The organism is Ruegeria sp. SATB027 (assembly GCF_059613825.1).
The window spans coordinates 1-228,869 of record NZ_JBXWTH010000076.1 but is presented as its reverse complement, the minus strand read 5'-3'; the positions used below and the strand labels follow the sequence as shown (position 1 = coordinate 228,869).

Annotated in this window: 218 protein-coding genes, 1 tRNA gene and 2 riboswitches; of the genes, 120 read left to right on the top strand and 99 right to left on the bottom strand. The window is 58.0% G+C overall.

Features of this window, described 5'->3' with window-relative positions:
- Nucleotides 1–438: 438 nt before the first annotated feature.
- The 4 genes from AC2FPW_RS19150 to AC2FPW_RS19135 form a co-directional block, all read right to left on the bottom strand.
- Complete coding sequence (locus AC2FPW_RS19150) at nt 439–1,644, bottom strand: radical SAM family protein (protein ID WP_496814970.1); 1,206 nt, start codon at nt 1,642–1,644, stop codon at nt 439–441.
- 1 nt (nt 1,645) lies between these two features.
- The gene (locus AC2FPW_RS19145; protein ID WP_496814969.1) at nt 1,646–2,332 is read right to left on the bottom strand and encodes a hypothetical protein; all 687 of its coding nucleotides are present in this window, start codon (nt 2,330–2,332) and stop codon (nt 1,646–1,648) included.
- Nucleotides 2,333–2,433: 101 nt separating this feature from the next.
- Nucleotides 2,434–3,285: an ImmA/IrrE family metallo-endopeptidase gene (locus AC2FPW_RS19140; protein ID WP_496814968.1), complete on the bottom strand. Its 852-nt coding sequence runs from the start codon at nt 3,283–3,285 to the stop codon at nt 2,434–2,436.
- A gap of 54 nt (nt 3,286–3,339) precedes the next feature.
- On the bottom strand, nt 3,340–3,675 hold the full coding sequence (locus AC2FPW_RS19135; RefSeq protein WP_496814967.1) for a helix-turn-helix domain-containing protein: 336 nt from the start codon (nt 3,673–3,675) through the stop codon (nt 3,340–3,342).
- Nucleotides 3,676–3,806: 131 nt separating this feature from the next.
- On the opposite strand from AC2FPW_RS19135, the gene AC2FPW_RS19130 reads away from it, so the two are divergent.
- The 6 genes from AC2FPW_RS19130 to AC2FPW_RS19105 all read left to right on the top strand — a co-directional run bounded on the left by AC2FPW_RS19130 (nt 3,807) and on the right by AC2FPW_RS19105 (nt 8,196).
- Nucleotides 3,807–4,712: an AAA family ATPase gene (locus AC2FPW_RS19130; RefSeq protein ID WP_496814966.1), complete on the top strand. Its 906-nt coding sequence runs from the start codon at nt 3,807–3,809 to the stop codon at nt 4,710–4,712.
- Nucleotides 4,712–5,182 carry a CBASS system Cap8 protein gene (locus tag AC2FPW_RS19125; protein WP_496814965.1) on the top strand — a complete coding sequence of 157 codons (471 nt, stop codon included), beginning with the start codon at nt 4,712–4,714 and terminating at the stop codon, nt 5,180–5,182. Before AC2FPW_RS19130 ends, AC2FPW_RS19125 begins: the two co-directional genes overlap by 1 nt.
- On the top strand, nt 5,179–5,682 hold the full coding sequence (locus tag AC2FPW_RS19120; protein WP_496814964.1) for an HORMA domain containing protein: 504 nt from the start codon (nt 5,179–5,181) through the stop codon (nt 5,680–5,682). The genes AC2FPW_RS19125 and AC2FPW_RS19120 overlap by 4 nt, the downstream gene beginning before the upstream one ends.
- On the top strand, nt 5,679–6,578 hold the full coding sequence (locus AC2FPW_RS19115; protein WP_496814963.1) for a CBASS oligonucleotide cyclase: 900 nt from the start codon (nt 5,679–5,681) through the stop codon (nt 6,576–6,578). Before AC2FPW_RS19120 ends, AC2FPW_RS19115 begins: the two co-directional genes overlap by 4 nt.
- Before the next feature lie 12 nt (nt 6,579–6,590).
- Entirely contained in the window at nt 6,591–7,319 is a 729-nt protein-coding gene (locus AC2FPW_RS19110) for a DUF6602 domain-containing protein (protein WP_496814962.1), read from the top strand.
- A 337-nt stretch (nt 7,320–7,656) separates the two neighbouring features.
- Nucleotides 7,657–8,196: an RNA 2'-phosphotransferase gene (locus tag AC2FPW_RS19105; RefSeq protein WP_496814961.1), complete on the top strand. Its 540-nt coding sequence runs from the start codon at nt 7,657–7,659 to the stop codon at nt 8,194–8,196.
- A gap of 181 nt (nt 8,197–8,377) precedes the next feature.
- Here AC2FPW_RS19105 and AC2FPW_RS19100 read toward each other — a convergent pair.
- A tRNA-Lys gene (locus AC2FPW_RS19100) sits at nt 8,378–8,453 on the bottom strand.
- A 220-nt stretch (nt 8,454–8,673) separates the two neighbouring features.
- Between AC2FPW_RS19100 and dapF the strand changes: the two genes are divergently transcribed.
- A complete protein-coding gene (gene dapF / locus AC2FPW_RS19095) occupies nt 8,674–9,507 on the top strand; it encodes a diaminopimelate epimerase (protein ID WP_496814960.1) in 834 nt (277 codons plus the stop codon).
- Entirely contained in the window at nt 9,504–10,760 is a 1,257-nt protein-coding gene (gene mtaB / locus AC2FPW_RS19090) for a tRNA (N(6)-L-threonylcarbamoyladenosine(37)-C(2))-methylthiotransferase MtaB (RefSeq protein ID WP_496814959.1), read from the top strand. The genes dapF and mtaB overlap by 4 nt, the downstream gene beginning before the upstream one ends.
- On the opposite strand, the gene AC2FPW_RS19085 is transcribed toward mtaB, so the two are convergent.
- The 6 genes from AC2FPW_RS19085 to petA form a co-directional block, all read right to left on the bottom strand.
- Nucleotides 10,742–11,287: a helix-turn-helix transcriptional regulator gene (locus AC2FPW_RS19085; protein ID WP_480487822.1), complete on the bottom strand. Its 546-nt coding sequence runs from the start codon at nt 11,285–11,287 to the stop codon at nt 10,742–10,744. The two genes, mtaB and AC2FPW_RS19085, sit on opposite strands and share 19 nt — an antisense overlap.
- On the bottom strand, nt 11,284–11,859 hold the full coding sequence (locus tag AC2FPW_RS19080) for a cytochrome b/b6 domain-containing protein (protein WP_480474557.1): 576 nt from the start codon (nt 11,857–11,859) through the stop codon (nt 11,284–11,286). Before AC2FPW_RS19080 ends, AC2FPW_RS19085 begins: the two co-directional genes overlap by 4 nt.
- A 5-nt stretch (nt 11,860–11,864) precedes the next feature.
- A complete protein-coding gene (locus AC2FPW_RS19075; protein ID WP_496814958.1) occupies nt 11,865–12,116 on the bottom strand; it encodes a PepSY domain-containing protein in 252 nt (83 codons plus the stop codon).
- Between the two features lie 199 nt (nt 12,117–12,315).
- Nucleotides 12,316–13,107: a cytochrome c1 gene (locus AC2FPW_RS19070; protein WP_480898853.1), complete on the bottom strand. Its 792-nt coding sequence runs from the start codon at nt 13,105–13,107 to the stop codon at nt 12,316–12,318.
- A 17-nt stretch (nt 13,108–13,124) separates the two neighbouring features.
- Nucleotides 13,125–14,456 carry a cytochrome b gene (gene petB / locus AC2FPW_RS19065; RefSeq protein ID WP_496814957.1) on the bottom strand — a complete coding sequence of 444 codons (1,332 nt, stop codon included), beginning with the start codon at nt 14,454–14,456 and terminating at the stop codon, nt 13,125–13,127.
- Between the two features lie 15 nt (nt 14,457–14,471).
- Nucleotides 14,472–15,056: a ubiquinol-cytochrome c reductase iron-sulfur subunit gene (petA, locus tag AC2FPW_RS19060; protein ID WP_267363183.1), complete on the bottom strand. Its 585-nt coding sequence runs from the start codon at nt 15,054–15,056 to the stop codon at nt 14,472–14,474.
- Nucleotides 15,057–15,517: 461 nt separating this feature from the next.
- Between petA and AC2FPW_RS19055 the strand changes: the two genes are divergently transcribed.
- Entirely contained in the window at nt 15,518–15,964 is a 447-nt protein-coding gene (locus tag AC2FPW_RS19055; RefSeq protein ID WP_267363181.1) for a c-type cytochrome, read from the top strand.
- Nucleotides 15,965–15,983: 19 nt separating this feature from the next.
- Here the strand turns inward: AC2FPW_RS19055 and AC2FPW_RS19050 are convergent, their stop codons facing one another.
- Nucleotides 15,984–16,595, bottom strand: a complete 612-nt coding sequence (locus tag AC2FPW_RS19050) for an FMN-binding negative transcriptional regulator (RefSeq protein ID WP_496814956.1) — start codon at nt 16,593–16,595, stop codon at nt 15,984–15,986.
- 54 nt (nt 16,596–16,649) lie between these two features.
- A riboswitch (FMN riboswitch) is annotated at nt 16,650–16,797 on the top strand.
- A 130-nt stretch (nt 16,798–16,927) separates the two neighbouring features.
- Between AC2FPW_RS19050 and AC2FPW_RS19045 the strand changes: the two genes are divergently transcribed.
- The 5 genes from AC2FPW_RS19045 (at nt 16,928) to cobO (ending at nt 20,879) form a co-directional block, all read left to right on the top strand.
- Nucleotides 16,928–17,368, top strand: a complete 441-nt coding sequence (locus tag AC2FPW_RS19045; protein WP_480494934.1) for a 6,7-dimethyl-8-ribityllumazine synthase — start codon at nt 16,928–16,930, stop codon at nt 17,366–17,368.
- Between the two features lie 127 nt (nt 17,369–17,495).
- Nucleotides 17,496–18,596 (top strand): chorismate synthase, encoded by a 1,101-nt coding sequence (gene aroC, locus AC2FPW_RS19040; RefSeq protein WP_496814955.1) that lies wholly within the window; start codon nt 17,496–17,498, stop codon nt 18,594–18,596.
- Entirely contained in the window at nt 18,580–19,242 is a 663-nt protein-coding gene (locus AC2FPW_RS19035; protein ID WP_496814954.1) for an HD domain-containing protein, read from the top strand. The genes aroC and AC2FPW_RS19035 overlap by 17 nt, the downstream gene beginning before the upstream one ends.
- Nucleotides 19,243–19,287: 45 nt before the next feature.
- Nucleotides 19,288–20,223 (top strand): DMT family transporter, encoded by a 936-nt coding sequence (locus tag AC2FPW_RS19030; RefSeq protein ID WP_480898840.1) that lies wholly within the window; start codon nt 19,288–19,290, stop codon nt 20,221–20,223.
- A gap of 56 nt (nt 20,224–20,279) precedes the next feature.
- Complete coding sequence (cobO, locus tag AC2FPW_RS19025; RefSeq protein WP_480560138.1) at nt 20,280–20,879, top strand: cob(I)yrinic acid a,c-diamide adenosyltransferase; 600 nt, start codon at nt 20,280–20,282, stop codon at nt 20,877–20,879.
- A gap of 34 nt (nt 20,880–20,913) precedes the next feature.
- Here cobO and AC2FPW_RS19020 read toward each other — a convergent pair whose 3' ends face one another.
- From AC2FPW_RS19020 to AC2FPW_RS19005, 4 genes are all read right to left on the bottom strand, one after another.
- The gene (locus AC2FPW_RS19020) at nt 20,914–21,120 is read right to left on the bottom strand and encodes a hypothetical protein (RefSeq protein WP_267363171.1); all 207 of its coding nucleotides are present in this window, start codon (nt 21,118–21,120) and stop codon (nt 20,914–20,916) included.
- Nucleotides 21,121–21,292: 172 nt separating this feature from the next.
- On the bottom strand, nt 21,293–21,658 hold the full coding sequence (locus AC2FPW_RS19015) for an SPW repeat domain-containing protein (RefSeq protein ID WP_050604526.1): 366 nt from the start codon (nt 21,656–21,658) through the stop codon (nt 21,293–21,295).
- Nucleotides 21,659–21,769: 111 nt separating this feature from the next.
- Nucleotides 21,770–22,720, bottom strand: coding sequence for an AraC family transcriptional regulator (locus tag AC2FPW_RS19010; RefSeq protein WP_480538489.1), 951 nt, complete (start codon nt 22,718–22,720; stop codon nt 21,770–21,772).
- 109 nt (nt 22,721–22,829) lie between these two features.
- On the bottom strand, nt 22,830–23,696 hold the full coding sequence (locus tag AC2FPW_RS19005; protein WP_480506925.1) for a branched-chain amino acid aminotransferase: 867 nt from the start codon (nt 23,694–23,696) through the stop codon (nt 22,830–22,832).
- 159 nt (nt 23,697–23,855) lie between these two features.
- Between AC2FPW_RS19005 and AC2FPW_RS19000 the strand changes: the two genes are divergently transcribed.
- The 6 genes from AC2FPW_RS19000 (at nt 23,856) to dxs (ending at nt 29,112) form a co-directional block, all read left to right on the top strand.
- Nucleotides 23,856–24,368 carry a MarR family winged helix-turn-helix transcriptional regulator gene (locus AC2FPW_RS19000; protein ID WP_209598920.1) on the top strand — a complete coding sequence of 171 codons (513 nt, stop codon included), beginning with the start codon at nt 23,856–23,858 and terminating at the stop codon, nt 24,366–24,368.
- Entirely contained in the window at nt 24,365–25,066 is a 702-nt protein-coding gene (locus AC2FPW_RS18995) for a response regulator (protein WP_209506983.1), read from the top strand. Before AC2FPW_RS19000 ends, AC2FPW_RS18995 begins: the two co-directional genes overlap by 4 nt.
- Before the next feature lie 68 nt (nt 25,067–25,134).
- Nucleotides 25,135–26,061 carry a histone deacetylase family protein gene (locus AC2FPW_RS18990; protein ID WP_496814953.1) on the top strand — a complete coding sequence of 309 codons (927 nt, stop codon included), beginning with the start codon at nt 25,135–25,137 and terminating at the stop codon, nt 26,059–26,061.
- A complete protein-coding gene (locus AC2FPW_RS18985; RefSeq protein ID WP_267363166.1) occupies nt 26,058–26,300 on the top strand; it encodes an exodeoxyribonuclease VII small subunit in 243 nt (80 codons plus the stop codon). Before AC2FPW_RS18990 ends, AC2FPW_RS18985 begins: the two co-directional genes overlap by 4 nt.
- Nucleotides 26,301–27,167, top strand: coding sequence for a polyprenyl synthetase family protein (locus AC2FPW_RS18980; protein ID WP_496814952.1), 867 nt, complete (start codon nt 26,301–26,303; stop codon nt 27,165–27,167).
- Between the two features lie 16 nt (nt 27,168–27,183).
- Nucleotides 27,184–29,112, top strand: a complete 1,929-nt coding sequence (gene dxs / locus AC2FPW_RS18975; RefSeq protein ID WP_496814951.1) for a 1-deoxy-D-xylulose-5-phosphate synthase — start codon at nt 27,184–27,186, stop codon at nt 29,110–29,112.
- A 280-nt stretch (nt 29,113–29,392) separates the two neighbouring features.
- On the opposite strand, the gene AC2FPW_RS18970 is transcribed toward dxs, so the two are convergent.
- From AC2FPW_RS18970 to AC2FPW_RS18955, 4 genes are read right to left on the bottom strand one after another with little or no spacing between them, the layout of a single operon-like run.
- Nucleotides 29,393–30,844 (bottom strand): aldehyde dehydrogenase family protein, encoded by a 1,452-nt coding sequence (locus AC2FPW_RS18970; protein ID WP_496814950.1) that lies wholly within the window; start codon nt 30,842–30,844, stop codon nt 29,393–29,395.
- Between the two features lie 32 nt (nt 30,845–30,876).
- Entirely contained in the window at nt 30,877–32,475 is a 1,599-nt protein-coding gene (locus tag AC2FPW_RS18965; protein WP_496814949.1) for an ABC transporter ATP-binding protein, read from the bottom strand.
- Nucleotides 32,472–33,287, bottom strand: coding sequence for an ABC transporter permease (locus AC2FPW_RS18960; RefSeq protein ID WP_496814948.1), 816 nt, complete (start codon nt 33,285–33,287; stop codon nt 32,472–32,474). Before AC2FPW_RS18960 ends, AC2FPW_RS18965 begins: the two co-directional genes overlap by 4 nt.
- Nucleotides 33,284–34,231: an ABC transporter permease gene (locus AC2FPW_RS18955; RefSeq protein WP_496814947.1), complete on the bottom strand. Its 948-nt coding sequence runs from the start codon at nt 34,229–34,231 to the stop codon at nt 33,284–33,286. Before AC2FPW_RS18955 ends, AC2FPW_RS18960 begins: the two co-directional genes overlap by 4 nt.
- A gap of 263 nt (nt 34,232–34,494) precedes the next feature.
- Between AC2FPW_RS18955 and AC2FPW_RS18950 the strand changes: the two genes are divergently transcribed.
- Complete coding sequence (locus tag AC2FPW_RS18950; RefSeq protein WP_480482737.1) at nt 34,495–35,499, top strand: GlxA family transcriptional regulator; 1,005 nt, start codon at nt 34,495–34,497, stop codon at nt 35,497–35,499.
- 8 nt (nt 35,500–35,507) lie between these two features.
- Here AC2FPW_RS18950 and AC2FPW_RS18945 read toward each other — a convergent pair whose 3' ends face one another.
- The 6 genes from AC2FPW_RS18945 to AC2FPW_RS18920 form a co-directional block, all read right to left on the bottom strand.
- Entirely contained in the window at nt 35,508–36,068 is a 561-nt protein-coding gene (locus tag AC2FPW_RS18945) for a sarcosine oxidase subunit gamma (protein ID WP_496814946.1), read from the bottom strand.
- Nucleotides 36,061–39,006, bottom strand: coding sequence for a sarcosine oxidase subunit alpha family protein (locus AC2FPW_RS18940; protein WP_496814945.1), 2,946 nt, complete (start codon nt 39,004–39,006; stop codon nt 36,061–36,063). Before AC2FPW_RS18940 ends, AC2FPW_RS18945 begins: the two co-directional genes overlap by 8 nt.
- Nucleotides 39,003–39,290 carry a sarcosine oxidase subunit delta gene (locus AC2FPW_RS18935; protein WP_267366303.1) on the bottom strand — a complete coding sequence of 96 codons (288 nt, stop codon included), beginning with the start codon at nt 39,288–39,290 and terminating at the stop codon, nt 39,003–39,005. Before AC2FPW_RS18935 ends, AC2FPW_RS18940 begins: the two co-directional genes overlap by 4 nt.
- Before the next feature lie 13 nt (nt 39,291–39,303).
- On the bottom strand, nt 39,304–40,554 hold the full coding sequence (locus tag AC2FPW_RS18930) for a sarcosine oxidase subunit beta family protein (RefSeq protein WP_480474535.1): 1,251 nt from the start codon (nt 40,552–40,554) through the stop codon (nt 39,304–39,306).
- A gap of 245 nt (nt 40,555–40,799) precedes the next feature.
- Nucleotides 40,800–41,759 (bottom strand): ligand-gated ion channel, encoded by a 960-nt coding sequence (locus AC2FPW_RS18925; protein WP_496814944.1) that lies wholly within the window; start codon nt 41,757–41,759, stop codon nt 40,800–40,802.
- A 167-nt stretch (nt 41,760–41,926) separates the two neighbouring features.
- Nucleotides 41,927–43,414 (bottom strand): ABC transporter substrate-binding protein, encoded by a 1,488-nt coding sequence (locus AC2FPW_RS18920; RefSeq protein ID WP_496814943.1) that lies wholly within the window; start codon nt 43,412–43,414, stop codon nt 41,927–41,929.
- 168 nt (nt 43,415–43,582) lie between these two features.
- On the opposite strand from AC2FPW_RS18920, the gene panB reads away from it, so the two are divergent.
- From panB to glpK, 3 genes are all read left to right on the top strand, one after another.
- Nucleotides 43,583–44,422 (top strand): 3-methyl-2-oxobutanoate hydroxymethyltransferase, encoded by an 840-nt coding sequence (gene panB / locus AC2FPW_RS18915; protein WP_496814942.1) that lies wholly within the window; start codon nt 43,583–43,585, stop codon nt 44,420–44,422.
- On the top strand, nt 44,419–45,270 hold the full coding sequence (gene panC, locus AC2FPW_RS18910; protein WP_496814941.1) for a pantoate--beta-alanine ligase: 852 nt from the start codon (nt 44,419–44,421) through the stop codon (nt 45,268–45,270). Before panB ends, panC begins: the two co-directional genes overlap by 4 nt.
- Nucleotides 45,271–45,338: 68 nt before the next feature.
- Entirely contained in the window at nt 45,339–46,817 is a 1,479-nt protein-coding gene (gene glpK, locus AC2FPW_RS18905; RefSeq protein ID WP_480560112.1) for a glycerol kinase GlpK, read from the top strand.
- On the opposite strand, the gene smpB is transcribed toward glpK, so the two are convergent.
- The 6 genes from smpB to arfB all read right to left on the bottom strand — a co-directional run bounded on the left by smpB (nt 46,814) and on the right by arfB (nt 50,944).
- Entirely contained in the window at nt 46,814–47,290 is a 477-nt protein-coding gene (smpB, locus tag AC2FPW_RS18900) for an SsrA-binding protein SmpB (RefSeq protein WP_209505165.1), read from the bottom strand. The two genes, glpK and smpB, sit on opposite strands and share 4 nt — an antisense overlap.
- Nucleotides 47,291–47,348: 58 nt before the next feature.
- Nucleotides 47,349–47,891, bottom strand: coding sequence for an isopentenyl-diphosphate Delta-isomerase (idi, locus tag AC2FPW_RS18895; RefSeq protein ID WP_209505166.1), 543 nt, complete (start codon nt 47,889–47,891; stop codon nt 47,349–47,351).
- Nucleotides 47,892–48,091: 200 nt separating this feature from the next.
- Nucleotides 48,092–48,505, bottom strand: coding sequence for a c-type cytochrome (locus tag AC2FPW_RS18890; protein ID WP_480482716.1), 414 nt, complete (start codon nt 48,503–48,505; stop codon nt 48,092–48,094).
- A 113-nt stretch (nt 48,506–48,618) separates the two neighbouring features.
- Nucleotides 48,619–49,635: a P1 family peptidase gene (locus AC2FPW_RS18885; RefSeq protein WP_496814940.1), complete on the bottom strand. Its 1,017-nt coding sequence runs from the start codon at nt 49,633–49,635 to the stop codon at nt 48,619–48,621.
- An 82-nt stretch (nt 49,636–49,717) separates the two neighbouring features.
- A complete protein-coding gene (locus AC2FPW_RS18880; protein WP_496814939.1) occupies nt 49,718–50,464 on the bottom strand; it encodes an SDR family oxidoreductase in 747 nt (248 codons plus the stop codon).
- 60 nt (nt 50,465–50,524) lie between these two features.
- Nucleotides 50,525–50,944 (bottom strand): alternative ribosome rescue aminoacyl-tRNA hydrolase ArfB, encoded by a 420-nt coding sequence (gene arfB, locus AC2FPW_RS18875; RefSeq protein WP_496814938.1) that lies wholly within the window; start codon nt 50,942–50,944, stop codon nt 50,525–50,527.
- 155 nt (nt 50,945–51,099) lie between these two features.
- Here arfB and AC2FPW_RS18870 point away from each other — a divergent pair, with 155 nt between their 5' ends.
- Nucleotides 51,100–51,465, top strand: a complete 366-nt coding sequence (locus AC2FPW_RS18870) for a YybH family protein (protein WP_496814937.1) — start codon at nt 51,100–51,102, stop codon at nt 51,463–51,465.
- A 40-nt stretch (nt 51,466–51,505) separates the two neighbouring features.
- Here the strand turns inward: AC2FPW_RS18870 and AC2FPW_RS18865 are convergent, their stop codons facing one another.
- Nucleotides 51,506–51,955, bottom strand: a complete 450-nt coding sequence (locus AC2FPW_RS18865; protein WP_480772982.1) for a CBS domain-containing protein — start codon at nt 51,953–51,955, stop codon at nt 51,506–51,508.
- Between the two features lie 56 nt (nt 51,956–52,011).
- Nucleotides 52,012–53,376 carry a magnesium transporter gene (gene mgtE, locus AC2FPW_RS18860; protein ID WP_496814936.1) on the bottom strand — a complete coding sequence of 455 codons (1,365 nt, stop codon included), beginning with the start codon at nt 53,374–53,376 and terminating at the stop codon, nt 52,012–52,014.
- Between the two features lie 96 nt (nt 53,377–53,472).
- Here mgtE and AC2FPW_RS18855 point away from each other — a divergent pair, with 96 nt between their 5' ends.
- The 4 genes from AC2FPW_RS18855 to AC2FPW_RS18840 are packed head-to-tail and all read left to right on the top strand — an operon-like array spanning nt 53,473 to nt 56,199.
- Nucleotides 53,473–53,751 (top strand): hypothetical protein, encoded by a 279-nt coding sequence (locus AC2FPW_RS18855; RefSeq protein WP_480482704.1) that lies wholly within the window; start codon nt 53,473–53,475, stop codon nt 53,749–53,751.
- A 5-nt stretch (nt 53,752–53,756) separates the two neighbouring features.
- A complete protein-coding gene (locus AC2FPW_RS18850; protein WP_496814935.1) occupies nt 53,757–54,254 on the top strand; it encodes an ATP-dependent zinc protease family protein in 498 nt (165 codons plus the stop codon).
- Nucleotides 54,254–55,159 carry a 30S ribosomal protein S6--L-glutamate ligase gene (gene rimK, locus AC2FPW_RS18845; RefSeq protein ID WP_480482701.1) on the top strand — a complete coding sequence of 302 codons (906 nt, stop codon included), beginning with the start codon at nt 54,254–54,256 and terminating at the stop codon, nt 55,157–55,159. The genes AC2FPW_RS18850 and rimK overlap by 1 nt, the downstream gene beginning before the upstream one ends.
- A 5-nt stretch (nt 55,160–55,164) precedes the next feature.
- Complete coding sequence (locus AC2FPW_RS18840) at nt 55,165–56,199, top strand: succinylglutamate desuccinylase/aspartoacylase family protein (RefSeq protein WP_496814934.1); 1,035 nt, start codon at nt 55,165–55,167, stop codon at nt 56,197–56,199.
- Nucleotides 56,200–56,247: 48 nt separating this feature from the next.
- Here the strand turns inward: AC2FPW_RS18840 and AC2FPW_RS18835 are convergent, their stop codons facing one another.
- Together AC2FPW_RS18835 and AC2FPW_RS18830 are read right to left on the bottom strand one after the other, a co-directional pair.
- The gene (locus AC2FPW_RS18835) at nt 56,248–56,613 is read right to left on the bottom strand and encodes an SPW repeat protein (protein ID WP_480546905.1); all 366 of its coding nucleotides are present in this window, start codon (nt 56,611–56,613) and stop codon (nt 56,248–56,250) included.
- 18 nt (nt 56,614–56,631) lie between these two features.
- Nucleotides 56,632–56,880, bottom strand: coding sequence for an EF-hand domain-containing protein (locus AC2FPW_RS18830; RefSeq protein WP_480482695.1), 249 nt, complete (start codon nt 56,878–56,880; stop codon nt 56,632–56,634).
- A gap of 256 nt (nt 56,881–57,136) precedes the next feature.
- Between AC2FPW_RS18830 and AC2FPW_RS18825 the strand changes: the two genes are divergently transcribed.
- Entirely contained in the window at nt 57,137–58,003 is an 867-nt protein-coding gene (locus tag AC2FPW_RS18825) for a LysR family transcriptional regulator (protein ID WP_496814933.1), read from the top strand.
- 337 nt (nt 58,004–58,340) lie between these two features.
- On the opposite strand, the gene AC2FPW_RS18820 is transcribed toward AC2FPW_RS18825, so the two are convergent.
- The 4 genes from AC2FPW_RS18820 to AC2FPW_RS18805 all read right to left on the bottom strand — a co-directional run bounded on the left by AC2FPW_RS18820 (nt 58,341) and on the right by AC2FPW_RS18805 (nt 62,161).
- On the bottom strand, nt 58,341–58,985 hold the full coding sequence (locus AC2FPW_RS18820) for a queuosine precursor transporter (RefSeq protein ID WP_496814932.1): 645 nt from the start codon (nt 58,983–58,985) through the stop codon (nt 58,341–58,343).
- A gap of 91 nt (nt 58,986–59,076) precedes the next feature.
- Nucleotides 59,077–59,961, bottom strand: a complete 885-nt coding sequence (locus tag AC2FPW_RS18815) for an esterase-like activity of phytase family protein (RefSeq protein WP_496814931.1) — start codon at nt 59,959–59,961, stop codon at nt 59,077–59,079.
- Nucleotides 59,934–60,797: a penicillin-insensitive murein endopeptidase gene (gene mepA / locus AC2FPW_RS18810; RefSeq protein WP_496814930.1), complete on the bottom strand. Its 864-nt coding sequence runs from the start codon at nt 60,795–60,797 to the stop codon at nt 59,934–59,936. The genes AC2FPW_RS18815 and mepA overlap by 28 nt, the downstream gene beginning before the upstream one ends.
- Nucleotides 60,794–62,161, bottom strand: coding sequence for an MFS transporter (locus AC2FPW_RS18805; RefSeq protein WP_209598483.1), 1,368 nt, complete (start codon nt 62,159–62,161; stop codon nt 60,794–60,796). Before AC2FPW_RS18805 ends, mepA begins: the two co-directional genes overlap by 4 nt.
- 129 nt (nt 62,162–62,290) lie before the next feature.
- On the opposite strand from AC2FPW_RS18805, the gene AC2FPW_RS18800 reads away from it, so the two are divergent.
- The 3 genes from AC2FPW_RS18800 (at nt 62,291) to yaaA (ending at nt 65,499) form a co-directional block, all read left to right on the top strand.
- On the top strand, nt 62,291–62,578 hold the full coding sequence (locus AC2FPW_RS18800; protein WP_170382138.1) for a YggT family protein: 288 nt from the start codon (nt 62,291–62,293) through the stop codon (nt 62,576–62,578).
- A gap of 78 nt (nt 62,579–62,656) precedes the next feature.
- Entirely contained in the window at nt 62,657–64,696 is a 2,040-nt protein-coding gene (gene recQ / locus AC2FPW_RS18795) for a DNA helicase RecQ (protein ID WP_496814929.1), read from the top strand.
- A gap of 32 nt (nt 64,697–64,728) precedes the next feature.
- Nucleotides 64,729–65,499: a peroxide stress protein YaaA gene (gene yaaA / locus AC2FPW_RS18790; protein WP_496814928.1), complete on the top strand. Its 771-nt coding sequence runs from the start codon at nt 64,729–64,731 to the stop codon at nt 65,497–65,499.
- 47 nt (nt 65,500–65,546) lie between these two features.
- Here yaaA and AC2FPW_RS18785 read toward each other — a convergent pair whose 3' ends face one another.
- Entirely contained in the window at nt 65,547–67,805 is a 2,259-nt protein-coding gene (locus tag AC2FPW_RS18785; RefSeq protein ID WP_496814927.1) for a response regulator, read from the bottom strand.
- A 115-nt stretch (nt 67,806–67,920) separates the two neighbouring features.
- On the opposite strand from AC2FPW_RS18785, the gene AC2FPW_RS18780 reads away from it, so the two are divergent.
- Nucleotides 67,921–73,347 (top strand): alpha-2-macroglobulin family protein, encoded by a 5,427-nt coding sequence (locus AC2FPW_RS18780; protein WP_496814926.1) that lies wholly within the window; start codon nt 67,921–67,923, stop codon nt 73,345–73,347.
- A 36-nt stretch (nt 73,348–73,383) separates the two neighbouring features.
- Complete coding sequence (gene pbpC / locus AC2FPW_RS18775) at nt 73,384–75,441, top strand: penicillin-binding protein 1C (protein WP_496814925.1); 2,058 nt, start codon at nt 73,384–73,386, stop codon at nt 75,439–75,441.
- 20 nt (nt 75,442–75,461) lie between these two features.
- Here pbpC and AC2FPW_RS18770 read toward each other — a convergent pair whose 3' ends face one another.
- The 4 genes from AC2FPW_RS18770 to AC2FPW_RS18755 are packed head-to-tail and all read right to left on the bottom strand — an operon-like array spanning nt 75,462 to nt 82,139.
- Complete coding sequence (locus AC2FPW_RS18770) at nt 75,462–77,504, bottom strand: hypothetical protein (protein WP_496814924.1); 2,043 nt, start codon at nt 77,502–77,504, stop codon at nt 75,462–75,464.
- Nucleotides 77,501–80,263 carry a DUF4159 domain-containing protein gene (locus AC2FPW_RS18765; RefSeq protein WP_496814923.1) on the bottom strand — a complete coding sequence of 921 codons (2,763 nt, stop codon included), beginning with the start codon at nt 80,261–80,263 and terminating at the stop codon, nt 77,501–77,503. Before AC2FPW_RS18765 ends, AC2FPW_RS18770 begins: the two co-directional genes overlap by 4 nt.
- Nucleotides 80,260–81,135 carry a DUF58 domain-containing protein gene (locus AC2FPW_RS18760; RefSeq protein ID WP_496814922.1) on the bottom strand — a complete coding sequence of 292 codons (876 nt, stop codon included), beginning with the start codon at nt 81,133–81,135 and terminating at the stop codon, nt 80,260–80,262. Before AC2FPW_RS18760 ends, AC2FPW_RS18765 begins: the two co-directional genes overlap by 4 nt.
- Complete coding sequence (locus AC2FPW_RS18755; RefSeq protein WP_496814921.1) at nt 81,132–82,139, bottom strand: AAA family ATPase; 1,008 nt, start codon at nt 82,137–82,139, stop codon at nt 81,132–81,134. The genes AC2FPW_RS18760 and AC2FPW_RS18755 overlap by 4 nt, the downstream gene beginning before the upstream one ends.
- A gap of 64 nt (nt 82,140–82,203) precedes the next feature.
- On the opposite strand from AC2FPW_RS18755, the gene AC2FPW_RS18750 reads away from it, so the two are divergent.
- Complete coding sequence (locus AC2FPW_RS18750) at nt 82,204–82,779, top strand: DUF1285 domain-containing protein (RefSeq protein ID WP_496814920.1); 576 nt, start codon at nt 82,204–82,206, stop codon at nt 82,777–82,779.
- On the opposite strand, the gene AC2FPW_RS18745 is transcribed toward AC2FPW_RS18750, so the two are convergent.
- A complete protein-coding gene (locus tag AC2FPW_RS18745) occupies nt 82,762–83,616 on the bottom strand; it encodes a DMT family transporter (RefSeq protein WP_496814919.1) in 855 nt (284 codons plus the stop codon). The genes AC2FPW_RS18750 and AC2FPW_RS18745 overlap by 18 nt on opposite strands.
- Nucleotides 83,617–83,884: 268 nt before the next feature.
- Between AC2FPW_RS18745 and AC2FPW_RS18740 the strand changes: the two genes are divergently transcribed.
- Both AC2FPW_RS18740 and AC2FPW_RS18735 read left to right on the top strand, forming a co-directional pair.
- A complete protein-coding gene (locus AC2FPW_RS18740; RefSeq protein ID WP_496814918.1) occupies nt 83,885–84,649 on the top strand; it encodes a hydroxypyruvate isomerase family protein in 765 nt (254 codons plus the stop codon).
- A 53-nt stretch (nt 84,650–84,702) separates the two neighbouring features.
- Nucleotides 84,703–84,933 (top strand): DUF2798 domain-containing protein, encoded by a 231-nt coding sequence (locus AC2FPW_RS18735; protein ID WP_209505197.1) that lies wholly within the window; start codon nt 84,703–84,705, stop codon nt 84,931–84,933.
- A 43-nt stretch (nt 84,934–84,976) separates the two neighbouring features.
- Here the strand turns inward: AC2FPW_RS18735 and polA are convergent, their stop codons facing one another.
- Together polA and AC2FPW_RS18725 are read right to left on the bottom strand one after the other, a co-directional pair.
- Nucleotides 84,977–87,778, bottom strand: coding sequence for a DNA polymerase I (gene polA, locus AC2FPW_RS18730; RefSeq protein WP_496814917.1), 2,802 nt, complete (start codon nt 87,776–87,778; stop codon nt 84,977–84,979).
- Nucleotides 87,779–87,904: 126 nt separating this feature from the next.
- Entirely contained in the window at nt 87,905–88,084 is a 180-nt protein-coding gene (locus tag AC2FPW_RS18725; RefSeq protein WP_267364399.1) for a zinc-finger domain-containing protein, read from the bottom strand.
- A gap of 87 nt (nt 88,085–88,171) precedes the next feature.
- Between AC2FPW_RS18725 and AC2FPW_RS18720 the strand changes: the two genes are divergently transcribed.
- Complete coding sequence (locus AC2FPW_RS18720) at nt 88,172–89,164, top strand: ABC transporter ATP-binding protein (protein WP_496814973.1); 993 nt, start codon at nt 88,172–88,174, stop codon at nt 89,162–89,164.
- Here the strand turns inward: AC2FPW_RS18720 and AC2FPW_RS18715 are convergent.
- Nucleotides 89,161–89,625 carry a DUF1203 domain-containing protein gene (locus AC2FPW_RS18715; RefSeq protein WP_496814916.1) on the bottom strand — a complete coding sequence of 155 codons (465 nt, stop codon included), beginning with the start codon at nt 89,623–89,625 and terminating at the stop codon, nt 89,161–89,163. The genes AC2FPW_RS18720 and AC2FPW_RS18715 overlap by 4 nt on opposite strands.
- Nucleotides 89,626–89,735: 110 nt before the next feature.
- On the opposite strand from AC2FPW_RS18715, the gene AC2FPW_RS18710 reads away from it, so the two are divergent.
- The 3 genes from AC2FPW_RS18710 to AC2FPW_RS18700 all read left to right on the top strand — a co-directional run bounded on the left by AC2FPW_RS18710 (nt 89,736) and on the right by AC2FPW_RS18700 (nt 94,209).
- Nucleotides 89,736–92,654 carry an error-prone DNA polymerase gene (locus AC2FPW_RS18710; RefSeq protein ID WP_496814915.1) on the top strand — a complete coding sequence of 973 codons (2,919 nt, stop codon included), beginning with the start codon at nt 89,736–89,738 and terminating at the stop codon, nt 92,652–92,654.
- Nucleotides 92,655–92,703: 49 nt separating this feature from the next.
- Nucleotides 92,704–93,117, top strand: coding sequence for a group III truncated hemoglobin (locus tag AC2FPW_RS18705; RefSeq protein ID WP_480474472.1), 414 nt, complete (start codon nt 92,704–92,706; stop codon nt 93,115–93,117).
- A 153-nt stretch (nt 93,118–93,270) separates the two neighbouring features.
- Nucleotides 93,271–94,209 (top strand): DMT family transporter, encoded by a 939-nt coding sequence (locus tag AC2FPW_RS18700; protein WP_480920083.1) that lies wholly within the window; start codon nt 93,271–93,273, stop codon nt 94,207–94,209.
- A gap of 48 nt (nt 94,210–94,257) precedes the next feature.
- On the opposite strand, the gene AC2FPW_RS18695 is transcribed toward AC2FPW_RS18700, so the two are convergent.
- Entirely contained in the window at nt 94,258–95,370 is a 1,113-nt protein-coding gene (locus AC2FPW_RS18695) for an S-(hydroxymethyl)glutathione dehydrogenase/class III alcohol dehydrogenase (protein WP_267364409.1), read from the bottom strand.
- A 130-nt stretch (nt 95,371–95,500) separates the two neighbouring features.
- Between AC2FPW_RS18695 and AC2FPW_RS18690 the strand changes: the two genes are divergently transcribed.
- Together AC2FPW_RS18690 and AC2FPW_RS18685 are read left to right on the top strand one after the other, a co-directional pair.
- Nucleotides 95,501–95,791, top strand: coding sequence for an I78 family peptidase inhibitor (locus AC2FPW_RS18690; RefSeq protein WP_496814914.1), 291 nt, complete (start codon nt 95,501–95,503; stop codon nt 95,789–95,791).
- A gap of 66 nt (nt 95,792–95,857) precedes the next feature.
- Nucleotides 95,858–97,510: a DUF6504 family protein gene (locus tag AC2FPW_RS18685; protein WP_496814913.1), complete on the top strand. Its 1,653-nt coding sequence runs from the start codon at nt 95,858–95,860 to the stop codon at nt 97,508–97,510.
- Between the two features lie 3 nt (nt 97,511–97,513).
- Here the strand turns inward: AC2FPW_RS18685 and AC2FPW_RS18680 are convergent, their stop codons facing one another.
- On the bottom strand, nt 97,514–98,239 hold the full coding sequence (locus tag AC2FPW_RS18680; protein ID WP_496814912.1) for an SDR family NAD(P)-dependent oxidoreductase: 726 nt from the start codon (nt 98,237–98,239) through the stop codon (nt 97,514–97,516).
- A 152-nt stretch (nt 98,240–98,391) separates the two neighbouring features.
- On the opposite strand from AC2FPW_RS18680, the gene AC2FPW_RS18675 reads away from it, so the two are divergent.
- The 5 genes from AC2FPW_RS18675 to AC2FPW_RS18655 are packed head-to-tail and all read left to right on the top strand — an operon-like array spanning nt 98,392 to nt 102,598.
- Nucleotides 98,392–99,723 carry an NAD(P)/FAD-dependent oxidoreductase gene (locus tag AC2FPW_RS18675; protein ID WP_496814911.1) on the top strand — a complete coding sequence of 444 codons (1,332 nt, stop codon included), beginning with the start codon at nt 98,392–98,394 and terminating at the stop codon, nt 99,721–99,723.
- The gene (locus tag AC2FPW_RS18670) at nt 99,677–100,222 is read left to right on the top strand and encodes a hypothetical protein (RefSeq protein WP_496814910.1); all 546 of its coding nucleotides are present in this window, start codon (nt 99,677–99,679) and stop codon (nt 100,220–100,222) included. Before AC2FPW_RS18675 ends, AC2FPW_RS18670 begins: the two co-directional genes overlap by 47 nt.
- A complete protein-coding gene (locus AC2FPW_RS18665) occupies nt 100,222–101,445 on the top strand; it encodes an MFS transporter (RefSeq protein ID WP_496814909.1) in 1,224 nt (407 codons plus the stop codon). Before AC2FPW_RS18670 ends, AC2FPW_RS18665 begins: the two co-directional genes overlap by 1 nt.
- The gene (locus AC2FPW_RS18660) at nt 101,442–102,059 is read left to right on the top strand and encodes a DUF3833 domain-containing protein (protein ID WP_480482643.1); all 618 of its coding nucleotides are present in this window, start codon (nt 101,442–101,444) and stop codon (nt 102,057–102,059) included. Before AC2FPW_RS18665 ends, AC2FPW_RS18660 begins: the two co-directional genes overlap by 4 nt.
- The gene (locus AC2FPW_RS18655; protein WP_480487914.1) at nt 102,056–102,598 is read left to right on the top strand and encodes a DUF3833 domain-containing protein; all 543 of its coding nucleotides are present in this window, start codon (nt 102,056–102,058) and stop codon (nt 102,596–102,598) included. Before AC2FPW_RS18660 ends, AC2FPW_RS18655 begins: the two co-directional genes overlap by 4 nt.
- 517 nt (nt 102,599–103,115) lie before the next feature.
- Here AC2FPW_RS18655 and AC2FPW_RS18650 read toward each other — a convergent pair.
- The 11 genes from AC2FPW_RS18650 to AC2FPW_RS18600 all read right to left on the bottom strand — a co-directional run bounded on the left by AC2FPW_RS18650 (nt 103,116) and on the right by AC2FPW_RS18600 (nt 115,212).
- Entirely contained in the window at nt 103,116–103,568 is a 453-nt protein-coding gene (locus AC2FPW_RS18650; RefSeq protein WP_480560077.1) for an SRPBCC family protein, read from the bottom strand.
- Nucleotides 103,569–103,667: 99 nt separating this feature from the next.
- The gene (locus tag AC2FPW_RS18645; protein WP_480587462.1) at nt 103,668–104,480 is read right to left on the bottom strand and encodes an XdhC family protein; all 813 of its coding nucleotides are present in this window, start codon (nt 104,478–104,480) and stop codon (nt 103,668–103,670) included.
- A gap of 13 nt (nt 104,481–104,493) precedes the next feature.
- On the bottom strand, nt 104,494–105,684 hold the full coding sequence (locus AC2FPW_RS18640) for a vWA domain-containing protein (RefSeq protein WP_496814972.1): 1,191 nt from the start codon (nt 105,682–105,684) through the stop codon (nt 104,494–104,496).
- Nucleotides 105,684–106,550: an AAA family ATPase gene (locus tag AC2FPW_RS18635; RefSeq protein ID WP_496814908.1), complete on the bottom strand. Its 867-nt coding sequence runs from the start codon at nt 106,548–106,550 to the stop codon at nt 105,684–105,686. The genes AC2FPW_RS18640 and AC2FPW_RS18635 overlap by 1 nt, the downstream gene beginning before the upstream one ends.
- Nucleotides 106,551–106,655: 105 nt before the next feature.
- On the bottom strand, nt 106,656–109,073 hold the full coding sequence (locus tag AC2FPW_RS18630; RefSeq protein ID WP_496814907.1) for an aerobic carbon-monoxide dehydrogenase large subunit: 2,418 nt from the start codon (nt 109,071–109,073) through the stop codon (nt 106,656–106,658).
- Nucleotides 109,070–109,564 (bottom strand): (2Fe-2S)-binding protein, encoded by a 495-nt coding sequence (locus tag AC2FPW_RS18625; RefSeq protein WP_480474462.1) that lies wholly within the window; start codon nt 109,562–109,564, stop codon nt 109,070–109,072. The genes AC2FPW_RS18630 and AC2FPW_RS18625 overlap by 4 nt, the downstream gene beginning before the upstream one ends.
- Before the next feature lie 14 nt (nt 109,565–109,578).
- Nucleotides 109,579–110,412, bottom strand: a complete 834-nt coding sequence (locus tag AC2FPW_RS18620; RefSeq protein ID WP_496814906.1) for an FAD binding domain-containing protein — start codon at nt 110,410–110,412, stop codon at nt 109,579–109,581.
- A gap of 139 nt (nt 110,413–110,551) precedes the next feature.
- On the bottom strand, nt 110,552–111,640 hold the full coding sequence (locus AC2FPW_RS18615) for an MHYT domain-containing protein (protein ID WP_480871087.1): 1,089 nt from the start codon (nt 111,638–111,640) through the stop codon (nt 110,552–110,554).
- Nucleotides 111,641–111,725: 85 nt separating this feature from the next.
- The gene (locus AC2FPW_RS18610; protein ID WP_496814905.1) at nt 111,726–113,219 is read right to left on the bottom strand and encodes a heme biosynthesis protein HemY; all 1,494 of its coding nucleotides are present in this window, start codon (nt 113,217–113,219) and stop codon (nt 111,726–111,728) included.
- Nucleotides 113,220–113,229: 10 nt separating this feature from the next.
- Nucleotides 113,230–114,444, bottom strand: a complete 1,215-nt coding sequence (locus AC2FPW_RS18605; RefSeq protein WP_496814904.1) for a COG4223 family protein — start codon at nt 114,442–114,444, stop codon at nt 113,230–113,232.
- Between the two features lie 54 nt (nt 114,445–114,498).
- Nucleotides 114,499–115,212 carry a uroporphyrinogen-III synthase gene (locus tag AC2FPW_RS18600; RefSeq protein ID WP_496814903.1) on the bottom strand — a complete coding sequence of 238 codons (714 nt, stop codon included), beginning with the start codon at nt 115,210–115,212 and terminating at the stop codon, nt 114,499–114,501.
- Between the two features lie 98 nt (nt 115,213–115,310).
- Between AC2FPW_RS18600 and tsaD the strand changes: the two genes are divergently transcribed.
- From tsaD to AC2FPW_RS18575, 5 genes are all read left to right on the top strand, one after another.
- Nucleotides 115,311–116,408 carry a tRNA (adenosine(37)-N6)-threonylcarbamoyltransferase complex transferase subunit TsaD gene (gene tsaD / locus AC2FPW_RS18595; protein WP_496814902.1) on the top strand — a complete coding sequence of 366 codons (1,098 nt, stop codon included), beginning with the start codon at nt 115,311–115,313 and terminating at the stop codon, nt 116,406–116,408.
- Nucleotides 116,405–117,367, top strand: coding sequence for an NAD(P)H-dependent glycerol-3-phosphate dehydrogenase (locus AC2FPW_RS18590; RefSeq protein WP_496814901.1), 963 nt, complete (start codon nt 116,405–116,407; stop codon nt 117,365–117,367). Before tsaD ends, AC2FPW_RS18590 begins: the two co-directional genes overlap by 4 nt.
- A gap of 1 nt (nt 117,368) precedes the next feature.
- The gene (locus AC2FPW_RS18585; protein ID WP_480482615.1) at nt 117,369–117,638 is read left to right on the top strand and encodes a YciI family protein; all 270 of its coding nucleotides are present in this window, start codon (nt 117,369–117,371) and stop codon (nt 117,636–117,638) included.
- Nucleotides 117,638–118,060, top strand: coding sequence for an EVE domain-containing protein (locus AC2FPW_RS18580; RefSeq protein ID WP_496814900.1), 423 nt, complete (start codon nt 117,638–117,640; stop codon nt 118,058–118,060). Before AC2FPW_RS18585 ends, AC2FPW_RS18580 begins: the two co-directional genes overlap by 1 nt.
- Before the next feature lie 160 nt (nt 118,061–118,220).
- The gene (locus tag AC2FPW_RS18575) at nt 118,221–119,504 is read left to right on the top strand and encodes a hypothetical protein (RefSeq protein ID WP_496814899.1); all 1,284 of its coding nucleotides are present in this window, start codon (nt 118,221–118,223) and stop codon (nt 119,502–119,504) included.
- Between the two features lie 219 nt (nt 119,505–119,723).
- Here AC2FPW_RS18575 and AC2FPW_RS18570 read toward each other — a convergent pair whose 3' ends face one another.
- From AC2FPW_RS18570 to AC2FPW_RS18555, 4 genes are all read right to left on the bottom strand, one after another.
- Nucleotides 119,724–120,065: a DUF2853 family protein gene (locus AC2FPW_RS18570; protein ID WP_496814898.1), complete on the bottom strand. Its 342-nt coding sequence runs from the start codon at nt 120,063–120,065 to the stop codon at nt 119,724–119,726.
- A 137-nt stretch (nt 120,066–120,202) separates the two neighbouring features.
- Complete coding sequence (locus AC2FPW_RS18565; RefSeq protein ID WP_496814897.1) at nt 120,203–120,952, bottom strand: extensin-like domain-containing protein; 750 nt, start codon at nt 120,950–120,952, stop codon at nt 120,203–120,205.
- 13 nt (nt 120,953–120,965) lie between these two features.
- Nucleotides 120,966–122,354, bottom strand: a complete 1,389-nt coding sequence (gene ahcY, locus AC2FPW_RS18560) for an adenosylhomocysteinase (RefSeq protein WP_267366313.1) — start codon at nt 122,352–122,354, stop codon at nt 120,966–120,968.
- 102 nt (nt 122,355–122,456) lie between these two features.
- On the bottom strand, nt 122,457–122,771 hold the full coding sequence (locus AC2FPW_RS18555; protein WP_480486861.1) for a hypothetical protein: 315 nt from the start codon (nt 122,769–122,771) through the stop codon (nt 122,457–122,459).
- A 206-nt stretch (nt 122,772–122,977) separates the two neighbouring features.
- Here AC2FPW_RS18555 and AC2FPW_RS18550 point away from each other — a divergent pair, with 206 nt between their 5' ends.
- Both AC2FPW_RS18550 and AC2FPW_RS18545 read left to right on the top strand, forming a co-directional pair.
- Nucleotides 122,978–123,571 (top strand): HD domain-containing protein, encoded by a 594-nt coding sequence (locus AC2FPW_RS18550; RefSeq protein WP_496814896.1) that lies wholly within the window; start codon nt 122,978–122,980, stop codon nt 123,569–123,571.
- Nucleotides 123,572–123,777: 206 nt separating this feature from the next.
- A complete protein-coding gene (locus AC2FPW_RS18545) occupies nt 123,778–124,329 on the top strand; it encodes an SGNH/GDSL hydrolase family protein (protein WP_496814895.1) in 552 nt (183 codons plus the stop codon).
- 38 nt (nt 124,330–124,367) lie between these two features.
- Here AC2FPW_RS18545 and AC2FPW_RS18540 read toward each other — a convergent pair whose 3' ends face one another.
- Both AC2FPW_RS18540 and AC2FPW_RS18535 read right to left on the bottom strand, forming a co-directional pair.
- Nucleotides 124,368–124,922: an ActR/PrrA/RegA family redox response regulator transcription factor gene (locus AC2FPW_RS18540; RefSeq protein WP_050604676.1), complete on the bottom strand. Its 555-nt coding sequence runs from the start codon at nt 124,920–124,922 to the stop codon at nt 124,368–124,370.
- A gap of 81 nt (nt 124,923–125,003) precedes the next feature.
- Complete coding sequence (locus AC2FPW_RS18535; protein WP_496754917.1) at nt 125,004–125,630, bottom strand: SCO family protein; 627 nt, start codon at nt 125,628–125,630, stop codon at nt 125,004–125,006.
- Between the two features lie 90 nt (nt 125,631–125,720).
- Here AC2FPW_RS18535 and regB point away from each other — a divergent pair, with 90 nt between their 5' ends.
- From regB to AC2FPW_RS18485, 10 genes are all read left to right on the top strand, one after another.
- The gene (gene regB, locus AC2FPW_RS18530; RefSeq protein ID WP_480496378.1) at nt 125,721–127,118 is read left to right on the top strand and encodes a sensor histidine kinase RegB; all 1,398 of its coding nucleotides are present in this window, start codon (nt 125,721–125,723) and stop codon (nt 127,116–127,118) included.
- A gap of 65 nt (nt 127,119–127,183) precedes the next feature.
- Nucleotides 127,184–128,689 carry a PAS-domain containing protein gene (locus AC2FPW_RS18525; protein WP_496814894.1) on the top strand — a complete coding sequence of 502 codons (1,506 nt, stop codon included), beginning with the start codon at nt 127,184–127,186 and terminating at the stop codon, nt 128,687–128,689.
- A gap of 42 nt (nt 128,690–128,731) precedes the next feature.
- Nucleotides 128,732–129,205, top strand: coding sequence for a tRNA (adenosine(37)-N6)-threonylcarbamoyltransferase complex ATPase subunit type 1 TsaE (gene tsaE / locus AC2FPW_RS18520; protein ID WP_496814893.1), 474 nt, complete (start codon nt 128,732–128,734; stop codon nt 129,203–129,205).
- On the top strand, nt 129,202–130,206 hold the full coding sequence (locus AC2FPW_RS18515; protein ID WP_496814892.1) for an aminoglycoside phosphotransferase family protein: 1,005 nt from the start codon (nt 129,202–129,204) through the stop codon (nt 130,204–130,206). Before tsaE ends, AC2FPW_RS18515 begins: the two co-directional genes overlap by 4 nt.
- On the top strand, nt 130,203–130,889 hold the full coding sequence (locus tag AC2FPW_RS18510) for a nucleotidyltransferase family protein (protein ID WP_480773019.1): 687 nt from the start codon (nt 130,203–130,205) through the stop codon (nt 130,887–130,889). Before AC2FPW_RS18515 ends, AC2FPW_RS18510 begins: the two co-directional genes overlap by 4 nt.
- Nucleotides 130,882–133,806: a double-strand break repair protein AddB gene (gene addB, locus AC2FPW_RS18505; protein WP_496814891.1), complete on the top strand. Its 2,925-nt coding sequence runs from the start codon at nt 130,882–130,884 to the stop codon at nt 133,804–133,806. Before AC2FPW_RS18510 ends, addB begins: the two co-directional genes overlap by 8 nt.
- Nucleotides 133,803–137,162 carry a double-strand break repair helicase AddA gene (addA, locus tag AC2FPW_RS18500; RefSeq protein WP_496814890.1) on the top strand — a complete coding sequence of 1,120 codons (3,360 nt, stop codon included), beginning with the start codon at nt 133,803–133,805 and terminating at the stop codon, nt 137,160–137,162. The genes addB and addA overlap by 4 nt, the downstream gene beginning before the upstream one ends.
- Before the next feature lie 60 nt (nt 137,163–137,222).
- Complete coding sequence (trxA, locus tag AC2FPW_RS18495) at nt 137,223–137,543, top strand: thioredoxin (protein ID WP_209505247.1); 321 nt, start codon at nt 137,223–137,225, stop codon at nt 137,541–137,543.
- 73 nt (nt 137,544–137,616) lie between these two features.
- Nucleotides 137,617–137,967 (top strand): Lin0512 family protein, encoded by a 351-nt coding sequence (locus AC2FPW_RS18490; protein WP_267366143.1) that lies wholly within the window; start codon nt 137,617–137,619, stop codon nt 137,965–137,967.
- Nucleotides 137,964–138,326 (top strand): Lin0512 family protein, encoded by a 363-nt coding sequence (locus AC2FPW_RS18485; RefSeq protein WP_496814889.1) that lies wholly within the window; start codon nt 137,964–137,966, stop codon nt 138,324–138,326. Before AC2FPW_RS18490 ends, AC2FPW_RS18485 begins: the two co-directional genes overlap by 4 nt.
- A gap of 62 nt (nt 138,327–138,388) precedes the next feature.
- Here the strand turns inward: AC2FPW_RS18485 and AC2FPW_RS18480 are convergent, their stop codons facing one another.
- Complete coding sequence (locus tag AC2FPW_RS18480) at nt 138,389–138,583, bottom strand: DUF1127 domain-containing protein (RefSeq protein ID WP_209505251.1); 195 nt, start codon at nt 138,581–138,583, stop codon at nt 138,389–138,391.
- A gap of 197 nt (nt 138,584–138,780) precedes the next feature.
- On the opposite strand from AC2FPW_RS18480, the gene hslV reads away from it, so the two are divergent.
- Nucleotides 138,781–139,338, top strand: a complete 558-nt coding sequence (gene hslV, locus AC2FPW_RS18475) for an ATP-dependent protease subunit HslV (protein ID WP_209505253.1) — start codon at nt 138,781–138,783, stop codon at nt 139,336–139,338.
- On the opposite strand, the gene AC2FPW_RS18470 is transcribed toward hslV, so the two are convergent.
- Nucleotides 139,330–140,571, bottom strand: a complete 1,242-nt coding sequence (locus AC2FPW_RS18470; RefSeq protein WP_496814888.1) for an MFS transporter — start codon at nt 140,569–140,571, stop codon at nt 139,330–139,332. The two genes, hslV and AC2FPW_RS18470, sit on opposite strands and share 9 nt — an antisense overlap.
- Nucleotides 140,572–140,762: 191 nt before the next feature.
- Between AC2FPW_RS18470 and hslU the strand changes: the two genes are divergently transcribed.
- From hslU to AC2FPW_RS18410, 12 genes are all read left to right on the top strand, one after another.
- Nucleotides 140,763–142,070 (top strand): ATP-dependent protease ATPase subunit HslU, encoded by a 1,308-nt coding sequence (gene hslU, locus AC2FPW_RS18465; protein ID WP_496814887.1) that lies wholly within the window; start codon nt 140,763–140,765, stop codon nt 142,068–142,070.
- Between the two features lie 262 nt (nt 142,071–142,332).
- The gene (locus AC2FPW_RS18460; RefSeq protein ID WP_496814886.1) at nt 142,333–143,751 is read left to right on the top strand and encodes a mannose-1-phosphate guanylyltransferase/mannose-6-phosphate isomerase; all 1,419 of its coding nucleotides are present in this window, start codon (nt 142,333–142,335) and stop codon (nt 143,749–143,751) included.
- Nucleotides 143,752–143,804: 53 nt separating this feature from the next.
- Nucleotides 143,805–145,085 carry a glycosyltransferase family 4 protein gene (locus AC2FPW_RS18455; RefSeq protein WP_496814885.1) on the top strand — a complete coding sequence of 427 codons (1,281 nt, stop codon included), beginning with the start codon at nt 143,805–143,807 and terminating at the stop codon, nt 145,083–145,085.
- Nucleotides 145,086–145,427: 342 nt separating this feature from the next.
- Nucleotides 145,428–146,900: a glycosyltransferase family 4 protein gene (locus AC2FPW_RS18450; protein WP_496814884.1), complete on the top strand. Its 1,473-nt coding sequence runs from the start codon at nt 145,428–145,430 to the stop codon at nt 146,898–146,900.
- Nucleotides 146,901–147,143: 243 nt separating this feature from the next.
- Nucleotides 147,144–148,181, top strand: coding sequence for a GDP-mannose 4,6-dehydratase (gene gmd / locus AC2FPW_RS18445; RefSeq protein ID WP_496814883.1), 1,038 nt, complete (start codon nt 147,144–147,146; stop codon nt 148,179–148,181).
- Entirely contained in the window at nt 148,181–149,074 is an 894-nt protein-coding gene (locus tag AC2FPW_RS18440; RefSeq protein WP_496814882.1) for an NAD-dependent epimerase/dehydratase family protein, read from the top strand. The genes gmd and AC2FPW_RS18440 overlap by 1 nt, the downstream gene beginning before the upstream one ends.
- A 384-nt stretch (nt 149,075–149,458) precedes the next feature.
- Nucleotides 149,459–151,474 (top strand): FkbM family methyltransferase, encoded by a 2,016-nt coding sequence (locus AC2FPW_RS18435; RefSeq protein ID WP_496814881.1) that lies wholly within the window; start codon nt 149,459–149,461, stop codon nt 151,472–151,474.
- A gap of 34 nt (nt 151,475–151,508) precedes the next feature.
- Nucleotides 151,509–152,507, top strand: a complete 999-nt coding sequence (locus AC2FPW_RS18430; RefSeq protein ID WP_496814880.1) for a class I SAM-dependent methyltransferase — start codon at nt 151,509–151,511, stop codon at nt 152,505–152,507.
- Nucleotides 152,508–153,047: 540 nt separating this feature from the next.
- The gene (locus tag AC2FPW_RS18425; protein WP_496814879.1) at nt 153,048–153,845 is read left to right on the top strand and encodes an inositol monophosphatase family protein; all 798 of its coding nucleotides are present in this window, start codon (nt 153,048–153,050) and stop codon (nt 153,843–153,845) included.
- Nucleotides 153,846–153,849: 4 nt separating this feature from the next.
- Nucleotides 153,850–155,544: a Na/Pi cotransporter family protein gene (locus tag AC2FPW_RS18420; RefSeq protein WP_496814878.1), complete on the top strand. Its 1,695-nt coding sequence runs from the start codon at nt 153,850–153,852 to the stop codon at nt 155,542–155,544.
- 154 nt (nt 155,545–155,698) lie between these two features.
- On the top strand, nt 155,699–156,799 hold the full coding sequence (locus tag AC2FPW_RS18415) for an alpha/beta hydrolase (RefSeq protein ID WP_496814877.1): 1,101 nt from the start codon (nt 155,699–155,701) through the stop codon (nt 156,797–156,799).
- A complete protein-coding gene (locus tag AC2FPW_RS18410) occupies nt 156,796–158,028 on the top strand; it encodes an MFS transporter (protein WP_496814876.1) in 1,233 nt (410 codons plus the stop codon). Before AC2FPW_RS18415 ends, AC2FPW_RS18410 begins: the two co-directional genes overlap by 4 nt.
- Here the strand turns inward: AC2FPW_RS18410 and AC2FPW_RS18405 are convergent.
- The 3 genes from AC2FPW_RS18405 to AC2FPW_RS18395 are packed head-to-tail and all read right to left on the bottom strand — an operon-like array spanning nt 158,012 to nt 160,298.
- Nucleotides 158,012–158,599: a Smr/MutS family protein gene (locus AC2FPW_RS18405; protein ID WP_480773029.1), complete on the bottom strand. Its 588-nt coding sequence runs from the start codon at nt 158,597–158,599 to the stop codon at nt 158,012–158,014. The two genes, AC2FPW_RS18410 and AC2FPW_RS18405, sit on opposite strands and share 17 nt — an antisense overlap.
- Nucleotides 158,599–159,639 (bottom strand): murein transglycosylase A, encoded by a 1,041-nt coding sequence (mltA, locus tag AC2FPW_RS18400; RefSeq protein WP_496814875.1) that lies wholly within the window; start codon nt 159,637–159,639, stop codon nt 158,599–158,601. Before mltA ends, AC2FPW_RS18405 begins: the two co-directional genes overlap by 1 nt.
- Entirely contained in the window at nt 159,636–160,298 is a 663-nt protein-coding gene (locus tag AC2FPW_RS18395; protein ID WP_480482550.1) for a Tim44/TimA family putative adaptor protein, read from the bottom strand. Before AC2FPW_RS18395 ends, mltA begins: the two co-directional genes overlap by 4 nt.
- Before the next feature lie 108 nt (nt 160,299–160,406).
- On the opposite strand from AC2FPW_RS18395, the gene AC2FPW_RS18390 reads away from it, so the two are divergent.
- Together AC2FPW_RS18390 and secB are read left to right on the top strand one after the other, a co-directional pair.
- Nucleotides 160,407–160,907 carry an FxsA family protein gene (locus AC2FPW_RS18390; RefSeq protein ID WP_496814874.1) on the top strand — a complete coding sequence of 167 codons (501 nt, stop codon included), beginning with the start codon at nt 160,407–160,409 and terminating at the stop codon, nt 160,905–160,907.
- A 54-nt stretch (nt 160,908–160,961) separates the two neighbouring features.
- Nucleotides 160,962–161,462 (top strand): protein-export chaperone SecB, encoded by a 501-nt coding sequence (secB, locus tag AC2FPW_RS18385; RefSeq protein ID WP_209506872.1) that lies wholly within the window; start codon nt 160,962–160,964, stop codon nt 161,460–161,462.
- A 24-nt stretch (nt 161,463–161,486) separates the two neighbouring features.
- Here secB and dnaQ read toward each other — a convergent pair whose 3' ends face one another.
- Genes dnaQ through AC2FPW_RS18365 form a run of 4 tightly spaced genes read right to left on the bottom strand, consistent with a single transcriptional unit; the run spans nt 161,487 to nt 164,221 of the window.
- Nucleotides 161,487–162,209, bottom strand: coding sequence for a DNA polymerase III subunit epsilon (dnaQ, locus tag AC2FPW_RS18380; protein WP_267364721.1), 723 nt, complete (start codon nt 162,207–162,209; stop codon nt 161,487–161,489).
- The gene (coaE, locus tag AC2FPW_RS18375; RefSeq protein ID WP_496814873.1) at nt 162,202–162,795 is read right to left on the bottom strand and encodes a dephospho-CoA kinase; all 594 of its coding nucleotides are present in this window, start codon (nt 162,793–162,795) and stop codon (nt 162,202–162,204) included. The genes dnaQ and coaE overlap by 8 nt, the downstream gene beginning before the upstream one ends.
- The gene (locus tag AC2FPW_RS18370; protein WP_496814872.1) at nt 162,792–163,625 is read right to left on the bottom strand and encodes a shikimate dehydrogenase; all 834 of its coding nucleotides are present in this window, start codon (nt 163,623–163,625) and stop codon (nt 162,792–162,794) included. Before AC2FPW_RS18370 ends, coaE begins: the two co-directional genes overlap by 4 nt.
- Nucleotides 163,622–164,221: a Maf family protein gene (locus AC2FPW_RS18365; protein ID WP_496814871.1), complete on the bottom strand. Its 600-nt coding sequence runs from the start codon at nt 164,219–164,221 to the stop codon at nt 163,622–163,624. Before AC2FPW_RS18365 ends, AC2FPW_RS18370 begins: the two co-directional genes overlap by 4 nt.
- Before the next feature lie 404 nt (nt 164,222–164,625).
- Between AC2FPW_RS18365 and AC2FPW_RS18360 the strand changes: the two genes are divergently transcribed.
- From AC2FPW_RS18360 to AC2FPW_RS18330, 7 genes are all read left to right on the top strand, one after another.
- Entirely contained in the window at nt 164,626–165,075 is a 450-nt protein-coding gene (locus AC2FPW_RS18360; protein WP_496814870.1) for a CopD family protein, read from the top strand.
- A gap of 122 nt (nt 165,076–165,197) precedes the next feature.
- Nucleotides 165,198–166,469, top strand: a complete 1,272-nt coding sequence (gene rho / locus AC2FPW_RS18355) for a transcription termination factor Rho (RefSeq protein WP_267364726.1) — start codon at nt 165,198–165,200, stop codon at nt 166,467–166,469.
- A gap of 31 nt (nt 166,470–166,500) precedes the next feature.
- Entirely contained in the window at nt 166,501–167,787 is a 1,287-nt protein-coding gene (gene mnmE, locus AC2FPW_RS18350) for a tRNA uridine-5-carboxymethylaminomethyl(34) synthesis GTPase MnmE (protein ID WP_496814869.1), read from the top strand.
- Between the two features lie 3 nt (nt 167,788–167,790).
- A complete protein-coding gene (mnmG, locus tag AC2FPW_RS18345) occupies nt 167,791–169,668 on the top strand; it encodes a tRNA uridine-5-carboxymethylaminomethyl(34) synthesis enzyme MnmG (RefSeq protein WP_496814868.1) in 1,878 nt (625 codons plus the stop codon).
- On the top strand, nt 169,665–170,285 hold the full coding sequence (gene rsmG / locus AC2FPW_RS18340) for a 16S rRNA (guanine(527)-N(7))-methyltransferase RsmG (protein WP_480482530.1): 621 nt from the start codon (nt 169,665–169,667) through the stop codon (nt 170,283–170,285). The genes mnmG and rsmG overlap by 4 nt, the downstream gene beginning before the upstream one ends.
- The gene (locus tag AC2FPW_RS18335) at nt 170,278–171,081 is read left to right on the top strand and encodes a ParA family protein (protein ID WP_209506882.1); all 804 of its coding nucleotides are present in this window, start codon (nt 170,278–170,280) and stop codon (nt 171,079–171,081) included. The genes rsmG and AC2FPW_RS18335 overlap by 8 nt, the downstream gene beginning before the upstream one ends.
- Before the next feature lie 20 nt (nt 171,082–171,101).
- Nucleotides 171,102–171,998, top strand: coding sequence for a ParB/RepB/Spo0J family partition protein (locus AC2FPW_RS18330; protein ID WP_496814867.1), 897 nt, complete (start codon nt 171,102–171,104; stop codon nt 171,996–171,998).
- Here the strand turns inward: AC2FPW_RS18330 and AC2FPW_RS18325 are convergent.
- The 4 genes from AC2FPW_RS18325 to rph are packed head-to-tail and all read right to left on the bottom strand — an operon-like array spanning nt 171,988 to nt 174,812.
- Nucleotides 171,988–172,341 carry a YbaN family protein gene (locus tag AC2FPW_RS18325; RefSeq protein WP_480482526.1) on the bottom strand — a complete coding sequence of 118 codons (354 nt, stop codon included), beginning with the start codon at nt 172,339–172,341 and terminating at the stop codon, nt 171,988–171,990. The two genes, AC2FPW_RS18330 and AC2FPW_RS18325, sit on opposite strands and share 11 nt — an antisense overlap.
- Nucleotides 172,342–172,343: 2 nt before the next feature.
- A complete protein-coding gene (hemW, locus tag AC2FPW_RS18320) occupies nt 172,344–173,498 on the bottom strand; it encodes a radical SAM family heme chaperone HemW (RefSeq protein WP_496814866.1) in 1,155 nt (384 codons plus the stop codon).
- Nucleotides 173,488–174,102 carry an RdgB/HAM1 family non-canonical purine NTP pyrophosphatase gene (gene rdgB, locus AC2FPW_RS18315; RefSeq protein ID WP_480482522.1) on the bottom strand — a complete coding sequence of 205 codons (615 nt, stop codon included), beginning with the start codon at nt 174,100–174,102 and terminating at the stop codon, nt 173,488–173,490. Before rdgB ends, hemW begins: the two co-directional genes overlap by 11 nt.
- Nucleotides 174,099–174,812, bottom strand: coding sequence for a ribonuclease PH (gene rph, locus AC2FPW_RS18310; RefSeq protein ID WP_267363729.1), 714 nt, complete (start codon nt 174,810–174,812; stop codon nt 174,099–174,101). The genes rdgB and rph overlap by 4 nt, the downstream gene beginning before the upstream one ends.
- A 112-nt stretch (nt 174,813–174,924) precedes the next feature.
- Between rph and hrcA the strand changes: the two genes are divergently transcribed.
- Nucleotides 174,925–175,989: a heat-inducible transcriptional repressor HrcA gene (gene hrcA, locus AC2FPW_RS18305; protein ID WP_209506888.1), complete on the top strand. Its 1,065-nt coding sequence runs from the start codon at nt 174,925–174,927 to the stop codon at nt 175,987–175,989.
- 10 nt (nt 175,990–175,999) lie between these two features.
- On the top strand, nt 176,000–176,563 hold the full coding sequence (locus AC2FPW_RS18300) for a nucleotide exchange factor GrpE (protein ID WP_480494021.1): 564 nt from the start codon (nt 176,000–176,002) through the stop codon (nt 176,561–176,563).
- Between the two features lie 56 nt (nt 176,564–176,619).
- Here AC2FPW_RS18300 and mutS read toward each other — a convergent pair whose 3' ends face one another.
- A complete protein-coding gene (gene mutS, locus AC2FPW_RS18295) occupies nt 176,620–179,235 on the bottom strand; it encodes a DNA mismatch repair protein MutS (protein WP_496814971.1) in 2,616 nt (871 codons plus the stop codon).
- 161 nt (nt 179,236–179,396) lie between these two features.
- On the opposite strand from mutS, the gene AC2FPW_RS18290 reads away from it, so the two are divergent.
- On the top strand, nt 179,397–181,652 hold the full coding sequence (locus AC2FPW_RS18290) for an NADP-dependent malic enzyme (protein ID WP_267363735.1): 2,256 nt from the start codon (nt 179,397–179,399) through the stop codon (nt 181,650–181,652).
- A 3-nt stretch (nt 181,653–181,655) separates the two neighbouring features.
- Nucleotides 181,656–182,528, top strand: a complete 873-nt coding sequence (locus tag AC2FPW_RS18285) for a ribokinase (RefSeq protein WP_496814865.1) — start codon at nt 181,656–181,658, stop codon at nt 182,526–182,528.
- Here AC2FPW_RS18285 and msrA read toward each other — a convergent pair.
- The 4 genes from msrA to AC2FPW_RS18265 all read right to left on the bottom strand — a co-directional run bounded on the left by msrA (nt 182,525) and on the right by AC2FPW_RS18265 (nt 185,478).
- A complete protein-coding gene (gene msrA, locus AC2FPW_RS18280; protein WP_496814864.1) occupies nt 182,525–183,196 on the bottom strand; it encodes a peptide-methionine (S)-S-oxide reductase MsrA in 672 nt (223 codons plus the stop codon). The two genes, AC2FPW_RS18285 and msrA, sit on opposite strands and share 4 nt — an antisense overlap.
- 257 nt (nt 183,197–183,453) lie before the next feature.
- Nucleotides 183,454–183,735: an SCP2 sterol-binding domain-containing protein gene (locus AC2FPW_RS18275; RefSeq protein ID WP_496814863.1), complete on the bottom strand. Its 282-nt coding sequence runs from the start codon at nt 183,733–183,735 to the stop codon at nt 183,454–183,456.
- 79 nt (nt 183,736–183,814) lie between these two features.
- A complete protein-coding gene (locus tag AC2FPW_RS18270; RefSeq protein ID WP_480913844.1) occupies nt 183,815–184,219 on the bottom strand; it encodes a DUF1810 domain-containing protein in 405 nt (134 codons plus the stop codon).
- Between the two features lie 32 nt (nt 184,220–184,251).
- On the bottom strand, nt 184,252–185,478 hold the full coding sequence (locus AC2FPW_RS18265; RefSeq protein ID WP_209506894.1) for an argininosuccinate synthase: 1,227 nt from the start codon (nt 185,476–185,478) through the stop codon (nt 184,252–184,254).
- A gap of 141 nt (nt 185,479–185,619) precedes the next feature.
- Here AC2FPW_RS18265 and AC2FPW_RS18260 point away from each other — a divergent pair, with 141 nt between their 5' ends.
- On the top strand, nt 185,620–186,387 hold the full coding sequence (locus tag AC2FPW_RS18260) for a hypothetical protein (RefSeq protein ID WP_496814862.1): 768 nt from the start codon (nt 185,620–185,622) through the stop codon (nt 186,385–186,387).
- Nucleotides 186,388–186,445: 58 nt separating this feature from the next.
- Entirely contained in the window at nt 186,446–187,672 is a 1,227-nt protein-coding gene (gene ilvA, locus AC2FPW_RS18255) for a threonine ammonia-lyase IlvA (RefSeq protein ID WP_496814861.1), read from the top strand.
- Here ilvA and AC2FPW_RS18250 read toward each other — a convergent pair.
- On the bottom strand, nt 187,669–187,998 hold the full coding sequence (locus AC2FPW_RS18250; protein WP_496814860.1) for an Hpt domain-containing protein: 330 nt from the start codon (nt 187,996–187,998) through the stop codon (nt 187,669–187,671). The two genes, ilvA and AC2FPW_RS18250, sit on opposite strands and share 4 nt — an antisense overlap.
- A 162-nt stretch (nt 187,999–188,160) precedes the next feature.
- Here AC2FPW_RS18250 and AC2FPW_RS18245 point away from each other — a divergent pair, with 162 nt between their 5' ends.
- Nucleotides 188,161–189,435: a PP2C family protein-serine/threonine phosphatase gene (locus tag AC2FPW_RS18245; RefSeq protein WP_496814859.1), complete on the top strand. Its 1,275-nt coding sequence runs from the start codon at nt 188,161–188,163 to the stop codon at nt 189,433–189,435.
- Here the strand turns inward: AC2FPW_RS18245 and AC2FPW_RS18240 are convergent.
- Nucleotides 189,432–189,875, bottom strand: coding sequence for an NUDIX hydrolase (locus tag AC2FPW_RS18240; protein WP_496814858.1), 444 nt, complete (start codon nt 189,873–189,875; stop codon nt 189,432–189,434). The two genes, AC2FPW_RS18245 and AC2FPW_RS18240, sit on opposite strands and share 4 nt — an antisense overlap.
- Before the next feature lie 76 nt (nt 189,876–189,951).
- Here AC2FPW_RS18240 and hslO point away from each other — a divergent pair, with 76 nt between their 5' ends.
- From hslO to AC2FPW_RS18200, 8 genes are all read left to right on the top strand, one after another.
- On the top strand, nt 189,952–190,938 hold the full coding sequence (gene hslO, locus AC2FPW_RS18235) for an Hsp33 family molecular chaperone HslO (protein WP_496814857.1): 987 nt from the start codon (nt 189,952–189,954) through the stop codon (nt 190,936–190,938).
- Nucleotides 190,931–191,527, top strand: a complete 597-nt coding sequence (locus AC2FPW_RS18230) for a CoA pyrophosphatase (protein WP_496814856.1) — start codon at nt 190,931–190,933, stop codon at nt 191,525–191,527. The genes hslO and AC2FPW_RS18230 overlap by 8 nt, the downstream gene beginning before the upstream one ends.
- Nucleotides 191,524–192,678, top strand: coding sequence for a CCA tRNA nucleotidyltransferase (locus AC2FPW_RS18225; protein ID WP_496814855.1), 1,155 nt, complete (start codon nt 191,524–191,526; stop codon nt 192,676–192,678). Before AC2FPW_RS18230 ends, AC2FPW_RS18225 begins: the two co-directional genes overlap by 4 nt.
- Before the next feature lie 191 nt (nt 192,679–192,869).
- Nucleotides 192,870–194,708 carry an ABC transporter ATP-binding protein gene (locus AC2FPW_RS18220; RefSeq protein WP_496814854.1) on the top strand — a complete coding sequence of 613 codons (1,839 nt, stop codon included), beginning with the start codon at nt 192,870–192,872 and terminating at the stop codon, nt 194,706–194,708.
- Nucleotides 194,705–196,537, top strand: coding sequence for an ABC transporter ATP-binding protein (locus AC2FPW_RS18215; RefSeq protein ID WP_496814853.1), 1,833 nt, complete (start codon nt 194,705–194,707; stop codon nt 196,535–196,537). Before AC2FPW_RS18220 ends, AC2FPW_RS18215 begins: the two co-directional genes overlap by 4 nt.
- Before the next feature lie 39 nt (nt 196,538–196,576).
- Nucleotides 196,577–197,806 (top strand): class I SAM-dependent RNA methyltransferase, encoded by a 1,230-nt coding sequence (locus AC2FPW_RS18210; RefSeq protein ID WP_496814852.1) that lies wholly within the window; start codon nt 196,577–196,579, stop codon nt 197,804–197,806.
- Nucleotides 197,807–197,827: 21 nt separating this feature from the next.
- Complete coding sequence (locus tag AC2FPW_RS18205; protein ID WP_267363753.1) at nt 197,828–198,613, top strand: ion transporter; 786 nt, start codon at nt 197,828–197,830, stop codon at nt 198,611–198,613.
- Nucleotides 198,614–198,672: 59 nt separating this feature from the next.
- Complete coding sequence (locus AC2FPW_RS18200; protein ID WP_496814851.1) at nt 198,673–199,191, top strand: L,D-transpeptidase family protein; 519 nt, start codon at nt 198,673–198,675, stop codon at nt 199,189–199,191.
- On the opposite strand, the gene AC2FPW_RS18195 is transcribed toward AC2FPW_RS18200, so the two are convergent.
- The 7 genes from AC2FPW_RS18195 to cysQ form a co-directional block, all read right to left on the bottom strand.
- Nucleotides 199,175–200,626, bottom strand: a complete 1,452-nt coding sequence (locus tag AC2FPW_RS18195) for a nodulation protein NodH (RefSeq protein WP_496814850.1) — start codon at nt 200,624–200,626, stop codon at nt 199,175–199,177. The two genes, AC2FPW_RS18200 and AC2FPW_RS18195, sit on opposite strands and share 17 nt — an antisense overlap.
- Before the next feature lie 6 nt (nt 200,627–200,632).
- Nucleotides 200,633–202,333: a DUF5927 domain-containing protein gene (locus tag AC2FPW_RS18190; protein ID WP_496814849.1), complete on the bottom strand. Its 1,701-nt coding sequence runs from the start codon at nt 202,331–202,333 to the stop codon at nt 200,633–200,635.
- Nucleotides 202,330–203,316: a glycosyltransferase family 2 protein gene (locus AC2FPW_RS18185; RefSeq protein WP_480538563.1), complete on the bottom strand. Its 987-nt coding sequence runs from the start codon at nt 203,314–203,316 to the stop codon at nt 202,330–202,332. The genes AC2FPW_RS18190 and AC2FPW_RS18185 overlap by 4 nt, the downstream gene beginning before the upstream one ends.
- A gap of 186 nt (nt 203,317–203,502) precedes the next feature.
- Nucleotides 203,503–204,573 carry a glycosyltransferase family 2 protein gene (locus AC2FPW_RS18180; RefSeq protein ID WP_496814848.1) on the bottom strand — a complete coding sequence of 357 codons (1,071 nt, stop codon included), beginning with the start codon at nt 204,571–204,573 and terminating at the stop codon, nt 203,503–203,505.
- Nucleotides 204,554–205,537: a UDP-glucose 4-epimerase GalE gene (gene galE, locus AC2FPW_RS18175; protein WP_496814847.1), complete on the bottom strand. Its 984-nt coding sequence runs from the start codon at nt 205,535–205,537 to the stop codon at nt 204,554–204,556. The genes AC2FPW_RS18180 and galE overlap by 20 nt, the downstream gene beginning before the upstream one ends.
- 71 nt (nt 205,538–205,608) lie before the next feature.
- The gene (locus tag AC2FPW_RS18170; RefSeq protein WP_267364430.1) at nt 205,609–206,409 is read right to left on the bottom strand and encodes a 3-deoxy-manno-octulosonate cytidylyltransferase family protein; all 801 of its coding nucleotides are present in this window, start codon (nt 206,407–206,409) and stop codon (nt 205,609–205,611) included.
- The gene (cysQ, locus tag AC2FPW_RS18165; RefSeq protein ID WP_496814846.1) at nt 206,409–207,206 is read right to left on the bottom strand and encodes a 3'(2'),5'-bisphosphate nucleotidase CysQ; all 798 of its coding nucleotides are present in this window, start codon (nt 207,204–207,206) and stop codon (nt 206,409–206,411) included. Before cysQ ends, AC2FPW_RS18170 begins: the two co-directional genes overlap by 1 nt.
- A 122-nt stretch (nt 207,207–207,328) precedes the next feature.
- Here cysQ and AC2FPW_RS18160 point away from each other — a divergent pair, with 122 nt between their 5' ends.
- Nucleotides 207,329–208,153, top strand: coding sequence for an ABC transporter permease (locus AC2FPW_RS18160; protein WP_496814845.1), 825 nt, complete (start codon nt 207,329–207,331; stop codon nt 208,151–208,153).
- Here the strand turns inward: AC2FPW_RS18160 and AC2FPW_RS18155 are convergent.
- Nucleotides 208,150–208,752 carry an alpha-ketoglutarate-dependent dioxygenase AlkB family protein gene (locus AC2FPW_RS18155; RefSeq protein ID WP_496814844.1) on the bottom strand — a complete coding sequence of 201 codons (603 nt, stop codon included), beginning with the start codon at nt 208,750–208,752 and terminating at the stop codon, nt 208,150–208,152. The two genes, AC2FPW_RS18160 and AC2FPW_RS18155, sit on opposite strands and share 4 nt — an antisense overlap.
- Nucleotides 208,753–208,964: 212 nt before the next feature.
- Between AC2FPW_RS18155 and dnaK the strand changes: the two genes are divergently transcribed.
- The 13 genes from dnaK to radC all read left to right on the top strand — a co-directional run bounded on the left by dnaK (nt 208,965) and on the right by radC (nt 220,631).
- The gene (gene dnaK / locus AC2FPW_RS18150; RefSeq protein WP_480586961.1) at nt 208,965–210,872 is read left to right on the top strand and encodes a molecular chaperone DnaK; all 1,908 of its coding nucleotides are present in this window, start codon (nt 208,965–208,967) and stop codon (nt 210,870–210,872) included.
- Nucleotides 210,873–210,946: 74 nt separating this feature from the next.
- Nucleotides 210,947–212,092 (top strand): molecular chaperone DnaJ, encoded by a 1,146-nt coding sequence (dnaJ, locus tag AC2FPW_RS18145; RefSeq protein WP_480538354.1) that lies wholly within the window; start codon nt 210,947–210,949, stop codon nt 212,090–212,092.
- A 239-nt stretch (nt 212,093–212,331) separates the two neighbouring features.
- Nucleotides 212,332–212,437, top strand: a riboswitch (TPP riboswitch).
- A gap of 44 nt (nt 212,438–212,481) precedes the next feature.
- Complete coding sequence (gene thiD, locus AC2FPW_RS18140; RefSeq protein WP_496814843.1) at nt 212,482–213,285, top strand: bifunctional hydroxymethylpyrimidine kinase/phosphomethylpyrimidine kinase; 804 nt, start codon at nt 212,482–212,484, stop codon at nt 213,283–213,285.
- Nucleotides 213,282–214,259: a glycine oxidase ThiO gene (gene thiO / locus AC2FPW_RS18135; protein ID WP_496814842.1), complete on the top strand. Its 978-nt coding sequence runs from the start codon at nt 213,282–213,284 to the stop codon at nt 214,257–214,259. Before thiD ends, thiO begins: the two co-directional genes overlap by 4 nt.
- Nucleotides 214,243–214,437: a sulfur carrier protein ThiS gene (gene thiS / locus AC2FPW_RS18130; RefSeq protein ID WP_480494004.1), complete on the top strand. Its 195-nt coding sequence runs from the start codon at nt 214,243–214,245 to the stop codon at nt 214,435–214,437. Before thiO ends, thiS begins: the two co-directional genes overlap by 17 nt.
- Nucleotides 214,438–214,439: 2 nt before the next feature.
- Nucleotides 214,440–215,204, top strand: coding sequence for a thiazole synthase (locus AC2FPW_RS18125; protein ID WP_496814841.1), 765 nt, complete (start codon nt 214,440–214,442; stop codon nt 215,202–215,204).
- A complete protein-coding gene (locus AC2FPW_RS18120; RefSeq protein ID WP_496814840.1) occupies nt 215,201–215,797 on the top strand; it encodes a thiamine phosphate synthase in 597 nt (198 codons plus the stop codon). Before AC2FPW_RS18125 ends, AC2FPW_RS18120 begins: the two co-directional genes overlap by 4 nt.
- Complete coding sequence (locus AC2FPW_RS18115; protein WP_496814839.1) at nt 215,794–216,759, top strand: ThiF family adenylyltransferase; 966 nt, start codon at nt 215,794–215,796, stop codon at nt 216,757–216,759. Before AC2FPW_RS18120 ends, AC2FPW_RS18115 begins: the two co-directional genes overlap by 4 nt.
- Before the next feature lie 18 nt (nt 216,760–216,777).
- The gene (locus tag AC2FPW_RS18110) at nt 216,778–217,713 is read left to right on the top strand and encodes an ABC transporter substrate-binding protein (RefSeq protein ID WP_496814838.1); all 936 of its coding nucleotides are present in this window, start codon (nt 216,778–216,780) and stop codon (nt 217,711–217,713) included.
- Complete coding sequence (tenA, locus tag AC2FPW_RS18105) at nt 217,710–218,384, top strand: thiaminase II (protein WP_496814837.1); 675 nt, start codon at nt 217,710–217,712, stop codon at nt 218,382–218,384. The genes AC2FPW_RS18110 and tenA overlap by 4 nt, the downstream gene beginning before the upstream one ends.
- Nucleotides 218,381–219,109: an ABC transporter ATP-binding protein gene (locus tag AC2FPW_RS18100; protein WP_496814836.1), complete on the top strand. Its 729-nt coding sequence runs from the start codon at nt 218,381–218,383 to the stop codon at nt 219,107–219,109. The genes tenA and AC2FPW_RS18100 overlap by 4 nt, the downstream gene beginning before the upstream one ends.
- A complete protein-coding gene (locus AC2FPW_RS18095; protein ID WP_480538346.1) occupies nt 219,106–219,840 on the top strand; it encodes an ABC transporter permease in 735 nt (244 codons plus the stop codon). The genes AC2FPW_RS18100 and AC2FPW_RS18095 overlap by 4 nt, the downstream gene beginning before the upstream one ends.
- Before the next feature lie 35 nt (nt 219,841–219,875).
- Nucleotides 219,876–220,631, top strand: coding sequence for a RadC family protein (gene radC / locus AC2FPW_RS18090; protein WP_496814835.1), 756 nt, complete (start codon nt 219,876–219,878; stop codon nt 220,629–220,631).
- Nucleotides 220,632–220,634: 3 nt separating this feature from the next.
- On the opposite strand, the gene AC2FPW_RS18085 is transcribed toward radC, so the two are convergent.
- The 3 genes from AC2FPW_RS18085 to secA all read right to left on the bottom strand — a co-directional run bounded on the left by AC2FPW_RS18085 (nt 220,635) and on the right by secA (nt 225,951).
- The gene (locus AC2FPW_RS18085; protein WP_496814834.1) at nt 220,635–222,191 is read right to left on the bottom strand and encodes a phosphate ABC transporter substrate-binding/OmpA family protein; all 1,557 of its coding nucleotides are present in this window, start codon (nt 222,189–222,191) and stop codon (nt 220,635–220,637) included.
- Nucleotides 222,192–222,215: 24 nt separating this feature from the next.
- On the bottom strand, nt 222,216–223,133 hold the full coding sequence (locus tag AC2FPW_RS18080) for a hypothetical protein (protein ID WP_496814833.1): 918 nt from the start codon (nt 223,131–223,133) through the stop codon (nt 222,216–222,218).
- Between the two features lie 100 nt (nt 223,134–223,233).
- Nucleotides 223,234–225,951, bottom strand: a complete 2,718-nt coding sequence (secA, locus tag AC2FPW_RS18075; RefSeq protein ID WP_496814832.1) for a preprotein translocase subunit SecA — start codon at nt 225,949–225,951, stop codon at nt 223,234–223,236.
- A 177-nt stretch (nt 225,952–226,128) separates the two neighbouring features.
- Here secA and AC2FPW_RS18070 point away from each other — a divergent pair, with 177 nt between their 5' ends.
- From AC2FPW_RS18070 to mutT, 3 genes are read left to right on the top strand one after another with little or no spacing between them, the layout of a single operon-like run.
- Nucleotides 226,129–226,977 (top strand): peptidylprolyl isomerase, encoded by an 849-nt coding sequence (locus AC2FPW_RS18070; RefSeq protein ID WP_480482443.1) that lies wholly within the window; start codon nt 226,129–226,131, stop codon nt 226,975–226,977.
- Nucleotides 226,978–226,982: 5 nt separating this feature from the next.
- Nucleotides 226,983–228,209: a bifunctional glutamate N-acetyltransferase/amino-acid acetyltransferase ArgJ gene (gene argJ / locus AC2FPW_RS18065; RefSeq protein ID WP_496814831.1), complete on the top strand. Its 1,227-nt coding sequence runs from the start codon at nt 226,983–226,985 to the stop codon at nt 228,207–228,209.
- Nucleotides 228,206–228,604 (top strand): 8-oxo-dGTP diphosphatase MutT, encoded by a 399-nt coding sequence (gene mutT / locus AC2FPW_RS18060; RefSeq protein WP_496753231.1) that lies wholly within the window; start codon nt 228,206–228,208, stop codon nt 228,602–228,604. The genes argJ and mutT overlap by 4 nt, the downstream gene beginning before the upstream one ends.
- Nucleotides 228,605–228,869 lie beyond the last annotated feature (265 nt).

The window sequence follows — 228,869 nt, the reverse complement described above, 5'->3', positions numbered from 1 at the left end:
GAAACCATCGTTCAGATGGACCAAAGGCCAATCATGCACTAACAATCAAATTGGACCACACAAGTGGGGCTGATCACTTCTTTTTCAGCTGATATCGGATGTCATCATGCAAATCTAAATCTAGTATCATGCGGCACCTTAAAAGCATCGCGTTTGGGTCAGAGAAAGCGCAACCAGTTACCGTTTTGATAAGCTTCTCCGAATCATCGAGTCAACAAAAATATTTTAGCAGAAACAGTGAGTTATATGCTAACATCGAGCTGTTAGCATTGGTGTTAGGTGGGCTGTTAGCGTTTTCAAGAAAAGTGTTGGGAAATCAATGTTACTGCCTTACAATATGCTGAAAGTTTCTAGTGTTGGCACAACATGTTGTGTGGCTCGGAAATTTCCGTGGAATTGGGAAAGGCGAGGATTGGCAGTAGCCGAAGAACCGAATTATTAACCCAAACAATATATTCTATTACCCGTTTCATCTAGCGAGCCGGTATCTACCACCCCGTCGAAGCTAGTCGGCCCGCCGCGCCAAGGCCCTGCATTCCACTTCTCTCTAAGATACTTCGTCCACGCCTCGCGATTGGATCCGTTGCCGGAACTCACTCTCGATTTCGAGTTGAGGTGGCTAAAAACAGAATGAGTTGGCAACCATTCATTGTCCGAGACGTCGAACCTGAAGTCGTCCGAGTGCATTTGTTTCCTAAGAATTCCGGCAATGTTGAAGTTAAAGTAATTGGCATCCCGCAAGAACAGATCGGACGCGTTGCAACACGCAGAAAAGTCGTTCTGCAGTAGCAATTCGTTTTCTGCGTAGCCAAAGACAAGCCCCTGCTGTTCAGCAACATTTTTTAAGCTGACGAGACGGGGTTTCTTGAATGTGATTGGTAGAATGAACTCCCGTCCCACCCGCGTCGCACCTTTCTCGTTATACAGGCGGCGAATTCCGGGCAATGTCTTCTGCAGCTTTGAAAAATTATGCGCCGCGGTCTCTACTGGAAGCTTCAAGTACTCGGCAGAAACGTGTTTGAAGCCATGGTTGGCGGCTTCAACGACCAGCCTTTCGGCGTCTTGCTCAAAATCTGGAATAATTGGTTGCAATCGCAGAGATACCGGCACGCCTTTCGCCGCAATCTTCATAGCGCAATTCATGCGATCGTTTACGGACGGCACGCCTGGTTCCAGACTTGATGTTAACTTATGGGCAACAGCTGCGACCGACACTCTGACATAGAAATTCCCCCGAGCTAAGACCGAAAGGTACTCATCATTGGCTAGGATCGTTCCCTTTGTGCTGATTATTGTAGGATAGTCAAAATCAGCCAACGTCTTCAAGGTTTCAAGCGAGATCGATTTCTTGCTCTCCGAAGGACCAAAGGGGTCATTCATTCCGCCAAATTGAAAGGGAATTCGTCTTTGGATGAACTCCTCGGTAGCACCCCGGGGCTCACCTTGCTCGGCACGTTGGAGCCGTTTCCTGAGCTGGACATTATTTATCGTCGTCGAGTTACTTACACCGAACGCCCCGCCACGGGCTTTCGAAAAGCAATACTGGCAGCCAAATTGGCAGTTGCTGTAAGAGTCCAAGCGCAATGGAACGCTGCAAAAGTGCATTTGGCTCGTCGGAGCCATGTAATATTTGTAAGATGTCACTCTAGTTCTGTGCCCGAAGTAGCGAAACTACAAACCAGATGTCCTGAAAAACAGTCCATAAGACCAAAGCGCACGCTAGGCCGAGAAGTCCCCATATGAATAAGCGCGTCTTGGTGCCGCTACTAGTCCATCGGCCAAAAATCTCCCAAAAAAGATCTCTTACCGTCCCATCTGGCGCGTCTTCCTTTATCGTAAGGTCATAATAATTCCCATTATGCAGGAACTGAAAGACTGTCCCCTCCTTAAACACTTGTGGTTTTTCTCGGAATCCCGAATTGTCGGTCGACTCTTTCGCATAGTTTTTTTCTACTACCCGGTCAGCGAGCTTTAGACGGCCGGCTTCGTGGATGGCGGTCCAACATCCAAAATACTCCCAAACGAGCCAACGCGGAGAGTGACCGCGCGCCTGATAGGCAGGGTAAGTAGGATATCGTTTTATGAACTGCGGACATCTCCATGCGTGGACTGCGAACGCAATCGCATAGGCTAGGGATGCTAGCCACAAAATCCACCAATCAAATGGCAACACGAAAATACGGGGATAGTTTTGAGTAAGGCTGGCGATCAAGGGGGCGGTGGCAAACCAGGTAATGAAGAACCGTGTAACAATGGGTTTAAAATAACCATCAAGGTTGTGCCAATGAGTTGGTTCACCTTTCAAGTTTTCCCACCATGTGGATTTTAGCATAAGTCACCTGCGTCGGCCTTGTGAATATTCTTGCTTTGTTCTCTCTATCTGACGAGCCACAGGGGGTCAACAAAACAGCATGATCCGGCCCAAGCCCCACTTTAGTCATGGATGAAACGATCAAGTGTGTCCTCCTCCAGACTATCGTCCTGATGGTTTGGCGCGACCCGCGGAAGATGGAGAAGCGTCAATTCTTGATCATATCTTTCGGATCGCTTGCACATCTCAACGAGAGGTTCTGGAAACCACACACCAGCGGGCTGCTCAATACCGTTCAAGGTCTCTTGACGGTAATCGCCGATAGCAGCAGTCGCCGCCTGTGGCAGTTCGTAAACGGTGTTACGCGTGCGGATGTAACGACCGGATTTCAATGCTGGCTTGCTGGTCTTTGCCCAATGTGCAAATCCCTCATTGCTCACCACAAGCAAAGCCCGCGTTTCAGTGTACTCTAGCCACCTCAAGGTAGCAGCTGTCAGCGAGACACCATAGCGATCGGCTATTTCCCCGAGATCTTCAAAATTTGGTGTAACCTTAGGAGGTATTTGCTTTCTGAAGTCATTGAGCGGCATTAGCAAATTGGCAGCGAATTCGTCTGCCTCCTGCTCGATGCCGGAACCATTTCGGCGCAGGACGCTGTCTTCGCTACAAAAAACGCCGCCATCATAGCCATCTTCACGATCTATCAGATCTCGATGAAGTACATAGTGCCCAAATTCATGCGCGATCGTATATGCTCGGCGACCTGGTGTCTGGTCATAGTGGTAGAGAATGCCCCATTGTCGCGGCCGATTTTCGCCATAAACGAGCGCGCCCATGCATCCAGGGATGTTTTTCTCAACAACTGCGTGAATAGGTGTGTCAGGAGCTGTCTGTGCCGAGTACTGTAATGCAAGCTCTTCAACCTGCACTGGACCACGATCAAACCGATCTTCGCCCAGCACTGCATCGAGCATGCGGGTAATCCGAAACGCCTCTTTCAGAGCAGGGGACGTAGCGACTCTTGCCATTCACTTCAAACCGGATTTCTTGCTTAAGATCTTCGCCATGTCACGCAATTGCTCCCGCGTCTCGGGAGGCAATTCAGTGTATTCTCTGAAGAAGGCCATATCTTCGGCATCAGCTCTAGTCTGCTGGTCAGTTCCAATAAGGTAGTCGACGGTAACTCCGAGAGCCTTAGCGATTCCCGACAGTTTTTCGGCGGACGGGCGTGGTGGGTTCTTGTTCTCCAACTCCCAGATGTAGCTTTTTGAACTACCAGTAGCGTCAGCTAGTTGGTCGAGGGTCATCTTCTTCTCAGTTCGCAATTCTTTGATTCGCTTACCAAAAATGGGTTTTGATGGCATTGCTTGATCCTGACGGCGAAAAAGTTCGGAGTAGCGGCACCATATCGCCCTTGACTCTGGATATCAAGGGAGCGATATGTTCGGAGTAGCGATATTAATAAGATGCCTTTCGCGAAATGAAGGAGGCGGTCATGAATGCACACTTTTCCGGCGATCTGCCGAAAGGAATACAAAAGATCACACAGTTGCCAGAAGACGACCTCGGTGAACTGTGGGAATCCATTCACGTTGAGGATGGCATCAAAGACCGCCTTCTTTCGCAGGCTGTTTTGAACTTCACTATGCGGCCCAAAGTGAAACGGTCGGTTTTGCCGCTTCATGGCGTTATTCTACTCGTCGGCCCACCTGGGACGGGCAAAACGTCACTTGCGAGAGGTTTGGCAAACCGGACCAGCAAAGCGTTCAAGGGCGCAAGCATGCAGCTTGTGGAAGTAGAGGCCCACGGCCTCACAAGTTCCGCGATGGGCAAGACGCAACGCGCAGTCTCCGACCTTTTCGCACAGACGCTGGCGGAGTTGGCTGGGAGTGGCCCGACGATTGTTCTCCTCGACGAAGTAGAAACGTTGGCAGTTGATCGTGCACGGTTGAGTTTAGATGCAAACCCGGTGGACATTCACCGCGCGACGGACGCGGTGCTTGTTCAGCTCGATCTCTTGGCGGAAAGCCACAAGAACTTGCTATTCATTGCAACAAGTAACTATCCGCAGGCGGTAGATGCTGCGTTCATCTCAAGATGTGATCTTGTTCTGGACGTTCCATTGCCGAACAAGACGGCTTGCAGCGAAATTCTTCGCCAATGCTTGATTGGCCTTGGCACGACCTACCCGGAGATCTCCAACCTCATTTCAAAATCTGGATTTGGCGCTTGCGCTGCAAGCTTTGTCGGGTTGGACGGAAGGACTATCCGTAAGACCGTGGCAAATGCCTTGGCTTCAAACACCCAAGTAGCACTAAGTCCTGGTTCGCTGACCCTTGATCATTTGATTCATGCGGCAAAGATCGCTCAATCCACGAAGACAGCGAAGGGGAATGCATAATGGCAACTGTCGCTCGAAGAACGTTTCGCAGCTCTCCATATCGCGATGCCCTGGACACCTGGCGCGCAATCACTGATCTTCTAACCGCGAACAACGTTGATGCGCGATACGCACTTGACGAAATTGCCGGGATCGCGAGCAGTGTGATCGCTGACAAAGCCAACGAGACGTCTCCAATTCTTGTATCCTGCGAGGGCCCTCAAACTCGGATCTACTGCCTGTTTGATGACGATGCCATCGACGGCTCCGACGCCAACGAAGATGTCTTGGGCTACGATCCCCTGAAAGGTGATTGGTCTATCTCCCTGCCTTGCGAAGCCGAAGATCTTGATTGGGTGCAATCAGCGCTCAAACAGAAAGGGGATCAGATAACCGCGCGGGACAAAGCTGAAACCAACAAACAAGAAGCATCCAATTCAGAACAAGATGATACTTTGGAACTTGATGTCGAGGGGTTCATGAACCCATGACCGCAGTCATAACATATTCCCGAACGCAATCGGTGACCTATGTTGCCGACAATATCCTAAAGAGTCTCAAGGACATAATACGCTTTAGCGGTATGGACCCGACCAATTTTGCTAACGATGCACAGATCAATATGCGAGGCATCAAGGCATGGTTGGAAAGCGAAGACCTCGAACAGATCGTCCTCGAAATTTTCGACCCGACCACAAACGAATTGATCCTCAGGTGGGACATCGAAGTCAGCTACTCTTGGTCAGCTGGTGACGGCAATTTTTGGACAGACACGGATCAGCTTCGGTGGGCTATCCGAAAGGCAGGCGTCGCCCCTTCAACAGCGAAGTATGACCTACTGCTGCGCACTAAACCTGGGCGCCCAAATGTGGAGGGCTGGTCGCCCGCCGTATCGCGTTCTACGCAAGGCATGCTGCGCCAGAGTCTTGGATCGACAGTCGAGCACAATGGTCTCGGAGCATCCGCGGCATACTGGAGGCAAGCATCATGATATCACTCCCCGATGCATTCAAGAAATTCAAAAGCCGTCTCGAGCTGAACGAAAAAGAGCGGAAGAACGCTTCGAAGCGCCAAACTGAGGTCAGAGAGCATCTTGATCAAGACTTTCAGATTGATCGCAGCTTCCTGACGGGCAGTTATGCACGCTGGACCAAATCCAAACCGCTGAAAGATGTCGATATTTTCTTTGTCTTGGGCAAGGACGAAGAACACTATCGAAACAAGCACCCAGATGAGGTTTTGACGGCGTTCTACAACAGCCTCGTTGATGCCTACGGTGATGAAGCTGTAACTAAACAAGGCCGTTCAGTTGGGGTTGATTTTGGTATCGTCGTGGATAGCGCTGACAACACAGACTACCGAGTTGTTAGCGTTGATGCTGTCCCTGCCTTCGTAAAGGGCGACAACTATGAGATTCCCAACAATACAACCGGGAAATGGATGGGAACAAACCCCGAAATTCATGCTGCCGAGGCAGTTGCGGCGCATCAAGCCTACGGAAATGAGTGGAAGGGTCTGGTGCGCATGGTCAAGTACTGGAACCAAAATCCGCGTCATGGAGAAAAACCGATCAAGCCCTCTTTCTTGATTGAAGTCATGGCTATGCAGTGCCTTTACGGTGGTTGGGGTGGCGCTCATGACCGGGAAATCCAGGCTTTTTTTGCGACATTGCGCGACCGCATCCATGAAGATTGGCCTGATCCGGCTGGACTTGGTGGGCTGGTGAGTGATCGTATGGATAGCGCAATGATCGCTCGAGCGCAGTTAATTCTAGACCAAGCCAACCGAGACATTGCCTCCGCTATCAATCTGTCACGACAAGGAAAAAACGGAGAGGCGCTGTCGGCTTGGCGCAGCTTCTTCGGTCCAAAATTTCCGCTCTCTTGAAGGGGATCAAAGATGTCTGAATGGTCGCTATCTCACCTGCTCGCAAACTTGCATGAAGACATTCAGGCGCGGCTGGCGATCGCTCGCTCTAGTTTTAAGCATCCCGGAACGAAAGGTGATGCTAGCGAGAACGTTTGGCTTAGTCTTCTTCAAACCTATCTGCCTGAACGTTATCAGGTGGAGAAAGCCCATGCTGTCGATAGCATGGGTAGGTTCAGCGATCAGCTCGACATTGTAGTGTTTGACCGGCAGTACTCCCCTTTCATATTTAACTACGAAGATCAGTTGATCATTCCGGCCGAAAGCATCTACGCGGTTTTTGAAGCCAAACAATCGATTAACGCTGACCAGGTTTCCTACGCTCAAAATAAGGTTGCCAGTGTTCGCCGCCTTCACCGGACAAGCCTCCCAATTCCACACGCGGGTGGAACATTTCCCGCAAAGCTACCAATACCAATCTTGGGTGGCATTCTTGCCCTAGAAAGCGATTGGAGCCCGGCACTCGGGAAATCGTTCGAGAAAGCCCTCGACGCTGGTGCAGGCGACCAGCGATTGAACATTGGTTGTGTGGCCGCACATGGCCACTTCCAATATGAGGAGGGGAAGGCGAGTTATTCAATGCATGAAGAGGCAAAAGCTGCTACGGCATTCCTTTTTGCACTAATCGCCCGTCTTCAGTTCAGCGGAACAGTTCCGATGATCGACATCAATGCGTATGGAGATTGGCTTCTAAAAGATTAGCATCTTAGCGCTCGCAGTTATCACGCGCGTCACGTATGTTAGCTTCCGGCTCTTCGTGTTTTAATGTCGTACCAGCTTCGTGCGTTTTTCTGGCACCGCGAGAGCAGCCTAGTGACCTTAACAGTATGCTTGCTGAGCCGATCTGGTGGCGTAGATTGTTTTGAGCCTTCCGCAATGAAGAGCCTTTTCGTTTCACTGAAGACCGGATGGAACCGATGGCAAACCAATCAAAGTAACAAGCCAGGTCCGCACTTGTTTGTGGAACTTCCAAATCAATTCCTAACTGCCAGGCTTCGTGGTAAGAGCCAATCACACCAGAATCTGAAGCAATTCATCGATGAGCAGAGAAAGCAAATTCTTAAGCCTGGTGCTTCGGCACAAACCTGAAGAAATCGGTCTTCAGCTTGATAGGCATGGGTGGGTTCGTGTTGATGAACTATTGCGAAAGCTGAAGAAAGCTAACCGCAAGTTAAGCCGCGACGAACTCATTCAGCTTGTCGAAAATAACGATAAGAAGCGCTTCACTTTGTCTGAGGATGGCTTGCGGATCAGAGCAGCTCAAGGTCATTCCATTGACGTGGACCTTGGCCTAGCGGCGCAGCGGCCACCAGACGAACTCTACCATGGCACGGCCAGTGCAAATTTGGATGCGATTTTCTCAGACGGATTAAACCCAGGGCGTCGTCACCAAGTTCACCTCTCAATGGATCCTGCCACAGCTGAACGTGTCGGCCAACGGCACGGAAAACCAGTTGTTTTACGTATCGAGGCACATCGAATGTTCGAGGACGGTTTTGAATTTTTCCGTGCCGACAACGGTGTTTGGCTCACCGACAAAGTGCCAGCAGTCTATTTGGGATTCGGGCAAACTGCATAAAAAATAGCGCAGCAAGCAAATGGACAGCTATGAATGCTGTTCTTTGTCTAAGCAGTATTGAAGTGCTTAAATCTACGACGCGTGTAAGGTCCGCGATGCGCAGAACCTATTGATCGCCGCTCAAAAGCGACAAACTCCTGTCAAAAGAGACAAACTTCGTGTCATCTTTCATTGAAAAAAGTGGTGAGCCGTGCAGGATTCGAACCTGCGACCCACTGATTAAAAGTCAGTTGCTCTACCAACTGAGCTAACGGCCCACTCTTTTATTGGATCTTCTCGATCCGTGGCGCTCTTTACGGCAATTTCCCAACCGGGTTCAAGCCCTTAATTTGCGCCTCGTTTCGCTGAAACAACCTGTGTTTCCGGCGACCCGATAGGCGGCCTACTTAGGCAGGTGGCGCAGGGGGGTCAACCCCTTTTTTCACGATTCGACGCGACAGGGTGGATTCATGTTCCGACCGACGCTATATCGCCGCCATGCAACAGAAACTCGATACCGGATTGCCCTTTGTTAAGATGCATGGGCTGGGAAATGACTTCGTCGTCGTTGACGCGCGTATGCAGGATGTTTCGATTACCCCGGCTCTGGCCCGAGGAATCGGGCATCGGCATTTTGGTGTGGGATTCGATCAGCTGGCCGTAATCGAAAACGGTGCGGCGGACGCGCATCTGGTGTTTTACAATTCGGATGGATCAACTTCGGCGGCGTGTGGCAACGCCACAAGATGCATCGCACGAATGTTGATGGATGAGACGGGCAAAACCCAGCTGACGTTGACAACCGAACGTGGAACACTTTTTGCGCAGGACGCAGGTGATGGGCTGACCTCGGTCAATATGGGTCTTCCTCAGTTGGAATGGCACGAAATTCCGCTGGCTGAAGAGATGGACACGCTGGAACTGCCCATCGAGGGAACCCCGATAGCGACGGGTATGGGCAATCCGCACTGCACGTTCTTTGTTGAAAACGCCGAGGCGATTCCCTTGGCCGAGTTCGGCGCGCGCTATGAACACCATCCTTTGTATCCCGAGCGCACCAATGTGCAGGTGGCTCAGGTTGTGGGTCCGGATCACATCCGCATGCGGGTGTGGGAACGGGGCGTGGGCATCACCCTGGCATCAGGGTCGTCATCCTGTGCAACCGCGGTGGCTGCGGCGCGGCGTGGGCTGACGGGGCGAAAGGTGCAGATTGATCTGGATGGGGGAACCCTGTGGGTTGACTGGCGCGAGGATGGTGTCTGGATGACCGGGTCAACCTGTCACGTCTTCTCGGGCACGTTGTCGCCCGAGTTCTTAGGGACGCTGGGATGAACCCGCCTAAATTCACCACATTGGGTTGCCGCCTGAACGCCTATGAAACCGAGGCGATGAAAGAGCTGTCGCAACAAGCCGGACTGACGGATGCCGTGGTGATAAACACCTGTGCCGTCACAGCTGAGGCTGTGCGCAAAGCGCGACAGGAGATCCGGAAACTGCGTCGTGAAAATCCGAACGCCCGGCTGATTGTTACCGGGTGCGCCGCCCAGACAGAACCCGACACCTTCGCGCAGATGGCCGAGGTCGATGCGGTGATCGGCAACACGGAAAAGATGCGACCAGAAACCTGGAAAGGCATGGCCGCCGACTTTATCGGCGAGACCGAGGCCGTTCAGGTCGATGACATTATGTCTGTCACCGAAACGGCCGGGCACCTGATCGACGGGTTTGGCACACGCTCACGCGCTTATGTGCAGGTTCAGAACGGCTGCGATCACCGCTGTACCTTTTGCATCATTCCCTATGGCCGGGGCAATTCCCGCAGCGTGCCTGCCGGTGTTGTGGTGGATCAGATCAAGCGGCTGGTGGATCGGGGCTATCATGAGGTGGTGCTGACTGGCGTCGACCTGACCTCATGGGGGGCCGATCTGCCTGCACAGCCCAAACTGGGCGATCTGGTGATGCGCATCCTGAAGCTGGTGCCGGATTTGGCCCGTCTGCGGATCAGTTCGATCGACTCGATCGAAGTGGACGAGAATCTGATGCAGGCCATCGCAACCGAACCACGCCTGATGCCGCATCTGCACCTGTCGCTTCAGCATGGCGACGATCTGATCCTGAAGCGCATGAAACGCCGCCACCTGCGCGACGATGCCATTCGGTTTACCGAAGAGGCTCGGAAACTGCGCCCCGACATGACCTTTGGTGCCGACATCATCGCAGGTTTTCCGACCGAGACCGAAGCGCATTTCGAGAACTCGCTGAAACTGGTTACCGATTGCGATCTGACCTGGCTGCATGTTTTCCCATATTCGAAACGCGAAGGTACTCCAGCGGCTCGTATCCCGCAGCAGGTGAACGGCAATGTAATCAAGGATCGCGCCGCCCGTCTGCGTGCGGCTGGGGACGTTCAGGTCAGGAAACACCTGTCAGATCAGGTCGGTAAAACCCACCGGATCCTGATGGAGAACCCGCATATGGGGCGGACGGAACAATTCACCGAGGTTTCGTTCAATGCACCTCAGCCCGAAGGTCAGATCGTAACCGCCCGAGCCATTGGGGCGAATGATCACAGTTTGGTTGTCTGAAGGTCCGCAGCCTCGCCATCTGCGACAAGCAATTCTTCCATGAATACGCTTATCAGCTGCGCACGCCCGTCAACCCCGGCTTTGGCATAGATCGAGGCGGTCTGCGCGCGCACGGTTCCTACGGCCCGCCCCCGGATGCGCGCGATGTTTTCGTTATCCAGCCCTTTCAGAACCAATAGACCCACATCACGCTCGGCGGTGGTAAGTCCCCAACGGTCGAAGAAAGTGTTGATGACGACGCTCATTTCACCCTGCGCGGCCTGTAGGCCAAGCTTGGTCTGTTCCACCCTTGCCAGCAGGCGTCGAAGTTCAATCATGAAAAAAACAACTCCGGCAAGCAGAACAAATGCGACAAAAGCCTCAAGACTTACATGGGAAGGCCCCTCACCTTCCTTCAAATCCAGAGCAACGTCGCCAAGGTAAAACACCACGCAAAGTACCTGAACAACGATCATTATCGACATAAGTACAGCCCGGTGAGCGTCTGCATCGCCGGGCCGCCAATGGCTGCTGATCCATTTGATCATTTGGTTGACCAATCCTCAGGTATATTCTTCCGCCCTGTTATCATAGCTTTTGCTAAAGCGACACCTGTTCGCCTCTGATCAATGACAACCCCGGCAACATGCAGCAGAACAGACAGCATCAGCCAGTTGAAGGCCAGTTCGTGCAGGTCTTCGACCCATTCGATGCCAAAGAACCGAACCGTCCCCATCATGAACCCTGTCACACACAAAGCCAGCAGTGTCGCCCAGAGGTTATAGACCATTAGGGCCCCCAAAGGGTTGTGTGAAAGGTGCACGCTTTGGTCACCCCGCCCCATGTCGCGCAGGTGGTTGAGTGCCGAACGGGGGCTGAAAGGGAAGGCTGCAAACCTGGCAAAAGCCGGACCCGTTAACCCCCAGAGCAACCGCAACAAGACCAAAGCCAGCACGACATAGCCCACATATTCGTGGAACGCGCCCTCGGGATTGGATATCGCCGCATTGATCAGAACGCACAAGGCTACGACCCAGTGAACCAGCCGGACCAAAGGATCCCAGACCTGAACTTCGTGGGCGCCTGTGCGCCCACGATGCATCAATTCTGTTTCGGACATTCTGGTTACTGATCCTCAATCTTGACGACTTTGCCGCTTGCGGGGTCGACGTAAACCTCGGCCAGTTTACCATCCCTGACGACATAGGCTTCGATCTTGCCGTCTTCCGCCTCGATTTTGCGGACATCGAATCCCATGCCTGTCAGCGTTTGCCGAATTTCGGCTTCGGACTTTCCAAGCTCGGCATCGGGTGCGAGATCCAGTGCCAATACCGGCGTTGCAAATAGAATTGAGGCAAAAAGAATAGGAAGTTTCATTGTCGTGACTCCGTGTTTCAGACAAACGGCAGTTGATCAGCCGTTGTGGCTGATGTGCGCCTGTGAAGCTGTCCAATCCATTGACCCGGCGCTTATTTCGGTCAAATAAGCGCGCGCTGATGGAGGCTTGGAAAAAGGAAACCCCCGCAACCTGACGGCGCGGGGGCTGATTTAGTAAAATCCGGTAGGACGGATCGGATCAATCTTCCTTGCGGAGTTTGCCCTTGTGCGGTGCCCAGAGGCGCTTGTTGACCAGGTACAGCAGCACCGACAGAACGGTCAGGAAGATGACACCGACAAAGCCTGCGTTCTTGCGGTCTGTCAGCTTTGGCTCGGCCGCCCACATCAGGAATGCGGCAACGTCCTCGGCCATATGCTCAACCGTGTTCGAGTGCCCGTCCGCGAACTCGACCTGCTCGTCAGCCAGCGGAGGCGCCATCGAAATCCAGCCGCCGGGGAAGGCGGTGTTTTCGTAGAGCACTGCACCCGCTTCTTCTTTTTCGTGGCCAGTGTAGCCGTGTAGCAGCGAGGCGATGTATTCCGGGCCACCCATGCCTTTGACCAGCTGGTTTATGCCCAGGCCGTAAGGCCCGTGGAAGCCAGCCCGCGCCTTTGCCATCAAGCTCAGGTCCGGAGCGCCGACGCCGGTATTGGCCGGGAAGTGATCGGTGGGGATCGCCGGGCGGAAATCGTCCAGCTCGGGGTCGAAGACTTCGAAGTTGCCAGCAGCGTATGCGATGACTTCTTCTTCCGAGTAACCCAACGCTTCCAGGTCACGAAGCGGCACGTATTGCAGACCGTGGCAAGCCGCGCAGACCTCGGTATAGATCTGCAGGCCGCGTTGCAGCTGATGCTGATCCCAGGTGCCGAACGGGCCTTCGAACGAGAAGGCGAAATCTTCGATATGCTGCTCACCACCACCTGCTGCAATGGATGCAGCAGGGGTCAGGGCCAGAGCAAGCGCGGCGCCGATTGCAAGTTTCTTGAACATGTTTCCGGTCCCTCTTCTTACTCGGCCGGCGTGGCGTCGGCGTCAGCCTTGCCATAATGCGCGTTGAAGTCTTCTTCGATGGTCTCGGGCTGGGCCAGAGGTTTCTCGATCACACCAAGGATCGGCAGGATCACGAAGAAATAGGCGAACCAGTAGGCCGATGCGATCAGCGAGAAGGTCGCATAGGGTTCTTCCGCAGGCTTCGCACCCAGCCACATCAGGGCGAAGAAGTCGATGATCAGCAGGTAGAACCACCATTTCAACATCGGACGGTACTTGCCCGAACGCACGCTCGACGTGTCCAGCCAGGGCGCCAGCGCCATGGCCAGGATCGCACCAAACATCGCCAGAACACCGAAGAACTTGGCGTCAACGATACCACCGGTGATGAAGCTGGCAAACTGAACAACCCAGACTTCACCGGTAAAGGCACGCAGGATCGCGTAGAACGGCAGGAAGTACCATTCAGGCACGATATGTGCGGGTGTCGCCAGCGGGTTGGCTTCGATGTAGTTGTCCGGGTGGCCCAGATAGTTCGGCATGAAACCGACAACGGCCCAGAACACGACCAGGATTACGGCCAGCGCGAACAGGTCCTTGATCACGAAATACGGCCAGAACGGCAGCGTGTCTTTCTTCGCCTCGTCCTTCGAGCCGCGACGCACTTCAACACCTGTGGGGTTGTTGTTGCCCGTGGTGTGGAAGGCCCAGATGTGTACCACGACCAAAGCCGCGATGATGAACGGCAGCAGGTAATGCAGCGAGAAGAAGCGGTTCAGCGTGGCGTTGTCCACCGCGGGTCCGCCCAGCAGCCAGGTCTGGATCGCGTCACCCACAAACGGAATGGCACCAAACAGACCGGTGATCACAGTCGCACCCCAGAAGGACATCTGACCCCATGGAAGAACATAGCCCATGAAGGCGGTGCCCATCATCATCAGGTAGATCAGCATGCCGACGATCCACGTGATCTCGCGCGGGGCTTTGTATGAGCCATAGAACAAGCCGCGGAAGATGTGGATGTAGACCGCAACAAAGAACAGCGATGCGCCATTCATGTGCAGGTAGCGGATGAAGTAGCCGCCATTTACGTTGCGCATGATGTGTTCGATGCTGGCAAATGCCAGATCAACATGCGGCGTATAGTGCATCACCAGAATGATACCGGTGACAATTTGCAGCGCCAGGCAGAACGCCAGAACGATGCCCCAGATCCACCACCAGTTCAGGTTCTTGGGGGTCGGGATCATGAGGGTGTCATACAGCAGGCCAACAATCGGCAGGCGGCTGTTCAGCCATTTCTCGCCGTTTGTCTTCGGCTCGTAATGATCGTGGGGAATTCCGGACATAAGTTTGGGTCTCCCTTAGCCGAGTTTGATTGTGCCGTTGTCCACCCACTCTGCGGGCGGAATGGGCAGGTTCTCAGGCGCGGGGCCTTTGCGGATACGACCGGCAAGGTCGTAGTGTGAACCGTGGCAAGGGCAGAACCAGCCACCGAAGTCGCCTGCATCACCCAAAGGCACACAGCCGAGGTGGGTGCAAACACCCATCTGGACGACCCATGCACCCGGCGCTTCGCCTTCCGGCGACGGCATCACACGGTTTGCGTCGGTCGCAGGGGCATCGGCGCTCAGGTTAAAGTTGCGGGCCAGCGGATCGGGCAGCGCATCAACACCTTCGGCGTCCTGTTTCTGAGCTTCCTGAATCTCGGCACCGGTGCGGTGACGGACAAAGACGGGTTTTCCCAACCATTTGACGGTCAGCTGCGTACCCGGCTCAACACCGCTCACATCCACACGGATCGAGGACAGCGCCTGAACGTCTGCCGATGGGTTCATTTGGTTGATCAGGGGCCATACGGCTGCACCCGTTGCAACGACACCTGCGCCGCCAGCGACGTAGTACAGGAAATCTCTGCGGGTGCCTTCGTGGTCTTCTGCGTGGGACACGAGGTTATCTCCGATTGTCTGGCGCCCGCGGACGGGCAAATAGCTCGCGCACCGCACGAATGCGGTGTCTTAACCGCGCTTACTATCGGGGAGAATAGTGTTCGTCCAGCGTTCATAAACGCGCAATACGCCGCATGTGTCGTTTCCAGCAGCTGCGGAGAGTGTTTTTTGGTGAATCTCACGTGCGACTTTGTCGGCAACTTCGATTCATGCGTCATTGATTCGCTTTCGCACCCCGCCTTCCGCCACCCGGGTTGGGTATTTGAAGCCTGTCCTGGGTACCGCTGATTTGCGCCCAAAAGGTACATAATCAAGACTTCGAAACGGGGATTGTTTTCAGCAAAAACATACTCGCTAAATAGATGATTTAAATTACAAATTGCACGCGCCTCACCTGTTGCACTTTCCGCGCGAATAAAGGACAGCGCAAAAGGCGTGCGAACTCCTGCAAGGAGACCCCAATGTCAAAGATCATTCTGGCCGCTGCCTTGTGCACATTGGCCCTGCCCTCTCAGACCCTTGCCGCGGGCGACCCCGCGAAAGGTGAGGCAATATATAACCGTTGTTCTTCGTGTCATGCGATCATCAAGGATGGAGAAGTTCTGGTCAAAGGTGGAATCACCGGCCCGAATCTGTATGGCGTCGTCGGTCGCGTGGCCGGGTCCGAAAACGATTACCGCTATGGCAGCGAGCGCCTGCCGATCGGCATGTTCACGGATGACATGATCCGTGCCGGCGAAGCGGGTCTGGTCTGGACCGAGGAAAACATCGTTGCTTATGCGCAGGATCCGATCGGCTTCATCAAGGAATTTCTGGATGACGAAACTGCCCGTCCGAACATGAGCGTCAAACTCAAGACCGGTGCAGACGATATTGCCGCTTATCTGGCGACCTTCAGCCCCCAGTAAACCCGGTGCCTGATGCTGGTTAAGCCTTGTGCATCAAGGCGGCCAGCCGGGCGATTTCACTGCCAAAGCCAGAGGACACCTGATCAGCGGCAGCATTTCGCGCACCTTCGGGTTTGTTTTGACCAAGCTTCCAAGTGCCCTGAATATCTTCAACCTGCATGCGGCACGGAACGATCATGCGCATCATCTTGTTCAGCGCGTCCGAGGACATTTTTGCCGTGACCCATGGGGCCTTGGGCAGCAGCCGCTTTTCGTAAAATGCAGATTGGCGGTCAAGTACGTCACGCAACTCGTCCTGCGGGCGTAGCTCAAGCTTCCCGATCAGGTGTACGGCGACATAATTCCATGTCGGAACCTGATCTTCGACACCGTACCAATCGGGCGAAATATATGCATCCGGCCCCTGCACCGCGATCTTTGCGCGCTGCGGTTCGTGCAGCGCACGCACGATAGGGTTCGAGCGCACAAGATGCAGGTCAGCCATTGATCCGTCTTCGGACAACAAAAACGGGACATGACTTAATAACGGGCCCTCTTCCGCAGAGAGTGCCAGAACGCCAAACGCCCGGTCGCGGGCGAATTCAACATGACGCGCACGATCCTCGGCGCGAAAAACGGGGTTAGGGTGCATGAGTGTCCTCCTGTCAAATCTCTTGCAGCGTCGGACAGTTCTTGGCAAGGTCCGCCTCGTTCTCAGGGCGGGGTGGAATTCCCCACCGGCGGTATGCGGGCCACGACCCGTAAGCCCGCGAGCGGCCCCGGCTTTCGGGGTGTCAGCAGATCTGGTGAGATACCAGAGCCGACGGTCAAAGTCCGGATGAAAGAGAACGTGCAAGCCGCGCCGGTAATACGGCGCGCCTGCTCGTGATCGCCTTGGGTGACGTGTCATGCCGGGCTGGCAGAGAAAAGTAGGAACCGGTTCTCGCGACTGCCAGCAGGCCACCAAACTGAAAGGAGATCATGATGACACACACCCGCTATGCTTTTGTCAAAGCCAACTGGCATTCCGATATTGTTGACCGCGCGCTCGACGGCTTCCTCGAACTCGTCCCCTCGGAACAAGTCGATGTCTACGACGTTCCCGGCGCGTTCGAGATGCCCCTGCTGGCCCGTGATCTGGCCCGGACCGGGCGCTATGCCGCCGTCGCCTGCGCAGCCTTTGTCGTTGATGGCGGCATCTACAGGCACGATTTCGTTGCGCAGGCCGTGGTCGATGGCCTGATGCGCGCCGGGCTTGATACAGGGGTTCCTGTCCTTTCGGTCTCGCTGACCCCGCACCAATATCAGGAAACTGATCATCACAATGCGATCTACCGCGACCATTTCGTACAAAAAGGGCGCGAAGCGGCTCAGGCCGCGCTGATGATCTCGGAAACCCGTGCGAAAGTCGCGCAGGCCGCCTGATCTTCATCTTTTCGAAAATACTCAAAAATGCGCCGCCCGACGGGCGGCGTTCAAACCGTCAACGGCCAAATCCGCTTGAGGCCGGGGGCCTTGCCCGCTAATCACGATCCGCAAAGGAGCACGCCCCATGTCGATGAACAGCTTTGGCCATCTTTTCCGCGTCACCACCTGGGGTGAAAGCCATGGGCCTGCCTTGGGCGCCACTGTCGACGGTTGCCCGCCGGGCGTTGCGATTGACGAGGCGATGATCCAGCACTGGCTGGACAAGCGCAAACCGGGGCAAAACAAGTTCACAACGCAGCGGCGCGAACCGGATCAGGTCAAGATCCTTTCCGGCGTGTTCGAAGGCCAAACTACAGGCACGCCCGTGCAACTGATGATCGAGAACACGGATCAGCGCTCGAAAGATTACGGCGATATCATGGAAAAGTTCCGTCCGGGCCACGCTGATATCACCTATTGGCAGAAATACGGCATCCGTGATTATCGCGGGGGTGGGCGCAGTTCAGCCCGGGAAACCGCGTCGCGCGTGGCCGCGGGTGGACTGGCGCGCGAGGCCATCCGGCAGATCGCGCCGAATGTGCAGATCACCGGCTACATGACCCAGATCGGTCCGCACAAGATCGACCGCGCCAAATTCGACTGGGCGCAGATTGAACAGAACCCGTTCTGGGCGCCTGATGAACAGGCGGCCGGGGATTGGGCGACCTATCTGGATGACCTGCGCAAATCCGGCAACTCGGTCGGGGCCGTGGTCGAGGTTGTGGCACGCGGTGTCCCCGCAGGGCTTGGGGCGCCGATCTACGCCAAGTTAGACACTGATGTTGCGGCCGCGATGATGTCGATCAACGCTGTCAAAGGTGTCGAGATCGGCGAAGGCATGGCTGCCGCCGAACTGACTGGCGAAGCCAATGCCGACGAAATCTTCATGGGTCAGGATGGCCCGCAATACAGTTCAAACCACGCAGGTGGGATTCTGGGCGGCATCTCGACCGGGCAGGACATTGTCGTGCGCTTTGCGGTCAAACCGACCTCTTCGATCCTGACCACCCGCAAAACCATTACAAAATCCGGTGAAGAGACCGAGATCATCACAAAGGGCCGTCATGACCCCTGTGTTGGCATCCGCGCTGTCCCTGTCGGTGAGGCGATGATGGCCTGTGTCATCCTGGACCACCTACTGCTGCACCGTGGTCAGATCGGAGAAAACCGTGGACGGATCGGCTGATCTGCGCGCGCGTTTGCGTGCCGTTGTCGCGCAACGCATGGAAACTGATCCGGCCCATGACCTGGCCCATCTGGATCGTGTTTGGACCAATGCTCAGGCCATTGCAGGCGCTCAGGCGGACATCCCCGTCCTGTTGGCAGCCTGTTATCTTCATGATCTGGTCAACCTACCCAAGAATGACCCGAACCGACTGTTTGCCTCACGCCGGTCAGCTGCTGAATCAGGGCCTATTCTGGCAAAACTGGGCTTTTCCGACGATCAGGTTCAGGCCGCGCAACATGCGATAGCGGCCCATAGCTTCTCGGCCAATATCCCACCCGAAACGCTCGAGGCCCGGATTCTGAGGGATGCGGATCGCCTTGACGCCTTGGGGGCCATCGGGATTGCGCGCACATTTTCTGTATCAGGTGCTTTGGGGCGCGTTCTCTATGATCCGGCTGATCCATTCGCAGAAGCGCGCCCGCTGGACGATCTGCGGTATTCGATTGATCACTGGAAGGTCAAACTGCTGACCCTGCCAGACGATATGCTGACGGATGCAGGCAAGCAGATTGCGCAGGCGAGGGCGGACCGGATGTTTCAGTTCCTTGAGGATTTTGCAGCGGAAATCGGCGCATCGGTACCGAACTCGTGGACCATCACCTGATCCACCCCGTTGATCTTTTTTCTGCAAAGGCGCAGGGTCGCGCCGATGACAAAACCCTTAACATCGCATCGACCTTTGCTGGCTGTGGCGCTGAAGCTCGGCGCGCTGTTCCTTTTCACGTCGATGTCGGCGCTGGTCAAAGCCTTATCTGACGAATTCCCGCCGGGCCAACTGGTGTTCTTCCGGTCCCTGTTTGCTATTCCGGTCATCATTCTGTGGCTGATCGCACGCCGAGAGCTGGCGCAAGGCTTTGTCGTCAAGAAACCCATGGGGCATTTCTGGCGCGGTGTTCTGGGGACCAGCGCCATGGGGCTGACATTCACCGGCCTTAGCCTGTTGCCGCTGCCCGAAGTCACCGCAATCGGTTACGCCACGCCGATCTTCACCCTGATTTTGGCCGCCGTGATGCTGGGCGAGCGCATCCGCATGATTCGAATCGGTGCCGTGGCACTTGGGTTGCTGGGCGTGATGATCATGATCTGGCCCCGGCTTGGCAGCACTCAGATGGAAACGGCTGCAACCATCGGAGCGCTATGCGTACTGGGCGCGACCTTTGCCCGGGCCTTCGTGCAGATTCACATCCGCCAACTGGTCAAGGTCGATCACCCTGCTGCAATCGTGTTCTATTTCTCGCTGACAGCGACGCTGCTTTCGGCGCTGACGGCGATCTGGGGATGGACAATGCCTACGCTGAATCAGGCTCTAATACTGATCACCATGGGGTTAATTGGCGGAGTTGCTCAGATCTTGGTCACGTCCTCGTATCGGTTTGGACAGGCATCGATGCTGGCACCTTATGACTATGCAACAATGCTTTTTGCGATTGTGATCGGTTATTTCGCGTTTGATGAATTGCCCACCGTTGCGATCCTGATCGGGGCCGCATTGGTGATCGCAGGCAATGTTGTTGTGATCTGGCGCGAACACCAGCTGGGGCTGGAGCGTGGCAAGGCGCGGTCTGTCACGGACCCCAAAGCGTGACTTTACCTTTTGCATTCTTTCCCTAGGTTGGGCCGGACAATCAAAGAGGTTCCCCAATGAGCGACGCGCACGACCACAAGGAAAAGATGCAAAAGGTGCAGGCCCAGCACCGCAAGAAAGTGTCCGAGGCCGTCGACCCCGAACGCGGCCTTGTTCTGATCAATACCGGCAAGGGCAAAGGCAAGTCATCAGCGGCCTTTGGCGTGGTCATCCGCGCGCTTGGTTGGGGTCAGAAGGTCGCCGTGGTGCAGTTCATCAAGGGCAAGTGGAAAACCGGCGAGCGTCGTTTCTTCGAAGAACGTGATCTGGTCACCTGGCACACGATGGGTGAGGGGTTTACCTGGGATACACAAGACCGCGAACGCGACATTGCAGCCGCCAACGCCGCCTTCGACAAGGCTTGCGCCCTTATGGCAAGTGGCGAATACGATCTGGTGGTTCTGGACGAGATCAACATCGCGCTTCGCTATGAATATCTCTCGGTCGAGCAGGTGATAGAAGGGCTGAACGCGCGTTCGGACAAGACGAGTGTGTTCCTGACAGGCCGTGACGCACCGCAGGCGCTGCGTGATTATGCAGATCTGGTCACCGAGATGACCGAAGAAAAGCACCCGTTCCAGGCGGGAATCAAAGCCCAGCGCGGGGTGGATTTCTGAACCTTGCAACAGCGCAGCCCAAACTGCTGCGCTGCTATCCCCTGCCGCTTCGCACAGTTTCAAAGATATATCGCAACGACTTGCGTTGATGGGCGGTGCCTTGTGTGCGGGCTTCTTCAGCGGTTGCTGTGTCCCGGTTCTGGCGGTCGGCATAGGCGCAATAGTCGCCTTCGCAACAATTGCACCCGCACGCAACCAGCGCATCATGTCGGGCCATGATTTCGTCAAGCGTGTCTGTCATCTGTGACCTCACCCCGCGCTGGGATAAATCTGATGAATTCAGTCGGCTTTTTCAAGTAAATTCGCCCGACCGGCCAACACGCTTCTCTGCTCTGAGCCGCCGATTTGCAAAACGGGCGGCTCAGCTATTTCGGTAGTATCTGGACAAAGTTGCCAGTGCTGAGGAACTGCGCTCAGGCAGCGACTTCCTGCTCGGGCGCGCTGAGCGAGATGACGAGAACCACAGCCGCACCGTTCAGCCAGTAGAACGCCGCATCCAATCCTGAAAACCCCAGTACACTGGGTGCAAACAGAAAGGTGATGCCGACAATCAGGTCCACGGCCAGGTGAAATTTGTAGGGTAGAACGCGCCAAATTCCCAAATGATGGTCGGTCAGAACCGTCAGGACAAAGGCGGCGACGCCGGTGACAACCGAAAGCCACAGCGCCAGCGGGTTGGACTGACCCAATCCCAGCAGGAATGGCAGTGTCATCAGGGCAATGGCAACCGGGTAGTCCAGATACGCGTGGACAGAGCGGGTAACGAAACGCAGGGACATAGGATTTTCCTCTTTTCAATCAGTGATGAAAGAAAGATAGAAAGCCTGACCCGAACGCTGAATTCTCGATCGTTTCAAAAATCTTGCAGATCGTACAGAATTCTTGGCGTATTAGTGCATGGACCTGTATGCGGCTGGCGACAAGCCGACCTGCTTCTTGAAAACACGGGAAAACGCGGCCTCAGAGGCATATCCAACTTCGGCTGCTGCATCTGCGACGTTCCATCGTGCCTCTGTAAGGCCATGGCACGCAATCTGCATGCGCCAGTCGGTGAGGTATTGCATCGGCGTCGTGCCCATCTTCTGGGCAAACAACTGAGAGAAGGCTGTGCGCGACATGCCGGATTCGCGTGCCAGTGTTGCAACGCTCCAGTCTTGCGCTGGCGCTTGGTGGAACGCCGTCAATGCGCGTGAGATGCGCGTATCCGCAAAGCCCGCAAGGGCGGTGTCTTGCGGGCTTTGCCGTTCCAGATAGGTTCGGATCGCCTGCGCAAACAGAACTTCGGACAGCTTCAGTGCGATCAGATCGCCGCCAATACGGGCCCCGGACACTTCGGATCCGATCATTCGCAGGGTCGATTCCATCCACGATCCGGCCTCTTCACCATAATTCTCGATCAGGATGTAGGGGGGCAGGCGGTCGATCAGCATATGCCCGGTACCTTTTCGCCCTGCCGGGCCGGTGAAAGAAAAATGACCGCAGATCAGTTGCGTGTCCCGGTCCTCGTCTGCACCGCCATAGACAAGGACGCCATCGCCCTTGTAGCCGGCAATCTCAAGAACCTGTTCCAGAGGAAGCGCATCCGGTGGCCTGACCTCGGCACACAACAACGCATGTGGCGCCCCATGAGGGATCAGGATCAGATCCCCCTGCCGCAGCCGCAACGTTTCCCCGGTGGATGAGACATGGACCTTGAGCTCACCCCGTTGAACAAAATGAAACCGCGCGACGTTTTCGAATTCCGGCACCTGAATACCAAATGGTGGTGTGAACGAGGTGCGGAAGTAGAACGTGCCACGCAGGGACAGACGGGTGAGAATATCGCTGAGAAGATCCAACATGCGGTGAAGATACGGGAACTGACCCGATCGTCCAGATCACGGAACGCTTTGCACGACAATTTGCACGATCTGCAACAAAAACCCCGCCGAAGCGGGGTTTTGCAAGTTATTACGAGCGGACCAGTTTTTCGTAATCTTCTGCGATTTCGCGGGTCAGGTCGCCGACTTCGAAAGTGTAATCTCCGATTTGCCCGACCGGAGTGACCTCGGCCGCGGTTCCGGTCAGCCAGCACTGTTCGAAATCAGCCATTTCTTCGGGCTTGATGCGCCGCTCATGCACAGTGATGCCTTTATCCTTCAGCATCTGAATGACGGTCTGACGGGTGATGCCGTTCAGGAAGCAATCCGCCAGCGGGGTGTGAACCTCTCCATCCTTGACGAAGAACACGTTGGCACCTGTTGCTTCGGCCACGTAACCACGCCAGTCCATGAACAGCGCGTCCGAGCATCCCTTGGCTTCAGCCTTGTGCTTGGAAATGGTGCAAATCATGTAGAGGCCCGCCGCCTTGGCGTGAACCGGGATGGTTTCCGGGCTGGGGCGTTTCCACTCGGCGATGTCCAGTTTTGCGCCTTGCATCTTGGCGTCGCCGTAATAGGCGCCCCAGGGCCAGACCGCGATGGCCATCCGTACCGGGTTGCGGGCCGACGCCACGCCCATGTCTTCGCCAGACCCGCGCCAGACCAATGCGCGGACATAGGCATCCTGAAGGCCACTGGCTTTCAGGGTCTCTTCCTTGGCCGCTTCAATCTGATCGACGGTGTAAGGCATCGGCATGTCCAGCGCCTCGGCGCTGGCGATAAGACGTTCGGAATGTTCGCGGCTTTTGAAAATCTTGCCGTTATAAGCCCGTTCGCCCTCGAACACGGATGAGGCATAGTGCATCGCGTGGGTCAGAATATGCACATTGGCATCGCGCCAGGGCACCAGCTTACCATCCATCCAGATGACACCGTCACGATCATCATACCCCGCCATGCGAAACCTCCTGAACCGGGTTAAATTTCCGATTGTTGCGCTACTTAGGTCCGATGCGGACACAATGTTGCGCAAAAACTGCGATTCGATACCGCTCCACCCTTGGAATGTCAATAACGCTGACATAAAGTCAAACCCGAGTAACGAATGAGGCATGATATGTCCGAAATCCGCCCAGCCCCGCGATATGGGGGCGAGAGCCTGTTGTTTTTGACGGATGAACAGTTGAGGCAGGGGATCGAGGCCATGTTCTTTGCCTATCGTGGCTTTACCGCGGATCCTGATCGTATCCTGTCCGAGATGGCCTATGGCCGCGCCCATCACCGCGCGATCCATTTTATCAACCGTGCGCCGGGCACCACGGTGAACAATTTGCTGGCGATCCTCGGGGTTACAAAACAGTCTCTGAACAGGGTTCTTCGGACATTGATCGAGGATGGTCTGGTGGAAAGCCGGGTCGGAACCGTGGACAAACGCGAACGGCACCTATTTCTGACGGAGAAGGGCGAAACGTTGGAGGCCACGTTGTCAGATGCGCAACGAACAAGAATGCGCGCAGCCTTCAAGGATGCCGGTCCCGAGGCCGTGGCCGGGTTTCGCAAAGTACTTGAAGCAATGATGGATGCTGATATGCGTCATGCCTATACGAAATTGCGGGATACGAGTTCATGAGCGAAATGGATGCCCATCTGCTGATTGTTGATGATGACGAACGCATTCGCGATCTGCTCAAGAAATTCCTGATGCGAAACGGGTTTCTGGTGACAGCGGCACGGGATGCGGCCCATGCGCGGCGGGTTCTGTCGGGATTGGATTTCGACATGATCGTCATGGATGTGATGATGCCCGGCGAAGATGGCGTCAGCCTGACCAGATCGCTGCGTGACACTCATACAACGCCGATCCTGTTGTTGACCGCCAAGGGCGAGACCGAGCATCGGATTGCAGGGCTTGAAGCCGGGGCGGATGATTATCTCGCCAAACCTTTCGAGCCGAAAGAGTTGTTGCTGCGGATCAATGCGATCCTGCGCCGAATGCCGGAAACCCCGGCCGAGGAAACAGCGGCGAAGATCCTGCATCTTGGTCCCATCCGGTATGACATTGAACGTGGTGAAATGTGGCAGGGCGAAATGCCGGTCCGCCTGACGGCAACCGAAAGCCAGCTGATGAAAATTTTCTCGGCCCAACCTGGCGAGCCGATCAGCCGTGCAAAACTGGTGGAAGATCTGGGCCGGGATAAAGGACAGGCGCAAGAACGTGCCGTGGACGTGCAGATCACCCGCCTGCGCCGGAAGATCGAACAGGACCCGAAACAGCCCCGGTATCTGCAGACAGTCCGGGGCGCAGGCTATATGCTGGCGCCCGATTGAATGGGCCGCTGCGCGGCGATTAATGCCTTCGGCGAGGATATTTTTAGCCAGATGAAGATGGGATCCCGATGAAAACCGCCCTTTTGACACATGCCGATTGCCTTGGACATGTCACACCCCAGGGTCATCCGGAACAGGTGGCGCGGCTAGAGCATATCCTGCACGCGCTGGAGGGGCTGGATCTGAAGCGCGTGACCGCTCCGCTGGCGGCAGACGATGATTTGCTGCGTGTTCATCCCGAAAGCCATATCCGCGACATCAGATCGTCGCGCCCCACTGACGGGTTTGCGCAGATCGACGGGGACACCTTCATGTCGCCGGGTTCCGTGGATGCGGCCTATCGCGCGGCGGGTGCGGCAGTGCGCGCCGTTGATCTGGTTTTGGGCGGTGAGGCGCCGAACGCATTTTGTGCCATTCGCCCACCTGGGCACCATGCCGAAGCCGAGAAAGCCATGGGGTTCTGCCTGTTTGGCAACGCGGCGCTGGCTGCGAAACACGCGCTGGATTACCACGGGCTGAAGCGGGTCGCTGTGGTCGATTTCGACGTTCATCATGGCAACGGCACGCAGGACCTGCTTTGGGATGAAGATCGGGCCCTTGTGATCACCAGCCAGCAAATGCCGTTATGGCCCGGATCGGGCCGCCCGGACGAGACAGGCGCTTACGATAACGTTCTGAATATCCCGCTGGCCCCGGGCACCGGCGGGGCTGAGATGCGATCCGCCTATGAAACGCAGGCCTTTCCGCGCCTGCGGGCGTTCCGGCCGGAGCTGATCATCATCTCAGCCGGGTTCGATGCGCATCAGGACGATCCGCTGGCCAATCTGAACTGGTCGACTGGCGATTTCGCCTGGATCACGGCAGAGCTGTGCGGGATAGCCGATGAGGTGTGTCAGGGCCGTATCGTCTCGACTCTGGAGGGCGGGTATGATCTGAACGCACTGGCCGAGGCGACACGCGCCCATGTGGAAGAACTGATGAAGGCAGCACGATGACCGATACCCCAGTTGAGCAGATGACATTCGAGCAGGCCATGAAAGAGCTTGAGACCGTGGTTGGTCAGCTTGAGCGCGGCGACGTGGCGCTGGATCAGTCGATTGCGCTTTATGAACGCGGGGCCGCTTTGAAAAAGCGTTGCGAGGACGAGTTGAAGCGGGCCGAGGAAAAAGTGGCCGCGATCACTCTGGACGCGAATGGCCAACCGACCGGGACCACACCTGTCGAAGGTCAGTAAATGTTTCAGGAAAGACTGGCGCAGGACGCGGCGCGCCTTCAGGATCATTTTGACCTGATAATGGGCGCGCTGGACGATCTGGATGTGACACGGGCAATGGCCTACGCCACCCGGGGCGGTAAGCGGCTGCGCGGGTTTCTGGTTCTGGAAAGTGCGCGCCTGCACCAAATCGACGAGTCCCGCGCGATCTGGCCCGCGACCGCGATAGAGGCCCTGCACGCCTATTCGCTGGTTCACGACGATCTGCCCTGCATGGATGACGACGATCTTCGGCGCGGACGCCCCACGGTGCATGTGAAATGGGATGAAGGCACGGCTGTACTGGCCGGGGACGCGCTGCAAACACTGGCCTTTGAGCTGTGTACCCGGCCCGAGGTTGGAGATGCAGACGTTCGCGCTGATCTGGCACTGACACTGGCCAGGGCAAGCGGTGCGCAAGGTATGGTTTTGGGGCAGGCGCTTGATATCGCGGCGGAAACCGCTTCTGAGCCTCTGACGCTGAATGCGATAACACGGCTTCAGGGCGGAAAAACGGGCGCTTTGATCGAATGGTCCTCCTGTGCGGGTGCGCGTCTGGCGAAAGCGGATCCAGAGCCCTTGCGCCAATATGCCCGGGCCCTTGGTCTTGCTTTTCAGATTGCAGACGACATCCTTGATGTTGAAGGTGATGCTGCAAAGGCAGGCAAACGTCTTCAGAAAGATGCGGATGCGGGAAAGGCCACTTTCGTATCGCTTCTGGGTTTGGATGCTGCCAGAACCCGCGCCAGTGAACTTGTTGATCAGGCCTGCGCCGCACTGGACGGGTATGGCCCAACGGCAGAAACCTTGAAGGAAGCCGCTCGCTTCGTTATTGCCCGGGACAGCTAAGCCAGGAACGCGCCAAATGTCTGACCGCCCCAAAACGCCCCTGCTGGACCTTGTGAACCGCCCCGCCGATCTCAAGCGGTTCTCGGACGCGCAGTTGCATCAGGTTGCGCAGGAACTGCGGGCCGAGACGATTTCGGCGGTTTCTGTCACCGGTGGGCATCTGGGCGCGGGTCTGGGTGTTGTGGAACTGACAACCGCGCTGCACGCTGTTTTCGACACGCCGCGCGACAAGATCATCTGGGATGTGGGCCATCAGTGCTATCCGCACAAAATCCTGACCGAACGGCGCGACCGCATTCGCACGCTGCGCATGAAAGATGGCCTGAGCGGTTTCACCAAACGAAGTGAAAGCCCCTATGACCCGTTTGGCGCCGCGCATTCCAGCACCTCGATCAGTGCTGCACTGGGTTTTGCCGTGGCGCGTGATCTGGGCGGTGTAACCCCTGAAGGGTTGGGCGACGCGATTGCCGTGATCGGTGATGGATCGATGTCCGCAGGCATGGCATTTGAGGCGATGAACAATGCCGGTCACCTGAAGAAACGCCTGATCGTCATTCTGAATGACAATGAAATGAGCATCGCCCCCCCTGTTGGTGCCCTGTCCAGCTATCTGTCCCGAATCTACGCCGAGGCGCCATTCCACGATCTGAAAGCCGCCGCAAAGGGCGCTGTTTCACTTTTGCCCGAACCGTTCCGCGAAGGGGCCAAACGCGCCAAGGAAATGCTGAAAGGTATGGCCGTGGGCGGGACCCTGTTCGAAGAGCTCGGGTTTTCCTATCTCGGGCCTATTGATGGGCATGACCTGGATCAGCTGCTGCCGGTTCTGCGCACCGTCAAGGCGCGGGCAACCGGGCCGATCCTGATCCACGTCTTGACCAAGAAGGGCAAAGGGTACGCACCAGCCGAACAGGCCCGCGACAAAGGCCACGCGACAGCCAAATTCGATGTGGTTACGGGTGAGCAGAAAAAGGCCCCTTCAAACGCCCCTTCTTACACGTCTGTCTTTGGCAAGGCTCTGGTGGATGCCGCCGCGCGCGATGACAAGATCGTTGCGGTGACTGCCGCGATGCCAGATGGTACCGGATTGGGCCTGTTTGCCGAACGGTACCCGTCACGCTGTTTCGATGTGGCGATTGCCGAGCAGCACGGCGTGACCTTCTCGGCTGCGCTGGCGGCAGGGGGGATGAAGCCATTCTGCGCCATGTATTCGACCTTTCTGCAGCGAGGGTACGACCAGATTGTGCATGACGTCGCAATCCAGCGCTTGCCCGTTCGGTTTGCCATTGACCGCGCAGGTTTGGTGGGGGCTGACGGTGCCACCCATGCCGGGTCGTTCGATATTGCCTATTTGGCCAATCTGCCGGGCATGGTCGTCATGGCCGCCGCGGATGAGGCGGAATTGATGCACATGGTGGCAACCGCTGTCGCGCATGATGAAGGGCCAATTGCCTTCCGCTATCCGCGCGGCGAAGGTGTCGGAGTGGACTTGCCCGAACGCGGTGAGGTACTGGAGATCGGCAAAGGCCGCATGATCCGGAAAGGCGCGCGCGTCGCACTTTTGTCTTTTGGCACGCGGCTGGCTGAAGTTCAGAAAGCAGCCGAGTCTCTGACCGCCAAAGGCATTAGCCCAACCATCGCCGACGCCCGCTTTGCCAAGCCGCTGGATCGCGATCTGATCCTGGACCTGGCTGCGGATCATGAGGCGTTGATCACCATCGAAGAAGGCGCTGTTGGCGGGTTTGGCAGCCATGTGGCACAGCTTCTGGCGGATGAGGGCGTTTTTGACCGGGGCTTGAAATACCGCTCGATGGTCTTGCCCGACATCTTCATCGATCAGGCCAGCCCCGCGGACATGTATGCCGTTGCGGGTATGAATGCCGAGCAGATCGAAGCCAGGGTGCTGGATGTTCTGGGCGTAACCTCGATCGGTGAAAAGCGCGCGTAATAGCGGCGTTGAGACGCCCGCTTTTGGTTTCGACGCTTTTACAAGCAGGAGGCCGACAATCCAGAACAGAGCGGGAATGCCAAGCGCCACCCGGGTCCTTCATTGCGATTTTCTGGTCCTGACCCGAACGGTCTTTGCTCCAATAGTGACTTGAGACGACAAATCACTGATACCGGCCGCCTTTGAATTGTCCGTTGCCCATTCCCTTAAAGAGATCAAGGAGATTGTTCTGGGGCGCATATGCGCGAAAAAAACGTTGATCTGACAGACCGGGGCGCTGTTACCCGTGATAGGCAGCCACTGTCTTGAGTTGCGAAAAGCCATAAAGCGCCTCAAAGCCTTTCTCGCGGCCATGGCCGGACTTGCCCACACCTCCAAAAGGCAGTTCAACGCCGCCACCTGCCCCATAGTTGTTGAGGAAGACCTGACCCGCGTGCAGCCCTTTTGCCAACCGCATCTGCCGCGCACCGTCACGTGTCCAGACGCTGGCGACAAGACCGTAATCAGTGCAATTTGCTATAGTTAGAGCTTGTTCTTCGGTGTCGAACGGGATCAGAACCTGAACGGGACCGAAGATTTCATCGCGGGCAAGCGGGTGATCCGGTGGCACGTCCGCGAACAAGGTGGGCCGGACATAAGCCCCGGTTTCCGGCGCATCCTTTGCGATCGTCCCTTCCGCCGCAATGGTCAGATCGGCGCCTTTGTTCAGAAAGCTGTTTACGATCTGCTTTTGCCGGTCCGAGATCAGCGGTCCAACGCGAAGATCCTGCATCGCGGGTCCAACGCTGAGCTGTTCATAGGCCTCGGCCATGCGAGATTTGACCTGATCATAGACACCGCGCTGTACCAGAATGCGGGAGGAGGCCGAGCAGGTCTGTCCCGCGTTCTGAATGCCCGCATTCACCAGAAACGGCAGGGCGGCATCCAGATCGGCATCATCAAACACCAGCTGGGGGGATTTTCCGCCCAGTTCCAGCGTCACCGGCACAACGTTTCGCCCTGCAGCTTGCTGAACCAATGCACCCGTGGCCACCGAACCAGTGAACGAGATATGGTTGACCCCCGGATGCCCGGATAATGCAGCACCGGCCTCGGCCCCCAGACCGGGCACAACATTCAGCGCACCTGCCGGCAGACCCGCTTGCTGCGCGAGATGGGCAAAGGCCAGCGCGGTCAGGCAGGCCTCCTCTGCCGGTTTCAGAACGCAGGCATTGCCCATGGCCAGCGCGGCCCCGACCGAGCGCCCAATGATCTGCATCGGATAGTTCCAGGGCACGATGTGGCCCGTCACCCCATGAGGTTCGCGCAGGGTATAGACGGTGTAGCCATCGAGATAGGGAATGGTCTCACCCATCACCTTATCCGCTGCACCGCCGTAGAATTCACAATAGCGCGCCAGCGCGATGGCATCGGCGCGGGCCTGCGTCAGGGGCTTGCCGACATCCATCGCCTCAAGCCGCGCCAGATCGTCCACCCGTTCCAGCACCAGCTGGCCCAGCCGGGTCAGGATGCGGCCGCGCTCCAAGGCCGCCTTGCGCCCCCAGTCGCCCTTTAGCGCAGATCTGGCGGCGGCGACCGCCGCGTCAATATCCACACCCGAGCCGCGTGCAATCCTGCATATCTCGGTCCCGTCTGACGGGTTGGTCAAAGGCAATGAGTCGCCTGATGTCGCAGGTATCCAGTTTCCGCCAATCAGGCACAGGGTGGGATCAAACCAGAGTGGTTGGGTCATTTTGGCCTCCGTTCAGGCTCTAACAAAGGGTTTTACGCCGATAACTTCCCGATTTCAGGCAATTGGGGCGCGGCGGCGATCAGGGTTTGCGTGTAGGGATGCTGCGGGGCCGAGAATACCTGTTCGGTCTTGCCTTGTTCGACAATTCGTCCGGATTGCATCACCAGAACATGATCGGTGATGGTGCGCACCACACTCAGGTCGTGGCTGATGAACAGGTAAGTCAGATCATATGCCTCGCAGAGTTCGGCAAGCAGATCGAGTATTTGGGCGCGCACCGATACGTCGAGGGCTGAGACCGCCTCATCGAACAGGATCAGTTCCGGCCGAATGATCAGAGCGCGGGCAATAGCGATCCGCTGGCGTTGCCCGCCCGAAAACTCGTGAATGTATTTGCCCGCATCATCTGGGCCGAGGCCCACTGCCGTCAGCATCTCTGCGATCCGGTCCTGGCGTTCGGACCCCTTTGGTGGCGTTTCCAACAGGTGAAAAGGTTCTGTAATCAGGCGCGCGACACGGTGGCGGGGATTGAAGCTGCCATAGGGGTCCTGAAACACGACCTGCATCTTGCGACGTACCGCAAGGTTGGGCCTGTGGCCGGTGAAAACCGGCTGACCATCCAGCATAATCTGACCGGATTGGATCTCTTCCAACCCTAAAATAGCCCGTGTTAGGGTCGATTTTCCGCAACCGGACTCGCCCACCAGCCCTAAACGCTCCCCTCGGTTGAGGGTAAAGCTGACACCATCCACCGCGCGGTGGTGGCGCGGCGCATCCAGCAGACCTTTGCGGGGAAGGCGGTAATCCCGGACGACCTGCGAAACCTCCAGAAGCGGGCGTTGCTGTGTAGGTTCAGGTAGGGTGACCTGATGACCCGAAGCTTCGAACAACATACGGGTATAGGGGTGTTGCATATCTTGAAACAGGTTTCGCGTCGCGCCACTTTCGACGACCTCGCCGTGACGCATGACGACAATCTGATCGGCCATGTCCGAGACCACAGCCAGGTCATGGGTGATCATCAGCAGGCCCATGTCATATTCGCGAACCAGTCCTTTCAGCAGATCAAGGATCTGCGCCTGCGTGGTGACATCCAGCGCCGTGGTCGGCTCATCCGCGATCAAAAGCCTGGGCCGCAATGCGATGGCCATTGCGATGACCACACGCTGACGCTGCCCGCCCGACAGCTCATGCGGATAGCGCGACAGAGGAAACCTGTCGGGTGGCAGGCCAACCCGGGTCAAAACCTCTGCGGCGCGGGTCCGGGCCTGAGCAGGAGGCATCGCCTTGTGGATCAGGATGGTCTCCATCACCTGATCGCCGATGGTTTTCACCGGGTTGAGCGCCGTCATCGGTTCCTGAAATACCATCCCGATCGACGCGCCACGCAAGGCGCACATCTCGGCCTCGGATTCGGACAGCAGGTCAGTGCCATCCAGTCGGATTACGCCGTCTGCCGTTGCCCCGTTTGGCAGAAGCTGCATCACAGCCAGTGCTGTCATGGATTTGCCCGAGCCGCTTTCACCTGTCACCGCCACGATCTGGCCCGGGTCGATGGACAAGTTGACCTGTTTCAGGATCGGTACCCCGTGGATCGACAGGGACAGGTTTTCGACTTGCAGCAACGTCATGCCCGCGCCACCCTGATCCTTGGGTCCAGCCAGTCGCGCAGACCATCACCCAGCAGGTTCAAACCCAACACCGTGACAATAATCGCCAAGCCCGGAATCAGAGCCAAATGCGGGGCAAAACCGACCATTGTCTGGGCGTCCGCCAGCATCCGGCCCCAACTGGGCGTCGGAGGTTGCGCGCCCAGACCGACATAGGACAGGCCCGCCTCGGCCAGTATGCCCAGCGAAAATTGGATGGTGCCCTGAACGATCAGCAAGTTGGCGACATTGGGCAGGATGTGTTCGGCTGATATCCGTGCGGCACCTTTGCCCGACACACGGGCGGCAAGGATGAACTCGCGCTCCCACAGCGACAATGCGGCCCCTCGGGTGATGCGGGCAAAGACGGGGATGTTGAAAATACCGATCGCAATGATCGCGTTGATGGCACCGGCACCGAACACAGCCGTGATCAGAATGGCGATGACCAGCGAGGGAAAGGCAAAGACCAGATCGTTGCCACGCATGATTACCTCATCCAGCCACGACCCTTTGCGCGCGGCGGCTGTCAGGCCAAGGGGTACGCCCAGCGCTATGCCGATCCCCACGGCAACCAGAGCCACCGCAATCGAAGTGCGTGCACCGACCATGATCATCGAGAACATGTCGCGGCCGAAGTGATCCGTTCCAAACCAGTGTTGTGCATCGGGCGTCTGAAGTTTGTTGGGGATATCCAGCGCGGCATAGTCGTAGGGTGTCCAGACAAACGAGATCAGCGCCGCCAGCACCACCAGCGACGACAGCGCCGCGCCAAGGATCAGGTTGCGGCTCATGACCGGCTCCTTAGCCTTGGGTCAACGGCTGCATAGGCCAGATCCACCAGAAAATTCACGGTGATCACCGCAAAGACCAGCAGCATCACCACCGATTCAACCACGATCAGATCGCGGGCCGAAATGGCCTGAAACACCAACCGCCCGAGGCCGGGCAGGTAAAACACCTGTTCGATGATGATCGACCCGGCCAGCAGGAAGGAAAACTGCAAGCCGATGATCGTCAGCACGGGGATCAGCGCGTTCCGCACCCCATGCCGCCACAGAGCCTGACGACGCGACAATCCCTTGGCCCGCGCGGTGCGCATGAAATCCTCGCCCAGAATATCCAGCAGCGCCGATCGCATGACGCGGGCCAGGATCGCGGCCTGAGGAAAGGCCAACGCAATGGCGGGCAAAGTCAGCGAACGCAGCCCCGCCCCAATGCCCTCGCCCCAGCCAACAAACCCACCGGCATTGAACCAACGCAGGTTAATGGCGAAGATCAGCACCAGCATCATCGCGAACCAGAAATTGGGCACAGCGATACCAAGCTGTGTCGCCCCCATCACCGCCAGATCCCCGGGCTTGCCCCGGCGCGCGGCGGCATAGATACCGGCGGGAAAGGCGATCAGCGTAGACAGCGTGAGCGCATACAAAGCCAAGGGCAACGATACCCACAGCCGGTCCGCAATCATCTGCGACACCGGTGTGCGATAAGTGTACGAGGTGCCGAAATCTCCGGCTACCATCCCTCCGACCCAGTTGAAATACCGCTGCACCCTGGATCCATCCAGACCCAGTTCAGCCCGCAGCGCGGCCAACGTATCCTCCTGCGCGTTGACACCCAGCATGAACGATGCCGGGTCCCCCGGTGCGACCTCGATCACGGCGAAGATGACCACCGAGGCGACGGCAAGGCTGACAAGCAATGAGATCAGTCGTTTAAGGGTATAGCGAAGCATTGAGGTCACGTTAGGGTCTCAGCCGTCACGGGTCCAGCATCTACGGCATCGGCAGACCGGCAAATGGCGCTGCGCAACCTTTGTCCCTTTCCACCTGTTAATCCGCATGCAGGACCTGATCCCGATTTTCACCATGTTTGTTGCGCGTTTTTTCGATTTCGCACGTTCCGTGTTTTGCTACACTTGTTCGAACCGTTTCCGCAGGCCAGAGCGGCCAAGGAGCAATCCGGGCCGAACCAGGATTTACTGATAGTGTAGCGCTCATGCTGACAGAAAATAGAATTGAGATCGGGTTTCTGCTGTTCGATGGCTTTCCGATGGCTTGCCTGACCTCGGTCATCGAACCGCTGCGCGCCGCAAATGAGATCGCCGGGCAAGAGGCATTTCGCTGGTCTCTTGTGGCGGAGAACGGGGGAAAGGTCAGCTCCAGCGCTCATGTGCGTTTTGAGGCTGAACGCAACCTCGCAGACTGTAAGCCGATTGATATTCTGTTCCTGCTCAGCAGTCCGACCTCGGGCTTCAGAAACCCTGCCCAGGGGAATGGTGCGTTGCGGGCTTTGTCACGACACGGGACAATTCTGGGCGGTATCAGCGGCGGCGTTTTCCCGCTCGTGCGCTCGGGGGTCATGACCGGCCATCCGGTATCGGTGCACTGGTGTTACGAAGCCGCGTTTCTGGCCGAGTTTCCACAGATCGATGCACGGCGCGAAGTGATCGTGTCGGATGCCACGCGGTATACTGCGGCCGGGGCGGCCGCCGCGTTTGATCTGGCCCTGCATCTGATTCAGGACCGGTTGGGCGGCGAAGTCGCGCATGAGGTGGCCTGCTGGTTCCAGCATCCGATGATGCGAGGGGAAGGTGTTCAGCAACAGGTGCCCAGTGCAAGCAAGCCTGCCACGGGTGAAAAGCTGCCGCCGCTTGTGGCACGATGTGTCGACCTGTTCGCAAGCCGTATCGGCAATCCGATCTCGATCGCGGACATAGCGGATCAAACGGGCGTCACCCCCCGCCAGATCGAGCGCGCCTTCAAACAGGCCACAGGGCAAAGCCCCAGCCATTATTTCCGCTCCATGCGGATGAAGGCGGCCCGTCAGATGGTTGTCTATACCAAGGACCCTATTGCCGACATTGCCGCGGCCATCGGATACAGCTCGGTCACGCCGTTGGTGACGCACTACCGATCTGCCTTTGGTTTGAGCCCCAGCGAGGACCGGCGACGGATCAACCGGTTTCGGGTCGAGGATAACGCTCCGCTGCCCTCAAGCTGACTTTGCCATCAAAGCGCCGATTTCATTGCAGCCACAATCGCATGATGCAGTGACCCGGCAGACGATCTTGGCCCGTAAATACAGAACGAACCAGAAGCACGGCACAGGACGAAACACCCCAGGTGATGGATAGATGTGCGGGATGCGGTACCGACCGCCATTCTTCGGCAATCCAGATTGCTTAGCAATTCCAGCACTGCCAACACGCCATCTCCGTCCAGATCAAACCTGACCCATGCGTCTGTCTGTTCGGAAACCGATGCGTTGTCCCCAGTGCGTTCTTTCACCAGATGCGCCAGATCTTCATGTGTCTCAAAGGGCGCTTCGATCATCCATTGATCAGGCCCGGTCCAGAAGGCAACGATCGGCCCGCCGGTAAATTGCCCGACGGCGGGCGTTTCCGTGCCGATCAATTGGGATACGGCGCTCCGGGTTTTGTCTTCCCGACCCAGCCGAGCGGCGACCGAGGCCAGCGCCACACCCGGAGTTTCGGTACAGGTCACGCTTCCGACCCTGTCGATCTTGGGTTCGGTTCCACCCAGCGCGGTTATTGCTACAAGATCATGCACGGAGCCGTTCTCCCTCAGGGTCGACGAAATGGGCCGAGACGATTTCAACCTCGACCGTCAGATCGGTCACTGGCGACACAAGGCGCATCTTTTCACCCTGACGTGTGCCGCCGTTTTTCAAAAAGCCAAGGCCGATATGGCTGTCCAGCGACGGCGAAAATGCCGCCGATGTGACATAGCCCTGATCATGGGCAGCATCCACGGGACCCGTGGCATTCATCAGATGCCCTCCGGCGGTTACCTTGTCGCCAGCGTTCACAGGCTTGATTCCAACCATCATCAAAGCATCTGGTTCGTTCAGCCCTTCACGCTCGGACAGGATTGAGCCGATGCTGTCTTTTTTCTTGGATACCATCCGACCCATTCCAAGGTTCAGGGCGGTGGTGGTTCCGTTCAACTCGTTGCCTGCGGCGTGACCCTTTTCGATCCGCATGACGCCCAGCGCTTCGGTGCCGTAGGGTATGACATCGAACTCTTCACCTTCCTGCATCAAACGCCGCATCAGCGCGTCGCCGTAACGCGATGGCACCGCGATTTCAAAGGCCAATTCGCCCGAGAAGGAAATACGGAACAACCGCGCGCGCAACCCGCCGCATACGGTGATGTTGCCGCAAGCCATGAACGGGAAGCCTTCGTTCGAGAGGTCGAACTCGGGATCCACGATCTTTTGCAGAAGTTTGCGCGAATTGGGCCCGGCTACCGCGTATTGTGCCCAGGCTTCGGTGGTCGAGATCAGCTGTACATCCATGTCCGGGAACAGGCATTGCCGGACAAATTCCATATGCTGGTAGACCTTGACCGCATTCGCAGTTGTGGTGGTGACCACGAAATGATCCTCGGCCAGACGCGCGGCGGTACCGTCATCCATCGCAATTCCGTCTTCGCGCAACATCAGCCCATAGCGGGTTTTGCCGACGGCCAGTTTAGCAAATCCGTTGCAATAGACCCTGTTCAGGAAATCCGCCGCATCCGCACCCTGAACATCAATCTTTCCAAGCGTGGTGCAGTCGCACACCCCGACCGAGGCACGGGTCTGGCGCACCTCACGGTCCACGGACTCGCGCCAATGGGTTTCACCGGGCAGCGGGAACCACTGTGCGCGCAGCCAATTGCCGACCTCGACAAACACCGCGCCACGTTCCTTGGCCCAGTAATGTGACGGGGTCAGGCGGGTTGGATGAAACTCTTTGCCTTTCATCCGGCCAGCAAAGGTTGCAATCGGAACGGGCGTATAGGGCGGGCGGAAGATCGTTGTGCCGGTTTCCGGAATGGACTTACCTGCAAGTTCGGCCATGATCGCAAGCCCGCCCATGTTCGAGGTCTTGCCCTGATCGGTGGCCATGCCCAAGGTGGTATAGCGTTTCAAGTGCTCGACCGAACGGAACCCTTCCTGATGGCTGAGCTTCACATCCTTGACGGTCACGTCGTTCTGCTGATCCAGCCACGCGCGGCTGCAACCCTGAACATACCAGAACGGTGTCTGCGAGATCGGGGTATCCTCGGCCTTAGGCAGATCGGGCAGCGGGCCTTTCAGGCCCAGCGCCTGCGCCGCACATTCTGCCCCGGATTGCAGGGCGCCATGGGTGGACATCACACCATTCGCCGCCCCTGCGACGGACAGCCCAGGCGGCAAGTCCGTGCCAGGCACAAAGGCCGCCAGATCTTCGTTCCAGGCGGGACGTCCCCGTTGGTGGCAGGTCAGATGCACGTTGGGGTTCCAGCCACCCGAAACGCCAAGCGCCCCGCAGTCCAGCGTGCGCGACGACCCGTCTGCCAGCTCAACCTCGACAAAGGTCAGCCCCAGTCGGCCTTTGGTGTCCCTGACCTGCGCGCCGCGCAGAACTTCATAGTCATGGCTGGTCGGGGCGTCGCCACGGACGTCGACGACGGCAGCAATCCTGACGCCTTTTGCGTGCAGGTCCGCAGCGGTGCGGTGACCGTCATCGTTGTTCGTAAAGATGGCGACACGTTGCGCCGCCGTGGTTGCAAACCGATTGGCATAGGTGCGCAACGCACTTGCCAGCATGATGCCGGGTCTGTCGTTGTTTTCAAACGCGATGGGCCGTTCGGTCGCGCCAGCGCACAATAGGGCGCGTTTGGCGTAGATGCGCCAGAGTATCTGGCGCGGTTTACCGGAAGGCAGAGAAGCAAGATGATCGCCCGTCCGCTCAACTGCACCGTAAATGCCGTGATCAAAGGCACCGATCACGGTCGTGCGCGGCATCAGGCGGACGTTGGGCATTGCAGACAGTTCAGCGACACTCTGCTTAACCCATTCGGTCGAATCGTCATCGTTCAGCGAAAAGGTTTCACTGTTGAGCCGCCCGCCAAGTGCGAAATCCTCATCCGCAAGAATGACCTCGGAACCGGCCCGGCCCGCCGTCAGTGCCGCCATCAATCCTGCTGGACCCGCGCCGATAATCAGCAGATCGCAATGCCGGAACCCCTTGTCATACTCATCGGGGTCTTCCTGCATCGACAATGACCCAAGACCGGCCGCGCGGCGGATCATCGGCTCGTACAGCTTTTCCCAGAACGCGGCAGGCCACATGAAGGTTTTGTAGTAGAACCCTGCCGTCAGAAAGGTCGAGAATCTGTCGTTGATTGCCAGAGCATCGAATTTCAGGCTGGGCCAGCGGTTTTGGGAATGGGCTTCAAGCCCCTCGAACATCTCAACGGTCGTGGCTCGGGTGTTGGGTTCCTGACGATTGCCGGTGCGCAGCTCGACAAGGGCATTGGGTTCTTCCGAACCGGCAGTCAGCACGCCACGCGGGCGATGGTATTTGAACGACCGGCCCATCAGGCGCACGCCATTGGCCAGAAGGGCCGAGGCCAGCGTATCGCCTGGATGCGCAGTGTAACTGCGGTTGTCGAATTTGAAGTTCAGGGTTTTGGTGCGGTCGATCTGACCGCCGCTCAGCCTGTTGTCTTGAGTCATTTGGAGCGCCCCTGTGCCCGGGCCACGTCACGGGCCAGTTCCACTTTGGAAATCTCATGTGTCGCGGTATTGCGGGTCACGACCAGCCAGGATCGGTCGCCCCCCTCGTGGAACCACAACTCGCGGTGTTCGCCAGCTGGATTGTCGCGCAGATAGGCGTAGTCAAAAAACGCTTCGGCCGCGTCTTCGGCCTGCCAATCGGGCCTGTTGATCAGCGAAGCGTCTCCCAGATAGACGAATTCGGAACTGTCACGCGGGCCCAGCAAGGGATGATGGATGATCATGGTGCTGCTCCCCTCAGTGCAGGTTGGGCTGATTGCCCATACCTTTTTCGTCGATCATACGGCCGGTGCGGAACCGGTCGAACCGGTAGGCGGTGGCTGTCGGGTGCGGTTCATCCTTTGCCAGCAGATGCGCAAAACAATACCCCGACGCCGGAGTTGCCTTGAACCCGCCGTAACACCAGCCGCCGTTGAAATAGAGGCCATCGATGCCGGTCCGGTCGATGATGGGCGATCCATCCATGGACATATCCATGATCCCGCCCCACATCCGCAGCAGGCGCGCGCGACCGATCATCGGCATCAGGGCCATGCCGCCCTCGCAGACATCTTCGACCACGGGCAGGTTGCCGCGTTGTGCGTACGAATTGTACCCGTCGATATCGCCACCAAAGACCAGCCCGCCCTTGTCGGACTGGCTGACATAGAAATGCCCCGCGCCAAAAGTGATCACCCCGGGCAGAACCGGCTTCAGACCTTCTGACACGAAGGCTTGCAGGACATGGCTTTCGATTGGCAACCGCATACCCGCCATGCCCATGACACGCCCCGAATTTCCGGCCACGGCACAGCCAACCTTGCCTGCGCCAATGAACCCTTTCGACGTCTCAACCCCCAGACATTTTCCGTTTTCTATCCGGAAACCGGTCACTTCGCAGTTTTGGATGATATCGACACCGTGGCTGTCTGCTGAACGGGCATATCCCCAGGCCACCGCGTCGTGCCGAACCGTGCCACCACGCCGCTGGGCCAGCCCGCCCTTGATCGGGAACCGGGCATCGTTGAAGTTCAGGAACGGGTATTCCTTGCGCACCTGTTCGGCATCCAGCAGCTCGGCATCCGCGCCGTTCAGGATCATGGCGTTGCCACGTCGCGTAAAGGCGTCTCGCTGGGCGTCTGTGTGGATCAGGTTGATGATCCCGCGCTGGCTGACCATCGCGTTATAGTTAACGTCCTGCTCAAGACCTTCCCACAGTTTCAGCGAGAACTCGTAGAAAGGTTCGTTGCCGTCCAGCAAATAATTCGAGCGGATAATGGTTGTATTGCGCCCGACATTGCCGCCACCGATCCAGCCTTTTTCAATCACCGCCACATTGCGGAGGCCAAATACCTTGGACAGATAATGCGCCGTTGAAAGGCCATGACCGCCACCGCCGATGATGACAATGTCGTAATGTGGCTTGGGCTCCGGCTCGCGCCAGGCCGGTGTCCACCCTTTGTGCCCGGTAAGAGCCTCTTTGATGACCTTGAAACCAGAGTATCGCATGAATCGGACCTTTTTTTTCAGAATCCGCGAAAAAGCGGGTTTTGGATACTCTTGAATCCGACATCTGTTGTGTTGAATCAGACACCACAACAATCAGCAGGGCATGCTTAATCTTGCGATTTTTACTGTTGCTGGCAGCGCGCGGTGTCCGCCACGCCGTCCTGCTGCGCCGACAAGGGTCAGAACAGCCGGTAGCCAAAGCTATACACGCGATTTCAGAACCACATAGTTGTGGGGTTCAGCGCCTAAGACGTCATCAGAAAGACAACGACGGCATAGCCGATGATGGCGGCATATCCCAACGGGTAAATCCATTTGATCGCGTAATTGTCGAGCTTTCTGGCCGTCTCTTCCCGACCGGAAACTTTCAGTTTACGCAACATCACGCTGAAGACGATAATCGTTCCTGTCATCAGGAACATGCATTGCAGAATGAAATCCAGAAACGTCAGATAGCCAAGCTTGGGCAAGTCGGCGGAAATGGCCCAGTTGAAGGCCACAAAGACCAACAGGTTGCCGCCTGCGATCTCGATCCGTTTCCGGTATTCATCCAGAAAGAACAGCGCCCATCCCACCGTGATCAGCACAAGCATCGGCAGGAATATGCGGATGGTGTAATATGTCAGGTGCCGGGTGCCTTCGAAGACAAGTTCGACCCGGTCGCTTTCGTTTCCCGACAAACCGGTCGTCGTTGACGTCAGAGCCCTGGCATTGCCAAGTATCCATTCCTCTTCGCCCAGCATGTCACCCAGACCGGAGTATTCATCAAGCGCGTGATAGTGCACGAATTGCGAAGGAAACACCGATACGACCTCAAAGTGAAATTCCTGCGTATCGAACGGGTATTTGCGAAAGTTGAAATGCGGAGCCTGCAAGGTCAGCGAGGATTTTTCGACAAAAGTCACGTGACCGTCATGACGCACGGCAACTGCGGATTCATGAATCCATCGATTGGACTGTTGGTTGTGGATAACAAAAGCCGGGGTTACCACATCCAGCTCAGCGGCGTATTTCACGAAAGCGGGCGGTTCAAAAACCCGAAAATCACGACCAAGGCTTGCTGCATCAAACGCCAGTTCCGGGTCTGTCCATTCGAACCGCAGTACAACCACGGCGCCATAGTTTTCGGATTGCTGATCGACGCCGGTAATCTGGTCGATCTTGATACCAACCCCGACCTGCAGCGGGTTGTCCGGGGTTCCCACCAGCGTATCCTGCTGCCCTTGGAACAAACCCTGCGCAAAAACAGCGCCTGGAAGGACAGACGCGAAAAGCAAAAGAACGAAACCTGCAAACAAGCTTTTCATGATCGTTAGAAACGCATTTCGCAATGGTGAGACTGGGCCCGTTAAGCAGGCCCAGTCAACTGATGTCATTCAGACCAGGAAATGGCGGTCAGGTCGATTGCCGCAGTTGGTGCGTTTTCCCACAGGCCCTGAACACCGGCCTTGGCGACGCCCAGCTTGGCCAGCTGGAACAGGTACCCGTTGACATAATCGTTCGAGATGAGGCGCTGCGCCTCACCCAGAAGACGGGTCCGTTCCTCGGGGTCGGTGGTGGTGTTCAGCGTCTCCATCAGTGTCTGAAAGTCGATGCTGTCATACTGGAAGTAATAGTCAGGCCGCGCATAGATGCCGATATCCATCGGTTCGGTATGGCTGACGATGGTCAGACCAAATTCCTTGCCCTTGAACACCGATTCCAGCCACTGGGCCCATTCGACGTTGATGATCTCGGCCGTGATGCCGACCTCGGCCAGCTGTGCGGCGATGATTTCACCGCCCCGGCGCGCATAAGATGGCGGTGGCAAGTGCAGAGTTGTCTCGAACCCGTTTTCAAACCCGGCCTCTGCCAGCAAGGCCTTGGCCTTTTCGGGATCATACGCGGACTGGCCCGTCAGATCGACATAAGCGGGGTTGTGCGGCGCAAAATGCGTACCGATTGGGGTGCCGTATCCGAACATGGCGCCGTCGATGATGGCCTGTCGATCAATCGCATGGGCCAACGCCTGCCGGACACGAATGTCATCGAATGGCGGCTGTTTGTTGTTGGTGGACAGGATCGTTTCACCCTCGGTCGATCCAACCAGAACCTGAAACCGCGGGTCAGCCTCGAACTGAGGCAGGTTCTCCGGTGCCGGGAAGTTGTCGAACACGTCCACATCTTCGGCCATCATGGCCGCAAATGCGGCAGTCGGGTCCGAGATGAATTTGAACGTCGCAGTCTCTAACGCCGGTTGGTCGCCCCAATACTTGGGGTTGCGGTTCAGTGTTATGCTGTCGCCCTGAACCCAGTCGCCAAAGGTAAAAGCGCCGGTGCCAACCGGGTTTGTCTTGATGTTCTCAATGCTTTCGGGCGCGACGATCACCGCGTCACCCCAGGCAAGGTTGAACAGGAAGTTGCCGTTCGGATCGGCCAGGGTGATCCTGACCGTCAGCGGATCCACGGCCTCGACGCTTTCGATCCCTGCAAACAGAGCTTTCTGCGCGTTGGCGCTGTCCTCGGCCGTGGCCCGGTCAAGGCTGAATTTGACATCCTCGGCATCCATGGTCGTGCCGTCATGGAAGGTCACGCCGTCGCGCAGTTTGAAGGTGTAAGTTTTGCCGTCCTCGGAAATCTCCCAGCTTTCCGCAAGGCCGGGCACGACCGAGCCGTCGCCCATGAAACGGGTCAGACCTTCGAAGATGTTGGTGTAGACAACCGAATCGATGGCCTGAGCTGCGGCGCTGGTCGGATCCAGATGCGGGGGTTCCAACTGCATGGCGATGGTGATGTCGGATTTGGCCAAAACCTGCGTCGCCAACAGGCTGGCGCCGATCGCCACGGTCGACGCGAATGTTCGAAGCACGTGTTTTGTCATGTGAACTCTCCCAACTGAAAATCTGCGCCCATGTTTTCCGGGCCGTTTTATCGGCAGTGTTCCTTTAAACCTGAGGTCAATCAAGGGAATGTTCGCGCAACCGGGGTTTCTTTGGCCCCGGCCGATCTGCTATGCCGCACTGCAACATAAGCCCTGCAGGAGCCAACCATGAGCGCCACCGCCCGCAAAAAGGCCCCGAACGCCGAAGATATTCGCGCCCGAAAAGGCGGCGTGCCTCTGGTCTCGCTGACCGCATACACAACGCCTATGGCGCGCCTGATGGGCACGCATTGTGACTTTGTTCTTGTGGGGGACAGCGTCGGGATGGTTTTGCACGGGCTGGAATCCACCCTTGGTGTCACGATGGAGATGATGATCCTGCACGGTCAGGCCGTCGCACGCGGGTTGAGCACGGCGATGATGGTCATCGACATGCCGTTTGGCAGCTATGAGGAAAGCCCGGCACAAGCGTTTCGCAACGCGGCGCGGCTGATGGCGGAAACCGGTGCGGGGGCAGTCAAGCTGGAAGGCGGTGTCGAGATGGCCGAAACCATCCGCTTTCTGGTCAAGCGCGGCATCCCGGTGATGGCGCATATCGGTCTGACCCCGCAATCGATCAACACGCTGGGCGGCTACAAGGTGCAGGGGCGTGACGAGCAGGCCGAAACCGTCATGGCAGATGCCCGCGCCGTGGCCGAGGCCGGTGCGTTTTCCGTGGTGCTTGAGAAAGTGCCGCAAGGTCTGGCCGACAGGATCACCGAACAGGTTGCCATCCCCACCATCGGAATCGGAGCGTCCGCCGGTTGTGACGGGCAGATTCTGGTCGTCGATGACATGGTTGGCTTTTTCACCGCCTTCAAACCCAAATTCGTCAAACGCTATGCCGAGCTTGGCCCGTTGGCCGAAGCCGCCATCGCAGATTACGCGGCCGAAGTGCGTGCGCGAACATTTCCGGCGGGCGAACATGTGTTTGCTGATCAGGCTCCGGCGAAAGGACCAAAGACGTGACCGCGCCGATCCTGCGCTCGCTGGCGGAACTGCGGGCCAAGACGACAGAATGGCACCGCGCGGGTGACGTTATCGGCGTTGTGCCAACCATGGGCGCATTGCACGAAGGGCATTTGTCGCTGGCGCAGGCCGCCAAGGAGAACTGTGACCGGGTGATCGTGACGATCTTTGTGAACCCCAAGCAGTTCAACAACCCCGAAGACCTGGCGAACTATCCCCGCACGGAACATGAAGACGCGCAAAAGCTGGCCCCTTATGGCGTGGATGCAATCTATGTGCCGGACCCTCAGGAAATCTATCCCGACGGCTTTTCCACCACGGTATCCGTGACCGGTTTGACCGACATGATGGAAGGCCCGTTTCGCCCCGGCCATTTCGAAGGCGTGGCAACTGTAGTGGCCAAACTGTTCCTGCAAACGCAGGCGGACCGAGCCTATTTCGGGGAAAAAGACTATCAGCAGCTGCTGGTGGTGCGCCGCATGGCCCGCGATCTGGACATTCCCATCGAGGTTGTCGGCTGCCCAACCGTGCGCGAGCCTTCTGGGCTGGCAATGTCGTCGCGCAATCTGCTTTTGTCGCCTGAGGGTGTAAAGGTCGCGTCCCGCATGAACGAGATCATGCGGCGGGTGGCAGATGAGCTTGCCGCTGGCAAGGATTTCGCGGCGCTGGCGCAAGACGCAAAAGCCGCATTGCTGGACGCTGGTTTTACCGAAGTGGAATATATCGATCTGCGCTGCGCCGAGACGCTGGAAAGCCTGCCCAATGCCAACAAACCCGCGCGCTTGTTCGTTACGGCCTGGGCCGATGGCGTCCGCCTGATCGACAATATTCCCGTCGATCCGGTCTGATTTCTGCTCTGGCCCCGGCGCCGTTGTTTGCGCTAAAGTCGCGCAAAATGACACTGGGGAGAGCGGACATGACCTTTATTCTGGCAATTGATCAGGGCACCACGTCCTCGCGCGCGATCCTGTTCGACGGGCAGATGAACCGTGTTGGCACCGCTCAGCAGGAGTTCCCCCAGCATTTCCCGCAAGAAGGTTGGGTTGAACACGACCCCGAGGATATCTGGTCCAGCGTCATGCATGTGTGTCGCGAGGTGATGGAAAGCGCCGGTGTTTCGGCTGACCAGATCACGGGTATTGGTATCACCAACCAGCGTGAAACCACCGTGGTCTGGGACAAGCAGACCGGCAAGGCCATCCATAACGCGATTGTCTGGCAGGACCGCCGCACCGCCGAAATCTGCGCCCGATACAAGCAAGCCGGGTGTGAAGATGACGTCACCGCCCAGACCGGCCTGCTGCTGGACCCTTATTTCTCGGGCACCAAGGTCAAATGGCTGCTGGACACCGTTTCAGGCGCACGCGCTCGGGCAGAGGCCGGAGAGTTGCTGTTCGGCACCATCGACAGTTTCCTGATCTGGCGTCTGACCGAAGGTCGTGTCCATGCCACTGACGCCACCAACGCCGCCCGCACCCTGCTGTTCGACATTCACAAAGGCGCCTGGAGCGCTGAGATTTGCGAATTGCTGGATGTACCCGTTCAAATGTTGCCGAATGTGCAGGATTGCGCCTCGGATTTCGGCGCAACCACCTTGCTTGGCGGGAACATCCCCATTCTGGGTGTGGCAGGCGATCAGCAGGCAGCCACCATCGGTCAGGCCTGTTTCCAGCCCGGTATGATGAAATCCACCTATGGCACGGGCTGTTTCGCGCTGCTGAACACGGGCGCGCAGCCGGTTGAATCGAAAAACCGCCTGCTGACAACAATCGCTTACCAATTGGACGGTCAGCGCACCTATGCGCTGGAAGGGTCGATCTTTATCGCCGGGGCCGCCGTGCAATGGCTGCGCGATGCGTTGCAGATCATCGATTCGGCCCCGCAAAGCGGCGATCTGGCGGCGCAGGCCGACCCGAACCAGCATGTGATTCTGGTGCCGGCGTTCACGGGCCTTGGGGCTCCTTACTGGAAGCCGGATTGCCGCGGTGCGATGTTCGGGCTGACACGCAATTCCGGCCGGGCCGAGATTGCCCGCGCCACGCTGGAAAGCATCGCCTTTCAGACCCGCGACCTGTGGCACGCCATGCAGGGCGACTGGGGGGCCGAGGCGGATGTCATCTTGCGCGTCGACGGCGGGATGAGTGCATCTGACTGGACCATGCAGGGTCTTTCAGATTGTCTGGGTGCCCCGGTGGATCGCCCGGTTATGCAGGAAACGACCGCCCTTGGCGCCGCATGGCTGGCAGGTATGAAAGCCGGGATTTACCCGGATCAGGCCGGTTTTGCCGAAACATGGGCGCTGGACCGCCGGTTCGAGCCAACGCAAGAGCAAGCCGAACGCGACGCGGCCTATGATCGCTGGCAACGGGCGGTTCAGGCGGCGATGGCGTTCTAGCTGTGATCTTTCAACAAGCGCTGCTTTTGCCGTGACCAGTCGCGCTTGGCCTGGGTTTCGCGCTTGTCGTGGGTTTTTTTACCCTTGGCGATGCCGATTTTGATCTTGGCCAGTCCTCTGTGGTTGAAATACAGAACCAGCGGCACCAGCGTCATGCCCTTGCGCTGCGTCGCGTTCCACAGGTTCGACATCTGCTTGCGGGACACCAGCAGTTTGCGGCGGCGACGTTCTTCATGCTTGAACATCTTGGCCTGCTCATACGGCGCGATATAGCTGTTGACCAGCCACAGCTCTCCGTCATCGACCGTGGCATAGCTTTCGGCGATGTTCGAGCCGCCCGCGCGCAGTGATTTGACCTCGGACCCCTGCAGGATGATGCCACATTCAATGTCCTCTTCGATTGCGTAATCGAAGCGGGCGCGCCGGTTCTCGGCGATTACCTTGTAATTCGGGTCTGTCTTCTGCTTGGCCATGACGCGTTGATTTAGGCGGCTTGAGCCGCCCTTGCAAGGCAGGGATTTTCGGAGTGCCTCAGGATTTAGCTGAAATGATCAGGTCCGGGCCAAAAATCGTGTCCGCATGGTTGTGCAGGTAGATCTTGAGCCACGGTGTAAACCGATCCGGGTGGCGGGCCACTTCGGCCAACAGGTCATGGTAGTCGATCCAGCGGATATCCATGACTTCGTCCGGATCAGGCGCGATTTTCAGCGGTCCGCGCACATGGGCCAGAAAAACGTCGACCACTTCGTTTTCCACCATGCCGTTCCCAACATCGGCGTGGTATTCCAAACGGTGACGGTATTCAGGATAAAGACCTGTGATCCCCAGTTCTTCGTTCAAACGGCGCACGGCGCAGGTTGACGAGCTTTCGTCCCAGTCGGGGTGTGTACAGCAAGTGTTCGCCCACAGGCCGGGCGTGTGGTACTTGCCCAGCGCCCGACGCTGCAACAAAATCTCGGTGCCCCTAACGACAAACACCGACACGGCCTTGTGCTTGAGGCCCTTTTCGTGAGCTTCAAGTTTGTCTACCGGAGTCAATTCACCATTGACCCAAGCCGGGATCATAATGCCCATCTGTCCTCTCCTGTTGCCAATCCGCCTGACGGGCGCTGATGTTGGGTTTAGCTGTTGCCGGGTCGGCTTGGCGTTGCGGCACACTCTGCGGTTTGCCGTCAGATACCAAAGTGGCGCTGTTCTACACTGGTATCAATCGCACCAAAGGCCGCAGGGGCTGCGGCCTTTGGTCCTTGTGCATGGGTGCACAATGCTAGCGTTTATTCGCCTGATACACTGACGATATAGGCGTAGACGTCTTCACCGCCGCTTTTCAGTTTGAAGGTCATTTTCGACTTGGCAGCGGTGTCGTCCAGATACGATTTCAGGAAGCCCTTAGGGTCCTGCGTGTATTCCGCAAAGGAGGCCTCATCCCAGACCAAACCCTTCTCACCGGCTGCGACGATGCTGTCGCCATATTTGAAGTCTTCGTAGGTTCCGGCAGTGCGGCCGGCGACACCAAAGAGGTTGGGACCGGTTTTTCCGCCTTTGACAATGACTTCTCCGGCCGGGTCAGCGATCATGTGGCAGGACTTGCATTTGTTGAAAGCTTTCTCACCGGCTTCGGCATCGCCTTCGGCATGGGCAGGCAGCGCCAGCAGGCCAGCGATTGCGATAGTGAGGATACGATTCATAGCTTGTGCTCCGATACAAATTGGCTGCACCGAATGGACCCCCGGCGCATAAAAGTGTCAACGCGCGGATTGCCGCGCGCATCTACAGTGCCACTGCGACACATGGTGTGTCCTTAACTTAAGTCATGTACAGCGGTCCAGCAGGGCAACAGGTCTCCTTCCGCCGGGGTCGCCAGATAAACCGCCCGCGCGATGGCGCGGGACAGGCACAGCGAAGCCGCGTGCCCGATCAGAGCGAGATCGGCCTCGGATGCGATGGGGCGGGCGCCGGTACTGATGCCAAAAACCAGATCACCGTCGCCGGGTGTGTGTGCGGGAAGGATCGCCCGGGCAATTCCGTCGTGGGCGGCAACGGCCAATCTTTGGCATTGGGGTTTGGTCAATGCGGCATCCGTGGCAACGATGGCGATGGTCGTGTTTGTCTGTTCGGGTTGCGCTGGCCTCATGGCTATCGCTTTGCGGCTGGGGCGGATCCGGCTTTGATCCGGCGACATATCGGGACCCAGCCCGCCAAATTCTGCACCTTGTTCAAAGGGTGCCGCCCAAAAGTGCCGGTCACCCGGTGTTGTGACACTGCCCAGCGGGTTCGCCGCAACGAGGGCCCCGACCGTGACCCCATCAGGCAGAATGGACGAGGCAGAGCCAAGCCCGCCCTTTTGCATTGCGGCCAACGCCCCGGTGCCTGCCCCGACGGACCCCAAATCAAATTCTTTTGAAGCGCCCAGATAAGCAGCCCGCCCCAGCGCACGATAGGGGTTTTCCACCCAATCCTTTGCACCGCCATTGAGCAGATCAAACAGGATCGCACCGGGAATGATCGGAACCTTAGCGGACCCGACGGGAAATCCGCGCCCCTCGACCCGCATCGCATCTGAAACACCCGAGCAGGCGTCGAGTCCAAAGGCCGATCCGCCGGACAGAACCAGCGCGTCCACCCCTGTGACGGTTTTATCAGGCGCAAGCAGATCGGTTTCGCGCGTACCCGGTGCCCCGCCCATCACATGGACCGACGCAACGAACGGTTTATCTGCCGTAAGAACCGTGGTCCCGGACTTCAGCGTATGGTCCTGGGCGTTTCCAACCTTCAGGCCGGGGACATCGGTAATCAGGTTTCTTGGTCCAGGGATCATCTTGAGCTCGGGATTGGAGCGGGGAAGCGCGCGGGCGCGCGCTGCCTCCGGCGGGGATATTTTTGGCCAGATGAAGAGCGGATCAGATGCATCGGCCGCCATCGACCTCGAGCGCGGTGCCGGTGATCATGCTGGCCTCGTCTGAACACAGGAAACAGGCGGCGTTGGCCATGTCTTCGGGTGTTGAAAACCGTCCCAGTGGGATGGTCGCCAGAAATTTGGCGCGAATCTCGGGCGTGTCTTCGCCCATGAAAGATTTCAACAGCGGTGTTTCGCCCGCCACTGGGCAGATCGCGTTCACGCGAATGCCGGTTGGGGCCAATTCGACCGCCATGGTTTTGGTTGCCGTGATCATCCACCCTTTGGACGCGTTGTACCAGTTCAGATTCGGGCGCGGTGACAGGCCCGCTGTCGAGGCCACGTTCAGAATTGCGCCCGCGCCGCGCGCCTTCATATGGGGAACAAATGCCCGGGCGGTCAGATAGACGGACTTCATGTTCACGTTGAAGACCCGGTCGAAATCATCCTCGGTGACGTTTTCCAGAGGGGTTGGCAAGTGGGTGACACCTGCATTGTTTACCAGAATATCGAGCGCCCCAAAGGCGGCAAGTGCCGTGCCCGCCATCACTTGAACCGAAGCCCCGTCGCCGACGTCGACCTGATGCGCCAATGCCCCGGCCCCAAGTTGCGCCGCCATCTCAGCGGCTGCGTCACCATTGATGTCCGCGATCATGACGCGTGCGCCTTCGGTCAGGAATTTCCTCACGATCCCCGCACCGAACCCCGATGCGCCGCCGGTGACGATTGCGGTTTTCCCCTCCAGCCTCATGACGTTGCCCTTTTGCAGCCTTTGCGGGCCAGACTATCAACGCCCCGGCAAGATGCCAGATCAATCTTCAGACACCTTGCCCCGCAGCGCCTTGACGTCGCCACGCGCCTTTTTCGCGGCGAGCCGACGCTTGACCGAGCCATAGGTCGGTTTCGTTGCAATCCGCCGTTTTGGTTTGACCAGCGCGCGGGTGATCAGTTCTGCCAGCCTTGCGCGCGCGATTTCACGGTTGCGGGCCTGCGAGCGTGTTTCCTCACATTGAATGATGATTGCGCCGTCTTTGGTCCAGCGTCGCCCGGCCAGTCGCTTTAGCCGGGCCTTGACCGGATCGGGCAAGGACGGCGAGCGCGCGGCTTCGAAGCGCAGCTCGACTGCGGTCGACACCTTGTTGACATTCTGCCCTCCGGGACCGGACGACCGTACAAAGCTTTCGGTCATTTCCCAGTCTTGCAGCGCGATATCATCGGTGATGTGCAGCATGGCAGTGTCAGCTTGGTGACTTGGGCGAATGAAAAGGAAGAGTGGCGATCCCGAACCGTGCCGTCGGATACCCGCAACATGCGGGCGGGCGTAAGCCATTGCGGCACAGCATTTCAGCAAGTCTCCTCATCCTCGGTGCCTAACGCAGTGCATATGTGCGATCAAGCCTGCTTTGGCAGGTCGCGCAATTCAGAATCCTGGCGGTGGCCGGGCCGTTTGTTCGCGTCAGCCGCGTTCTTTACCGAAGACGTCATGTTGTTGGCGCCCAGAGAGCCCTGCTGCGCGGGCGCGAAGCGTTCATCGAAGCCTATAAGGAAAGAATGAAGGAAAACATCGGCGGAACACATACAAATGAGTTGATCGATTTCGGTGTCGATGGCGATATCGCCTATCAGGTCGGATCCTTTGCAATTGCTGACTCTGATCCGCCGGAAAAAGGGAAGTTTGTGAACGTCCTGAAACGCCAGACGGACGGCACCTGGAAAGTCAGCATTTCCATCTTCAACAGTGACCTTCCTTAGCGGCCCTGAATAGAGAGTGAGCAGACATGGAACCGCGGTGTCAGGCTATTGACTGGCCCTGAGCCCCGCGGGCGATATCGCGCAACACCTTCAGCTCCAGCTCGTCTTCCTCATGCACCCGTGCCAGGATTTCTTTACTGCTCACAACGGCAATTGCTTTTCCATTCTGAGTTACGACAAGGTTTCGGATCTTGTGTTTGGCCATCAGATTAAGGCCATTGGACAGCTTCGAGCCCAGCGCGCAGGTGACGGGTTTTTCCGTCATCCAGTCACCCACAGTCTGCTTGTAGAAAGCCGAGCCGGAATCCGCCAGGCACAGCAGCACGTCATGATCCGTGATAATCCCGACCAGCTTCCCATCGCTGAGAACCGCCAGCGCATTCACGTCCAGCAACGCAATGGTGACGGCCGCATCGAACACCGTTGTGTCAGTGTCGCAAAATGGCGGCTTTTTCAGGTTCTGCGTTTTGACAATGCTTGAGATCGTCATGTCTTCCTCGTGGTTGAGCGCCCGACCCCTGTGTTGATCAGGGCGCATGAAAAACACTAATTCAGGAGCGGCATCATCGCCGTTGCAAGGCTCAGGACCAGAAAAAAACCCGCCATGTCAGTGATCGTTGTCAGCAAAGGGCCACTGGCGACCGCCGGGTCCTGACCGATGCGCTTTAACAACAATGGCAGAACGCCACCGATCGATACCGCGATGATCGTGTTCAGGCCCAGCGCGCCGCCAATCACCAAACCCAGAAACGGGTTTCCTTTCCACATCCAGGCAACGAGTCCGATTAGCAGGCCAAGGACACAGCCGTTGATGATGCCGACCGAGACCTCTTTTAACCAGACCCGCATAGCATCAATGGGCCGAACCAGACCAAGCGACAGCTCGCGCATGCTGACAGCAACGGCCTGATTGCCGGAACAACCGCTCATATCCGAGACCATCGGCAGGAACACAGCCAGTGCGATCACGGCGGCAAGGGTCTGTTCATAGGCGGCAATCACGCTGGCCGCGATCACGTTGAGCACGATGTTGGCCGACAGCCATTGAAGCCGACGCCGCGCCCTGAGCGGCAAGGGCATCGATCGCAGTTCGTCCCCAAAGACACCTTGACGTTTCAGGCTTGCCGATTCCGCGCGCTCTAGCAGGGCCTCATCCACAGCAGAACGGGAAACGACACCCACAAGGTTCCCGTCCGTTTCGACAACCGGCAACCCAAGAAAAGGGTGCTCATCGAAAAGGTCCTCCAGTTCTTCCAGCGGCATGCTGGCCGGAACCGTGATAGGAGGCACCATGATATCGGTAAGTTTGATGCTTCGCCGTGTGGACAGCAGGCTGCGTAAGGACAGCACTCCGACAGGCACGCCATCGGAATTCAAAACGTAAGGGTGCTGGCCACGGTAACGTTCCAGATCGTATTCTTCATGAGCGAAACGCCGCAAAACCTTTCCGACTGTATCGCCATCGGAAAAGGTAAAGGCTTCGGCCACCATCAGACCACCGGCGACATCGTCGTCATATTCAACCAGCCGCCGGACATCCGCCGCATCTTCCGGGTCCATCCGGGCAAGGATCGCTTCTGCATCGGCGTCTTCGAGTTCACCGATCACATCCGCCTGAATGTCGGAATCCAGCTCAAGGATGATCTCGGCGGCCTGATCGGATACCAAGCGTTCGACAAGATCGACCGCCAGCGCGTTTGGCGCTTCTTCGACCAGTTCGGCCGCACGTTCCGGTGGCAGCAACGAGAGCGCGGCGCTTCGCTGGTCAACGGGCAGGTTGAGCAATTCCCGCAGTGCATCGCTTAACGAAAGCGGATCAAGCAGGTCTGCCAGCGCCGCCCCGTCGCGATTTTCCAACGCCAGCTGAAGCTGCGTCCCTGTTTCCTTTGGTAAGGAGTCCTTATCGCTCATCCGCCGACCTGTGGGGGTATAGATTCTTAACTTACGCCGATATAGCAGAAATTATTTGCCTATAGACAAAAAAATTTTTGATTTGTAAGAAAGTGCATGCAGGAAAATGACTGGATATCCGCCGCAGCCGAACGTCTGGCCGTCTTGTACGATCAGGAGTTTGGCGGCAAGGCCAGCGGACGGTATCGCATTCCGGACAAGTTGGTGCGTCGGATCGCCGGGCGCAGGCGTTTGTATGAAGCAGATATCCGCGCCCTGTCGATCGCACTTTTTGAACTTGGGTATGTGTTAATCGATATGGATAGTTTTTACGTTGTGATGAGCGCGAATTCGTTTGTGAATTACCGGCGCGCCAATGATGACTGCGTGGCTTAGTCGCCATGGCTAAACAAACAGGATACGCCGAAGTCATAGGATGGCGCGAGCGGATCAGCCTGCCCGAGTTCGGGATCGAGCATATTCCAGCAAAGATAGACACAGGCGCCAGAACCGCGGCCCTGCATGCCGTGGACCAGACCGTGTTCGAGGTTGATGGCGAACGATGGGTCGAGTTCATGATCCCGGTCCATAATCGCCGTTCATCAGGTCGGGTGCGCACGCGGGTTGTAGACGAGCGGGAAATCAAGAACACTGGTGGCATTCCGGAACGCCGGTTGATTGTCAGAACGCAACTTCTGCTTGGACGGCATCGCTGGCTGATCGACGTTTCGCTGGCCAATCGCGCGAAGATGGAGTTTGATCTGATCCTTGGCCGTACCGCCATTCGAAGGCGTGGGATCCTTGTCGATCCCGGTCATTCATATCTTTTGGATGCAAGAAAAGACCCGGAAAAGATGAAGAGCAAGACAAGATCCAAGGACGCAGAGGGACGACGCTAATGAAATTTGTCATGCTTGCCCGGAACCCAAACCTGTATTCCCACCAGCGTCTGAAAGAGGCTGCAGAACAACGCGGGCACCAGCTGGATATTGTGAACACGCTGCGCTGTTACATGAATATCGCGTCGCGCCGACCCGAGGTTTATTACGATGGTAAGAAGTTAGGGCGCTATGACGCTGTGATCCCGCGGATCGGCGCTTCGGTCACATTCTATGGGCTGGCCGTTTTGCGGCAGTTCGAGATCATGGGTGTCTTTCCGCTCAACGAGTCGGTTGCGATTGGCAGATCCCGTGACAAGTTGCGATCCATGCAGCTGATGGCGCGGGACGGGATCGGATTGCCGGTCACCACCTTCGCGCATGACCCGAAACAGACCGATGAAGTTCTCAAACTGGCGGGGGACGCTCCGCTGGTGGTCAAGCTGCTGGAGGGCACGCAGGGCATCGGCGTGGTGCTTGCGGATTCAAACCGGTCGGCAAAATCCGTGGTCGAGGCGTTTCGCGGCGCCAAGGTCAACATCATGGTACAGGAGTTCATCAAGGAAGCAGGCGGCACGGATATTCGTGCGCTTGTGGTCGGTGGAAAAGTGATCGCGGCGATGCAACGAAAAGGGGCCGAGGGCGAGTTCAGATCAAATCTGCATCGCGGTGGCAGCGCCAAGCCTATCAAAATCTCACCCGAGGAACGCTCGACAGCCGTGCGTGCGGCCAAGGCCATGGGTCTTAATGTGTGTGGTGTCGATATGCTGCGCGCCAATCACGGTGCGGTGGTGATGGAAGTGAACTCCTCACCCGGGCTTGAAGGGGTTGAAAAGGCCACCGGCATTGATGTCGCGGGCAAAATCATCGAGTTTCTCGAAAAGAATGCAGCCAAAGGCAACACAAAGACACGAGGCCGTGGGTAGAGGCAATGCGCGGTCCCTTTGAAATCGGAGGTTTTCGCGTACCGCCCGGTACACGAACCACTCTGGATTTGCCGGTTAGCGTTCTGTCGGATCATACACCGGTGAGCATGTCAGTACACGTGGTTCACGGCCGCCGCCCCGGACCGGTCCTGTTCGTCAGTGCCGCCGTTCACGGTGATGAGGTGATCGGTGTGGAAATCGCGCGGCGACTGCTTCGGGCGCCACAGCTTGACAAGCTTGCGGGTACCTTGCTGGTTATACCGATCGTGAATGCCTTTGGTTTCATGACACATTCCCGATACCTTCCCGACAGGCGCGACCTGAACCGTTCCTTCCCCGGCAGTGAGGGGGGATCGCTGGCCGGTCGGCTGGCGCATCTTTTCATGGCCGAGATCGTCGAGCGGTCGGACCTGGGGATCGATCTTCATTCTGCCGCGATTCACCGCACCAATCTGCCGCAGATCCGCGTCTCTCCGGCTTCGGATGTCACCCTTAAATACGCGGATTCGTTCGGTGCGCCCGTGGTGATGATCTCAAAGCTGCGCGACGGGTCGCTACGCAAGGCCGCGCAAGAGCGTGGTGTGGATATCCTGCTGTTCGAGGGCGGTGAGGGTCTGCGTTTCGACGAACTGTCTGCACGGGCGGGGGTCGCTGGCATACTTCGGGTGATGAACGCAAAGGGCATGGTTGCCAAGCGTGGCATCGCCGCTGTGCGCGAAAAGCCTGTCCATGTCCGGTCAAGCTCATGGATGCGCGCGCCCGCCGGTGGCCTGTTGCGGACTTTCAAAGCGACCGGAGAATATGTGGCTTCCGGTGACCTGCTTGGACGCATTTCCGACCCGTTCGGAGAACTCAGGACCGATATCATCTGCGAAACCACGGGTATCATCGTGGGGCGCACTAATCTGCCTGTCGTTCATGAAGGTGACGCGTTGTTTCATATTGCGGAAACGACCGGCTCGGATGTCGAAATGCGGGTCGATACAATCGCCAGCCAGCTTGAAGGCGATCCGATGTTCGATGAAGACGAGATCATTTAGACGCCGGAGCCGAAAGAAACGCGGGGCAGTTGCCTGCCCCGCGCCAGCCTACAGGATCGCACGCAATCTGTTACTCGCCAGCGCCTCCCAAGCGGCGAGCGCGATCAGCGCAGATCCCGTGAGCCAAGCATTTGCCACTGCCACACCATGACCGGTAAAATGCAGCACCTCGGGCGCGGCGATCAGCAATGCCCCGACCGCCAATACCGGAGCCACCCGTGCGAGAAGGTGGCCCCGGCCGCTAGCGCCTGACATGACCAACACACCAATACCGATCGTCATGAAGGCGAGCGACTCACGGTCAGACGAACCGTGAGCTAGGGTTTTCTGGCTGAACAGTACAAATGGGGACAGCACTAACCAGATACCCATCCCGGCAAGCATCCACCTGTAAGGCGGAGAGGGGTTTCTCATGTTCTTGGCAACCCTGGCTTATTCGTCACCTTTGGGTTCAGGAAGCAACTTTGCCTCGACCGCGGCGACCATTTCTTCGTCATTGACGAAACCATCGGCATCCGTGTCAATTTCAGCAAAGCTCTCACTGGTAATATCGGGATACTTTGTCTGTAGCTCGGTCAGCGAAGCCAGACCATCACCGTCCGTGTCCAGTCCTACCGGCAAGGCAGCGGCCGGAAGGGCAAGGAATGACGCGAGCAGAGCAACAACAGAAACTCGACTCATTTTGTTCTCCATCAGGGAATGGGCGGTTTACCCATTGAGGGGTTGGTGCAGCGCTTGGGTGTCGGAGGCTTATCTACGGCAGACAGATTACACCTGTTCCGCAGATCGGGTTGTCCACTATACGATGAAAACTGTTGATTGGCGGTCCGATCCGGTGGGGGCACTTTCGCGCTACGCAGCATATATCGCACATCCGCATAGCGTTGAATAACGAATTTATATCGCCCATAATATCGAATATTCAAATAGGTGAACGATGGACATTGAGCTCGCCCGAACCTTCCTTGCGGTCGTTGAAACCGGTACTTTTCTTGACGCAGCGGACAAGGTCCATGTTACGCAATCGACCGTCAGCATGCGGATCCGAACGCTCGAACAACAGCTTGGACAGCCCGTGTTTGAACGCAGCAAGTCCGGCGCGACCCTGACCATTGCCGGGCGGCATTTCCTCAAACATGCGCAGGTTCTGGTGCGAACGTGGACCCAGGCCAAGCTGGATGCCGGTCTGCCTGCTTCGATGGCAGCCGCCTTGGAAATCGGCGCAACACCAAGTCTTTGGGACGGCTATCTAATCAACGCCCTGTCCGAGTTGATGGCGGCACTCCCTGACGTCGCCATCCGGGCGACAGCGGCCTCGTCGGAAACACTCGCGCGCGAAATCGAGGAAGGCAGCCTGGATCTTGCCATCATGTACCGGCCGCGAAACGCGCCGGGCTTGTCCGCGCTCCAGCTTTTCGAGGACGAGTTTGTCCTTGTCAGCAGCGGCCCGGAAGCCCTGCCCGCTGATCTGGGCAACGCTTATGTCCTGATAGACTGGGGCCCGGAGTTTCGCGCCGATCATATGCTGAACTTTCCGGAACTTGATGCGCCGCGCCTTCAGCTGGGCATTGGCACCCTCGGCCTGCAATATCTTCGGTCGGTTCCCTCGGCCGGATATTTCCCACAGCGTGTTGTCGAACCGGAACTTCGCAAAGGCTGGCTCAAGTTGATCGAAATGGCACCCAGATTCGCTTATGCCGCCTATGTCGTGTTCGATGAAAGCGAGGAAGAAGGATATCCGGGTCAGGCCGCGCGGCAGCTTTGCCAGACATCAAGTGCACGCGGCCAGACACCGAAGCTTTGACGACACGTATTCACGCCGTTGCCGCGACCAAGCTTTATGCTGCGTCGAACGCAGCCAGCCTCCGCGCACGGTAAGTTTTGAACACCCCCAGAAAGTGAAGGGATCAAAAAGGGCCGCCCCAGCGGGACGGCCCTTCGAAAGTTCAGGAGGTCGGGTCGGTTAGATCAATCGACCAGCCGGAGCGAGCGCTCCGCCAAGGGCTGCCCTAACGGGCGATCCCCCCGGTTGTTCCGACACCTCTCTCCAATCTCTTTCTTGACACTGGATCACCTCCTTTTCTATCTGTTGCGGTTGGAAAGAAGCGTGCCACAAGTTGTGCCATTCTCAAAGCGTTTTTTTACACAGGCTGCGCAGTCAGCCGCGCAACGATCACCTTGAACGGGATCAGGGCGATCAGCGCCAGCGAAAGCTTCACCAACCAGTCCGCAAAAGCCAGCGTCACCCAAAGCGGTGCCACCGGGCCGGACAACATGAAGGGTACCGGCTCCCACGCCCAGTTGATTGCGGCGTCAGCATTGGCGCCGAAGAAGGTGACCGAAGCCGAAAAGGCGAGGGTGAAGAAGATCGCGGTATCCAGTGCCGACCCCACCAGCGTCGACACCAGCGGTGCACGCCACCAGCGACCACCGCGCAGGGAATTGAACACGGTGACATCCGTCAGTTGCGCGATCAGGAAGGCGGTTCCCGATGCAACGGCGATGCGCAGCGGTACGGCAGCATAGGTGAACCCGTCACCCTGCAACATGATCTGGCTGCCGATCAGCGAACAGATAACACCGGTGACAAAGCCGGCAAACACGACCTTGCGGGCCGGACCCACGCCATAGACGCGGTTCATGATGTCAGTGACCAGAAAGGCCAGCGGATAGGTGAAAGCACCCCATGTCAGCAGCCCGTCAAGGATCAGGAACTGGACCAGAATGTTCGAGGCCACAACAATGGTGGCCATGGCAATAATGCCGGGAATGAAGTTACGTTGCATGTTTTGATGCCCGTTTTGACAAGGTAGCGGCGACTTGGCCAAGGGACCGTCCCAAGGCAAGCCGTGCCTTTAGACCTTTGCCTGCGCCCTGTCAATCGGGCAGCAGGTATTCCACAAGTTCGGTCCGCTGCAACGCCAGAAAGTTGTCATCCGAAATCATCGTGGCGCGCAACCGGCCTTGCCCGTCGCGCCAGACCGACAATCCTTCGAGGTTGTCATGCGCGCCCGTTCCGGTTTCGAACAGGGTTTCCTCGGTGCCTGGTTTCTCGTCTACCACGTCCCATCGCCGCAGTCGCGATCGAAAACCGACCAAGGATACCTTGCGTTCCAAAACGTAGAAACGCCCATCGGGACCGAAATCCGCGGCAACGGGTTTAAAGCCGCCGCGCTGTGGCAGAACAAACGGGGTCGACCATGTGCCGCCATTCCAACGGTAAACCGGAATGTCCCCTTTAGCGGTGCGGTTCTTTTCCGGCAAAGTGTAAAGCCAGCCGCGCCCATCAATGGCCAGAGCTTCGAAAGAACCATTGTCGGCAAGGTCCCGAAACGCATTCGGGCGAGGTAACACACGCGCGCTTGAGCCCGGGGCGGAGTAAAACGCGACACGATGCACCCCTTCGAACGAGATGAATATCCCGCCATCCGGCGTCACCGCGATGCCTTCGGAATCGCCGACGCCGCCTTTCATGATATGCCCATTGCTGGACAGCACCGGCCATTGACCAAGAACGTGAATATCCGCGATCTGGCCTTCGCGCCGCTCAATCCGCGCGGTCACGATCTGCGCCCGGTCGCTAAGCGCAATCATCTGGCCTCCGTCGTCCGAGATATGAAGCGCTGAAAATCCGCCAAACCAACTTGCTGGATGCCGCCAAACGAAACTGTCCAGGTGGGCCGCAGATTTCACATCCAGCGCGGCGGCCACCGGGGCAAGAAACAGCGCTACACTCAGTTGGATTGCAAAACGGCGGAGCATTGTTGCGGCAAGTCGGCCAGAACGTATTCCCGGCGTTTCTTCGGCGGCGGCGCATTCGGATCGGGTGGCGGCGGGTTCAGGATGTTGTGCACCCATTGACGGGCCTCGGCGCAGCCATCGCCCTTGGGGGGTGGGTCCTGATTCACGCAACCCTTTGCCCGTTTGGGACAATTCAGGCGCACGTGGAAATGATAGTGATGCCCCCACCAGGGCCTTATCTTGCGCAGATAGTCGCGGTTCCCCTTTTCATCGTCGCACATCTGAACCTTGGCCCCGGGAAACACGAAAATCCGGGCCACACGCTTGTCTTTTGCCGCTTCACGCAACAGTGCATGATGCTGCTTGGTCCAGTTGCCGTTGACGTAAGCGCCATTGGAACGACGAAGAGAGATGGACGAGATGTTTTCGCGCGATTTGCGGCTCAGGCGCATGTTTTCGCCCGGCAGCATCCAGATATCGATGTCCAGCCCCAGCTGATGGCTGCGATGGCCCGAGGTCATCGGCCCGCCGCGTGGCTGGCTGATATCCCCTATATAGAGACCGTTCCATCCCGGTTGACTGGCTGCAAACCTGCTGAGGTCCTGCACGTAGTCAATCGACTGCGGATGCCCCCAGTTGCGATTACGCGACAGGCGCATCGCCTGCCAAGTAGGCCCCGTTTCAGGCAGTTGAACTGCCCCCGCAGCACATCCGCGCGAATAACTGCCGAAAGCGGCCGGTTTTTGCTGTGAACCTTGTTTCTGCGCCCCGAACAACTGCTTTGCCAGCGGTTCTGCCGTCGCAGTGCCTGCAAAAGCAAGCGCCGCCAAAATTACCAAAAAACGTTTTAAAATCATCTGCTCTGATCCCCTTCCGGTCTCACCCAGCGCATCAGGAATAGACCCAGAATAAACAACAGAACGATGGGTGACACCCCCAGACGAGCACTTCCTGTCACCGTGGTGGCGATCCCGATCAGAAGTGGCGCAGCAAAGGCGGTGGCACGACCCGACAGACCATAAAGGCCAAAGCTTTCGACGGGGGTTGCCGGGTCCGTATGCCGGACCATCATCGACCGGCTACAGGATTGCAGAATGCCGCCCATGCCTCCGATCAGGATACCGCAACCAAAGAAAACCATATCCGGCAAGCCCGACCCTTCGGACATGGCGATACCGAATATCTGGGACCGGTCCATTGAAACGATGGTGATGCAGACAAGGATCAACACCCAGATCGCAACGATGATCACGGGCTTGGGACCATATTTCTTGTCCAACTTGCCGCCCACCCAGGAAAATGCCGCTGCAGCCAGAACGCTGACGATGCCGAAAACACCGATCTTGATCAGGTCCCATTCCAACACTAGCCGGGCATAGACGCCGCCAAAACTGTAAAGCCCGTTCAGCGCATCCCGATAGAACATGGATGAGCCCAGGTAACTGGCCAAACTGGTGCGATGGCGCAGGTTAGACACTGATTTTGCCAACAGCCGCAGCGCCTCGGCAACGCTGCCCTTTTTGTTTGTCGTTTCGTCGTCATGGACCCAAAGGAAGTAGGGCACCATGAACAGAATGAACCATCCGGCGGTAAACGGCCCAACAAAGCGCGTACCCTGCTGTTGCGACGCATCCAGCCCAAACAAGGGGTCCATCCCGATCAGCGTTTTGCCGTTGGCCTGCTCCACAAACAGCGCAAGCATGATCGCCAGCGAGATCAGGCCGCCGAAATAGCCGAAGGCAAAGCCCGAGCCGGAGATTTCGCCCACTTCGCTGTCATCACCCAGATCGGGCAGTTGGGAATTGATGAAGATCAGGGCGTATTCCGCGCCGATGAAACCCAGACCGAAGGCAGACAGCATCAACCACATGTTCGAGCCATCGGGCATCGTGTACCAAAGCGCGCCGGAACCTACTGCGTACATCACGGAAAAGGCGAATATCCAGGGGATTCGCCGACCCGACACATCGGCCATCGCCCCCATCAGCGGTGCACCGAAGGCAATAATCAAACCAACTATGGTCATGCAGTTGGCCCAAACCACCTGCGCCTGTGCATCCGCAGACCCCGCGTCCAGGCCGGATGCCAGATAATATTCCGCAGCGACGCCCGCGAAGTAAGGGCCGAACACGAACGTTACCAAAAGAGTGTGATAGGGCTGACTGGCCCAATCGAAGAACCACCAGCCCCAGATACGCCTGCGCTTGGATATTTCTGCCATTTCTGCCCCTGTTTTCTTGTTGCGGTCATAAGACGGGGCTTTGGGGCAATTCGCAAGCGCAGAGTTCAGCCTACTTGCTCTTTGCTGAAAGGGTGCTTAGGTCTCGTCCAACAAGAAAACGGAGATCCCATGCTGTCGCTGATCCAAATCCTGCTGCTGATCCTGGACATTGTCTGGTTCATCATTCTGGCCCATGTGATCATGAGCTGGCTGATCAACTTTCAGGTGCTCAACCTCCACCAACAACTGGTTGCACAAATCTGGTACGGATTAAATCGGATATTAGAGCCTATTTACGGGCCGATCCGCCGCGTTCTACCCAATATGGGTGGGTTGGATTTGACCCCGCTGGTGGTGCTGATCGGCGTCTATGCCTTGCGGATCATCCTTATCAACAACGCGCCCTATTTCTACTGACCACTTGTTCACTGAATCTTAGTATGTGATTGTCCTGGCTTAAGAGCAGATAAACCTTAAAACAGGGCACCCCCGCATATGTTCGACGCCGCACCCTTGCTGCGAGATGTCTTTGGATTCGACGCCTTCCGCCCCGGGCAGGAAGAGATTGTCGACGCCGTAACGGTAGGTGAAAACGTGCTGGCGATCATGCCCACAGGTGGCGGGAAGTCTCTTTGCTTTCAACTCCCTGCACTGCTCCGCGATGGCGTGACGGTCGTGATATCTCCGCTCATTGCCCTGATGCGTGATCAGGTGCGGGGGCTGCAAGAGGCCGGGGTCGAGGCCGGTGCGCTGACATCCGGCAACACGCCCGAGGAAACCGAGGCCGTCTGGGACGCGCTGGAAGACGGGCGGCTAAAGCTGCTTTACATGGCACCCGAACGTCTGGCTGCCGGATCGGCGCTTGGGATGCTCCGTCGGATCAACGTCAGCCTGATCGCCGTGGACGAAGCCCATTGTGTCAGTCAATGGGGGCATGACTTTCGCCCTGATTACCTGCGGATCGGAGAGTTGCGGCGCGCCCTGAAGGTTCCGCTGGCCGCGTTTACCGCCACGGCGGACGCCGAAACGCAGGATGAGATTGTCGAAAAACTGTTCGATGGCATTGAGCCACGCAAATTTCTGCGCGGATTTGACCGGCCTAACATTCATCTGGCTTTCGCCGCAAAGGACGGACCGCGCAAGCAGATCCTTGATTTCGCAGATGCGCGCAAAGGCCAGTCCGGTATCGTTTACTGCGGCACCAGAAATAAAACCGAGGTGATTGCTCAGGCCCTGCGCGCCGAGGGGCACTCGGCTTGCCACTATCACGGCGGGATGGACCCCGAAGATCGCCGCATTGTCGAAACCCGTTTCGCGCGCGAGGACGGGTTGATCGTGGTCGCAACAGTGGCTTTTGGCATGGGCATCGACAAACCCGATATCCGTTGGGTCGCCCATGCGGACCTGCCCAAATCGATCGAAGCCTATTATCAGGAAATCGGACGCGCCGGACGCGATGGCGGCCCGGCCGAAACGCTGACCCTGTTTGGCCCCGATGACATTCGCCTGCGGCGGTCACAGATTGACGAGGGTCTAGCGCCGCCCGAGCGGCGCATGGCCGATCATGCGCGCCTGAACGCCTTGCTGGGTCTGGCCGAGGCATTGGAATGCCGCCGTCAGACATTGTTGGGTTACTTTGGCGAGGCCACAGTACGCTGCGGCAAATGCGACCTGTGCGACAGCCCGCCCGAAGTTTTCGACGGCACAACTCCGGTGCGTATGGCCCTGTCCGCGATCCTTCGGACCGAGGAATGGTTCGGGACAGGCCACTTGATCGACATCCTTCTGGGAAACGAGACCGACAAAATCCGCGCCCGCCGCCATGAGGATTTGTCCACATTTGGCATCGGCAAAGATTGGACGCGCCCGCAATGGCAGGCCGTTTTCCGCCAGATGATGGGCCACGATCTGGTGCGCCCAGACCCTGAACGTCACGGCGCATTGCGCATGACCGAGGCGGCCAAACCAATTTTGAAAGGCGAGGCAAAGATAAACCTGCGCAAGGATACGCTGCGCAATGCGGTACGTCGGCCTGCGGTCAAGGCTATGGTATCCGAAGAAGACGCTCCGCTGCTGTCAGCGCTCAAGGCCAAACGCCGTGCCCTGTCCGAAGCTGCACGTGTTCCGGCCTATGTCATCTTTCCCGACCGCACGCTTATCGAGATGGCGGAAAAGCGCCCTGTAACGCTGGACGAAATGGCCCGGATCGGCGGTGTTGGGGCCAAAAAGCTGGAACGCTATGGCGACACGTTCCTTGAAGTGATCGCAGGGGCGGTAAAAAGCGTTCATCCGGCGCGCCGAAAACTGGCTGGCCGCAATCAGGGTGAGATTTACGACCGCTTGATGGAAGTTCAGTCCTTGCTGTCGCGCGGACCGGACGGGATCGACAAGCCCCTGACCTGCTCGGCCTCACAATTGGCAAAGGTTGCACAACTGCGCCCCGATGATCCCCGTGGAATTGCACAGGTGCTGGGTGATCGACGTCACGAAAGGTTTGGCGCCGCTTTTCTGGACGTACTGCGAGAGGCGGGCTAGATACCCCAAAACAGGCAAGAAAGAGGGCGGATATGCTGATCGTGATTTCCCCGGCCAAACGGCTGGACTGGGCCGAGCGGAGTGTAGGGGTAACGCAACCCGATTTTCAGGATGATGCAATCCGGCTGTCCAAAACCGCCCGCAACCTGACGCTGGGTGATCTGAAAAAGCTGATGGACCTGAGCGACGATCTGGCACGCCTGAACCGCGACCGGTATCGCGCTTTTTCGGATGCACCCGACGCCAAGGCCACACGCCCGGCTGCGCTTGCTTTTGCTGGCGACACATATCAAGGACTTGAAGCTGCATCGCTGGACGAAGAAGAGCTGTCATGGGCGCAAGACCACTTGCGCATCCTTTCCGGCCTTTATGGTGTGTTGCGACCACTCGATGCAATACAGCCCTACCGGCTTGAGATGGGCAGCAAACTGAAAACCCGAAGAGGGAAGAACCTTTACGAATACTGGCGCGATCAGCTGAGTAAGGCACTGAATGCACAAGGTGCCGAGATTAACAGCAACATTCTGGTGAATTGTGCCAGTCAGGAGTATTTTGGTGCGGTGGATTTGAATGCCCTGAACCTGCGCGTCATCACACCGGTCTTCATGGAAGATAAGGGCGGCACCCCAAAGATTGTGAGCTTTTTTGCCAAAAAGGCGCGCGGTGCCATGGCGCGGTATGTCATCCAACACCGCTTGACCGACCCTAAGGGACTGCTGGATTTCGACAGTGGCGGCTATGAATACCGCCCTGATCTGTCGGAAGCGGATAAGCCCGTTTTCGTCAGACCTTATGCGGCCTGAAACCCAGATCACTTGAACTTGCATCCCGATGGCAAACGCCTGAAGTGTCAGCCTGACGAGGTCGGATTCGGGTTTTCGCCCCGCTCACGCCGGATTTTGACACCGGGCATGGTGTCTGCGACCGAGCAGACGCAATCGGGTTGGTGTTGCAGGATCATCTGGTGAATTCGGTTCTTGTGTAGCGGTTTGGTCAGGTAGTGGTCCAAGCCGGCTGACAGAATACCCTGATCATCCCCCGCCATGGCATGGGCCGTCAGGGCAACGATAGGAACGTGACGACCGGTTGCAACCTCAAGCCCGCGAATTTCCGCTGTTGCTTGTTTGCCGTCCATCTTCGGCATTGAAATATCCATGAAGATCAGATCTGGCTCGAACGCCTGATAGATCTCAACCGCTTCAATCCCATTCGAGGCAAAGCGAAGATCGATATTCAGATCCTTGACCATCTTCTTCAGGATCAATTGGTTGGTGCGGTTGTCCTCGGCGGCAAGAACCCTCATGCGTCGGGGGTGCGCAGATTCAGAATCTCGCTTTTTAGAGACTGTTTTACCCACATCCAGAGCGCTCCTTTCCAACGATGAGCCGTCGAGGGCCATCAACCTGCCATACAACTCGGACCGAGGGATGGGTTTCTGCAAGACACCGTCGATCAGGTCACGGGCAGGATGCGCGTGAATCAAACCGGGGCTTGCAGACATCACGACCACCGGAATGTCACCCCACCCGCGATCCCTGAGCGCGACCGCAAGATCCAGCCCATCCATATCCGGCAGATCGTGGTCACAAAGAACCAGATCAATCTGATCATTCATCTGTGACAGCGCCTCGGTCCCCGACGTGCAAACCGTCACCTCAGCCCCCAGTCGTCCAAGCTGTTTGGCAAGAATGGCCCGGTTCACGGCAAGATCTTCGACCAGCAGGACATGTTTCAAACAATCCGCCAGGTTCGGAGGCTCGGGTTGCGGGCCTTCTACCGTGGGCAGTGTCACGCGAAAACCGAAACAGGATCCCTGTTCCGGTTCGCTTTCAACCCAAACCGTGCCGCCCATCAAGGTGATCAGCCGCTTGGTGATGGCAAGGCCAAGCCCGGTGCCTTCAAACTGGCGGTTACGCTCGTCTTCGACCTGATTGAACTCGCCAAATATGTGGTCGATTTTCTCGGCGTCGATGCCAATTCCGGTGTCTTCAATCGCGATATGGATGTCGCAGATCTGCGCATCCGGGTTGGGCACCCCTGTCACCCGGACCAGCACGTAGCCTTCGGAGGTGAACTTGACGGCGTTGCCTACCAGATTGGTCAAAACCTGCCGTATCCGACCAGGATCGCCTACAAAAAGGGTTGGCAAGAACAAGTCGTAATCCACCAGCAATGTCAGCCCCTTATCGCGCACGCTGGGCTGTAGCAGCATCGCAACCTCAAGAATGCAGCGTTCAAGATCGAACTGCTCGGGGTGCAGAGCCAACTTGTCCGCCTCAATCTTGGAATAGTCCAGAACGTCGTTGATGATGACCAGCAACGCCTCGCCCGAATTGCGGATCGTGTTGACGTATAGCCGCTGCTCTTCGTCCAGCGGTGTTTCATCCAGCAACTCGGACATGCCAACGATGCCGTTCATCGGAGTGCGGATTTCATGGCTCATATTGGCCAGAAAGGCCGACTTGGCCCGGTTTGCTGCTTCGGCTCGCTCGCGCGCCGCCTTAAGCTCGATTTCGTGCCGGACCGACGCTGTGATGTTGAGAGCAAGGCTCACCATATCGCCACCGCTGCCGCGCTGGTCGATCAGGCGGATATAGTGACCGTTCCAAAGCTGCATGACGATTGGTGGCGGGTTGGCGCGGCTCCAGCGGGCCAGCATTCTGTCCTGCCAGTCTTCCGCGGATTCATCCCCGATATCGACAATACCTTCTGACGTCAGCAAATGCAGAATACGCGGGTATGATATTCCCGGCGCGACCTCGTCCAGGCCTTCAAAAACGCTCAGATACGCGGTGTTTGCGCCGATCAGCCGGTTGTCACCGTCAAAAAAGGCAAATCCGTCCTGAATTGTCTGAATCGAGTGCCACAAACGGCGTTCGGCAACCTCGATCTTGGCGTTGGCCAAGCAGAGATCGGATTTGACCTTTTCGTTTTCATCCCGAACGGTTTCAACCTCAGCCTGCGTTTCGCCAATTCGTTTGGTCAACGCCATGGCATGTTGGCCCAGTTTGCGATTGGCTGCCGAAAGCTCGGCCTGTTTCAGGGCCAGCATCCGTTCAGCTGCCAAGCGCGCGCGCCGTTCCTGTGCCAATTTATGTGCAAGACTCATTTGATTGATTCCAGAACGCTCTGCGCCCAGCATCCCGACAGAGGATGAAAAACTGTTTAAGCCGTTGCACAACAGGCGCACACCATGCAACGCTGTGCCCAAAGAGGAGGGCACCATGCGCCGCTTTGTTTTTATTTCAATAACTTACGTCTTTTCACTTTTGGTCCTGCCCGGCGCCACCCAGGCGCAAGATGCAGTGCCTGATTTCCGCTACATCACGACACGGGACGCAGATTTTTATGGCTCGGATCTGGACGCCCTTTTCGATACCGATCTGAAGTCCTGCATTCAGGCTTGTTCCGCCAATACACTTTGCACCGCGTTCACCTACAACACCCGATCCAATGCCTGTTTTCCAAAAAGCGGTGTAAACCGGCAAGAGACCTATCAGGGGGCTGTGTCTGCGCAGAAGGTGCTTACCCTAGATCAAACCCAAACATTGGCTAAAACGCGTGCAGATGCGTTGAATGTACTTGGTACTGCCGACCTGAATCAGGCCGCAGATCAGGCACGCGATCTGGGCTTTTTGCATATGGCACAGGGTAACGACCTGCAGGCTGTTCTGAACGCGGCGCGCAGCGCGAGCAGCCCGCGGCAGGCGATGAATTGGACTGGTGTGGCCGTGTCGCTCAGTGACGCGCCTGATCTGTGGGTGGAATACGCGCGCCTGTTGTTGCAGACAAACTCTTCGGACTGGAGTGAAAGGCGCGACCTGCGTAACCGTGCGCTGAATGCCGCAACCAATGGCTATTTGCGTGCGGACGCTCCCGGCACGCAGGTTGCCGCCCTGATTACATTGGCCCGCGCCCTGGAGGAGGTCGAGCGTGGGCGCGATATGATCCCGGTGCTGCGGCTGGCCGAGCAAATCCAACCGCGCGAAGATGTACTGGCCGCACTGAATGATGCCATCGGGAAATACGGGTTTCGCGTGGTCGACAGTTCTGTCGAAAGCGACGCCGCCGCGCCGCGGATCTGTGTTGAGTTTTCGGAACCGCTGGTCAAGGCGGGGGTCGACTATGATCCGTTTGTCCAGCGCAACGATGACGGGTTGGCGGTACAGGCCGAGGGCAGGCAGCTGTGCGTTGACGGAGTCGCCCATGGTCAGCGCTATCGCCTGACGCTACGCGAAGGCTTGCCTTCCGCCTCGGGCGAGGCGCTGAACCGCAATGTTGAGCTTGCCCATTACGTGCGCGACCGGGCGCCTTCGGTCCGGTTTCCCGGGCGCAGCTACGTTCTGCCGAAATCCGCTGATGCTGCGTTGCCCGTTGAAACGGTCAACATCACCGAGCTGAACCTGATCCTGCGGAGGGTCAGCGACCGGAACCTGTTGCGCGCGGTTCAGCAGGATTTCTTCGGTCGTCCGCTCAGTGAATGGCAGGAAGCAGAATTTTCCGATAAAATTGCCGAGGATATCTGGACTGGCACCGCCGAAGTGGCCAACGAACTGAACCGGACCATGACGGCGCGCCTGCCCATGGCCGAGGCGATCGCGGATCAGCCCGCCGGTATTTATGCTCTGACCGCCCGTGTTCCGGGGGCTGATCCCTATGACGACCCGGGCGCAACGCAATGGTTTGTTCTGTCCGATCTTGGGATCAGCAGCGTGCTTGGCACCGATGGATTGCACGTCACGGTGCGCGGGTTGAGCGACGCGGCACCCCGTGAAGGTGTCGAGGTTTCACTGGTCACAAGCGCAAATGCGGTCATCGCCCAAGCGCGAACGGATGAATCAGGTTATGTCACGTTCGATCCCGGTCTGATACGGGGCAAGAGGGCCAGTGCGCCCGCGCTGGTGATGGCATCGACCGGGGACAGCGACTTCAGCTTTCTATCCTTGACCGATCCTGCCTTTGACCTGTCAGATCGTGGTGTTGAAGGGCGTGCACCTGCGGGGCCGGTCGATGTTTTTCTAGCCACGGATCGCGGCGCATATCGGGCCGGAGAGGTGATACACCTCACCGCCTTGTCGCGCGATGGTGAGGCGCAGGCTATCGAGGGCCTGCCCCTGATTGCGATCCTGTATCGCCCTGACGGCGTGGAATACCGCCGAACCGTCTCGGATGGCGGCGTCGCCGGGGGGCATATCTTTGCCCTGCCTGTTGCGGCGGATGCACCACGCGGCGCTTGGCGGATCGAGATCAAGTCTGATCCCAAAGGCGATGCGCTGGCGCGACAAACAGTGCTGGTAGAAGACTTCCTGCCGGAACGTATAGATTTTGAGCTGACCCTGCCGGACGCGCCCCTGCGTCCTGGCGACAGCCCTCCGCTTTCGATCGACGCGCGCTATCTGTTTGGTGCGCCGGGGTCGGACCTGAGCATCGACGGTCAGGTTATCGCACGCCCGGCGGACACAGTGCCGGGTTACGACGGGTATCGCTTTGGCCGCTATGACGCCGAGACATCGATCAAAAGCACCTATTTTGGTGACACGCGTACAGATGCAAACGGCAAAGCATCGATTGCCGTTGAAATCCCTGTGTTAGAGACGGAAGGGAAACCAATTGAAGCCGAGGTTATTGCGCGACTGGCTGACGGCTCGGGCCGCCCTGTTGAACGTCGCCTGAGCGTTCCTGTCCTGCCGCCGCAACCTGTGATCGGTGTCAAACCCCTGTTCGAGGACGTACTCCCCGAAGGTACCGAGGCCGCGTTTCAGATCATCGGCCTTGCACCCGACCTGAGCCCCAGCCCGATGCGCCTGCGCTGGACGCTGAACAAGATCGAAACGCGGTATCAATGGTATCAGCTTTACGGAAACTGGAATTGGGAACCGACAACCAGACGCACTCGCGTTGCCACCGGAGAGATTGACGTCGCTACTGATCCTTTGACGTTGTCCCAGCCCGTGGACTGGGGCCGTTATGAACTGGTGGTCCAACGTATTGATGGCACGTTTACGGAAACCGCTGTCGATTTCCACGCAGGCTGGTATCAGGCCGCAGATGCTTCGACCACGCCTGACCGGCTTGAGATGTCGCTGGATCGCGACAGCTATCGCGCCGGGGAAACCGCACAGCTGCGCATCGTTCCGCGCATGGCAGGTATCGCCCAGATCGAGGTGCTTTCGAACCGCCTGATCCATCGCCAGATGGTTGCCGTAAAGGAGGGCGAGACAGTTATCCCGATAGAGGTGACAGAAGATTGGGGTGCAGGTGCCTATGTCACGGCCACAGTGATCCGACCGATGGATGTTGCGGCCGGTCAGAACCCGGCACGCGCCATGGGCGTCTCCTATGCTGCCATTGATCCCGCGGATCGCACGCTGTCAGTTGCCATTGAGGTGCCCGAGGTTACCTCGCCCCGTCAAACACAGAAGACCCTTGTTAGGGTCAAAAATGTTGCAAGCGATGATCCAGTCTGGCTGACCCTTGCTGCTGTGGATGTGGGCATCCTCAACCTAACGGGGTTCGAAAGCCCAAGCCCGCAAGCGTACTATTTCGGGCAACGTCGTCTGGGCGTGGACCTGCGAGATGTTTACGGGCGGCTGATCGACGGCATGAACGGAACGATGGGTACGGTTCGCTCTGGCGGCGACAATGACAACGGGATGCGCCGCCAATCCCCGCCACCGACGCAAGATCTGATGGCGGTGTTCAGCGGCCCGGTTCAGGTCGGTGCGGATGGAAAGGTTGAGGTCGACATCCCCCTGCCCGCCTTCAATGGTACGGTCCGACTGATGGCCGTCGCGTGGTCACAAAAAGCCGTCGGTCAGGCCGAAGCGGACATGATCGTCCGCGACCCGGTGGTGGTGACGGCCAGTCTGCCGCGGTTTCTGGCCCCCGGCGATCAAAGTCGGATGCGGCTTGAGATTGTCCATGCGGATGGCACATCCGGAGACATGGCGCTTGGCCTGACCACCACTGGTGGGCTGGAACTGGGCCCGGTACCGGCAAGCTTTCTGCTGGAGGATGGTGGCAAAGCGGTGTTCGACATCCCTGTAACGGCCCATGTTATTGGCGATCCAGAGATCAGCGTTTCCATCACCACACCAGACGGGCGCGATCTGTCGCAAACCCTTCGGATGCCGGTGCGGGCCAATGATCCCGTGATTGCCCGGACACGGCGCTTTGCGCTGGGTGCGGGTGACAGCTTTCTGTTTTCACAGGATGTTTTTGATGGGTTTCAACCCGGCTCGGCCAAGGCCATTCTGTCCGCCGGAGCACTGGCAAAGTTCGATATGCCCGGCCTGCTGGATCAGTTGAACCGTTACCCTTATGGCTGCACCGAGCAGATCACCAGCAAGGCGCTGCCGCTGCTTTACCTGTCATCCGTCGCGCAGGCCTCGGGGCTGGGCAATGGCCCGGAGGTGAATCAACGCATCACGGAATCAATCCGAAGCATCCTGACTCGTCAGGCTGCAAACGGTGCCTTTGGCCTGTGGCGCGCAGGCAGCGGTGATTTCTGGCTGGACGCCTATGTAACCGATTTCCTGTCGCGCGCCCGTGCGCACGGGCACCCGGTGCCGGATCGGGCTTTTGCGCAGGCCATGGATAACCTGAGCAATCGGGTCAACTATGCGCCGGATTTCGACGAAGGTGGTCAGGATATCGCTTATGCCCTGATGGTTCTTGCGCGGGAAGGCGCGGCGGCGATGGGCGATCTGCGCTACTATGCGGATGTCAAAGGGGATGCTTTTGACACGCCATTGGCAGCCGCACAACTGGGCGCTGCGCTGGCGTCGTACGGGGACCAAACCCGCGCAGACGTGATGTTCGCCCGTGCGGCGCGGATGTTGCAACAGGTGCCGAACGATCAGGAAAACCACTGGCGCGCGGATTACGGCACCCGCCTGCGGGATGCGGCGGGCCTGCTGACCCTAGCCGTAGATGCAGGCAGCGAGGCGATTGACCGCAACGCATTGATCCAACGGGTAAGCACGGGCCGCACACCCCTGTCCACACAAGAGGCCGCGTGGTCCCTGTTGGCGGCGCACGCGCTGGTGTCAGACCCTTCAGGGTCCGGCCTGACGGTCAATGGCGTGTCAGTTTCCGGCCCCTTTGTTCAGGTTCTGCAATCCGGGCAGGCGGAGGAGGTCAATATCACTGCGACCGACGGTCAGGCAACCGATATCACCCTGACGGTGACCGGAATCCCCGAGGATCCGCCAGGGGCTGGTGGCACCGGCTATGCAATCGAACGGCAGTATTATTCGATGGACGGCGATCTGATTGACGCAGGCCGATTTGCCGTGGGGGACCGGTTTGTTACGGTTCTGACGGTCACGCCGTTTGAAAGCGGTGGGGCGCGCCTGATGGTGGACGATCCTCTTGCCGCCGGGATCGAGATTGACAACCCGAACCTGCTGCGATCGGGCGATGTACGGTCGCTGGACTGGTTGGATCTGTCTGATGCCACACATACCGAGTTCCGCTCGGACAGGTTCCTGGCTGCGGTTGACCTGTCGGGGCGTCAGACCGTGACACTGGCTTATGTCGCCCGAGCCGTCACACCGGGCGTGTTTCACCGTCCCGCGGCCTCGGTCGAGGATATGTACCGCCCCCAGAACCGTGCGCGAACGGCGACGGGACGGGTCGAGGTGCAGTGACCGGACATCGTTCATACCCCTGTTTGGGCGGCTCTCATGCCTAGGGTGCCGCGCCTGTTATTTGCGTTGGCCGGTGCTCTCTATCTGGCGGCGTTGGCGCGGGATGGTGTCGACCGCTGGGTCGACACCACGGTGCTGCCGCCCGTTCTGACTGAAACTTCGGTCGAGATGCGGGATCGTAACGGTGACCTCCTGCGTGTGTTTTCGGTTGCAGATGGCATCTGGAGGCTGCAGCCCGGCGCGGTCGATCCCAATTTCACCGCTATGCTGATCCGGTACGAAGATAAACGTTTCTGGACTCACGCGGGCGTGGACCCTGTCGCGTTACTGCGCGCAGCCGGGCAAAGCCTTTGGAATGGGCGCGCGGTTTCAGGCGGGTCAACTCTGACCATGCAGGTCGCGCGGCTGATCGAAGATGGATCGACCGGGCGTTGGAGTGGCAAATTTCGCCAGATTAGGGTCGCATTGGCGCTGGAACGGCAGCTGAGCAAGACACAGATCCTGAACCTCTACCTGACCCATGCCCCCTATGGCGGCAATCTGGAAGGTATCCGTGCCGGTGCCCGTGCATGGTTCGGCAAAGAAGCAACCCGTTTGACCGCCGCACAGGCGGCCCTGCTGGTCGCTTTGCCGCAATCCCCGGAGGCGCGGCGCCCGGATCGCAGACCCGAGGCAGCCCAAATTGCCCGTGATCGGATTTTGCGCAGGTTGGAGCGCTACGGCGTATTGACCAAGGCTGAGATGCACGCAGCCCTGACGGAAACCATTCCTGATCGAATGATCCCGTTTCCGCGCCTTGCGCCCCACCTGACCGACCGCGTGAAAGGCCAAACCCGTGCAACCGGTGTATTTGATCTGACCCTGGATGCAGGGGTGCAAGCCCGGTTGGAAACTGTGGTCGCTCGGGCCGCCGCGCGCTTCGGGCCGCGCGTGTCCGGTGCGCTGATCGTGGCAGATCATCGCGACGGTAAGATTTTGGCCTCGGTCGGGTCAGCCGGGTATCAGGATGCACGACAAGGGTTCGTGGATATGACCCAAGCCGTGCGGTCGCCCGGATCGACGCTGAAACCTTTGGTTTACGGGCTGGCATTCGATCAGGGGCTGGCCCATCCGGAAACCCTGATCAGCGATAGCCCGGTGATGTTCGGGCGTTACGCCCCGCGTAACTTCGATGGTGTTTTCCGGGGCGATGTAAGGGTTCGGGACGCGCTGCAATTGTCGCTGAATATCCCTGTCGTGCGCCTGACGCACGAGCTGGGCCCTGCGCGCGTGATGGCAGCACTGCGGACAGCAGGATCAGAACCGCGCCTGAGCAGTGGTACACCCGGATTGGCAATATCCTTGGGTGGTATCGGTCTGAGCTTGCATGATCTTGTACAGATCTACGTGACGCTGGCCGCTGGTGGGCAAGGCCCGATTCTGCGCCATGACGCCCTGGCTGATGCACGGCTCACCTCTCGTGTTTTGTCCGAAACCTCGGCATGGCAGATTGCGGATATCCTATCCGGGATCACACCACCCACGGGCAGCACTTCAGGGGCGCTGGCCTTCAAAACGGGAACCTCTTATGGGCACCGCGATGCCTGGGCCATTGGCTTTGACGGGCAACATGTCATCGGGGTCTGGCTGGGACGCGCGGATGGCACACCTGTTCCCGGCGCATTCGGAGGGGACGTTGCCGCGCCGCTTCTGACCGAGGCTTTCGGCTTGTTGAAACCCGAACTCATGCCCTTGCGCCCACCGCCGCCATCAACACTGTTGGTTGGCGCGGCACAATTGCCGCAACCGTTGCAGCGTTTCCGGCCCCGCGCGGCGGCTTTCGAAACGAACCAAACCGCACCTGATCTGTTGTTTCCACCAGAAAACGCTGTGTTAGAGACTTTCGGGAGCCCTCTGACGGTGAAACTACGCGGTGGTGTCGGGCCGTTTTCCGTTCTGACCAACGGCGTGCCTGTCTTGACCGGGCAACGGCAGCGAGAATTCGAAATTCCCAATCCCGGACCCGGGTTTACTTCACTTGTGGTGGTGGATGCACAGGGTCAATCCGACCGGGCCTCGTTCCGGATCGACCAGAGCGCGCCTGGTTCCCGTTAAAGAACAGCAATGGGCCAGCGTTAACGCCGCCCTTCCCGCAGCCAACCGCCCAGCAAAAAGCCCCCAGCCAGCAGCAAGACAAGCCAGGGCGGCAGCAACCCGGCCTGCGTGACATCCCGCGTCTCATACGCGTTGCGTGGGGTCAAACCGATCCAGCCCCGCCCGGCGGCGGGGCGTCCGGCGCGCACGTTGCGGATCGACGGCAGCCCATCTTCCAGTTGGATCACACCGCCCCGCATCCCGGCCAGTACCGGTTCAAGGACATCACCAGTCGCGATGGTGCGCTCGAACTCCTTCGGTGCAGCAGGGCCAAGGCCGATCACAGCCATGTGGTCGCCTTCCTGCAAACGATAAAGGCCGATCTCGAGGCCGTAATACTGCGCTTCAAACCGACCCGGAGAAACCTCTTTCAAAGTAACCTCCAACGTCTCACCATTCGGCAAGGTGACTGTTACCGGGCCGACTTCTGTCCCGAGCGTCTGACGAATGATACGCATGGACTGACCGTTGGCCTCGGCCCACAACGCCTCTTCTTCCAGTTCCGGTTCTTTCATCATCCAATGGGCCAGCCTGCGCAACAGCTCCAGCTGCGGACCCCCTCCTTCGAAGCCACGACTCCAAAGCCAGGCATGGTCAGACGCAAGCATCGCAACGCGCCCTTCGCCGACACGGTTCAGGACAAGCAGCGGACGATCCTCGACCCCGGTCATCAGCACGTCGCCCGAGCGATGTTTCACGTCGATCTGTCGCAACCACGCCCCCCAATCCTCGGATTCTCCAAGGTTGGTCGTGACAGGGTGACGATGCCCCAGATCACTGACCATCGGCACATATCGTTCCTCGATCACCCGCGCGGTTGGCTGAGCAGGCAGAACTGGCGCCAGGGGCGAGCGGAAGATGCTGTCGGCACCGGCGAAATCAGGTCCGGCGGCAACCAGGACCGCGCCGCCTTCGTTGATGTAGCTTGTGACATTGTCCAGATAGATCGCAGGCAGAATCCCGCGCCGCTTGTAGCGGTCAAAGATGATCAGGTCGAAATCGTTGATCTTTTCCAGAAACAACTCACGCGTCGGAAAGGCGATCAGCGACAGCTCGTCCACAGGCACACCGTCCTGTTTCTCGGGCGGGCGCAGGATGGTGAAATGCACCAGATCAACAGAACTGTCGGATTTCAACAGGTTACGCCACGTGCGACCGCCCGGATGCGGTTCACCCGAAACCAGCAGCACACGCAGGCGGTCCCTTACGCCGTTCATCTGGATCAGGGCCGTGTTGTTGCGGTCGGTCAACTCGCCCTCAGCCTGAGGAACGGAAAACTGGATCACGTTGCGCCCGCCATGGGGCAATGTGACGGGCAGTTCGACATCGCGACCGATTGGAATGCTGAACTGCTCGGGCTCGCCCCCATCCACCGAAATTTCCAACGGTGCAGATGTTGCACCTGCGGGGGCAGCTCCGCTGTCTTCGACGCGCAGGGTCAAGGTCACCGATTCACCAATGATGGCGAAAGCAGGGGCGTTTCGGACAATAAGCCTGCGATCCCAGTCGCTTTCCCGCCCGGTTTGCAGCAGGTGCATCGGTGCGGGCAGATCCGGGGCCTGATCGACATCATGCACTATCCCGTCGGACACCACGAGGATACCGGCAATACGCGCACGCGGCTCTTCGGCCAGGGCTTCGTTCAGGGCTGCCATGATCTGCGTGCCCTCATCGCCTTCACCATCGCCGACCCGGATGCGGCGCAGTTCTGTATTGTCGCGTGCCTCGATCTCGGTGGCCAAATCCTCTGCGGCCATAGCCGTTTGTTCCACCCGGTCTGAAAGCGCCTGGCTGGCGCTTTCATCCTCGAACATCAGAACGATATCTGTCAGCGGGGCACGATCTTCGATCTGGTAGACCGGGCCGGACAGCGCAGCGATGATCACCAGCGCCGCCAACCCACGCAAGGCCCATCCCGACAATCCGCGCCACAAGGCCATCACGACCCCGGCCACGGCAATCATACCCACGACAAGCAGCATCGCCCACGGGATCAGCGGATCAAAGATGACGGTTCCTGTCATTGTCCCAACCTGTCCAGAAGGGCGGGCACGTGAACCTGATCGGATTTGTAGTTCCCCGTCAGCACATGCATCACCAGATTGACACCAAAACGATTGGCCAACTCGCGTTGCCGTTCCCCGGCATAACCGCGCCCGACGGGTAACAGCGCCTGCCCGTTGCGATCCACCGCCCAGGCACCGGCCCAGTCATTGCCGCCAATGACCACCGGTGTCACATTGTCGTTCAGATTGCGGAAAGGCATCCCGTCGATTTGTTCTGCATCCAGTGGCGCGGCTTCAACCCAAACCTCGGTGCCTGAATATCGGCCCGGAAAATCCTGTAACAGGTAGAACGTGCGTGTCAGAACATGATCGCGCGGTATCGGCTCTAACGCGGGGATATTCAGCGGTCCGGCCAGTTGTTGCAGTTTGCGTCCATTTGGGCTGGAGGCACCGAAACCTGCGATATCCGCATCACGCGTGTCAAACAGGATCATCCCTCCGGACCGCAGATAGGCGTTCAGCTTGACATAGGCCTCGGCTGAAGGTTGCGACTGGTTCGCTGAGATCGGCCAGTAAAGCAACGGAAAGAACGCGAGTTCATCCCGTTCCAGATCAACACCGATGGGGTCTGCGGGTTCAACCGATGTGCGATAAAGCAGGGTTTGGCCAAGCCCGCGCAACCCGGCTTGCGCAATATCATCTACCTGCGCATCGCCAGTCAGGACATGCGCCAATACCAGTTCGTGGGTCGCAGCCAATGCAAACTCGGTGTCCTCAGGCGTTTGTGCGTGACCTTCGGGGACCAGCAGTAAACCGGCCAGCGCAGCGGCCGTCGTTCGGGCCAAACCCAACCTGCCCGACAAAGCAAGCGATGCAATAACATCGACTGTCAGCAAAATCAGTGCAAGGCTGAGCAACAGACCGCCCAGTGGCGTTTCCGTACTGACCTCCTGCCCTTTGATCGGCACATTCGCGGGCCAGACAACAGGGCGCAGCTGAGTTTCTTCCGAAACGACGTTCAACGCCAACTTCTGCTTGCCACTTTCATAAAGACCCGGACGAAGTTCCGGCCCGATCTGGCCCGATATCAGTTCAACCCCGTCGACACCTGCCAGGGTTCCGGCATCTGACAAGGTGCCAAACCCGTCCATGATTTGTACCGGCTCCCATGTTGTTCCCAGTAACTGAGCCTCTTGCCGGGACTTTGCAGCCGAAGCCACGGCCAGCCGATCCAGCATTTCAACGAACAAGCCCGACAGTGGCAGGCTGGACCATTCTGCATCGGCGGTCACATGGAACAACACTACCTGCCCCAACCCCAACGCCTTACGAGTCACCAAAGGCGTGCCGTCAGACAGTGAGGCAATTACGCGATCCGCCAAGTTAGGGTCTGGTTGTGCCATGACCTGAGTGGAAACGACCACGTCATCAGGGATGTCCAGTCCATAGAAGGGCGAGGTTTCGGGGAATGGTGCCAAGGTCTTGGCCTCACCCCAGCTCATCGCGCCGCCGACAGATCGCCCACCGCTGCGCAGCCGTGCAGGCAGCAGGGTGTCTTCGGTGTCGCGCCCAAGATCGCTGGCCGCCATGCGCGGGCCGGCAAAGCGCAGCAACAAACCGCCCTGTTCGACCCATTCAATCAGGTCCGCCTTTTCAGGTTCCGACATCTGGGCCACATCTGACAGAACAATGACATCCGGATTGGCGGGCAGAACCTCGGGTAGGCCACCATCGACGAAATCCGCCGTGGGGCTCAGGACCTGAGTCAGATAATGCAGGGGTGACAGCAGCTCCAGACCTTCGCGGTTCAAACTCCCGGCAATCAGCGCGACCTCGCGCCGACGCAGGCTGTCATCGGTCAGGGTCACGGCCCCGGCAGACCTTTGGCCCTGGATTTCGAACCGCGTGATCCGGGCGCGGAGTTCGGATGGCAGCGCCAGATCGACCTGCGCCGAAGCGTTCCCGGCTTCCAGGGTCAGTTCCACTGAATGTAGCACACGCGCCGTTCCGGCCGGGTCGCGCCCTTGTGCCAATACTGTCACACGTTCCTCGGGTCCGGGGCCCGCGCGCTGCACTGTCAATTGGATCAACCCGTCCTGATAAGCGGCTGGCAGGATCGCCATGGGCCGGGACGCCGCCTGAAACACCACCACATCGCCACGAGCCTGCAAGCTGGAGACCAGCGCCGCATGATCTGCATAATCCAGCCGGTCGCTGAACCAATGGGTATCAAACCCGCCATCAATTGAATTTAATGCCGCAATGGTCTGTGCGATCTGAGGTTCTGTCGGCTGCCATGGGTTGGGCATCAATCCCGGCAAATGTCCCCGCCAAGCCTCGGCCGCCTGAAAAACGGGTGTTTCCGGTTCGGTCAGGCGCAGGATAGCCACCGTGCGCCCTGCGCGGCCAGCCTCGGTCAGTTGCGCATCGATCTGATCCAGCGTGGCCGACCATCGGGTCGCGCCAGCCCAACTGGCATCCAGCACCATCAGCAGCGGCCCGGACCCGATCTCATCCCGCGACGGGTTCAGAACCGGACCGGCCAGACCTATGATTACCGCCGCAGCTGCCAGCATCCGCAGCAGCAACAGCCACCACGGCGTGCGGTCCGAAACGCTTTCGTCATCCTTCAGGCCCAAGAGCAACGTCACCGCCGGGAACATCTGGCGGATCGGCGCCGGCGGCACCGCGCGCAGGATCAGCCACAGGATCGGCAGGGTCAGAAGACCCAGCAGCACCCATGGAGCAGTAAAGCCGATGCCCGCCAGAACCGTCATCGCGTTCCCCCGTCCAGCGCACGATATATCCACAACAGAGCCGCTTGCGCGCTATCGCCCGTGTGATGCAGGCCCATTTGCCAGCCAGTCGCCCGGCAAAGCTGCGTCAGCGCATCCTTACGGTGGGCGAGGCGTTGCAGATAGTGGTCCCGCAGCTCTGCCGCCTTGAGGGTTTCGTGCCGGACGGACCCCCCGACGCTTTCGAAAATCGTACGCCCACGATAGGGAAATGTCTCTTCGCCCGGGTCCAGCACCTGAAGGATTACGCCGCGAACACCACGGTCTGCGGCTTTGGTCAGGGCCAGTTCAACTTCGTCCATTGGACCAAGAAAATCCGAAATGAACACGGCGCGGGCATGCGGGATCATGGCACGATGTTCAGGCGGGGCGTAATCCGTTTGATCATCTTCAGACCAGGCTTGCGCCAACCGGATGATCTGCGCATTGCCACGCCGGGGTGGCAAGGTCGTGCCTGTCAGGCCAACACGCTCTCCACCGCGGACCAGCAGGATGGACGTTGCCAGTCCCAAAAGCCGGGCGCGATCTGCCTTGGTCGGCAAAGATTTGTCGGACGCAAACCGCATCGACGCCCCCTGATCGACCCAAAGCATTACCGATTGCGCGATCTGCCATTCGCGTTCCCGCACATATTGCTGATCTCCACGCGCCGAGCGGCGGTGGTCGATCATCCGGCGGCTGTCCCCGATCTGCGCTGGGCGGTATTGCCAGAAATCATCCCCCATGCCAGAGCGCCTCCGTCCATGGTCACCCAGCAGAACGGTGCCCGCCAGATGCTCGGCCCGCGCCAAAAGGGGCGGCAGCCGCGATGCCTCGGCTTCGGATCTTTCGCGAAGGGTCAGCGCGGCATTCACGCCGCGGCCTCGGTCCGGATCAGCCCGACAGCGGTCGAGTCAATCAGCTCTGCAAGGCTGTCACCACGCGCCCGTGCCGCAAAGTTCAGTGCCATCCGGTGGCTGAGCACCGGGCGCGCCATATCCAGAACATCCTCGGCATTTGGCGCCAGGCGCCCCTGCAACATGGCCCGCGCCCGCACCGTCATCATCAGCGCCTGCGCAGCGCGTGGCCCGGGACCCCACGCGACAGTTTCGGCAACCCTTTCCGAGACACCCGCTTCTTCCGGGCGGAAGGCCCGCACCAGATCAAGGATCAGTTCAACGACGGATTCTCCGACCGGCATCCGGCGTAACAAGACCTGCGCGGCCAGCAACTCTTCCTTGCTGAAAATCTGATGGGCCTCTTCCTCTTGAACCCCGGTCGTGGCCAGCAGAATATCCCGCTCGGTCTGGCGGTCGGGATATTCTACATCGATCTGCACAAGAAACCTGTCAAGCTGCGCTTCGGGCAGCGGATAGGTGCCCTCCTGCTCGATCGGGTTTTGCGTTGCCAGCACGTGGAACGGCGTACCCAATGAACGATCCTCGCCTGCCACGGTAACGGTGCGTTCCTGCATCGCCTGCAACAGCGCCGACTGTGTCCGCGGGCTTGCCCGGTTGATTTCATCCGCCATCAACAGCTGACAGAAGATCGGGCCGGGAATGAACCGGAAATGGCGGCTGCCATCGTCGGCAGTGTCCAGAACCTCGGACCCAAGAATATCGGCGGGCATCAGATCGGGCGTGAACTGAATGCGGCTGCCATGCAGGCCCATCACCGTCGACAGAGTCTCGACCAGGCGTGTCTTGCCCAAACCCGGCAGACCGATCAACAGGGCATGGCCGCCGCACAAAAGTGCGGTCAGCGTCAGGTCCACGACCCTCTCCTGCCCGATGAAGCGGCGGGTGATCGAGGCCTTGGCCTCTTGCAGCTTGTTTTCCAGCGCTTCGATCTCGGCTACGAGGTCGGCAGGTTCGGTCATGACTTTCCCTTCCGTGGACTATTATGATTGAAGTGTATCGCGCTGAGAGGAAATGGCAAAAGCAATGAGCGGACAAAAACCTGTGAAACCGTCGCCAGATGGTCTGGCGGCATCGGTCAAGGCGGCCAAAACCAACGGTTTACCACCCGTTCACCTCTGGAATCCTCCGTTTTGCGGCGATCTGGACATCAAGATCGCAAAAGATGGCACATGGAGTTATTTAGGCTCGCCCATCAACCGTTTCGAGCTTGTGAAGCTTTTTTCCTCAATTCTTAAGAAGGAAGACGACAAATACTACCTTGTCACGCCGGTGGAGAAGGTGGGAATCACTGTCGAAGACGCACCGTTTGTCGCTGTGGATTTCGAGCAAACCGGCGAAGGTCAGACGCAAGACCTGACTTTTCGCACACAAGTGGACGACATCGCTGTTGCAGGTCCTGGGCATCCGATCCGGATTGTAATCGATCCTGAAACAGAAGAACCGTCACCCTACATACTGATCCGCACGAACCTCGAAGCGCGCATAGATCGCAAAAGCTTCTATCGCCTTGTCGAGATTGGCGGCCACCATGAGGGCTGGTTTGGTGTCTGGTCAGGTGGGCAATTCTTCCCGCTGATCCCTTCAGCCGATCTTGGCTGACCGCGGTGCGCGATCCTGAGCCAGCACGACGGCCAAAGCAACCACGCCCGCGCCCAGCGCACGGGTCCAGTTCCAGTCCTCCCCCAGCATCAGCATGATCAGCATCACGTAAAACGGGGCGATATTGATGTGAAACGAAGCCAGCGCCACGCCCAGCTTTCCCACGGCCGAGATGAACAACACTTGGCTGAGCCCCAGTGATATCAAGGCATAGATCCCAAGCATACCCCATTGCTGCCCATCAATGGCGGCGGTTGGCAGCACATCCATACCCAGCTGGGCCGCCCCAAAACTCAGCACTGCGGCCATGAGCAACCCACCGACGAAAGTAATCGTACAGCGCCCGATCTGACTAAGCTCGGGGAAGTCGCGCGCAGTGGCCATGCTACCCCAGCAAAACAGGCCCGTTGCAAGGATCGCCAGAACCGCGCCCAGCCCCAGCTGTTCGGGCGCGGAGGTGCTGGTTGCAATCAGCCCACCCAGAACCGACACCAGAACACCCAACGCAAAGGTCCACTTCAGCCGTCGGGTTCCTGCCGTCAGCTCCAGTACCGTTGCAAGCAAAGGCGCGCAGGATGCAATGATCGCGACTGTCACCGGGTCCGTCATTTTCTGCGCAACGATCAGCAGAAACATGGCAAAGCCAAAACCAAAGCCGCCGACAACCATCGCCCGGCCCCATCTTGCGCGTAACACTCTGCTGGGGCCATCCAGCAGGATCCAGACCGGTATCAGAACGGCAATCGCCAGCGCCAGGCGCGCGGTCAGCAATGCAACAGGGGGCCAGGTTTGCAGCAAAACTTCCGCCGCCGGGAACCCCGCTGCCCAGGTAATCATGGAGGCAACCGCCAGCCCATTCCCTGACAACACAGGGTTTTGGCCACCAGACATAGCGGTAGTTGCCCCGCGTACGGGTTCCGGGCTCATCGCCATTGGATTCGGACCTTTTGTTAATGCGGCACCCGTAATGACGCGCCGCGCTGTTCGGACCCTTGCTGATTCGGAGCAAGCGATCTGGTCGATTTTCGACAATCTGTCGTTTTCGATCCCTTCCCCGAAAATCATCCCTTGGTTATGGTCGGATCAACACAACCACTGACCGCTCATGCCCAGATTTGCTGCCAACCTTTCACTGCTATATACCGAAATGCCTTACCTGGAGCGGTTTCAGGCTGCATCAGATGCCGGGTTCACAGCGGTCGAGGTATTGTTTCCTTACGACATCGCCGCGACGGAAACCCGCCGCGCCTTGCTTGCCAACGGGTTGGAGCTTGTGCTGATCAACGCGCCACCGCCCAACTACACCGGCGGTGCGCCGGGTTACGCAGCAATCCCCGATGGTCAATCGCGGTTCCAGTCGGACATTCGCCGTGTCCTGCGATATGCAGGGGTGCTACGCTCCGGTCTGATTCACATCATGTCCGGATACGCCACCGGGCCGGATGCATTGAGTTGTTTTGTGCAAAATCTGCAATGGGCCGCCGATTTCGCCCCACAGCAACAATTCACCATCGAGCCGCTCAACCCGGTTTCACAGCCCGGATATTTTTTGAACGATTACGATCTGGCAGCAGAGGTGCTCAACCAGGTGAATCGCCCGAATGTCGGCCTGCAATATGACAGCTTTCACGCCCATATGATCCATGGCGACGCGCTGGCTGTTTGGGACCGCTTTCATCCGCAGGTGGTCCATGCCCAAGTTGGCGCAGCCCCGGATCGCACGGAACCGGGTCGCGGACCAACGGATTTCAAGGCCTTGTTCTCGGCCATGGACGCGGCAGGTTATAGCGGCTGGATCAGCGCGGAATACACACCCTCAACTCAACGCACCTGCGACACACTCGACTGGATGCGGGACTTGCACTGGTAATTTTCATTCAGATACCGCACATCAAGGGCATTGCGACCATTAGGATGCCTGCCTTGATACCAGCCCGCTATGCCCGTGCCGTTTTCAGCCTGATCATGTCCGGCCTCATGTCCTTGATTGTAACGGGGATCGCGACGGTCAAAGCAATCGGGTTTAACCCCGGCACAGTTGGCGACTGGATGGCGTCCTGGGCATTTTGCTGGCCCATCGCCTTCACCGTAATCCTGCTGTTTGGCCCGTCCGTGCAACGAATGGTGAACCGTATGGTCGGGCCGCAGGGCTGACCCGCTGCAAGGACAGCCCGCCGAGGCCTGATGAACAACGCCGCTAGTGTGCCTCGGCCCAGTTCGCCCCCTTCCCGGCATCCACGACCAGCTTCACATCCAGTTTGACCGCAGGATCCGAGGCGCCCTCCATCACGTCTCGGGCCACGTCGATCACCTGATCCACTGCACCTTCGGCCACTTCGAACAGCAACTCGTCGTGAACCTGCAACAGCATCCTGGCAGGCAATCCGGCGATCGCGTCCGGCATTCGCACCATCGCGCGCCGGATCACATCCGCAGCCGTACCTTGAATTGGCGCATTGATCGCCGCGCGGCGCGAGAACCCGGCATGTGGCCCTTTGGCATTGATCTCGGGCGTGTGAATCTTGCGCCCGAACAGGGTTTGCACATAGCCGTGCTCTTTCGCGAATTCGACTGTGTCGTCCATATAACGGCGAATGCCTGGGAACCGTTCGAAATAACGATCAATAAAGCCCTGCGCCTCGGCCCGCGGAATGCGCAGGTTTCGGGCCAGACCAAAGCCCGAGATGCCGTAGATCACACCGAAATTGATTGCCTTTGCCTGACGGCGGATATCAGGCGTCATCTCATCCAACGGCACATCAAACATCTCGGACGCAGTCATGGCGTGAATGTCCAAACCGTCCGAAAACGCCTGTTTCAGAGCCGAAATATCGGCGATATGGGCCAGAATCCGCAACTCGATCTGGCTGTAGTCGAGACTTACCAACACATTGCCCGGCTCGGCAATGAAAGCCTCACGAATACGCCGCCCTTCTTCTGTCCGCACCGGAATGTTTTGCAGGTTCGGATCGGTCGAGGCCAGACGCCCTGTATTTGCTCCGGTGATCGAATAAGACGTATGCACCCGACCTGTGTCGGGGTTGATATGGGTCTGCAGCGCGTCGGTATAGGTCGATTTCAGCTTGCTCAGCTGCCGCCAGTCCAGAACACGGCGCGGCAGTTCATGCTCGGTTGCGAGGTCTTCCAGAATATCAGCGCCGGTCGAGTATTTGCCGGTCTTGCCTTTCTTGCCACCTTCCAGACCCATTTTGTCGAACAGGATTTCGCCCAGCTGAGCAGGCGACCCGACATTAAAGCTTCCTCCGGCCAGCTCGTGAATTTCAGCCTCTAACCCGGCCATTTTTTGGGCAAATGCGTTGGACATTCGGCTCAGGACATCACGGTCGACCTTGATGCCATGCATCTCCATCTCGGCCAGCACCGGCACAAGCGGCCGTTCCAGCGTCTCATAGACCGTGGTCACCTGCGCCCGGTGTAATTGCGGCTTGAACAGCTGCCACAAACGCAAGGTGATGTCCGCATCTTCGGCTGCATAAGCCGTGGCCTCGTCAATCGCTACCTTGTCGAAGGTAATTGCCGATTTTCCCGACCCCAGCAGCGGTTTGATCGGGATTGGTGTGTGGCCCAGATAACGCTCGGACAGGGTGTCCATCCCATGCCCATGCTCACCGCCATGCATGGCGTAGGACATCAGCATCGTATCGTCGATGGGCGCCACGTCGATGCCATACCGCCCGAAGATCTTGGCATCATATTTCATGTTCTGCCCGATCTTGAGGACCGACGGATCCTCGAGCACCGGTTTCAAAAGCCTCAGGGCTTCATCCAATTGCATCTGCCCTTCTGCCAAAGCATCCGAGCCAAACAGATCATCCGCTGATCCATCGCGGTGGGTCAACGGGATGTAACAGGCTTCTCCGGCCTCGACACACAGCGAAATACCCACCAGACCGGCAATCATCTCGTTCAGGCCCGTGGTCTCTGTGTCTACAGCAACCCAGCCACGCTCATAGGCCTGGTCAATCCACTTTTGCAGGGCCGCTGCATCACGCACGCATTCGTATTTCGAGCTGTCAAACGGGATCACCTCAGCCTCGACCGCTTCCACCGCTGGCGGAGGGGCGTCGGCAATCACCGGAGCCTCAACCCCCAGCTTGTCAGCGATACGCTTGGTGAGGGTGCGGAACTCCATCTCAGCCAGAAACGCCAACAGTGTGTCAGCATCGGGATCCTTCACCTCAAGGTCGTCCAAGGTGAAATCCAGCGGAGTATTCTCGTCCAGTTGAACCAGTTTCTTCGAAAGCTCGATCTGGTCTCGCATTTCGATCAGGGTCTGGCGGCGTTTTGGCTGCTTGATCTCATCTGCCCGGTCCAGCAGGGTCTCCAGGTCGCCGAATTCGTTGATCAGCAAAGCCGCCGTCTTGACCCCGATTCCCGGCGCCCCCGGAACATTGTCAACGCTGTCACCGGCCAACGCCTGAACATCGACCACACGTTCCGGTCCGACTCCGAACTTCTCGACCACGCCATCCCGGTCAATGCGTTTGTTCTTCATCGCATCCAGCATTTCGACGCCGTCCCCGACCAGCTGCATCAAGTCCTTGTCGGAACTCACGATGGTCACACGGCCACCCGCATCCCGCGCCTGAACGGCGAGGGTCGCAATGATGTCGTCAGCCTCATAACCCTCCATCTCCTTGCAGGCGATGTTGAACGCTTTTGTCGCCTCGCGGGTCAGCGGCATCTGTGGGCGCAAATCCTCGGGCATCGCCTCGCGGTTGGCCTTGTAGAGGTCATAAAGATCGTTCCGGAAAGTATGGGAACCCTTATCAAAGATCACCGCCACATGGGTCGGCGCATCTGCCCCGGTGTTTCCCTCGACATATTTCTGCAGCATGTTGCAAAAGCCCGAAACAGCCCCAATTGGCAGACCATCCGACTTGCGGGTTAGCGGCGGCAGCGCATGATAAGCCCGGAAAATAAAGGCCGATCCGTCGATCAGATGCAGGTGACACCCTTTTCCGAAATTCGTGGTCATTTCGCGCCCTCTCTGATCGTTTGCGAAAACACTAATGCCACGGGCGCAACGATAGAGCCACCCGCACCGCAGCCGCAAACTTCATCTTTTCATAAATACTCAATGCCCGCACAGGGCAACACAAGCTCAGGCGTCAGTCTGATGCCCGGCCAGAACATATTTGCAGTCGCAATAGGGGCATTCGACCCAGCCTGCGTCTTCTGGAATTTGCAGCCACACGCGCGGATGACCCAACGCACCTTCGCCGCCATCACAGGCAACACGGGCGGTTTCGACGATCTTTGTTTCCGGCGCTTCGATGGTCACGGCTGGCGGTCCTTCTTCGGTTGTCGGCCACGCGGGCATGTATTAGGTGCGTTTATGAGCGATGATCAAACCGGGGGCAAGTGCCACATGTGCGACGCGGCAATCAGGATCGAAGGGCTGCGCAAAACCTATCGCGGTGGCAAGGGTCAGCCCGAAAAGCATGCGCTGAAAGGCATTGACCTGACCGTCCCGCGCGGCTCGGTTTTCGGTCTGCTGGGCCCGAATGGTGCCGGAAAATCGACCCTGATCAATATTCTGGCTGGTCTGGTGGTAAAATCGGCGGGTCGCGTGGTGATCTGGGGCTTCGATCAGGATCAGAATCCACGCCAGTCGCGATCGGCCATTGGTGTAATGCCACAAGAGCTCAACCTCGACCCGTTTTTTACCCCACGCGGCGCGCTTGAGGTTCAGGCCGGCCTCTATGGCGTTCCGAAGTCCGAGCGGCGCAGTGATCAGATTCTGGAACTGGTCGGTCTCAGCGACAAGGCCGAGGCCTATGCCCGCACTCTTTCGGGCGGTATGCGGCGGCGGTTGCTGCTGGCCAAGGCACTGGTGCATCACCCGAAAATCCTTGTGCTTGATGAACCCACAGCGGGTGTGGATATCGAACTGCGCCAGATGCTCTGGGCCAATGTGCGCAAGCTGAACGAACAGGACATGACCATCATCCTGACCACCCACTACCTGGAAGAAGCGCAGGAGATGTGCGACGAGATCGCCATTATCAACCACGGTGAAAAGGTCGCGCAGGACAGCACCGCCAACCTGCTGGGCCGCATGGACAGCCGCACCATGGTGATTGTGCCCGACAGCCCAATCATTGATCTGCCTGCGTCAGAAGGCGTCGAGGCAGCTCTCCGCAATGATGGCAGCCTTGTCCTGCAATACCGAAACATCCAGACCAGCGCCGAACAGGTTCTGGAATCGGTGCGCGCCGCGAATATCCGCATCCGCGACGTCCGCACCGAAGAGGCCGATCTTGAGGATGTATTCCTTGCCCTGACCTCGTCCCGTACCGAAGATCATCCGGCGGATGATCAGGATCAGCCACGCCGGGGCATCCACCGCGTCAAGCTTTAAGCCCGGTCTATTCGCGCCTGATAGCAGTTATTCCGCGCAGATCGCACGTGAATATAGGCAACGTCGGCTCGGGAAAAGATATCCCTGACTTTTGCGCCGATCTGATCCGTCGGCGTGATCGCCCCGGTGCCATAGACGATCCTGTCATCCGTACCGTAGCCCTTGATCAGATAGTCGGGCGAGGTGGTCAGAATTTCGGGCAGCGCGTCTTCCTCGTATCGCTCGCATGGTGTTGCACACAGAAAGATCGGGCCGGTTTCTGCATAGGGATGTGTCTTTGAAAAAGGCCGATGTGCCAATATCAGCATCTCATCGCCCTCGGGGATATGTCGCAGGCAGTGGCGGCACGGGTTACCTGCACCCGTCGAAACAGCACGTTCCGGCGTTGAACCATATGCATCCGCGCCACCTGTCTGAAGGGCGCGTACATCGTTGGTGGGCAAAGCAGTGATTTTGAACATCTCGGATCTCCTTTTTTGCTGACCATGCCCGTGCGACCGGACCCAATCGACCCGTTTCCTGCGCAAAGGACTCGAAAAAGAACAAAACGTGAATATAATGTGGAATCGCCATGTATGCCGAGCTGTCGATCACGTCGAATTTTACCTTCCTCACCGGGGCGTCGCACCCCGAGGAGTATATGGAGCGTGCCGTCACCCTGGGCCTACCCGCCATTGCGATTGCCGATGACAACTCGGTCGCCGGGATCGTCCGCGCCCACACTCAGGCGCGCGAGATCGCCCGCAAGGTCCGCGAACGGCTGGCGTGGGAGGCACAGAATACCTCAATCGGTCCACCCTGCCCCGATCATATCCCCAAGCCGCCCTCCTATCCCATCCACGCGGTTCCCCGCCTGATCCCGGCGGCGCGGCTAATCTTCACTGATGCGCCCATGGTCACCGCCCTGCCCCTGAACCGGCAGGGCTGGGCCAACCTGTGCCGCATCCTCTCCAAAGGCCGTCTGCGCGCCGAGAAGGGCGACTGCATCCTGCACCTGTCTGACCTGCTCGAATTTTCCGATGGCCTCCACCTGCTGCTGTGGCCACAGGCGGCGGGCTCTCCGGGCGGCGCGGGCGCGTGGCGGACACAGGCGCAGCAGTTGACGCGCCGCTTTGCCGGGCGGATGCATCTGTTGATGCACCCCCGGTATGATGGCACCGATAGCACATTTTTCTCTTTATTAGAGACTGAAGCAAAACAGCTTGGCATCCTCACGCTCGCCAGCGCGACACCGATGATGCACCACGGCACCCGCCGCAAACTGGGCGATGTGCTGACTGCCATCCGCCTGCGTCGCAAAGTGGATGCATTGGGCCGGGACGCTTTGGCCAATGGTGAACAGCGCCTGCGCTCCGAGGCCGAGATGCTACGCATCTTCAAAGGTCATGAGGGGGCCGTTGCCCGCGCTTATGCGCTCAGCGAACAACTCACGTTCTCGCTGGACGAGCTACGTTATGAATACCCCAACGAGGGCAGCACGCAAGAAACCCCGACCCAGCGCCTGCACCGTCTGGCGCATGAGGGGTTGAAATGGCGTTATCCCGCCGGGGCGCCCGAAAAGGCGAAAAAAATGCTGGCGCATGAGCTGACGCTGATCGGCAAGCTGAAATACGAACCCTACTTCCTGACCGTCCGCGATATCGTCCATTTCGCCCGTTCGCGCAGCATCCTCTGCCAGGGGCGCGGATCGGCTGCCAACTCGGTCGTCTGTTTCTGTCTCGGCATCACCGAGGTCAGCCCCGAGATGGGCACCATGGTGTTTGAACGCTTCGTCTCCGAGGCGCGCGATGAACCGCCAGACATAGACGTCGATTTCGAACATGAACGCCGCGAAGAGGTGATCCAGCACATCTATGACCGCTATGGCCGCGAACGCGCAGGCCTTTGCGCCACTGTCGTGCATTATCGCGGCAAACGCGCAATTCGCGAGGTTGGACGCGCCATGGGCCTGACCGAAGATACAATCTCGGCGCTTTCCTCACAGCTTTGGGGCTTTTTCTCGGCCTCGGGGCTTGAGGCGCAACGGATGCGCGAAATTGGCCTCGACCCCGAAGATCGGCGCCTGAAACAGACTCTAATGCTGGTTTATGAGATCGACGGCTTTCCCCGCCACCTCTCGCAGCATGTGGGAGGATTCATCATCACCGAGGGTCGGCTGGATGAGCTTGTCCCCATCGAAAACGCCACGATGGAGGGCCGCACGGTCATCTGCTGGGACAAGGACGATATCGACAGTCTTGGCATCCTCAAGGTCGATGTCCTCAGCCTCGGGATGCTCACCTGCATCCGCAAGGCGTTTGACCTGATCGGCCAGCACCACCAGACCAGCTATACCCTTGCCACCCTGCCACCCGAGGATCCGGCAGTCTATGACATGCTCTGCAAGGCGGACAGCATCGGCGTGTTTCAGGTGGAATCACGTGCACAGATGAACTTCCTGCCGCGGATGCGGCCGCGTAATTTCTATGATCTGGTGATCGAGGTTGCCATCATCCGCCCCGGCCCCATTCAGGGCGACATGGTCCACCCCTATATCCGCCGCCGGAACGGTGAGGAGGAGGTCAGCTTCCCCTCGGACGCGCTGGGCGAGGTGCTGGGCAAAACGCTGGGCGTGCCGTTGTTTCAGGAACAGGCGATGCAGATCGCCATTGTCGGCGCGGGCTTCACCCCGGAACAGGCCGATCGGCTGCGCCGCTCGCTGGCGACCTTCAAGAAACATGGCAATGTCAGCGAATTCCGCGCGCTCTTTTTGCGCGGGATGAAACGCAACGGGTATGAACAGGATTTCGCGGAACGTTGCTTTTCCCAGATCGAAGGCTTCGGCTCGTACGGTTTCCCCGAAAGCCACGCGGCCAGTTTTGCGCTGCTGGTCTATGCCTCGGCCTGGATCAAATGCCACCATCCGGGCATCTTCGCCTGCGCCCTGCTGAATTCGCAGCCGATGGGGTTCTACGCGCCGGCCCAGATTGTGCGGGATGCGCGCAAACATGGGGTACAGGTGCGCCCGGTCTGCATCAATGCCAGCTTTTGGGACAATGTGATGGAGCCTGATGGCCATGGCGGGCTGGCGCTGCGGCTGGGCTTTCGCCAGATCAAGGGCCTGAGCGAGGAAGACGCCAGCTGGCTGACTGCCGCGCGCGGCAACGGCTACACCCAGGTCGACGATGTCTGGCGCCGCGCAGGCCTTGGACCATCGGTGATCGAACGGCTGGCCGAGGCTGATGCCTTCGCCGCCTGCGACCTGACCCGGCGCGAGGCGCTGTGGCAGGCCAAGGCAATTGCCACAGCCAAGCCTCTGCCCCTGTTTTCGCAAGATCTGGAGGGCGAGGCGCTGGACGAACCCGAGGCTTATCTGCCGCAAATGACGCTGGGCGAACAGGTGGTCGAAGATTACGTCGCCACCCGCCTCAGCCTGCGGGCGCACCCGGTGGCCCTGCTGCGGCATCTGCTGACACCGGATGGGCGCGACAAAACCACCTCTGTTCCGTAACCCCGGAACACCCTATCTGCCAAAAAACAGAGGCGAAATTCAGGCCGTCATGACCAGACCCATCCTTCCCCCGCGCTTTCCCGCGACGCCCGAGCAAATCAACGCGCAAGTTCGCGCCTTTTACGCCCGTGTCCGGCAAGACGCGGTTCTTGGGCCCGTATTTGCCAACCACGTCACCGACTGGCCCGCGCATGAAGACAAGATCGCCGCCTTCTGGCGCAATGCCATCCTGTATGAGCGCTGCTATGACGGCAATCCGCAACGGGTCCATATCGAACGGCCCGATGTGAAACCGGAATTCTTTGCCCATTGGCTGGATCTGTTCGAGGAGGTCGCCACCCGGACCCTGCCCGCGGAAACGGCCACACCGTGGGTCGCCTTGGCCCGCCGCATCGGTGTCGGCATGAAGGCAGGTGTCCAATCCGCACGACAGCCCAAAGACGCGCCGCCGATCCTGCGATGATCCCGGATCATGGCGGCCATGCGATGTTAGCGATAAAATAAGGGCTATTCGCGCCCTCGGAATAGGGTTAAGCAGCACTACGGACAGCCGGGAACCCTGCCTGCGCTGCTATGATGTATCGTCACCATACCAACATAGGCCGAGGCCGGATTGATGAGTGCTCAAAACAACACCCTGCGGGGGCTTGGCTATGCATTTCTGGGATTTGCCGTCTTTGCCAGCCACGACGCGCTGATCAAGGTGCTGGGCGGCACCTATTCAGTGATGCAGATCATCTTTTTCGCCACGCTGTTTTCGTTCGTTCCAATGGCCGTCACGATCCTGACCGACCGCACGACGGGAAACTTTCTGCCGCATCACCCATGGCTGGTATTGCTGCGTTCGGGCCTGATGGTTACGGCCATGTCCTGCGCGTTTTATGCGTTTTCGGTTCTGCCACTGGCCGAGGTCTATTCCCTGCTGTTTTCATTCCCGTTGATCGTCACGGTGCTGTCGATCCCGATACTGGGTGAAGTGGTCCGCGTCCAGCGCTGGGCTGCGGTTGGCGTCGGCCTAATCGGCGTCCTGATCGTTCTGCGCCCCGGTGCAACGGATATCACACTGGGCCATATGGCCGCCCTGATGGCCGCCTTTTGCAGCGCCTTTGCCTCGGTCCTTGTGCGCAAGATCGGGAATGAGGAGCGCTCGGCCGTGCTGATCCTTTATCCGATGCTGCTGGCCATCGTCGTGATGAGCCTTGCCCAACCGGCTGTATACCAGCCGCCTTCCCTGCTGCATCTGGCGATGATGGCGTTGGTTGGGGTGTTCTCGGTCATCGCGCAACACCTGATCATTCTGGCCTACCGCGCCGCACCCGCCGGTGTCGTCGCCCCCAGCCAATACAGCCAGATCATCTGGGCAACACTGTTTGGCATGATCTTCTTCGACGAGCGCCCTGACATCTGGGTCGCCGTCGGTGCCAGCATCATCATCGCATCCGGTGTCTATGTTGTTTGGCGAGAAAGCCGGGCCAACACCACCTCGGCCAATACCCCGGTTCTGCGGGTTCGGTCGCCGCGTTCAGATACCGGGGCGTCACGGCCTGGAAAGTAGGTCCAACGAAAACGGCGCGCCGTGGTTGGAAAACTGTGGATTTTACTCTTAGTAGATAACCACCGACCGAATGCTTTCGCCCTTATGCATCAGGTCGAAGCCGTGGTTGATGTCGTCCAGACCCATGGTGTGGGTGATCATCGGGTCAATCTCGATTTTGCCTTCCATGTACCAGTCGACGATCTTGGGCACATCCGTGCGCCCACGCGCGCCGCCGAACGCGGTACCGCGCCATGAACGACCGGTAACCAGCTGGAATGGCCGGGTCGAGATTTCGGCCCCCGCGGGCGCCACGCCAATGATGATCGACTCACCCCAGCCCTTATGCGCTGATTCAAGTGCTGCGCGCATCACGCCGACATTGCCTGTGGCGTCAAACGTATAATCCGCACCGCCCTTGGTCAGGTTGACGAGATACGGCACCAGATCGCCTTCTACTTCGGACGGGTTCACGAAGTCGGTCATGCCGAACCTGGTGGCCATTTCCACTTTGGAGGGGTTTAGGTCGACGCCGACGATCTGGTCAGCTCCGGCCAGACGCAGGCCCTGAATGACGTTCAGCCCGATACCGCCCAGACCAAACACGATTGCGCGGCTGCCGATTTCCACCTTGGCAGTGTTGATGACCGCGCCGATACCGGTCGTGACACCACAGCCGATATAGCAGATCTTGTCGAACGGCGCGTCCTCGCGCACCTTGGCCAGCGCGATTTCAGGCAGAACCGTGTGGTTCGAGAAGGTCGAGCAGCCCATGTAATGCAGGATCGGATCGCCATCCAAGGTCGAGAAACGAGAGGTGCCATCGGGCATCAGACCCTTGCCCTGGGTTTCCCGGATCGCCTGACACAGGTTGGTCTTGGGGTGCAGACAGTATTCACACTCGCGACATTCCGGCGTGTAAAGCGGGATCACATGATCGCCCGGCTTCAGGCTGGTTACGCCCGGACCCACTTCGACCACCACGCCTGCGCCTTCATGGCCCAGAATGGCCGGGAACAAGCCTTCGGGGTCGGCACCCGACAGGGTGAATTCGTCGGTATGACAGATACCGGTGGCCTTGATCTCGACCAGAACCTCGCCCGCCTTGGGGCCTTCGAGGTTCACATCCATCACTTCCAAAGGTTTGCCTGCCTGAATGGCGACGGCGGCACGGGTACGCATGCTACTTATCTCCCTGTCACTTTTGCCCCGACCCTGCGTCAATTACAGGGTGTTTTCAACCGTGCTTTCATGGCAGGTTGGCTAATTAATTGATATTGCAGAAACGACATTGCCAGAATGAGGAACGCCAATGCACCGATTTTTCCTGATCCTGTTCTTTCTGGCGGCCTGCGCTGAGACCCCGCCCGCGCCCGAAGACGCTTTGCTGCCGCCGGAACCTGCCCCGGTCGATCTGGCCTTTTGTCAGGGAGAAGATTTTTCCGATACCGTTGGCCAGCCGGTTTCGAACATTCAGGCAAACCTGCCCGCACGGTCGCGCGTGCTGGGCCCGGATGGCATCGCCACACAGGATTACCGCATCGACCGGCTGAACGTGTACGTGAATGGCGACGGGATCATCCAGCGGCTGACCTGCGGATAAGGGCGGACTCGACTCAGGCATCGATTCTCACTTAAGAACAAAGTAAGAACATTGTGATGCCTGCAAATGCCCAAACGCCGAATACTTTCGCTATGGTTCCCCCGTCTGGGGGCTGAACGGCTGATCCGCGCTGCGCGGGGGCTGCATACCGGGCCTTTGGCCATCGTGGCCGAGCAGTCGAACATGCAAGTTATTACCTCGGTGAATGCCGATGCGCAGGCTGCCGGGCTGCGTATCGGCCAGCCGGTGCGGGATGCCCATGCCATGTGTGCCAACCTGATCACGCGGCACCGTAACGCCCCGGCCGAAGCCGCGTTCCTGGCCGCGTTGCGTCGCTGGGCGGGAAAGTTCAGCCCATGGGTGGCCGAAGAGGCCCCGGACGGGCTGATCGTCGATCTGTCAGGTTGCGCCCATCTGTTTGGCGGAGAGGAGGCGTTGCTGAACGTTCTTGAAACCGATTGCGCGGATATGGGCCTCAGCGTACAGATTGGCATCGCCGACACGCTGGGCGCAGCCTGGGCTTTGGCGCGCTATGCGGGGCAGGCCGCCACATCCGACCGCAATGGCGACGCCATCAGTCAGGAGGCCCGTGCCACCCGCGCCCGGGCGGGCAAACGGCGGCACTGGACCAAAGGCGGCACCGCGCCGCAAGTGAGGGCCCTGGGCGGAGGCGCGCGGATCGCGCCGCCGGGGCAATCTTATGGCGCACTCAGCCCCCTGCCTATCGCCGCGCTGCGGTTGGAAGATCAGGTTGTCGTGCAGCTGAACCGTCTGGGCCTGCGCCGCATCGGCGATCTGCTGGGTCAACCCCGCGCCAGCCTTGCGCGGAGGTTTGGACGCGGGCTGGTTCTGCGGTTGGATCAGGCCATGGGCAGCGCGCCCGAGCCTGTCTCGCCCGCCCGCCCGTCGCATCACTTCGCGGTGCGGATGACCCTGCCCAACCCGATTGGTCTGGTTGAGGATGTCATGGCTGCGGTTGATCGGGTTCTGCCAACGCTTTGCACCAAGCTGGAAGAAAAGGGGCGCGGTGCCCGCACCCTGCGGCTGGAGGCGCACCGCGCCGATCAGGCAGCTGAGGTTATCGAGGTCGGCCTGGCCCGCCCAACTTACGATAAATACCGCATTCGCCCTTTGTTAGAGATGAAAGTTGACAAGATCGACGCAGGCTACGGCATCGACATGCTGCGGCTTGAGGCGGTTCAGACAGAACCCATCCACGCCCGTACCGTGGCCGGCCATGCCGAAGCCCGCCGTGTGGCCCACAACCGGCTGGCGGGCAACACCGCCGTGGATGATCTGATCGGCAAGCTGGGCGCGCGGGTGGGGCTTGAGGCGATCACCCGGCGCCATCCCGCGGCCTCGCACATCCCTGAGAAAACGGCGCAAACGCTGGCGGCGGCATGGTCGGAACCTGCCCGCGACTGGCCTGCGCCGCCCCGCCCCCGCCCCCTGCTGATGTGGCAGCCTGAGCCGGTGATGGCACCGGGAACCCCCGACGTGCCCAGCGCCTTTCGCTGGCGCGGGCGTAACTGGCAGCTGGCGCAGGCCACCGGCCCGGAACGGATTGCACCGGAATGGTGGCTGGATGACCCGAACTGGCGCAGCGGCGTGCGGGACTACTGGGTTGTGGTGACACAGCAGGGTGAGCGGTTGTGGCTGTTTTACGGCCATGGCGGAACCATGTCTGCAGGCTGGTTCTGTCACGGGCAGTTTGGTTAGGGTCTATTTCCCTCGGTACACCAACAGATCCGGCAGATAGTCAATCAGACGGATAAACCACGAGAATGGTGCAGGAAAATCCGTACGGAAACGGCGCCGCGACATCGCCTTGACCACACGACCCGCCGCATCCTCGGGGCTCATCAGCATGGGCATCCTGAAGCTGTTTTTCTCAGTCAGTCGGGTCTTGATGAAGCCGGGATTAATGATCCGCACGGTCACGCCGGTGCCCGCCAGATCGTGGCGCATCGTTTCCGCCAGGGAAATCAGCGCCGCCTTGCTGGCCCCATATCCGATGGCCGCTGGCAACCCGTGATAGCCCGCGAGCGACCCGATCAGCGTAATATCCCCCCGACCTGCCTTGACAAGGTCCGGAACGGTTTCACCCAACACACGCAAAGCACCCAGATAGTTCACATCACCCATCCTGAGCGACGCTTCTGTATCCCAATCCGCCGAGCGCACGGGGTCATACGCGCCGGCATTGTAAACCAGCCCATCGACCAGACCCGCCTCGGCCACAGCCCCGCGAACAGAGTCTAAATCAGTGACATCGCACCGGATCGCACGGGCATTGGGAAGCTCGGAGCAGATGTTAGCCAAACGTTCAGAACTACGCGCCGACAAGATCAAATGCGCGCCTCTGTCGCTTAGCGCATTGGCCAAAGCACGACCCAAACCTTCGCTTGCGCCGATGATCCAATAGGTTTTTCCGTCAAAGCTGCTCATGCGCGGGCCGATTCAGTCATGTTTCATATTCTACGGGCCCGTGACGCAATTGGATCAAATGCGATCGCGCTTCTGACAAAACTTCCAACCGGATTGATCCAGCTGCACCTACCCCGCGTATTTCATTCTAAGAACCACATAACGAGGCTGGAATGTTCGACGAAACCCAGGGTGTACGGAAGAAAATCGCGGTTATTGGTGCAGGTATTTCAGGCCTTTCAGCCGCCTACTACCTTTCAGAAAACAACGACGTGACCCTCTATGAGGCGGAACCGCGTTTAGGTGGCCATGCCCGCACTGTCATGGCCGGGAAGAACGGCGATCAACCGGTGGATACCGGTTTCATCGTCTTCAACTACGCAACCTATCCTTTTCTGACCCGACTTTTTAATCAGCTCAATGTTCCCGTTATCGAAAGCGAAATGAGTTTTGGCGCGACAATCGACAATGGTCGTATCGAATATGGGTTGAACAATCTGCGCACCCTGACCGCGCAGAGACGCAATCTTGCGCGTCCCGCCTATTACAAGATGATTGCCGACATTCTGCGCTTTGGCAAAAAGGCTCCGGAGGCTGCAAGAGACGACGACACCACGATTGGTGAGCTGGTGGATCAGCTTCGGCTAGGACACTGGTTCCGCCACAACTATCTGATGCCCATGTGTGGGGCGATCTGGTCAACTCCGGTTGAGCTGGTGGATCAGTTCCCTGCACGCTCATTGGTACAGTTCTTTCGAAATCACGCCCTTCTGGCCAGTGGCCGCGCAAATCAACACCAGTGGTACACGGTAAAAGGTGGCAGTATCGAATATGTCCGCCGGATCGATGCCGCCCTGCGGGCACGAGGGGCGGCAATCCGTTTGGCTAGTCCGGTTCAGAACATTTCCCGAAGTGAGACAGATGTTACGGTTCGCAGTCAGGGTGCGGTGGATCAGTTTGATGAGATCATCCTGGCCACCCATTCTGACCAGTCGCTTGCCATTTTGGGCGGGAATGCCACCCCGGCGGAAACCGCTGCGCTGGGCGCAATTCGGTACCAACCCAACACCGCCACCCTGCATTGCGATCCTGGCCAGATGCCAAAGCGGCGTGCGTGCTGGTCCAGCTGGACCTATCGATCACAGGCCGGAGACGTAGGCGTTACATATTGGATGAACCGACTGCAGAACATACCGGACAACGACCCGCTTTTTGTGACGCTGAACGCCTCGACAGAGGTTCCTGCGGATAAAATCTATGACCAGATCGAATTTGCCCACCCGGTATTCGACAAAGCCGCCCTGAAAGCACAGGGGCATATTCGCGAGATACAGGGACAGAACCGAACCTGGTTCGCCGGTGCGTATAACCGGCACGGATTTCACGAAGACGGGATTGCCAGCGCGATGCATGTTGTTGAGCGGATAAATGGCACCCCGCAAATGATCGGAGCTGATTATGCCATTCTTGGACAAGATCCGGCCATCTCTGTTGCCGCCGAATAGCGGGATGCTGCGCGCGACCCTTCTGAGCCTTTCCTTGCTGGCCCCCACTGGGTTGATTGCCTCGCCTGTGACGGAAGAGTTGGATGGTGCACAACTTCTTGGCACTGCAACCTTCCGCTATCTCGGGTTTCCGATCTACGACGCCAAGCTTTACACACCCAAAGGTGCTTCGTTCAGCTGGAGTGAAGATTTCGGGCTTCAGCTGACATACCGTAAAAGCATCAAGAAGAATGCGCTGGTCAACTCGACGCTCGACGAGATGAAACGCGTCGGCCACCCTGCCCCGATTGGCGACCAACTGGATGTATGTTTTAAAGGTGTCACCAAGGGTGACAGCTATCTGGCGGTGTCCGACGGGCCAGACAAGGTCAGTTTCTGGCTGAACGGTCGAAAGACCTGCACAATGGCATATCCGGGCATCAAACGCAGTTTCATGTCGGTTTTCCTTGGCGAAAACACGCGGTCGGCGTCCTTCACCCAAATGCTTCAGGGAAAGTGATGCTTTACCCTCGGGTCAGCTTATACGCGCTAATGCTCGCTGCGGCGGGCATCCCGCTATACATTCATCTACCGCGTTTTGCGGCGGTGAATCTGGGCATTGGACTGGGGGTGATTGGCACCGTCTTGCTGATGATCCGATTGGTCGATCTGGTACAGGACCCACTGATCGGTTGGGCGATAGATAGATGGCCCGGTGGCCAGCTTGTCTTTGCGTCCATGGCAGCACTCGGCCTTGCCATTGGATTCCCGGTGCTGTTCAGCCTGCAACAAGGAACAGATGTGCTGACGCTGGTTGTTCTTCTGATGCTGTTGTTTTCGGCTTATAGCCTCGGGACTATCCTGCTCTACGGGCGAAGTGCGACGCTGGCGAAACGCGCTGACGCGAAGGAGTTGATGACCCTCGCCGCTTATCGCGAAGGCGGACAACTGACAGGCGTTATCATCGCGGCAAGTGTTCCTGCCCTTTTTGTTGCTGCCGGAGCTCACGCGCAAGGCTATCCCGCGTTTGGTCTGTTTCTGGGTCTGCTATCGGTCGCAACCCTTTTGTTGACCGTTCCGATCTGGCGGCGGCCCGCAATAACCGGAGCCGGCCTGTCTTTCTCAAGCCTGGGCCAGGCCGGAGGTTTGCGTCTTTTGGTGCTGGCTTTGATCAACAGCCTACCCGTGGCCATTACATCGACCCTGTTTCTATTTTTCGTAGAGGACCGATTGCAATTGCAGGGTAAGGCCGGGCCGCTGTTGATCCTGTTTTTCCTCAGCGCAGGCGTAAGCGTGCCGCTTTGGGCAAAGCTTAGTAACCAAATTGGCCCGAAACAGACACTGATGATTGCAATGCCGCTTTCCATCGCGGGGTTTATCGGTGCCGCCACACTGAGCGCTGGGAACCTCACCGGTTTTGCGGTGATCTGCCTCGCCTCGGGTGCCGCTCTGGGCGCGGATATGGTCGTGCTGCCCGCCATGTTTTCGGTCACGTTGACCCGAGCCGGTCTTAACGCATCCACAGCGTTTGGTATCTGGTCCTTTGCTGGCAAGCTGGGCCTGGCCCTGGCAGCCTTTTTTACCCTGCCATTGCTGGAGCGCAGTGGCTTCACCCCCGGTCAAACCAATTCCGCCCAAGCGCTTGATACACTCAATCTCGCCTACGCGGTGCTGCCCTGCATCCTGAAACTTGGGGCCTTTGGAATGGTCCTGACCCTGCCAACCGAGGTCACAAGCAAATGAATGCTTTCGCCATCATCCTGCTGGCTCTGCTGATTGCAATGTTTGTCCGCGCCCGACTGCTAAGCTTTCGTGCGCAGAGCCCGTCAGACTATGCCGGTACCGGGCCCACTTTTTCGCTGAAGAAGCATCTGAACGGTGAAATCCTGTCCGAAGGTCTGATCTATGGCCCCAATGGCAGGATGTCGAACAGCTTTGTGGCCCGCATGGTTGGTGAGTGGAATGGGAACACAGGCACACTTTCCGAGTTTTTCACGTACTCAAATGGCAAAAAGATGAACCGTAAGTGGTATCTGACGCTGGGCACCAGAAATACGTTTACGGCAACGGCAGAGGATATCGTTGGCGAAGGTCACGGCACGATATCCGGCGCGACGATCAAGCTGACCTACAGGATCATTCTGCCCAAGGACGCAGGAGGACACACGCTGGATGTTACAGACTGGATGTATTTAACAGAACAGGGCGTCATCATGAATCGTTCCGAGATGCGTAAGTTTGGCATCAAGGTTGCTGAGCTCGTTGCAACAATGCGCCCAACCCCCAAATCACATCCGATCCACGTAGGTGGCGCAAATGAGTATAGCATCACTTCAGAAAGGCGGCTGGTGCAATGATCACAGGTCGCTCTCTGATTACATGCGTTTCCGTCGCAAGCTTTGCACTTCTGGTTGCCTGCTCTGGCAAACCGAAGGTTCCGACAACCTTTCTGTCTGAACGGCAGCTGAACCTCGAGGAATTCTTCGACGGAAAGACCGTGGCTTACGGGCAGTTTCAGGATGTACTGGGGAATGTTCCACGCAGATTTGAAGTCGATATCGACGGCACATGGGACGGGGAAACCCTGACACTGGTCGAGGATTTTATCTACGACGACGGCGCAACCGAACAGCGCATCTGGACGCTGACAAAGACTGGCGATGACACGTGGACTGGTACTGCGCCCGGTGTGCTGGGAACCGCCAGCGGGACCGAGAGGGGCGACACCTTCAACTGGAAATACAAGATTGACCTGCCTGTCAAAGATGGCACGATGCGCGTCAGTTTTGACGATTGGATGTGGCTGCTGACCGAGGACCGTCTGTTAAACCGCGCTTACGTCTCACGCTTTGGCATACGCCTCGGCGAAGTTATCCTGATCTTTGAAAAAGAATAGATCCCGCTATTCCCATCCAGACGTTGCCCATCAATAAAATATGAACTCGTCCACCGGCACCTGTAGCAGTCGCCTTGCTGCGCCAGCCATGTTTGCACTTTGCCCATCTGGCGTTGCAGAGTCGTGGTGGGCTCCGTCTTCAATTTTCAAACGGGCGCGCTCAATCTCGCCCCACAAGAAAAAAAGACCGTCCCGTTTGCCGACAAGACCGGCAGGTATCGTGGTCCGCAAAACACGAGTTTTTGCCTGTGACATCTGCTCTCTTACTGCCTCCGGTGTTTTCCACCTTTTGCAGAAAATCTACCGGTTATTTCGGGAAAAGCCAATTTTTTATGGGCAAAACCCGATTTTCAACCCCCCGTTGACAGGGGTGTTCGCAGCTCTCGCTGAAGGGTGTTGTCCTGACTGAATATTTGCAGTCACCGCCGATTGCCACACTTCGGTTGATGGCGGGTTCCCCCGCCTTGTCGTCAGTGGTCCATGCTTTGACAACCTCTCGGCTATGGAACGCCCCGGATCATGCAGTCGACTGCTCTGACACGATCTCCCCGAACCGCGTAAAGAACTTTGCCGACAACTTCTTGGCGGTTCCCGCAATCAGCCGACTGCCGAGCTGAGCAATCTTGCCACCAACATCAACCTTGGCCGTGTATTTCAGTACGGTTTCGTCCCCTTCTTCGGTCAACGAAACGTCTGCGCCGCCTTTGGCAAATCCAGCCGCCCCACCTTTGCCTTCACCCATCAAAGAGAACCCGTTTGGTGCATTGGCCGTGTCCAATGTGACCTCACCCGCAAAGCGCGCTTTGACCGGGCCAATTTTCAGAACAACTTTCGCCTCAAGCTCGGTTGGTGATTTCTGCGTCAGTTCCTCACATCCCGGGATGCATTCCATCAAAATGTCGGGATCGTTAAGCGCGCGGTAAACGACGTCGCGTGGCGCTGCGATACGGATTTCATCAGTCAGTTCCATTCAGGTCTTTCCTTTGTTCAACAATATCTTGGAAATAGGCGCATTGCAGCCGTTTCTATCCTTTGAGCCAGCAACGCAGGCCACATGTGGCAAAGGTGTTCAAGCAAGCTTTTCATCATGCGACACCTTTGCTGCCTTTTCACCGTTCCGCCACATCACAATCTCGGCCAAAATCGACAGGGCGATCTCATGCGGATCTATGGCATGTATGTCCAACCCCGCCGGGGATTTCAGGCGCGCAACTTTCAAAGGGTCCAATCCCTGGGCGATAAGCTTTGCAGTCAGCGTAGCTGCCTTGCGGCGACTGGCCACCATCGACACGCGTGCCGCATCGGTTTCCAATGCAGCCTTCAAAGCGGATGCATCGCTGCGCCCCTGCGCAGCCACCACGACAAAGTCCCGCGGCTCCACACCCAGCGCATCGACATGTGCCAAGGCAAACCGCACATGGTTTCCAGCAATATCAAGCCCATCCTCGACAGCCGTGCGAAATCCGGCCAGCGATCCATGCGCTGCCAGAGCTTTGGCAATCAACCCCTCGCCGAAAATCACCAGCCGGGGCGCGTGTTGATAGGGTTCGACCAAAAGATCAACTGTACCACCGGACGGGCACCCACTTTTGAACGTTTGAACACCATCGGGATCCGTCATGTTCACCACCTTTTCCGAAGGTTTGACACGGATAATCTGCGGCGCCCCGGACGCCCAAGCCTGTTGCGCCGCGGCCCGGACTGCGCGCTGCACACAAGCCCCGCCTAGATGCCCCAGGATTTCACCCGCCTGGGTAATCGCCGCCTTCCCCCCAGCTTTGGCCGAGGTCGCATCCGCCGTGCGCAAAACCGTCGCCACACAAAAGGCCTCTCCGGTTCCGCGCAGCTGATCGATGGTGTCAAAAATGTCGAAATTCGCCAAGGTCAGACTCCTTTCACAGCTTTTGGAACTGCGGCTCAAGCGCTGCCAATGCATCCAGTGTATTGGCCGGCAAATGCGCATCCAGATAGGGTTCAGCCGCCTGCATCGCTGCCGCAATAGGTTGATAGTCCTTCCAGCCCTTCAAGGGGTTCAGCCAGACGATCCGGCGTGCCTTGCGCCTGATACGCGCCAGCATATCCCCCAGAGCCTGCGGATCAGAACTGCAATATCCGTCCGACAGGATCAGGACGACAGTACGCCCGTTCAGTGCCCGCGCGCCGTATCCCGACAGAAATCGCTCCAGACTGCCGGAAATATCGGTACCGCCGCCGAAGCCTTCGGCCATCAGCGACAATCGCCCCGCAGCCCGGAGGGTGTCATGGTCGCGCAACGCATCTGTTACCCGCATCAATCGCGTGTGAAACAAATACGCATCTGCGTCGATCCCGCTGCCGGTCAACCCTTTCAGAAAAGCCAGAAACACGCGTGAGTACGCGGTCATCGAACCACTAACGTCGCACAATGCCACAATCCGCATCGGGCGCGGTGGCCGCGCTCGGCGATACAGGTCCAGCGGCTCACCGCCACGCGCCAGACTGGCGCGCTGTATTCGGCGCATATCCAGAACAGCCCCGCGCAACGCCCGTTTCCGGCGGCGCGATCGCCTGTCCCGAAATGCCCGCGCCAAGGTCAGCGCGGCTGTTTCAGCCTGTTTTAGGGCCTCTTCGTCCATCAACTCTCGCAAGTCCCGGCGTGACAGGTTGGCCGTTCGCGTGGCGATCAACTTGCCGTCCACCCCTTCGGCTTCCCCTTCACCGCAGTCAGGCAGAGTGGCCTCTTGCTCCGACCCGGATCGTGGTTCGTCCTCACCCTGAGTTCTGGTCTGCCAGATCATTGGCTTGGCGGACTGCACCCGCACATGCTTGTTTTTCGCTTTTCCCGAACGCTGTGCGCCAGCGTTGAACCAATAGGCGTCGAACAGTTCATCAAACCGGCGCCAATCTTCCGCATCTCCGGTCAATATCGCGCACATGGCTTGCCGGGCCTGTTTGGCATCCGTTGCATCCACTTCGGACAAGGCGGCAAGCACGTCCCCCGCATCCGACGCCCCCAATTGCATACCGTTCATTCGCAAATGCGCTATGAAACCCGACATACGGTCGGCAAGACCCGAGGCCCGAGAGGGAAAGCGCGTAACCTGCATCACGCGACCTTTCCAATCAGGCGATCCATCACCTCGGGCGGTGCCGCATTGTAATCTGCGGCAGTTTTCAGCAAACACACCAGCGTCGCCTGCACGTCTTCGCGGGATTTGGCCAGATCATTGACACCCAACCCGGACAGGGCTGCTGCCCAATCCAGCATCTCGGCGATGCCCGGTTTCTTCTCAAGATCTTCCTGACGCAGCGCCTGTACAACACCGATGATCTGACGCGCCAGAATCCCCTCGATTTCAGGCAGTCGTGCCCGCAGGATTGCCATTTCGGTCTCCCTCGAAGGATAGTCAAGAAAGCTGTACAAACACCTTCTGCGCAGCGCATCCGACAAATCCCGTGTCCCGTTGGCCGTCAGAATGACGACAGGCCGCACATGTGCCTGCACCGTTCCCAACTCGGGTATGGTGATCTGAAAGTCTGACAGGATTTCCAGAAGATAGGCTTCGAACTCCTCATCCGCCCGATCAATCTCATCAATCAACAGAACAGGAGGTTTCGTTTCCGAGATAGCCTCTAACAAAGGCCTTTTCAGCAAATATTCATCCGAAAACAGCTGCGCCTCCGCGACGCCGCCTTGCGCTTCGCTCGCCCTTATCGCCAATAGCTGTCTTTGATAATTCCATTCATAGATGGCATGACTGGCGTCCAGACCTTCGTAGCATTGCAGACGTATCAATCGTGTATCGCGCCACGCTGCCACCGCTTTGGCCACTTCGGTTTTCCCCACGCCCGCTGGTCCCTCCAGCAACAAAGGGCGCCCAAGTTGCTGCGCCAGATGCAGCGCCATGGCCAACCGAGCATCGGCAACATAGCCCTGCGCGACCAACCCGTTCTGCACATCTTTAAAGGTCAAAACCAGGATCCTATCTTCATCTGGCCACAATTATCCCGGGGGAGGTTCGGAGGGGGCAGAGCCCCCTCCGTCCGGTCGGACCGGCAACAGCCGGTCCGACCCCTTTCACCCATGCATCCCCAGACCATTGGCAATCTTCCAGATTCGCCAGTGGTCGTGCGGCATATGGCTCTGCACCAAGCCAAAATGCCGGAACGCGTCATGCACTGCGTTCGAGAACGCAGGCACACCGCCGACATTCGGGCTTTCCCCCACACCCTTTGCCCCAATCGGATGGTGCGGGGACGGGGTCACCGTATGGTCGGTGGTATAGTTCGGCGTCTCCCACGCGGTTGGCAGGAAGAAGTCCATCAGCGTACCGGTCTTCACATTGCCCATATCATCATAGGCAATCTCTTGCCCCATCGCGATAGCCAGTGCCTCGGTCACACCGCCATGGACCTGACCCTCGATGATCATCGGGTTGATCCGGGTGCCGCAGTCATCCAAAGCGTAGAACTGCCGGACCTCCCATTCACCGGTATCCACGTCAATCTCCATGACACAGATATAGGCCCCGAACGGATAAGTCATATTCGGCGGGTCGTAATAGCTGACGGCCTCCAGACCCGGCTCCAGTCCAGGAATGGCCTGATTATAGGCGGCGAATGCGATTTCCTTCATGGTCTTGAACCGCTCAGGCGCGCCTTTGACAGCAAAGCGATCCACGTCCCATTCGACGTCATTGTCATGCACCTCCAGCAGATAGGCCGCGATCATCTGGGCTTTTGCCCGAATTTTGCGGGCCGCCATCGCCGTGGCCGCACCAGCGACCGGAGTAGACCGGGACCCATAAGTCCCAAGCCCGTAAGGTGCGGTATCCGTGTCACCCTCTTCCAGCGTGATGTCATCGGCGGGCAGGCCGATTTCACTGGCGATGATCTGGGCAAAGGTTGTGGCGTGGCCCTGCCCTTGACTGATCGTCCCCAGCCGCGCAATCGCTGATCCGGTCGGATGAATGCGAATCTCGCAGCTGTCGAACATTCCCAGCCCGAGGATATCGCAGTTCTTCACCGGTCCGGCCCCGACGATTTCCGTGAAATGCGTCAGGCCGATGCCCAGCAGCTTGCGCGTTTTCCCAGCCTTGAAATCTGCGATCCGCTGCGCCTGTTCCGCCCGCAGACCCTCATAGTTCACGGCCTTCAGCGCCTTGTCCCAGGCGGTGTGATAATCGCCCGAGTCATATTCCCAGCCCAGCGCCGACTGATACGGGAACTGATCTTTGCGGATGAAGTTGATCCGGCGCAGCTCGGCCGCGTCCATGTTCAGCTTGATGGCCAGAACCTCGATCATGCGTTCGATGAAATAGGCAGCTTCGGTTACGCGGAAGGAACAGCGATAGGCCACACCGCCCGGCGCCTTGTTGGTATAGACACCATCCACCGCCAGATAGGCAGTCGGGATGTCATAAGACCCGGTGCAGATATTCATGAACCCGGCAGGGAACTTGGTCGGGTCGGCACACGCGTCGAAACCGCCGTGATCTGCCGTGGTTTGACACCACAATCCAGTGATCTTTCCATCCTTGGTGGCGGCAATCTTCCCCTGCATCCAGTAGTCGCGTGCAAAGGCAGTGGACATCAGGTTTTCCATCCGGTCCTCGACCCATTTCACCGGTTTGCCGGTAACAATCGAGGCCACCACCGAGCACACATAGCCTGCGTAGGCCCCCACCTTGTTGCCAAACCCACCACCGATATCGGGGCTGATCACGCGGATATTATGCTCGGCCAACCCCGAAATCAGCGACACAACCGTGCGGATCGCGTGCGGAGCCTGGAACGTCCCGTACAGAGTCAGCTTGCCAGTCACCTTGTCCATCGACGCCACGCAACCGCAGGTCTCAAGCGGGCACGGGTGGGTGCGGTGGTAATAGATCATCTCTTCGGCGACCACGTCAGCCTCGGCCAGCACGGCTTCGGTCGCGTCCTTGTCGCCCTGTTCCCACGTGAAGATGTGGTTGTGATGTTTACGCGGTCCATGTGCGCCTTCGGTCTGACCTTCCAGGTCTTCGCGGAGCACCACGTCCGACTTCAACGATTCGAACGGGTCCGTGATGACAGGAAGCTCTTCGTATTCGACCTCGACCAATTCAACGGCATCCGCCGCGACATAGCGGTCTTCGGCGACGACATAGGCAACTTCCTGGCCCTGGAACAGCACCTTGCCATCGGCCAGCACCATCTGCTTGTCACCGGCCAATGTCGGCATCCAGTGCAATCCCAAAGGCGACAGGTCTTCGGCGGTCAAAACGGCGATCACGCCGGGCAGTGCCAAAGCGGCCTCTTTGTTCACGCTGACGACACGGGCATGAGCATAGGGGGAGCGCACAAAATCGCCAAACAGCATCCCGTCCAGCTTGATGTCATCAACGTAATTACCCTTGCCTTGGGTGAAACGCACGTCCTCGACGCGCTTTCGGGCGCAGCCCATACCTTTGAGGTTGGCAGCGCGTTCTTCGGGGGTCAGAGTCTGGTCGTTCATTCCGCGGCCTCCTTCTGAGCATTGAGCAAATCAGCCGAAGCCGAGATGGCCTTAACGATATTCTGGTATCCGGTGCAGCGGCACAGGTTTCCGGCCATGCCGAAACGGATTTCCTCCTCGGTCGGGTTCGGATTCTCCTGCAACAGACGATGCGCGCGGGTGATCATACCGGGCGTGCAGAACCCACATTGCAACCCGTGATGTTCGCGAAACATTTCCTGCAACACTCCAAGGCTGCCATCATCATTGGTCAGGCCTTCAACGGTTGTGATCTCAGCACCGTTTACCTGCGCTACAAAGGCGGTGCAGGATTTGACCGACTTGCCGTCGATATCCACGGTACAGGCACCGCAGTGGCTGGTTTCACACCCGATATGTGGGCCGGTGATTTTCAGGTCTTCCCGCAGGAAGTGGATCAGCAGCGTGCGCGGCTCGGCCAGACCTTCAACCTGCTTGCCGTTTACGGTCAGTTTGACATGCATTTTCGACATTGGTTCCCTCCCCCTCAGCCCGCGCGGCTTTGCGCGCGGTCGATGGCGCGGCGCAGCACCACGGCTGCCACGTGTTTCTTGAATTCGACGGGGCCGCGGTTATCAGCGACCGGATCGATTGCGTCTAGCATTGCGGCAACGCACCCTTCGACATCGCCCGCAGCCAGCGCGGTGCTTGCCTCATCCGACCAGATGGGCGTGTCGGCCAGATTGGTCATAGCAACCGAGGCCTGACCGTTGCCAACCATCACAGCCGCAGCGGCGGTCGCATAATCTCCTATCTTGCGCTTTTGCTTTTGATAGGCCTGCCCAACGCCTGCACCCGGTACAGGGATCGAAATCCGGGTCAGGATTTCTTCGTCTTCGCGGGCGGTGAAGTACGCGGCCTCATAAAAATCACGCGCGGCAACTGTCCGGTTCCCGTCCGGGCCGGACAATTCAAACGAGGCGTTCAAGCATTGCATCAGACCCGGCATGTCATTGCCTGGGTCACCATTGGCTACATTGCCACCGACAGTGCCCATGTACCGCACTTGCGGATCCGCTATCTGAAGCGCCGCCTCGCGGATCAGCGGAATGGCTTCGGCCAGACCACTGTGGGTGATCAGCTCGTGCTGCGTGACCATCGCACCCAAAGTAACGGTGTCAGGCCCGGCCTCTATCCCCTTGAGTTCTTCAATGGCCTGAAGATCGACCAGATGACCCATCTCGGCCATCCGAAGCTTCATCATCGGGATCAGGCTGTGCCCGCCCGCGATCACGCGCGCCTCGTCGCCATATTCCTGTAGAATGCCGATGGCCGAGGCAATGTCGCCTGGCCGGTGATACTCAAAGCCGGCTGGTATCATGTTTTTCCTCCCTGGGTCCGGGCGATATGCCTTGGGGGACCTGAGGTCAGGAAAGAACGGCGGATTAAACTGATCCAGATAAGGAAAACGGAACGCGCGGCTTGTTTCACGAAATGCGAAAGAACTGCACGAGTTGCGCCTAGACCCCCAGTGCCTCGCGAATATCTGTCAGGCGGGACCGGCTGACCGGCACCTTGCTCAGCGCGTCAACACCATCGAAATAACAGGTGCCGTTGTCCTTGTGACGTTCAAATCGCGAGACGTGTTTCGGGTTCACCAGATAACTGCGATGCGCCCGCAAGAAACCTTCGGGCAAAAGCCGCGTTTCCGCATCGGTGATCGACCAGGGGCAGAACAGCTTCTCTGCATCCATATAGAGAACCGTATAATGCCCCTCGGCCCGAATGGCGGCGATCCGCGCGGGATGCGCAAAGAAGGTCTGGCCTTCGCGCTCATACGGAACACCAGCGCGCATTGGGGCGGGTTCCGACACAGGTCCTGAGGCAGGTGCAGTCACGGGCTTTGGCTCTATGAACGTAATACCGGTCAACAGGAAAGCACCACAAATCAGGAAGACGGATACCGTCACCCCCATTGCCAAAACTTGGTTATCCAGCGCAGGACCCGCACCGCCGAGGCTGTCGCTCGCGACGAAATCCGTCAGGCCTGTGGCGACAAAATGCATGGTGAACACCGCCAGCCCGAAACAAACCGTGCCAAGCAGGATGTTTCGTTGAGTCCGGTTGCCATAAGCCACCCAGATTGCAGACACCGACAAGATTACCGATGCCAGCGCTGACAGAGCAACATCGATAATGTCATAGACGGGGCGGCAAAGCTGCATACCAGCCATCCCGACATAGTGCATCGCAACGATGCCCAGTCCGACAATCACACCGGACCCGATCATCGTCTGAACCGAACGAGGCCGGAAATGCAGCAGCAGCAACGCCAGCCCGACCATCAGGATCGCAACCAGTGCCGACATCAGGGTAATCAGGGCATCATAGTAGAACAGGATTGGCAGTTGCAGCCCCAGCATCGCTACGAAATGCATCGACCAGATGCCGCCGCCCAGAATGACAGCGGCCAATGCCACCACGAACTTGCGCTGCTGGCTATCCAGCCTTGACGCGCCATGCGTCAGGTACAGACCCGTGAACCCGGCCATGAGCGCCACGGCAAGCGAAGCCACCACCAACCAAGTGTTGTGAGAGTAGTCCAGCATTTGGATTTGAACGCCCTCCCCGACGCGAGGATGACGTTAGCAAACCGAATTGATTGCGACAATTCACAGTTAGCAACAGCAGGGCTCAGACCTGTTTCTGAGCCTCTGCGTCGTCCGCGACCTCTACGGCATCCACTGAGACTTCAACCACATCATCGTCCTCCGCAGGCTCGACTGTTTCGGGTTCTTCGGTCTGGTTTTCAAGTGCGCCGACGATCAGCGGCAACATGTGAACCCCGGTTGCTGTTGCAATCTCGGGTGTCTGTGGTGTCTGCCAGCTGAGCGTATCGAAGCTGTGGCAGTTCTGACAGACAGGTCCCCATTCGGGTTGAATGTCATGACAGTTGTCGCACACCCATTGCGGGCCGCGCGGCGCGTTCAGTGCCTTGGCAAGCCAACCTTGGACAACGGCGTCCGTGGCACCCTCGCCGCGCTCAACAGCAGCCATCAATGTATAGGCGCGCGCATCACCCCGTTTTTCGACAACATCACCCAGGGCACGGCGGGCTTCGGGAAAGTCTTCGGCCACAATGTTCAGCTCGGCCAGGATCAAACGAGTTTCCATGTTTTCAGGATGAATGCGGGTCAGTGCCGTGAATCGTCTGACCCGTTGTTCCGGAGTTTCATCCGGCGCGATCTCGGCAAAGGCATGGGCCAGATCAGGATGTGGGCGAACCTCCCACGCTTTTTTCAGGATCTTTGTCGCTGCCCGCAACTTGCCCTTGGCGATATATGCGCGGGCTGCCATGGCGGCGGCGGGAACCAGATCGGGCGACAGGCGATTGGCTTCGATCGCGCGCTCTTGTTGCTCGACAGTTGCGCCTTCATCCAGGATTCCCTTGGCTTCGGACAGCGCCAGAACCGCATCGCGGCGTTTGAAGACGTCGCGCGGCAGATACCCGGCTTTCAACTTGGAAGTCAGCGTCGACCGGGCACCGGCCCAATCCTGCGCCTTGGTCTGCAATTTCAGCAGAACATCCTGTGTCTCTTCGTGGCGCGGTTTGATGGCCAGTGCCTTTTCGGCCAGCTTGCGGGCGGTTTCATCATCTCCCTCGGCAAGCTTCTGTTTCATGATACCGCGTACCCCGACAAACCGGGTCGCACTGTTTGTCACCAGTTTCTTGTAGGTGTCCGAAGCTTTCTTGGTGTCACCCGTCATCTCGGCAGCCTGCGCCACCAGTAGATCCGTCAGTTCCGGCTTGTTCAACAGCTTTTCGGCTTTACTGGCCTTGGTCATGGCAATGCGCCCCTCGCCCGAGGCCAACGCCATCAACCCATCGGCCAGCGCCTGATAGCCGCGCTGTTCCCGGCTGCGGTCGAAATAACGCGACAGGGCGGTTTCGTCGCCGTTGAGGAATTTGAGCGTCGCAACCAAAAGGCTGAGCACTTTGAAGAACAGCCAGACCGCAAATACCAGAACACCCAGCGCAATCACCGACTGAAGTGGCCCAAGGGTGAATTCCGTGCCCGCGACCGTGATCTGCACCCCACCACTGGTTTGCATCAGGAAGTGACCGCCCAGCGCCAGCAGGCCGATAATCGCAACAAAAACGAGGATCTTAAACAATGACCACAGCATGGCAGGTCCTTCAGTTCGAGTTCAGGCTGGAAGCCAGCGTATTCACGGCGTCAACGGCGGCGGCTCGTGTCCCGGCCGCCTGCTCCCAATCGGCCATCGCAGCCTGCGCCACTTCGGGAAGTGATTTCAGTTCATTCAAAGCTTTGGTCAGGTCGCCATCTGCCAGCGCAGCCTGCGCACGCGACAGAACAGCGTCTGGACCATCACCTTCCTGAGGCGTGACGGAACGGGCGCCCGTTTGGCGTTGCAGGAAGGCGACCAAACCCGTTCCTTTTTCAGCCTCGCGCGCCTCGGCCAATGCATCTCGCGCCGCAGGCTCGAACGACGCCCGAAGCGCGGTCAGTGTTTCCACGCCTTTTTCCGACGGGCCGGACAGGGCGTCCGGCACATTCACGCCGCCTGCCTTCAATTCAGCAACCAGTTCCGAAAAAGGCTGGCCGGTATCCAGCTGCCCACGCAGGCGCGCCAGAGTGGCAGCATTCGTTGCGGCTTGTGCTTCTGCCGAGGCTTTCGCTTCAAGGGCCTGAGCGTCCGAAACCATTTTTTCGACTTCAGCCCGTTGCGCTGCCAGCGAATCCTGAAGTTTCTTCAGTTCCGCCTCAAACGCGGCGGTTGCCTCGGGCGAGGCGGTGGAGGCAATCGGGGCTTTTTCCAGCGCAGCGATCCGGTCCGTCAATGGCGCGACCTGACCGGAGAGCGCATCAACCGAGGATTTTACCGTGCTCAGGTCGCCTTCAACCGGTGTCAGCTTGTCCGACAACGTTTTGACCTGATCTGCCAGTCCAGACACATCAGGGCTGTTTGCAAGCGCCTGTGACAGTTTGGCGATCTGTTCCGACTGCTCTGTCAGCTTTGCTTCCAGCGCTGCCAGCGCCCCCGAGTTGTCCGGGCTGGTTGGCAACAGCCCTCCGTTGCCCAGCGCGAAACCTGCAACGGCAGCCAACGCCCCACCCAACAGGGCCGGAACGAAACCGCCACGTTTTTCAACTACGCGTTCGACGGTCTTTTCAGTGACCGGGGCTTCGGCTTCGGCTTCGGCTTCGGCTTCGGCTTCGGCTTCGGCTTCGGCTTCGGCTTCGGCTTCGGCTTCGGCTTCGGACAGGTCTTCTTCTACAGGTTCAGTCGGGTCAACAGGCGTATCGTCCTGCCGCAGATCAGTTTCAACTGCATCATCCGCTAGGAGGGGTTCCACCGGCTTTTGATCGGATTTCTTCTTACCAGCCACCGCAATATTCCCCTTATCGAATCCAAATTCAGATGAATAACAGCCCAGGCTAAGTTAATCGGGGACCTCGCCTCCCTCAACCCGCAACACATGTTTCACAAGCTTTTTAACAGCTTTACGCATTTTCTTCGGTGTCGGATGTTTTGCGATCTTCAGGTGCTCATAGCCCAAGGAATAAAGGGGATCAGCCGTAGCCTGGCTGATCGCAACCAGCCAAAGGGGGGCTGATCCGGCCCAGATATCGGCAAAATGTCGCGCCGTACGCGGCGAGAAAAGCGGAGCAATAATAGGCAGATCTCCTCTGGCAGCCTCGGTTGCCTCGGGTGTTAGCGGCAACAATCGCTGCTGATAGACCGGCTGTTCCCGAACGGTCAGACCAGATTCGGTCAGGCTGCCAGCGACATTGCCCCGTGTATGCTCACCCCGCAGGTGCAAAAGGGGGCTTTTGGGCCGATGCTTGAGCAGATGCCCGACCAATTCTTCTGCCGTGGTTCCAACCATCTTGGCCTGCCACCCATACCCTTTCGCGGTACCGGTTGTTGCGGGTCCCACGCAATAGGCCGGCAGAGTGCGGTCAACACCTTTCGAGACCGCCGCATTCACCGCATTGGCCGATGTAAAGATCAATCCCTTTACACCTTTGGTATCCACCGCAACTGGCAGAGGCCGGATTTCCATGATCGGCGAATAGAGGACCTGAACCCGGGATCTGGCGCGGGTTGGCAGTTGCTCGACAAACCTTTCCGAGGCGGAGCGAGGGCGGGTCATCAACAAAAACAACGTGTGGCGCCTTGACCCTTCAGGATTGTTTGCATCCGCGCAGGGTGATACCCCGCCGTATATACATGATGCAACGGATCAGGGTGATGGTGCAAACACTTACCGTATTGGGTTTGGAAAGCAGCTGTGACGACACAGCCGCAGCGGTCGTGCGCCAGACCGAAGGTGCCAAAGCCGAAATCCTGTCTTCTGTGGTGCACGGTCAAACCGATCTGCACAGCGCCTTTGGCGGTGTCGTGCCCGAGATTGCAGCCCGTGCGCATGCCGAAAAGCTGGATGTCTGCGTCGTGCAGGCGCTGGAGGCCGCCGGTCTGTCGCTGCGCGACATGGACGCTATTGCCGTCACCGCCGGGCCCGGTCTGATCGGAGGGGTCATGTCCGGTGTCATGTGTGCCAAAGGGCTGAGCGCCGCCACGGGCCTGCCGCTGATTGGCGTCAATCATCTTGCGGGTCACGCCCTGACACCCCGCCTGACGGACGGCATCGCCTTCCCTTACCTCATGCTTCTGGTGTCGGGCGGCCATTGCCAATACCTGATCGCCCATAGCCCCGAGCAGTTTACCCGCCTGGGCGGCACCATCGACGATGCGCCAGGGGAAGCCTTTGACAAGACCGCTCGCCTGCTGGGCCTGCCGCAACCCGGCGGCCCGTCTGTCGAGGCTGAGTCCCGTGATGGTAATCCCCAGCGGTTCCGCTTTCCCAGGCCACTGCTCGACCGGCCCGGCTGTGACTTGTCTTTTTCGGGTCTGAAAACAGCGTTGATGCGGATGCGCGACCAGATCGTGGCCGATAAGGGTGGGCTGACCCGTCAGGACCGTGCTGATCTGTGCGCAGGGTTCCAGCAGGCCATTGTGGACACATTAGCCGAGAAAACCCGCCGCGCGATTGATCTGTACCTTGATCACAACCCTGTTGATCCCGTTGTCGCGGTCGCAGGTGGGGTGGCGGCGAATTCGGCCATTCGGACAGCGTTAGAGTCTGTTTGCGCCCAGCAAGGCGCTCGGTTTACGGCACCTCCGCTGGCTTTATGCACGGACAATGCCGCGATGATTGCCTATGCGGGCCTCGAACGCTTTCGCACCGGCGCGCGCGACGGCCTGGACCTGACTGCCCGCCCCCGCTGGCCGCTGGATCAACGCAGCCCAACAATGCTGGGCAGCGGTAAGAAAGGGGCCAAGGCATGAACATATCTGTCCTGGGATCCGGCGCGTTTGGCACAGCTCTGGCGATCTCATTGTCAGGCAACGGGCCGGTAACTCTGTGGTCCAGAAACGCCGATCAGGCGCGGCAGATGCACGAGACGCGCGAAAACTCCACCCGGCTGCCTGGGGTTTCCTTACCCACGAACATCGCCGTAACCGCAAATATCGCTGAGGCGTCGAAGGCTGACATTCTGCTTTTGGCCGTTCCTATGCAGCGATTGCGCAGCGCCTTGCAGAATCACGCCCCGGTGCTGCGAGGCAAGACACTGGTCGCTTGCTGTAAGGGGATAGAGTTGGATTCTGGCCTCGGGCCCGTTGCGGTCATAAGGGATGTTGTTCCCGACGCCCCGATCGCTTTGCTGACAGGACCCAGTTTTGCTGATGACATAGCGCGCGGTTTGCCCACTGCGTTAACGCTGGCTTGCGGTGATACGAATCTTGGCAAAGCATTGCAGACCAAACTGGCCACTGCGAACCTGCGCCTCTATCGGACCACTGACACCATAGGTGCTGAACTTGGCGGGGCGCTGAAGAACATCATGGCTATCGGTTGCGGCGCAGCAATCGGCGCGGGGCTGGGGGACAGCGCCCGGGCCGCGTTGATGACTCGCGGTTTTGCGGAAATGCAGCGCTTTGCCACCCTGCGTGGCGCGCGTCCTGACACCCTGATGGGTTTGTCCGGGCTTGGGGATCTGGTGTTGACCTGCTCCTCAGAACTGTCCCGAAACTACCGTTTTGGCCTTAGTTTGGGTCTGAACCAACCATTTGACCAACATACTACCGTCGAAGGCGTCGCCACTGCGCGCGCCATGTCAGAGATTGCCGTCAAGGAAGGGCTGGACATGCCCATCAGTACAACGGTGGCGGATCTCAGCCATGGTGCCTACAGTGTGACCGAGGCCATCCAAAACCTGCTCAATCGCCCACTCAAGGAGGAATAACATGCTGATCGCACTCATCGCCCGTGACAAAGCCGGGGCACTGCAAACCCGGCTGGACAATCGCGCGGCCCATCTGGCCTATATCGAAGAAACGGGTGTTGTATCGCAGGCAGGGCCGCTGCTGGATGGCGACGCCATGATCGGTTCGCTGGTTGTGCTCGACGTCGAAGATCTAGCTGCTGCGCAAAACTGGGCAGATAATGACCCCTATGCAAAGGCAGGATTGTTCCAGTCGGTTGAGCTGATTCCCTGGAAAAAGGTGATCGGCTGATGGCGTATTGGCTTTTCAAGTCCGAACCTTCGACCTGGAGCTGGGACCAGCAAATGGCCAAGGGGGACACGGGCGAGGAATGGGACGGTGTGCGCAACTATCAGGCGCGCAATTTCATGCGTCAGATGGCCATTGGGGATTGGGGGTTCTTCTACCACTCTCAAAAGGACAAATCGGTTGTGGGTATTGTCGAGGTATGCGCCGAGGCACATCCCGACAGTTCCACCGATGATGAGCGCTGGGAATGCGTGGATATCAAGGCCGTCCGAACCTTTTCCAAGCCCGTGACACTGGACCAGATCAAGGCCGACGAACGGCTTGCCGACATGGTGCTGGTGAAAAACTCTCGTTTGTCGGTTCAGCCGGTAACAGACGATCAATGGAAAGTGGTCTGCGCCTTGGGTGAAACGCAGCCGGATTGACCTGCCGTCCTGTATCAGGTGCAAAACTTCTCAAACGTCCGGCAAGGTGTTATGTTTCCAAGGGCTACGCCGGGTAGGGATCTGAAGGTTATGATTGCTCTGGCCGTAACCGCTTGGTGTTGTTCGGATAAATTCGATATGTTTTGAAAGTTTGAACCCCGTGTCTGACACTGAAAACGGCAACGGGACACTCGATAACACCGTTGCTGCGAAAAGCACGAAAACCTGGGAAGCGCGCCTGAAAGAGGCGCGGGAGAAGCGCGCGTCGGTGCTTGCGAAGGCGCAGGAAGAACCTGTTTCGACATCTGTCCAGACAGACAATCCTCCCCCTCCGGATGATACAGATACAGAGCAGATCGTTTCCGAGCGGGTCCGCTCGCTAAATCTGGACAAACCGCGCGTCAGAAAAAAACGGAAAACTTGGGTCGCGTTAGTACTGCTTGCCCTTTTGTGTGGGGCCGCCTTGCAATGGGTCGTTGCAAATCTTTTTGATGACTGGCCATCCGCAGACGCAGAAGATCAGGCTGTTCTGAATGCGCTTTCAGAAACCTTTCTGGTCCCCGAAGAACCGCCTGAGGCTGCAACCACCAGCCTGCCGGACCCGAAAGGTGCCCCTACGCCAGAGGATCTGTTGGTTTCAGGGCCCTCCGAGCCTGAGCCTCTCTCAATCCCCGCCGACGTCAGCGAACCCTTGGACAAGCCAAATAGCGAGTCCATCGATCCGGTAATTTTGGATCAATCCGATGCAACGCCCGCCCAGAAGACGGAAAGCGCTGTCTTGCCGGAAAGCGAGTTTGCAAACGGCCCGAATCCTGAAGCGGTAACGGAGAAGCCCGAGATTTCCTTGACGCCGCCCAAGATTTTCATTCCTGCCCAGATGGAACCCATGTTGGCTGTTGCAACTGCTTCAGACATTCAAGCCGCGATTCCGGCCCGGTTTGATCCGCGACTTCGCAATCTCAATCCGCTGAACAAGGGCGGGTTATCGCAAATGTTGCTGGTAGCCCATGATCCTATTCCGCCAGAGATCGACACACCCGCCATTCGACCCTACACCGAGTTGAAACCACTTCTTTTGACGCCAGCCATTGGTCTGGAGGTCTCGCTTTTTGTACCGTCGAGAGTTTCGCAAGAGACCAGCAACCGGGCATTGGAACTGCTTGCCCGAGGTCAGGCAACGGTGGTGGCAACAGCTCGGGTGGGATACCGGGTCCGAGAAACCCAGGTCCGGTTTTACCATCCCGATGACGCCGAAAACGCCGCGATGGCCGCCGATGCACTTGGGGGTATCGCACGGGACTTCACAAGCTCGGGCAGCAAGACGCGCCCGGGGCGGATCGAGGTTTATCTGGAAGGCAGCGGCGGAAATGCGGACGACAATTCAACCGTTCAGCCTGACAGCGCAGAAAACCTTATCGCGCGTATCCTAAAAGAGTTCAGATAAGTAATGAGGGAAGGCCCTGACGATGCAGAACCTTCCCTACCCCCGCGTGCTCCCTACTCACCACACGCGTATGGAAATGTCTGGTTCTGACCGTCCTGGTCACGGTTCGACCTTAACCCAACCGTGCCCGACGTTTCAAATGCCAAGTCCTTAAAAAACAACTCAAATACAAAACGCCCGCCGGGAAGACGACAGGCGTTTCAGGAATGCGCGGAAAGATCAGCCGTAAACGGCTTCTTTTCCGAAATGCTTGGTCAGCATGTAATAGACCACGGCGCGGTATTTGTTGCGCTCGGACATGCCATAGGTTTCCATGGCTTTGTTGATCGCTGCCATCAGCTCGGGACCATCGGACAGGCCCAGTTTCTTGATCAGGAAGTTGTTCTTGACGGTTTCCAACTCGGACTCCTGGCTGGCTGCAACAGTTGCCGCATCTGCGTCATAAATCGCCGGGCCGCAACCGATTGTGACCCTGGTCAGCAGGTCCATATCGGGGTTCATCCCACACTTGTTTTTCAGATCTTCAGCGTATTTGGCGATCAGCTCGTCGCGCTTGCCCATGTCCTAATCTCCTTAATCCGTTAATCCGGCACCAATCACCGATAGCCGAGATTAGACGTGTCACAGGTCTGCCAAAAAGGATAAAAAACTGCGTTTCCTCCCCCTTAACGGGGGCTGGAAGGCACAGAATGCAAGACCTATCTGCAGTACCCCCAGCCAGTACCTTGCAGGTGGAAATGATCCGCGTGCAAGCGATTGAAGTTCGGGCCCAGAACCACACGAAACCAGTCGCACGCGCCCCGCCAGATCTGTCGCAGGAACGCGGGTTCGGCGCCGGAGCCCTGCCAGTCATTTAACAGGGTCAGCACGCGGCCATCGCTCGTCTCTACACCGATGATATCGATCGAGTCCGCACGGGCATGGCTGCTCCATCCGTTGTTTTCACCCTTCAGGGTGCGCATACGCCTGCAGTTGTAACTTCCAACATGGCGCAATCGGGCAATACCGGTTCCAAGCAGTTCGTGCGCGACCGGCTGCACGACATGGTGTTCCCACATCGCCAGCCGCAATGTTGTGGCGCAACTGGTTTCAACGGCTTCGATATGCGCGGTGGCCAGCCGGGTCAGAAGACCCCGTGCGGCAATGCCACAGTTCTGATCAATGACCAGATCCTCCATCGCCTCGAAATGAACCCCCGCTTCGGCCAACGTAGCCCGACACTGGGTTTCGTCCGCCACGGCGCGGTTCAGTTGATACCTGGTGACCGGCGTGACCGGCGCGCTGACTATTAGGTCGCGCAACGGGTTCCAGTGTGATGGCAGCGGTGTCTTTGGATGCGCCAACAGCACCCAGCCGCCGCCGCCCAGCACGATCACCACAACCAGAACCCTGAAAACAAAGAACGCCGCCGAGTAAAGAAACCGGCGGCGTCCGTTGTTCTGCGTCATCGTCAGACGACAATCAGTAGCGGTAGTGTTCCGGCTTGTATGGACCTTCCGGTTTGACACCGATGTACGCCGCCTGATCCGCATCCATCTTCGTCAGCTTCACGCCGATGCGATCCAGATGCAGGCGGGCCACTTTTTCGTCCAGATGCTTGGGCAGGATGTAGACCTTGTTCTCGTACTGATCACCCTTGGTGAACAGTTCGATCTGTGCCAGAACCTGATTGGTGAACGAAGCCGACATCACGAAAGACGGGTGACCTGTGGCATTGCCAAGGTTCAGCAGACGGCCTTCAGACAGCAGGATCAGACGGTTGCCCGAAGGCATCTCGATCATGTCCACCTGCTCCTTGATGTTGGTCCACTTGTGGTTCTTCAGGCTAGCCACCTGAATCTCGTTGTCGAAGTGACCGATATTGCCAACGATGGCCATGTCCTTCATCTCGCGCATATGCTCGATGCGGATCACGTCCTTGTTGCCGGTGGTGGTGATGAAGATATCCGCGCTGGCAACTTCGTCTTCCAGCAAGGTCACTTCGAACCCGTCCATCGCAGCCTGCAGCGCGCAAATCGGGTCAACTTCGGTCACCTTCACGCGCGCACCCGCGCCGCGCAGGCTGGCGGCCGAGCCCTTGCCCACGTCGCCATAGCCGCAAACCACGGCAACCTTACCGGCCATCATGGTGTCGGTGGCGCGGCGAATACCGTCAACCAGCGATTCTTTGCATCCGTATTTATTGTCGAATTTCGACTTTGTGACCGAGTCATTCACGTTGATCGCCGGGAACGGAAGGTGGCCGTCTTTCACCAGCTGATACAGACGGTTCACGCCGGTGGTGGTTTCCTCGGACACACCCTGAATCTGGTCGCGCATCTTGGTGAACCAACCGGGGCTGGCCGCCATACGCTTGGCGATCTGCTTCTTGATCACCTCTTCCTCTTCCGAACCCGGAACAGGGATGATGTCTTCGCCTGCCTCAGCACGCGCGCCCAGCAGGATGTAAAGGGTCGCGTCGCCACCATCGTCAAGGATCATGTTCGGACCGTCTTCAAACAGGAAGGATTTATCCAGATAATCCCAATGCTCTTCCAGCGTCTGACCCTTGATGGCGAAGACGGGAATGCCCGCCTCGGCGATCGCGGCGGCGGCATGGTCCTGAGTTGAGAAGATGTTGCACGACGCCCAGCGCACATCCGCACCCAGCGCAACCAGCGTTTCAATCAGAACGCCGGTCTGGATGGTCATGTGCAGCGACCCAACGATACGCGCACCTGTCAGAGGCTTGCTGTCCCCATATTCCGCACGCAGGGACATCAGCCCCGGCATCTCGGTTTCCGCAATGTCCAATTCCTTGCGGCCGAACCCAGCCAGCGAAATGTCTTTAACGATATAGTCCACGGCCATCAGGCGCTCCATTTTCGGTAAATCACAGTCCCGGCTGCCCCTAGCACTCCTTGGGGCAGGTGGCAACTTTGAAGACTGTTACCGGAAGCCTGCTGGCCGCTTTCAGCTTGGCGTGCCTTCGATTTTTATCTTTGGTATCGCTTCAAAAAAATCGGTGCCAACGGCAACAATACAACTGATTCCGTTCGCATTGGTTACCAAAACGGTATAACTGCCCGTTTCCTTCGAGGCCCAGACCTCCATCACAGATTGCGCGTCGCGCGTCTTTTGCAAACCGCCAAAGGCCAATTCCTCGGCGTAGTTTTCCTGCAATTTGGCGACAATATCGTCGCGATCTGCGCAACTTCGGGCAAAAGCTGGTGGGGCGGTCGCGGCCATTCCAAAGGTCAGGGCAATGGCGAATAAACGCTTGAACATGACAAACTCCTATCGTTTCGCGTTTCACGGTCGAGAGGAGCACACCGGGAGAAGCATGTGCCCCCCTCGGTTTTGATGTCGGGATCATGGCGCGCCGTTTCAAAGCACAAATGCTCAAGAAACTGTTGGCAGCAAGTGATCCAGACAGGTACATCATAGCACAAAAATATGGCGCAATCGCGTCCGGTCAGGCGAGGCATAGCAAAATGGCAACACAACCCAGGGCATGGCAGCGCATGTTATCGGGGCGTCGGCTGGACCTGCTGGACCCGACCCCGGTGGATATCGAGATAGAAGATATCGCCCATGGGCTTGCTTTTGTGGCGCGCTGGAACGGGCAGACACGCGGCGATTTCGCCTATTCCGTGGCCGAACACTCCCTGTTGGTTGAGGAACTCTTCGGAAGAATTGCCCCCAAGACACCCGTCAAGTGGCGGTTGGCAGCCCTGTTACATGATGCGCCGGAATACGTGATCGGCGACATGATTTCGCCGGTCAAATCCGCTGTCGGCCCCGGCTACGGCGCCTTGGACGACCGGCTGGCGGCGGCGATCCACATCCGGTTCGGTCTGCCCGCTGAGGTGCCAAAAGCGGTGAAACGGCAGATCAAGAAAGCCGACAAAATCAGCGCCTGGATGGAGGCCACCCAGATCGCAGGCTTTTCCGAGGCAGAGGCGACGAAATTCTTTGGTCGCCCGGATAAGGCGGTGATGGAGGGGTTGGAGATTACGCTGAGACCACCGGTCGAAGTAAGGAAAGCCTACACAGATCGGCACACAGTGCTTCTCGCGCTACTTTAGCGACTTGCAACCTGAACAGCTAAAGGAAATGGTGAAATGAGCGCGAAACGGCCGATTGGGAACCGGATCTTGCTTGCAACAAATTTGGTGCTGATCCTGGCGCTAGCAGCCGTGTTGATCAGAACTGGGTATCTGGCGAAGACAGTACGCAAGCTTACCGGAGCGCATACTCCCGTCACAGAAACTAAACACTATCAGACAATGGTGTGGCTGCACAAACGACCGATTTCCCAAGCTCTAGCGTCCCGAATATTCAAATCGCATTTATTGGTGATTCCATCATCGAGGGATGGCTAACCAGCAACATCGTTTCAAACGCATTGAATCTGGGAATCAGTCGGGACACAACCCAAGGCTTAATAGCAAGGGTACACCCGGAGCTCATCACTCATGTTCCGGTCTGGTACTTGGGTGTTGGGGTTAATGACGCCCTGAACGACACACCTCTGGAGGAGATTCCGAAATATGTTACGCAGTTAGCGGATGTGTTCACCTCCGTAGACAGACTGATCTGGCGCGCCGTTCTGCCTGTCGCCGGCGAAACTTGGACTATCGAAAACGAAGCGTTTCGAACCGCCTACAACATTGCAGCACAACAAGCTTGCTTGGAAATGGGAAACTGCACGTTTCTCAACTCCCCTCCCGGGTTTAGTGATAACATCGACAAGTGGACATCGGATGGCCTACACCCCAATCCAATCGGTTATCGTCACCTGACACAGCAGCTTTGCGCTGAAATAAAGTGCTCCCTTCAGTGACGCTGAGTGGGGTTTTTTGCGGTGATTAGGTTATAGTCTCAACGCGGACTACGCTTCGCCAAAATCCGCTGCAATGTCCGGCGGTGCATGTTCAGCCGACGCGCCGTTTCGCTGACATTGCGGTCACACAGCTCATAAACCCGCTGGATGTGCTCCCAGCGCACGCGGTCCGCGCTCATGGGGTTTTCCGGCGGCGGCGGCAGCTCGTCACCCTTGGCCAGCAGTGCATTGGTGATGTCGGTGGCGTCGGCGGGTTTCGACAGATAATCGGTTGCGCCGATTTTTACAGCGGCGACTGCGGTCGCAATCGCCCCGTACCCGGTCAGAACCACGACCCGGCTGTCGGGGCGTTTTTCGCGCAAAACTTCAACCACATCCAGACCGTTGCCATCCTCCAGTCGCAGATCAACAACCGCGTAAGCCGGTGGCCGGGCGGTGGAAATGGCGCGGCCTGCGGCGACAGACCCTGCGGTTTCGACCTCGAATCCACGCTTTTCCATGGCCTTGGCCAAACGTCTCAGGAACGGCTCGTCATCATCCACCAAAAGCAGGGATTTATCAGGGCCGATATCAAGCTGAGAACTGTCTGCCATATGTTAGGTCTTTCCGCTATTTCATGCCTTTGGCTTAAACATGAGTAATAGCAGCGCAGAAACAAAGGTCAAACAACCTTGTTAATGCGCAGCCTGGTCCAGAAAGCACCCGACCTTGTCCGCCATCTGTTCGGCCGTGTCATCGCGCTTGAAGAATTCAAGGAAACCATGTTCGGGCGTCACCAGATATGTGAAGGTGGAATGGTCAACAAGGTAGAATTCGTCGCTTTTATCCTGTGCCTTGTAATAGGTCTTGTAAGCCTTGCTCGCCGCCCTGACTTGTTCGGGTGAACCGGTCAAGGCAATCGTTTTGCCGCCTAAGTTAAAGGCATAATCATCCACAACCTCGGGCGTGTCCCGTTCGGGATCGATCGAGATGAACAGGGCAGTGGCCGACTGTCCGCGCTGGTTCAGGATATCCACGGCCTCAACATTGCGGGACATGTCAAATGGGCAGACATCGGGGCAGAATGTATAGCCGAAATAGACAAGTGTGGGTTCGGTGATCACGTCTTTGTCGGTCACCGTCTCACCTTTGCCATTCACCAGTTCAAACGGCCCGCCGATAGCAGCGGTCCCCCCGGCGATCTGCCCGGATCGGCACTGTGCAAACTGGTCGCCGGATCCGCCCCCACGCGTCAAAAGCCACATCGCACCTAGGCCAATAGCCAGAACGAGAGTTGCAAGAATTGCGTATAGGCGGGTCATTTCGGTTTTCCGGTCGCAAGGGGTTGTTGATCGTTCCGGCCGGGACACCTATCAAGATGACCAGCCTTTGCAACAGGACATAAGCAACCGATGGCAGATTCCAATCAGACTTTTTGGCGCGGCCAGGAACGCAGCAGCTGGATCCGCCTGCGCACCCTGATCCTGTTGCGATGGGTTGCCATTTTTGGTCAGATCACCGCCATCACCGTGGCCCAGCAATACTATCACGTGCAGCTGGAACTGGGCCTGTGCTATCTGGCCATCGGGATCTCGGTCATGGGTAACCTGACTGCCATTCTGTTGTTTCCACAGAACAAGCGGATGTCCGAGTTCGAAAACTTCCTGATGGTTCTGTTCGATCTGCTGCAACTGTCGATCTTGTTGTATCTGACGGGCGGTCTGAACAACCCCTTTGCCCTTCTGCTTTTGGGGCCGGTCACGATTTCCGCCAATGTCATGAGCACACGGTCGACCTTGATAGTTGGGGCTGTTGCGATTGTTCTGACCACTCTGCTGGCGGAATTCCACCTGCCGCTGCGGACCAACATCGGAGTGTTTCTGGACATTCCGGAAATCCTGCTGTTTGGCAACTGGGCGGCTATCATTATCGCCATCGTCTTTATCGGTGCTTATTCTCACCGCGTCAGTTCCGAGGTTCAATCCATGTCCGAAGCGCTGGCTGCCACCCATATGGCGCTGGCCCGCGAACAAAAACTGACCGATTTGGGTGGCGTGGTCGCCGCTGCCGCGCACGAGTTGGGCACCCCCTTGGCCACGATCAAACTGACAAGTGCGGAACTGATCGAAGAGCTGGACGACCGCCCCGACCTCAAGGAAGACGCCGCCTTGATCCGCGAGCAGGCTGATCGGTGCCGCGACATTTTGCGCGATATGGGTCGTGCCGGTAAAGATGACCTGCATTTGCGGCAGGCTCCGCTTTCGACGGTGGTGAACGAAGCCGCCGAACCGCATGTTGACCGGGGCAAGGTCGTTCATTTTTCCGAAGGCCCGACGCAGGGCGGAGACGTGCTGCAACCCTCGATCCTGCGAAAGCCCGAGATCATTCACGGGCTCCGCAACCTGATCCAGAATGCCGTGGATTTCGCCCGCGCCAATGTCTGGGTCGAAGCCGAATGGACAGACAGCAGGATCACCGTCAGCATCATGGATGACGGGCGCGGCTACCCGTCGCACATGATTGGACGCATCGGTGATCCCTTCATGCGCCGCAGACGGGCCGAAGCCGACCTGCGAACCCGGCCGGAATACGAAGGCATGGGACTGGGACTGTTCATCGCAAAAACGTTGCTGGAACGCAGCGGTGCCGAGCTGAAATTCGCAAATGGCACGGATCCGTATCAGCATCTGACTGATCACAAGGACCGGACAGGCGCGATCGTCAAAGTCTCGTGGCCGCGCAACCTGATTGACGCGCAAAAGGGTGACACGCCGGTTCCATCCGGTTCCAACAAACGCATTCAGGTGTGAGTTAAGGAGCCGTTAACCTATCCTGCCCATAGTCAGCCGGGGTTTGTTCTACCTTGGGGATATTCATGGCCGATTGGATCATTCTGGCCGCGATCAGCCTGGTATCGGGATGCTTTGCCGTGCAGTGGTTATTGCCGCGCCAGACGCGACGCGACGATGTCTTTGGTTTGTTTTCGACAACATCCCTGTTCGATGCGGTATTCCTGTTTGATGGTGATCACCTGATCAGCCACTCCGATATCGCGCTTGCCGGGTTCGAACATGTTGGAAGCTGGCAGGACTTGCGCCGCCTGCTGCAAAGGGATTTCCCCACCTTCCCCGAAACACCCGAAAAGGTTCGCGATCAAAATGTACTGGTAATCTCGGCCATTGATTGCACAGTCGAACGCGAAATCGTGTGTGAATGGATCGACGGGATTGTCCGCGTGCGTCTGCACGAACCGGCCAGAATATCTCCGACTGGGTCAAGCACGCTGAGTGAACCGAGCCGTTTGGCCATGGAACAGGCCCCCTATCCGGTATGGTTGCTGGATCACAACAGCCAGGTGCAATGGTGCAATGCAGCTTATGTCACGCTTGTTCGCCGGGCGCGTGGTCAGGATGCCGATCTGACTGCCCCGCTGTTTCCGGGCACCTCTGATGCGCCGTCGCTTGGAAAATCAAGGGTTTCGGTAGATGTGACTGGGACCAACAGCAAGTTGTGGTTCGATCTGACACAGATCGAACAGGAAGACGGGCGGTTATGTTACGCCACAGACATCAACGCCATTGTCGAAGCGGAAACCGCGCAACGCAAGTTCGTGCAGACCATGACCAAGACGTTTGCTCAACTTTCGATCGGCCTGGCCATTTTCGATCGCAACCGGCAACTGGCGCTGTTCAACCCGGCCCTGATTGATCTGACCACGTTGCCGCCGGATTTCCTCAGTTGCCGCCCGAATATCAGCAGTTTCTTCGACCGGCTAAGGGATCAGCACATGATGCCAGAGCCCAAGAACTACCGTACATGGCGGCGTCAGATGAACGACCTGCTCGAAGCGGCCGAGGGCGGCAATTACCACGAAACATGGTCACTTCCCTCCGGCTCGGTTTATTCTGTAAGCGGCAGGCCGCACCCCGACGGGGCTGTTGCGTTTCTGTTCGAAGATATTACGGCAGAAATCACGTTGACGCGCCGCTTCCGGTCCGAGATGGATCTTATGCAATCCATATTGGACAAGCTGGCCGATGCAATCGCTGTATTTGCCGATGATGGCACCCTGGCCCTTACCAACTACGCCTACGAAAAACTTTGGGGCGACGCACAGGAAATCGGCTTTCAGAACGACACGGTCACCGATGTCACGCGGCGGTGGCAGGAGCATTGTGTTGCTACGCCGATTCTGGGAGAGATCCGGGATTTCGTCGAAATGCGGGATAACCGGGCGGAGTGGACGGCTGAAATCCGGATGCGGTCGGGCATCACTTTGGACTGCACGGTTTCACCGGTTCATAACGGTGCGACGATCGTGCGGTTTGCACCCGTGGATCTTCTGACAAAAACCGCCCCGTTGGAACAGATCAGCGCCTGAACCGGGGTTGCAGCCGATTGGGCAGAACGTCATTGTGGCGCCATGACGACGCCCCCCCAAACCCTGACCTTCAGATCGCCCGATGAAACCGCAGATTTTGCGACCCGTGTCGGGTATTCGCTCAGTGATGGGGATGTCCTGTTGCTTAGTGGTGCAATCGGCAGCGGCAAGACGCATTTCGCACGCAGCCTCATTCAATCACTTATGCCTGAACCGGAAGATGTGCCGTCACCCACATTCACTTTGGTTCAGACCTATGACACCCCTGCCGGTGAGATCTGGCACTGCGATCTTTATCGGCTGAACGCGTTAGAGGAAGTGGATGAACTGGGTTTGGTCGATGCCTTTGACACAGCAATCTGCCTTGTGGAATGGCCGGAAAAGCTGGGCGCACTAGCCCCTGCCGCTGCGTTAAAGCTGGCCTTCGAAACAGACCCTGACACAGAAGATACCCGCCACGTGTCCTTGTCATGGACCGATCCGAAATGGGTAAAAAAGCTGGAGAGTGCAGGATGACAAACAGGACAGTCCTGGCAGAGGCCCTTATTGCACAAACTCCTTGGGCCGGGGCAACGCGTGCACCACTGGCCGGCGACGCATCGAACCGCCGGTACGAACGCGTGACCGATCCGGTCAGTGGGCGAACGGCTGTCCTGATGGATGCGCCACCAGACAAGGGCGAAAGCGTCGAATCGTTTGTGCGTGTTGCTGAGTATCTGCGTTCGATTGGCCTGAGTGCGCCCGAGATCTACGCAGAAGACGCTGAATATGGATTTCTGCTGCTGGAAGATCTGGGTGATGATCTATTTGCACGTGTTCTGAAAAAAGACCCGTCCAAAGAACGCCTTTTGTACGAGGCCGCAACAGACGTGTTGCTTCACCTGCATCAGGCCCCATTATTGTCGCTACCGTCCTACGACCCGGCCCTGATGACGGATCTGGCGGCGCTGGCGCTTACGAAATATGCCGCTGGAATTCAGGGCAATGTTGATCAGGACGTTCTGGACCGGTTCGAACTTCGGTTTGCCGATATTCTGCACCGAGAAACCTCTGGGGACAAAGTTGTCATTCAAAGGGACTATCACGCGGAAAACCTTCTTTGGCTGCCCGAGCGCGACGGCTTAAGGCGCGTCGGATTGCTGGATTTCCAATTGGCCATGCTGGGGCACCCCGCCTATGATCTGGTGTCCTTGCTTCAGGACATTCGCCGCGATGTTTCGGTCGGAACAGAAATGCAGATGATCAACCGCTATATTGCAGGGTCAGGTATGGATGATCACGAGTTTCGGACCGCGTACAGCGTATTGGGCGCGCAGCGAAATCTTCGCATTCTTGGCGGTTTTTCGCGGCTGGCAACCGATTACGGCAAGCCGCAATATCTGGACATGATCCCGGCGGTCTGGTCGCACCTCATGCGGGATCTGGAACACCCTGCCCTTGTTTCGGTGGCCTCGCTGCTGCACGACGCTCTGCCCCGACCAACACCTCAGAATTTGGCCAGGCTGAGGCCGCAATGACCGGATCACCCTTTGCTGTAATGTTGTTTGCCGCCGGATTTGGCACCCGTATGGGTGCGTTGACCAAGGACCGACCCAAACCGCTGATCGAAGTGTCCGGGCGCCCCCTGATCGACCATGCGCTGGATCTTGTCGACAACCTTGGCCCTGTTCGCACAGTTGCAAACGTGCATTACCACGCCGATCAGCTCGACGCGCATCTCGGGCCCAAAGGCATTCTGATATCGCGGGAGGAGCCGGAGATCCTGGAAACTGGTGGAGGATTGCGCGCAGCCCTGCCATTGCTGGGAACCGACCCAGTGTTCACCCTGAATACTGACGCAATCTGGTCCGGCCCAAATCCATTGAAACTGCTGCAAAACGCATGGGATCCGGCCCGCATGGATGCGCTTTTGATGTGTGTTCCAACTGCGCAGGCCATAGGTCACGACGGGCCCGGTGATTTTACCGCTGATCGGGCGGGGCGGATCACGCGTGGGCCCGGCTTGGTTTACGGGGGCGCGCAGATCCTCAAGACACAAGGGCTGCACGCCATCTCGCAGCCGGCGTTTTCGTTGAACCTGCTTTGGAACCAGATGCACGACCAGAGGCGTTTGTTCGGCATCGAGTATCCCGGGCGCTGGTGTGACGTGGGTCGCCCCGATGGGATCGCTCTGGCCGAGGATTTGCTGGCCGATGTTTGACCCCGAACCCCTTCCCCGCGTCTTCGCTGTTCCGCCCGGTACGGATTTCCCCAAGGCGTTGGTCGACGGTCTGAAGCGGCGTTGTTCAGGTCCGCCCGATGCTTTGGCGCGGGTGGAACTGGTGTTGAACACGCGACGCATGGAGCGGCGCGTACGTGATCTGTTCAATCAGGGGCCACCTTGCCTGCTGCCCCGCATCTCGCTGTTAACCGATCTGGGGGACAGCGCTGATCTGGCCCATATTCCACCTGCCATTCCGCCCCTTCGGCGGCGTCTGGAACTGACGCAGCTGGTGGCCAAATTGTTGGAACAACAACCGGATCTGGCCGCGCGGTCGTCGGTTTTTGACCTGTCCGACAGTCTGGCGGCACTGATCGACGAAATGCAGGGCGAAGGTGTGTCACCGGACACGATCCGGGGGCTGGATGTCAGCGACATGTCCGGCCATTGGGCGCGGGCTCAGACCTTTATCGGTATCGCAGATCATTTCATTGACACGAGCTCGCAGGTGATGGACGCGCAGGCCCGCCAACGTCGCGTGGTCGAAAACCTGATCGCCCGCTGGCAAACCGATCCCCCCCTGCATCCGGTTATTCTGGCCGGGTCAACCGGTTCGCGCGGCACCACGCTGATGCTGATGGACGCCGTCGCGCGCTTGCCGCAAGGGGCGCTGGTACTGCCCGGATACGATTTCGACCAGCCGGATCACGTTTGGGAAGGGTTGGATGATGCGTTGACTTCGGAAGATCATCCGCAATACCGGTTTCGCAAGTTGATGCGCGGGCTGGGCCTGTCACCCGGCCAGATCACCCCCTGGACAGACCTGAACGCCCCCTCGCCTGCCCGTAACCGTCTGGTTTCCTTGGCTTTGCGCCCGGCCCCGATCACCGATGCCTGGATGAGCGAAGGCCCGAAACTGGCTGATCTACTCGGCGCAACCAAAGACCTGACACTGGTCGAGGCGCAATCACCGCGGGACGAGGCTTTGGCCATTGCCCTGCGCCTGCGACAGGCTGCTGAAAACGGTCAGACCGCCGCCCTGATCACGCCCGATCGCATGTTGACCCGTCAGGTCAGCGCAGCGCTGGACCGGTGGAACATTCTGGCGGATGACAGCGCCGGTCTGCCGCTGCAACTCTCGCCTCCGGGCCGGTTTCTGCGACATGTGGCTGGTCTGTTCACGCGCCGTCTGGAGGGCGAGGCGCTGCTTACCTTGCTAAAGCACCCATTGTGTCATGACGGCAGTGAACGCGGTAACCATTTGCTGCACACGCGTGATCTGGAACTGGACCTGCGCCGAAATGGCCCGCCATTTCCGGATGGCACCAGCCTCGCAGCATTTGCAGCACGCAAAGAAACCCCCGAGGCCTGGGTCCAATGGGTTGTTCACCACTTCTGCGATCAACAGATCTGCGGCGAGTTGGCGCTTTCCGACTGGGTAGATCGGCTCACAACACTTGCCGAGGCGATCTCGGCCGGCAGTGCAGGTGAAACCGGCACGCTGTGGGACAAGAACGCGGGTCAAAAGGCACTGGCAGTGCTGAATTCCCTCAGGGATGAGGCGCAACATGGCGGGCCGATGACAGCCCATGATTTTGCCGATCTTTTGGGCGCGTTGCTTGCAGGGGAAGAGGTCCGCGACCGCGACGCACCACATCCGCATATCATGATCTGGGGCACACTCGAAGCGCGGGTACAAGGTGCGGACCTGTTGATCCTTGGCGGATTGAACGAAGGCAGTTGGCCAGAAGCCCCGGCTCCTGACCCCTGGCTGAACCGGCAGATGCGGGACAGGGCGGGCCTGTTGTTGCCCGAACGGCGGATTGGCCTGTCGGCGCATGATTTTCAACAGGCCATCGGCGCGCCCGAGGTCTGGCTGACCCGCGCGACCCGCTCGGACGATGCGGAAACGGTGCCGTCCCGTTGGGTGAACCGGCTGACAAACCTGTTGCAAGGCCTGCCTGAGCAGGGTGGCCCCCAAGCGCTGGCCGAAATGCGCGCCCGTGGCCAAAACTGGCTGAATTGGTCCGACGCTCTGGAAGACGCGCCGCGCATTGACCCCGCGCCACGTCCATCCCCGCGCCCGCCAGTTGCCGCGCGTCCACGTCACCTGTCAGTAACGGAAATCAAGCGGCTAATTCGCGATCCTTATGCCATCTATGCCAAGCATGTGCTGCGTTTGAAACCTCTCGACCCGCTTGTCCAGGCACCCGACGCGTTGCTGCGGGGGATCGTAATCCACGAAATCCTCGAGCATTTCGTCAAGGATAGCGTGCTCGACAACGCCTTGCTGACGCGTGAGAATTTCCTGAAGCGCGCGCACGCATTGCTGGAGCAGCATGTCGCATGGCCCACGGCGCGACACCTGTGGCTGGCGCGACTGGAACGGATCGCAGACGACTTTATCAGCGCCGAACTTTTGCGCCGGGGTGATGGCGGGCCAGTGGCCTTTGAAGCGGCGATGAAGCTGGTGCTGAACCCGCTGGATTTCACCATAACAGGGCGCGCTGACCGGATCGATCACAACAGCCGGGGGGCCTTGCGGATCATCGACTATAAAACCGGCGCGCCTCCGACAGAAAGCCAGCAGTCCAAATTCGACAAGCAATTGCTGATCGAGGCCGCAATGGCCGAGCAGGGCGGTATCGAAGGGCTTGACCCGATGGCGGTGGCAGAGGCCATCTTCATCGGGATGGGCGGTACCTATAAAGAAGTGCCCGCGCCGCTGCTGAAAGAACCCGCCGACAAGGTTCTGGCCGAGCTGAAAGAGCTGATTTCGGCTTATTTAGAATCTGATCAGGGGTATTCGTCCCGCCGAATGCTACACAAGGATACGGATATCGGTGACTATGATCATCTGGCCCGGTTCGGCGAGTGGGACCGGACAGCCGAAACGCGCCCCGAGGATCTGACATGAGCGCGCGCAACGAAGCAACCGAACGGCAGGTGCAGGCCGCGCGACCAGATGCCTCGACCTGGCTGGCCGCCAATGCGGGGTCTGGAAAGACACGGGTTCTGACCGATCGGGTGGCGCGCCTGCTGCTGGGTGGCGTCCAACCGCAGCACATTCTTTGCCTGACCTATACCAAAGCCGCTGCCAGCGAGATGCAGAACCGGTTGTTTGACCGTCTTGGCAAATGGGCCATGCTGGATGATGCCAAGCTGCAAAAGGACCTGGCCGAACTGGGCGTGACTGGCGCCATCAATTCAGACCGGTTGGCCCAAGCGCGCACCCTGTTTGCCCGCGCCATTGAGACGCCGGGCGGCTTGAAGATTCAGACAATTCACTCGTTCTGCGCCTCTTTGCTGCGTCGTTTCCCGCTCGAGGCCGGGGTCAGCCCGCAGTTTTCGGAAATGGAAGACCGTGCGGCAGCTTTGCTGAGGGAAGAAATTGTTGAAGATTTCGCAGAAGGCCCGCAGGCCAGGCTGATCGAAGACGTGGCCCGGTTTGTCACCGATACAGGCTTTGACAAGCTGACTGCGGCGATCACCCAGAAACGCAACCTGTTCGCGCAGCAACTGGATTGGTCTGATCTGCTGCAACGCTTCGAACTGCCCTCGCAATTCGACGATAATGCGTTGTTCCAAAGCGTTTTTCAGGGTGGTGAGGTCCAGCTGATCCAATCAATGCTGCCCGTATTGCTCGAAAGTGGCGGCAATAATGCCAAGGCTGCGGGAAGGCTGGCAGGGTTCACCGACGCACGATTGGCTCACTTGCCCATGCTGGAAGACGTGCTGCTGACCGGAAAAGGCGCAAAAGAACCGTTTACCGCCAAGATCAACGGCTTTCCCACCAAACCCCTTCGCGAAGGTGCGCTGGCGGACCGGATGCCTCAACTCGAAGCTCTCATGCTGCGGGTCGAGGCCGCGCGTGAACGCCGACTGGCGCTGGTTGCCGCCCAGAAAACCGCCGTTTTGCACCGCTTTGCCGCTGCATTCCTACCGGAATATGAACGCCGCAAGCAGTTGCGGGGGTGGCTGGATTTCGACGACCTGATCCTGCGCGCACGTCAGGTTCTGAATGACCCGGCGGTGGCCGAATGGGTGCTGTACCGTCTAGACGGGGGTATCGACCACATTCTTGTCGACGAAGCGCAAGACACCAGCCCCGATCAATGGGATGTGGTCGAAAAACTGGCTCAGGAATTCACCAGTGGGGAAGGGGCCCGATCAGGGGTCGAGCGCACGATTTTCGTGGTCGGCGATAAAAAGCAATCGATCTATTCCTTTCAGGGCGCCGACCCGCAAGCCTTTGACCGGATGCAGGAGGAGTTTGACCGGAAGCTTGCTGAATCAGGCTCTAAACTTTGGGATTCGACGCTGGAATATTCATTCAGATCCTCCAGCGCGATCTTGTCTCTGGTCGACACGCTTTTTGAGAACCGCGCCGATGCAGGATTTCAGAAGGAAAGCCAGCACCGCGCCTTCAAATCCGATTTGCCTGGTCGGGTTGATCTTTGGCCCGTCGTCGAGAAAGTCGAAGACGCGGAGGAGGGGGATTGGACCGATCCGGTGGACCGGCCCGGATCGCGGCATCATACCGTTATTCTGGCCGAACGGGTGGCTGAGACGATCAAAAAAATGATCGACAACGGTGAAACGATCCCTGAAGACGGGGACACGCAGGGCCAGTTTGTTCGACGCAAAGTGCAACCGGGTGATTTTCTGATCCTTGTGCAACGCCGGTCCGACTTGTTTGCCGAAATCATTCGCGCCTGCAAGGTTGCCGGGCTTCCCATCGCCGGGGCGGACAGGCTGAAAGTGGGTGCCGAACTTGCGGTCAAGGATCTGGCTGTGCTGCTTAGCTTTCTGGCCACACCCGAAGACAGCCTGTCGCTGGCGACAGTTCTGAAATCCCCGCTGTTTGGATGGTCCGAGCAGCAGCTTTTCGATCTGGCCCATCGGCGGGAGGAGCAATTCCTGTGGGCTGCTTTGCGCAGACGCGCCGACGATTTCCCCAAAACCCTGGCCGTGCTGAACGATCTGCGCAGTCAGATCGACTTTCTGCGCCCCTATGACCTGATCGAACGCATTCTGACCCGACATGCCGGGCGGCGAAACCTGTTGGGCCGACTGGGACCCGAGGCAGAAGACGGTATCAATGCCCTGCTGTCGCAGGCGTTGGCCTACGAGCGGACGGATATCCCCAGCCTGACGGGATTTCTGGTCTGGATGCAGACCGACGATCTGGAAATCAAACGACAGATGAGCGGGGTCGGAAATATGATCCGGGTGATGACGGTGCACGGCTCGAAAGGTCTGGAGGCTCCGATCGTCATTCTGCCGGATACCGGCAAACGTCAGCCGCCACGCGACGCCGAAATCATGGTGGCAGACGGGACACCGCTGTGGAAGGTTTCGGCAGACCAATCGCCAAACCTGATCACTCACGCCCGGTCAGAGGCGCGCACCCGCGAGGAAAACGAACGGCTTCGCTTGCTATATGTGGCTCTAACACGGGCTGAAAAGTGGCTGATCGTGGCGGCGGCGGGTGATTTGGGTAAAGATGGCAACAGCTGGTACCAGATGGTAGAAGCGGCGATGGAAAAGGCCGGGGCAACGCAACTGCCTGATTCAGATACACGTCGGCTGTCCCATGGCGACTGGGATGGGTTGCCATTGGTCGAGCAGTCAGTTGCATCGGCCAAACATGCAGAACTGCCCGACATGTTCCTGCACCCCGCACCAGAACCAGTTGTACCGGCGGCCACCATCAGCCCTTCGGATCTGGGTGGTGCCAAGGCGTTGCCTGGTGACGCTGGTCTGGATGAAGACGCTGCCAAACTGCGCGGAACCCGCGTGCACCTGCTGCTTGAGCATCTGCCCAAAGTCACGCAGAACCACTGGCCAGAGCTTTGTGCCCGCCTGCTGCCCGACATGAGGCAAGAGGATCAGGGTGCATTGCTGACCGAAGTCACAGGCGTGCTGACATCCGAAAGCCTGCGACACATTTTCACGCCGGACACATTGGCCGAAATACCTGTTACTGCCGACCTGAACGGGCAGCGAATGTATGGGATTGTCGACCGCCTGATCGTGACAGACACCGAAGTCCATGTGATTGATTTCAAATCAAATGCCACCGTTCCGAACCGGGTCGAAGATTGCCCCGAAGGGTTGCTTCGCCAAATGGGCGCGTATGCGCAGGCCCTGTCGCAGATCTATCCAAACCATAAGATACGCACCGCAATCCTCTGGACAAGAACGGCAAATCTTATGTGGCTGCCACACGATCTTGTGACGGATGCCGTGGCCTGCACCCAGATATCTTGACCTTACCTACTGCCGCCCCTACCTTCACAGCCCAAGCGCATTTCATTCAGGAGACATAATATGTCGACCGTAGCCGTCACCGACGAAACCTTTGACGCCGAAGTCAAGAACTCGGACGTTCCAGTTGTAGTGGATTTCTGGGCCGAATGGTGCGGACCCTGTAAGCAGATTGGTCCGGCACTGGAAGAGCTGGCCGCTGAATATGGCGGCAAGGTCAAGATCGCCAAGGTGGACGTGGACAACAACCCGAACTCTGCCGCCGCCATGGGCGTGCGCGGCATCCCGGCGCTGTTCATCTTCAAGGACGGTCAGGTTGTATCGAATCGCGCAGGCGCTGCCCCCAAAGCCGCGCTGCAAAGCTGGATCGACGAATCCATCTGATCTGGCGATAACAGATTGTTCGAAAGGCGTCTCAGATCGGGGCGCCTTTTTTGTTGAATCGGCGGGGAAACCAATGGCGAAAACGCGCGTTCTTGTAGAATTCGGGATGGGCACATCCCTGCGCCGGATGGACTATACCGAGGCGTCGCTGCGGGCAATCAGAGACGCGCTGTGGCACAACTCGGTCAATATGGCCGAGCTGTTTGGTTTCCCGAAAGAGGCGATGATCATCGATGCCGAGATCGGCGTGCAGCAGCCGGATCAAGTGGATACCGACGCCCTCAAAGCCGTTTTCCCTTATGGCCAGCCCAACATTACCGTCACAAAGGGTGGGCTGGACATCGAAAAACCGCATGGCGACGGCCACACGGTCATCGCCAACGCTGCACTGATCGTTTCTTTCGACATGGACCCGGCGCAATGAGTGAAAAGCGGATCATCCTGGAAATGGGCACCGGCAATGACCTTTATGGTCAGGATTATACCAAAGCAGCCCGCCGCGCGGTACAGGACGCGCTGCATCATTCATCCATCACGTTGTTTTCAAAGCTGGGGATCGATCACAACGAAATGCGCGTGCGCGTGACCATCGGCGTTCAGAATCCGGAACAGGTGAATTGCGAGTTGGTTGCTGCCGACTTGCCACGAGGTCGGGCCGAGGTTCGCGCGGTCAAAGGTGGTCTGGATGTCGCCGATGAAGAAACTGGCACTCTACACGTCATTGCAACTGCCGCGGTCGAGGCCTTTTTGCCCGATCTTGCGGGGAAATATGTCCAGAGCTGAGCAACGAAAAAGCCGCTCGGAAATCCGGGCGGCTGGTTCGGTTTGGCGATCTGTCGGTTGGATCAGATTTTTGCGATATCCGCGCGGCTCAGACCGATATCGTCCAGCTGCGTGTCGCTGAGTTCCGACAGAAGGTTCCGTGTTTTACGGGCTTCATTCCATGCGACAACATTGTCGAATGCATTGATGAAAACGTCCGCCACGTGCAGGATGGTAGCTGCTCCGAGCGGCGCATGAATATTAGCTGTAGTTGCCATGTGCGCAGTCCTTATTGAAGAAACAGCCGACCCGTTGTCGGTTGTGAGCCTCATCTAGTACCGCTTGGCCGGACTCACAATTGCTGGTCCGGTAACCCCGAATTGCATTTTTTGCATATCTTTTGGGCAGTTTGGCAATGGGTTGCGCCAACAACCGGTCCGGCCCATATATACCGCCAGCAAAAGCGGAGACGATCATGGCAGATAACGACTTTCCCGGTTGGCACGGCACAACGATCATTGGCGTCAAGAAGGACGGTCATGTCGTCATTGCCGGCGACGGGCAGGTGAGTCTGGGTCAAACCGTGATCAAGGGCACTGCGCGCAAGGTGCGCCGCCTGTCTCCCGGAGGGTTCGAGATCGTGGCAGGTTTTGCCGGATCGACAGCGGATGCCTTCACATTGCTGGAACGGCTCGAAGCCAAGCTTGAGGCTACGCCCGGCCAACTGGCCCGCGCCTCGGTTGAACTCGCCAAGGACTGGCGCACCGACAAGTATCTGCAAAAGCTTGAGGCGATGCTGATCGTGACAGACGGCAGGGATCTTCTTGTCATCACCGGGGCAGGGGACGTACTGGAGCCCGAACACAATGTGGCTGCCATCGGGTCGGGAGGCAATTTCGCTCTGGCCGCCGCGCGTGCCATGATGGACAGCGACAAATCCGCAGAAGACATCGCCCGGCAATCCATGGCCATCGCAGCAGATATCTGCGTCTATACCAATGGCAACCTGACGGTTGAAACGATCTCAGGCTAAAAGCGCCTTGATCTCTTTGCCTTTCCATCGACGGTGCATGCCGATCAACCCCAGGATCGCCGCAACGATCACGATGTAATAGGGCACGCGGATATCGATGCTCATCAATCCGCCACCGATCAGTGACATGATCCCTCCCGCAAGGCAGAACACGGCAGTGGCCACGCCCATGGCCCAGCCCTGATCCGCCTCGCTGACGCTTGAGGAGAACAGGCCCAACAGCGTTGGATAGGCTATGCCGAACAGGAAATAGAAGAAGAACACGGGGACATAGCTGAATACACCGCTTGGGCTGAAGGCAAAGGCAAACCCGCAAATGACCATCACCACAAGCGACGTGTAAATGATCGCGTGTTTGCTGAACCTTTCCTGGGCAGGCTTCACCAGGAACGTACTGGAAAAAGCCAGCGCCACACCGATGACAACCATCGCCACGCTGCCACCAATGACCCCATACCCGAATGCGCTGGTCAGGAAATTGTCGACAAACACGTAGAATGTGACATTGGCGATCATGAAAAACGAATAGACCGGCAAGATTTTCAGAACCAGCGGGTGTTCGCCAACTGCGATCAGACTGTCGGTAATATCGCGGGGACGAAACACAAAGGGCTCGCGCCTGGTTCGGGTGTCCTTGAAAAACAGAAGCACCAGAAATATCGCCACCAGAACCAACACGAACGCGCCATAGAACGGGGTTTTCAGCGTGGCAAAGCCGCCAAACAGCGCCGAATCCGACAAAACCGCGCCGATGATCGGCCCGCCGACAAGGCCAAAGCTGACACCTGTCACGATGTAGCCCATGTTTCGGTCCCGGTCAGACGCGTCAGTGCTGCCATCGATCATCGCTGCCTGCGCGATGGGCTGATTGCCCGCAGTGAACCCGGTAATCGAACGGCCGACGATCAGCAGAAGCAGGTTATTGAGATAAAGCGCCACAATGGTCAGCGCATATCCGGCCAACGCCCCCCCAAGGCAGACCAGCAGCGCATTCTTTCGCCCGATCGAGTCAGACACTTTCGAGACATAAACAACACCCAGAAACCACGACAGGAAAAAGCATCCGATCACCAGACCATAGTAAAAATGCCTACGGCCCACTGGCGTGCTTTCCGGCAGGAAACCCGAGTTTGTTTCCATGATCAGCGAATTGATGATGGGAAAGACCAGACCTTGCCCAATCAGATCCACAAACACCACAAACAACAGGGTAATCTTGGCAATCTTCGTCATTCTGCATGCTCCTGACGCTGGTAACCCTGACGCAACCGTAACAGAGGGTTCGTGTTTTCCCCAAGCAAAGGATTTGCAAACCGCATGAGGCATTGTTAACCAACGCGGCCAAGACCCGCGGTTTGCTTGTTTTCGTCAAAGCCATGATTACCTAGACCGCATCACGCAAATACGACCGAGAGGATTGCCCTTTGACCGACCTGACCCCGCGCGAGATTGTCTCGGAACTGGATCGATTCATTATCGGGCAAAAGGATGCCAAGCGCGCTGTGGCCGTTGCCCTGCGCAACCGCTGGCGCCGCAAGCAGTTGCCGGACGATATTCGCGAAGAGGTGTATCCAAAGAATATCCTGATGATCGGCCCCACCGGTGTCGGCAAGACTGAGATCAGCCGCCGCCTGGCCAAGCTGGCGCGCGCACCCTTTATCAAGGTCGAAGCCACGAAGTTCACCGAGGTTGGCTATGTCGGCCGCGACGTGGAACAAATCATCCGCGATCTGGCCGATGCCGCCATTCTGCAAACACGGGAATTCATGCGCGAAGACGTCAAGGCCAAAGCCTATCAGGCCGCCGAAGACCGCGTGATTGACGCCATCGCTGGTACGGATGCCCGTGAAGGCACACGAGAGATGTTCCGCAAAAAGCTCAAGGCGGGTGAACTGGATGAAACGGTCATCGAACTGGACGTCGCGGACAGTTCAAACCCAATGCCGATGTTCGATATCCCAGGACAACCTGGCAGTCAGATGGGGATGATGAATCTGGGCGATATCTTTGGCAAGGCGTTTGCCGGGCGCACTGTCAGGAAACGTCTGACTGTCGCCGAAAGCCATGACGTGCTGATCGGAGAAGAGGCGGACAAGCTGCTGGACGATGAGACGGTCACCCGCACCGCATTGGAATCGGTGGAACAGAATGGCATCGTTTTTCTGGACGAGATTGACAAGGTCTGTGCCCGCACAGAAGCGCGTGGCGGTGATGTAAGTCGCGAAGGGGTGCAGCGCGACCTGCTGCCCCTGATCGAAGGTACAACCGTCTCGACAAAACACGGTCCGGTGAAAACCGACCACATCCTGTTCATCGCATCCGGCGCGTTCCATATCGCCAAACCGTCAGACCTTTTGCCCGAGCTGCAAGGCCGTCTGCCCATCCGGGTAGAGCTGCGCGCGCTGACAGAGGAAGACTTCGTGCGCATCCTGACTGAAACCGACAACGCACTGACCCGGCAGTATACAGCCCTCATGGCCACCGAAGAGGTCACGGTTGGCTTTACCGAAGATGGTATTGCCGCCTTGGCACGGATCGCAGCCGAGGTGAACCAGAGCATTGAAAACATTGGTGCGCGGCGACTTTACACAGTCATGGAGCGGGTCTTTGAAGAGCTGTCATTCACTGCACCAGACAGGGCCGGAACAGAAATAACTGTCGACGCACAATTCGTGGACGACAATCTAGGTGAATTGACCAAATCAGCAGATTTGAGCCGTTACGTTTTGTAGCAGCTCGGGTCCGATACTGCCGCTTTTCCCTTTTGCCAACTGGAAGCGTGGCGGTTTGTCTGAGGCACGCCACGTTGGAGGCACGTGGCGATCGAACCTCAACTGGGAAATTGAGGCCGAAATGCCTGGACAATGCGGTCTCAGGGGGCAGGTGTTTAGCGTTTTTTCGCCAAAACGTACCCAGTGGTAGTGGAACAACCTTGAAATTGCGCCCTTAAGTTGACACTAGGCACTTGCATTTATTGGCAAAGGTTATCTGATCGTGTCCATCATTCCTGTTCTTCTTTGCGGTGGTTCTGGCACCCGTCTTTGGCCGCTGTCCCGGAAATCCTATCCCAAGCAGTTTACAGCGATCACCGGGGAAGAGACCCTGTTTCAATCCTCGGCCCGGCGCGTGACGGGGGCGGATTATAACGCACCAGTAGTGGTGACCGGATCTGATTTCCGGTTTATCGTGACTGAACAATTGCAGGCGGCTGGCATTGATCCAGGCACGATTCTGATTGAACCTGAGGGGCGCAACACCGCGCCGGCGGTTCTGGCGGCAGCCCTCCATGTGGCAAAGTCCGACCCCGAAGCCCTATTGCTGGTTCAGCCCTCCGACCATGTTGTACCTGATGCTGACGCCTTTCGTGCAGCCGTGGCTGCAGGTGTTCCAGCAGCCCAAGCCGGGCAGTTGGTAACCTTTGGGATAACACCGGATCGGCCCGAGACCGGCTATGGCTATCTTAAACTGGCTGGAGCACCGGAGGGCACCGCTCCTGTCAAACTCGACAGCTTTGTCGAGAAACCAGATGTTGAAACCGCCTCTGCGATGCTGGCCGGCGGCAAGCATCTGTGGAATGGTGGCATTTTCCTTTTCAGGGCCTGTGACGTCATCGCCGCTTTTGAAACCCACGCCCCGACACTGATGGCTCCGGTCCGGGCCGCTTGCGAAGCTGCCAAAACGGATTTGGGTTTTCTACGGCTGGACCCAGAGGCCTGGAAGCAGGCCGAAGATATCTCGATCGACTATGCGGTGATGGAAAAGGCCGACAACCTGAGCGTTGTTCCATTTTCTGCTGGCTGGTCTGACCTGGGTGACTGGGGTTCGGTTTGGCGTGAGGCAGGACCGGATGACAACGGAGTTGTGGCCACAGGTAATGCGACCTCAATAGACTGTAATGACACGCTTTTGCGTTCTGAGGCGGGTAATTTGGAAGTGGTCGGCATCGGCCTGAAGGACATAATCGCTGTGGCTACATCCGACGCGGTTTTGGTGGCGGACAAATCCCGTGCGCAAGACGTGAAGAAGGCTGTCGAGGCGCTCAAAGTCAAGGGCGCAAGCCAGGCCACCATTTTTCCCAAGGATTTCCGCCCGTGGGGTTGGTTTGAAAGCCTGGTGGTTGGCGGACGTTTTCAGGTCAAGCGTATTCATGTACACCCCGGCGCAGCACTATCGCTACAAAGCCATCACCACCGGTCCGAACATTGGATTGTTGTTGAGGGAACCGCGAAGGTGACCGTCGACGACGACGTCAAGCTGGTCACTGAAAACCAGTCCGTATACATTCCGCTTGGCGCTGTGCATCGCATGGAAAACCCAGGCAAGGTTCCAATGGTGCTGATCGAAGTGCAAACCGGAAGCTATCTGGGCGAAGATGACATCATCCGCTATGAGGACGTCTATTCCAGGGTCTAGGACACGGTTGGATAACCGCTTTAGACTGACCGGATGGCCGAAGGAAAACGGAAATGGAAAACGATCTCAATGCAGCCAAGAAGCGGCAGGTTGTCTATGACCTGACCGAGGTGCTTTTAGCCTCGACCGGTAAGCTGCGTTATTACGGGATCGCTAGGGTCGTTGCCGAGATTGGCGCTGAGCTTAGAAAACAGGACGCGTCCGTCAGATTCGCCGTTTTCTCGCAGGGTCATAATGAACTTCTAGAAGTATTCCCCACCATACGAGCAGATGGTGGCGTAGACCTGAACGTTCCAATCGGTATCCGGCAATTGCGCGTGCGCAGTCACCACTACACCAAGTCAATTATGAGGGATCTGGTGCTGGCGGCCGTTAGACCGCTGGTCGGGCGCAGAAACCGCAAAGCCTGGGAGGCGATAGCCCCAGACATGACGCCCATCGACATGTCTGGAAAGACGTTGGTGAGTTGTGGGCGGCCCAAGTTGATCGTTGAAATCCTGTGCACTCTGGATCGTAAAGGGGTGTCTTGCGATATCATTCCATTGCTGCATGACATGATCCCCATGCACGATTTTGAACACCAGCTGGCAAGTTTCCCGCGCAACTTCATAGGGGATAACCAACTGCTGGTTTCCCGCGCCAAGGCGCTGTTAACAAACTCCGAATTTACGCGACAGGAAGTTCTGGATTTCTCCGAAAAAGGTGTTCTGCCGGAAGCGCCAGAGGTCTACGCAGTCCCCTTGGTTCATGAATGCCCCGAGGGAACCGAGCAATCCGAGCAAGATATTCCGGATAATCCATATATCATGACAGTTGGATCGATGCTGGGCCGCAAGAACCTGGATGTCGTATTCGAAGCATTGCGCATTCTGAAGCGTGACGGGAAAGACGTACCTACTTTGGTTCTGGCAGGGGCGTTGCGTCACAAAACAAGCACCTATCTGCAATCAGACGAATGCACATCGATCCGTGAGCACGTGGTCTTCCGCGAGAACCCCAATCAGACAGACCTTGTAAACCTGTACAAGAATGCTTTGGCACTTGTCATGCCTAGCCGAATGGAGGGCTGGGGTTTACCCGCCGGTGAAGCCTTGTGGTTCGGTACACCAGCGCTTTGCTCTACTGCGGCGGTTCTGAAAGAAGTGTGCGGAGATCTTGGTGTCTATTTCGATCCAGATCGGCCTGATCAACTTGCAAACCATATCACAAGGCTGCTGACAGATCCGGAGTTCGCTCAGAACCTTCGCGCACGCATTGCTGCGCATAAACCGCAGCTTCGCACTTGGTCGAACGTTGCAGCGGACGTGCGAGCGGTATTGCAAAGACTGGACTAACGGGACCGTTACCCATCCCGGAAATAGAGCCCATAAACTTCGAAAGGACTGTCATGCCTGGCAATTCCCCTCTAAAATGTCACGTGGTTTTGGTCCAATCGACCTCGGCGCTGCGCGCAGGTCTCAGCATTACTCGGCATTCTGTCAGGCAGACGCCACACTCGCCGTCAAGAGTCAGCCCTTCTGTTGTGTGAACCTCAATTTTCCAGATAAGCGCGATTACTTGCTCATGAAGTCGAGTTAGTCGCAAAAGCCCTTAAAATCAGTACACTTCGGTATTACTGCGAAACAATCCAAAAAGATGAGACCACTTCATCTGGCAGACTGCATGGAGAGTAAGCTATGAACGCCCCTACGTTTAACCAAGATGGCAAAAAAGTATTCTTCGATATCTCAGGACTAATCGACTATATCAAAAAAGTTGATCGCTACTCGGGCATTCAGCGTGTTGTTGTTGAGTTGATCTCAGAGTTTTCTAAACTAAGCGATCCAAAGCTTGTTTACCTTTGTTGGTGCGATGCAAACTCCGGTGTTCAGCGCTGTTTGCTTCTGGAGGAAATGGGTCGAGAAACCCTTACGTCGCCAGCTAAGCTGCGGCAGATTTTCTATCCTTGGAAATCCGCGCGCTCAAATCTTCCAATGTTGGACGGGTACCGGAACCGCCCTGCAAAGTATTTCTTCCACCGCACCAAATTGGATGTGATGAGCTTTCTCAGAAGAGAGTCCGTATTTCGAAAAAAGGACATGTCATCAGAGATGTGGCGCGCGGCCCGGCGGAAGAAAGCACCCGTCGAAACCTCGGGGTCTCGCCGAACCGAGCAACCTTTGTTCGATGTGGCAATAGAAGGTGACCATCTTGTGCTTCTGGACAGCAGTTGGCTGGCGCGCCACACTCAGGCGTTCAAAAAGGCGAAAGCGAGTGGGATGGAAGTACATTCGCTGGTGTACGATCTGATCCCTATCGTGGCACCACAGTTTACAGCTGGAAGCATGCCTTACGTATTTTATGACTGGCTTTTGGACAGCCGGGAATACACAAGCCGCTACATGACAATCTCTGAAGCGACCCGGCAGGATCTTTTACGCTTTTTTCAAGCACACGATATCCAGAGAAATGCGACCGCTGTTCCCTTGGCGCAGGCGGGGTTGTCCAAGATTGGGCTCGAAGACGAGAATGCCCAGAAACAAGGGCCCGTGTCTTCGCGGATTTCGTTCGACGCTTTCCCCCATCTTGAAGACGCCAGCCAGCTAAGTGTCCACCTGCGGAAAATTATTGGTGAGCCTTATGCGCTTTGTGTTGGTACGGTCGAACCGCGTAAGAATATCTGGCGCACCGCGATGGCGTGGAAGTACCTTGTTGATCAGGGCCATGTTGATCTGCCTAAGCTTGTGTTTGCCGGCCGCAAAGGCTGGCTTACAGACGAGTTCGATAACCTATTGGAGGGGACAGGCGATATATACGGCTATGTGAGCATGGTTGACGGACCAACAGATGAGGAGCTTGGTGTCCTTTACAAGAACTGCCAGTTCGTGCTGATGCCGAGTGTTTACGAGGGATGGGGCCTGCCCGTGGGCGAGGCGTTGGCCTACGGAAAAACGGCCGTAGTCGCCCAGAATAGTTCGCTTGTCGAAGTAGGAATGGATCTTGTTGAATACTGTGATGCAATGAGCGTCCAAAGCATCGGCGAGGCCGTCTTAAGGCTCAATGACGCTGCCCACCGTTCAGAACTGGAAGAAAAAATCAAAACTGCGCCACTGCGCAGTTGGTCAGATGTGGCTCGGGATATGGGGCGGGCTATGTACGCACCTAACTAAACCGATGCATATTGATGTGTGTTAAGGCTTAGCGCAGGCCCAGTCTTTCGTCAAAATGTCCGCGCTTATGGTCCAGTGCTTGGGTTCTCAGGTTTCAACTCTAATGCGGAACTTTGAATTGACCTGTTTAAGCAAACCAATACTAAAGCGGTCTTGCGCGCACGACTAAGTAGACAAAAAAGCATTGCTCATGTCGGCAAGGATTTTCTGACAGGCAAGAGACAAAACGGAAAGGGATTTAGAGTGACAAAAACTGCAATCGTCACAGGTATCACAGGACAGGATGGTGCCTATCTCGCTCAGCTGTTGCTGAATAAGGGTTATAACGTCGTGGGGACCTTCCGCCGGGTTGTTTCCACGAATTTCTGGCGCATTGAAGAGCTTGGTATTCGTAACCATCCCAATCTGGATCTGTCGGAACTCGACCTGACTGACATGGGGACAATGATCCGACTTATTCAGAAGGTGGAACCGGATGAGATCTATAACTTGGCGGCTCAAAGCTTTGTGGGCGTCTCGTTTGAACAACCGCACACAACCGCGCAGATCACCGGCGTTGGCGCACTTTATTTGCTGGAAGCTATCAGAATAGTGAACCCCAAAATCCGGTTCTACCAGGCTTCCACTTCCGAAATGTTCGGCAAGGTTCAGGAAGTGCCGCAGCGCGAGACGACTCCGTTCTGGCCGCGCAGCCCCTACGGTGTTGCCAAACTATACGCGCATTGGATGACCATCAATTATCGAGAAAGCTACGATATATTCGGCAGCTCAGGTATTCTGTTCAACCACGAAAGCCCTTTGCGGGGGTTGGAGTTCGTAACACGCAAAATCACTGACGCGGTTGCCAAAATCAAACTGGGTCAACTTGATTGCCTTGAGCTGGGCAATCTTGACGCAAAGCGCGATTGGGGGTTTGCCCGGGATTACGTGGATGGCATGTGGCGTATGCTGCAAGCTGATGAACCCGATACATTTGTACTGGCGACCGGTCGCACCGAGACAGTGCGGGATTTTGTCTCCATGGCTTTCAAGAGCGCGGGTATCGAGCTGCGTTTTGAAGGTGAAGGTGAGAAAGAAGTGGCGGTGGACGCCGAGGGCAACCGTGTTCTTGTGAGGATTAGCCCCAAATTCTATCGCCCTGCTGAAGTGGATTTGCTGATTGGCGACGCGAGCAAGGCAAAACAAGAGCTTGGTTGGGAGGCGACAACATCTTTGGAGGAACTCTGCCAGATGATGGTTGAGTCGGATCTTGCACGTAACGAAAAGGGTGTGTCCTTTTGATGCCGGCACCCCGAGTTCTGATTACCGGACGCTATGGCTTTACCGGACACTATGCTGCAATAGAGCTTGCAGAAGCAGGGTGGGACGTTTGGGGCATCGGAACAAATCCGGCCCCCATGCCTGATTCCCAATATCTGGAAGCAGATTTGACAGATTCATCGGGTCTAGAGCAGGTTATTACCCATGTCGCTCCGGACGCGGTGCTGCATTTGGCAGGGGTCGCATTTGTGGCACACGGAACCGCCGAGAGCTTTTATCAAGTCAATCTGATGGGGACGCGGTGCTTACTAGAAGCGCTTTCCAACACCGGACATGGCCGCAAAGCCGTCGTTCTGGCCAGTAGCGCGAATATCTATGGTAACGCCGCCGTGCCATCCATAGGGGAATCTACCCCCCCGGCACCTGTTAACGATTACGCGGTTTCAAAACTTGCAATGGAGCACATGGCCCGGCTGTATAACGACCGTCTTCCTGTCGTTATTGCCCGACCATTCAATTATACCGGTCTTGGCCAGGACCCCAAGTTTCTTGTTCCCAAGATCGTTTCTCATTTCCGGCGTAAGCAGCCACAGATAGAATTGGGAAACCTGGATGTCGCGCGGGACTTTTCCGATGTACGCGATGTTGCGCGAGTGTACAGGTTGCTTCTGGAAAACGCACCCGAAGGTGAAACCGTGAACATCTGCTCCGGTAAAGCAACCGCGCTGGCGGAGATTCTGGACATGTGTCGAACCATAACCGGCCATGAGATCGAGGTGGTGTCTAATCCTGCCTTTATGCGCGCACAAGAAATCAAGGTTCTGATGGGCGATCCCACACTTCTGGAAAACCTGATCCCGATCGGCATCCGTCACACTCTGGAAGAGACGCTGAAATGGATGCTGAAGGAGTGACCTGAAGCATCTCGATTGCCGCCGCCAGAGGTTCTTGGCAGAACAATCGGCCGTAGCATCCGGATACCATCGCCAACGGGATCGTATATGAACTGCAGGAAAAGGTGATTGGATCTCTGATTCACATCACCGTTTATGGCCGTCTATTTTCTGATCCAGAACGGCTTGGGGTCAGAGTGATATCAGATTACGGGTGTTTTGATCCTTCGCCGATCACACCTAAGCTGGGAGATCCTCTGACCTAATACGTAACGCGAAGGAACGCGTGATTTCCGAGCCAGAAACGGGATGACCTCTGTCCTGACTTGTACTAACAATCAGGTAAATATCCGAGAAAAGCGCGATCATCTCGGACAAGACCATGCAAATGTGAAAGTACGGAGTATGACTGACACCTTCTATCGCGATTTCGAGGCACGATTTCGTGGCGATCCTTCTCTTATTCGGGAGCGTTTGCGAGTATACCAGCCCTTCCTGTCGCCACTCGCCGCTCAGAAAGGGGACGCACAGGCGCTTGATCTGGGATGCGGTCGAGGTGAATGGCTGGAAATTCTTGAAGAGGCTGGCCTGAGTGCACGTGGCGTCGATATCGACAAGGGGATGCTTGATATCGCTCACCAAAAAGGTCTGGCGGTTGAACAGATGGAGGCGCTGCCGGCGTTGAAAGCGCTGCCAGACAACACGCTTGCCCTAGTGTCCGCATTTCATTTGATCGAGCATCTGCCTTTTGACGATATTCGCGAACTGGTAACAGAGGCGCACCGTGTTTTGCGCCCTAGTGGGCTTTTGATTTTGGAAACACCCAATCCGGAAAATCCACTTGTTAGCTTGGTCAATTTTCATCTTGACCCTACGCACTTGCGACCGCTGCCTCCGGGGTTAACCAGTTTTCTCACCGAGCATGTCGGGTTCGAGCGCAACGTGATTCTTCGTTTGCAGGGCAGTGAGCCAAGAGAGGAAACAGCTGCTCATTTGATCAGTCTTTTCACAGATGTTTCGCTTGATTATGCAGTGGTAGCACAGGTTGATGGACCAGAGATCGGTGCTCTGGATGAGGCGTTTTCGCTTCGAATTGGGATGGACCTGATCCAAGGTGTCTACCGGTTTGACAGAGCATTATCAGAGATTCACCGGGCGCTGGGCAACGTTCCACCTCTCGCCACGGAAGTGTCGAGCCTTCGCGATGATATCATGCAACTGCAAAGAACGCACACAATGACCCAAGTTCAACCCAAGCGCGGAGCGCTTGAAAAAAAGCTGTTCCGCCCAACGAACGGGCGTCCAGTCCGGACATTGCGGAGGCTGCTCTTCCACGCGAGCGGTAAGCCGCGCGGGATATTTCGTAGGTGGGTATTGAATCACGACGGATCTCCTCGGCGCCAATTCCAGCAATGGATGGCAAGCCCGGAATATCTGGCGCTACACTGGCCGACGAGCCAACGCTTGAACGCAGCACCTAAATCCTCAGAAGACGATGGCAACGGGGCAACTTTCCTTTCAGGGGAGGCTGAAATCTCGACAACAAAATGGGCTTCACCCGAACCCTTCGTGCAAAACTCGGAACTCGTCATGTCGCGCGGTGCCGAAGGAGGGCACTGGATAACCCACCGAAATGATTCCGTGATTGGCGGGTCTCTTCGTCAGACTGGCCAGTTCCAGGAGCACGCCATTGATGATGTAATGCAGATTCTTGCCCAAAATGGGCATGAAATCGCGACGTCATGTTTCGTGGATATCGGAGCGAATATCGGCTCCCATTCGATCCATGCGGCACGGCGTGGTTTTGACCGCGTTATCGCTTTTGAACCAGACCCGCAAAACTTTCGACTTTTGCGCGCTAACACTTTCCTGCATGACGTAGATCACAAGGTGTCCTGCCACCAAATGGCAGTATCGGACAGAAACGGCACGATGCAGATGGAGCTCTCGCCTTCCAATTTCGGAGACCATCGCCTTCGCGTCTCAGGCGACATCGCGAATAATCTACATGATGAGGGCAATTGGATCCTTCAGGATGTGCCGGTTCGGACCTTTGACAGTTTAGTCGAGGATGGCCTGCTGCCGGAAGACGGGCCCGATTTGATTTGGATCGATACGCAAGGGCATGAAGGTCACGTGCTGGCCTGTGCAAAAAGAATGGCCACAATGCGTTGCCCGGTTGTGCTTGAGTTTTGGCCCTATGGTCTTGAGCGTTCCGGGGGTTACAAAATGTTACGCGACGCAATCGCATCACGCGACGATATCCAGGTCATTGATCTTGGCACATCTAACCCGAATAGCCTAAACCAGCTGTCTCTTGATGCGCTTGATCAGATGTACGAGGCATTGCGGCAAGGCGAGTCCAAGGCCGGTTCTCCGCATACTGATCTTTTGCTGATGCCAAATCTTACAGGCTCTTGATACCATTGTTACAATTCAACTACGGAAACCTATCGTGAAACTGCGTCGGGTCTTATCGCGCTTCTTGCATTCTTCCGAAACGCTGCCTTTGTCTGCGCCGGCCCCGCAGATGACTGCAGCTCATCTCGCTGAAATTGCGGAGCGCCAGGAACGGTTACTGCTGGCCACTGGGCAGGTTGCTGCCCGGCAGGTTCGGGCGATGGAAAGGCTTGAATGTATCGCCGACGCAGAATTCCGCATCCATTCTCAATTCGGGGAAGATGGCATTATCGAATGGTTGGTCTCGCAACTGCCAAGCATACCACGCGTCTTTGTTGAGTTTGGAGTTGAAAACTATACCGAAGCGAATACGCGCTTTTTGGTGCGCCACAGGGGGTGGCGCGGTCTGATCATGGATGGGTCAGCCGCGAATATTGCGTATGTTCGGGCAGATCCAATCCACGTCTTCAATGACATAACGCCCGTTGAAGCCTTTATTACTGCGGAAAATATTGACACTCTGCTGATCGAACACGATCTGTCGGACGAAATTGGCATTCTTAGTGTCGATATTGACGGCAACGACTATTGGGTGCTGGATGCGATTAGCACCGTATCTCCGGCGATACTGATTGTTGAATACAACGCGATCTTTGGTGATTTGCATAACCTGACTGTCCCTTACGATCCGGGCTTCGAACGTTTCTCGGCACATTATTCAGGCCAGTATTATGGTGCATCTCTGGGTGCGTTAAAAATGCTGGCCGCTGCGAAAGGGTATCAATTTGTCGGAACAAACTCGGCCGGCGTGAACGCATTTTTTGTACGTGATGACCTCGCCTCACATATCACATCAAAACTTGATACATTTCGCGCATGGCCATCCCGGCACCGGGACTCGCGGGATGAGAATATGGCAATGTCCTTTTTTCGCGGGCTCGATCGTGCAGAACTTATTTTGGATAAGCCTGTTATCGATCTGTCGTCGGGCAAGACGCTGACCCTCCGAGACCTGGGCCCGCTTTACAGTGATCACTGGATAAGCGAAATGTAGAGACCTTAGCCAACCCTGGAACCGCTGACCTTAATTCAGATAGCTGGATCGCGTTACCTAAAAGTGTATTCCATGACAATTCATTAGGTAGATTTCAGTGTATTTAACTGTCTGCAGTCGGTCTTCGGAATCACGGCTTTCGGCGGTCGCGGTTTTGCTCAGCTCCGAAATGCTGCTAAAGGCGGCACGATGCCCGGAAACTTGTTTACTAGATAAGTTAAATCTTTGTCTTCAAGTGTGTAGGGGCCGGGACGTCCACAGGAGCTCACTCTTGTTTTCGTCACAACCCTCTGGCCTTTGGGTGCGCCTGTTTGCGTGTAGCCAGCCTTTGCCTGCATGTTCTGAGAATCGAACCATGTTTCAAAATCCACATACTTTTGTGAAAGCGTGGAAATTTGGGTTTTTTTGTTTGAGTATTTGTTGATTTGTAGGATTGTTGTGGGATGTGTTGAGATGAGATCGAGACGAGACCGCCAAATGGTCGTTCCTGATTTGTAACCGCTCCGGGATCGCAATCATCGTTAAACAGGATAGAAACAAATGCTGAATCCAAAGACGTCACAGACCGATGAAAGCACCGACCTGCTGTCTCATGCGGTAAAGATAGCCGACTTGGCCAGCGAAGCAGCGCGGGGGTATTTTCGTGGCGCGCTGGGGGTTGAGTTCAAGTCGGACGAAAGCCCGGTGACACAGGCCGACAAGGGTGTTGAAGCGCAGGTTCGCGCCTATCTTGGACAGCATTTCCCCGATCACGGCATCTTTGGCGAAGAACATGGGTTCGAGGGTCAGGATTGTCGCGAGGTTTGGATCATCGACCCGATCGATGGAACCCGGTCATTCCTGTCAGGGCATCCGCTGTTTGGATTTCTGTTGGGGCATCTGGTTGACGGAAAACCGGATATCGGTGTGATAGGCATGCCTGCGATAAATGAAGTATTTACCGGCGTTGTTGGCCGGGGCGCCACGTTGAATGGCCGTGAGATCACGGCTTCGGCCCAAACGCGGCTGGATCAGTCCATTCTTTTTGTAAACGAGGGGGACAAGATTTATCGCGATCACCCAGCGTTATTCGACAGGCTGATGCAGTCTGGACAGACCAGACGGTTCGCCTATGATTGCTACCCCCATGCCCTGCTGGCGGCGGGCCATGTGGATGCTGTGATCGACTATGACCTTCAGCCCTATGACTACCTGCCAGTGATGGCTGTGGTAGAAGCTGCGGGTGGGGTGATGACAGATTGGGAGGGTCGGCCGCTTGACCTGAACTCCGACGGCCGGGTGATTTCAGCGGCAACACCCGAACTGCACGGGGAAATGCTGGATTTGGTGAACGGGTAGGATCATGGCGATAGTAAGCTTTCTCATCAGCCTGGCCGGAGCCACGATGCTGCTGCTTTATGCAGTGCGGATGGTCCGCACAGGGATCGAGCGCAGCTATGGGGCTTCGTTCCAGCGCCTCATGACAGGCCAAAGCCATTATGCACAGGCGTCAATGGTCGGCATTGTAATGGCGGTGGTTCTGCAAAGCTCGGCAGCGGTTGCCCTTTTGACATCGGGTTTTGCTGCTGGGGGGTTCCTGACCTTTCCCACCGGCCTTGCAATCGTGCTGGGCGCTGATCTCGGTTCGGCGCTGATCATTCAGGTTTTGTCGTTCCAGCTGGGTTGGCTGATACCGTTGCTTCTGGCGGTTGGTGGGTATCTGTTTGTCAAGACCGAGGCCAAGAAGCCCCGGCAATTGGGGCGCATCCTGATGGGGATTGCGTTCATCCTTATCTCATTGCGCTTTTTGCGCGAAGCCATGGACCCGATCCGGGACAGTGCTTTTTTGCCTGCCGTCGCCGAGTATCTGGCGCGCGACTATATTACAGCGTTTCTGGTCGGCGGCGCGCTGGCCTTTGTCATGCATTCCTCGGTCGCGGCGATCCTGATGTGTGTGACGCTGGTCCAGATCGGCGCAATCCCGTTTGCCGCCGGGCTGTCGCTGGTATTGGGGGCCAATTTCGGTTCAGCTTTCATACCTGTTTGGCTGAGCAGGGGGATGGAAATGCCCGCCAGGCGCATACCCTTTGCCAACCTGGCCTTGCGCGGCAGCTGGGCGATAGTCACCCTTTTCGCGGCGACTGCGGCACTGCGTGCTGGTGTTCTGGGGGATTTGCAGGGCGGTCAGATGCTGGTCAATGCGCATCTGGCATTCAATGCCTCGTTGCTGTTGCTGGCACTGCCGTTCTGCGGGCGATTGCGTGCGCCGTTCGAGCAGTTTTTTCCGGACCCGAAATCTGCGAACGCGCTGGCCCAGGCAGGTCGCCCGGCCAGCGCGCTGGATGTGCGCACCGCCGGCAGCCCCTCCCAGGCGCTGTCCAGCCTCAAGCGTGAACTGCTGCGGATGAGCGATCTGGTCGAGTCGATGTTCCGCCCGTCACTGGAATTGTACCGCAGCGGCGACAAGGACCAGATACGCGCCGTGAGGGACATGGACGAAGATGTGAACGACTGCCTGTCGGGCATTCGAAAATTCGTGGCCGCCATTCCCGAGGAGACATTCGGAAAGCAGAACGCAAAAGTGGCACGCGACCTGATGGAATACGCAATCCGTCTGGAAACTGCGGGCGACGTTGTTGCCAAGCGGTTGACTGTTCTGGCGGGCGACATACGGAAAAAGGGCGCTTCATTTTCAAAAGAGGGCTGGTCGGAACTGGTTGAGATGCACGAAGGCATCCTGGCCAACCTCAAACTGGCCTCAAACGTTCTGATCTCGGACGATCTGGAAAGCGCCCGTCTGCTGAGCCTTGAGAAAACCGAAATCAAACGGGCCGAGCGCGACAGCCGCAAACGCCACCTCAAACGCCTACAGCACGGCAGTACGGAAAGCTTTGAGACCAGCGATATCCACCTGGAAACCCTGCGCGCGTTCCGTGAATTCAACAGCCACATCGCTGCGGTGGCCTATCCGATCCTGTATCGGAACGGGCAATTGCTGGAAACCCGCCTGATCGAAGAAATGCCGCACAAGGAACAGGACGAGGATACGGAGGTCTAGGTCCAACAGCACCGGCAGAGATCGGTTTCGTACGGATACGGTCTGTTACAGATTGTAACCGCTCGGGCCAGTTTCTGCCGCTTTTTCGCGTCGCCGTGCTGGACGCGGGATTAGAATAAGATAGCGTGTCGGCACTTGTTTCCGGGGGCTGTCCGTGCTGCGTTTCTTAATCTTCCTTCTGTGTCCGGTCGTGCTGGCGGCATGTGTTGACCGGACTGTATCCGAAACGCTTCCATCTGCATTGGAAATCGGAACTCCCGAAACGGTTTTTGCGGCCACGACGCGTGCGCGCGAGCCCGATGGCGCGTATGGATTCCGCCGCGCAGAACGCCTGCAATTTCTGGAAACCACCGTGTCGATACCACCGGGGCGTTCACCGGGAAGCCTTAAATTCTCCTATGCAAACCCTGACCCTAGAAAACAGTTCGTGCTGGCAGAGGTAGATCAGCTAAGCGGGCCGCAACAGCTGAAGGACAGGCTGAGTGGGGCTGACGAAGTCACGATTTTTGTGCACGGCTATAACTCCACTCAGACAGAGACATTGTTCCGGGCCGCTCAGCTGTCGCATGATATCGGTTTACCCGGTCAGATCCTTGTCTATTCATGGCCCAGCCGCGCGACAGGCTATGGTTATGCCTATGATCTGGACAGTATGTTGTTTGCCCGTGATGGGCTGGAAGAAACCATTCGTCTACTCAAATCCATGGGAGTCAAGCGAGTAGCCCTTGTGGCGCATTCAATGGGCGGCGCGCTGGCTATGGAGATGATACGGCAAACCGAACTGAAACAGCCGGGCTGGGCAAAGCGAAATCTGGAAGGCCTTATTCTGATATCGCCCGATCTGGATGTGGATGTTTTTCGGTCGCAGATGAACAGTATCAAGAATCCTCCTGATCCTTTTGTCCTGATGGTGTCCAAGAAAGACAAGGTCCTGAACGTCTCCGGCCGGTTGAGGGGAACCGCCGATGGTGAAAGGCTGGGCAATATCGGATCGGCCGAGAAGCTGTCAGATTATCCGATTGAAATCCTGGATACGACTGCCTTCAACAGCGATGCGGAATCCTCCCATTTTGTGGCTGCTACTTCTCCGGCCTTATTGACTATCCTCCGCTCTGTGCGCCGGGTCAGCGAAACATTTGGGCGCGATGACCGGCGCGGGATCGACATTCTCGTGCCGCCAAGCCAGCGCAATCCTGCTGGCGCCACAGAAATCGTGCTGACTGAAACCGGCCAGGCCCAGGTAAGTAATCCGTGACGCGGGTTTCCCTGCACCGATTTCTTGCGGACAACGCGACCTGGCTTGGGGCCGGCGTTCTGCTGACATTTCTGTCCAGTTTCGGGCAGACCTTTTTCATCTCGGTCTTTGCTGGTGAAATCCGCTCGGAATTTGGCCTCAGCCACGGCGCATGGGGTGGGCTGTACACGTTAGGCACGACCCTGTCCGCCGTCGCGATGATCTGGGCCGGAGGGTTGACGGATATCTTCCGCGTACGGGTTTTGGGCCCGGTTGTGCTGGCGGGACTGGCGTTGGCCGCGATTGCAATGGCGCTGAACACCTGGCTGCTGCTGTTGCCGTTGGTGATCTTTTTGTTGCGGTTATTTGGGCAGGGGATGAGCACGCATCTTGCCGTGGTCGCAATGGCGCGCTGGTTCACGGTTACGCGGGGCAAAGCGCTTTCCATAGCGTCCACCGGCTATGCGCTTGGCGAGGCGTTGCTGCCGCTGATCTTTGTTGGCGCCATGGTTTATCTGGATTGGCGTTGGCTGTGGGTTGCCGCGGCGGGCATCACGGCGCTGGGTATTCCGGTTCTGATGCGGCTGCTACGAGAAGAGAGAACTCCACAAAGCCTCGCCAACGCGTTTTCAGCATCGGGAATGCAGGGAAAACACTGGACCCGCCGGGACGCTCTGTTCCATCCACTTTTCTGGTTCATGGTGCCATCAGTGCTTGGGCCATCCGCATTTATCACCGCGTTTTTCTTTCATCAGGTTTATCTGGCTGATGCGAAGGGGTGGCAGCATATCCAGCTGGTGGCGCTATTTCCGATCTTTACCGGAATATCCCTGCTATCCATGTTTGCATCGGGCTGGGCGCTGGATAAATGGGGAACCGCCCGGATCATGCCCTACTATCAGCTTCCGATCGCACTTGGGTTCGTCATTCTGGGCACAACCAATTCAATCGGCGGCGCAACCCTTGGGCTGGTTTTCCTGGCTTTGACCGTTGGGGCAAACAGCACGTTGCCCAGCGCATTCTGGGCCGAATTCTACGGAACCCGACATATCGGTGCGATCAAGGCGATGGCCGCGGCTGTCATGGTTCTGGGATCGGCCATCGGCCCCGGCCTGACCGGCGTTCTGATTGACCTTGGCATTTCGCTGAACACACAGTTCATCTGGGTTGGGGTGTTTTTCGTGCTGGTTTGCGTTCTGGTCCGAACCGGCATTTCCCGCGCCCGTCGGACTTTTAGCGCATTCGCCTGAGATAGACGTAATAAGCGCCGTCGCCGCCATGGCTGATATGCGCTGGCGTGATCTGCATCACCGCCTGCGCCAACGGCGGTATGGACAGCCAGTGCGGCACCTGATTGCGCAGAATGCCGCGCGGGGTGGGGATCGGGCCGGGTTCGTCGCGGTCCTTGCCTTTGCCGGTTACCACCAGAACCAGTCGCTTACCTTGTGCCTGTGCGCTCAGAATAAAGCGGATCAACGCAGGATGGGCCGTATCAACCCGCATACCGTGAAGATCCAGCTTGCCTTCGGGCTTTAGCTTACCGCGTTTCATCCGGCCAAAAGCTTTGATATCCATCTGAACAGGCGCGGCACGCAGCGCATCCGTCACCGATGGCTTCAGATCGTTTGGCTTTGGTTTCGGCTGAAGGTTCTGACCAAGCTCAAACACCTCAAACCGGGGTTTTGGTGTTTTTCTGGGTCTGGGCTTCGGCAGGGTGGTCGGATGGACACTCTGCGGACTGTCCGGATGCAGCCGCTCGGCCTGTTTGGTGACCTTGCGCCATAGCTCGATCTCGTCGGTTGTCAGTTTGCGCCGTGTCATCAGAATTCATCCGGCAACAGGGCATAGGCGCGCTGAATAGGCAGCAACAGAACCATCCGACCCGGATCTTTCAGCCTGCCCGCAGCCTGCCCGGCCTCTTCACCGGTTCCGAAAAAGATGTCGGCGCGCTGCGCGCCTTTGATGGCCGCGCCCGTGTCCTGCGCGATCATAAGCCGTCGCAACGGGTTTTCACCGTCCTTTTCCACCCAAACAGGTGCGCCCAACGGTGTATAGGCGGGGTCTGCCGCAATCGAGCGCATTGTTGTGATCGACCGGTTCATCGCCCCCAAAGGTCCAAATTCAGGGGCAACGCGTGAGACTTCGCGAAAGAAAACGTATGACGGGTTGTGAAACAGCAACTCGGCACCGGCCTCGGGGTTTTTGCGCACCCAGGCACGGATCATCTGGGCGCTGACCTCATGCGCACCCAGAACCCCGCGTCGCACCAGCTCAACACCAATCGACCGATAGGGGTGACCATTCGCACCACCATATCCAACCCGCAGCGCACCACCATCCGACAATCGAATGCGCCCCGAGCCCTGAATTTGCAGAAAGAACAGCTCGACAGGGTCGTCGACCCACGCGATCTCTAGCCCGCGGCCCTGCATCACATCACCGGTCAGGATGTCACGACGGCTCAGCCATGGTCCTTCGGCACGGGCTTCGGGCGGCATCTTGTAGATCGGGTATTTGAAACGGTCTGTCCGGGTGCGCGCGCCGTCAAGCTCGGGTTCAAAATAGCCGGTAAACAGGCCCTCTTTGTCATCCTCGACCAGAACAGGGCGGAAGAATAACTCGAAAAAGGCGCGGGCGGCATCCGGTTCATATGTTCTGGCCACACCACACAAGGCGCGCCAATCCGGATCATCCAGATCACCGCACGTGTTCAGAAAAACGGAAAGGGCCGCGCCGTGGTCGTCCTCGGCCCAGCCCTGCAGATCGTCAAACGACAGTATGTATCGCGTTGCCTCGGCTTCGGCAGCGCTGGCGATGGTCATTGCACCCACCAGTAAAAGCGACCGAAGCGTTGCAATCATGCGTCCGTGGCGACAAGCAGCCAGTTCGGATCGTCCTTGCCCATGACGCGGGCAAAGGTCCAGCTGTCCTTCTGGCGCTTCACAGTATTCGGGTTGCCTTCGACAATATCGCCTCCGCGATCGCGCACGACCGAGGTCAGCTCCCCCACGAACTTCATCGTGATTTCGGCCTGGTTCGTATCCTTGTCGAATTTCACATCCGTCAGGGTGGTTTCCCGCACGCCGATGAATTCGGCCTCGATGGTCAGACCCTGATCTTCGCGTGCTGCCACGACCGAAACAAAAGTCTCAAACACTTCTTCCGACAGGAAAGGCTGGATTTCATCCAGATTGCCCCTTTCAAACCCCATCACGATCATCTCATACGCACCGCGCGCGCCCTGAACGAACTCACTGACCGAAAAACCGGGCTCGACACGTTTCATCGCAGCCAGAGTTTGCGCCTGTTCGCTGTCTTCGGCGACATGATCGGTAATGTCATGATCCGGGCCGCCATCGATCACCTCGAAACCGCGGCGCGATTTATGGGCTTCGGGCTGTTGCTGCACAGGCGGTTTTTCAAAGCCTTCACGCGTGCCCAATACGCTTTTGAGGCGCAGGATCAGGAAAATGGCAATTCCGGCCAGGACCAGGAGCTGGATCATAGGGTTGTCGCTCATTTCATTCTCTTTTCAACGCCGCGACTTTGTATACACGGCCTCATGCCACTATGTAGGTGACAGTGAGTGGCAAGTCCACAGCCCGGCCTAAGGGAAAGGATAACGCAAATGTATCTGTTCTTGGCATTTTTGTTGGTGCCCATAATCGAAATCGCGCTGTTTATTCAGGTTGGTGGTTTGATTGGGTTGTGGCCGACACTTGCCATCGTAGTGCTGACCGCGGTTCTGGGCACGGTTTTGGTACGGACACAAGGTCGCATGGCGCTTGGACAGCTGCAACGGTCCTTTGCCGAATTGGACGATCCGACCGAACCGCTGGCCCATGGGGCAATGATCCTGTTGTCGGGCGCTTTGTTGCTGACACCGGGCTTTTTCACTGATGCCGTTGGTTTTGCGTTGTTAGTTCCCGGTGTCCGCGTCGCCGTTTTCCGCTATCTGAAATCCAAGGTTACCGTGACCCAGTTCCAGATGGGGCCGGGCCCCGGATATCAAACCCGGGGGAACCCGTTCGATCAGGGCGATATCATCGATGGGGAATTCACCGAAGTTCGGCCAAAAAAAGACCCCTCGAAGCCTTCGAAATGGGTGGAAGGTCCCCACCAGCATTGAGGTGCCGCGCCCAACTTGCTAAGCAGTGGCGAATTTCATTTTTGGAGTAGATCCATGGCCGAAGAAAACGCTGCAGAAAACACTGCGGCCCAAGCCGCCCCGCAGGTTCAGATGCGTGTTCTGGGGCAGTTCATCCGCGATATGTCCTTTGAAAACGTGATGGCGCAAAAGGGCGTTTCCGGAGACGTACAACCCGAAATCGCCGTTCAGGTGAATCTGGACGCCAAAAAACGCGCGGCGGACCATCAGTTCGAAGTTTCGATCAAGCTGAACCTGACATCCAAAGCTAAAGGCATGGACGACATACTGTTCCTGTGCGAACTGGACTATTGCGGTATGTTCCACGTGGAAGGTGTGCCGGAAGATCAGCTGCACCCATTCCTGATGATCGAATGCCCGCGCATGTTGTTCCCGTTCCTGCGCCGCATCGTCAGCGACATCACTCGCGATGGCGGCTTCCCGCCGGTCAACCTGGACAATATCGATTTCGTCGCGCTCTATCGCAACGAGTTGATGCGCCGTCAGGCCGAACAGGCCCAAAAAGCCGACGCGTAAGATTTTGACCCGTGCCTGACCGGATCAGGCGCGGGTCCACAAGGCATTCTCGCCCAGTTTTTCAACGAAAGCTTCATGTGCTGCGCGTTCATCCTCGGTGATCCGGGATGGTAATGGCCTGCTGCGCGGTGTGGCTCGCCAATCATCGCTGCCTCCGTCCGCAGAAGATGTGGATGTCGACAGACCAAAATCAGGCTGCCGTCCACCGATCAATTCCAGATAAACCTCGGCCAGAATTTCCGAGTCGAGCAACGCGCCGTGCAGCACACGGTTCGAGTTGTCGATATTGAAGCGACGGCACAGCGCATCCAGTGACGCCGGAGAGCCGGGGAACCGTTTACGGGCAATTGCCAGTGTATCCAACGCCTGCTCCATCGGGATAAGCGGGGCACCCATCCATTTCAGCTCGGCATTCAGGAACTTCATGTCGAATGAGGCGTTGTGGATCACTAACCGCGCATCGCCAACAAATTCGCGAAACCCATGGCCAACCTTTGCAAAGACCGGCTTGTCTTTCAGCGTCACTTCGCCCTTTTCCGGCGGGCGCGGGGTGTCCAGCAGATCGGGACCAATACCATGCACGCCAAACGCCTCTTCCGGCATCGAGCGTTCAGGGTTGATATAGACGTGATAGGTTTCACCGGTGGCAACGTGGTTCCACAGCTCAACGGCGCCGATTTCCACGATCCGATCCCCGCTTTCGGGGTCAAACCCGGTGGTTTCGGTATCCAGTACAATCTCACGCATGTGCCATCCCCGCCCGTATCTGCCTGACCACATCCTGCACCTGCGCGCGGGCGTGGTCCAGAGTATCGGTCACGATCACAAAATCCGACCGCGCGCATTTTTCATCGTTTGGCATCTGCTTGGCGCGGATTTGCTCGAACTGCGCCTCGGTCATCGTGCCCCGTTCCATAACGCGTCGCTTTTGGTCTTCGGCCGGGACCGAAACGCAGGCCACCGCATCCATTGCTGCATCACCGCCCGTTTCAAACAAAAGCGGAATATCGAACACCAGGATGTCGCTTGTAGCGCTTTCGCGAAATTCTGCGCGGTCAGCAGCGACCAGTGGATGCACAATCGCCTCAATCGTTTTCAACGTGGCCGGGTCATCCGCGATAATCCGTTTCAACGCGTCTCGGCTGACCACCCCATCAAGTATCGCATCAGGAAAGGCTGCCCGCATTGGTTCAACCGCTGCTCCATCAATAGCATACAGCCGATGCACTGCCGCATCCGCATCCCACAATGCGCACCCTTCTTCAACGAACATCTGCGCTGTGGTGCTTTTCCCCATACCGATTGAGCCTGTCAGGCCAAGCGCAAAACTCATGCCAGGGCCGCCGCGCGCGTATCCGCGTCTACTTCGGGGCGGACCCCAAACCAGCGTTCAAACCCGGGAACGGCCTGATGCAGCAACATCCCGAGACCATCGACCGTGGTGCATCCGGCCTCCTCAGCAGTTTGCAGCAGGCGGGTTTTCAACGGAGCATAGACCAGGTCCGTTACCACGGCACCGGGCTGCAACCCATCCAACGGCACGCGCAGCTCTGGCTGGCCCTGCATCCCCAGTGAGGTCGTATTGACCACCAGTTCGGCATTTTCGATGACATTCCCCGCCTGAACCCAATCGACCACGCGAATGCGTTGGCCGAACTCTTCCTTCAGATGATCCGCGCGGGCGCGGGTTCGGTTGGTCAGCAGGATTTCCGGCACCCCGGCATCAGACAAGGCCTGCAAAACGGCACGGGCAGCACCCCCGGCACCAAACACAACCGCCGGGCCATCTTTCGCATTCCAGTCAGGTGCGCCACTGCGCAGGTTTTCCATAAACCCGTACCCGTCGGTGTTATCTGCATGTATCGAACCATCAGTTCGGAACACCAGTGTATTTGCAGCACCGATCACGGTTGCACGGTCAGAAACGTGATCTGCGATCTTCAACGCCGCTTCTTTGTGCGGAACGGTCACGTTGGCCCCGACAAAGCCCGCTTTGGGCAGGGCTCGCAGCACAGTCTCCAGATCAGCAGAGGCGACGTCCATCGGGATATAATGCCCGGCAAGCCCATAGGTCTTTAACCAATGGCCGTGCAGCTTGGGAGAGCGCGAATGCCCGATGGGATGCCCAATCACTCCGGCCAAAGGAACCCGATTGTCCGTCATTGCTCGATCATCCCTTTGACAGCCAGAAAGTTGAGAAGCTCTAACAGGGGCATACCCAAAACGTTAAAATAGTCGCCGTCAATGGTGGCGAACAGGCGAACGCCTTCTTCTTCCAGCTTGTAGGCTCCGACGGCATGGCGAATGCTGTCCCAGTTCCGCGCAACATAGTCTTTCAGATAGGCATCGGAACTGGCCCGCATCCGCAAACGCACTTGCCCTACATGCCTCCAGATCGGCTCACCGTCCTGATAGATCACAGCTGCGGACAAAAGCATGTGCCGCTTGCCGCGCATGGCTTTCAGTTGGGCCAGCGCCTGTTCCGGGGTTTCGGGCTTTGACAGCAGCTGCCCTTCGAAATCCAGCACCTGATCACACCCGATCACCATGGCGCCGGGGTTCTTGTCGCTGACCTTACGCGCTTTGATCTCAGCCAGCGTATCAGCAATATCGCGTGGTGAGGCATCCTCTGCCAGCAACGCCCTTTTGACCGCCTCTTCATCCACGCGCGCCGTTTGAACCGCAAACGGCACACCTGCGTTCCTGAGCAATTGCGCGCGAATAACGGATCCCGAAGCCAGAAGAATGGGGACAGACATGTGGAAAACCCCGTGTGCAAATCGATGAGAGTTCTGGGGTGTTTTGTATGGTTTTCCGGTTGACACGCAACCCTGGGAATTTTGTGGCAAAGATCCCCGAGTCGCTCAAATCTCATCCTGTTGGGACAAGGATAACTCCAACTCTTGGGATAACAGATCTATCCAGCGATACCCATCGGGTTATCCACAGATCAAGTATGGCAGAACCATTGTAAATATTTGATTTTTATATTAATTTCCCACTATCAACAGAATCACTGGCGATCTCAGATATTCTGTCCCCTTGGGGAAAACGCTAGGGTAAAAAAGTAATCCACGGATTTTTGGCACCCTACAAAACCATCATCCTTTTTCTTTTCTTATTTTTTTATTAGGGAGAGTTCCGAACAACGTTCGGAGCCGGCATGACAGACCTTCTTTTCACGATTTACCCGTGGGTGAAGTCATTACATATCATGGCCGTGATCTCATGGATGGCGGGCTTGTTCTATTTACCAAGACTGTTTGTTTATCATGTCGAAAAAGCGCAGGCCTTAGAGGGTGCGCAAGACATCTTCTTTGAAATGGAAGACAAGCTGCTGCGGGTGATCATGCGCCCCGCGATGGTTGTAACCTGGGTATGCGGGCTGATCATGGTGTTCACACCGGGGATCGTCGGATGGGATTTTGCATGGCCCTGGGTCAAAGGTGCGGGCGTGATCGCGATGACCTGGTTCCACCATTGGCTTATGGCCCGAAGGAAGGATTTCCTGGCAGGCCAGAATAAGCTCACTGGGCGGCAGTATCGCATGATGAACGAGGTTCCGACCATTCTGATGGTTGCCATCGTTCTGGCGGTCATTCTGAAGTTCTGAACGCCTGTTTGACTCCGAACGGCGCTGCGCTTATGTAGATCACAACACGCCCGTCCGGGCGGCGTATTTTCCGTACTGAAATTCCACTTCAAGCCGCGTTCTCAGCGGTGAAGGTATGTATCATGTCCAATGAATCCCTGAATCTGGCCGACCTGAAAGCCAAAAGCCCCAAAGACCTTCTGGCCATGGCCGAAGAGCTGGAGATCGAAAACGCCTCGACCATGCGCAAGGGCGAAATGATGTTCCAGATTCTGCGCGAACGTGCCGATGATGGCTGGACCGTCGGCGGTGATGGCGTACTGGAAGTGCTACAGGACGGGTTCGGCTTTCTGCGCTCGCCCGAGGCGAACTATCTGCCGGGTCCTGACGATATCTATGTCTCGCCCGATATGATCCGTCTGCACTCATTGCGGACCGGGGACACGGTCGAGGGCGAGATCAAGGCGCCGGATGAGAATGAGCGTTATTTCGCGCTAACCAAAGTCACCATGATCAACTTTGAAGATCCCGAAAAGGCCAAGCACAAGATCCTGTTCGACAACCTGACGCCTCTGTACCCGGATGAGCGTCTGAAGATGGAAATCGAAGACCCCACCATCAAGGATAAGTCAGCGCGCGTGATCGATCTGGTTGCGCCGATCGGTAAAGGTCAGCGTTCATTGATCGTGGCACCGCCGCGGACCGGTAAAACCGTGATCCTGCAGAACATCGCGCATTCGATCGAACAGAACCACCCGGAGTGTTATCTGATCGTCCTGCTGATCGACGAACGCCCGGAAGAAGTGACCGACATGCAGCGCTCGGTTAAGGGTGAGGTTGTGTCGTCAACCTTCGATGAGCCCGCAACGCGTCACGTGGCCGTGTCGGAGATGGTCATTGAAAAGGCCAAGCGTTTGGTCGAACATAAACGAGATGTTGTTATTCTTCTCGACTCGATCACAAGACTTGGTAGGGCGTTTAACACCGTTGTTCCGTCCTCGGGTAAAGTTCTGACCGGTGGTGTGGATGCGAATGCGTTGCAGCGGCCCAAGCGTTTCTTCGGTGCGGCCCGGAATATTGAAGAGGGCGGATCGCTGACCATTATCGCCACCGCACTGATCGATACCGGCAGCCGGATGGACGAGGTGATCTTTGAAGAATTCAAAGGTACAGGTAACTCGGAAATCGTTCTGGACCGCAAGATTGCAGACAAACGCGTGTTCCCGGCGATCGACATCCTCAAATCCGGTACTCGGAAAGAGGACCTGCTGGTCGACAAGGGCGATCTGGCCAAGACCTTCGTTCTGCGCCGTATCCTCAATCCGATGGGCACCACCGACGCAATCGAGTTCTTGTTGTCGAAGTTGAAACAGACGAAGACAAACGGCGAGTTCTTCGATTCGATGAACACCTGACACAGGTCTTAGACCCCAGCGAGGCCTTCGAATGGATACGATATTCGCCTTGGCCAGCGCGCAAGGCAAAGCAGGGGTGGCGGTCATTCGCCTCTCTGGCCCCGAAGCACATTCCGCAGCCGCATGTCTGTGCGACACGGAACTGCCCAAGCGGGGAATGGTTTTGCGCATCCTGCGGGACCAGGATGGATCACGACTGGATGATGGTCTGGTTCTGACCTTTCAGGCACCGGCAAGTTTCACCGGTGAAGACGTGGCAGAACTTCAGATCCATGGCAGCACGGCCTCGGTCAATGCGGTTCTGCGCTGTTTGTCGAACACCGATGGTCTACGACTGGCGGACCCGGGTGAGTTCACACGCCGGGCCCTTGAAAATGGTAAGATGGATTTGACACAGGTCGAAGGCCTGGCAGACCTGATTGACGCGGAAACCGAGGCACAGCGTAAGCAGGCCCAAACCATTCTGGCCGGTGAGCTTGGCACGCTGGCCGAGCGCTGGCGGCGCGATTTGATCCGCGCGGCATCGTTGCTGGAAGCGGTCATAGATTTCGCTGATGAAGACGTCCCCACTGACGTCACGCCGGAAGTCCGTAGTTTGACAAGCGGAGTTCTGGCAGATCTTCGTCGAGAAGCTGATGGGGTGAAAATCGCCGAGCGTATTCGTACCGGATTTGAGGTGGCTATTGTCGGCCTTCCTAATGCAGGTAAATCAACCCTGCTGAACGCGCTTGCGGGGCGCGAGGCTGCGATTACTTCGGAATACGCAGGCACGACCCGGGACGTGATTGAGGTTCGAATGGATCTGGCTGGTTTGCCGGTGACATTGCTGGATACGGCCGGGTTGCGGGATACTGAAGATCACGTCGAAAATCTTGGGATCGAGCTGGCTCGAAAACGGGCAGATGCGGCGGACCTGCGTGTTTTCCTGGCCGAAGCACCGGAAGATCTGGGTGTGGCCATGCAGGACGGCGATATCCACGTTCTACCCAAAGCGGACCTGCGTGTGGGTACAACTGAGGGTGTTTCGGGAAAGACAGGACAGGGGATTGACGCGCTTGTAGACCAGATTTCGTGGGTCTTGAGTGATAGAACCACAACACATGGTATTGCCACGCGTGAACGCCACCGCGCTGCGATGAATAAGGCATCGGATTCACTTGCTGCTGCGATCACGGTTCTGGAATCAGGCCCGGACCTGTATGATATCGCTGCGGAGGAGTTAAGAACCGCCATACGGGCACTTGAATCTCTGGTTGGCAGAATAGATGTCGAAACACTGTTGGATGAAATCTTCTCCAGCTTTTGTTTGGGAAAATAAGGATTGTTTCACGTGAAACATTCAAACATTGATGTCATCGTGGTTGGGGCTGGTCATGCCGGTACGGAGGCTGCGCACGCCGCTGCCAGGATGGGTGCGAAAACCGCTTTGGTGACATTATCCGCGACCGATATCGGTGTCATGTCCTGTAACCCGGCCATCGGCGGGTTGGGGAAGGGACATCTGGTACGAGAGATTGACGCGCTAGATGGTGTAATGGGCCGTGTCGCTGACCAGGCTGGTATCCAGTTCCGACTGCTGAACCGGAGAAAAGGTCCGGCTGTTCAGGGTCCCAGAACGCAGGCTGATCGCGCCTTGTACCGGGCGGCGATGCAAAACGAAATCAGCAATCGGGAAAACCTGTCCGTTATCGTTGGGGAGGTTGTAGATTTTCTGATGGACGGACACCGTGTCGCCGGTGTCGTGCTCGGAGATGGGTCGGAAGTGATCGCCAAAGCCGTTGTTCTGACTTCCGGAACCTTCCTGCGCGGCGTCATCCATATCGGCGACGTGTCACGGGCTGGTGGGCGGATGGGAGATTGCCCGTCAATAAAACTGGCCGAGAGGTTGGATAGCTATAACCTTCCGCTGGGACGCTTGAAAACCGGCACACCGCCGCGTCTGGATGGGCGCACGATCAACTGGTCGGGTTTGGAAAAACAAGACGGGGATGAGGACCCGACCTTGTTTTCTTTCCTGTCAACATCGGTTGTCGCGCCTCAGATTTCCTGCGGTATTACACACACCAATGCAAAGACGCATGAAATCATCGAAGCAAACCTCTCAAAATCGGCGATGTATGGTGGCCATATCGATGGCATAGGTCCAAGATACTGCCCTTCGATCGAAGACAAGATTGTGCGCTTTGCAGATAAGGACTCGCATCAGGTTTTCCTTGAGCCCGAAGGCGTAAATGACCACACGATTTACCCCAACGGTATTTCAACGTCACTGCCTCAGGACGTGCAGTTGGAATATGTTCGGTCGATCAAAGGGCTTGAAAAGGCGAATATTCTGCAACCGGGCTATGCGATTGAATATGATTATGTGGACCCTCGTATCTTAACCGCGTCCTTGTCGCTACCCGACGTTCCGGGACTATATCTGGCAGGGCAGATCAACGGAACCACAGGATATGAGGAAGCCGCAGCACAAGGGATGGTCGCCGGCCTCAATGCGGCGCTGGATGTACTGGGCCGCGAACCGGTCATTTTCACCAGATCAGACAGCTATATCGGCGTGATGATAGACGACCTGACGACCCGTGGTGTGGCAGAGCCCTATCGAATGTTTACCTCCAGAGCTGAATTCCGTCTGTCTTTGCGGGCAGACAATGCCGATCAACGGTTGACACCGATTGGGTTGGAACTTGGTTGTGTCGGAGAGAAGCGACAGGCATATTTTGAAAAGAAAATGAGCCAGCTTGATGCGGCGAAATCCAAGTTGACCGCACGCACATACACACCCAAGGAAGTTCTTTCGGCTGGGATCAACGTCAACCAGGATGGAAACCGCCGAGATGGAATGGCGATTCTGGCATTTCCGGATACATCCTTCGAGGACTTATTCCCTCTGATACCTGATCTACAAGATGTTGATGTGGCGATCCGGCTTCAAATCGAACGCGACGCGCTTTACGCAAACTATATCGATCGGCAAAAGCGCGATGTTGAGGCCATGAAGCGGGATGAATCCTATGTTATCCCACGTGAGTTTGACTATTTTGGCTTGGACGGGCTGTCTTCTGAGATGAAGCAAAAACTGTCGCAGGCCAAGCCGTCGAACATAGCGCAAGCAAGCCGTGTCGAAGGTGTTACTCCGGCTGCCCTGACCCTTGTTCTGGCGAAATTGCGCCGGGATCAACGAGCACGTCAGGCATGACGGTCGATTATTCCAAGTTTGATGGCTTGAATGTTTCACGTGAAACATTTGAGCGTCTGAAAATCTATGTTGATCTGGTGAACCACTGGAACCCCAGGATAAATCTTGTTTCGCGCAATAGCCTGGAATTCATTTGGGATCGGCATATTCTGGATTCTGTCCAGGTTTTTCGATGCGCTGAAACGTTTGACACCTGGGTGGACCTTGGCAGTGGCGGCGGGTTCCCCGGGATGGTGTGCGCCATTATTGCGGCCGAGGAAGTTCCGGCCGCCAGTTTCTCTCTTGTGGAAAGCGACCAGCGAAAATCGGCATTTCTGCGTAACGTTGCCCGTGAATGTGGCGTGTCGTGTAAAGTGATTTCCAAGCGGATTGAGGTGGTTGAACCCCTCGGCGCAAACATCGTTTCGGCGCGCGCGCTGGCGGATTTGCGTACATTGTTATCATTTTGTGACAGACATTTAGGTGAAAACGGGACCGCGCTGTTGCCCAAAGGTGCAAACTGGAAAAAAGAGCTGGATGAGGCGCGTGAGGAATGGAATTTCGATGCTGAGGCCATTACAAGTTTAACTGAACCTCAGGCCGTTATCCTTAAGATCAAAGGAGTATCACGTGGTTGATCTGTCTCGACCGTCCGGACCCCGGATAATAGCGGTTGCCAATCAGAAGGGCGGAGTAGGGAAAACAACCACAGCGATCAACCTGGCGGCCGGACTGGCCGAAGCTGGTTGCAGGGTATTGGTGGTTGACCTCGATCCACAAGGGAACGCATCCACCGGATTAGGGGTCGAAGATCGGGATTGGACCACTTATGACCTCATTCTGGACGACGCGCCTTTGGAGGCAGTGGTTCAGGAGACGGAGATCGAGAACCTTTTGGTTGTCCCTGCAACGGTTGACCTGAGCTCGGCGGATATCGAGCTGATTTCCAACGAAAAACGCAGCTATCTTTTGCATGATGCGCTGCGTCAGACGGCGGTGGACGCGTTTGAGCTGGATTTCATCCTGATTGATTGCCCGCCGTCACTGAACCTCTTGACGGTAAACGCGATGGTTGCCGCCCATTCTGTCCTTGTGCCGCTGCAAAGTGAGTTCTTTGCGCTGGAGGGCCTTTCGCAATTGATGCTGACGATTCGGGAGGTCCGGCAAACCGCGAATCCAGACCTGAGAATCGAAGGTGTTGTGTTGACCATGTATGACAACCGCAACAACTTGTCCCGTCAGGTCGAAAAGGATGCGCGTGACAATTTGGGCGAGATGGTTTTTAAAACAAAGATACCCAGGAATGTGCGGGTCAGCGAGGCGCCATCCTATGCGCTGCCGGTATTGCAGTATGACTCGGGATCACTTGGTGCGATGGCGTATCGGCATCTGGCCCGTGAGATCATGCATAAGAACAACAAGACCGCAGCATGAGCGGTGGAGAGGAGGCCGACATGAGCACCAGGAAAGCGAAATCCAGAGGGTTGGGCCGCGGATTATCCGCACTCATGGCGGACGTTAATCCAGAGGCGGGTAACCGCATACCATCTGACGTGCGCAGACCTGATCTGAAGGTTCCGATTGAAAAGCTGAAGGCAAACCCAAATCAGCCGCGACGCACATTTCAGCCCGAACAATTGGATGAGCTTGCCGCGTCGGTTCGGGAAAAAGGTATCATCCAACCCTTGATCGTACGTCCAACAGGGGTCGGAGAATACGAAATCGTCGCTGGTGAACGCCGGTGGCGGGCTGCTCAGATGGCGCAGCTGCACGAGATCCCTGTGATTGTGCGCGAATTCGATGATACCGAGGTACTGGAAGTTGCGATCATCGAAAACATCCAGCGCGCTGATCTGAACGCGGTGGAAGAGGCTGCCGGATACAGGCAGTTGATGGATCGCTTTGGCCACACGCAGGAAAAGCTTGCTGAGGCTTTGGGGAAAAGCCGCAGCCATATTGCGAACCTGTTGCGGCTTTTGTCTCTGCCAATTGACGTGCAAACTCTTGTTATCGAAGGGAAATTATCGGCTGGTCATGCGCGTGCACTGATTACGGCGGATAATCCCTCGGAATTGGCAAAGCAGATCGTCAAGGATGGTCTGTCTGTGCGCGCGACCGAAGCGCTGGTCAAGAAACAGCAGCAGGGCGACACTGCACGACCTGCTCCCAGATCCAGGAATCTGGATGCCGGAAAAGATGCTGATACACGCGCGCTGGAAAAAGACCTGTCTGCGATTCTGGCAATGAATGTATCAATCAACCACAAGGCGGGAACAGAATCCGGTCAGGTTGTTCTGACATATGAAAACCTGGATCAGCTTGACGATCTTTGTGCAAAGCTCAGCCGTTAGGGCGGGTCCAGATAAATATCAGGACGCCGCCCAGAACAATGACCTGAAGGATCAGCACGAAGGGCGGAACGGATAGGAGCAAAGACACCCCTAAAACGGCGGCGACCGATAAGGTTGCTGCCTTTTTTGCGGCCGGGCGTATTGCGCCCGAACTCTGCCAATCCAGTATCATTGGCCCGAAAATCCGGTGCGACAGAAGCCAGTTGTGCAACCGTGAAGAGGATCGCGCAAAGAAAAACGCTGCCAGCAACAAAAACGGAACCGTTGGAAGAAGAGGCAGAACAACCCCAATCGCGGCCATCGCAACGCAAAGCAATCCCAGCCCCGCCCAAAGATACTGCATATCTAGCCCATCAATTCCCGGATTACAGCATTCAGCACGGCGCGCCCCGCTGGTGTTGCTCTGAGCCTGTTGTTATCACGTTCAATCATATTAATGCCGACCAGATGGTCCACGGTTTCGTCTGGAAGTGGACGGCCCGACAGGGCCTCCCACCTATCTACATCTAGTCCTTCTGAAATCCTCATGCCCATCATAAGGTATTCGTTCGCCTGATCTTCAAGCGAAAGGACATAGCGTTTCTTTTCTCCGCAACCCTTCGTGGCGGCGTCAAGCCAACGTTGCGGGTTCAGATGGGTCTCGGTCGCGTGTTTTTGACCATCCACAGTAATCCGCCCATGAGCGCCGGGGCCAATGCCGACATAATCCCCATAACGCCAATAGACCAGATTGTGCTGCGACTCTGCACCGGGGCGGGCGTGGTTGGACACCTCATAGGCGGGCAGGCCGTGTTTCTCGCAAATCTCTTGTGTTGCAAGGTACATGTCGGCCGCACTGTCATCTTCGGGCAAGCCGCGCAGTTTTCCGACAGCATAACGATCGCCAAAAGCGGTGCCATCTTCGATTGTCAGTTGATACAGCGACAGGTGATCCACGGCCATGGACAAAGCTTCGTTCAACTCGGCCCGCCAGGCATCCAGCGTTTGGTGCTGTCTGGCATAGATCAGGTCAAAGCTGACCCGTTCAAAACAATCACGGGCGATGTCAAAGGCAGCGCGGGCCTCGGCCACAGTGTGAATCCGCCCCAAGCGGCGCAGGTCTTCGTCGTTGAGCGCCTGCACGCCCATCGATATCCGGTTGACACCTGCATCACGATAGGCCGCGAACCGCCCGGCCTCGACCGATCCGGGATTTGCCTCCAGCGTGATTTCCATGGTGTTGGAAGGGCGCCAGAGCGCACGGGCCTCACCAATCACGGCAGCAACGGTTTCCGGGTCCATCAGCGACGGGGTTCCACCGCCGAAAAAGATCGTGTTGAGCACTCGATCCGGGGTTTCGACGGCCGAGCGCCGCAATTCGCTCAGATAGGCGTCACGCCATTGTTTTTGATCGATATTCTTGGAAACATGGCTGTTGAAGTCGCAATAGGGGCATTTGGCCTCGCAAAAGGGCCAATGTACGTACAGGCCAAAGCCCCCGTTGCGCCAATCATCCGCCAAAGCAGCCTTTCACGAACTTCTCAACCGCGCGACCGCGATGGCTGATCTTGTTCTTTTCCCAGCGATCCATCTCGGCAAAGGTAATGTCGTATCCTTCGGGAACAAACATCGGGTCATAGCCGAATCCACCTTCGCCGCGGATGGGCCAGACCAAATGACCGGGGGCAATGCCTTCAAACACCTCATCATGCCCATCAGGCCAGGCCAGCACCAGTGTGCTTCGGAATTGCGCTGTGCGGGGATGGGGGGCGTTCTTTGCCTCTAGCTCAGTATGGGCGCGGGTCATCGCCATCAGGAAGTCGCGCCCATTGGCGGTTTCGGCCCAATCCGCGGTATAAACACCCGGCGCGCCGTCCAGCGCGTCGATGGTGATTCCGGAATCGTCTGACAGGGCAGGCAGCCCGGTGGCCTTTGCGGCGGCGTGGGCCTTGATCCGGGCATTGCCGACAAAGGTGTCCTCGGTCTCTTCCGGTTCGGGCAGGTCCATGTCCGCCGCACCTACAACCGTCACGCCAAAAGGTTCGAGGAGATGCGCCATCTCCTCAAGCTTGCCTTTGTTGTGGGTCGCGACCAGCAGCCTGTCGCTGTCAAACTTACGGGTCATGCGGTGGCGGCTTTCTGGGCAGCGGCCAGCTCGGCAACGCCTTTTTCCGCCAGATCCACTAGCTGATCCATCTGGGCGCGGCTGAAAACAGAACCTTCGGCGCTCATCTGGACTTCGATCAGTTTACCTGACCCGGTCATGATAAAGTTGCCGTCGACACCGGCCTCGCTGTCTTCCGGATAGTCAAGGTCCAGCACAGGCTGGCCCGCATAGATCCCGCAGGACACGGCGGCGACCGGATCAACCAGCGGATCTGAAATCACGTCACCTGCTTTCATCAGCTTGTTGACGGCCAATCGCAGCGCAACCCAGCCGCCGGTGATCGAGGCACAGCGGGTGCCGCCATCGGCCTGGATCACATCGCAATCAACGGTGATCTGCCGTTCGCCAAGTGCAACCCGGTCGACGCCTGCCCGCAGGGCGCGACCGATCAGGCGTTGGATTTCCACTGTCCGCCCGCCTTGCTTGCCCGAGGCCGCTTCACGCCGCATCCGGGTGTTGGTGGCGCGGGGCAGCATACCGTATTCGGCGGTGACCCAGCCTAGCCCCGAACCCTTGATGAAAGGGGGTACCCGATCTTCGATCGTGGCGGTGCACAGCACATGGGTGTCGCCCATCTTGATCAGGCAGGAACCTTCGGCATGTTTGGTGAACCCCGTTTCAATTGAAACGGCGCGCATTTCACTTAAGTCTCTTCCAGAGGGTCGCATGGGAAATCCTTTGTTTGCTGGGTTGGGGATACCGCCCCGCAGCGTTACGATGCAACCCCGATTGACCTTTCATTTGCCTGCTATTTAATGATGAACCAGCAGGGGAAAACGCATGAGTGAAGCGAGCAAAATTCTGGACGAGATGAACGACCGGTCACGCGAGGTGTTCCGGTTGATCGTCGAAAGTTATCTGGAAAGCGGAGAGCCGGTTGGAAGCCGCACCCTGACACGTACCCTGTCTGAAAAAGTCAGTGCCGCAACCGTGCGCAATGTGATGCAGGACCTGGAGTTTCTGGGCCTTCTGGACAGCCCGCATATCAGCGCGGGCCGGGTACCGACGCAGCAAGGTCTGCGGATGTTCGTGGACGGTTTGCTTGAGGTTGGCGATCTGGGCGTCGACGACAAGCAAAAACTGGAAGAGACTTTAGGCTCTAACACGGGTGATGTTGGCGGAATGTTGGATCGGGTCGGGTCAGCTCTGTCACACGTGACACAAGGTGCGTCGCTGGTTCTTACGCCTAAGCATGAAGCCGAAATAAAACATATCGAATTTGTCTCTTTGGGGCATGACAAGGCTTTGGTGGTGCTGGTTTTTTCTGACGGCCATGTCGAAAACCGCCTGTTCACACCACCGCCCGGCCAGACGCCCAGTTCGATGCGCGAGGCTGCGAATTTTCTGAATGCGCTGATTGAGGGGCGCACACTCAGTGAAGTGCGCCGTCAGATGCAGAAACAGATTCAGGCACGCAAGCAGGAAATAGATGCGCTGGCGCGCGAGCTGGTCGAAAGCGGGCTGGCGGCCTGGGACGGAGACGGAGCCGACTCGGCCCGTTTGATCGTGCGGGGGCGGGCGAATCTGTTGAACGAACCCGGTCAGGCCGGAGAGTTGGAGCGTATTCGCAGCCTGTTTGATGATCTGGAGCGCAAGCGCGACATCGCGGATTTCCTCGAATTGACGGAAGGCGGCGAGGGTGTGCGCATTTTTATTGGGTCTGAGAACAAACTTTTCTCACTTTCGGGTTCCTCTTTGGTGGTGTCTCCATATATGAACGCTGATCGAAAGATAATCGGTGCGGTCGGGGTCATCGGACCCACGCGTCTGAATTATGGACGGATCGTGCCGATCGTGGATTATACGGCGCAACTGGTCGGCAAGCTGATATCCGACCGGAGCTAGAGGGTAAGAGATGGCAGAGCCCAAGAACGAAGATTTTCTGGACGATATCATGGCGGCAGAAGCGGAAGAGCTGGCCGAGGAGTTTGCTGAGATCAGTGACGAGGCGTTGGAGCTGGACGAGCTGCGCGCTGAGCGGGATGAGTATAAAGACAAATTCATGCGCGCGCTTGCTGACGCCGAGAACGCGCGCAAACGCGGTGACAAGGCGCGCCGCGATGCCGAACAGTATGGCGGTTCCAAGCTGGCCCGTGATATGCTGCCCGTCTACGACAACATGAAGCGCGCGCTCGAGGCCGCGACCGACGAGCAGAAAGAGGTTGCCGCTGGACTGCTGGAAGGCGTCGAACTGACCATGCGTGCCCTGAAGGATGTGTTCCAGAAACACGGGATCGAAGTGATTACACCCCAGGTTGGCGACCGGTTTGATCCGAATGTGCACGAAGCAATGTTCGAGGCCCCGGTCCCGGGCACGCGGGCAGGGGACATCATCCAGGTGTCCGCCGAAGGTTTCATGCTGCACGACCGACTGTTGCGTCCGGCTCAGGTCGGGGTCTCTTCAACGCCAGCAAGCTGATTGGCTTTTCAAAGCCAAGCCTTCGGCGAGAGTATTTTTGAAAAGATGAAGGGCGGTCAGGATCTGGCCGCCTCTTTCAATTTGTAGATCAGATCCAACGCCTCGCGCGGGGTCAGTTCGTCGGGCAGGACACCCTCCAGCATCTCGGTCACTGGCGAGGTTTTCGGTGCGGGCGGGGGTGGCGGCGCGGCTGCCGAGAACAGCGGCAGGTCGTCAATCAGCGCCTTTTGCTTGCCGCCTTCGCGTTCGGTTTTTTCAAGCTGGTCCAGAACCACCCGGGCACGTTCGACGACAGAAGCGGGTAAACCGGCCAGCTGCGCAACCTGCACCCCATAAGACCGATCAGCCGCGCCCTTGTGAACCTCGTGCAGGAAGATGACTTCGCCATCCCACTCTTTGACCGCTACGGTGGCGTTATCGACACCTTCGAGTTTGCCAGCCAAAGCCGTAAGCTCATGATAATGCGTGGCAAACAATGCGCGACATTTGTTGGCCGCGTGCAGGTGTTCCAATGTGGCCCAGGCGATGGACAGGCCGTCATAGGTGGCGGTGCCACGACCGATTTCGTCCAGGATCACCAATGCGCGGTCATCGGCCTGATTCAGAATGGAGGCGGTTTCGACCATCTCGACCATGAAGGTCGACCGCCCCCGCGCCAGATCGTCCGAGGCTCCGACGCGGCTGAACAGCTGACTGACGACGCCAATATGCGCCTCTTCGGCCGGAACATAGCTGCCCATTTGGGCAAGTAGTGCGATCAGGGCGTTCTGGCGCAGAAAGGTTGACTTACCGGCCATGTTCGGACCCGTCAGTAACCATATCGCTGCGCCGTTTTCGACGGTCAGATCGCAATCATTGGAAATGAATGCATCGCCGCTTTGCCGCCGGAGGGCGTGTTCCACAACCGGGTGTCGACCGCCCTGCACATTGAATGCGCGAGAGGCATCAACCCTTGGACGGCACCAGTTTTCACCCCGCGCAAGATCAGCCAGAGCGGTCGTCAGGTCCAGTTCGGCAAGCCCGCGGGCGGCTTGATTCAATCGGGAAGCGAGGTCCAAAATAGCGCCGGAAAGCCTTTGATAGAGCCGCTTTTCAATCTCCAGCGCCAGATTTCCGGCGTTCAGGATACGCGTTTCGATCTCGGACAGTTCGACGGTTGTAAACCGCACCTGATTAGCTGTCGTCTGGCGATGGATGTAGGTTTCGCTAAAGGGTGGGTTCAGCATCTTTTCGGCATGGGTGGCCGTGGTTTCGATGAAGTAGCCCAGCACGTTGTTGTGCTTAATTTTCAGCGAGGTGATGCCGGTGTGTTCGACATATTTTCGTTGAAACCCGGCGATGACGGACCGGCCTTCGTCGCGCAGGGTGCGGGCCTCGTCCAGTTCAGCGTCAAAACCTGGCGCGATAAAGCCTCCGTCGCGGGTCAGAAGCGGGGGTTCGGCCACCAGCGCCTCGTCCAGTAAAGTCAGCAAGTCATCGAAACCAACGAGGTTCTGAAGCGCGGTTGCCAGCAACACCGGCAAATCCTGATCCGCGCAGATTTCGGCAATCGTGACTGCCTGTGTCAAACCATTGCGAATGGCTGTCAGATCACGAGGTCCGCCGCGCTCGAGCGACAAACGCGACAGGGCGCGGTCCAGATCCGGGGTTTTGCGCAAGGCTTCGCGCAGATCAGACGCGATCAGGCTGTCACCAGCGGCGAAACTGACTGCATCAAGCCGGGCATGGATCACATCCAGATTTCGAGAAGGGCTTGAAAGCCGCTGTTCCAGCAATCGCGCGCCACCGGGGGTAACGGTCCGGTCTACGACAGAAAGAAGCGACCCTGCGCGCCCGCCGGACAGCGAGCGGGTCAGCTCCAGATTGCGACGTGTGGCGGCGTCGATCTGAACGACTCGATCCTCAGATTCTTTCAGCGGCGTTTGCAGCAGGGGCAGTTTGCCCTTTTGCGTAATCTCCAGATAGTCGATCAGCGCGCCCATCGCGGACACTTCGGCGCGGCCGAAATTGCCGAACGCGTCCAAGGCGCCCACGTGAAACAGCCCGCAGATGCGCTTTTCCGCCGCCGTGCTGTCGAAGCTGGCGCGCCCGACCGGGGTCAGTGAAATTCCCAGATCAACCTGCATTTCGTTCAGCTTTTCCTGCGCCCCATCGGCCACGATCAGTTCAGAGGGCGCAAGCCGGGCAAGCTCGGGGCTGAGCCGGACCGAGGTCAGGGGCATCACGTGAAACGCGCCCGTTGAAATATCAGCCCAGGCAAGCGCGGCCTCGTCCCGGACCTCGGCATAGGCAGCCAGAAAGTTGTGCCGGCGCGCCTCAAGCAGCGCATCTTCGGTCAGTGTTCCGGGTGTGACCAGTCGCACGACATCACGCTTTACGACCGATTTAGAGCCTCTTTTCTTCGCTTCGGCCGGGCTTTCCATCTGTTCGCAGACCGCAACGCGAAAGCCCTTGCGGATCAGTGTCAGAAGGTATCCTTCGGCCGAATGCACCGGCACGCCGCACATCGGGATGTCTTCGTCATTGTGCTTGCCACGCTTGGTCAGCGCGATATCCAGCGCTTCGGCAGCGTTGACGGCATCCTCGAAGAACATCTCGTAGAAATCACCCATGCGATAAAACAGCAGGGCATCCGCGTGGGCCTGTTTGATTTCGAGGTATTGCGCCATCATTGGCGTGACTGTGGACAAAATCGGCCCCCTTTTGGCGTATTCCGGGCGCGACCTTACAAATCCCGCATCTTCTGTAAAAGCCGAAAACTCATTCTCGTTGAGGCGGGCGTTCTCCTGCGCTATGAGGCGTCAGCCCTGAAGTCATGGAAACGACATTTAAGATGCCCAAAGCGAAGATCACCAAAGAAGAGGCATTGGCCTTTCACCTGGACCCCACCCCCGGCAAGTGGGAGGTGCAGGCCACCGTCCCCATGACAACGCAGCGTGACCTGTCGCTGGCCTACAGCCCGGGCGTGGCCGTTCCCTGCGAGGCCATCGCGGAAAACCCGGAAACGGCCTATGACTATACCAACAAGGGCAACCTGGTGGCCGTAATCTCGAACGGGACGGCGGTGCTGGGCCTTGGTAACCTTGGCGCGCTGGGCTCGAAACCGGTGATGGAAGGCAAATCGGTCCTGTTCAAACGGTTCGCCGACGTGAACTCGATCGATATCGAGCTGGACACCGAAGACCCGGATGAATTCTGCCGTGCAGTGCGTCTGATGGGGCCAACCTTTGGCGGCATCAATCTGGAAGACATCAAAGCGCCCGAGTGTTTCATCATCGAACAGCGCCTGAAGGAAGAGATGGACATCCCCGTCTTTCACGATGACCAGCACGGCACAGCCGTGATCTGTGCTGCGGGCCTGCTGAACGCGCTGCATATCTCGGGTAAGAAGATCGAGGACGTGAAAATCGTTCTGAATGGCGCAGGTGCGGCTGGGATTGCCTGTATCGAGCTGCTCAAGGCAATGGGCGCGCGGCACGAAAACTGCATTGTCTGCGATACCAAAGGCGTGATCTATCAGGGCCGGACCGAGGGCATGAACCAGTGGAAATCGGCCCACGCGATCACAACCGACTTGCGCACATTGGAAGACGCGATGAAGGGGGCGGATGTGTTCCTGGGCGTTTCGGTGAAAGGCGCGGTCACGCAGGATATGGTCGCCAGCATGGCCGACAATCCTGTCATCTTTGCGATGGCCAACCCCGACCCCGAGATCACTCCGGAAGAAGCGCACGAGGTTCGCGTGGATGCGATCGTTGCCACCGGGCGCAGCGACTATCCAAACCAAGTGAATAACGTTTTGGGTTTCCCCTACCTGTTCCGCGGTGCGTTGGACATTCACGCCCGCGCCATCAATGATGAGATGAAGATCGCCTGTGCCCACGCACTTGCAAATCTGGCGCGCGAGGATGTGCCGGATGAGGTCGCAATGGCCTATGGCAAGTCGCTGACCTTTGGGCGTGACTATATCATCCCCACCCCGTTCGACCCGCGTTTGATCCACCGCATTCCGCCGGCTGTTGCCAGGGCGGGGATGGACACCGGTGCCGCGCGCCGTCCGATCATCGACATGGACGCGTATGAGCTGAGTCTGAAATCCCGGATGGACCCGACCGCCAGCATCCTGCGCGGTCTGAACGCCCGAGCGCGTCAGGCGCAAAGCCGCATGATTTTCGCCGAGGGCGACGATCCCCGGGTATTGCGCGCAGCGGTCATGTATCAGCGGTCTGGTTTCGGCAAGGCGCTTGTGGTGGGTCGGCCGGACGATGTGAAGACCAAACTGGAAGCAACGGGCCTGGGCGACGCTGTGCGTGAAATCGAGGTCGTGAATGCGGCCAATACCACGCATCTCGAAACCTATTCGAACTTCCTGTATCAGCGCCTGCAGCGTAAGGGCTTTGACCGCAAAGATATTCACCGTCTGGCCGCACGGGACAGGCACGTGTTTTCCTCGCTGATGCTGGCCCATGGGCATGGTGATGGTCTTGTCACTGGCGCAACCCGCAAGTCCGCGCATGTGCTTGACCGGATCAACCATGTGTTTGATGCCGATGCAGCCAACGGTGCCGCCGGTGTGACAGCTTTGCTGCATAAAGGCCGGATTGTTCTGATTGGCGACACGTTGGTACATGAATGGCCCGACGAAAACGATCTGGCGAATATTGCCGAGCGTTCGGCCGCAGTTGCCCGGCATATGGGGCTGGAGCCGCGCGTCGCTTTTGTCAGCTTCTCGACCTTTGGCTATCCGGTGTCAGAACGTGCCGAAAAGATGCACCGCGCCCCGGCTGTTCTGGATCGGCGCGGCGTCGACTTTGAATACGAGGGTGAAATGACGGTGGACGTCGCCCTGAACATCGAACAGCAAGCGGCCTATCCGTTCTCGCGCCTGACCGGTCCGGCGAATATCCTGATCGTTCCGGCCCGGCATTCGGCATCAATCTCGACCAAGCTGATGCAGGAAATGGGTGGTGCGACCGTGATTGGCCCGATCCTGTCAGGCATCGACAAGCCGATCCAGATCTGCTCGACCGTCTCGACCGCAAACGATATTCTGAACATGGCCATTCTGGCCTCTTGCGACATCGGATAAATCATGACGATCTGGAATCTCGGCTCGATCAACGCGGATATGGTCTATGACCTGCCGCATCTGCCTGCACCGGGGGAAACTCTGGCTGCCCGTAGGCTGGATCGGTTCCTGGGCGGCAAGGGGGCCAACATGTCGGTGGCCGCGGCGCGTGCGGGATCACGCGTCAGCCATATAGGTGCCGTGGGGCCCGATGGGCGCTGGGCCAAGGATCGACTGACGGAATATGGTGTGGATACGCGCCATATCTCTGAGGTGGATGTTCCCACAGGCCACGCCATCATTGCGGTGGATGCCGAGGGTGAGAACCTGATTATCCTGTATCCCGGGGCCAATCACGCATTGGAACCCGCCCATCTGGGGCAGGCGCTGGCCTCGGCAAACACCGGTGATCTGCTGATCTTGCAGAATGAAACCAATGCCCAGGTCGAGGCGGCGCAGCTGGGGCGCAAGCTTGGCCTGACCGTCTGTTATGCCGCGGCCCCGTTTCAGGCACCGGCCGTTCAGGGCGTTCTGCCTTATCTGGATTTCTTGATCCTGAATGAGGTGGAGGCTGAACAGCTGCGCCAGGAAACCGGTCAGAGCATTGCTGATCTGCCTGTTCGGCATGTCATTGTTACCCTCGGCTCAAAAGGCGCAAGGTATTTGCAGCAGGGCAACGATCCGGTCGAGTTTCCCGCGCATAAGGTGCGGGCGGTGGATACCACAGGGGCAGGCGACACCTTCACCGGCTATGTGCTGGCGGGCATGGATCGCGGAATGCCAATGGAGCAGGCCATTTTGCAGGCAAACCGCGCCGCAGCCCTGATGGTCATGCGGCACGGAACGGCGGATGTCATTCCCGATCTGAAAGAAGTGCGTGACGCATCCTTTGACTAGGACCCTGCAAATGGGGCATCCCCGCCCCAAAGCTGCTTGACGCGCGCGTCACGACCACAGGCTTTGCGATACGCTTTGTAGGCGTTGTGCTGGCGCTTTGGTCCAAAGCGGGTAAGGACCAGTTTGTTGCCTTTGTAATAATCCTGATGATACGCTTCGGCGGGGTAAAAGGGTCCTGCGCTCAGAACAGGGGTGACAACGGTCTGGCCCAGCGCTTGCTGTGCGTCTGCTATGGCTTGTTCTGCCAACGCCTTTTCGCCTGTGTTAGAGACGAATATCGCAGTTCGATAGCTGTCGCCCCGATCGCAGAACTGGCCACCTGCGTCTGTCGGATCAACCGAGCGGAAAAACATGTTCAGAAGTGACGCGCGAGAGACCCGCGCCGGATCGAACGTGATCTGAACCGCCTCGTAGTGGCCGGTTCCCCCTTTTGAAACCTGATCATATGTCGGGTCCGCAGATGTGCCGCCGGTATATCCGGACACCGCCCCGATTACGCCGGGCACGGATTCGAAATCGGATTCCACGCACCAGAAACACCCGCCAGCCACCGTCAGCGTTTCGGTTCCCGCAGCCGGGGCAGGCAGCGCGCGCAACAGTGCAGCCAATGCAATCAGTGTAAACAGAAGGGCTGGTCTGACGGTTTCAAAATAAGCAGTCCGCATCATGACAGGTCTCCTTTTTAAGGTGAGATTGACGCGGGTTCGACCCCCTTGCAATTGCCTGTCATGCAATGTCACGCGCTGGTGAGACGAGTTTATCGTCTGCGATCATGTGTAAACGGCCCACTTGCAGGGCGGGCGAAACCACCGTTCATTTGCGACGGATCATGCGCGATAGGTATCCCGATGGGGAACCGCAGCACACCGCGGGTGAGACCGCCAGTCTGGCTGGACTTGGACCAAAGGCCAGCGTTGCGCCGTAATCAGCCCAGCAATTGCCCCAGCTTCATCGCAACACCCATATTGCCCGAGATCTTGAGCTTGCCCAAAGCAACGCCGGTCATCGGGTTCAGCTTTCCGGTCAACAGCTTGGTCAGGTTCTCCTGCGAGATGCGGATTGTGCAATCCGTGTCCCGATCCTGCGTCGTTGCCTGATTGTCCGCCAGAACAATCACACCGTCCGCGCCGCAATCGAATTTGAGCGAGCCATCAAAGCTTTTGCCGCTCAGCCCTTTTTGAATTCCATCGGCGATGTCCTGAAGCATTCGGGGTCCTTTCACGGTTTCCGAATGCGTAATGCGTCAGGTGCCGATCAGGCAAGGCTGACCCAACTGGAACTTCTGATCACGATGCGCCGAGGATCTGAACCGTCCGGTCACAGGGCTTACCGCCATAAAAGGCATCCAGAACAGCACGAAACTCGGGCGGAGCATCTGCCACAGATGAAAACAATGTCATCGAAGATCGCAGCTTTTTCGCGTCAATCCCACCCAGAATGTCGCGGGCATCGCGCCCTGTGTGCAGCAGCATCAGCGAGGCCGCCTGCCTAAGCCGATCGCGCAGTTCCGGGTGGTTCAGATAGCGCGTCGCCTCGTCCAGATCTTCAATGCCGTAAAGCTGCGCCATATGGGACTGGCCCAGCTCGGCCAGTTGCGGAAACACGAACCACATCCAGTGGCTGGATTTCTGCCCCTGTTCAAGTTCGCGCAGGACATCGGCCCAAACCGTGTCCTGCGCCTCGATGAACATATCGAGCTCGTCGTCGGTATCGTCTTCGTCGATCACTTGGACAGGCGCTTGTTGCGCGCAGCCAGCAGTTTCAGACGCAGCGCATTCAGCTGGATAAAGCCTGCCGCATCTTTCTGATCGTACGCACCTGCATCCTCTTCGAAGGTCACATGTGCCTCAGAATACAGCGAATGATCCGACCAGCGACCCACGGTCGAGGCCAGACCTTTGTACAGTTTCACACGAACGGTGCCGGTAACATGCTCTTGCGATCTGTCGATGGCGGCTTGCAGCATCTCACGCTCGGGGCTGTACCAGAATCCGTTGTAGATGAGTTCCGCATATTGCGGCATCAACTGGTCTTTCAGATGCATCGCGCCACGGTCCATTGTAATCGATTCAATGCCACGGTGCGCTTCCAGCAGGATGGTGCCGCCGGGTGTCTCGTAGATGCCGCGCGACTTCATTCCCACGAACCGGCCTTCGACCAGGTCCAGACGGCCAATACCGTGCTTGCCGCCGTATTCGTTCAGCTTGGTCAGGATCGTGGCCGGGCTCATCGCCTCACCATTGATGCTGACCGCGTCGCCTTTTTCAAAACCGATTTCGATGAACTCAGGCTCATTCGGGGCGTCTTCGGGGTGGACGGTGCGCTGGTAGACATAGTCGGGCGCCATATCGGCGGGGTCTTCCAGAACCTTGCCCTCGGATGAGGTGTGCAGCAGGTTTGCATCAACCGAGAACGGTGCCTCACCGCGTTTGTCCTTGGCAATCGGAATTTGGTTCTGCTCGGCGAATTCCAGCAGCTTGGTGCGGCTGGTCAGATCCCATTCGCGCCACGGTGCAATGACCTTGATGTCTGGGTTGAGCGCGTAAGCCGCCAGTTCGAACCGCACCTGATCGTTGCCCTTGCCGGTTGCACCATGGGCGACGGCATCAGCGCCGGTTTCGGCAGCGATCTCAATCAGGCGTTTCGAGATCAGCGGCCGTGCGATCGAGGTGCCCAGCAGGTACAGACCTTCATATTGCGCATTGGCACGGAACATCGGGAAGACGAAATCGCGGACAAACTCTTCGCGGATATCCTCGATATAGATGTTCTCGGGCTTGATCCCCAGCAGTTCGGCTTTTTGGCGTGCGGGCTCCAGCTCCTCGCCCTGACCCAGATCGGCGGTGAAGGTCACGACCTCACAACCATATTCGGTCTGCAGCCATTTCAGAATGATCGAGGTATCAAGGCCACCGGAATAGGCCAGAACAACTTTCTTGGGCGCGGACATCTGACTTCCCTTTATGCGTAGAACGATTGGCCCCTAACGGGTTTTGGACGTGGGGGCAAGCGGCGTGCATTGACGCAGGGCGGGAATTGCGGTGAAACGGGCGGATAGAGAACAAGGATTGGTTGAGAGGGCGGTTCTAGGATGTTGGGATTCGAGATTTTTTTACATTCGGTGAAGATGGTTTTGCGGAATTTGAAACAGGCGATGCAGATTTCCGTCGTGCCGGCGCTTATTGGCGGCGTTCTGGTGATCGGCTTGTACTTTTTGTTTGGCCTCCCATTTGAAGATTTCAACGCAGAGACGAACGGACTGCCCCCTGGTGTAACAACGGTGTCCTTTGCCGGATTTCTTCTGAGTCTCATGGCGGTTGTGTTCGGTGTCATGCTTTGGATCGTTGTTTCGTGGCACCGGTTCGTATTGCTTGAAGAATACCCATCCGGCTTTATGCCACCGCTCAGGCTCGACCGCATTTCGTCGTACTTTGGTCACCTCCTTATGTTGATGTTGTTACTGGGCGTCGCGCTCATTCCTGCGGCGCTTCTTTTCAGTGCTTTTTCCCAAATCTCGAAATTGGTCGGCGTAGTGGCTTGGGCTGTAATGGTTTTGTTTCTTTCCATCGTTTTCTATCGGTTGACGCCGATCCTGCCGGGTGCAGCTATTGGTAGGCCGCTGACCATTGCTGAAGCCTGGAAGGCAACATCGGGCGCAAACGGGGCGATTATTGTTCTGCTGGTTTTGTCCGTGCTGTTTCAGATTGCGCTACAACTATTGGCATCACTTCTTCTATTCGTCCCGATCATCGGTGCCTTGATCGTATTCTTCGCAAGTATGCTGATCGTTCCACTGATCAACGTCAGCATTCTGACCACGATGTACGGCGTCTTTATCGAAAAACGCCAACTCTCCTGAGCGGCGTACACATATGTATTCCTTGCCCTTATCACGCCGATGGGGCAGGGAAGCGGTCATGACCGACTTCATGACCCGCGCCCGCGCCGCCGAAGAGGCGATGCGCTCTGTCTTCCCGGCAACGCCGTTGCAGCGCAATGCCCACCTGTCCGAACGTTATGGGGCGGATATCTGGCTCAAGCGCGAAGACCTGAGCCCGGTGCGCTCCTACAAGATTCGCGGTGCCTTTAACGCCATGCGCAAGCAACAGGGACAGGACCTGTTCGTCTGTGCCAGCGCGGGCAATCACGCGCAGGGCGTGGCCTATATGTGCCAGCATATGGGGGTCCGGGGCGTGATCTTCATGCCGGTCACGACGCCTCAGCAGAAGATCCAGAAAACGCGTATCTTTGGCGGGGACAACGTCGAGATTCATCTGATCGGTGACTATTTCGACGACACGCTTGCTGCCGCTCAGGCATGGTGCACGCAGCAGGGCGGATATTTCCTGTCGCCTTTTGACGATGCCGATGTGATCGAAGGGCAAGCCTCGCTGGCGGTTGAAATCGAAAGGCAGATGGGTGGTGCGCCCGATCACGTTGTGCTTCCCGTGGGTGGAGGCGGCATGTCCGCCGGTGTGGCCACATGGTTCGGGGACCGCACCCATTGCCTGTTCGTCGAACCGGCCGGAGGGGCCTGTCTGCGCGCAGCCCTGGCGGCGGGGCATCCTGTTTCGCTGGATCATGTGGATACCTTTGTCGATGGCGCGGCGGTCGGGCGGATCGGTGAAAAGCCGTTCGAGTTGTTGAAATCACGTCACTTGTCGGACGTTCTGGTCCTGTCCGAGGACCGTATCTGCACCACCATGATCGAGATGCTGAATGTCGAAGGCATCGTGCTGGAACCTGCGGGGGCGCTGGCGATCGAGGCAGTAGGCGATATCCAAAGCTTTGTGCGCGGAAAGACCGTGGTCTGCCTGACATCCGGCGGCAATTTCGATTTCGAACGCCTTCCCGAGGTCAAGGAACGTGCGCAGCGGTACTCCGGTGTGAAAAAGTACTTCATCCTGCGCCTGCCGCAGCGACCCGGCGCCCTGAAAGAGTTCCTGAATATTCTCGGCCCCGAGGATGATATCGCCCGGTTCGAATACATGAAGAAATCGGCGCGCAATTTCGGTTCGGTTCTGATCGGGATCGAAACCCGCAAGCCGGAAAACTTTATGCGCCTGTTTGCCCATCTGGACGATGCAGGGTTCACCTATACCGACATCACCGAGGACGAGACGCTGGCACAGTTCGTGATCTAGCTCAGGTTCTCATTCAGCTCAGCTTCAAACACGGTTTTCGAGCTGTCGAAAACGGCCAAAAGCGCTGGCAGATCAACCTCGGCCCCTTGCCCTGCCGCGGCCTGCCGTTCCCCATCCTGGCAGAGTTTCGAGAATTGATCGAACCCCAGGCTCAACGCGCTGCCTTTCAGGAAATGCAGGTTCTGTTCCAGCTCGGCCCGGTTGGTGTCGCGGCGCAGGCGGATGATCACGTCTTGCACTTCTTCCAGAAATATCTCGACCACCTCGTCGAATTCCTCGGGGCCGACTTCATCCCGCAACTGCCTGACTCTGGCCCAGTGGATCATGATAATCACCAGCTAATGAATGGTCATGGTTCTGAATAGACGCGCCCGGTAAAAAGCAGGTTAACGGGGCCATGCTTCCGCAATCGTCGCTCTTCACCGGATGTTAAATCAGTCGGCGATAGGGTCGCCATCAGTGGCGAAACTCATCAGAGCAGAGGGTAAATGGTGCCGGGGGCGAGTCTTGAGGAAACCAGAGCTGATCTGGATTTCGGCGCGATCCGCACGGTGCTGGTGGTGGATGACAGCCGCCTGCAACGGCGCATTCTGGTGGCCTCTCTCAGGAAGTGGGGGTTCGAGGTGATCGAGGCCGATACAGGCCATGCCGCTTTGGCGCTTTGCGTCGATAATCCGCCCGATCTTGTGCTAAGCGACTGGGTCATGCCGGGGATGAGCGGCCTTGAATTCTGCTGTGCGTTTCGGGCATTGGAAACGGATCAATACAGCTATTTCATCCTTCTGACATCCAAAAGCGAAAAGCAGGAGGTCGCGCGCGGTCTGGATGCCGGGGCAGACGATTTTCTGATCAAGCCGCTTGAGGCGGACGAACTGCGCGCCCGGATTTCAGCCGGTGCGCGCATTCTGGACATGCAGCGCGAGCTCTCACAGAAAAACCGCCTGATTGAATCCGCGCTCGAGGAACTCAGGCTGGCGCATGACGCGATCGACAAGGACCTGATGCAGGCGCGAAAAATTCAGGAATCGCTGGTTCCCGAACTGACCCGGTCATTCGGGAAGTCACAAGTCAGTCTGTTGCTGAAACCCTGTGGTCATATCGGTGGTGATCTGGTGGGGATGTTCTCGCCCGGGGTGAACCGGCTTGGGTTCTACAGCATCGACGTATCCGGCCATGGTATCACCTCGGCCATGATGACGGCGCGATTGGGGGGGTATCTGTCCAGCAAGCATTTTGACCAGAACGTCGCGATGGAGCGGAGGTTCGACAAGTTTTATGCACTTCTTCCACCGAAATACGTGGCTGAAACGCTCAATTCCCGCCTGATGGCCGATGAAGGCATCGAAGAGTATTTTACCATGGTTTACGCCATCGTTGACCTGCGCAACGGGCATCTGAAAATGGTACAGGCCGGGCATCCGCACCCCCTGCTGCTGCGGCAGGGTGGCCGCGCCGAGTTTCTTGGTGACGGAGGCTTGCCCATAGGATTGATCGAAGATGCGCGCTTTCAACAAATCGAGACGCAGATGCAGCCCGGCGACAAGCTGCTGTTGTACTCGGACGGGTTTACCGAATGCCAACTGGCTGGTGGTGGCTTGCTGGAAGAAGACGGTTTGCGTCAGATGGCCCAACAGAGCATGTCGGAAAGGGGCGGGTCAGAGTTTCTGGACGACATGTTCTGGCGTTTGACGCAAGTGATGTCACCCAAAGACGGCATCGGCGATGATGTCTCGGCCGTCTTTTTTGAATATAACGGACCTTAAAGCGACCCGAGATGCAATTCGGCAAAGTGCCGGTCACCGTCATTTCCCAGTAAACCGACGGCGTCAGCAGTTTCCATCCACAGCGCTTCGTGAAACGCCTCGGTCGGCGGGCCAGTGCGTCGCACGGGGCGGGCGCGATAGATCAGGCAGACCTTCTCGGCCCACAGGTCATATTCCGGCATATAGGTGAAGCGCCGAAAGGCACCAATCCGCCGGGGCGCCGCAATAAGCCACCCGGTTTCTTCAAAGACTTCGCGATGCAGGGCGGTAACGGGTGATTCGCCCGGATCAATACCTCCGCCGGGCAATTGCAGGTCGGGTCCGGGTTCTGTCTGGCAGGTCAGCAAAAGGTGACTTCTGCGGGGCAAAAGTGCATAAACACCGACCCGTCGCGTGTATTTCCGCCCCGGCTCTGGGGTTTCACCGAACCGCCTGATCATGTATGGCCCCTTACAACCTAATCTGTTCGACCTATATGGTGCCGGTATGCCAACCTGTGGCGCGTAAGGAAACCCCATGTCTCTTGGAACGAAAATCGCGTGGGACGATACCGTCCTGCCCTTTCAACTCGATGTATCGGATATGCGTGGCCGAGTGGCCCGTCTGGATGGTGTGCTGGATGGTATCCTGAAGCAGCATGACTACCCCGAACAGGTCGAGGCGTTGGTGGCCGAGATGGCCCTGCTGACCGCATTGATCGGGCAGACGGTTGCGCTGCGCTGGAAGCTGTCGTTGCAGGTGCAGTCCAAGGGGCCGGTGCGCATGATTGCGACCGACTATTACGCACCCAAGGCCGAAGGTCAGCCTGCGCAGATCCGGGCCTATGCCAGCTTTGACCGTGACCGGCTCACCGATACGGCCCCCTTCGATCAGGTGGGCGAAGGGTATTTTGCCATCATGATAGACCAGGGCGAAGGCACGCAACCCTATCAGGGTATCACGCCGCTGACTGGGACCTCTCTCAGCGCCTGCGCCGAGGCCTATTTTGCACAGTCCGAGCAGCTGCCAACCCGGTTCTCGCTGAGCTTTGGCAAATCGACCGAGCCCGGCGTGGATGAACATTGGCGTGCCGGCGGCATCATGTTGCAGCATATGCCCAAAGCTTCGCCATTTGCCGCCTCGGGTGAGGGCAATGGCGAGATCCTGACCGCCAGCGATCTGGTCGACGGCGAAGAGGGCGAGAACTGGGGCCGGGTCAATATCCTGCTGGACACAGTCGAGGATCTTGAGCTTATCGGTCCTTCGATTGCGCCGACTGATTTGTTGGTCCGGTTGTTCCACGAAGAACAGCCACGGGTCTATAATGCGCAGTCCGTGCAGTTTGGCTGCACCTGCTCCGAAGACCGGGTACGGCAGAGCCTGTCGATCTATTCGGCAAAGGACCTCGAAAAGATGACGACACCCGAAGGTCAGGTCACCGCCGATTGCCAGTTCTGCGGCGCACACTATGTGCTTGACCCGTCAACGGTTGGCTTTGAAGCCGAAGACAGCAAGGGTGCTTGACCCGATTGAACAGATCCGGACGGCCCTGTGCCGTCCCGGTCACGGGTCCAGCGACTTTGACCTGAACCCGGATACCGTCCTGCCGCCCGGGCGCCGCCTGCGCTCGGCGGGGGTTCTGGTCGCGATCTCACTTGCGGATGAAACCCCTCGGGTGATCCTGACGAAACGGTCCTCCGCCCTCAAGCATCATCCGGGTCAGATCGCGTTTCCCGGCGGCAAACAGGACGAAGGGGATGCGGATGTCACGGCAACGGCCCTGCGCGAAGCACAGGAAGAGATCGGCCTTCCAGCGGACCTTCCCGAAATCCTAGGTTACCTGCCGACGCATGAAACTGTCACCTCATTCACGGTCACACCCGTGGTGGCCATTCTTCGAAAGGGATTTCAACCTGTTCCGGAACCCGGCGAAGTCGACGAAGTTTTTTCGACCCCCCTTGCGCATCTCTTGAATCCCAAGAATTATCTGGTTGAATCGCGCCGTTGGCGCGGCCAGAAACGCAGATATTACACAGTTCCGTACGGCCCTTATTACATATGGGGTGCGACGGCCCGCATATTGCGCGGGCTTGCAGCGCGGGTGAATGAATGATGCAGATTGAGGAGCTTTGGGTCAGCGAACCGGCGACCCAAAAGGTATGCGCCGCCCTGACCTCATCCGGGGCGCAGGCGCTTTTTGTGGGTGGGTGCGTGCGCAATGCGCTGCTGGGCGCGCCGGTGTCGGATATCGACATTGCCACTGATGCCCGGCCTGAACGGGTTGTCGAGATGGCGCAGGCTGCGGGCCTCAAGGCCATCCCCACCGGTATCGACCATGGCACGATTACAGTGGTCAGCGCCGGTATCCCGCACGAGATCACCACTTTCCGGCGTGACGTCGAAACCGATGGTCGCCGCGCCGTCATCGCCTTTTCCGATCACGTCGAAGAAGATGCTGCGCGGCGCGATTTTACCATGAATGCACTTTATGCAAGGCCCGATGGCTCTGTGTTAGACCCGCTTGGCGGGCTTCCCGACCTTCAGGCCCGGCGGGTGCGGTTCATCGGTGAGGCTGAGGACCGCATTCGCGAAGACTATCTGCGGTCACTGCGCTATTTCCGGTTTCACGCATGGTATGGTGACCCGGATGCCGGTTTCGACCCGGACGCGCTGGCTGCCATTGGTGCCAATCTTGACGGGCTGACCTCGTTGTCGCGGGAACGCGTCGGGGCGGAACTGCTGAAGCTGCTGGGCGCGCCTGATCCGGCCCCAGCCATTGCGACGATGCGCAGCACGGGCGTATTGGCAAAATTGCTGCCGGGCGCGGATGACCGGTCACTGGCTCCTCTGGTCGCTTTGGAACATGCGGCAGGTGCCGAACCGAACCCCGTGCGCCGTCTGGCGGCCATCGCGACACCCGAAGACGCCGCAACCCTGCGCCTGAGCCGTTCGCAACTGCAACGCCTGACCGGAATGCGGAGCGAAGCGCAGTCAACCACCAGCGTGGCTGAACTGGGCTATCGGTATGGTGACGAAGGCGGGTTGAACAAAACCCTTTTGCGGTGCGCTTTTTTTGAACAGCCCTGGTCCGAAAGCTTCAGACAGGACCTGCACGCAGGCGCAGCCGCGCGTTTCCCGATACAAGCCAAAGACCTGATCCCCGGGTTTACCGGACCGGCGCTGGGCCAAAAGCTGGCCGAGCTTGAAAGCCGGTGGATCGCGTCGGGTTTTGCGCTGTCGCGCGAGGACTTGCTTGCAAGTTAATGTTTAGTCTCAAAAGGGGATGACAACTTTGGTCCATTGTGGTTAGGTGCGCCCGTCACATGGATGGAGGAATGCGAATGTATTACGGGATCTGGTTCGGCTAAAGCCGGGACACTTGCCCCGTAAAGGGTGGTGTTCAGGCGCCATCTGTCTTCGCACGTCTTTATCTCTGCTCAATCGGAGCACACTCCATGTTTCGCTATTTCGAAAACCTTGTTGACCCTTTTGTCGCCTATCATGAGGCTGACGCGCCGCCGACCCGGCTGTGGCCGTTTCTGCTGGACTATTCGCGCCCGTTCTATCGGGTGTTTGTCTGGGCTGCGCTGATTTCCATTATCGTCGCCGGTGTCGAGATTGGGTTGATCTATTATATGGGTCGTGTCGTCGACCTGTTGGGCGGCACCCCAACCGAGGTGTGGCAGAACCACGGGACCGAGCTGCTGTTGATCGCGGCCTTTGTCCTGTTTCTGCGCCCTTTGTTGCATCTGGTCGACGTACTGATCCTGAACAACACGATCCTGCCGAACTTTGGCACTCTGATCCGATGGCGCGCCCATAAGCACGTTCTGCGTCAGTCGGTTGGCTGGTTCGAGAATGATTTTGCCGGACGGATTGCCAACCGGATCATGCAGACACCGCCCGCGGCGGGTGAAGTGATCTTTCAGGTCTTTGACGCGATTTCCTTTTCACTTGCCTACCTGATCGGGGCGGCGATCCTGCTTTATGCTGCGGATGCGCGCCTGCTGATCCCGCTGCTGGTCTGGTTTGCGTTCTACGCGATGCTGGTGCGCTGGACTGTTCACCGTGTCGGGCCGGCGTCCAAGGCGGCATCCGATGCGCGGTCAACCGTCACGGGCCGCGTCGTGGACAGCTATACCAACATTCATTCCGTCAAGATGTTCGCCCATGGCCCGCAAGAGCTGGACTATGCCCGTGAAGCGATCGAGGAAACCCGCCGGACATTCCAGATCGAGATGCGGATTTTCACCATCATGGATGCGGTTCTGGTTACCCTGAACGGGGTGCTGATCGTAGGTGTCGTGGGCTGGGCAATTGCCCTGTGGATGCAGGGTTCCGCTTCGGTTGGCGTCGTTGCGGCAGCAACCGCGCTGACCCTGCGCCTGAACGCCATGACCGGATGGATCATGTGGGCGCTGACCAGCTTTTTCCGCCAGCTTGGTATAGTGGCCGAGGGGATGGAGACCATCGCGCAACCCATCGACCTGCTTGACGCGCGCGAAGCCAAACCCCTGCGCTTGACCAGGGGTGAGATCCGGATCCGCGATCTCTCGCACCATTACGGGCGCGAGGCCGGTGGGCTTGACCACATCAACCTGACCATTCAGCCCGGCGAAAAGGTCGGTCTCATTGGGCGGTCGGGTGCCGGGAAATCGACCCTGGTAAAGTTGCTTTTGCGGTTTTATGACGTCGAACGCGGTGCCATTCTGATCGATGATCAGAACATTGCGGGTGTCACACAGGACAGCCTTCGCAGCCATATCGGCATGGTCCAGCAAGACAGTGCGCTGCTGCACCGGTCTGTGCGCGACAACATCCTTTACGGCCGCCCGGACGCAACCGAGGCGCAGATGATTGCCGCAGCCAAACAGGCCGAAGCGCATGCGTTCATCCTTGACCTGCAGGACCCGCAGGGGCGCACCGGGTATGACGCGCATGTGGGTGAGCGGGGCGTAAAGCTGTCTGGTGGTCAGCGGCAGCGGGTAACGCTGGCCCGGGTGATCCTGAAGGACGCACCAATCCTTTTGCTGGACGAGGCGACATCGGCACTGGATTCCGAGGTCGAAGCGTCAATTCAGGAAACGCTCTACGGCATGATGCAGGGCAAAACCGTGATCGCCATCGCCCACCGGCTCAGCACCATTGCGCAGATGGATCGCATTCTGGTGATGGACGGGGGCCGCATCGTCGAAGAGGGCGCGCATTCTGATCTGTTGGCGCAGGGTGGCCTTTACGCGCAGTTCTGGGCGCGGCAATCTGGCGGCTTCATGAACCCGGAGGCCGCTGAATGAAGATTGCCGATCTCATCTATCCGTTCAGGACCACTGAAACGCCCCCGCCGCAGAAATTGGGGGCGTTCATTCGCTGGAGCCTTTCGGGCGCCTGGCCCATGCTGTTTGTCGCCGCGTTCTTTTCGGCGCTGGCTGGCGCGATGGAGGCTGGAACAGCGTGGATTCTGGGGCGTGTGATCGATGTGGCAACATCCAGCGGGCCCGAGCATTTCATGACCGCCGGGAATATGTGGATGATCTTTGGGGCGGTGGTGTTCTTCATGCTGCTGCGCCCGATCCTGTTTGGGCTGTCTTCAATTTCGAACAACTATATCGTGATGCCCAACATCACGCCTTTGGTGCTGGCCAAGCTGAACCGCTGGACGCTGGGCCAGTCTGTCACCTATTTCGACGATGATTTCGCCGGGCGCATCGCCCAGAAACAGATGCAAACGTCGAACGCCATGGCCTCGGTCGTGTCCGAAACGATCAGTGCGATAGTGTTTGCATTGGCGTCGCTGGTGGGCTCTTTGCTTTTGTTAGGGTCTATTCATCCTTTGGTGATGCTGCCTTTTGCGGCCTGGTTGGTGGTCTATTTCCTGCTTGTGCGCTGGTACCTGCCGCGTATTCGCATGCGCTCGGCCGCACGCGCCGGGGCGCGGGCGATGGTTTCGGGGCAGGTGGTTGACACGATCACCAACATCAAAACCGTCAAGCTTTTTGCACACTCGGATTTCGAAGATCAGGCCGCGCGGCATTCAATGGTCGAGCTGCGGAAAAAATCACTGGCGTTCGGCAAGCTGTCGGCCAGTTTCCGGTTCGTCCTGATGGCGCTTGCCGGCATTCTGCCTGTTCTCCTGCTGGGGGCGACGCTGTGGTTATGGCAGTTCGGAATGGCAACCGCAGGTGACATCGTTGCTGCGGGCGCGGTGTCGGTTCGGATTTCGCAGATGACCGGATGGGTCAGCTTCACGTTGATGGGCCTCTATGCCAATGTGGGTGAGATTGAAAATGGGATGAAGACGCTGGCCAGACGGGACAGGGTCGAAGATGCGCGCAGCGCGAAGGATCTTGATGTGACCGAAGGGTCCATCACGTTTGAAGATGTCAGTTTTGCATACGGCCGGGATGTGGGCGGTGTTACGGACCTGACGCTGACTGTGAAACCGGGCGAGAAGCTGGGAATTGTCGGGGCCTCAGGGGCGGGTAAATCAACGCTCGTTTCGCTGCTTCTTCGGCTCTATGACAGGGAAAACGGTGCTATTTGCATCGACGGGCAGGACGTGTCGCAGGTCACGCAGGACAGTTTGCGCCGCCAGATCGGCATGGTCACGCAGGAAACGGCGATGTTCAACCGGTCTGCCCGCGAAAACATCCTCTATGGTCGCCCGGACGCGTCCGAGGCCGAGTTGATCGAAGCAGCAATCAAGGCCGAAGCGCATGACTTCATCCTGAGCCTCAAGGACGGCCATGGCCGCACCGGCTATGACGCTCATCTGGGCGAGCGTGGTGTAAAGCTCAGCGGTGGTCAAAGGCAACGGATCGCCCTTGCACGCGCCATTCTCAAGGATGCGCCCATTCTGGTTCTGGACGAAGCGACCTCAGCCCTTGATTCCGAGGTCGAGGCGTCGATTCAATCGGCGCTTCATCGGGTGATGCAGGGCAAAACCGTTCTGGCCATCGCCCACAGATTGTCGACACTCAGCGAGATGGACCGGATCATCGTTCTGGATCAGGGGCAAATCGTGGAAACCGGAACGCACGAAGATCTTTTGGATCAGGGCGGGCTTTATGCCCGGTTCTGGCATCGGCAATCTGGTGGTTTCATTCAGGCGGAAGCTGCCGAATAAGGGTTTTGTTGAACCCAAAGCCCGGCTATCAGGCCCCTCATGACGCAGAAATACACAATCACCCGGCTCGGCCATCAGGGCGACGGCATCGCTGATGGGCCCGTTTACGCTCCGCGCACCCTTCCGGGTGAGGTTGTCAGCGGCACCCTTGTTGATCAGGTGCTGACCGATATCCGCGTCGAAGTACCGTCTGATGTCCGGGTGAAAGCCCCGTGCCGCCATTACAAAGCCTGCGGTGGCTGTCAGCTGCAACACGCCTCCGACGCGTTTGTCGCCGACTGGAAGCTGAGCATTGTCCGCAACGCCCTGTCCGCGCAGGGGCTTGAGGCGCCGATGCGTCCGATACACACATCTCCCGAACACTCACGCCGACGCGCCACGATTGCCGTCAGGCGGACCAAGAAAGGCACATTGGCCGGGTTCCATGGACGTGCATCGGATACGATCACCGAAATCCCGGATTGCCTATTGCTTGACCCGGCCCTGATCGCCGCAATTCCCGTGGCCGAGGCGCTGGCGGTTCTGGGCGGCAGCCGCAAGGGCGTCTTGGCTGTCACGCTCACCCTGTCCGAAGGTGGGCTGGATGTGGCCGTCAAGGGCGGCAAGCCCCTGGATGGGCCGCTGGAACTGGCACTCGCTCAGGAAACCGAAAAACATGGTCTGGCGCGGCTCAGCTGGGATGGTGAAGTGATCGCCATGCGCCACGCCCCGGTTCAGCGCTTTGGGGCCGCCGCCGTCACGCCACCACCGGGTGCCTTCCTTCAGGCGACCAAGGACGGAGAACAGGCTCTATTACGGGCCGTTTCCGACGCAACACGGGGTTCGAAACGGATTGTTGACCTGTTTGCGGGCAGCGGCACATTCTCATTGCCTCTGGCAGAAAAAGCCGAGGTTCACGCGGTCGAAGGTGCAGCAGACATGGTGCAGGCGCTGGATCAGGGCTGGCGCAGGGCGCAAGGTCTGAAACGCGTGACGACCGAGGCCCGCGACCTGTTCCGTCGTCCATTGATGCCGGATGAACTGAAATCGTTTGACGCAATCGTTCTGGACCCGCCCCGCGCCGGTGCCGAAGCACAGGTGGCCGAGCTGGCACAGGCCAGACGCCCGGTGATTGCCTATGTCTCGTGCAACCCCGTCACCTTCGCGCGCGATGCAAAAATACTGGTTAACGCAGGCTACACCCTTGAATGGGTGCAGGTCGTTGACCAGTTTCGATGGTCGTCACATACGGAACTTGCTGCGCGGTTTACCCTGAACGCCGCATCTTGATCAAACAGGAGAAAGCGACCCATGGGTTTCAGACAGCGTTTGCTGAACATCATCGAAGCGCCCGTATTCGGGCAATTCATAACGGCTGTCATCATTTTTAACGCAGTGCTTCTGGGGATGGAGACGTCGCCGACCCTGATGGAAGCAGCCGGGCCGCTGATCGTGATGCTGGACAAGCTGTGCCTTGCGATCTTTGTGGCGGAAATCACCATGAAACTGATCGCGACCGGACGCAGGTTTTTCACAAACGGCTGGAACAATTTCGATTTCCTGATCGTCGGCATTGCGCTTGTTCCCAGCGCCGGAGGTCTTTCGGTTCTGCGGGCCCTGCGAATCCTGCGGGTATTGCGCGTGATTTCCGTTGCGCCAAGATTGCGCCGGGTGGTTGAAGGGTTCATCTCGGCCCTGCCGGGAATGGCCAGTGTGTTCCTGCTGATGGCAATTCTGTTCTATATCGGGGCTGTGATCTCGACCAAGCTGTTCTCGGCAACCTTCCCGGATTGGTTCGGCGATCTTGGCCTGTCGGCCTATACACTGTTTCAGATCATGACGCTTGAAAGCTGGTCGATGGGGATCGTCCGCCCGGTGATGGAGGTTTATCCCTATGCCTGGCTGTTCTTCGTCCCCTTCATCATGGTCACAACCTTTGCGGTGGTGAACCTATTGGTGGGTCTGATCGTGAATTCCATGCAGGATGCGCATCATGCCGAGGATGAGGTCAAAACAGACGCGTATCGTGATGAGGTTCTGGAGCGGTTGGAGAGCATCGAACGGCATCTGACAGGAAACTTGAACATCAAAAAGTGATTTCAGTTTTCGCATTTTTTGGCATAATAAGCCCCAAAAAACAAAGCAGGCAGTGAAACATGGATCGTCGAGCATTCGGATTGGGGGCGGTAGCAACGCTGGGCCTATCGGCTTGTGCATCAGCCCGTCCAAATTTTTTGACTTATGATGGCCCCGAGGTCACCTCGCTGGTGGTCAACAAGGGCGCGCGCAAACTTTATTTGTTGCACCACGAAAAAGTCCTCAAGGAATATGATGTGGATCTGGGATTTGCGCCAAACGGTACAAAAACCAAACGCGGAGACGGTCGTACGCCCGAAGGAAGTTACCTGATCGATCGCCACAACCCCAACAGCCGCTATCACCTGTCGCTGGGCATTTCGTATCCCAACTCTCAGGATATCGCCAAGGCCAAGGCTGCGGGAGTTGATCCGGGTGGGGACATCTTCATTCACGGGCAGCCAAATCTGCGATCCGAGTTCAAACGCGCCAAGAAAACACCGGATTGGACAGCTGGATGCATCGCGGTCAAGAATGAAGAGATCGAGGAAATCTATGCGATGGTCAACCGGGGGACGCTGATCACCCTGCGCCCTTAGGCGGCACAGGCGTCCACGCTGCAAACCCGAACGTTTCATAGTCGCGCTGGTAGGTCTCGGATGCCAGCGCTTCAAGCTGTTCGTCATAGATCTGATCCAGCGTATACGGAACATCCGGCACGCACCGGCCGGGGGCAGGCGGATTGGGGTGGCCTGTTGAGCGGGCCAGATTCGGCAGAGCCGTGGTCAGTTCTTCTTCCCGCAGAATCAGGTCCGGCATCAGAAAGCTGGCAATGCCATCCAGCGTGCGGGACTGGCTGCACCAGGTCCCGTCAACGCGGATCGGCGTCTGACCGTTGAGGTTCATGCGCAGGAATCCAAGGAACGCCAGAAACGCATCCCGATGCTGTTCGACCGAGTAATTGGTGTCGCGCACTTGCCCGGGGATCGGCAGGTCGAGGCGGTTGCGCAGGTAATTGCGAACCATCTTGTAACTGCCAGGCCCGGTATCCAGAATGTACTGGCAAAACGCCGAATGCGCCCGTGCCAGCGGGTGGCGCAACACGGTGAACTTCCGGTGTCCGGGGTGGTCTTGCATCCAGGCGCGGATTTCCTTGCGGTTCCGGTTTGTGACCAGATCGTCCGCAGAACAGCCATCCAGCTCGGCCATCCATTGCGCGATAACAGGCTCTATTCCGCCGCGAATGGGCAAATACATCAAATTTGATGTGGCTGCGGCAATATATTGCGGTACCGCCGCCCCTCGGTTTGGTTCGAAACGGGTGGGCTGGTGCAATCCGAACCTGTCCAGCCTGGACAGGGCGTCTTGCATCTCATCGGGGTTGGTGACCTTCGATACGGCAGGTGCCGGGTTTTGCGGTTTCAGAGTGTCGTCCAGCTTGCTCAGCCGTGCCTCAACCCCCAGCCATGCGGCCAGACCGTTCAGAACGTCCAACTCGGCCAGGTCGTCATAGGTGATAAAAAAGGCAGTCTGACCGGTCTTCTGTAAATGCCGCTGCAACATGTGTTGGTGGCCGTGGACCTGATCGAGATACTCAGAAAACTCAACCCCGTCGAACGCAACTTGTGCATCGACGCGACGCTTCACGTTCTTCAGCAGCCATTGTTGCGTGGTGCGTGCGATTTTCAGGGACAGAAAACTGTCCAGCGGATTGCGTGTGAGAATGATCTTGGCACAGCGCGGATCATTTAGCACTGGCTTCAGAATGCGTGGGTCATGGTCCTGGAAATACCGAAAACCGTTCAAGTCGCCCGGTGCTGACCTGATTGCCTTCAACAGCCGCATCGGATCTGCGTCGCGGTCTTCCAGCGACAGACCCAGAAGGGTATCGGACTTCAGGTTGCCGGCAAAATGCGGGTTGAAGGCTTCGCCATGGCAGGAAACCCCTTCCAGCGCGTTCAGATTGGCCTCAAGCAGGTTCGACCCTGTGCGCATGGCAGCCAGAACAACGAAGTAGTCAAAATTGGCTGGCATGGGTGATTACTGCACCAGATAGGGTTTGCGATAGGGTTTCGTCTGACGGCCGAACACATCGTCCGAAGGAAAATCGCCCATCAGGTAAGGGTGCATACCCTGGTTCTTGAGGTTTTGCAGGAACTTCCCGAAGCCGGACAGATCGACCATTGTGGGCGCTTCTGTCAGGTGGCTGGACTGATGCGCGCCAATCTCGTCCAGGATTGTCTGCAGGGGCTCCATCGGCGCTTCAAGGAAATCGGCCAGCGACCAGCTGCGCATCCGCGCCTTGGTCCAGACCGAGGTCAAAACCTCAAGCTGTTTGGTTTCGATCTGTTGCAGACGCGCGGCCTCGCTCCGGATGTCCGAGAAGTTCAGGTTCGACCGGAACAGCGGAATCGCCCAGGCCCCGGTGATGACCGAGATTTGCGCATTCTTGTCCCGCGCCAGAAACCAGTTGATGTCCTGCGTGTCGCGGGGGCTGAACTGGAAACACTGGCGTTCGCCGCGTGTATTCCAGATCAGGTTCGACAGAAAGGCCGTCGGATTGTAATCCCGCAGCAAAGCACAATCGCTGAGCGCACCGTTTGTGATGGTTTCACCCTTTGCAAATTCTGCACGCTCGGGTCCGAACAGATGCCCGTGCACGCGTGTGCCAGTGGCCGCGGCCAGCCATTCTTCGAAGTCTTCAAACAGTTCGGAAAAGCCCTGAAATACGGAATAGGGTGACGAGGTAAGGCCGTTTTCACTGCCGTGCCGGGGAAACCGGCTTTGCATGTACAGCCCGTCACGCCCCCGCGTCCGCCGCTCGACCGCCTTGGAAAACACGCGGTCAATCTTGCCGGGATTGGGTTCGGCCGGTTTCATCGCACTGGCCTGATCGGTCAGAAACGCCTGATACAGCCGTTCCGCACGGGGCCAGATTTTGCGGGCAACAAAACAGTCTGACCGCCGCAGCAATTGCAGGTGATCGTCGTAGAATATGTGCGGGCGGCCCTGATAGTCGAACTTGGACAGGGTCAGGGATCGGCTTTCGATATGTGTGGAATACAGCCGCGCCAATGTCTGGAAATAGCTTTCATCCGGGATCCACACATGGCGGAAGTAACTGTCATATTGTTTGCGCTTGGGGTCCTGCAAAATGGCAGACAGTGTTTGACGGGTCAGGCACCACCACTGGCTGCCCATATGCGGGACCAAACCGTCGGGGATTTTCCGGCGAAACCCGACCGCGCGCTGAAGCTTTACATATGCGTCGAACAATCCGCGCTGTTTTCGCCAGGAAAACGGGAACCGCAGCGTAAACCGTTCATGATCCAACCCGCCGATTGTCCAGCTGACATCAGACGTTGTTGCGCTTTCGATGAAATCGACACGAGGCCGGTCGGCCAGGTAATCAATCAGCTCCTGAACCGGGCGCAGCGGCAGGCAGGCCCCCGACGACAGGAAGACGTGGCGCGTTTCGGGAAATTGCTCCAGCATCAGTTCGGACGCGCTTTGTGAGGCGGCAACGATGCCCCACCCGCCCCAGTCGCATTGATGCCGGTCGGAAAATGCGATCCGGGGATTGTCCGAACAGGACGCAACACATCGCGCGTATTCTTCACCCGGTACCTTGCGATCCACATGGATCACAACAGGGCATCCCGCAGCGGTCCAATGGCGCGCGACCTGTTCGGCCCGGTCCAGCGAGGTATGAACCAGCATGACGACGCCCAGACCGCTCATGCCCAGTTTCCCTTTGACATCAGGCCCAGAATCTCAAGCTGCCGCCAGTTGATATAGGCCTCGGACCACTCGCACCAGAATACGGGCTTGTCTTCAAGCTGTGCGGCATAGGCCTTGTATTCGCCCGAACCGCTATAATGCTGGCGGCGTTGCAATTCTTCACGCGCCTTGTCGCCAAGGGTGTCAATCAGCTTGGCATGAAGCAACGAGCCGCTGGCCTTTTCCCCACCCCATTCGTCGTAAACCTGATTCAGCCCGCGCGGCAAAAGCGAGTGGGTCGAGCTAACATAGACATAGCGTCGATCCCATTTGACCAGGGGGATCTTGTTCAGTGCCGGAGCTTTGGATGGCTTGTCGCGAAAGAACACGCGCGCCCGCGCGCCCCCCTGAATCCACAGGTTCTTGTAATCGGGGTTCTTGGTGATCGTGTAATTTCCCGGATCGAACCACCGTGCGATTTCAAAGGGATCCTGCCCCTCGCGATAGGTTTCGGCATCCACAGACCCTTCGGGGTACATGTCGATCAGCATGGTGCCAAAGCTGCGCACGGCACTTCCGTCCAGCCAGTCTGTCAAGGCGCGGATCGGGCGGGTGTCGCAGAAGGGGTAGATGAAAAACTCATCCGGGTCGACGCTCAGAACCCAATGTCCATGCGCGTATTTGCGCAGAATGTAATTCGACCAGTCCAGACCATAGCTTGCACGTTTATAGCTGGTAGTCGTCCGCCAGACCGATACATCGGACTGCTGTTTCAGGAATTCGAAACTGCCGTCATCGCTGTCATTATCGATGAACAGAAAATGGTCGATACCCAGTTTGCGGTAATACTCCAGAAAGTACGGCAGGCGAATTTTCTCGTTTCGCACAACGCTCATCAACAGGATATCGTCACGGCGGATGGCAGACGTGTTGTTGCTGGCGGGCTTAAGTTCGCGCCGACGTCTGAGGCAGCGCAGAATACGGCGCTTGCGCCGCAATCTCATCTTGTATGATTCAAACAGGCTCACGCGACTGCCCAACCTTTATTATAACGCGAGCTTTCCCCGAACCCGCCGCGACCGTTGGTTGCGACAGGGCATTGTCGGTTTATGCCACTTCTACCTCTTCTGAGGCAACTTTTTTAAACCCCGGAAATGGTAAAGGTGCCGTTGATCCCCCCCGATTTGTTTTCAAGACCAGCCGCCGTCACGCATCAGCCCCATCTCCAGCAACTGCGACCAGCCGGTATAGCGCACCGAGTGCGGGGTCCACATGTCTGGTTGACTGAGTATCTGATCGTAATACGTGCCGAACTGGTTCGGGTCATGAAAATGCTGGCGGCGCAGCTTTTCAGTTTTGGATTTTTCAATAATGTCCGGCAGAAATTTCGTATGCAGCAGCACGCCGGACGGGGTGTCGCCGCCCGGCCCGTCATACACTGCGTTCAGACGACGGGGCAGGGCGGAATGGCACGAGTTTACATAGGCATAGCGCCGCGACCACCGCATGAGCGGGATCTTGTTCAGTGTGGGGGATCGCTGCTGCGTTTGGGCAAAAAACACCCGCTCGCGTGCGCCGCCCTGAACCCACAGGTTTCCCATCGGGCTTTGCCGCTGCGCGCGATACGGGCCTGCGTCAAACCAGTTCAGCACCTCGATCGGGTCCGTTTCCGGGTCATAGGTTTGTCCGCCCAACGGCCCTTTTGGATACAGATCCAGCATCAAAGCGCCAAACCCGACCCGCCCCTGCCGGTCCAGCCATTCTGTGAGCTCATGCAGGGAATGGCGGTCGTGCCGGGCATAAACCAGCAACTCATCCGCATCGACCATCAGGCACCAGTGGCCATGGCCGTAACGCATCAGTAGCCAGCTGAGCCAGTCCAGCCCAAAGCGTGATCCGCGATAGCTGGACCGGGTCTGCCAAAAGGACACATCCGGTTGCCCTTGCAGGTAGTCAGCCGAGCCGTCATCGCTGCCGTTGTCGACGATCAGAAAATGGTTCACGCCCAGCTGGCGATAGTGACGGAAGAACCAGGGCAGGCGGGTAATCTCATTGCGCAAGGTGGTAAAGGCCAGCACGTCGCCGCCCCGTATCCTGCTTGTCTGATCTTTCAGGCAGGTCAGTTGATGTCGGCTGCGCATCGAGCGCCAAAGAAGGCGTCGCCGTTTCCAGCGCAACCGGTATTCCTGTTGCCAACCGATATCAGGAAGTGTCTGAACCGTATTGGACGTCACCGGGGCCTCATTTTTCGTAATGGCCATTCTGATGCCAGCGCCAGGCATCCGCAATCATCGTCTCTAACGTTGACCTTTTCGGCTTCCATCCCAGTTCGGTTTGGGCGCGGACGGACCCGGACACCAGCTTGGTGCAATCGCCCGCCCGTCGGGTACCGACCGAATATGGCACAGGGCGGTTGGTGACGGATTTGGAATGCTCGATCACCTCAAGCACGGAAAACCCCGAGCCGGTGCCCAGATTGAAAACACGGCTTTCTTTACCCTGTTCCAGCCAGCCCAGCCCCAGAACATGCGCGTCGACCAGATCACAGACATGGACATAATCGCGGATACATGTGCCGTCCGGCGTATCGTAATCGGTGCCAAAAACGGTCAAACCCTCGCGCTTGCCATCAATCGCGTCCAGCATCAGGGGGATCAGGTGGGTTTCAGGTCGGTGAAATTCGCCCACTTCGCCTTCGGGATCGGCACCAGCAACGTTGAAGTACCGGAAAATGACATGGCGCAGCCCATGGGCTGCTTCGAAATCCCTCAGGATGTCCTCGATCGCGCGTTTCGATGCACCATAGGCGTTCAGCGGGTGTTGGGCGGCGGCTTCGTCCAGAACCACATTGTCATGCTCGCCATAGGTGGCGCATGTGGACGAGAACACGAAATCCAGACAGCCCGCCGCAACCGCAGCCTCGACCAGCGTCAGCGATCCGGTCACATTGTTCGACCAGTACAAACCGGGCTGCCGCATCGCGTCGCCCACTTGGCTGAGCGCCGCAAAATGCATCACCGCAACCGGCTTGTGTTTGGCAAATACCTCGTCCAGACGTGCCCGGTCCAACAGGTCGCCCTGTTCAAACGGCCCGTATTTCACCGCATCCTGCCAACCGGTGACCAGATTGTCGTAGGTCACGGGAACATAGCCCACCTGCGCAAGCGCCTTGCAGGCATGCGACCCGATATATCCGGCACCACCGGTCACGAGGATTGGTTTCATGAAGCGTCCTTTGGAACCAGATTGCCTGTCATCGAGATATGGGAACCGCGGGGCGTCATGGGCAAAACCGGCTACTCCAGCCCCATCGCCGCCATCATCTCTTCGATCTTGGGCACGTCCTGCGGGTTGTTCAGCTCCCAGAACTGACGGCCCTTGGCGTCAACCTCGACGCACAGAACCTTGCGGCCATTTTCCATGAACCTGAGCTGTTCAAGACCTTCCAGCTTTTCCAGAGGGCCTGTTGGCCAGCCCGGATAGGCCGCCAACGCATCAGGCCGATAGGCATAGACGCCGACATGGTGAAACACCGGCGTGGGTTCATCCCCGCCATAGGTTTCTGAGGTGAAAGGTACGACCTCTTTCGAGAAATACATCGCGCTGTTGTCGCGCCCGAACACGGCGGTTGTTCCGCCAACGCGGCCATGTTTGCGGTCATTCAGCAGGCTGTTCAAAGCGTCCCCGTCGCAGCGCAGGACCGGTGTGGCTACGCCAGCGTCGGGTGCCGCGCGCAGCCCTGTGATCAGGTCCTCAACAAACCAATGCGGTGTCAGGGGTGCATCGCCCTGAAGGTTGACCACGATGTCATATCCGCTGCCCAGAACCTTGTGCGCCTCAGCGCAGCGTTCGGTGCCGTTCTGGCAGTTTTCCGAGGTCATCACCACCTCGGCGCCAAAGCCTTCGGACAGCTCGCGGATGCGGTCGTCATCGGTTGCGACCACAACCCGGTCCACGCCCGCGACAGAAGTGGCTGCCCGCCAGGACCGTTCGATCAGTGTCATCGAAACGCCGGTCGCGCCGGTCAGCGGCACCAATGGCTTGCCCGGATAGCGGGTCGAGGCATAGCGGGCGGGGATGGCGATCAGAACTGACATCAGGCCTCCTTCAGCTTAACACCCGGAGCGTACGCGATAAAAAACGGGTTCGCATAGCCCTCTTTGCCATAGAGAAGCGGCGCGTGATCGTCAAACCGCACAACCCGGCCTCCGGCCCCGGCCAGTACCGCGTGCCCTGCCGCCGTGTCCCACTCCATCGTGCGCCCGACCCGCGGATAAAGATCCGCCTCGCCCGTCGCAACCAAACAGAACTTGAGAGACGATCCCGCGCTTTTGCTGTCCTTGACCTGATACTTGTTGATGTAATCCTCGGTGGCCTGATCCCGGTGCGACTTTGACGCCACGACCAAAAGCGCGGAATTGTCCGGGTTAGAGACTGAATTTGGGATCAGGGTGCCGGGTGCATCCTTGTCAAACGCGCCCGTTTCCTCGACCGCCTGACCATCGGCTTGCGTATAGAACATGCGACCCCGCGCTGGCGCATAGACCACGCCCCGTGTCGGCGTTCCGTTCTCGACCAGTGCGATGTTGACGGTGAAATCGCCACGCCGGTTGATGAATTCCTTGGTGCCATCCAGCGGATCGACAATCAGAAAGGTATCCCCTTTTTCGGAATGCGAGGCGGCCTGTTCTTCGGTGATCAGCAGGATGTCGGGGAAGGCCTGACGCAACCCGGCTGAAATCAGCGCATCGGCTGCCTCATCCGCTTCGGTCACAGGGCTGGAGTCTGATTTGACTTTGACGTCGAAATCGTCTGCCTCATAGATTTCCATGATCCTGTCGCCTGCCTCAAGGGCCAGACGCCGGATGACGGGAATAAGCGCGTCGTAGGTCACAAAAATGCTCCGTTCCTGTGGTTTGTTGATCCAAACTCGTGACCGACTTATGATGCGACGGTTACCGAACGGCAAGATATTCATGCCAGGTTAGGGACGACGAGGCAGGAAAGACCCTTTAAGTGTTCTATTACAAGCGCAATCAAACGCTGCTGGGCGGTGCACTGACGACTGCGGAACTGGTGTTCCACGCGGTGGTGCGGAACGTGCGCGCGCAGCATCCGAATGCGGTGATCGCGATTATGCTTAACGTTGTGCAATTGCTGGTGATGATGGTTACCTTCTATTTGCTCATGTCGCTGATGGGCCGGGGCGGGGTCGCCAGAATCAGGGGCGAATTTCTGCTGTATGTTCTGTCGGGTGTGTTCCCGTTCATGTTGCACATACAATCGATCGGCGCGATTTCCGGGGTTGGGTCCTCCAATAACCCGATGATGCTGCATTCGCCGATGAACGTAATGGTCACGATTCTCGCGGCGGCCTTCAGCACTTTCTATAAGTTCCTGCTGGCCATGTTCATCATCCTGTTCGTCTACAGTGTCGCGGTTGCTCCGCTTGAGGTGCAGAACCCCGGCGGCGCCTTCGCAATGCTGGTGCTGGCCTGGTTTACCGGCTGCGCGGTGGGGCTTGTGTTCATGGCGTTGAAACCGTGGGCCCCGAAGACCGTTTCGATGCTAACCAATATATATCGCCGTCTGAACATGGTGTTTTCCGGCAAGATGTTCATTGCGAACGCATTGGGTGGCGGGCTGTTGATGATGTTTGCCTGGAACCCGCTGTTTCACATCATCGACCAGACCCGCGGGTTCGTGTTCCGCAACTATTATCCAAGAAACACCAGCTGGGAATACGCGGCCTGGGTTGGAATCGCCCTGTTGATGATCGGTCTTATGGGTGAATTCTTTACCCGTCAGCACGTCTCAAAAAGCTGGAATGCGCGCCGCTAGCGCGCGACCCGCAGCGTAAGGTTTATGCGCCCGCCTTTGGGCAACAGGCGCGAGGATCTAAACCTGATCCGATCCACGCCGTGATAGGCAAGCCGCGCCGGACCGCCCATGACGACCACATCCCCCGAGCTCAGCCAGATCGACTCGGTCTTGCCGCCGCGCGTCGTGCTGCCAATCCGAAACAAGGCATCGTCGCCCAGCGAAACCGACAGGACGGGCCATGAAAAATCTGCCTCGTCCTTGTCCTGGTGCAGGCCCATCTTTGCGCCTTCCCCGTAGTAGTTGATCAAACAGCAATCGGGCGCTCGCTCGGTGCTGACCAGATCGCGCCAGATATCCAGAATGGCGGCGGGGATTTCCGGCCAGTCACCACCTTTGGGGTGCTGATCCTGATACCGGTACCCCGCCTTGTCGGTCACCCAACCCAGGTCGCCTGCCGAGGTCATCCGAACTGACATCTCCTTGCCCGAAGGAGTAACCGGTCGGAACAGGGGCGCGGCTTTCAGAATCGGGCGCAAATCCGCGATCACCCGCGACTGGGCCGCAGGATCAAGATAACCTTTCCTGATATCGAACCCCCGCAAAACCAATCGCGCCATTCCGGAAACCCCAATCCTTTCCAATTCCTTGCCAAAAAAGGCATCAGAATCCCTAAAACCTGCGTTCTACGGTGCTTGCAGGCCTCTGGTCTCGCCCTTATATACGCCGGGACGCGCGATGGTAGTGCTGTCGCGCACATCAGGTCGGGGGCGGGATGCCGTAACGGGTCCGGTCGTCGAGACATCGCCTTGAAGAGAAAGGGATTGCAAAAATGGGAAAAGTAATCGGGATTGACCTCGGGACCACCAACTCTTGCGTGGCCATCATGGACGGTTCGCAGCCGAAGGTTATCGAAAACGCCGAAGGGGCGCGGACCACGCCCTCGATCGTCGCCTTCACTGAAGATGAGCGACTGGTCGGTCAGCCTGCAAAGCGTCAGGCGGTCACCAACCCCGACAACACGATCTTTGGCGTCAAGCGTCTGATCGGTCGCCGTGTGGATGATGCCGAAGTCGAAAAAGACAAGAAAATGGTGCCGTACGCTATCGTCGATGGCGGCAATGGCGACGCGTGGGTTCAGGCCCGCGGTGAAAAATACTCCCCAAGCCAGATTTCGGCCTTCACTCTGGGTAAGATGAAGGAAACCGCGGAAAGCTATCTGGGTGAGGAAGTCACGCAGGCGGTCATCACCGTTCCCGCATACTTCAACGACGCACAGCGTCAGGCCACCAAAGACGCCGGTAAAATCGCCGGTCTGGAAGTGCTGCGGATCATCAACGAACCGACAGCTGCCGCTCTGGCCTATGGTCTGGACAAGCAGGAAACCCAAACCATCGCAGTCTATGACCTTGGTGGCGGTACCTTCGACGTGACCATTCTGGAAATTGACGACGGCCTGTTCGAGGTCAAATCGACCAACGGCGACACCTTCCTGGGTGGTGAAGACTTTGACATGCGCATCGTCAACTACCTGGCGGATGAGTTCAAAAAGGAACACGGTGTCGATCTGTCTGCTGACAAGATGGCCTTGCAGCGTCTGAAAGAAGCCGCCGAAAAAGCCAAGATCGAACTCAGCTCGACCTCGCAGACCGAGATCAACCAGCCGTTCATCTCTATGGGTTCGAACGGTCAGCCGCTGCACATGGTCATGAAACTGACCCGTGCCAAGCTGGAATCCCTGGTCGGTGATCTGATCAAGAAGTCGATGAAGCCGTGCCAGGCTGCTCTGAAAGACGCCGGTCTGTCGGCTGCTGACGTGGACGAGGTTGTTCTGGTCGGTGGTATGACCCGGATGCCGAAAGTGATCGAAGAGGTCACGAAGTTCTTTGGCAAAGAGCCGCATAAAGGCGTGAACCCGGACGAAGTGGTTGCCATGGGTGCCGCCATTCAGGCCGGTGTTCTTCAGGGCGACGTCAAGGACGTGGTTCTGCTGGACGTGACCCCGCTGTCGCTGGGCATCGAGACGCTGGGTGGCGTGTTCACCCGCCTGATCGACCGCAACACCACGATCCCGACGAAAAAGTCTCAGGTCTTCTCGACCGCCGAGGACAACCAGAACGCCGTGACCATCCGCGTGTTCCAGGGCGAGCGTGAAATGGCTGCGGACAACAAGATCCTCGGTCAGTTCAACCTCGAAGACATCCCGCCCGCACCGCGTGGCATGCCCCAGATCGAGGTGACATTCGACATCGACGCCAACGGCATTGTCTCGGTTTCGGCCAAGGACAAAGGCACCGGCAAGGAACAGAAGATCACCATCCAGGCATCGGGCGGTCTGTCCGACGAAGACATCGAAAAGATGGTCAAGGACGCCGAAGAGAACGCGGAAGCCGACAAGGAACGCCGCGAGCTGGTCGACGCCAAGAACCAGGCGGAAAGCCTCATCCACTCGACCGAAAAGTCGATGGAAGAGCATGCCGACAAGGTCGACCCGACCACGATCGAAGCTATCGAACTGGCGATCGCCGCACTCAAGGACGAGCTGGAAACCAACAATGCCGACAAGATCAAGTCTGGCATCCAGAACGTCACCGAAGCAGCGATGAAGCTGGGTGAGGCGATCTACAAGGCGCAGTCCGAAGAGGCCGAGGACGAGCCTGCCGCAGCAGATGCCGCACATGGTGATGACGATATCGTCGATGCCGAGTTCGAAGATCTGGACGACGACAAGCGTAACTAACGGGTAACCGGGCCAATGTAGGCCGGTCCGGATGCCGGGCCGGCCTATTTACGTTGAGGCAGAAGGAAATACTGATGTCAAAACGCGACTATTACGAAGTGCTCGGCGTGTCCAAGGGCGCTTCGGCGGATGAGATCAAGAAAGGCTTTCGCACGAAAGCCAAAGAGCTGCATCCGGACCGCAACAAGGACAACCCGGATGCCGAGGCGCAGTTCAAGGAAGCCAACGAGGCTTATGACGTGCTGCGCGATGCCGACAAAAAGGCGGCCTATGACCGCTTTGGCCACGCCGCGTTTGAAAACGGCATGGGCGGTGGTGGTCGGCCTGGTGGTGGCTTTGGACAGGGCGATTTCTCCAGCGCGTTCTCGGATGTGTTCGACGACCTGTTCGGCGATTTCATGGGTGGACAACGTGGCGGTGGCGGTCGACGCGCCGCGCGCGGCTCGGACCTGCGCTATAACCTGCGCGTATCGCTGGAAGAGGCGTACTCGGGCCAGCAGAAAACCATCAATGTACCGACAGCCGTGGCCTGTTCCTCCTGCGAAGGAACCGGTGCAGAAGGCGGGGTCGAGCCGACAACCTGCCCCACCTGTTCCGGCATGGGCAAGGTACGGGCGCAACAGGGCTTCTTTACGGTCGAACGAACCTGCCCCACCTGCTCGGGTCTGGGTCAGATCATCAAGAACCCCTGCAAATCCTGTAAAGGTGCAGGCCGCGTCGAAAAAGATCGCGCCTTGTCGGTCAACATCCCCGCTGGTGTCGAAACCGGTACCCGTATTCGTCTGGCAGGTGAAGGCGAGGCCGGAATGCGCGGTGGCCCTCCGGGCGACCTCTACATCTTTGTGGAAGTGTCTGATCACAAATTGTTCGAACGCGACAGCGTGAACCTCTATTGCCGTGTACCGGTCAGCATGGCCAAGGCCGCGCTGGGTGGATCGATCGAGGTTCCGACAATCGATGGCGGCCGTGGGCGGGTGCAGATCCCGGCAGGCAGCCAGTCGGGCCGGCAAATGCGCCTGCGCGGCAAAGGTATGCCCGCGCTGCGCGGCGGCGGTGTTGGCGACATGTTTATCGAACTGGCGGTTGAAACCCCGGTCAACCTGACCAGCCGCCAAAAAGAACTGCTGCGCGAGTTTGATGACCTGGGCGAAGATAACCACCCGGAATCAAAAAGCTTCTTCTCATCCGTCAAATCCTTCTGGGACGGTATGAAAAGCTGACAACCAGGGTTACGGGGGCTCTGCCCCCGCCGCTCGTTCCGGGCGCCTCCCCCGGGATATTTCCGGCCAGATGAAGCAGGGATCCTTTATTCATCTGGCTCTAAATATCCCGGAGCGCGAGGCAGAGCCTCGCGAAATACTCCCTAAAGACATTCAATTGGCCTTATCAGATGACCAAAAGTGGCAATGCATTTGCCAAATTGGGTCTTGATTCCGACCGTCGACCCTGAAATTGTCCGCGACAACCGTTGGGGTGCCCTGTGAAAGGGCTGAGAGGCGCGACCGCGTTAACCCATCGAACCTGATCCGGGCAATTCCGGCGTAGGGAACGGTCTTATGAACACAGACGTTTTCCCTACCTCGTTGCCCAAAGAAGATGGAGCAACGACATGGCGGCAATTGCCCTGACCATTGCAGGATCTGACAGCGGCGGAGGCGCCGGGATTCAGGCCGATCTGAAAGCGATGTCGGCGCTGGGTGTATTCGGCGCAAGCGTCATTACCGCTGTTACGGCGCAGAACACGCAAGCCGTCACTGCGGTGCATAGGGTTCCGCTGGATGTCATTGCCGCTCAAATCGACGCGGTGCTCAGCGATCTGGATGTGACGGCCATCAAGATCGGTATGCTTGCGACGCCAGAGATCATTCATACAGTGGCCCAAGGCCTGGAAGCGTTCAAAGGCCCCGTCGTTCTTGATCCTGTCATGATCGCAAAATCCGGAGATGCGTTGTTGGCGCAGGAAGCGGTCCGGACTCTGCGCGAAGTGATGGTGCCAATAGCGACTGTGCTGACACCCAATCTGCCCGAAGCGGCATGTTTGCTGGGTGCGAAACCGGCGCAATCACCGGACGAGATGGCAGCACAAGGCAAGGCCCTGTGCGCTCTGGGCGCGGATGCGGTTTTGATGAAGGGCGGGCATGGGTCGGGCGATGTCTGCCACGATCTGTTGGTCGACCCCTCAGGCGTCGTGGCCGCATTTCAGGCCCCGCGTCAGAACACGAGAAACACCCACGGAACCGGATGCACCCTGTCGTCTTCGATCGCCGCCGGTTTGGCCAGGGGCCTGCCGCTGAGGGATGCGATCGCACAGGCGCATAATTATCTGCAAGGGGCCATCGCGCGGGCGGATGAGCTGAAGATTGGTGCCGGGCACGGTCCAGTGCACCACTTCCACCGGATCTGGCCCGCATGACACTCTGGTCGGTCATAGGTGCAGGCGTTGCGGGTCTGGCCGTGGCCAGCGAGCTTGTGTCACGCGGCGCAAGGGTGCAGGTTTTCGATCCGGGCGGCCCACCCGGCCCGCATGGGTGTTCCTGGTGGGCCGGTGGGATGCTGGCCCCCTGGTGTGAATATGAAAACGCGGAAGAACCGGTGCTGCGGCTGGGGCAGGAAGCAATCGAATGGTGGGCGCAGCGAACTCAGGTAAGCAGAAGTGGAACCCTTGTCGTTGCCAATGCGCGTGACCTGCCCGACCTGCGCCGGTTTGCACGCCGGACCGAAGGGTTCAGCGAGGTTGATCGCACGGAAATACTCGAATTAGAGCCCGATCTGAGCAAGTTCGGCAAAGCTCTGTATTTTGAAAACGAAGCGCACCTTGATCCTCGTCAGGCGTTGCGCGATCTGCATCGTCACCTGCAAGGCGCCGGCGTGGAATTCCACCGAAAGCTGGCTCCGGCGCAACTGGACAACGCCATAGACTGCCGGGGTTTGCACGCGCGCGAATATCTGCACGACCTGCGCGGCGTGAAGGGTGAGATGCTGGTTCTTCGTTGCCCCGATGTGACCCTTTCGCGCCCGGTGCGGTTATTGCATCCGCGGATGCCGCTCTACATCGTTCCGCGCGGGGACGGCGTCTACATGCTGGGCGCAACCATGATCGAATCCGAGGACAGCAGCCGCATCACCGCGCGTTCGATGCTGGAACTGCTCAGCGCGGCCTATGCCGTGAACCCGGCCTTTGGCGAGGCCGAGGTGCTGGAGATCGGCGTCGATCTGCGCCCCGCTTTCCCGGACAACCTGCCGCGTATCCGGCGATTGGGCCGGACAATTTATGCCAACGGGCTTTATCGCCATGGCTATCTGCTGGCCCCTGCACTGGCGCGGGGTGTCGCTGATCTGGCATTGGACAACACACATTCGGAGATGGTCGATGAAGATCGTGCTTAACGGCGAGACGCGCGATGTGCGCGCGGAAACCCTGTCGGATCTGTTGCTGGAATGCGGCTTCTCAGGCCGTGTGGCCACCGCCGTGAACGAAGATTTCGTGCCGTCAAGCCTACGTATTGGGCACAAACTGACCGATGGCGACCGGATCGAAGTTGTTGCGCCGATGCAGGGGGGCTGAGGATGAAGACGTTCTACGGCATCGAACTGCCGAACCCCTTGATGCTGGGCACCGCCCAATATCCCAGCCCTGCCATTCTGGAACAGGCCTTTCGCGAAAGCGGTGCGGCGGTTGCCACGGTATCGCTGCGGCGGGAATCCGGCGCGGGTCAGACATTCTGGCAGATGATTCGCGAGCTGGGTGTTCTGACCCTGCCAAATACGGCTGGCTGTCATACGGTGAAGGAGGCGGTGACCACAGCCCATATGGCGCGCGAAGTGTTTGATACCAAATGGATCAAGCTGGAACTGATTGGCCACACCGACAGTTTACAGCCGGATGTGTTCCAGCTGGTCGAGGCCGCGCGCATCCTGACCGAAGATGGGTTTGAGGTGTTTCCCTACACAACCGATGATCTGATCGTGAGCGAACGCCTGCTCGAAGCGGGGTGCGAAGTGCTGATGCCGTGGGGCGCGCCTATCGGGTCCGGGCGCGGGCTGAACAACGAATACGCCCTGCGGTCGATGCGGGCCGAGTTCCCTGACACGCCGCTGGTGGTGGATGCCGGGATCGGCCTGCCCAGCCACGCGGCCCATGCGATGGAACTGGGCTATGATGCCGTTCTGCTGAACACCGCTGTGGCCCGTGCCGGTGACCCCGTTCTGATGGCCAAGGCGATGGCGCGGGCAATCCATGCCGGACAACTGGCCCATCAGGCCGACCCGATCGAGGCACGCGATATGGCCGAACCTTCGACCCCCGTTGTTGGAAAGGCCTTCCTGTCATGACGCTGGACCGTTTCTATCCGATCTTCGATCACTCGGACTGGTTGCGGCGGATGCTGCCCCTGGGTGTCAAACTGGTGCAGCTGCGTATCAAGGATCAGCCGGTTGAGGTGGTGCGCGATCAGATTGCCGCCTCGCGTGATCTGTGCCGCGACTACGGAGCGGTTCTGGTGATCAACGATTACTGGCAACACGCCATCGATCTGGGTTGTGACTGGGTTCATCTGGGGCAAGAAGATCTGGATGATGCCGACCTGAAAGCCATCCGAAAAGCGGGTCTAAAGCTGGGTGTATCCACTCATGACGATGATGAGCTTGAGCGGGTTCTGGCCATGGATCCCGATTACGTGGCGCTGGGCCCGGTCTATCCGACCATTTTGAAAAAGATGAAATGGCATCAGCAGGGCCTGCCCCGCGTGACCGAATGGAAGGCGCGGGTTGGCGACATTCCTCTGGTCGGCATTGGCGGCATGAGCGTCGAGCGCGCAGCAGGGGTGCTGGCTGCCGGGGCCGACATTGTCTCGGCCGTCACGGATATCACGCTGAACGCCGACCCCGAAGCGCGGGTGCGTGCTTGGATCGAGGTCACGAGATGAACCGCTACGCCCGCCAGACGCAGCTGCCCGAGGTTGGGGCTGAAGGACAGGCCCGCCTGATTGCGGCCCGTGTTCTGGTGGTCGGCGCAGGTGGTCTGGCCGCGCCGCTTCTGCCGCTATTGGCCGGGGCCGGGGTGGGGCATATCACAATTGTCGATGGTGACATCGTCGATCCGTCGAACCTGCATCGCCAGACATTGTTTTCAGAAGAAGATTGCGGGCTGTCAAAAGCCGAACGCGCCGCTGACCGATGCCGTGCGTTGAATGCCGAAATCGATGTGATCGCCAAGAAAATGGCTCTAACAGGGGAAAATGCGCCCAATCTGGTGTCGCAGGCGGATATTATCCTGGATTGTGCCGACAGCTATGCGGTCAGTTATATGCTGTCGGATACCTGTCTGGCACAAGGCAAGCCGCTGATCAGCGCCTCGGTGCTGGGGCTTTCAGGTTATGTGGGCGGATTCTGTGGCAGCGCACCTTCTCTGCGAGCCGTTTTCCCCGATGCGCCGGATAGCGGCGCAAGCTGCGCCACGGCGGGTGTTCTGGGCCCCGTTGTCGGTGTGATCGGGGCCATGCAGGCGCAGATGGCGCTGAACCTGATCTTGCGGCTTGACCCGTCCCCGCTTGGGCAGATGGTGCAATATGACGCGCGAACCCTGCGCAGTACCGGGTTTCGTTTTGATGACGCGCCGGAACCGGCAAGCTGTTTCCGCTTTCTCTCTGCCAGTCAGTTGAGGGAGACAGACCAGATTGTCGAACTGCGTGACCCGGACGAAGCGCCGGTTCCGGCCCACCCGAATGCGACGCGTATTTCACCCGAAGAAATACAAAAAATAGACTCTAAAAAAGGGCAACGCCTTGCTCTTTGCTGTGCCACCGGGCTGCGCGCATGGCGCGCTGCCGAGAAAATTCAACCGATTTGGCCGGGCGAGATTGTCCTCGTCGCGGCCTCAACCTCCTGAGAAAAGGAAACGTGAGATATGAAAAAGCTGATGACAGCCCTTGCCCTTCTGGCCGCCGCGCCGGCCTGGGCCGAAGACAAGATGACCGTCCTGCTGGACTGGTTCATCAACCCCGACCACGGGCCCATCATCTTGGCACAGGAAAACGGCTACTTTGCCGAGCAGGGATTGCAGGTCGAAGTCGTTGCCCCCGCCGACCCGTCCGCGCCGCCGCGTCTGGTGGCTGCCGGTCAGGCGGATCTGGCGGTATCCTATCAGCCGCAGCTGCATTTGCAGATTCACGAAGGGCTGCCGCTGAAACGGGTCGGCACGCTGGTCGCGACGCCCCTGAACTGCCTGCTGGTTCTGAAAGACGGGCCGATCAAATCGCCCGCTGACCTCAAAGGCAAGAAAATCGGCTTTTCCGTCGCCGGTGTGGAAGAGGCCATCCTCAGCACCGTGCTTGGCAAATACGACGTCGCGCTGGATGATGTTGAGATGATCAACGTAAATTTCTCGCTCTCGCCCTCGCTGATGACCGGTCAGGTGGATGCGGTGATTGGCGCCTATCGCAACTTCGAACTGAACCAGATGGATATCGAAGGCCGCCCCGGCACCTGTTTCTATATCGAGGAAGAAGGCGTGCCGTCTTATGACGAACTGATCTATGTCGCCAACCCCGATACGATGGACAAAGACAAGATCGCCCGTTTCCTGGCCGCGACCGAAAAAGCGACTCAGTACATCGTCAACAACCCGGAAAAAAGCTGGGAGGTCTTCTCGGCCACATCACCCGAGTTGCAGGACGAGCTGAACGCGCGGGCATGGGTCGACACGCTGCCGCGCTTTGCCCTTCGTCCCGCCGGGTTTGACGCTGGCCGTTATGCCCGGTTCGAAGCATTCCTGAACGACAGCGGCATGATCGACACTGTCCTGCCCGTCAGCGACATTGCCATCGACGTCACCGCGCAATGAGCGATTATGGCAAAGCCTTTGCGCTGATGCGCGATGCGGCGCAGGGGCCGTGGCGGGATTACACCCGCCACGCTTTTGTCGAAGCCCTGAAAGACGGCACCCTGCCACGTCCGGCGTTCCTGCACTATCTGCGTCAGGATTACGTGTTCCTGATCCACTTCTCGCGCGCCTGGGCGCTGGCCGTGGTGAAATCGGAAACACATGCTGAAATGCTGGCGGCGTCGCGTACCGTGAACGGCCTGATCAGCGAAGAGATGAAGCTGCATATCGGTATTTGCGAAGCAGAAGGCATTTCGCAGTCCGATCTGTTTGCAACGCCTGAACGGCCCGAGAATCTGGCCTATACCCGCTTTGTTCTCGAGGCGGGCTATAGCGGCGATCTGCTGGATCTTCTGGCAGCACTTGTACCGTGCGTCATGGGATATGGTGAGATTGGCACCCGCCTGTCTGCGGAGGCAACATCAACGACCTATCGTGGCTGGATCGATACCTATGCGGACGAGGGCTATCAGAACGCCTGCGCGGCCGTGGGCGAATTGCTGGATTCGGCTCTAACAAGGCGGATTGGGGCGGATTTTCAATCGTCACCTCGCTGGGATCGTCTGTGCCGGACGTTCCGTACGGCGACGGAATTGGAGGTCAACTTCTGGCAGATGGGTCTGACCCCATGACCCCGGCACCCGATCTGACCATCAGCGGTACAGCCACGATCGACGGCGCGACTTTGTTCGCGCCGCTGACCCTGACGCTTGGCGCCGGGGCGTGGACCTGTCTGCTGGGTGGATCGGGTGTTGGAAAAACCACGGTCTTGCGGCTGATTGCCGGGCTGGAAACCGGGGCTGAATTCTCGGGCCGGATCACCGCCAGCGATGGTCAGCCGGTTTCGGACCGGGTTGCCTATATGGCGCAGGACGACCTGTTGCTGCCTTGGGCGAGTGTTGCGCAGAACGTCTCGTTGGGCGCGCGGCTGCGGGGCGAGAAAGTTGACGTTGACCGGCGTGACCGCCTGATCGAACGGATGCGCTTGCAGGACCATATGACCAAGAAACCGCCCGAGCTTTCGGGCGGGCAGCGTCAGCGCGTGGCGCTGGCCCGCACCCTGATGGAAGACCGGCCGATCGTGTTGCTGGACGAACCCTTTTCCGCCCTTGATGCCCGAACCCGTGCCGATATGCAGGATCTGGCCGCCGAGGCGCTAAAAGGCCGCACTGTCCTTCTAGTGACCCACGATCCGGGCGAGGCCGCGCGTCTGGGGCAATCCATCGTCGTCATGACACAGCCCGGGCTGACGCCCTGCGACCCGCCGGTTGCTCCAGCCCCGCGCAGCGTGGATGATCTGCAGACGCTGGAAACACAAGGCGCGCTTTTGCGGCTGCTGCGGGAGGGCGGTGTATGAAGTCTCTCTCTGTTCTGGCAGCAACCCTGTTTGCCCTTGCCATCTGGCAGGGAATCGTGACCCTGACCGGATTGCCAAAATTCATCCTGCCCGGTCCCGCAGTGGTTGCCGAGACCTGGTGGCAGAACCGCTGGCTGATTGCAGAACACACCTGGATCACAGCCATCGAGGTCATTATCGGCCTTGCCTGCGGCACGCTGCTGGGCGTTGTCACCGCATTGCAGCTGGCCAATTCCCGCGCCGCACGGGTTCTGGTACAGCCAATGCTGGTGTTCACTCAGGCCCTGCCGGTCTTTGCGCTGGCCCCGTTGCTGACCCTATGGCTGGGCTATGGCCTGTTGTCCAAGGTCGCGATGGCGGTGCTGATCATCTATTTCCCGATCACGTCGTCCTTTTTTGACGGTTTGATGCGGACACCGCAGGGGTATCTGGACCTTGCGCGCACGATGCAGGCGGGCAAGCGCGCTGTGTTGTGGCACATCCGTATCCCTGCGGCGTTGCCGTCTTTGGCCTCGGGGATGCGGCTTGCGGCGGTGTATGCGCCGATCGGTGCCGTGATCGGTGAATGGGTCGGTTCATCGCAAGGTCTGGGATATCTGATGCTGCTGGCCAATGGCCGCGCCAAGACGGACCTGATGTTTGCGGCGATGCTGACGCTGGGCGTGTTTTCGATCCTTCTGCACATGATTGTCCGCCGCGCCACCGCGCGTATGGCTGGAGAGGCGCGTTAACCTTTCGGAAAGTGATTCTGCGACAGGGTAAACGCATGACACAGGACGCCTTTGCCGAAGCCCCCATGCTGTTTGATACGGACGAAGCGCCAGCGCAGCCGCTGCCGAATGGTCGGTTACCCTCCTACATCAAAGACCATCGCAAGCGGCTGCGCGAACGGTTCATGGCGGGCGGGTCAGCAGCGATCCCGGATTATGAGTTGCTGGAGCTGGTTTTGTTCCGGTCCATCCCGCGGCAGGATGTGAAACCATTGGCGCGGGCACTGTTGAATGCCTTTGGCGATTTCAACCGCGTGTTGACAGCGCCCGAAGAACGGCTGCGTCAGATCAAGGGCGTTGGTGATACGGTCATCACCGATCTGAAAATCCTCGAAGCCTGCGCGCATCGGATGGCACGGGCGCGGGTGATGCAACGGCACGTGATATCCAGCTGGGACGCGCTGCTGGACTATTGCCATACAACAATGGCGCATCGCGAGACCGAGCAATTTCGCGTTTTCTATCTGGATCGCAAGAACGTCCTGATCGCGGATGAGGAACAGGCCAAAGGCACCGTGGATCACGTGCCCGTCTATCCGCGCGAAGTGGCCAAAAGGGCGCTGGAGCTGAATGCCTCGGCCTTGATCCTGGTGCACAACCATCCTTCGGGCGACCCAACGCCGTCACAGTCGGACATCGACATGACCAACCGCATACAGGATGCCTGTTCCGCCCTGGGGCTGACGCTGCATGACCACCTGATCATCGGCAAATCGACCGAGCTCAGCTTTCGTTCCGAAGGGTATCTCTAGCGGCTACTGCACCCAAATCTCGACCCGCCGGTTGACCTTGCGGCCCCATTCGGTGTCGTCGCAGGCCATGGGCATCGCCTCGCCAAACCCTTCGGCGGTAACCGCGATACTGTCAGGGATCGGGGCTTCAAGCGCGGCGATAACCGCGTTTCGCACGGTTTGCGCGCGCCTCAGGGCGATGCGGGCATTTGAAACGGCACCCCCGTCCCCATCGCTGAAGCCTGCAAACACAACCTTGCGTGCCTGCAACGTACCCGCGTCCAGCATTTGCGCCAGCTGCTGAATATTGGCGCGTGACTGCGCGTCCGGGCGGGACGATCCGGGTTCGAACCGAACCGACAGGGACAGGCGCGACAAGGGGCGCAGGGTCTTGATCATGCGTTGCAATTCCTCAAGCCCAACCTCAGTTCCACCAGTGACGACCGCATTGGCAAGCCGGTCCCCCTGCACGCCAACCGGCAGGGTTTCAGCAGATTGATCCACATATCCTGCGTCACGTATCGCCATCTGCGCATCGGGGCTTTGGCTATAGGCCAGAAACTGCCGCGCAATCCGGGGCAGGCGTCGTTCCGGCAGATACAGGAACATGGGCATATTCAGCGGGTAATCTTCAGTCTTGATCGACTGGCGGGTCGCGGCCAGCGGATGCCCGCACCCGCCGGTCAACGGCAAAGCGCGGGTGCCATGGGCCGATGCCTTGCTGGCGATCCCGATGGAGAACGGATCCTTAGCCACGGCCGCGGTCAGGTCATGTATGCGTTTGTGGCGGGTCGCCGTATCGGTCAGGTCCACACCGGCGGTTTTCAGAACCTGATCCTCGACCGCCTGCGCCAGCCCCGACCCGGCCTCTGGCACGTGCAGTGCAATAGGGGCATCCGGCCCACCCAGCTGCGCCCAGTTGCTGACCTCTCCGGACAGAATCCGGGCCAGATCCGCCAGCGAAACCTGCCGCATAACGCTATCGGGGGCCACGACCGGGACCATGGCATCCAGTGCAATGACCCGTGACCGACGGGCGCGCTTCAGATCACCCAACCCCGCAGCCTCGGCAGCCTCCCGCTCGGCCTCGCGCATCTCGCGCAGGGCCATCACGATATCCGCCCGGTCCGCGATCAGGTCGCTGAACCCGCGATCGGTGGTGCCCACGTCAAAGAAAAACCGTGCCAGCGGCGCCGCCCGGCCTGCCTGATGCAGCTCGTAAACAAAGGTGTCCTCATCCACGCGGGCGGGGGTCGCGGTCAGGTCTTCCTGACGGGCAAAGCCGATGATCAGGGCGGGCAGCACCGTTTCGGCCATCACCGATGATCCGGAAAACTGCACTTCGGCGACGAAATCGATCAGATTGGGGCAGGCGGGCCCCTCACAAGTGACACCCGAACCATCCACGGTCAGCGTCCCGAATTGCGTATCGACGCGATAGAACTCACCGTCAAAGCTCAGCAGATTGCCGGTCACTTCGACCTTGCCATCATGCGAGGTCAATGTGATGTCCTGCCCAAAAGCACCGGTCGCCACCGTCACGGAAAACAGCGCAGCCACCGCCACACGGAAAAATGTCATAAGAGGTTCAAGCCTGCCTGCGGATTACTTTGCCGCGATTGTCAGGTCTGAGAGCAGATTATTCAACACCAGAAACTCGCCCGCGCGCGAACAATCCGGCAGGGTCACTGACATGTCGCGCGACCGCAGGCGGCGGTCCGACAACAACTCCAGCGACTGCACGTTCAGCGTGTGGCCGCAATTTGCATCGGTCACTTCGGCCTCGACAGTCAGGTCAATCGTGCCCGACTGTTCCGATGTACTGGCCGGGAAAGAATACACTTCGATATTCTGAGTGATCCCGGAACCGGACTGGCCCAGACGCACAACCTCTCCGGCGCCTTCTGCAGATGCGTCATCCCAGACATGGCCATCCGCACCATAGCTGGCACCAAATTCCAGCGCGTGAATCTGCAACTCGGTTTCCCCCTGCCATTGCAGGACAACACGATCGAAACCGGCGATTTCAGGGACGTGAGTGGTGGCGACGGTGCCTGTTTCATCTTCGAAAGAAAACAGGAAGATCGCGTATTCCGAAAGGGCCGGGATCGCCATGTCCAGCGCGCCGCTGGCATCCGTCATCTGGCTAACAGTCAGGCCGCTATGGTGAATTTCAATCCGCTCGTTCTTGTGGCACGGCGCTTTCAGCGACAGGTGCGCCATGGCACCGGGTGCTGCGTTTGCGTGCGCGCTGATCCGGCAGTTCGATGTCTTGGGGGCAGTGGGTACAGCGCGGGGTGCCGGTGTAACAGTGACCGGATCGGCATCTGATACGGTGGCTGAAGTCAGAACGATACTGTCCAGTCCCGACAGAATCGAAGACTGATCGGCAACAGAGGCCACATCGACACCGCCCTGCGCGCGGTTCTGCTGCGCAGCCGGTCCGTTCTGCATCAGATAGCCTATGCCCAGGGCACAAGCGACCGTTCCGCACATGGTTACGTAGTTGCGAACTACAAACAAGACACCCTCCCCAGTTGAAGGAGCAGCTTGCACTCTCGCCACCAATCGCGGCCAATTTGTGGCCGCGAGACGGACTCATTGTGATCAAAGGGTGTTAACGTCAGGTCAATCTGCCGTGGCAGTGTTTGAACTTCTTGCCGGATCCGCAGGGGCACAGGTCGTTTCGCGACGGGTTACCCCAGGTCGACGGATCACTCTCATCAAACCCCGGCAGGGCATCGCCTGGCGCCGCCGCTTCGGCCTTGGCCTCGGCCTGGCTTGCGGCCTTGTCCACGGCCTGCTGTGCCTGCGCCTGTTGCGCCGCCATCTGCGCCAGCATTTCCTTCTGCTCTTCTTCGGTCAGTGGACGCACGCGCGACAATTGCTGTGTAACGGTTTCCCGCAAACCGTCCAGCATGGATTCGAACAGCTGGAAGCTTTCGTTTTTGTATTCGTTCAGCGGGTCGCGCTGGGCATAGCCGCGGAAACCCACGACCGAGCGCAGATGTTCCAGCGTCAGCAGATGCTCGCGCCATTTGCTGTCGATGGTTTGCAACAGCACCTGCTTTTCGATGTTGCGCATGTTTTCGGGACCAAAGGCAACCGCCTTCTGGGCCATCATCTCATCCGCGGCCTTGATCAGGCGCTCGCGCACCTGCTCGTCATCCACGCCTTCTTCGGCAGCCCAGTCCTGAACCGGTGCATCGATGGTCAGCTTGTCCTTGATCGCCGCATGCAGACCGTCGGTATCCCACTGATCCGCATAGGATTTCGGCGGCATGTATTCGTCAATCAGATCGTCGATCACCTGCTCGCGCATATCCGAGACGATCTCGGACAGGTCATTGGCCGACATGATCTCGCGGCGCTGGCTAAAGATCACCTTGCGCTGATCGTTCATCACGTCATCGAATTTCAGTACGTTCTTGCGCATGTCGAAGTTGCGGCCCTCGACCTTGGACTGCGCACGTTCCAGCGACTTGTTCACCCACGGGTGAATGATCGCCTCGCCTTCTTTCATGCCCAACGTGGTCAGCACCTTGTCCAGCCGTTCCGAGCCAAAGATGCGCATCAGGTCGTCTTCAAGGCTCAGGTAGAATACGGTACGGCCCGGATCGCCCTGACGGCCCGAACGGCCGCGCAGCTGGTTGTCGATGCGGCGGCTTTCATGGCGTTCGGACGCCATCACATAAAGGCCCCCTGCGGCCAGAACCTTTTCTTTTTCTTCCGCGTGGCGCGCCTCTTCTGCGGCGCGCAGCTCCGACGGATCGGCCTCCGGGTTGTCCGCAATCGCTTGCAGCACCTTCATCTCGACGTTGCCGCCCAGCTGAATGTCGGTACCGCGACCGGCCATGTTGGTGGCGATGGTTACCGCGCCCAGACGGCCGGCATCGGCGACAATCTGCGCCTCCTGCTCGTGCTGGCGGGCGTTCAGAACGTTATGGGCGATGCCTTCCTTGGTCAGCATCTGGCTCAGCAGTTCCGATTTCTCGATCGAGGTTGTGCCCAGAAGAACCGGCTGACCCTTTTCCTGGGCTTTCTTGGTCTCTTCGATCATCGCGCCATATTTTTCCATGGCGGTGCGATAGACCTGATCGTCCTCGTCCACACGGGCAATCGGCTTGTTGGTCGGAACCTCGACCACGCCCAGGCCGTAAATCTCGGCAAATTCCTCGGCCTCGGTCAGGGCGGTCCCGGTCATGCCGCCCAGCTTGTCGTAAAGGCGGAAATAGTTCTGGAAGGTCACACTGGCCAGCGTCACGTTCTCAGGCTGAATCTGCACGTTTTCCTTGGCTTCGATGGCCTGATGCAGGCCCTCGGACAGGCGGCGGCCCGGCATCATGCGGCCCGTGAATTCGTCGATCAGAACGACATTGCCGTCGCGCACGATGTAATCCTTGTCGCGCTGGAACAGCTTGTGCGCGCGCAGACCCTGATTCACGTGATGCACCACGGTCGTGCTTTCCGGGTCATACAGCGAATGGCCTTCAGGAATCAGGCCGGCAGCCAACAGCTGCTGCTCCAGAAACTCGTTGCCCTCATCCGTGAAGGTCACGTTGCGGGCCTTTTCGTCCAACGTGTAGTGTTCGTCGGTCAGACTCGGGATCAGCGCATCGATGGCGGTATACAGGTCCGAGCGGTCCTGTGCCGGGCCCGAGATGATCAGCGGCGTCCGCGCCTCGTCGATCAGGATCGAATCGACCTCGTCCACAATCGCGAAATTGTGGTGTTTCTGGTAAACCTGCTCCAGATCGGCCTTCATGTTGTCGCGCAGATAGTCAAAACCCAGCTCGTTGTTGGTGGCATAGGTGATGTCGCAGGAATAGGCGGCCAGTTTTTCCGCGTCAGGCTGGCCCGACCAGATCACGCCTGTGGTCATTCCTACGGCAGCAAACACCTTGCCCATCCATTCCGCGTCGCGCTTGGCCAGGTATTCGTTCACCGTGACCACATGCACGCCCTTGCCGGTCAGCGCGTTCAGATAGGCAGGGAGGGTCGCGACCAGTGTCTTGCCCTCACCCGTCTTCATTTCCGAGATGTTACCCTGATGCAGGAAAACACCGCCCATCAGCTGCACGTCAAAGGCGCGCAGCCCCAGCGCGCGGCGGGCTCCTTCGCGCACGTTGGCAAAGGCTTCGGGCAGCAGATCGTCAAGGCTTTCGCCATCCAGCGCGCGTTTGCGCAGGTCTTCTGTCTTGTCGATCAGGCCCTGATCGGACAGTTTCTCGAACTCGGGTTCCAGCGCGTTGATCTTTTCGATCAGGGGGCGGGTCGCCTTGATCTTGCGGTCGTTCGGTGTTCCGAACACCTTTTTGGCGAGCGTTCCGAGTCCCAGCATGTTCACTCCAGCGGATCTGTTCTTGTCTTGGTTTTTGACAGGCTTGCCCACCTTGCGCGCAACCCATAGATACGGGGGGTGAAAGGCGGCCCTGTCCAAGGCTTCAAAGCGATGTAAGCGGCAGGTTCCAGAGTGTCAACGCTGCGCCCTGCCGCGGCAAGGAAATAGGATGATTCAATGCCCAAAGGCCTCACTTTTCTGCCATCGCTGGCTCTGACCGCCATGATGGCCCTGCCGCTGGCCGCCGAAACACAGCCGGATGCATCCACCGTGGTGGCGCGTGTGAACGGGGATGAGATCACTTTGGGTCACGTGATCGCAACCGTTGCCGCCCTGCCGCCGCAATACCAGCAGGCCGAAGATGATGTATTGTACGACTTCGTGCTGGAACAGCTGATCCAGCAGCAATTGCTGGGGCAACAGCAGGACGGGCTGAACAAACTGAACACGCTGCGGCTGAAAAATGAAGAACGCTCACTTCTGGCGGTTCAGACCGTCACAGCCCTGACCGATACTGTTGTCACGGACGAGGCCATTCAGGCAGCCTACGACGCGCAGTACAACGATTTCGCGGGTGAAGACGAATTCGATGCTAGCCACATTCTGGTCGAGACCGAAGAACAGGCCAACGACCTCAAGGCGCAGCTTGATGACGGGGCGGATTTCGCCGAACTCGCGCGCGCGCATTCCACCGGTCCGTCCGGCCCCAATGGCGGTGCTCTGGGCTGGTTCGGCAAGGGCCAGATGGTACCGGAATTCGAAACAGCCGTGGTCGCGCTTGAAAAAGGACAGGTGTCCGATCCGGTTCAGACGCAGTTCGGCTGGCATGTGGTCAAGCTGAACGACAAGCGCAAAACCGAAGCGCCCGCGCTGGACGCCGTGCGCGAAGAGCTTGCGCAAACCGTTCAGCAGGACGCCATTCAGGCGCGCATTGATGAACTGACACAGCAGGCCCAGATCGACCGCCCCGCTCTGGAAGGTGCCGGACCCGAAGTCCTGCGCCAGCTGGACCTGATTCAGGAGTAATCCCCGTGGCCAAGATCACCAAGGTTTCGCCGCTGGCGCCAGCGTCCTTCCCTGATTTGCCTGCAATTGACGGTGTGCGGTTCGCCACCGTCGCGGCGGGCGTGCGATATCAGGGCCGCACCGATGTCATGCTGGCCGTGCTGGACCCGGGCACATCTGTGGCCGGGGTCTTTACCCGTTCAGCCACGCGCGCCGCCCCGGTTCTGGATTGTCAGGACAAGATCGGCGGGCCCAGCGATGGCCCGGCGGCGATCCTGGTGAACTCGGGCAATGCCAATGCCTTTACCGGGCATTATGGTCAGACCTCGGTGGCCGAGGTGACGCAGGCCGTCTCGAAGGCGACAGGTGTTCCGGTCGAGCGGGTCTTTACCTCCTCAACCGGTGTCATTGGTGAGCCGCTGGCGCATGACCGCATCATTGCCAAGCTTGAAACGCTGAAGGCGGGTCTCAGCCGTCACGCGATCGAAGACGCCGCACGCGCGATCATGACCACGGACACCTTCCCGAAAGGGGCCGTGGCGCAGGTCGAAATTGATGGCAAAACAGTCTCTATTGCGGGGATTTCTAAGGGTTCCGGCATGATTGCGCCCGATATGGCGACCATGCTGGTCTATATCTTTACCGACGCCCGGGTCGAACAATCGGCGTTGCAGGCGATGCTGGGCGCGCAGACAGACCGGACGTTCAACTGCATCACCGTGGACAGCGATACATCCACCTCGGACAGCCTGCTGCTGTGCGCCACCGGCGCTTCGGGTGTGGACGCCACCGGCAATGCGGCCTTCGCCGAGGCGCTGGAAGCTGTGATGCTGGATCTGGCCCAGCAAGTGGTGCGCGATGGCGAAGGCGCCACGAAATTCGTCGAGATCCGCGTGACAGGGGCCGCAACAGACGCTGACGCCAAGATCCATGGCCTTGCCATCGCCAACTCTCCGCTGGTCAAAACCGCCATCGCGGGCGAAGATCCGAACTGGGGCCGTATCGTCATGGCCATCGGTAAATCCGGTGCCGCGGCGGATCGCGACCTGCTGAGCATTTCGTTCGGCGACATCCTTGTGGCCGAAAAAGGCTGGGTCAGCCCCGATTACAGCGAAGACGCAGCCGCCGCTTATATGAAAGGTCACGATCTGGTCATCGCCGTAGATCTGGGTCTGGGCGCGGGCAAATCCACCGTCTGGACCTGCGATCTGACCCACGGATATATCGAGATCAACGCGGATTACCGCTCGTGAAAACCGTGCTGGTCTCTGCAGTCGCCCTGATCGACATCGAGGGCCGGGTGCTGCTGGCCCAACGCCCCGAGGGTAAATCCATGGCCGGGCTTTGGGAATTTCCCGGCGGCAAGATCGAACCCGGCGAAACCCCCGAGGCCGCCCTGATCCGCGAATTGAACGAGGAACTGGGCATCGACACATGGGCCTCGTGCCTCGCCCCTCTGACCTTTGCCAGCCACAGCTATGATGATTTCCACCTGCTGATGCCGCTGTTCGCCTGCCGCAAATGGCAGGGCATCCCGCAGTCGAAAGAGGGGCAGGCGCTGAAATGGGTCCGCGCAAATGACCTGCGCAACTACCCCATGCCCGCCGCGGATGTGCCCCTGATCCCGATCCTGCGGGATTGGTTGTAAGGGCTCAAGGGGCGTCAAGCGCCAGCGCCCGAATTTCAGCTTGGCGGATTTGTTTGCCGATTTGTGGTAGTGTTCGAGTGCTTTCTCAATGACGAAGGAGTACCTCGTTATGATTGCAAGTCGAGTTGCAAAGCTTTGGGGGTCCAGGATTGTTTTGATTTTCGCCTTTGTTGTTTTGGCGGTTCATGGGGCTTTGTTGCACAAATGGCGTGAGGGATTCCCTGTTTGAATCCAGTGGGGTAGCAATGGTGCATGAGCAGTTGGT

Coding starts and splice junctions, on each gene's coding strand:
- AC2FPW_RS19145 (WP_496814969.1), bottom strand. CDS start 2,332: ATGCTAAAATCCACATGGTGGGAAAACTTGAAAGGTGAACCAACTCAT.
- AC2FPW_RS19140 (WP_496814968.1), bottom strand. CDS start 3,285: ATGCTCGATGCAGTGCTGGGCGAAGATCGGTTTGATCGTGGTCCAGTG.
- AC2FPW_RS19135 (WP_496814967.1), bottom strand. CDS start 3,675: ATGCCATCAAAACCCATTTTTGGTAAGCGAATCAAAGAATTGCGAACT.
- AC2FPW_RS19130 (WP_496814966.1), top strand. CDS start 3,807: ATGAATGCACACTTTTCCGGCGATCTGCCGAAAGGAATACAAAAGATC.
- AC2FPW_RS19125 (WP_496814965.1), top strand. CDS start 4,712: ATGGCAACTGTCGCTCGAAGAACGTTTCGCAGCTCTCCATATCGCGAT.
- AC2FPW_RS19120 (WP_496814964.1), top strand. CDS start 5,179: ATGACCGCAGTCATAACATATTCCCGAACGCAATCGGTGACCTATGTT.
- AC2FPW_RS19115 (WP_496814963.1), top strand. CDS start 5,679: ATGATATCACTCCCCGATGCATTCAAGAAATTCAAAAGCCGTCTCGAG.
- AC2FPW_RS19110 (WP_496814962.1), top strand. CDS start 6,591: ATGTCTGAATGGTCGCTATCTCACCTGCTCGCAAACTTGCATGAAGAC.
- AC2FPW_RS19105 (WP_496814961.1), top strand. CDS start 7,657: ATGAGCAGAGAAAGCAAATTCTTAAGCCTGGTGCTTCGGCACAAACCT.
- dapF (WP_496814960.1), top strand. CDS start 8,674: ATGCAACAGAAACTCGATACCGGATTGCCCTTTGTTAAGATGCATGGG.
- mtaB (WP_496814959.1), top strand. CDS start 9,504: ATGAACCCGCCTAAATTCACCACATTGGGTTGCCGCCTGAACGCCTAT.
- AC2FPW_RS19085 (WP_480487822.1), bottom strand. CDS start 11,287: ATGATCAAATGGATCAGCAGCCATTGGCGGCCCGGCGATGCAGACGCT.
- AC2FPW_RS19080 (WP_480474557.1), bottom strand. CDS start 11,859: ATGTCCGAAACAGAATTGATGCATCGTGGGCGCACAGGCGCCCACGAA.
- AC2FPW_RS19075 (WP_496814958.1), bottom strand. CDS start 12,116: ATGAAACTTCCTATTCTTTTTGCCTCAATTCTATTTGCAACGCCGGTA.
- AC2FPW_RS19070 (WP_480898853.1), bottom strand. CDS start 13,107: ATGTTCAAGAAACTTGCAATCGGCGCCGCGCTTGCTCTGGCCCTGACC.
- petB (WP_496814957.1), bottom strand. CDS start 14,456: ATGTCCGGAATTCCCCACGATCATTACGAGCCGAAGACAAACGGCGAG.
- AC2FPW_RS19055 (WP_267363181.1), top strand. CDS start 15,518: ATGTCAAAGATCATTCTGGCCGCTGCCTTGTGCACATTGGCCCTGCCC.
- AC2FPW_RS19050 (WP_496814956.1), bottom strand. CDS start 16,595: ATGCACCCTAACCCCGTTTTTCGCGCCGAGGATCGTGCGCGTCATGTT.
- AC2FPW_RS19045 (WP_480494934.1), top strand. CDS start 16,928: ATGACACACACCCGCTATGCTTTTGTCAAAGCCAACTGGCATTCCGAT.
- aroC (WP_496814955.1), top strand. CDS start 17,496: ATGTCGATGAACAGCTTTGGCCATCTTTTCCGCGTCACCACCTGGGGT.
- AC2FPW_RS19030 (WP_480898840.1), top strand. CDS start 19,288: ATGACAAAACCCTTAACATCGCATCGACCTTTGCTGGCTGTGGCGCTG.
- cobO (WP_480560138.1), top strand. CDS start 20,280: ATGAGCGACGCGCACGACCACAAGGAAAAGATGCAAAAGGTGCAGGCC.
- AC2FPW_RS19020 (WP_267363171.1), bottom strand. CDS start 21,120: ATGACAGACACGCTTGACGAAATCATGGCCCGACATGATGCGCTGGTT.
- AC2FPW_RS19015 (WP_050604526.1), bottom strand. CDS start 21,658: ATGTCCCTGCGTTTCGTTACCCGCTCTGTCCACGCGTATCTGGACTAC.
- AC2FPW_RS19010 (WP_480538489.1), bottom strand. CDS start 22,720: ATGTTGGATCTTCTCAGCGATATTCTCACCCGTCTGTCCCTGCGTGGC.
- AC2FPW_RS19005 (WP_480506925.1), bottom strand. CDS start 23,696: ATGGCGGGGTATGATGATCGTGACGGTGTCATCTGGATGGATGGTAAG.
- AC2FPW_RS19000 (WP_209598920.1), top strand. CDS start 23,856: ATGTCCGAAATCCGCCCAGCCCCGCGATATGGGGGCGAGAGCCTGTTG.
- AC2FPW_RS18995 (WP_209506983.1), top strand. CDS start 24,365: ATGAGCGAAATGGATGCCCATCTGCTGATTGTTGATGATGACGAACGC.
- AC2FPW_RS18990 (WP_496814953.1), top strand. CDS start 25,135: ATGAAAACCGCCCTTTTGACACATGCCGATTGCCTTGGACATGTCACA.
- AC2FPW_RS18985 (WP_267363166.1), top strand. CDS start 26,058: ATGACCGATACCCCAGTTGAGCAGATGACATTCGAGCAGGCCATGAAA.
- AC2FPW_RS18980 (WP_496814952.1), top strand. CDS start 26,301: ATGTTTCAGGAAAGACTGGCGCAGGACGCGGCGCGCCTTCAGGATCAT.
- dxs (WP_496814951.1), top strand. CDS start 27,184: ATGTCTGACCGCCCCAAAACGCCCCTGCTGGACCTTGTGAACCGCCCC.
- AC2FPW_RS18970 (WP_496814950.1), bottom strand. CDS start 30,844: ATGACCCAACCACTCTGGTTTGATCCCACCCTGTGCCTGATTGGCGGA.
- AC2FPW_RS18965 (WP_496814949.1), bottom strand. CDS start 32,475: ATGACGTTGCTGCAAGTCGAAAACCTGTCCCTGTCGATCCACGGGGTA.
- AC2FPW_RS18960 (WP_496814948.1), bottom strand. CDS start 33,287: ATGAGCCGCAACCTGATCCTTGGCGCGGCGCTGTCGTCGCTGGTGGTG.
- AC2FPW_RS18955 (WP_496814947.1), bottom strand. CDS start 34,231: ATGCTTCGCTATACCCTTAAACGACTGATCTCATTGCTTGTCAGCCTT.
- AC2FPW_RS18950 (WP_480482737.1), top strand. CDS start 34,495: ATGCTGACAGAAAATAGAATTGAGATCGGGTTTCTGCTGTTCGATGGC.
- AC2FPW_RS18940 (WP_496814945.1), bottom strand. CDS start 39,006: ATGACTCAAGACAACAGGCTGAGCGGCGGTCAGATCGACCGCACCAAA.
- AC2FPW_RS18935 (WP_267366303.1), bottom strand. CDS start 39,290: ATGATCATCCATCATCCCTTGCTGGGCCCGCGTGACAGTTCCGAATTC.
- AC2FPW_RS18930 (WP_480474535.1), bottom strand. CDS start 40,554: ATGCGATACTCTGGTTTCAAGGTCATCAAAGAGGCTCTTACCGGGCAC.
- AC2FPW_RS18920 (WP_496814943.1), bottom strand. CDS start 43,414: ATGACAAAACACGTGCTTCGAACATTCGCGTCGACCGTGGCGATCGGC.
- panB (WP_496814942.1), top strand. CDS start 43,583: ATGAGCGCCACCGCCCGCAAAAAGGCCCCGAACGCCGAAGATATTCGC.
- glpK (WP_480560112.1), top strand. CDS start 45,339: ATGACCTTTATTCTGGCAATTGATCAGGGCACCACGTCCTCGCGCGCG.
- smpB (WP_209505165.1), bottom strand. CDS start 47,290: ATGGCCAAGCAGAAGACAGACCCGAATTACAAGGTAATCGCCGAGAAC.
- idi (WP_209505166.1), bottom strand. CDS start 47,891: ATGGGCATTATGATCCCGGCTTGGGTCAATGGTGAATTGACTCCGGTA.
- AC2FPW_RS18890 (WP_480482716.1), bottom strand. CDS start 48,505: ATGAATCGTATCCTCACTATCGCAATCGCTGGCCTGCTGGCGCTGCCT.
- AC2FPW_RS18885 (WP_496814940.1), bottom strand. CDS start 49,635: ATGATCCCTGGACCAAGAAACCTGATTACCGATGTCCCCGGCCTGAAG.
- AC2FPW_RS18880 (WP_496814939.1), bottom strand. CDS start 50,464: ATGAGGCTGGAGGGGAAAACCGCAATCGTCACCGGCGGCGCATCGGGG.
- arfB (WP_496814938.1), bottom strand. CDS start 50,944: ATGCTGCACATCACCGATGATATCGCGCTGCAAGACTGGGAAATGACC.
- AC2FPW_RS18865 (WP_480772982.1), bottom strand. CDS start 51,955: ATGACGATCTCAAGCATTGTCAAAACGCAGAACCTGAAAAAGCCGCCA.
- mgtE (WP_496814936.1), bottom strand. CDS start 53,376: ATGAGCGATAAGGACTCCTTACCAAAGGAAACAGGGACGCAGCTTCAG.
- AC2FPW_RS18855 (WP_480482704.1), top strand. CDS start 53,473: ATGCAGGAAAATGACTGGATATCCGCCGCAGCCGAACGTCTGGCCGTC.
- AC2FPW_RS18850 (WP_496814935.1), top strand. CDS start 53,757: ATGGCTAAACAAACAGGATACGCCGAAGTCATAGGATGGCGCGAGCGG.
- rimK (WP_480482701.1), top strand. CDS start 54,254: ATGAAATTTGTCATGCTTGCCCGGAACCCAAACCTGTATTCCCACCAG.
- AC2FPW_RS18840 (WP_496814934.1), top strand. CDS start 55,165: ATGCGCGGTCCCTTTGAAATCGGAGGTTTTCGCGTACCGCCCGGTACA.
- AC2FPW_RS18835 (WP_480546905.1), bottom strand. CDS start 56,613: ATGAGAAACCCCTCTCCGCCTTACAGGTGGATGCTTGCCGGGATGGGT.
- AC2FPW_RS18830 (WP_480482695.1), bottom strand. CDS start 56,880: ATGAGTCGAGTTTCTGTTGTTGCTCTGCTCGCGTCATTCCTTGCCCTT.
- AC2FPW_RS18825 (WP_496814933.1), top strand. CDS start 57,137: ATGGACATTGAGCTCGCCCGAACCTTCCTTGCGGTCGTTGAAACCGGT.
- AC2FPW_RS18820 (WP_496814932.1), bottom strand. CDS start 58,985: ATGCAACGTAACTTCATTCCCGGCATTATTGCCATGGCCACCATTGTT.
- AC2FPW_RS18815 (WP_496814931.1), bottom strand. CDS start 59,961: ATGCTCCGCCGTTTTGCAATCCAACTGAGTGTAGCGCTGTTTCTTGCC.
- mepA (WP_496814930.1), bottom strand. CDS start 60,797: ATGATTTTAAAACGTTTTTTGGTAATTTTGGCGGCGCTTGCTTTTGCA.
- AC2FPW_RS18805 (WP_209598483.1), bottom strand. CDS start 62,161: ATGGCAGAAATATCCAAGCGCAGGCGTATCTGGGGCTGGTGGTTCTTC.
- AC2FPW_RS18800 (WP_170382138.1), top strand. CDS start 62,291: ATGCTGTCGCTGATCCAAATCCTGCTGCTGATCCTGGACATTGTCTGG.
- recQ (WP_496814929.1), top strand. CDS start 62,657: ATGTTCGACGCCGCACCCTTGCTGCGAGATGTCTTTGGATTCGACGCC.
- yaaA (WP_496814928.1), top strand. CDS start 64,729: ATGCTGATCGTGATTTCCCCGGCCAAACGGCTGGACTGGGCCGAGCGG.
- AC2FPW_RS18785 (WP_496814927.1), bottom strand. CDS start 67,805: ATGAGTCTTGCACATAAATTGGCACAGGAACGGCGCGCGCGCTTGGCA.
- AC2FPW_RS18780 (WP_496814926.1), top strand. CDS start 67,921: ATGCGCCGCTTTGTTTTTATTTCAATAACTTACGTCTTTTCACTTTTG.
- pbpC (WP_496814925.1), top strand. CDS start 73,384: ATGCCTAGGGTGCCGCGCCTGTTATTTGCGTTGGCCGGTGCTCTCTAT.
- AC2FPW_RS18770 (WP_496814924.1), bottom strand. CDS start 77,504: ATGACAGGAACCGTCATCTTTGATCCGCTGATCCCGTGGGCGATGCTG.
- AC2FPW_RS18765 (WP_496814923.1), bottom strand. CDS start 80,263: ATGACGGTTCTGGCGGGCATCGGCTTTACTGCTCCATGGGTGCTGCTG.
- AC2FPW_RS18755 (WP_496814921.1), bottom strand. CDS start 82,139: ATGACCGAACCTGCCGACCTCGTAGCCGAGATCGAAGCGCTGGAAAAC.
- AC2FPW_RS18750 (WP_496814920.1), top strand. CDS start 82,204: ATGAGCGGACAAAAACCTGTGAAACCGTCGCCAGATGGTCTGGCGGCA.
- AC2FPW_RS18745 (WP_496814919.1), bottom strand. CDS start 83,616: ATGATTACCTGGGCAGCGGGGTTCCCGGCGGCGGAAGTTTTGCTGCAA.
- AC2FPW_RS18740 (WP_496814918.1), top strand. CDS start 83,885: ATGCCCAGATTTGCTGCCAACCTTTCACTGCTATATACCGAAATGCCT.
- polA (WP_496814917.1), bottom strand. CDS start 87,778: ATGACCACGAATTTCGGAAAAGGGTGTCACCTGCATCTGATCGACGGA.
- AC2FPW_RS18720 (WP_496814973.1), top strand. CDS start 88,172: ATGTGCGACGCGGCAATCAGGATCGAAGGGCTGCGCAAAACCTATCGC.
- AC2FPW_RS18715 (WP_496814916.1), bottom strand. CDS start 89,625: ATGTTCAAAATCACTGCTTTGCCCACCAACGATGTACGCGCCCTTCAG.
- AC2FPW_RS18710 (WP_496814915.1), top strand. CDS start 89,736: ATGTATGCCGAGCTGTCGATCACGTCGAATTTTACCTTCCTCACCGGG.
- AC2FPW_RS18705 (WP_480474472.1), top strand. CDS start 92,704: ATGACCAGACCCATCCTTCCCCCGCGCTTTCCCGCGACGCCCGAGCAA.
- AC2FPW_RS18700 (WP_480920083.1), top strand. CDS start 93,271: ATGAGTGCTCAAAACAACACCCTGCGGGGGCTTGGCTATGCATTTCTG.
- AC2FPW_RS18695 (WP_267364409.1), bottom strand. CDS start 95,370: ATGCGTACCCGTGCCGCCGTCGCCATTCAGGCAGGCAAACCTTTGGAA.
- AC2FPW_RS18690 (WP_496814914.1), top strand. CDS start 95,501: ATGCACCGATTTTTCCTGATCCTGTTCTTTCTGGCGGCCTGCGCTGAG.
- AC2FPW_RS18685 (WP_496814913.1), top strand. CDS start 95,858: ATGCCCAAACGCCGAATACTTTCGCTATGGTTCCCCCGTCTGGGGGCT.
- AC2FPW_RS18680 (WP_496814912.1), bottom strand. CDS start 98,239: ATGAGCAGCTTTGACGGAAAAACCTATTGGATCATCGGCGCAAGCGAA.
- AC2FPW_RS18675 (WP_496814911.1), top strand. CDS start 98,392: ATGTTCGACGAAACCCAGGGTGTACGGAAGAAAATCGCGGTTATTGGT.
- AC2FPW_RS18670 (WP_496814910.1), top strand. CDS start 99,677: ATGCCATTCTTGGACAAGATCCGGCCATCTCTGTTGCCGCCGAATAGC.
- AC2FPW_RS18665 (WP_496814909.1), top strand. CDS start 100,222: ATGCTTTACCCTCGGGTCAGCTTATACGCGCTAATGCTCGCTGCGGCG.
- AC2FPW_RS18660 (WP_480482643.1), top strand. CDS start 101,442: ATGAATGCTTTCGCCATCATCCTGCTGGCTCTGCTGATTGCAATGTTT.
- AC2FPW_RS18655 (WP_480487914.1), top strand. CDS start 102,056: ATGATCACAGGTCGCTCTCTGATTACATGCGTTTCCGTCGCAAGCTTT.
- AC2FPW_RS18650 (WP_480560077.1), bottom strand. CDS start 103,568: ATGGAACTGACTGATGAAATCCGTATCGCAGCGCCACGCGACGTCGTT.
- AC2FPW_RS18640 (WP_496814972.1), bottom strand. CDS start 105,684: ATGCAGGTTACGCGCTTTCCCTCTCGGGCCTCGGGTCTTGCCGACCGT.
- AC2FPW_RS18630 (WP_496814907.1), bottom strand. CDS start 109,073: ATGAACGACCAGACTCTGACCCCCGAAGAACGCGCTGCCAACCTCAAA.
- AC2FPW_RS18625 (WP_480474462.1), bottom strand. CDS start 109,564: ATGTCGAAAATGCATGTCAAACTGACCGTAAACGGCAAGCAGGTTGAA.
- AC2FPW_RS18620 (WP_496814906.1), bottom strand. CDS start 110,412: ATGATACCAGCCGGCTTTGAGTATCACCGGCCAGGCGACATTGCCTCG.
- AC2FPW_RS18615 (WP_480871087.1), bottom strand. CDS start 111,640: ATGCTGGACTACTCTCACAACACTTGGTTGGTGGTGGCTTCGCTTGCC.
- AC2FPW_RS18610 (WP_496814905.1), bottom strand. CDS start 113,219: ATGCTGTGGTCATTGTTTAAGATCCTCGTTTTTGTTGCGATTATCGGC.
- AC2FPW_RS18600 (WP_496814903.1), bottom strand. CDS start 115,212: ATGACCCGCCCTCGCTCCGCCTCGGAAAGGTTTGTCGAGCAACTGCCA.
- tsaD (WP_496814902.1), top strand. CDS start 115,311: ATGGTGCAAACACTTACCGTATTGGGTTTGGAAAGCAGCTGTGACGAC.
- AC2FPW_RS18590 (WP_496814901.1), top strand. CDS start 116,405: ATGAACATATCTGTCCTGGGATCCGGCGCGTTTGGCACAGCTCTGGCG.
- AC2FPW_RS18585 (WP_480482615.1), top strand. CDS start 117,369: ATGCTGATCGCACTCATCGCCCGTGACAAAGCCGGGGCACTGCAAACC.
- AC2FPW_RS18580 (WP_496814900.1), top strand. CDS start 117,638: ATGGCGTATTGGCTTTTCAAGTCCGAACCTTCGACCTGGAGCTGGGAC.
- AC2FPW_RS18570 (WP_496814898.1), bottom strand. CDS start 120,065: ATGGGCAAGCGCGACGAGCTGATCGCCAAATACGCTGAAGATCTGAAA.
- AC2FPW_RS18565 (WP_496814897.1), bottom strand. CDS start 120,952: ATGACGCAGAACAACGGACGCCGCCGGTTTCTTTACTCGGCGGCGTTC.
- ahcY (WP_267366313.1), bottom strand. CDS start 122,354: ATGGCCGTGGACTATATCGTTAAAGACATTTCGCTGGCTGGGTTCGGC.
- AC2FPW_RS18555 (WP_480486861.1), bottom strand. CDS start 122,771: ATGTTCAAGCGTTTATTCGCCATTGCCCTGACCTTTGGAATGGCCGCG.
- AC2FPW_RS18550 (WP_496814896.1), top strand. CDS start 122,978: ATGGCAACACAACCCAGGGCATGGCAGCGCATGTTATCGGGGCGTCGG.
- AC2FPW_RS18540 (WP_050604676.1), bottom strand. CDS start 124,922: ATGGCAGACAGTTCTCAGCTTGATATCGGCCCTGATAAATCCCTGCTT.
- AC2FPW_RS18535 (WP_496754917.1), bottom strand. CDS start 125,630: ATGACCCGCCTATACGCAATTCTTGCAACTCTCGTTCTGGCTATTGGC.
- regB (WP_480496378.1), top strand. CDS start 125,721: ATGGCAGATTCCAATCAGACTTTTTGGCGCGGCCAGGAACGCAGCAGC.
- AC2FPW_RS18525 (WP_496814894.1), top strand. CDS start 127,184: ATGGCCGATTGGATCATTCTGGCCGCGATCAGCCTGGTATCGGGATGC.
- tsaE (WP_496814893.1), top strand. CDS start 128,732: ATGACGACGCCCCCCCAAACCCTGACCTTCAGATCGCCCGATGAAACC.
- AC2FPW_RS18515 (WP_496814892.1), top strand. CDS start 129,202: ATGACAAACAGGACAGTCCTGGCAGAGGCCCTTATTGCACAAACTCCT.
- AC2FPW_RS18510 (WP_480773019.1), top strand. CDS start 130,203: ATGACCGGATCACCCTTTGCTGTAATGTTGTTTGCCGCCGGATTTGGC.
- addB (WP_496814891.1), top strand. CDS start 130,882: ATGTTTGACCCCGAACCCCTTCCCCGCGTCTTCGCTGTTCCGCCCGGT.
- addA (WP_496814890.1), top strand. CDS start 133,803: ATGAGCGCGCGCAACGAAGCAACCGAACGGCAGGTGCAGGCCGCGCGA.
- trxA (WP_209505247.1), top strand. CDS start 137,223: ATGTCGACCGTAGCCGTCACCGACGAAACCTTTGACGCCGAAGTCAAG.
- AC2FPW_RS18490 (WP_267366143.1), top strand. CDS start 137,617: ATGGCGAAAACGCGCGTTCTTGTAGAATTCGGGATGGGCACATCCCTG.
- AC2FPW_RS18485 (WP_496814889.1), top strand. CDS start 137,964: ATGAGTGAAAAGCGGATCATCCTGGAAATGGGCACCGGCAATGACCTT.
- AC2FPW_RS18480 (WP_209505251.1), bottom strand. CDS start 138,583: ATGGCAACTACAGCTAATATTCATGCGCCGCTCGGAGCAGCTACCATC.
- hslV (WP_209505253.1), top strand. CDS start 138,781: ATGGCAGATAACGACTTTCCCGGTTGGCACGGCACAACGATCATTGGC.
- AC2FPW_RS18470 (WP_496814888.1), bottom strand. CDS start 140,571: ATGACGAAGATTGCCAAGATTACCCTGTTGTTTGTGGTGTTTGTGGAT.
- AC2FPW_RS18455 (WP_496814885.1), top strand. CDS start 143,805: ATGGAAAACGATCTCAATGCAGCCAAGAAGCGGCAGGTTGTCTATGAC.
- AC2FPW_RS18450 (WP_496814884.1), top strand. CDS start 145,428: ATGAACGCCCCTACGTTTAACCAAGATGGCAAAAAAGTATTCTTCGAT.
- AC2FPW_RS18440 (WP_496814882.1), top strand. CDS start 148,181: ATGCCGGCACCCCGAGTTCTGATTACCGGACGCTATGGCTTTACCGGA.
- AC2FPW_RS18435 (WP_496814881.1), top strand. CDS start 149,459: ATGACTGACACCTTCTATCGCGATTTCGAGGCACGATTTCGTGGCGAT.
- AC2FPW_RS18425 (WP_496814879.1), top strand. CDS start 153,048: ATGCTGAATCCAAAGACGTCACAGACCGATGAAAGCACCGACCTGCTG.
- AC2FPW_RS18420 (WP_496814878.1), top strand. CDS start 153,850: ATGGCGATAGTAAGCTTTCTCATCAGCCTGGCCGGAGCCACGATGCTG.
- AC2FPW_RS18405 (WP_480773029.1), bottom strand. CDS start 158,599: ATGACACGGCGCAAACTGACAACCGACGAGATCGAGCTATGGCGCAAG.
- mltA (WP_496814875.1), bottom strand. CDS start 159,639: ATGATTGCAACGCTTCGGTCGCTTTTACTGGTGGGTGCAATGACCATC.
- AC2FPW_RS18395 (WP_480482550.1), bottom strand. CDS start 160,298: ATGAGCGACAACCCTATGATCCAGCTCCTGGTCCTGGCCGGAATTGCC.
- AC2FPW_RS18390 (WP_496814874.1), top strand. CDS start 160,407: ATGTATCTGTTCTTGGCATTTTTGTTGGTGCCCATAATCGAAATCGCG.
- secB (WP_209506872.1), top strand. CDS start 160,962: ATGGCCGAAGAAAACGCTGCAGAAAACACTGCGGCCCAAGCCGCCCCG.
- dnaQ (WP_267364721.1), bottom strand. CDS start 162,209: ATGCGTGAGATTGTACTGGATACCGAAACCACCGGGTTTGACCCCGAA.
- coaE (WP_496814873.1), bottom strand. CDS start 162,795: ATGAGTTTTGCGCTTGGCCTGACAGGCTCAATCGGTATGGGGAAAAGC.
- AC2FPW_RS18370 (WP_496814872.1), bottom strand. CDS start 163,625: ATGACGGACAATCGGGTTCCTTTGGCCGGAGTGATTGGGCATCCCATC.
- AC2FPW_RS18365 (WP_496814871.1), bottom strand. CDS start 164,221: ATGTCTGTCCCCATTCTTCTGGCTTCGGGATCCGTTATTCGCGCGCAA.
- AC2FPW_RS18360 (WP_496814870.1), top strand. CDS start 164,626: ATGACAGACCTTCTTTTCACGATTTACCCGTGGGTGAAGTCATTACAT.
- rho (WP_267364726.1), top strand. CDS start 165,198: ATGTCCAATGAATCCCTGAATCTGGCCGACCTGAAAGCCAAAAGCCCC.
- mnmE (WP_496814869.1), top strand. CDS start 166,501: ATGGATACGATATTCGCCTTGGCCAGCGCGCAAGGCAAAGCAGGGGTG.
- rsmG (WP_480482530.1), top strand. CDS start 169,665: ATGACGGTCGATTATTCCAAGTTTGATGGCTTGAATGTTTCACGTGAA.
- AC2FPW_RS18330 (WP_496814867.1), top strand. CDS start 171,102: ATGAGCACCAGGAAAGCGAAATCCAGAGGGTTGGGCCGCGGATTATCC.
- AC2FPW_RS18325 (WP_480482526.1), bottom strand. CDS start 172,341: ATGCAGTATCTTTGGGCGGGGCTGGGATTGCTTTGCGTTGCGATGGCC.
- rdgB (WP_480482522.1), bottom strand. CDS start 174,102: ATGACCCGTAAGTTTGACAGCGACAGGCTGCTGGTCGCGACCCACAAC.
- rph (WP_267363729.1), bottom strand. CDS start 174,812: ATGCGACCCTCTGGAAGAGACTTAAGTGAAATGCGCGCCGTTTCAATT.
- hrcA (WP_209506888.1), top strand. CDS start 174,925: ATGAGTGAAGCGAGCAAAATTCTGGACGAGATGAACGACCGGTCACGC.
- AC2FPW_RS18300 (WP_480494021.1), top strand. CDS start 176,000: ATGGCAGAGCCCAAGAACGAAGATTTTCTGGACGATATCATGGCGGCA.
- mutS (WP_496814971.1), bottom strand. CDS start 179,235: ATGATGGCGCAATACCTCGAAATCAAACAGGCCCACGCGGATGCCCTG.
- AC2FPW_RS18290 (WP_267363735.1), top strand. CDS start 179,397: ATGCCCAAAGCGAAGATCACCAAAGAAGAGGCATTGGCCTTTCACCTG.
- AC2FPW_RS18285 (WP_496814865.1), top strand. CDS start 181,656: ATGACGATCTGGAATCTCGGCTCGATCAACGCGGATATGGTCTATGAC.
- msrA (WP_496814864.1), bottom strand. CDS start 183,196: ATGATGCGGACTGCTTATTTTGAAACCGTCAGACCAGCCCTTCTGTTT.
- AC2FPW_RS18275 (WP_496814863.1), bottom strand. CDS start 183,735: ATGCTTCAGGACATCGCCGATGGAATTCAAAAAGGGCTGAGCGGCAAA.
- AC2FPW_RS18270 (WP_480913844.1), bottom strand. CDS start 184,219: ATGTTCATCGAGGCGCAGGACACGGTTTGGGCCGATGTCCTGCGCGAA.
- AC2FPW_RS18265 (WP_209506894.1), bottom strand. CDS start 185,478: ATGTCCGCGCCCAAGAAAGTTGTTCTGGCCTATTCCGGTGGCCTTGAT.
- AC2FPW_RS18260 (WP_496814862.1), top strand. CDS start 185,620: ATGTTGGGATTCGAGATTTTTTTACATTCGGTGAAGATGGTTTTGCGG.
- ilvA (WP_496814861.1), top strand. CDS start 186,446: ATGACCGACTTCATGACCCGCGCCCGCGCCGCCGAAGAGGCGATGCGC.
- AC2FPW_RS18250 (WP_496814860.1), bottom strand. CDS start 187,998: ATGATCCACTGGGCCAGAGTCAGGCAGTTGCGGGATGAAGTCGGCCCC.
- AC2FPW_RS18245 (WP_496814859.1), top strand. CDS start 188,161: ATGGTGCCGGGGGCGAGTCTTGAGGAAACCAGAGCTGATCTGGATTTC.
- AC2FPW_RS18240 (WP_496814858.1), bottom strand. CDS start 189,875: ATGATCAGGCGGTTCGGTGAAACCCCAGAGCCGGGGCGGAAATACACG.
- hslO (WP_496814857.1), top strand. CDS start 189,952: ATGTCTCTTGGAACGAAAATCGCGTGGGACGATACCGTCCTGCCCTTT.
- AC2FPW_RS18225 (WP_496814855.1), top strand. CDS start 191,524: ATGATGCAGATTGAGGAGCTTTGGGTCAGCGAACCGGCGACCCAAAAG.
- AC2FPW_RS18220 (WP_496814854.1), top strand. CDS start 192,870: ATGTTTCGCTATTTCGAAAACCTTGTTGACCCTTTTGTCGCCTATCAT.
- AC2FPW_RS18215 (WP_496814853.1), top strand. CDS start 194,705: ATGAAGATTGCCGATCTCATCTATCCGTTCAGGACCACTGAAACGCCC.
- AC2FPW_RS18210 (WP_496814852.1), top strand. CDS start 196,577: ATGACGCAGAAATACACAATCACCCGGCTCGGCCATCAGGGCGACGGC.
- AC2FPW_RS18205 (WP_267363753.1), top strand. CDS start 197,828: ATGGGTTTCAGACAGCGTTTGCTGAACATCATCGAAGCGCCCGTATTC.
- AC2FPW_RS18200 (WP_496814851.1), top strand. CDS start 198,673: ATGGATCGTCGAGCATTCGGATTGGGGGCGGTAGCAACGCTGGGCCTA.
- AC2FPW_RS18195 (WP_496814850.1), bottom strand. CDS start 200,626: ATGCCAGCCAATTTTGACTACTTCGTTGTTCTGGCTGCCATGCGCACA.
- AC2FPW_RS18190 (WP_496814849.1), bottom strand. CDS start 202,333: ATGAGCGGTCTGGGCGTCGTCATGCTGGTTCATACCTCGCTGGACCGG.
- AC2FPW_RS18185 (WP_480538563.1), bottom strand. CDS start 203,316: ATGAGATTGCGGCGCAAGCGCCGTATTCTGCGCTGCCTCAGACGTCGG.
- AC2FPW_RS18180 (WP_496814848.1), bottom strand. CDS start 204,573: ATGGCCATTACGAAAAATGAGGCCCCGGTGACGTCCAATACGGTTCAG.
- galE (WP_496814847.1), bottom strand. CDS start 205,537: ATGAAACCAATCCTCGTGACCGGTGGTGCCGGATATATCGGGTCGCAT.
- AC2FPW_RS18170 (WP_267364430.1), bottom strand. CDS start 206,409: ATGTCAGTTCTGATCGCCATCCCCGCCCGCTATGCCTCGACCCGCTAT.
- AC2FPW_RS18155 (WP_496814844.1), bottom strand. CDS start 208,752: ATGGCGCGATTGGTTTTGCGGGGGTTCGATATCAGGAAAGGTTATCTT.
- dnaK (WP_480586961.1), top strand. CDS start 208,965: ATGGGAAAAGTAATCGGGATTGACCTCGGGACCACCAACTCTTGCGTG.
- dnaJ (WP_480538354.1), top strand. CDS start 210,947: ATGTCAAAACGCGACTATTACGAAGTGCTCGGCGTGTCCAAGGGCGCT.
- thiD (WP_496814843.1), top strand. CDS start 212,482: ATGGCGGCAATTGCCCTGACCATTGCAGGATCTGACAGCGGCGGAGGC.
- thiO (WP_496814842.1), top strand. CDS start 213,282: ATGACACTCTGGTCGGTCATAGGTGCAGGCGTTGCGGGTCTGGCCGTG.
- thiS (WP_480494004.1), top strand. CDS start 214,243: ATGAAGATCGTGCTTAACGGCGAGACGCGCGATGTGCGCGCGGAAACC.
- AC2FPW_RS18125 (WP_496814841.1), top strand. CDS start 214,440: ATGAAGACGTTCTACGGCATCGAACTGCCGAACCCCTTGATGCTGGGC.
- AC2FPW_RS18120 (WP_496814840.1), top strand. CDS start 215,201: ATGACGCTGGACCGTTTCTATCCGATCTTCGATCACTCGGACTGGTTG.
- AC2FPW_RS18115 (WP_496814839.1), top strand. CDS start 215,794: ATGAACCGCTACGCCCGCCAGACGCAGCTGCCCGAGGTTGGGGCTGAA.
- AC2FPW_RS18110 (WP_496814838.1), top strand. CDS start 216,778: ATGAAAAAGCTGATGACAGCCCTTGCCCTTCTGGCCGCCGCGCCGGCC.
- tenA (WP_496814837.1), top strand. CDS start 217,710: ATGAGCGATTATGGCAAAGCCTTTGCGCTGATGCGCGATGCGGCGCAG.
- AC2FPW_RS18100 (WP_496814836.1), top strand. CDS start 218,381: ATGACCCCGGCACCCGATCTGACCATCAGCGGTACAGCCACGATCGAC.
- AC2FPW_RS18095 (WP_480538346.1), top strand. CDS start 219,106: ATGAAGTCTCTCTCTGTTCTGGCAGCAACCCTGTTTGCCCTTGCCATC.
- radC (WP_496814835.1), top strand. CDS start 219,876: ATGACACAGGACGCCTTTGCCGAAGCCCCCATGCTGTTTGATACGGAC.
- AC2FPW_RS18085 (WP_496814834.1), bottom strand. CDS start 222,191: ATGACATTTTTCCGTGTGGCGGTGGCTGCGCTGTTTTCCGTGACGGTG.
- secA (WP_496814832.1), bottom strand. CDS start 225,951: ATGCTGGGACTCGGAACGCTCGCCAAAAAGGTGTTCGGAACACCGAAC.
- AC2FPW_RS18070 (WP_480482443.1), top strand. CDS start 226,129: ATGCCCAAAGGCCTCACTTTTCTGCCATCGCTGGCTCTGACCGCCATG.